The sequence below is a fragment of the Bacillus sp. 005/A4HT-01/001 genome, from assembly GCF_004634445.1.
Classification (GTDB): Bacteria; Bacillota; Bacilli; order Bacillales; family Bacillaceae; genus Bacillus; species Bacillus altitudinis.
Window position 1 is genome coordinate 1 of record NZ_SEIZ01000002.1, and the last position, 230,686, is coordinate 230,686.

The following is a 230,686-nucleotide window of genomic DNA, read 5'->3' on the forward strand; positions in this document are numbered from 1 at the left end:
GCGGTTGTGGCGAAGTGGTTAACGCACCAGATTGTGGCTCTGGCACTCGTGGGTTCGATTCCCATCAATCGCCCCATACATATTTTTGCGGGTGTAGTTTAGTGGTAAAACCTCAGCCTTCCAAGCTGATGTCGTGGGTTCGATTCCCATCACCCGCTCCATTTGCATATCGTTCATGGGCCTGTAGCTCAGCTGGTTAGAGCGCACGCCTGATAAGCGTGAGGTCGGTGGTTCGAGTCCACTCAGGCCCACCATGACTTTCCGCAGTAGCTCAGTGGTAGAGCTATCGGCTGTTAACCGATCGGTCGTAGGTTCGAATCCTACCTGCGGAGCCAAATGGAGAAGTACTCAAGTGGCTGAAGAGGCGCCCCTGCTAAGGGTGTAGGTCGCGCAAGCGGCGCGAGGGTTCAAATCCCTCCTTCTCCGCCATTTTTCTGGCCCGTTGGTCAAGCGGTTAAGACACCGCCCTTTCACGGCGGTAACACGGGTTCGAATCCCGTACGGGTCATTTTTTAAAGAGGTCTAATAAAGACCTCTTTTTTATTTTCCGCAAAACGAAAGACCGCCATCATAGCGGTCTTTTCTTACATATTCATGGAATAGATCGTATAAGACAAGTATGTCGCAAAGAATCCCCATAAAACATAAGGAATCAATAAAATTGGGACAACATTGCTTAGTTTACGTGAGACGATGACAAGCGCGAGTGCTGTCAGTGCTACAAGCAGGCAGTCAATCGTAGCTGCAAATAAATCTTTTTGTGTAAATTGAAAAAAGCTAAAGGCTTGATTGAATACATAATTTAGAAGAAAAAGAATCCAAAATGGTAATGTGATTTTTTGAAAACCATACTTTGCATAAATGATGGCGGCAGATAACGAAATGAGGGCGAATAAGACAGCCCAGACCGCACCGATGACACCACCACTAGGTGTCCATTCAGGTTTATTTAGTGCGTCATACCATTCTCTGTCGATAGGGAACAGGAACCCTGCAATAGAAAATAATGCGTATGTAATAAAGAAGACGATAACCGCCCAAATGATACTTTTTTTAGCCATCCAGAAATCTCCTCCCAATCAATTCACTCTTCAACTTATTTCCCAATTATTACATGATATAAACATCAAGCCCCCAATATGTGGGGACTAATGATTTTTTTTAGTATAAGGTTCTTCTTCGTACGGCTTCAAGTCACCAAACACCGTCATGACACCTTCTTCATCTAATGCTTCTTCATAAGCTTCGTGTGCTTTATTTGGATAGACCTTGCTTGCTTTACCTTCAATATCAGCAGCTGCAAATCCTTCGTAGTCTTCCACATAATCTTCATCTTCTGATTGTGTATACACATCATCGTAAGTCAATGGAGGAAATTCCATATCGGATGGGGTATCAGAGTTTCCATAGCGTTCTACATCTTGGTAGGCATCTTCGCCATCATATGCAGCACTTTCTTCATTTTCAAATTGCCCTGAGGGCGGACTTAATAAGTCCTCTTCAATGGGACGGTTTTGTGAAACAGTCTGTTCTTTGGAATGCTCTGTGCATGTGACGGCGGTGGGAAGGGCTTCTAAGCGTTCTTTAGGAATAGGGGCTTTACACACTTTACACAAACCATAAGAGCCGTCTGCCATTGCTTGGAGTGCTTCATTGATATCGGACAGATGCTCATGTTCCAAACTGTTTAAGGCAATGTCTTTTCCGCGTTCGAATAGTTCTGTTCCTTGGTCGCCAGGGTGGTTATCATAGGCTGACAGTTCGCCCACTGAATCATAAGGAAATGATACTTTCTGTTCATCGTCATGGCTTTTGGCTTCAATTTCTTGTTTTTCATCGAGAAGTCGCTGCTTCAACTGATGTAATTCGTTTTTAGATAACAAAGCGATCACCCTTTCATATCAAACATATTGTTAGTATGAGCAAATTTTTATGTAAGACTTGTGCCAATTTGAAGCAATTCTTCAATAAAAAACGCCTGCGGCTGCAGGCGTTTCGTGTTATGCGAGATAGTATTGTAAGATCAATGCGATCGTTAACAGGAAACCAAAAAACGTATTGGTTTGTGCTGTCGACTTCATGGCATTCATTAATTCAATTGGTTTTTCTTTTTGCTTAAATTCTTTAATGGCTGTATAAGCTTTTGGCACACTGAGTAAGACAAGAAGACTCCAAAGACCCACGATATCCATAAAGATATAAACAAAAATGAGTACATATGAGATCACAAACATGGAAAGTAGGATGTTGACGGCCGCTTTACGTCCAGCTAGGATAGCAAGTGTCTTTCGTCCATTCTCTTTATCACCGTCTAAATCACGGATATTGTTCGACAGTAAGATGGCACCAACTAAAATAGAGATGGGTAATGAAATGAGCACAGCTTTTGATGTCAATGTTCCTGTTTGGATATAGAAACTAATTAAAATGATGCCTAGTCCCATAAAAGCACCTGATACAAGTTCTCCAAATGGTGTATAAGCAATTGGTACAGGACCGCCGGTATAAAAATAGCCTGCTGCCATACAAATTAGTCCTATGAGTGCAATCCACCAGCTAGACATCATGCAAATATAGATCCCAAGTAATAAAGAAAGCGCGAATAAGGCATAAGCGAGGCCTAAAACTGTTTTTGGTTTTACACCGTTTCTCACGATCGCTCCGCCGATACCGACAGATTTCTCATTGTCCAATCCGCGGACATAATCAAAGTACTCATTAAACATGTTCGTTGCAATTTGGATAAACATCGATGCAAATAGCATAGCTAAAAATAGCCCAACATGTATTTGACCACTCGGAAGTGCTAGGACAGTTCCTAAAGTAACGGGAATAAATGCCGCTGTTAATGTATGCGGTCGTAGTAAATTCCACCAAATCCGCCAGTTTTTATCAGGCTTAATTGGTGAAAGCTGATCTGATATCGATTGATGCTGCATAGAATATACTCCTTTAAATAAAAAAATACGTACACGTCCAAATTCCAGTTTAGCAAAGTTCAAAAAGGTGTCAATATATTGATGCGATGAAACAAGAAAAAGATGTTTGCTAATCGTTCCCATCTAGAGAGAAAGCTTGATCTTCGAACAGGTCTTACCATTTTTTAAGGGATGTTCTCATTTCAATAACCGGGAGCGAAAAAATCTTGAAAGCGTGATATAATAAGGATTCGAGGTTTTAAAAGCTGTTTTCTTTACTAAGTTCATCTGTTAAGGTTTATAATAGAAAAGCAGGTCATTCGACATACTCGAATGTTCATGTATTTTTTTACATGATGGTTTTATTTTTATATGTTATTTCATGGATTTTGGAGGAATGTATCATGGTGACAACAGTGCAAAGTACTTTCCGGCAGGAAGCGCTTGCGACATTAGAAGAAGCGAATAACGTCAACCATGCTGTTTTGATAAGCTACTCCAGAAGAGTTGACGATCTGGATCCTCTTGCCTTTTTCCAAAGCGGCGAAGCGGATTTTTTAGGCGAGCGGTTTTTTTGGTCTGATCCAGAAAGCCAAATGATATTTTCTGGACTTGGCAGAGCGGCCGTGATTAAATCATCAGAGCAAGGCAAAGAACGATTCAATATCGTCCATCAAGAATGGGAGCAGCTGAAACAGCATATGTTCCATTTTCATGATGAGAAGGAGTTAAAGCAAGCGGCAGTTGGTCCGCTTTTATTTGGAGGATTTTCATTTGATCCATATGAAGAGAAGGCGCGTCACTGGGAAGCATTTGGCGAGGCTCATTTTTTTGTGCCATCGATGATGCTGACTGTTTCAAAAGAAGGCACGTTTCTAACGATCAATGAATGGAACGAGGTGGACGGGAATGTTCATCAGCTCATTCAAGAGTTAGAACAGAAAGCTTCTAATTTTGATGCATTGCCTGTCAGAAATCATGGACAAGCTGAGCTTGTTCATATGGAAGAGTTAGATGTCCAGGAATGGATGAAAGCAATCCATGAAGCGACAGAACACATTCGTGTGAACGAATATGAAAAGGTTGTTTTAGCAAGAGAAGTCTTGCTTCACTATAAAAATCAAATAGAACTCGCTCCACTATTAGCAGAATTACTAAAACATCAAACAACGAGTTATGTATTTGCTATAGAGCAGGGAAGACAAGCATTTGTCGGGGCGACGCCTGAACGTTTAGTGAAAAAAAGCGGTGGTGAAGTCTTTTCATCGTGTTTGGCAGGTTCCATTGTACGTGGTCAAAATGAAGTAGAAGATCAGGCACTAGGTGAGGAACTGCTTCATGATGAGAAAAATTTGATTGAACATCAAATTGTCGTGAATATGATTGAGCAGGCATTTGAAGCAAACTGCCATCATGTGCATAAGCCAAATCAACCAAGTCTTTATAAAACGAAAAACATTCAGCATTTATTTACACCCATTGTGGGAGAAATTAAAAGCAGCTGTTCACTCTTTTCATTAATTGAACAGCTTCATCCAACACCAGCGCTTGGAGGATATCCTAAGGAAAAAGCGGTAGAGGTGATTCGTGAAATCGAACCGTTGAAACGCGGTTGGTATGCGGCGCCAGTGGGATGGATTGATTCTAAGGACAATGGAGAATTTGCTGTCGCCATTCGATCAGGTCTTATTGAGGAAGACCAAGTTCGTTTGTTTGCTGGATGTGGAATTGTAGAGGATTCCCTTGCAAAACAAGAGTATGAAGAAACGCAAGTGAAATTAAGACCAATGCTGTCTGCTCTTGGAGGTCGTCCTATTGAATAATCAAATCATGACAAGATATATTGGCAGATTAATGGATGAATTTGTGCAAAGTGGTGTGAAGGAGGCAGTTGTTTGTCCTGGCTCCCGTTCAACACCGCTTGCGATGCTCGCTCTTGCTCATCAAGAAATCAATGTCCATGTGTTAGTGGATGAACGGTCTGCTGCTTTTTATGCACTGGGTCTTGCGAAAGCGAGCCAAACACCAGTGCTACTCATTTGTACATCAGGTACGGCAGCAGCTAACTTTTACCCAGCTGTTGTCGAGGCACATTATTCCCGGGTACCATTGATTGTTTTAACTGCTGATCGGCCGCACGAATTGAGGGAGGTTGGGGCACCTCAAGCGATTGATCAGCAATTCTTATTCGGTAAGTTTGTTAAATGGTTCACAGACTTAGCCTTGCCAGAAGAAAGCCAAACGATGCTGCGGTATGTCCAAACTGCTGCTGCTAGGGCAAGTCATGTGTCAACGCAGGAGCCAAAGGGACCAGTTCAGGTGAATGTGCCGCTGAGAGAACCATTGCTACCTGACTTGTCTATTGATCCTTTTGATAGAGAAGAAGGAGTTGCGAACAAAGTTTTAGCAGCAGGTCAAGCTCGTCCGGATGATCGGGTTATGTCAGAATTAGTGTCTATCATGAACAAAGCGGCAAAAGGAATTATTGTTGCTGGTGAACTTCACTCGCCGGAAGAGCAGGCGTCAGTGTTACGTCTTGCAAAAGCTTTGCATCTGCCTATTTTAGCTGACCCACTTTCTCTTTTGCGAAATGGACATGAAAGTGAAGAATACATCATAGATGCATACGATTCTTTGTTAAAAGATGAGGCATTGCAGCAGCATCTCTTGCCTGAAATGGTCATTCGTTTTGGACCGATGCCTGTGTCTAAGCCTTTATTTAAGTGGCTAGAAAAGCATGCGGAAGTGAAGCAGATTGTCGTCGATGCTGCGGGTGGTTATCGAGATCCTGGTTTAAGCGCATCATACATGATTGAAAGTCATGTAGCCTCTTTTGTAGAAGAAGTCTTGATGAGAGCGGAAAAGCGTCAGGATACATCTTACTTACGACGCTGGCAGAGTGTCAATTCATCTTTTAGAATGCATGCAAATCAATACAATGATGAGGACCTGACATTTGAGGGAAATGTCTATCGTCAGCTGCAGCACCTTTTGCCAAAAGAGAGTGTGCTCTTTATCGGAAATAGTATGCCTATTCGAGATGTCGATACCTTTTTTGAAACGCAGTCAAAACCGTTTCGGATGATGGCGAATCGCGGAGCAAATGGCATTGATGGTGTTGTGTCCACAGCTCTTGGAACATATGTAGCCTTGAAACAACCCATCACTTTAGTCATCGGCGATTTGTCTTTTTACCATGATATGAACGGTCTTCTTGCAGCTAAGCTAATGGACATTCCGCTCACGGTTGTGTTGTTAAACAATGATGGTGGAGGAATCTTTTCTTTCCTTCCGCAGGCATCCGATGAACCGTATTATGAAAAGCTCTTTGGTACGCCGACTGGGTTGAATTTTGAGTATGCATCAAAGCTATATGGGGGAACCTATTCGAAGCCGACAACGAAAGAAGAGTTAAAAGATGTGTACTTGGCGCATATCCAAGAACCAGGGCTTCATTTAATTGAGATTGAAACTGACCGGCATTCTCGCGTTGGCAAACATCGCCAAATGATGGACGAGATATTGAGGGAAGTGAAAAAAGAATGCCTTCACTCATAATACGAATGCACGATGGTGTGGCGTATGAGGTGATAGACCATAACCCATCTGCTGAAAATGCCACGTTATGTTTACATGGCTTTACAGGGAGTGCAGCTTCTTGGGCTTTTTTGAATACTTATACACAAAAACATACGAGATTGATTCAGGTCAGCTTGCTTGGACATGGCCGCACAGACTCACCAAAGAGTATAAGAAGATATGCAATGTCCCAGCAGCTGACAGATCTTGCTGAGATTTTAGATCAATTAAAGCTTCACAAAGTGAACATTCTCGGATATTCTATGGGAGGGCGTATTGCTTTATCATTTGCCTCCCGTTATCCAGAACGTGTAAACAAACTGATTCTTGAGAGTACATCTCCAGGGCTGAACTCTTTTAAAGAGCGGATGGAGAGGCTGAATCATGATCATCAGCTAGCTCAAAAGATCAGACATGAAGGATTAGCGCAGTTTGTGGATTTTTGGGAGAACATTCCGCTGTTTGCTTCGCAGAAATCCTTGCCAGCGGACAGGCTAACGCAACTGAGAGAGGGAAGGCTAAAAGCCGATCCTAACGGGCTGGCTCGCAGCTTAGAAGGTATAGGAACCGGTTCACAGCCGTCTATGTGGCAAGCATTAAAGCAGATAAAACAGCCTGTTTTACTCATTTGCGGAACACTTGATAAAAAGTTTTGTCACATCGCCAAACGTATGCAGCAGGCGCTTGAATACAGTCAATTCACAGTAGCAGAGCATGCCGGGCATACAGTTCATGTGGAACAACCACATTTTTTTGGTAAAATAGTAAGTGAGTTTATTTTATCGCAAGATTAGAGGAGGAAATATTGATGGCTATTGAATGGCAAACTGAGCGTCAGTATGACGAAATTTTATATGAAACATATAATGGGATTGCAAAAATCACCATTAACCGTCCGCACGTACATAATGCCTTTACACCAAAGACCGTAAGTGAATTAATTGATGCATTCTCACGTGCTCGTGACAATTCAGATGTTGGTGTCATTGTCCTTGCAGGTGCTGGAGGTAAAGCATTCTGTTCTGGTGGAGACCAAAAAGTACGCGGTCATGGTGGCTATGTAGGAGACGATCAAATTCCGCGTCTAAACGTCCTAGACTTACAGCGTTTAATTCGTGTCATTCCAAAACCAGTTATTGCGATGGTTGCGGGCTATGCGATTGGCGGCGGGCATGTGCTTCATGTCGTGTGTGACCTCACGATTGCAGCAGACAATGCGATTTTTGGACAAACAGGACCAAAAGTGGGCAGCTTTGATGCTGGTTATGGATCTGGCTATCTTGCACGTATTGTGGGTCATAAGAAAGCAAGAGAGATCTGGTACTTATGTCGTCAATACAATGCACAAGAAGCGCTTGATATGGGACTTGTCAACACAGTTGTACCATTAGAGCAGCTGGAAGAAGAAACAGTGAAGTGGTGTGAGGACATGCTAGAAAAGAGCCCGACTGCATTACGATTCTTGAAAGCTGCATTTAATGCGGACACAGATGGATTAGCTGGTATTCAGCAATTTGCAGGAGATGCGACCCTTCTTTATTACACAACAGATGAAGCAAAAGAAGGACGCGATTCCTTTAAGGAAAAACGGAAGCCAGACTTCGGTCAGTTCCCTCGTTTCCCTTGATTCAATGATATGGATGAAAACAGCTTAGTGCATCAGACTGAGCTGTTTTCTTTTATGAAAAGGAGGTGTCATGATGAAGCAACCCAATTGGCTGCTGCACCGTGCGTATTTAACGCCAGACCGGGTCGCACTCATTTATCAAGACAAAGAGTGGACATTTCGTGATTTAGCGAATGATGTAGACCAACTTGCGAATCGACTGACACGTGCACCTTTTAAAAAAGGAGATACGGTTGCGATTTTAATGAACAACCATCCTCACATGGTCATGCTTGTTCACGCTTGTTTTTTATTAGGCTTCAAGATTGTGTTATTGAACAATAAGTTAACAAAAGCAGAGAGACGTTTTCAGTTGGAAGATGCGAAAGTCATGGCTTTATTAACAGAGCCTGCATATGCAAATGAGCATCATGGTGATTTACCTGTTTATACAATAGAGACTTTACCTGATGCAGATCATGATATGGAAAAGAAGGTCGTACATGATATTGATTTAAATGAGACGGCGACGATTATGTATACATCTGGAACGACAGGACGCCCTAAAGGGGTGGAGCAAACGTTTGGCAATCATTTTCATAGTGCTGTTTCCTCGGCATTGAATTTAGGGATCAGGGAGGATGACCGCTGGCTCATTGCCTTGCCTCTTTTTCATATAAGCGGTTTATCCGCTATATTTAAATCTGTCATATACGGTATGACTGTCGTGCTTCATCAAAAGTTTGATGTCGATGAAGTCAAGAATGCTATTGAACAGCATCGAGTGACGATGTTGTCAGTTGTTCAAACCATGCTGTCCCGTTTATTAAGTGGACTTGAAGAATGTCCGTCTTCTTTGCGCTGCCTGCTGTTAGGCGGAGGCCCTGCGCCTTATGCGATGCTTCAAGAGAGTAAGGAGAAAGGATTTCCTGTGTTTCAATCGTACGGTATGACGGAGACCTGCTCGCAAATTGTGACACTTGCGCCAGAATTTAGTGTGGAAAAGCTTGGATCAGCGGGAAAGCCCCTTTTTGGGTGTGAATTAAAGATTCAAGATGAGGACCGTCCGTGTCGTCCTTTTGAGCATGGTGAAATCATGGTAAAAGGTGCAAATGTCATGAAAGGCTACCTTTATCGTCAAGAGGCAACAGCTGCTGCATTTGAGCAGGGTTGGCTGAAAACGGGTGATATTGGCTATGTAGATGAGGACGGATTCTTATTTGTGCTTGATCGGCGGTCAGACTTAATTATTTCTGGCGGAGAAAATATTTATCCAGCAGAAATTGAAGCAGTTCTTTTAACACATCCAAATGTAAAGGAAGTCGGAGTGACGGGTATATATGATAAAAAATGGGGAGAGGTACCTGCTGCCTTCCTTGTGACAGATGAGCAGATTCCGGAGAATGAGCTCTATGCTTTATGTCAGTCGCAATTAGCCAAGTATAAATGGCCCGCCGCTTTTCACTTTGTGGATGAGCTGCCAAGGAATGCGTCGAATAAATTGCAGAGGCACAGACTCAAATCAAAGGGGTTTTTAGATGATTCAAATTGAACGTGTGATCTTATATCATGTCACGATGAAACTCAAACAGCCATTTACAACGAGCCTTGGGACCATTTCAGAGCGTGAGTTTATTATTGTCGAGGTCAAAGATCAAACAGGATTAACTGGATGGGGAGAGGTATCTGCCTTCTCTTCTCCGTGGTATACAGAAGAAACCATCGAGACCTGCTATCACATGCTCAGGGCTTTTTTTATCCCGAACGTGCTGACCCGATCTTTTACACATCCTTCGGACATACCAGACAGCTTGTACCATTTTAAAGGCAATAGAATGGCCAAAGCGGGAATTGAGGCAGCTGTGTGGGATATTTATGCGAAGCGAGAAAATAAGTCCTTACGTGACGTCTTAGGCGGTACTAGAGATAGAATTCCATCTGGTGTCGTTGCGGGGTTAGGACCAATAGATGATATGATTCAGCAAATCGAGCAATTTGTTGATCAAGGCTATCAGCGTGTGAAAGTGAAGATTAAGCCGGGACAAGATATTGGACTTCTACAAAAGATAAGGGAGTCTTTCCCTCATCTTCCGTTAATGGCGGATGCAAACTCTGCTTATGAATTAAAAGATATTAGCAAACTGAAGCAGCTCGACGATATTCGTTTATTAATGATTGAACAGCCTTTAGCCGCAGATGACATTGTCGATCATCGGCATTTGCAAAAACATTTAAAAACACCAATCTGTTTGGATGAAAGTATTTGTTCTTTAGATGATGCGAGAAAAGCTGTAGAACTTGGAAGCTGTCAGATTATTAATGTGAAGCCTTCACGAGTTGGAGGGCTGACTGAAGCTCTTAAGATTCATGCGTTCTGCAAGGAGCAGCAGATTCCGTTATGGTGCGGTGGAATGATTGAAACAGGCATTTCTCGCGCGCAAAACGTGGCCCTTGCATCACTCCCGCAATTTACGATTCCTGGGGATATTTCAGCATCGTCGAAATATTGGGAGCAGGATATCATTTTTCCTGAAATTAAAGTTGAAAATGGGTTTATTGAGGTGCCTCGTTCTCCAGGTATGGGTGTAGAAGTTGATTATCAAGCGCTTCGTTCTTTCTCAGATAAAATTGATGTGTTTACAAAACATGATTTTGTGAAATGAAAACGAATGAATCGCCATTTGCACCATCCATAGAACCACTGTATAGTTGAGGAAAGTTTTTCCTTCCTGTCTGAACAAAAAGAAAGAGCGGTTATCCGCTCTTTCTTACTCTTCTACAAGCCCGCTGTCGTAAGCAAGCTGTCCAATATACTGATGCATGTCATTGGGCATGTCGGAAACATGTCCGTATTCATAATCCCAAAGATTTAAAAAGGAGTGAGCTGCTTGATAAAATGCAGCCTCGTCCGCGTCCTGAATTTCTTCAAGAAACGTTTGAGCAAGCCGATCGTTTTTCAAAGCGAAGCGCCTCCTTTAATGAGACTTAAAGGTCTTGAGGTTTAAACGTTTTACAGTCAGTTTCTTCACTTTTCTCAGCGGTATTTCCTGTATGGCTGACGACATAAATTGCATCTGCACCACAACGATTTCCAGTATTCCAGTAGGAACAGTTGTTTACTTCACAAAGGATTTTTTGACTCATACAGATGACCTCCTTTTAAGTATGTCTTTCATTTATTAATGTAACCGAAGCACGGGTCGTTCATTCATGTTAATCTTCCTGACGAATATAACGCTTATCTTTCATAAACAATTTCCAGAAGAAGTAGAACCCAGGGAATAGGATGATAAACCCTACAATATACGTAATAAATAATGCCCTAAATGTGACGGGATCTGTAAACCCAGACATGATGGTAATATCAGGATAGGCCATATAGGGCAAATGCGCATGTCCATACACATAGCTTGCTAAGAAATATTGAATTGTAATGGCGATAACCGCTAAACGTGGTCTCCCTTTCCGATGTTTAAAGCGACTGTTTGGTAAAAATAGAGCCAAACCTGCAAGCAAAAACATGAGTAGAGAAACAAGAAGGATCGGGATGTTCTGCATCATTTTTGTGAACAGCCAATTGGCCTCACTTCTCAGTGTGAGCATGATAAAGAAAGCCATCATGAGAGAAAGCGGACCTGTAATCAGTGCTCCTCTTCTATAAATGTTATAAGCCTCATCTTCGTTTGCAACATTAGAAAAATCAGCTAAAAGCAAAGATGAGAGGAAAAGGGTACTGAAAATCGCAAAACCTACGAAAGAATAGACATTTGCGCTTGTAAAGACCAATCCTAAATCTAATGAGTAGACATTATTCTCCTGAAAGATGAATCCACCATGTGTAATGGGGAGAACCATGATGAGGATGGACGGAATAATAAAGCCGCTAATTCCTGAAATATATGTCACGGCTTTTCTATATTTTTTAGGCAGTGAATGAGAGAAGACGAGAAATCCGCTTCGCAGTGCAAGAAGCAACAAAATAATGCTGCCGGGTATTAATAGAACAGTGCCTAGCACAAATGTTGCACCTGGAAACAGGCTAAACAAGGCAACGACGATGGCCACAATGAAGACGTTTGTTACTTCCCAAGTGGGAGAAAGATACTTATTTGCGATATTTGCGGCCTTTGTCTGCTCTTTGTTCATGTAAATCATTGACCAAAATCCTGCACCGAAATCCATTGATGCCATCACTGCATAGATAAACACGAATCCCCATAAGATGGTGATTGCAATGAGTGCATCAGTTGTTACATCCATTTGCATCAAGATCGCTCCCTTTTTAAGATTCTGTTAACCGTAAGTCTTCTTCAATTGAATGTTTTCTAAAGTAGTACGTCAGTACAATCACAGTTGCGATGCCTAAAATGAGATAGACAATGGCAAAAAGGATGAAAAGTGTACCGATAGATCCTGATGATGTGACGACTTCAGAGGTTTTGAGCATTCGATAAATCACCCATGGCTGACGGCCTGTACAGGCAAAGATCCAGCCAAATTCAATCGCCAAAAGACTAAGAGGCCCGCCAAATAAATAAAGGACAAGCAGCCATTTTGGATAATGGTCGCGTTTTAAAATTTTGCGGTAAAACAGTGCTAACACAGCAAAGAAAATGAGCAATGAGCCGATAATGACCATTCCGTTAAATAATGTGTGAATAAATAAAGGCGGCCACTCGTCTCTAGGAAAATCATTTAACCCTTTAACCACAGTATCAAAGCTATTTCCTGCAAGAAAACTAAGCGCCCAAGGGATTTCGATTGCTCCTTTGATTTCTTGCGTATTGGCATCAGTAAAACCGCCAATGGCCAGAGGCGCATGTGATTGCGTTTCAAATAAACCTTCAGCACCCGCTAATTTTTCAGGCTGATATTCATACAGAAGCTGAGCTGATTCGTGACCGTTTAAGGCTGTGAGAAAAGAGAAAAGTCCACCAACAATCAGTCCAAGAAAAAGGGCTTTTCGATGAAAGGTATAGAGCTTTTCGTTTTTTCTTGTTTTCAACATTTTAAATGCAGCGACAGAAGCAATGACAAAAGCGCCTGTTGTAAAAGCAGACAGTACTACATGTGTAGCAGTGACAACAAAACTTGGATTAAAAAAGGCCTTCCAAGGTTCGATATTCGTTATTTCTCCATTGACCATTTGAAAGCCAGCGGGTGTTCCTTCAAAAGCATGTACGTTTGTAATGAGAATCGCTGAAGCTGCTGCACCAATGACAACGAAAATAACGGTAATGATGCGCATGGCTGGTGATAAACGATCTGCTGCGTACACATAAATAGACATAAATAATGCTTCAATAAAGAAAGCATAAATTTCTATTTGAAATGGCAGTGACATGACTTTTCCGATGACCTCCATAAAACCAGGCCATAGAAGGGCAAGCTGCGTACCAGCAATGGTACCGGTTGGAATGGCAACACCTAACAGAACAGCCTGCGCTTTTGTCCATCGTTTGGCCATGATGGCATAATGCGGGTCCTTCGTTTTTTGAAAGATGAGTTCAGCTAACAAAATCATTAGCGGGATGCCTACGCCAAGCGAGGCATAAATAATATGGAAGCCCATTGTTGTGCCGAACAGACTTCTAGCTAAAACGAGATCAGTCAATTTTTTCTCCGCCTTTCTTATCGCATCTCTTTTGATGGTGTTTATTATTCTCCACCATTTTTAGATTATTCTTCCTGACTAAGAAAGCTTGTTTTTTGACAAGTTGTAAAAGAGGGAGTAGAATATAATTATAAAACGTAATCGTTACGTTTTAATGATGAAGGGAGTTTTGACATTGAAAAGAGATATTCATCCAACCTCACATGAAGTTGTATTTATGGACGTTAACAGCGGTTACCGCTTCTTAAGTAGATCAACAAAGACATCACATGAGACCGTAGAGTGGGAAGATGGGAAGACTTATCCTGTCATTAAAGTAGAGACAAGCTCTGATACGCATCCATTTTATACAGGACGCCAGAAATTCGGAGAAAAAGGCGGCAGAGCGGAGCAGTTTAAGAAAAAATACCAAATGTAGACAAAGAAACACACCTGATCATGGTGTGTTTTTTTGTGCAGTAAAAAACCCCGGCTGATCGCACGGGGTTCATGAATTCATTCAACATTTAAAGCTGTTTTTAATGTGTTTAAATTTTGTTTCATTAAGCTGACATAGCTTTCGCCATTTTTAGCATCATCTTCTGTAATGGATTCTAGATTTTTCAGTGTAAGGCTTTTTGCCCCAATTTCACTGCGAATCGTATCTGATACTTTACTGCTGACGTTATTTTCAAAAATGACATACTTGATGTGATGCTTTTCTGCCTGTTGTACGATATTTTCAAGCTGTTTTTGGGAAGGCTCTTCAGAAGCAGAGAGTCCTAGTACACTGATTTGCTCAATGCCATAGCGTTTTTCCCAGTAGCCGTATGCTGCGTGAGAAACGAGAATTTCTTTATGTTCTGCTTTAGATAACGTTGTTTTGAATTCCTGATCTAACGATTGTAATTCTTTTTTTAGTGATTCATAGTTTTTTGTATATTCGTCTTTATGATCTGGATCTAGTGAAACGAGTGTGTCTTTAATGTTTTTTGCCATTTGCTGTGCATAAACAGGGTCTAGCCAAGCATGGGGATCTTTATCTCCGTGGTCGTGTCCATCATGGTCATGATCTTCACCTTCATGATCGTGATCATGGTCCTCACCTTCTTCATGAGCATGTTCTTCTTGTGTTGATAATAGCTTGATGCCTTCGGCTGCTTTCACTGTTTTCACGCCTTGGTCTTTTAACGTAGAAGCCGTTTTATCAGCAAATGCTTCAGCACCTGTTCCGCTGTAAATAAAGGCATCTCCTTCAGCCATTTCAACCATCGTTTTTGAACTTGGTTCAAAGCTGTGTGCATCTGCATTGGCAGGGTACACACTTTGAGCGTTCACGTGAGAGCCGCCGATTTTTTCAGTGAAATCTTGAATAGGGAAGATCGTCGTGTAAATGGTTAATTTCCCGTCTGCTTTTCCTTTTGAAGCATTTGTCCCCGCACTGCTTGAGCAAGCGGCAAGACCGACCGCTAATAAAGCAGCTGTTAAAATAAAAAAGATTTTTTTCATCTAAGAATGTCTCCTCTCAACCTATTAGATAGAAATGATTACGATTTAATGTCCTGAGTTATTGTATCGTAATAATTACGATTTGAAAAGAGGAAATTAAAAAATTTTCATCAGAAGATGTTTCCTCTAAAAAAATAGACGTCAAAACGTGACGAAATTTAAAACATTGTGCTATATTTATTTTTAAAAAAAGAAAAAGGAATGGACAAACTTATGAAACTTTTAGACGAAATCATCGAATATAACCAACAATTTATTGAAGAGAAGCGATATGAAGAGTTTACAACAACGAAGTTTCCACAGAAAAAAGCTGTCATTCTATCATGTATGGATACAAGACTTGTTGAACTGCTTCCGCGCGCCATGAACATGAAAAATGGAGATATTAAAATTGTCAAAAGTGCTGGCGCTCTTGTTTCTCACCCATTTGGAAGTATTATGCGAAGCATTTTAGTGGCTGTTTATGAATTGAATGCTGACGAGGTGTACGTCATTGGGCATCACGATTGTGGTATGAGTAAAATAGACAGCGAAACACTCTTAAATAAAGCCATTGAGCGTGGTATTCCAGAAAAACGAATTGAAGTACTGGAATACTCAGGAATCGATTTTAAACAGTGGCTCAAAAGCTTTAGCTCAGTTGAAGAAAGTGTGAAAGACAGTGTATCTGTCGTTAAAAATCATCCGCTTCTTCCATCTAATGTGCCTGTACATGGTCTTGTCATTGATCCTGGAACAGGTAAGCTTGACGTAGTTGTCAACGGTTATGAAGAAAAGTAAGTTATTTTTCCTTTTTAGGCGGGACCGGATCCATGCCTCCAGGATGCAGCGGGTGACATTTTAAAATTCGCTTAATCGTGAGCCATCCGCCTTTTAAAGCGCCGTGCGTTTTGATCGCCTCTAGCCCGTAGTTTGAGCAAGTGGGGTAAAACCTGCAGCTCGGCGGTGTTAGAGGGGAAATGCATTTTTGATAAAAGCGAATGATGCCGATAAAAATTTGTTTCATAGAGGTTCCTCCTTGTCTGTCTTTTCACAGTATAAGAAAAAAGGACAAGGAAGGGAAGTTTTATAAACTAAACTGGTCGGAACAATATGTTATAATATAGGAAATTGCAATTATAGGAGTGGTGATTAATGCCTTCAGTTGAAAGCTTTGAACTTGACCATAATGCTGTAAAAGCACCTTACGTTCGTCATTGCGGCGTTCATAAAGTGGGATCAGATGGGGAAGTGAACAAATTTGATATCCGTTTTTGTCAGCCAAACAAGCAGGCAATGAAACCTGATACGATTCATACATTAGAGCATTTACTTGCGTTTAATATTAGAACACACTCAGAGAAATACGATCATTTTGATATCATCGATATTTCTCCAATGGGCTGCCAGACTGGCTACTATTTAGTTGTCAGCGGTGCACCGACACCAAGAGAGATTGTTGAACTGCTTGATGCAACATTCAAAGATGCAGTGGAAGTAACAGAAATTCCTGCTGCAAATGAAGAGCAGTGTGGTCAAGCGAAGCTTCATGATCTTGAAGGAGCAAAACGTTTAATGCGTTTCTGGCTGTCTCAGGATCAAGAAGAGCTATTAAAAGTATTTGGATAATCAGTAAGATGATGAACCGGACATATTGAATGTCCGGTTTTTTATATGAAATGAAATGAGAGCTGTTAAAATAGGGGATATTTGTTAAAATGGACATGTCAGTAAAAAAAGGGGGATACACGAATGCGGAAAATGGTAGGAATCATTTTGATGCTCGCATTACTTAGTGCATGTGGAAACTCGGCAGCGAGCAATGACAAGGGAGAAGTGCCTGAGCTATTAGAAGTCAAACTAACAGGGCCGGAGCAAGTGGAGAAAAATGAAAACGTTATCGTAAAAGCAGCTGTCACATATGGTGATACGCCTGTTGATGATGCAGATGATGTTGAATTTGAAGTGTGGAAAGATGGCGACAAGGATAACAGCAAGATGATTCAGCCAAAGAAAAAGGAGAAAGGTGTATATGAATTGCATACAGCTTTCAAACAAGATGGCCTTTATATCATACAAGTCCATGTGACAGCTAAACAGCAGCATAATATGCCGAAGACAAACATCCATGTAGGTGATGTGAAAAAAGAGAGTTCATCTACTGAAGAAGAAGATACCTCACATCATTGAAAGCGATTTTATTTTGGGTTAGGACGTTGGTTTGGTTCAGCATCCTGTGGTGAATCGACTTTATGCTTGTAATCATAAGCCTTTGATGTCGTCCACAGTGATAAAAAGACAACGATTGAGATAATGATAAAGCTGATAATCCCAAGTAACAGCATCTAACTCCCTCCTTATTTCCATATTAACATATATTTCATGCGGTCAAAATAGAAGAAAATGATGGCAGGTTTCAGTATAATAAAAAAAGGGTAATCCCATACTAAACGCAACTACATAAGGAGGAATCAACATGTCTGAAAAATTATTAAACGTCGTCAATAAACAAGTAGCAGATTGGACTGTGCTTTACGTAAAATTACATAACTATCACTGGTATGTAAAGGGAAAAGATTTCTTTACACTCCATGAAAAATTCGAGGAATTATATACAGAAACAGCCACTTATATCGATGATTTGGCTGAGCGTATGCTCGCATTAAATGGACAACCTGTTGCGACAATGAAAGAGTGCTTAGAAATTTCTAGCATTCAAGAAGCGGAAGGCAATGAATCAGCCGAGCAAATGGTGAAAAATCTGTATGATGATTTCTCTAATATTGCAGAAGAACTTAAGCGAGGCATGGAGCTGGCTGCAGAAGTTGGCGATGAAACAACAGGCGATATGCTGCTTGCGATTCATCAATCCATTGAAAAACACAACTGGATGCTAAAAGCATACTTAGGATAAGCGAATGTGAAAGGAATGTCGATCATCAAACAGATCGGCATTCTTTTTTTGTGGATTTGTGACAGACAGCCCATTGAATTGATGGGGCTTTCAGCCGAAGAGAAAAGGGAAGGGAGGGGAGAAGATGTCCTCAATTGCAGGAATGATGAGCCAGCAAGTGGCGAGTATTCAAAAAACACTTAATATCAGTTTATTGAATTCACAGCTTGCCACGAACACAGCCCAAGCCATGGTGATGCTCGATCAAGTGCAGCAGCAGCCTCAAGCTGTTCAGCCCAAAGATTCAGATGCTACGTTTATTGATGTCAGAGTTTAACCAAGAAAGCCGCCGTCACAGGCGGCTCTTTTTATGCGCTTCACGAATTTTTTGAACAGCTAACCATGCCTTTATTTTTTGTCGTCCAAGCTATTCATCAAATGCGGCATATACTATTGAGGTAAGAAGTTCCACTATGAAAGGATGTTGATGCCAAGTGAGCAAGGATTTAGGCATCTTTTCGTTGTTTACAGTCAGTTTGTCGGCAATGGGCTTTCTGTTTGGTGGAGCAGGATATTTACTCATGATATTAGTAACACTAATGGCTATTGAATTAATTTGTTCAAGCCTAAGGGAATCTGTGACTGGACAACTTACGATGAAGCGTTTTTTGACCAGGCTTGTTCGAAAGGTTGTGACGATCTCTTTAATATCCATGGCACATTTCTTCGATGTCATGCTGAAGACTGGGGGGACAATTAAGGATTTAGCGCTCATCTTTTATATTATTTATGAATCGTACCAGATTGTCTCAACAGCCAGAGCTCTCGGAATTCCCATTCCACAGTTGTTTATTGATGTGTTAGACATGATTAAAAATAAATTGCGCAAAAAGCCGTAATTTCTTCATATCTGGTCATACTAAAGGAAAAAGGATGAATCAGATGGCGACACACACATACTATGTATCCGTTCAAGACGGATCAATCTCACAGCACAGAGACGCGGCTGCTTGGCAATTTCAGATAGAAGCAGATGATGACCAAATCTTGCAGTTAAGAGAGTATTTTGATGAACAGTATATGACAGATTGGAAAGGTTTCTTTCGGGCGCATGTTCCATTTCTTGAATATCATTATGATAGTCCAAACGACGAAATGGATAGGAAAAGAAAAGAAATTTACTCCATGATTCATGATCTCGGTAACGAAGAGACAAAGAACTTTATTGAGACCAATGGACTGATGAATTGAAAAAGCATGTAGACAAACCCTCGCATTCTTTATCAGGTGCTCATGAATGTCAAATTCGCTCCGCGCCAGTACTCGTTTTTCCTAGACTACAAAGGTTTTCTATCACGCTGAAAAGAAGACAAAAGGCTAAAAGAAAGTTCATTTTAGCCTTTTGTCAACGATCTGAAAGCATGTAGAGACATTCTACATGCTTTTATTTTCGAGGCTGTAAGATACCGCCGATTAGATCACTGATTCCGCCTCTATTTTCCTGCTGTGAGTTGGTGATTTCGTGTGAGGTACTCTGACTCTGGGGTTTGTACCGGTTATCATCTATCCCGACCCGCATTCCAGATGTTCGTTCAGATGGCTGGATAATCACAATTTGGTCCTGTTCATGAAATTCAAACAAGTAGGATTCGCCTGATGTTTGTCCAATGAACGTTTTCCAGTTCACATCTAATTTGACTTTCGGTGCTTTGCCCGTCCAAGCGACAATGGCGTCAGGGTCTACACGGCAAGGTGCTTTTAAAATCAGCGGGTTTCCATTTGTTTTGATGGCAACCTGCGCCCCGTGCCCTTGATACGAGAGCTTTGAAGTAAATAGCCCTTTCTGTGATAAAATCCCAACGCCTACTGGTGTCACGCCATAGTGACATTCTTCAGTAAAGGCAAGTAAATCTTCACTTTCCACGCTAACATGTTGCCAAGGACCGTTCGGCTCAAGATTGATGACGGTCACATGCTCGCTAGAATCAGCCAAGTAGCAAGTGCCTTGTCCACTCACTTCCATCATCTCAAGGTTTTCACCTGTTAATTTTCTGCTAATATGATTAAATACTTGGCTGACCATATTCCCTTTATTCGTCCCAAGTAATCGTTTACGGTATTGAAATGTACCTTGATCGGCAATCATAGCGCCTTTTTTGGCAAAAAAGATCCCGTTGCCTTCTGCTTGTAAGGTCAGTTCTTCGATCGTGTTGAAATGAAATCCCATTTGTGCCAGCTCCTTTCCTTTGTCAAGATGTGAATCCGTAGATGCGGCATAGGTCGTTTAAATCAAGGGTCGTACCTTGTCCGGTTGCGGTGATTTTCCATTCGTTCTCAACTCTCGTTAGTTCAGCACAAATGATGGATGTACAAAATGAATAATCCTCTGTTAATTGAAAGGTACAAATCTCCTGTTGTGTGATTTGATCTGAAAGGCGCAAGTAGGCATTGGTCACCTGTCCAAAATGGTGTGCCCGCTCGTGTGCATCATGTATCGTGGCTGTTACGACGATTTTCTGAATATCGGGTGAGACTCTGCTCAGCTGCATAATGATGATCTCATTGTCCCGATGGCCTCCGCCGACCTGATGATCACCTAGATGGCGAACAGCTCCATCTAAGCTTTGCTGCTGATGATAATAGATCAGGTGTTTTGGAGACAGAAGCTTGTCCTCTTCATTTAAGAAAAACACTTGCGTATCTAAATCAATTGGCTGACCAGATAAGTCCCAGCCAAGGCCGATATGAATTTGATCTACATTTGGATTGTCTTTTGTTAAATCTAACTTTTGTCCTTTCATGAGGTGTTTCTTCACTGCCTCAAGAGAAGCGTCTTCTTTCTCATGTTGCCTCATTGGCCATGCTTTGTTATTTTCTTGTTTTGATCCATTTGTGATGCTCATGCTGGTTTCCTCCTCGTCTGTGTAGGACAAACACTTATTGATTTACGTCATCATGGGCAAAAGGTTTCATGATTAAAATGGGATGAGGATGGAGATGATAAAAAGGTTTTAGCAAGAATACTTATTTTACATACAGACGAGATAGAAGTACTCGTTTGTTTCACTTTTCATAAAAATTCTTCAGAGAAATGTGATCTGTGGTATGATGTTTTACAAGAAGCAAGGACAGGATATGAGGGATTTCACATGCATGTATTTAAAGACTATTATCATAATACGGTCAAGCTCTCTTTTGAAGAGCAGCCTTTTTCAAGTCATCCTAAGCATGTTTGGGCTATTTGCCGCTATCAAGGAAAATGGCTACTTACTGAACATGAGGATCGAGGCTACGAGTTTCCAGGAGGGAAAGTAGAGCCAAATGAAGAAGCAGATCAAGCCGCTATACGAGAGATTCACGAAGAGACGGGTGCTGTTGTTCGTGAATTAACGTATATTGGTCAATATCAGGTGCTTGGCAGAGAGAAAGTCATTGTCAAAAATATTTATTTCGCCGATATTGAAAGGCTCGTCAAGCAGGACACGTATTTTGAAACGAAAGGACCCGTTCTTTTCGCAGACTTACCAAGATCCATCGCAAAAAATAAAAATTTCAGTTTTATTATGAAAGATGATGTCTTGAGACAAAGTCTTGCTTATTTAGAAAAGAACGGTTTGATTCGTTAAAAAAAGCGCAGGGACATGACCCTGTGCTTTTTATTTTTGCAGAAAACGGCGTTCCAGCCATTCAACAAGCTGATACATGATGGTGGCGAAGACGGCGATAATGAAAAGACTTAAGAACACGAGTGTAAAGTTGAAGACTTGAAAGCCATAGATGATCATATAGCCGAGTCCTTTTGAGGAAACAAGGAATTCTCCCACAATGACCCCAACCCAAGAAAGACCAACATTGACCTTAATGGCAGAGATCATCGTTGGAATACTTGCTGGCAAAATGACCTCACGGAAGACCGTTCTTTTTTTTGCGCCAAAGGTTTTCATGACTTTTAAATAATTCTCATCGACTTCTTGAAAGGCTGTATAAATGACGATGGTGGTAATGATCACACTGATAATGGCACCCATCGCGACAATGCTGATCATGCCTGGTCCAAGGGCAACAATTAAAATGGGGGCGAGAGCGACTTTCGGCATCGCATTTAAAATAACCAAATAAGGATCAAGGACATTTGCAAGACGGGTGGACCACCATAAGGCGGCGGCTAATAAAATGCCGCAAAAAGTACCAAGTAGAAAGCCGAGCACTGTTTCAAATAGCGTAATGCTCATATGATTAATTAATGAACCATCTGATAATTTTTGTACAAACAATTGGCAGACGGCAGATGGTGAACTGAAAATGAGCGGGTCAATCAGTCTGAAATGGCTCGCAAGCTCCCAAAGCGAAAAGAAACTGGCGAAAATGATCAACTGGTAGACTCGCGTCATGCGTTTTTCCATTCGAACTTTTTTTCGATAGGCTTCATGTAAAAGATCACTGTGTTTCAACTGTTTTCAGCTCCTTCCAAATCGTTTGAAAGAGCTCTTGGAAACTTGCTGTCTGTCTCGCTTCAAAAGGAGAGAGCGTCCTCAGATCATCTGGAACGGTAAACATTCGCTGGATAGAGCCTGGATGCTTTGAGAATAAGAAAATGCGATCACTCATCGCAATGGCTTCGCCGATGTCATGTGTGACAAGAACAGCCGTTTTTTGATAGTTTTTTAAAGTGTGAAAGACGAGGTCTTCTAATGTCAGTTTCGTCTGGTAATCTAGTGCTGAAAATGGCTCATCTAGCAGAAGCAGGCCGGGATCAACTGCAAGCGTTCGGGCGAGAGCCGCACGCTGCCTCATCCCGCCTGACAGCTCCTTCGGGTATTTTTCTTCGACATCATTGAGTCCAAGCTTTGGCAGTAAGCTAAGGGCAGCTGAGGTGGCTTCATGTGAATCTTGTTTTGCAATTTTTAACCCGAGAATGACATTTTCCTTGATCGTTTTCCATGGGAACAAATAATCTTGCTGGAGCATATAACCGATTTGATGCTCCTGTTGATTCGGTTCTTTTCCTTCGATTAAAATTCGACCTTCAGAGGGTGGCGTAATGCCTGCGATGATGGAAAGCAAGGTTGTTTTCCCGCAGCCGCTAGGACCAATAAATGAGATGAATTCACCTTGAGTGATCTCCATATTGATGTGCTGTATGGCCGTTGTTTTTTCTTTTAAAGAGAAGTATGTGTGGGTCACATGGTCAATTTGAAGGAAAGACATGTGCTACCTCCTGTTCTATTTGTGATCTGTGACCTTCTTGGCAATGGATGAATCGACAAGTTGTTTGTACGGGATAAATTCCGGCAGTTCACCACTTGCCTTCATGATTTCCTGTAATTTGTTCCATTCCTCTTCATTTAGAAGGGGATCTGTTGCATAGGAGTTCTGCTGTTTGTAACGTTTGATAGCTGTTGATAAGACATCAAGGTCTGTATCAGGAAATTGAGATTGGATTGTCTTGGCAATCTCCTCTGGGCTCTTTGTTTTGACCCATTTTTGCGCTTTGTAAATGGCACGGGTAAAGGCTTCAGCTGTCTCTTTGTTTTCTTCTAAGTAACTCTTCTTTGCCATAAAGGTGGTATAAGGCACCTTGCCGGAAGCCTCACCAAAGGAGGCGGTAATGTACCCTTTGCCTTCTTTTTCAATTAAGGAAGCTGTCGGTTCGAATAACTGCACAAAATCGCCAGTTCCAGAGGAAAAAGCACCTGAAATGTTGGCAAAATCAATATTTTGAATCATGCGAAGATCTTGTTTCAAATCAATGCCTTCTTTTTTCAGGACATATTCACCGACCATTTGCGGCATGCCGCCTTTCCGTTGTCCGAGAAAGTCTTTTCCTTTCAATTGATCCCAAGAAAATTGATTGATTTTTTCCCTCGAAACAAGAAATGTACCGTCTGTTTGTGTCAGCTGTGCAAAGTTCATGACAGAGTCTTTCGTGTCTTGTGCTTCCACATAAATAGAAGATTCAGATCCGGTCAGAGCGATATCAGCGCCGCCGGATAAGAGAGCTGTCATTGTTTTATCGCCGCCCCAAGTGGTCTTTAATTCAACCTCTAAGCCTTCATCTTTGAAAAATCCTTCGGATAGGGCGACATAAAGCGGTGCATAAAAGACCGAATGGGTCACCTCGGCTACTTGTACGGTCTGCTCTTGGTCTTTTTTACAGGCGACAAATGGAATAAAGAGCAGGACAACGAATATGAATGCCAGTCTGACTTTAATGGAACGATTCAAGAGTAATTCGCCTCCTTTGTTCTAGATCACTAATTAAAGTATGTCAAAAGGGATTTTTGGTGAGTGCCTAGATGAAATAAGAAGCGCATTGTTTATTTATAGAACGTGTCTTTTTTTCTATACTAGAAGCATGAATGCTTTCTTGAATTTGGTAGAAATAAAGGAGCGGTTTCGTGTATAGATTGAGTTGGGTATTTGTTGGTTGGTATGTAGTGGGTCTTATTTTAATGGTCTTTTTTGAAGTGCCGGCATGGCTTCAGTTTGCGAATGGTATCTTTCTTGTGCTTTACGCCTGCTGCGTCATTGAGATTGGCCGAAATATTTACGGGGCATGGAGCTTTGTGATCGTAAGAGCAGCCATTGTGGGTGTGTTGACGTTTACGGTTGAATGGGTGGGGATCACAACTGATTTTCCATTTGGGGCTTATGATTATTATCCGACGCTTGGATTTCTTGTGGCGGGAGTGCCTTTGACGATCGCTTTTGCATGGGTTGGTGTGTTTTTAAATAGTCTTTTTTTATCAAGACAACAATCGAAGTGGAAACGAGCCGTCGAAACGGGTATATGGATTGTGCTGCTTGATCTCATATTAGATCCGGTAGCGGCTGAACGAAAGTTTTGGGTGTGGTATGACGGCGGAGGTTTCTTTGGTATCCCTTTTGAGAATTTTGTCAGCTGGGGTATCATTGGAGCAGGACTTTCATTTCTGTTCCCGCTCGTTTCCATTGATCAGCAGGCATTGCGCTGGAATGGACGTATTTATCAGGCCATGGTGTTCTTCTTTGGTCTTTTAGCATTAAAGGGCGGGCTGGATGTCATTTTTTATTTAGCACTGATCATTGTCATCTTGTGTGAAGGAAGGGTTCGATTTGAAAGAAAGCGACAAAAACCGATCGTTTAGACGACTCTTTTATTTTTATCTTGAACGATATTTACTGAACAAACATTTTCGCTGTGTCATGATGAAAGGTACGGTTGACCCAGAGGAGAAGCATCCTGTTCTTTATCTTGCTAATCACAGTTCATGGTGGGATGGACTGATCATTTTTCTTTTAATAGAACAAATGTCTGAGCTGGATCATGCCATGATGATGGAAGAGAAGCAGTTGAAGCAATATGCTTTTTTTCAAAAACTTGGTGCATTTCCAGTTCATAAAGAGAAGCTGAAAAGTGTCAAGCAGGCATTAATGACCGCAAAGGAGAAGATGGAGGCTGGCGGGGCTGTGTGGCTCTTCCCGCAGGGGAAAATTATGCACCAAGACATAAGGCCGCTTGAACTGGAAGGCGGAGCTTCTTTTTTAGTCAGGCAATTTGAGCAGGTCGTCATCAAACCTGTGACGCTGCATTATACATTTAATCAATTTCAAAAACCGACGGTATCGGTTGAGTTTGGAGAAGATGTCCTAGTAGCTGGCGGATCACTTCGCAGTAAGGAAGTAACAAGTTTACTCGGAGACCTGCTTGAAACACAGTTAAACGCACATCAAGCACAGGTTATTACTGATCCGGATTTTTCAACAAACGAACAATTTAGGCAGGTGACAAGGACAAGCCGGTCAACTAGTGATGCGTTTGATTCCTTTAAAAAGTGGGTGAAAACATGGCGGTCTTCTTAATTGTCATCAGTGTTTTGCTGCTCTGCCAATTGATGTTTACGATTTGGAATATGAAGCAATTTCCTGTACTCAAGCCGGCATCTCTTTCACCTGATGAACCCATTTCATTATCGATCCTCATTCCAGCGAGAAATGAAGAAAAACGGCTGGAAGCCTGCCTTCAGTCGATTGTTGATCAGCGTCTCCATCCGAAAGAGTTGATCGTGCTGGATGATCACTCGACAGATCAGACGAGAATGATTGCAAAGGGCTTCGCAGAGACATATCCATGGATTCGTGTGCAGTCAGGTCAAGTATTGAAGCGCGGCTGGCTTGGAAAATCATATGCTTGTTCCCAGCTTGCTGAGGCAGCATCTTCTGATTGGCTGTTATTTTTAGATGCAGATGTCCGCTTAAAACAAGGAGCTATTGAAGCGGTGTACAAGCAGTTATGCATACAAAAAACGGGCATGCTTTCAGGTTTCCCAGAGCAAAAAACGGGAACGCCTTTTGAGCATCTTGTCGTTCCTATGATGATGTTTACGATTGGCTGCCATCTGCCAGTGAAGTGGGTCAAAACATCTCAACATCCTGCTTTTGCCGCAGCACATGGCGGCTTTATTGCCATTGAAAAGAACTGTTATCACGAAATAGGTGGTCATGAAGCGATCAAGGATTCGCTCGTGGATGATATGGCTTTGGCTAAACGAGTGAAAGCGAAGGGCTTTCCGTTCACACTGGCAAGTATTCATTCTTTTGTCTACATGAGAATGTATGAGAGTGGACAGGAAGTATGGGAAGGATATCGGAAAAATTTGTTCCCGGGAGTGAATCGAAGCATTGCTTTGTTAAGCAGTGTCTTTTGTTTATACTCCGTCCTTTATGTAGTTCCTGTTATTTGCTTTATGATCGCACTGATTCATTTTGATGTGGTCAATCTCTGTTTAGCCCTTCTTTGCTACGGGCTTGGTGTATCCATTAAAGCGGTCATTGATATCGAAAATGGAAGAACGTCTACGATGGCCTTTTTATTGCCTGTCAGTATCATGAGCCTGATGGCCATTGGTTTTGCTTCTATGAAAATTGGGCTGAAAAAAGAAGGCTATGAATGGAAAGGAAGAAGGTACGAATGAAAAAAGTGATCATTATTGGCGGCGGACTTGGCGGGTTATCGGCTGCGATTCGCTTACAGTCAGGCGGTTTCCAGGTCACCATTTTAGAAAAAGAAGCTTCTTTAGGCGGGAAATTACAACGCCATCAAGCGTCTGGCTACTCTTTTGATTTAGGACCGAGTACCATTACAATGAAGGCGTATTTTGAGGAAGTATTTACCTCCTGTCATAGACGAATGGAGGATTATGTGACGTTTTATCCGATTTTCCCGCTTACTAAAAACGTTTTTTCAGATGGACATACGGTCGAGTTTACGCCAGATATTGAGCAAATGGAATCACAAATTGCAGTTTTTAGTCCAGAGGATGCAAAGCGATACCGGGCATTTTTACAGGAATCGAAGAAGCTTTTTCAAATGGCAGAGGATCAGTTTTTAAATCGTTTATTATTGACCTGGAAGGATAAAGCGGATATCAAGTTAATGAAAGCCCTTCTTGCTGTCAAACCTTTTACATCCGTTCAGCGCTTGCTACGTCAATATTTTCGTCATCCTCATACATTGGCGATGTTTGGCCGGTATGCGACTTACATTGGCTCTTCTCCATACGAGGCACCTGCTATTTTTAATATGATGGCTTATTTAGAAGGAGAAAAAGGCATTTATGGTATTAAGGGCGGTACGTATCGTTTAGTTGAGGCATTTGAGACACTGGCAAAGGAATTGGGTGTCCAAATTCATCTCAATGAACGAGTCAAAAAGATTCATGTGAAGAATAAGCGAATCCAAGGAGTTGAAACGGATCAGCAGATATATGAAGCAGATCAAGTCATTGCGGGGGCAGATGCACTGACTGTTTATCGCCAATTAATTGATGAAGAAGACCGCCCGAGCTTTGGAAATCAAAAACTGGCAAACATTGAGCCATCGTTATCAGGTTTTGTTCTTTTGTTGGGCGTCCCTAAAGTCTATGAACAATTGTCTCATCACAACGTGTTTTTTCCAGAGAATTATGAACAAGAATTCAAGGATATTTTTCAGAAAAAACAGCTTCCTCATGATCCGACGCTTTACATCTGTTATTCAGGTCATTCAGAGCCAGCTTTAAGCGGAGGGCCAGGAAGAAGTAACTTGTTTGTATTGGCCAATGCGCCATATGTGACAAAAGAGCAAAATTGGGACATGCTAAAGGAGACATATGGCCAGCATATGAAAACAAAACTAAAGGAAAAGGGTCTCTTTGATCTTGACCAGCTTGTAGAATTTGAAGCGGTACAAACCCCGCTTGATTTGCAGCAAAAAACGGGAGCGTATCATGGGGCCATTTATGGCATGTCGTCAAACTCATTCAAGCAGGCATTTTTTCGCATCAATAATCAATCAAAGGATATTGAAGGGCTTTGGTTTGTTGGCGGCACAAGTCATCCAGGCGGTGGCACTCCGATGGTGACAAAATCAGGACAGCTCGTCGCAGAAACCATCATCAAGCATTTGACGTAACACCGAATGAAAAGGAGAGAATTCAAGTGATTGTGGAAAAGAGAAGATTCCCGTCGCCACATCCGCATATTCACTTATATACAGTGACATATGAGGCCGATGGACTTCGAATGAAGGGGCTGCTCGCTGAACCGGCCGGAGAAGGTCTCTATGACGGTTTTTTATATTTACGCGGCGGCATTAAAAATGTGGGAATGGTTAGACCTGGCCGAATTGTGCAATTTGCTGCGCAAGGGTTTGTCGTCTTTGCGCCCTTCTACCGAGGGAATCAAGGAGGCGAAGGGAACGAGGATTTTGCCGGAGAAGATCGGAAAGATGCATTTGCTGCATTTCAGCTGTTGAAACATCATCAAAAGGTGAAGCAGGAGCGAATTCATATCTTTGGTTTTTCCCGTGGCGGAATTATGGGCATATGGACCGCTGTTGAAATGAAGCATGAGGCCGCTTCCTTTGTGACATGGGGAGGCGTAAGTGATATGAAGCTCACCTATGAAGAACGTGTGGATATGAGAAGAATGATGAAGCGTGTAATAGGAGGTCCTCCGCATAAGGTACCAGAAGCATATGAGGCTAGAACGCCTTTGAATGATGTGCACCAAATTGAAGCACCTGTCTTAATCATTCATGGGGAGCTGGATGAGAATGTATCCATTGAGCATGCGTATTTATTAGAAGATGCACTGCGTCAGCATGGCAAGTCTGTGGAAACATGGTATTTTCACGGATATCATCATTATTTCCCGCCACAGCATAACCGGGAGATTGTCAGACGGCTGACGACATGGATGCACAGCCGAAAAGGCGGAAATGTGGTAAAATAAACGGTAGAAAGAAATATAGAAAGTAGGGGGATTTTCATTATGGGAATGCCTGTTGAATTTAATACAATGATTGTCACAAAAGGAAAAGAGACAAGAATTGAAGAAAATGTGTTTGAGCTCATGAAGGAAGGGTACCGCATTTATCCATTAAATATTCCGCTTGAGGTGCGTAAAACGAAAGACGGAGAAAAAACGGGAACAGCACATGTTGAAAAGCTGGAGCTCACAGACAATATCACGAAGGTGACGTACCGTCTTGTGTCATTGCATTCAACGAACTAAAAAAGCTGAGGGATTCATTCCCTCAGCTTTTTCCTTTTGATTAGACGAGTGGTCCGCCTTTTGCTTCAATATCACTTGCTGCATGGCTGAATTTTTTGAAGTTCTTTTTAAATTCATTTGCAAGGAAGTTTGCTTTTTCTTTGTAAGCCTCTTGATCGTCCCATGTTTTAGCAGGCTGAAGCACTTCATCTGGCACTCCCGGAATATGAAGCGGGATGTGTAATCCGAAGATGTCGTCAGTGATCATTTCAGCGTTGTCAAGATCGCCTTCGATCGCTGCCTGCACCATTGCTCTTGTATGAGCAAGATTCATTCGTTTGCCCGTACCGTAGCCGCCGCCAGTCCAGCCTGTATTCACAAGGAATACTTTTGCGCCGTGCTCATCGATTTTTTTACCAAGCATTTCAGCATAGACATGAGCAGGAAGTGGCAAGAATGGTGAACCAAAGCAAGTAGAGAACGTTGTTTCTGGTGACGTCACGCCACGCTCAGTTCCCGCTAATTTACTTGTGTAACCGCTCAAGAAGTGGTACATCGCTTGTTCTTTCGTTAAACGGCTGATTGGAGGTAAAACGCCGAATGCATCAGCTGTTAAAAAGACGATAGCAGATGGGTGACCTGCAATACTTGGTTTCACGATGTTATCAATCATTTCGATTGGGTAAGCCGCACGTGTATTTTCAGTAAAGAATGTGTCATCATAATCTGCTTCACGTGTTTCTTCATCAAGTACTACATTTTCAAGCACTGATCCGAAGCTGATGGCTTTGTAAATTTGGGGTTCTTTTTCTTCACTTAAGTTCACGCATTTTGCATAGCATCCGCCTTCAATATTGAACACACCTGTGTTAGACCAGCCGTGCTCATCGTCTCCAATCAGCTTGCGGCTTGCACTTGCAGAAAGCGTCGTTTTTCCAGTACCTGAAAGGCCGAAAAATAAAGCAACATCGCCTTCTTGACCGACGTTAGCAGAGCAGTGCATTGATAAAATATCTTGTTCAGGAAGCAGGTAGTTCATAACAGAGAAAATGGATTTTTTCATCTCTCCTGCATATTCTGTTCCACCGATCAGAATCGTCCGTTTTTCAAAAGAAACGATAATAAACGTTTCAGAGTTTGTGCCATCTGTTTCAGGATCTGCTTTAAAGTGAGGTGCAGATAAGATGGTGAAAGGTTTTTCGTTTGATGATGGTGTTGATCCATCAGGTCTGATGAATAGCTGCTTTGCAAAAAGATTGTGCCAAGCGAATTCATTTACAACTGTAATGGGCATACGGTATTTTTCGTCAGCACCGGCAAAACCATCAAAGACAAATAGTTCATCACGTTCTTTTAAGTATGACACAACCTTTGTATATAAACGATCAAATGCCTCTTTCGAGATCGGCTGATTGACTTGACCCCAATCAATTTTATGTTCAGAGTTTTCTTCTTTTACGATGAATTTATCTTTAGGCGAACGTCCAGTGTAGGCACCCGTTGTGGCGCGGACAGCACCAGTTGAAGTTAAAACGCCTTCATTACGTGCCAAAATCTTTTCAACAAGTTTCGGAACAGATAAATTTTGGTGCGTATTTTCTAATGAGAGCAATGACTGCAAATCTTCTTTTAAATCCACTGAGTTCATAAAAAAACCCTTCCTTTACCGTTGAATTTGTTTGTTTTGATTAGTATAACACATTGATAATAATAGTCTATACTATTTAAACATTTTTGTGTGTGTTTTTTCATTTCTGCTATGAAAATATGCTTTTTGGTGATGCTAATGATGAGGTGAAAAAAAGGGGAGATAATTCCTATGAACCATTGACATGACGCAAGGGTTTAAGATAAGATATCTTATTGAACGGATACTCTTATCCCGAGTTGGTGGAGGGACAGGCCCGATGAAGCCCAGCAACCGGTTTCTTATGAAAAAGGCATGAACATGCTGAGAAACCAAGGTGCTAACCTGATGCAAGGTACAAGAACACCTTGAGCGATAAGAGTGAAAGGCATGCGATCTCAGACCCTTTCCTCGCAATGAAGGAAATGGTTTTTTTTATTTTTGGGATATCATATGAACAAATTGCCAATAACATCTCTAATATAAACATGTTGAAATATAAGAGGGAACGAGTTCCGTATCATATTGGAGGCCTCATCTTGGGATGATGTGGTCTTGTACAGGAGGAAATAGCCATTATGAGTCAAAATCGTCGTTTATTTACTTCAGAATCAGTGACCGAAGGACATCCAGATAAAATCTGTGATCAAATTTCAGACAGCATTTTGGATGAAATTTTAAAGAAAGATCCAAATGCACGTGTTGCCTGTGAAACTTCTGTAACAACCGGTCTCGTATTAGTAAGCGGTGAGATTACAACGTCTACTTATGTTGACATTCCAAAGACGGTGCGTGACACGATTAAGGAAATTGGCTACACACGTGCGAAATATGGTTTTGATGCGGAAACATGTGCGGTTCTTACATCAATTGATGAACAGTCTGCTGATATTGCGCAAGGTGTAGACAAAGCGCTTGAAGCACGTGAAGGAACAATGACTGAAGAAGAAATTGATGCGATCGGTGCAGGTGACCAAGGTCTGATGTTTGGTTTTGCAAACAACGAAACTGAAGAGCTTATGCCACTGCCGATTTCTCTTGCACATAAATTATCTCGCCGTTTAACAGAAGTACGCAAGAATGAAACACTTGCATACCTTCGTCCAGACGGAAAAACTCAAGTAACAGTTGAATATGATGAACAAAACAAACCAGTTCGTATTGATACGGTGGTTATTTCTACACAGCATGCACCAGAAGTGACGCTTGAACAAATTCAAAGCGACTTAAAAGAGCATGTCATCCGCCCTGTCGTTCCAAGTGAACTGATCGATGAAGAAACAAAATACTTCATCAACCCAACAGGCCGCTTTGTTATCGGTGGACCTCAAGGGGATGCTGGTTTAACTGGACGTAAAATCATCGTTGACACTTATGGCGGGTATGCTCGTCACGGTGGCGGTGCTTTCTCTGGTAAGGATGCAACGAAGGTTGACCGTTCTGCAGCATATGCGGCTCGCTATGTAGCGAAAAACATCGTAGCAGCTGGTCTTGCAGATTCATGTGAAGTGCAGCTTGCTTATGCAATTGGTGTTGCACAGCCTGTCTCCATTTCAATTGATACATTTGGAACAGGAAAAGCCTCTGAAGAGAAATTAATTGAAGTGGTACGTGCAAACTTTGATCTTCGTCCAGCTGGCATTATTAAAATGCTTGACTTACGTCGTCCGATCTATAAACAAACCGCTGCATACGGACATTTTGGCCGTCATGACTTGGATCTTCCATGGGAAAAAACGGATAAAGCCGACACGCTTCGCAAGGAAGCATTAGGAGAATAACAACATACAAAACCGCTTATTTTAAGCGGTTTTCCTTTTGATTAAAAAAAATTCTACAAAAAGCGTAAAAATGTGAAACAAAATTGGACAAAATACTGTCTAATTATAGGTCTACTTTTAAGAAATAACATAACGTGGAGGCAATAATATGTGTGGGTTTGTTGGTGTATTTAATCACCGTCCATTGTCCGAAACTACTGAGCAGGAAGAGTTAATTAAGCAAATGAATCGTCTCATCGTTCATCGAGGTCCGGATGATGAGGGGTACTTTCATGATGAGCATGTAGGATTTGGATTTAGACGTTTAAGTATTATAGATGTTGAACACGGAAAGCAGCCGCTTTCTTATGAAGATGAAAAATATTGGATTATTTTCAACGGAGAAATTTATAACTATGTGGAGCTGAAAGAAGAGCTTGTGAAAAAAGGCTATACGTTCAGCACAGATTCTGATACGGAAGTCCTTCTTGCCACATATCGCCACTATAAAGAAGAAGCGGCATCGAAGCTTCGCGGCATGTTTGCCTTTTTAATTTGGGATAAAGAAGCGCAGTTATTATATGGCGCAAGAGATCCTTTCGGCATTAAACCGCTCTATTTTACACAAATGGATGACCAAGTGTACTTTGCTTCTGAACGCAAAAGCTTAATGGCTGTGAATGAGAACATTTTATTTGATGAGACTGCTTTGCAGCAGTACATGTCTTTTCAGTTCGTTCCTGAGCCAAATACACTTGATCAAAAAGTGCACAAAGTTGAGCCAGGTCATCAGTTTACACTGCGTCCAGGCCAAGACATTGCATTTAAGACTTACTGGAAAGTTCAATTCAAACCTGAACAAACACAAGAGCAGAAATTAGTAGAAGAAGTACGTGATGCTATCTATGATTCTGTAAAAGTCCACATGAGAAGTGATGTGCCTGTTGGTTCATTCCTATCAGGTGGGATCGATTCTTCTTTCATCGTGTCGGTCGCAAAGGAATTTCACCCTGAACTGAAGACATTCTCTGTTGGTTTCCAGCAGGATGGATTCAGTGAGGTAGATGTAGCAAAAGAAACAGCTGATAAGCTGGGATTGCAAAACTTTAGTGCTGTGATTTCTCCTGAGGAATATATGAATGAGCTTCCAAAGATCGTCTGGCATTTAGATGATCCTTTGGCTGATCCAGCGGCGATTCCATTGTATTTCGTAGCAAAAGAAGCGAAAAAACAAGTCACAGTTGTTCTTTCAGGTGAGGGAGCAGACGAGCTATTCGGTGGATATAATATTTACCGTGAGCCGCTGTCTCTAAAGCCTTTTGAATCTGTACCATCCATGCTGAAAAAGCTTCTTCTTCGTCTGGCTCGTTTAATGCCAGAAGGAATGAAAGGGAAAAGCTTTATCGTTCGCGGCTGTACGCCATTAGAGGAACGTTATATCGGCAATGCGAAAATCTTTGAAGAGCCAGTGAAGAAAAACCTCTTAAAGCAGTATGATCCGAACATCACGTATCGTGACGTGACGAAAACATACTTCGAGGAAAGTGCAGGCTACAGTGATATTAACAAAATGCAATATGTTGATATCCATACGTGGATGCGCGGGGATATCCTGCTGAAAGCAGATAAGATGACAATGGCCAATTCTCTTGAGCTTCGTGTTCCATTCCTTGATAAGGTCGTATTTGAAGCAGCTTCTAAAATTCCAGAAGAGCTGAAAACGAAAGACGGCACAACGAAATATTTATTGCGTAAAGCAGCAGAAGGCATTGTGCCGGACCATGTGTTAAACCGTAAAAAACTAGGTTTCCCTGTTCCAATTCGTCATTGGCTGAAAAATGAGATGAACGCTTGGGCGAAAGATATCATTAAAAACAGTCAGACAGATGAATACATTAACAAGGCATATGTTCTTGATTTATTAAATGATCATTGTGCTGGAAAAGCCGATCATAGCCGTAAGATTTGGACTGTCCTGATCTTTATGATCTGGCATAGCATCTATGTAGAGCGCAGCATTGATCCAGAACAGTTGAATCACCAGCCGAAAGAAGTTATTTTTAGCTAATGAAAAAGGTTTTCAGCTTTGTGCTGAAAACCTTTTTTGTCATGATAGAAAGTGGTGGAAAAGGGTAAAATAACAAGCGGTACACAGTTATTGCTTAATATCCTGAAAAAAACATGATAAAGTGAAGATACATGTATGATGTTAACGCGATAAAAGGGAACGATAGTATTGTCCTTTTTCTACATATTCTCTGCGGATACGATCCATGTCTTGGATATCTTCATCTGTTAACTGGCGAACGACTTTGGCTGGACGGCCAAAAGCGAGTGAACCTTTTGGGATGACTTTTCCTTGCGGGACAAGGCTACCTGCACCAATAAAGGCTCCTTCGCCAATTTCCGCACCATCGAGAATGATGGATCCCATGCCAATGAGGGCATTTTTTCGAATGATACAGCTATGTAATGTGACTTGGTGTCCAATGGTAGCACCATCTTCAATAAGAAGTGTTTTTCCAGGACTTTGATGCAGACAGGATAAGTCTTGAATGTTGACGTTTTTTCCAATTCTCACAGGAGCTACATCGCCTCTAATGACCGTTTGGAACCAAACGCTTGAATATTCTCCAATTGTGACATCACCTGTAATGGTGGCATTTTCTGCAACAAAGACCGATTCATGAATCTCAGGTGTAAACTGATGATATGGATAAATCACTTTTTCGACTTCCTTTCTTAATACAACATTTGTGAGGTGTTTACTTTGTGGACTTGGCATGCTGAAAGACCGGTTGGTACAATTGTCATTGTACATGGTGCTAGTGAATATCATGGCCGATATAAATGGCTGATCGAAATGTGGCGAAATGCAGGCTATCACGTCGTCATGGGTGACCTGCCTGGGCAAGGGACATCGACACGTGCGAGAGGCCACATTCGTTCTTTTCAAGAATACATTGATACAGTCGATGAATGGATTGAACATGCGAAGTCGTTCAGACTTCCGACATTTTTACTTGGACATAGTATGGGGGGACTGATTTCGATTGAATGGTTCAAGCAGTATACCCATACGAAGATTGATGGCCTTATTTTATCATCACCTTGTTTAGGTCTGCAATTTAAACCGAAGAAGCTGATGGATTTTGCGTCAAAAGGGCTAAATGTGCTGGCGCCGTCTTTTAAAGTCGAATCTGGGCTGTCGATCGAACTTGCCACACGGAATCAAGATGTGATTGAGGCGGATTCGAATGATTCGCTTTATGTGACGAAGGTGTCGGTTCGCTGGTATCGAGAACTGGTCAAAAATATCGATGCGGCGATGCAGCCTACGAATGTCTTTCGGTCGATTCCGCTCCTGCTCATGCAGGCAGGCGATGACAAGATTGTAGATAAAACAAGAGTGATGAAATGGTTCAATGGCATTGAATCAACCAATAAATCATACCGTGAATGGGAAGGGCTTTATCATGAAATTTTTAATGAGCCCGAGCGAGAAGATGTGTTTAAGGCGGCAAGAGCCTTTACTGATCAATATATTTGATTGTGAGCTTAAGTTGGGGGTGGATTGATTTGTCAGTACCAGAACGTCCTTTTGCACTGATGACGAAGGTGTATAAAGATATTTTTCCGCTAGTTCATCAGGAGCTAAAAAAGTGGCGGGCTCATGCAGAAATGATTGAAAATGAAGAACTGAGAACGCAGGCACTAGCGAGCATATCCAGTAAAACCTTTCACTGTGAAGGCGGGGGAATTTTATCTCTTCTTGCAGGTGAAGCGAAGGAAACGTGTATTGAATTCATTGTGGCGTACCAAACGATTAGCGATTACTTAGATAACTTGTGTGACCGCAGTACATCACTTGATCCAAAGGATTTTCATATGCTGCATCAAGCGATGAGAGATGCACTCGATATTCATGCGGAGCTTAAGCCGTACTATCAATTCCGTGATGATCAAGAGGATCATGGATATCTGCATGCGCTTGTTAGGACATGCCAAAATGTGTTATCACGTCTAGCGCATTATCCGATCATTCAGCCCTATTTACATACGCTGTGTGATTATTATAGTGATTTACAAGTACATAAGCATGTGGTTCCTCATGAGCGTGAACCTCGATTAGAGTCATGGTTCCGCCAGTATGAAAAGGATTTACCGAAGATGGAGTGGTATGAGTTTTCCGCATGTGCAGGATCAACGCTGGGCATTTTCTGTCTTGTGGCTTATGCACTGCAGCCTGATTTTACAGAGAAGCAGGCGAAGCAAATTTACGAAAGTTATTTCCCTTATATTCAAGGTCTGCACATCTTACTGGACTATTTAATCGACCAAGAAGAGGACAGGCTGGAAGGCGATTTGAATTTTTGCTCGTACTACAACTCTCATCATGAGATGATGGATAGACTACAGCATTTTATTGAAAAAGCGGATGAACAGCTGAAAGGCATTCCACACGAGAATTTTCACAAACTAATCAATAGAGGGTTACTTGCGGTCTATTTGTCTGATGAAAAAGTGACAGCCCAAAAAGAGATGAACAAGCTGGCAAAGCGGTTGATCAAATCAAGCGGGAAAACATCGTTCTTTTTCTATATCAATGGCAGAGCCTATCGCACCTATCAGAAAATGCCTTGGATGAAATCTTCATAAAGGATAAAGTAAGCTCATCAGCTTGTAGAAAACAAAATGGTTTTCTACAAGCTTTTTTGTTTTGAACGGTTTTGCTTGGGCGATGTACACTTTTTAAGGCGAACCATGATCAGACGTATCCTCTTTTTTCGTTACAATCCTCTTATTTGCTGCCGATATTATTCTTAGTGTACGAAAAATAGGAGAAAAGCATGGATAGAATGAATCGTATCTACTCCTTATGACGTATATTTGTTGAAAAACTTAAAAAAGGGGAAGGTCGAATATGTCATTTTTTAAAAAGTTTGCAGCAAGTGTAGGAATCGGTGCAGCAAAAGTGGATACAATTTTGGAGAAAGATGCGTATGAACCGGGAGAAGAAGTAAAGGGAACAGTCCATGTGAAGGGCGGAAAAGTGCCTCAAGATATTCGCTATATTGATTTAAAGTTGAAAACATGGTACACCATTGTAAAAGATGATGAAGAGCAACGAAAACACACAACCATCCATTCTGTCCGAGTGACTGAATCATTCACGATTCAGCCTGCGGAAGCTCAGCAGTTTACATTCTCGTTTCACCTTCCTCTTGATACACCAATGACTGTAGGTAAAGTAGAGGTTGCTGTTGTGACAGACCTTGATATTCAAGGTGGTATTGATAAATTTGATCATGACCGCATTTTTGTAAACGCACACCCTTGGGTGAATCGTGTGCTTGAAGCTGTTGGAAACTTAGGCTTTCACCTTCATGAAGCAGACTGCGAAGAAGCACCTTATTTTAGGCGCCGCCTTCCCTTTGTTCAAGAATTTGAGTTCATACCGACTTCCGACTATTATCGTCAAATGCTTGATGAGTTAGAGGTGATTTTCTTCATTGATGAAGAGGGGTTAGATATCATTTTTGAAGTCGACCGTAGAGCAAGAGGGCTGCGTGGCTGGCTGGAAGAAATGTATAATGACGGAGAACAGCTTGTACGTGTCCGCTTTACTCAATCAGAGCTTGCAGATGCAGAAGAGCTGGAAGTAGTGCTTGAAGAAATCATTGACCAATACGCTTATTAAATAATAAAACTCAAATCCATTAAGAGGATTTGAGTTTTTTTTCGATGGCTACCACAAAGGGCGGATCGTTTTGAATATTCATGTATTGATAAGATATTACCTGTACTTCTTCGTGATGGAGTGTTTTGCAATAATCAAGAAGGATGTCCTTCTCTTTTTTTCCTTCGGGATGACCGTGGTAAATCACAAGAACGATAAGACCTCCAGGCTTAAGCCAATCCATGAGCTGTTTGATCGCTTCAATGGTCGTATGTGCCTGAGTCGTGACGGTTTTATCGCCTCCTGGTAAATATCCAAGATTGAACACTGCACCAGATATGTGGCCATAAGCATCCGCTGGCAGATGTTCAGCAAGTTGTTCATGTCCGTCATGGATCAGGTGAACGTTTGGATAGTGCTCACCGAGTCTTATGCTTGTTTGCTCAATGGCTTCCTTCTGTACATCGAATGCGAAAACTTGTCCATCTCTCCCGACAAGGTCAGCTAAATAGCGTGTATCATGGCCATTTCCCATCGTTGCATCAATGACAATATCGCCTTTTTGACAAGCACGTTCTAACAGCTCTTTACTAAAAGGGAGCATCCGTTTTAAAATCATTTTGCCGCTTCTTCCAATCTGACGAAGCGTTTGCCCTGGTAGCTGTTACGTCTTTCAAGCTCAGCATTAATGGCATTGAGCACTTCCCATTTATTCACACTCCACATTGGACCTACCATTAATTCAATGGGACCATCGCCTGTAATACGATGAATAATCATTTCTGGGGGCAGGATCTCCAGCTGATCACAGACAAGCTGGACATATTCCTCTTGGCTGAGAAACTCTAGTTTGCCTTTCTCATATTGCTTTACCATCGGTGTTCCTTTTAACAGGTGAAGTAGATGAATTTTAATTCCTTGCACATCTAAATCAGCGACAGCTTTTGCTGTTTCCATCATCATATCTCGGTTTTCAAGAGGAAGACCGTTGATGATATGTGAACAGACTCGAATGCCATGTTTTCGCAGTTTTTCTACACCTTTTACGTAGCATTCATAATCATGGGCACGGTTGATGAGCATCGCTGTCCGCTCATGCACAGTTTGTAGACCAAGTTCAACCCATAAATACGTCCGTTCGTTTAACTCAGCTAAATATTCCACCACGTCATCTGGCAGGCAATCAGGTCTTGTGGCAATCGATAAACCAACCACTCCATCCAGATTCATGACGGTTTCGTATTTTTCTTTTAAAACAGGAAGCGGCGCATGTGTGTTTGTGTAAGCTTGGAAATACGCCATGTATTTTCCGTCTTTCCATTTTGTATGCATCCGATCCTTGATTTCATTAAATTGAGTGATGAGATCATCCGCCCGGTTCCCTGCAAAATCACCAGATCCTGCTGCGCTGCAAAATGTGCAGCCTCCATGTGCGACAGTACCATCACGGTTTGGACAATCAAAGCCGCCGTCTAATGCGACTTTAAATACTTTATGACCAAAGTGCTCACGCAAATGATAATTCCATGTGTGATAACGTTTTTCGCTGTTTGAATATAAAAAAGGGTTATGCTGATCCAAGTCAGTAACCTCCTTGCATAATAATAGGCATCCTTAAAGTTTAACAAAAATCACGAAAGAGGACAATTGAATCTGTCCAACATTTTCTTTAGTGAAAAAGCTTTACGTGGGCAAAATAGGCGAGAGCAATGATGAAATGGAGGGATGGCTAGATGGCAACTAGAAAATCAATCGATGAATTTGTCCAAAAAAGCACTGAGACTCTTGAGTTTGCAAGCGAACAGTTTGATTTGAGCTCTCGCCAAGAACATTATAACGTAGAAGAATTTTCAAAAGCGCAGCTCATGCTTGAGGATGCGGTGAATGAATTAGAAAAGTTAAAAGATGTCGCCAATGATCAGCAAAGAGAACGTTTAGACAGAACGCGTGTACAAATTCAAAGTCTTCAAAACCAAATGATTTTGGGTATTTCATACGATAACGAATGATGAACAGATCCTTCTTTTAAGGGTCTGTTTTATTTTTTGGCTGTTTTCGCAAAGATTGTTGTTTTTGGATATATATTTGTCATAGGTTTTTATTCTGTTAAAGTATGTTATATATAGAAATTGCAAATATCTTCAAGGGGGTAGAAGAAATGTGGGAGACTCTTCCTAATTGGTTTTGGGCATTATATTATTTGTTTTTCTTAACAACATTAGGAACCGCAATATTCAGTGTCGTGAAAAATAAACATAGGGGATTGTCCATTCTAACCATTGTATTTACTGTTACAATTCCGATGATTAGCCTGATAAATAGCATTGGTAGAGTAGAAGGAATGAATGAATTTGAACACTTATTTAGTCAATTGCGACAGGGGGCAGTTTGGTCTATCTTTACAGTTATAGGCTATATATTTTTATTAGTATGGTGGGTGCTAATCCTGTTCAAAAGCAAGTCCAAAAACAAAGGAATAGTATCTAATTAAAACATTGTAGAGACCTCAATATTCGGGGTCTTTTATTATGCACTTTTTCAGGCGATTATGAAAGTGATGAACGTGTTGAACACCCTAAATCAGATGCAAACCTGACTTCACGAATGCTTTTGAGTAGTTTCGTAAATTTTATCTGGTTCGTCTGCCTATTTTTTTCTAGAGTCCCTTGACTTTTCAATCAAGTGTCTATATTGTATTAAGTGTACTATATCAACTAATACACTATAGACACTTAAACGTGAAGAAAGGTGTTTAACCATGAAAAAAGAAAAAAAACCAATCAATTTAAAGTGGATGGTGCTGGCTGTTGCGTTAGCATGTACATTTTTTTTCGTTCTCGTTTTCATTGGTTTTGAAGTTCAAAAAGATTTCATTCCAAATTCGGTCCCTTTAATGCAAGGACATGATCAAGCGATAGGACTGCAAAAGCATGAATGAGAAAAGAGGGAGCCATCATGATTCAAATAGATCCAAGAAGCGCTGCACCAATATATGAACAAATCATTGAGCAGTTAAAAATTTTGTGCTTAAAAGGCGTGATGAAACCAGGTGACAAACTGCCCTCTGTGAGAGAGCTTGCCACCATTATTATTGCGAATCCAAACACCGTCAGCAAAGCGTATAAAGAGCTTGAACGGGAAGGAATTATTGAAACATTAAGAGGCCGTGGAACGTATGTGACAGAAGGTGCACAGTTAAAGCTGAATGAAGGGAAGGTGTTAGAGATGAAGGAGCAATTAAGGCAACTCATTATTGAAGCTCATTATGCCGGTATTGATATTCATCAACTCAAAGAGTGGTTGGAGGAGATCGGCTCAAGTCTAAAAGGAGGAAACCAAGTTGATTGAGGTCAGAAATGTATCAAAGAAATTAAATGGACGTGAAGTACTCAGCAACGTTTCCTTCAAGATAGGCGAAGGAGAGATCTTTGGTCTGCTTGGCCGGAATGGCTCTGGTAAAACAACACTTCTTCGCTTGATTCAGCAAATCCTTCTTCCAGATGAAGGAGAGATTTATTTTAAAGATGTACTCGTAAAAGACCACCCGTTAGTGAAGCAAAATATTGTGTATATGCCAGTCGTAAATCCCTACTTTGACCGGTACAATTATGGACAGCTTGTGAAGCTGTTAAAACAACTGTATCCAAAGTTTGACGTGACATATGCCAATGAGCTTGTGAACCGGTATGAGATTCCGGAAAAAGTGAAATACCGTGAATTGTCGACAGGTTTAAAGAAACAGCTGTCCCTCATTTTAAGTTTTGCCATCAAACCAGCAGTCATTTTGTTAGATGAGCCGACAGATGGGATTGATGCAGTCACAAGAAATGACGTTCTTCAGCTGATGATTGACGAGGTGGCAGAACGACAAACAACGATTTTAATTACATCTCACCGTTTAGAGGATATTGAGCGTATGTGTAACCGAATCGGGTTTTTGGAAGGAAATCAGCTCACAAGTGTTATGGATTTAGACGAATTAAAGAATGACTACGTTAAAATCCAGATGGCATTTGAAGAGGATATGAACTTAAGTATTAGAAAAAAAGGCGTTGCCATCTTAGATCAAGCGGGTGTGTTCTATACAGCACTTGTACTCAAAACAGATGAAGAAGCAAAAGAGTATTTGAAATCGCTTGAACCAAAAGTCTGGCATGAACTGCCTGTAAATTTAGAAGAAGTATTCATTGCAAAGTTTGGAGGGAAACGCAGATGGTAAAGCGGCAATTGTTATATAAGGAATGGAAGCAGTCTGAGCTGACATTCATTTTAGTGATGCTTGTTGCGGTCTTTGCGACGCCATTATCCCTCTTAATGGATTACTCAACCTTTCAAGATTGTTTGGAAAACCGAGACTGTCTAATGGATACAACAACATTCACTTATATTTTTAAGACGGACGCATTTCTCTCACTTTCATGGGTCATGGGCGTATTTTTTGCTGTGATTCAGCTAGGATTTGAAAGAAATAAAGGGCAGATGGACTTTACCGTATCCTTGCCGTTTAGTAGAAGTTCCATCTTTCACACAAAATTTTTCTTAGGTGCTGGAATTATTGCAAGTGTTCATGCTGTTTCATACCTTCTCATTTATTTATTAAAATTAGGTCTTGGGCCAATAGAGACACCTGGATTCAACAGTCTTTATGTTTTTGCACTGTTGTCAGCCTTGATGATCTATAGTTTGTTTTTTGCAGCAGGTGCTTTAACAGGGAGTGCTATTTCTCAAGCAATCGTTGGATTTAGTACAGCTATTTTACCTTACTTAGTGATTGGTTTACCAATCCTTCATTTAGATTTTATCTTTAAAACAAGCGGGATGTGGCTGGATAAAATCTTTAATTTCTTGATCACGCCCATTTCCCCCATTACTTATATTACAGCTAACAGTTTTTATCAGGAATATCCGCTTTGGTTCAATGGTGAAGAATACATCGTTCCAATTGTCATGATGTTGCTATTTTACCTTATTGGCTTGTTTAGCTTTATTAAACATCCAATTGAACGAAATGGCCGATTCTTCCTTTATTCAATAATGGATCGCCCAATTCAAATTATGGTGATCGTGTTTGGCGTCTTAGGGTTTGGCTGGGTTGGTTTCTCCTCAGATTCATTAGTTGGATATTTTGTTGGGATGTGCATCGGTGGAGCTGTAGGCGCACTGACGAGTTATTTCTTAATCTATCGAAAAAGATAAACAGAGAGCAGGGGAGTAGAGATGATTCAAATTCAATCGTTAGATCATGTGTTTAAAATTGGGAAAAAGGGCAGGGAGAACGAGATTCCTGTGCTCAAAGACATTGACTTGTCTATTAAAAGAGGCGAAATTGCATGTATCGTCGGACGAAGCGGTTCGGGGAAATCAACTTTACTGAATTTAATATCGGGATATATTACGCCAACAAGCGGACAAATTATGGTTGATGGTACCAATGTGACCGGCTTTAATGAGAAGGAATGGGCAGACTTTCGGTTAGATCATTTTGGCTTTATCTTTCAAAGCTTTCAATTGATCGGGAGTTTAACAACATATGAGAACGTTGAACTTCCGCTCACTTTAAAAGGTGTGAAACCGTCTGAACGAAAAGTGAAAGTAAAGGAAATGCTGAAACGAGTTGGACTGGAACATCACGCAGGACATTATCCTAATGAACTGTCAGGTGGACAGCAGCAGCGTGTGAGTATTGCAAGAGCATTGATCCTTAATCCGTCTATTATTTTAGCGGATGAGCCAACAGGCAGTCTGGATTCAGAAACTGAAGGCGAAATTCTAGCCTTTATCCAGCAGCTTAATCGTGAAAAAGGAATTACATTTGTCATCATTACACATGACGATGAAGTCGCTTCAATCGCAGACACAACGTTCCAGCTTCATGATGGTGTATTAAAGAAAGGGGATCAGTCCATTGAAATTTAGAGATCAGGTCAAATTCATCAGAAGAAATATGAAGAAAAATAGATTGCGTGTGTTTATGACCATACTTGCAACGACAATGGCATGCTCTTTCTTAATCGTTCTAGCGTCGGTTGGTTTTGGTCTGCAAAAATCGGCTCAAGATGAAATCATGAAACAACAAATCATCACAGAAATTAAAGTGTTAGGCAAAGAAAAAGGGGACGTCAAGGTCGACGATCTAAAGAAATATGATCATGCGAAATCTGTCGTTGCAAGAACGTCAATCATTCCATCGGTTCACGTCGAGCTCGATAATCGCTCAAGTGATACGCAGGCTGTACTGACAGATATGAAAGAAGAAAAAGAGGCAGGTCTTGAACTAGACCGTGGAAAAGTCCCAACATCGGCGAATGAAATTGTGGTTGGGTATCATATGGCAGAACAACTTTGGACGGAAAAAGAACGAAAAGACTATGAAAAAGAAATGAATCAGACATCAAATGGTGAAGAGACACCGGAAGAGCCAAAAGGCTATACGAAGGAAATTTTAAACAAAGTCATTCAAATCAAGGTGCCAAAACTGAATGAAGAAAATGAAGTGGTGAAAGAAAAGACGTTCGATTTCCGTGTCGTCGGTGTATTGAAGAAACCGAATTTGGAGTGGCAGCAGGATCATAAAATTCTTATTCCGAATGCTTATGAAAAAGAATTTAGTCAAGTGCTCGATCTGTCTCCTGATGCTGGAAATGTCGAAAAAATGACGTCTGTCTATGCTGATAAGTTCGACAATGTCGGTGCGCTCACAGATAAGCTGACAGATGACGGCTATCAAGTCATCTCTGTGACGAATCAGCTTGAAGGAATGGATATGTTCTTTACAGTCTTTAAAATTGGACTCATCTTTGTTGGATGTATTGCGGTCATTATTTCGGCGATCGGCATTTTCAATACGATGACAATGGCCGTAACAGAGCGGACACAAGAGATTGGGATCATGAAAGCCATCGGTGCGAATCCTTCCATTATTAAGCGAATGTTCCTCATGGAAAGTGCTTATATTGGAGTGATTGGATCGATCATCGGGATCATCATCTCGTACATCGTTAGTTTTGCAGTGAATTTAATCATTCCAGCGATTTTGTCTTCCATGTCTGAAGGGGGATCCAGTGATCAATTCTCGATCACCTTCTCCTATATTCCGCTAAGCCTTGTGGTCACAGCAACAGTGATTAGTGCAGGAGTCGCCATTATTTCTGGGCTCAATCCAGCACGTAAGGCGACAAAAACGAATGTATTAACAGCACTAAGAAGAGAAATTTAAAAAAGAACCTCCTGTACCTATATTGGGCTGACAGGAGGTTTTTTTATCGTCAAAAGATGTCTATTGCTTTGGTGCCCGGTACCCTGCACGCTCAGCTTCTTCTACGGAGCAGAACATTTTGGTCACGTTTTTTGTCCGTGAGTAGTATCTGCTGCTCGGTGTGTGATATATGCCGTTGACACTTCCTTTAATATTACAGGCGGCAGATTCTTTTTTTGTTTCTTTTTGTGACTCATGACCGCCAGTATTCGACCCATCATCTTTAGGAGCAGATCGCTGGGCCGATGACGTGGTGTCTTTGTTTACTTTCTGGTGTTCTTTTTTGAGTGTTTCGTTTGTAGAGGTTAGCTTGTCTATTTTCTCTTCAAGCTCATGGATGGTTTTTTCTTGCTGTTTGACTGTCTTCTTTTCGGAGGTGATGGTTTCTAATTTCTTGGATAGCTTTTCTTTTTCTTTGGTCACGTCGTCTAAAGAGGCCGTCAGCGTTTCTTTGTCTTCCTTTAGACGAGAAAGGTCAGATGCTAATTGTTTTTGCTCTTTCAGCAGCTGTTCAGAAGATGGATCTGCTTGTGCTTTCGGAGCACCTGTGCCGGCAAACGGTAATGACATAATAGAAAAAACAAGACCAATGGTCAAAAAAGGATAGAAGAGTTTTTTTGAAAAGATTTGTTGATTTTGGTGTTTAAGTAATAAGAAATTGACGGCATATCCTATGGCGAAACAAATACATAAAAGACCTATGATGAGTAACATCATCATCTGGCAGCCCCCCTATATCGCTATTTATACCTATCATACCTCATTTTTCCATTTTGGGGAGCGGTTCAATTAAAAAAACCCTGTTTATACAGGGTTTTCAGCGTGTAGACAAACCCTCGCATTCGGTGTCAGTCCTGTGTGCCGGTGCTCACGAATGTGAAATTCGCTCCGCTCCGGTACTCGTCCTTCCTAGGGCTGCAAAGGTTTTCTATCACACTGAAAAGAAGACAAAGGGCTAAAATAAAGATCATTTTAGCCCTTTGTCAACAATCTGAAACCCTATTTATACAGGGTTTTCAGCTAATGGCAATCCTTTGATTGCTTCTTTTACCGTTAAATAAGTGATCGTACTCTGGAAGTCTGTATCTAAGTCTTTCATTTTCATCGCAAGCTGTGGTTTGATCCCAGTGATGATGAGTTCAGTTCCAGTTAAGTTCAGCAGGTGATGCAGTTTGAAAATTCGCGTTGCAACGGAATCATCGACATCTATTAAACCAGAAAGATCGACAATTAAATAATCATCCTTTGAATCTTCTAATATACAAGTTAACTTCGCGACGATGGCATCAAAGCGTTCTTCTGATAATTTTCCGATGAGTGGAAGAGCGGAAACACCATTTTTGATTGGGACAATTGGCGTCGACAGAGAGGTGACTTCCTGTAAGGAATCTTCTAGGAGTTGTTCATATTCTTTCTGTTTTGTAATATCCTTTTGAAAGCCAATAAAAAATGTTTTGTCATCTTGTTCAATGTATAGAGGATCTATATTGAGTTCATTCCAAAAAAAAGTACCGTCTTTTTTATAATTTTTGAGCTGTGTGGTAATAGGTGTTTTGTTTTGAATTCCGTGACGTATTAAGTCAAGTTGCTCTTGATTTGTGTCTTTTCCTTGGAGGAATCGACAATTACGTCCAAGAATCTCATCTGGTTTGTATCCAGTCATTTGTGTAAAGCCATGATTCACATAAACGATAGGGTTATCCTCTAAAGAAGGGTCTGTAATGACAACACCAATCCGCGCATGATCCAGCGCTTTTTTTATGAGTTCAAGCTGTTTTTGCAAGCCGAAGATGTTCGAGCTGACCATATTACCCTCCTTTGCTGCTACTATCAGACATTTAAGATGGTTTTTTTAAAACCAAATGAATTCTTTTTAAACGTAACATAACATATGTTCTGTTTCAATGATTGCAATCGTTTTGTTAAATTTGTCATCATAGTTTGTCCTCCATTAGAATAGAGTAAGTAAGGAGACTTTTCATTAGAAAAAGAAGGGATCATTTGAGGAAAATTCATAAAATGACAAAAATAGTTAATATGGATTAGGTGAAAATGATTCCAATGCATCAAGATTGTTTTTGGGTCATTCACATATAATGGAAGAAACAAGCTTTTTTTCTTCGTTAGAGAGAATAGACCTTTTACATGGATTATGACGGAACAGCAGAATGGCATTACAGGGGGCTGGACAGCCTGAAGTCGCTTTACTATTCTAAGGGCTTTAGGAAGGTGATGAAAATGCTGCAACAAGTCATTATTGCTTGCGCCATTGGAGGGGTCATGGGCATTCTCGGTCACGTAAAGAAAAAAGGCAGGCTAGAGAAGCCCAGAATGACAAAGAAGTTTATTTATCTAGGGTTTATTGAAGATTGGCTCGTTGGGATGATTGCTGCTACACTGCTTGTCTTATCCTCAAATCCCGAATCTAGTCTGCACTTGATCATCTTATCCATTATTTCAGGTTACGGAGGAGAAGCAGTTCTGCGAAGCTTCGATTTTGTGAGAGAAGAACGTTCACAGGATGCAGGCTCCAACCGTCATAACCGATCTCCACACGAATAATATCCTCACTTTACCCTAGTCTAGGGTACATTCCCATTGTATACAAACCTGCTTGCACTTATGATCATAATTCTATAAAATACTACTTAGATGACGGTTACGATAAGAACAGTGAAGAGGAGTAGTAGGAAAGCAGTATTTGTCTTTAGAGAATTGACGGCTGGTGAAAGTCAATCAAATCTGCTTCTGAACTCGCCTCAGAGTTGCAGTTGCGTTAAAGCTTCTGTCGCATGTCTGCGTTAAAGATATTAAGTGAGCGTATGAACAGTTCATGACGCTAACAAGGGTGGTACCGCGGGAACCAAAAAATCTCTCGTCCCTTTCCAGGGATGAGGGTTTTTTGTTGATTTTAGAAAAATCTGAATTCTTGCAGTGGTCATCTGAGCAGATAAAGCCGTACATATTAAAGGAGGTTTTCACATTGAGTTTTCAGCATCGGGAAATTGAAAAGAAGTGGCAGGATTATTGGCTGACACATAAAACATTCGCCACATCTGACTCGGAAGATAAACCAAAGTTTTATGCGCTAGATATGTTTCCTTATCCATCAGGAGCAGGGCTTCATGTAGGTCATCCTGAAGGATACACAGCAACGGATATTTTATCACGTATGAAACGTATGCAGGGATACGATGTTCTTCATCCAATGGGATGGGACGCATTTGGTCTTCCAGCGGAACAATACGCGCTGGATACAGGAAATGATCCAGCTGCATTTACAGAAGAGAACATTAATAATTTCCGCCGCCAAATTCAATCATTAGGCTTCTCGTATGATTGGGATCGAGAAATTAACACGACAGATCCGAATTATTATAAATGGACACAGTGGATTTTCTTGAAATTGTACGAAAAAGGATTGGCGTATATTGATGAAGTACCTGTAAACTGGTGCCCAGCACTCGGTACAGTCCTTGCAAATGAAGAAGTCATTGATGGGAAAAGTGAGCGCGGAGGACATCCTGTTGAAAGACGTCCAATGAAGCAATGGATGCTAAAAATTACAGCATATGCGGACAGGCTGTTAGAAGATTTAGAAGACATTGATTGGCCTGAAAGCATCAAAGATATGCAGCGCAACTGGATTGGACGTTCTGAAGGTGCACATGTTCACTTCGAAGTAGAAGGACATGACGAACAGTTTACGGTATTCACAACACGTCCTGATACACTATTTGGTGCAACATATGCCGTTCTTGCACCAGAGCATGCACTAGTTGAAAAAATTACAACAGCTGATCAAAAAGAAGCAGTTGAAGCATATATCAAAGAAATTCAATCTAAGAGTGACTTAGAGCGGACAGATCTTGCTAAAACGAAAACGGGCATTTTCACAGGTGCTTATGCCATCAATCCATTGAATGGGGAAAAGATGCCGATTTGGATTGCAGATTATGTGTTAGCCACATATGGCACTGGAGCGATCATGGCAGTTCCTGCTCATGATGAGCGTGATTATGAATTCGCCAAAACATTCGATCTTCCAATCAAAGAGGTTGTTGAAGGCGGAGACATTGACAAAGAAGCCTACACAGGTGATGGAAAGCACATCAACTCTGATTTCTTAAACGGCTTAGGGAAAGAAGAAGCAATTGAAAAAGCGATTGCATGGCTAGAAGAACATCAAAAAGGTGAAAAGAAAGTCACTTATCGTTTAAGAGACTGGCTGTTCAGCCGTCAGCGTTACTGGGGAGAGCCAATTCCAATTATTCATTGGGAGGACGGAACATCTTCAGCTGTTTCAGAAGAAGAGCTTCCACTGATTTTGCCTAAGACGACTGAGATTAAGCCAAGCGGAACAGGTGAATCACCTTTAGCGAATATTAAAGATTGGGTAGAGGTTGTCGATCCAGTGACAGGTAAAAAAGGACGCCGTGAAACCAATACGATGCCACAATGGGCAGGTAGCTGCTGGTACTTCTTACGTTATATTGATCCACATAACACAGAAGAACTTGCATCTCCTGAAAAGCTGAAGAAATGGCTTCCGGTTGATGTGTATATTGGCGGAGCAGAACATGCTGTACTGCATCTTCTATATGCGCGCTTCTGGCATAAGTTCTTGTATGATATCGGTGTTGTCCCAACAAAAGAACCGTTCATGAAATTGTTCAACCAAGGAATGATCCTTGGAGAAAATAATGAAAAGATGAGTAAATCCAAAGGGAACGTTGTCAACCCAGATGATATTGTAGAATCTCATGGTGCAGATACATTAAGACTGTATGAAATGTTCATGGGGCCTTTAGATGCGTCAATTGCTTGGTCTGAAACAGGTCTTGATGGTGCTCGTCGTTTCCTAGATCGTGTATGGCGTCTGTTTACAAATGAAGATGGCTCCATCAGTGATAAAGTGACAGAGCAATCTGGCGGGCCATTAGAGCGAAGCTACCATGAAACCGTCATGAAGGTAACAGATCATTATGAAGGCTTACGTTTCAATACTGGGATTTCACAATTAATGGTGTTCATCAACGATGCATACAAGGCTGACACACTACCGAAAGAATATGCAGAAGGCTTTGTGAAACTTCTTTCTCCAATTGCACCGCATGTAGCGGAAGAGCTTTGGAACAAACTTGGTCATGAAGGGTCTATTTCTTATGAAGCATGGCCGCAATATGATGAGTCAAAACTTGTCGATGATGAAGTGGAAATTGTCGTACAGCTAAATGGAAAAGTGAAAGCAAAATTAACGGTTCCTGCTGATGCAACAAAAGAGCAGCTAGAAGAGCTTGCGAAAAATGATGCACGGGTAAAAGAACAGCTTGAAGGGAAAACAATCCGTAAAGTGATTGCGGTTCCTGGAAAACTTGTCAATATTGTCGCGAACTAATGAACGCACCCATCGGTTGATACCGATGGGTGTTGTTTATTTCCCGGGACATAATTTTGTCGAAAACAAGGTGATTCCCCCATCAATCTCGTATTTAACAAGTTGATCAAGAAAATGAGGAGTGACGTCAATGGAAAAGGAAAGCAAACGTGAACAACTGCTCAGTTTATTAGGGGAAATGCCAGAGCGCCATCGTGTGGAGGCGTATACGTTAAAGATTGAGGAACGTGAATCGTACTTAGTAGAAACTCTCATTCTCTCTATTCATGGGGTGGAGGAAGTTCCGGCTTATTTTGTGAAGCCGAAAGATACAGTGAAAAAAAGGCCTGTTGTCTTGTTCCAGCATTCTCATGGTGGGAATTATGTGGATGGGAAAGAAGAGTTATTGAAGGGGGCTCATTATTTGCAAGCGCCTTCATACGCAAAAGAATTCACTTCAAAAGGTTATAGTGTGTTGGCGATTGACCACGCGGGATTTGGTGAAAGAAGGGGCAGAACAGAAAGTGAAATTTTCAAAGAAATGCTGTTAACAGGAAAAGTGATGTGGGGCATGATGCTGTATGAGAGCATGTGTGCAATTGATTATTTGCTGACTCGCTCTGATGTGCTTCCAGAGCGTTTAGCTGTTTTTGGGATGTCAATGGGCGGCCTTCTTTCATGGTGGACGGCAGCACTTGATGAGAGGGTCAGTGTGTGTGTGGATCTTTGCGCACAGGTTGATCATCACACATTGATTGAAACAAATTATTTAGATAGACACGGTTTTTACTATTATGTACCGAGCTTAGCTAAGCATTTTACAGCAGCTGACATCCAAGAAATGATTTTCCCAAGACCGCATTTAAGCTTAGTTGGAAAGCATGATCAGCTTACACCTGCTGAAGGTGTTGGACGAATTCAACAGACATTAAGTCAAGCCTATCAAGCTGCTTCCTTAAAGGAACGTTATCAGCTTATAGGTCTACATGCAGGTCATTTTGAAACGGCTGCTATGCGCCACGAGGCTACACGTTTTTTGAAAAAGTGGCTGTAATCAATAGACGGCATGGACATACTACTCCGATAGAAGATGAAGGAGGAAACAGATGAAAAAAATCACCATGATTGGCGGATGTGGTGTCATCGGACGTTTATTAACTAAAGAGCTCTCTTCGGAGTATGACCTGACCATCATTGATCAAACAAGATGTGTAGAAGAAGTCATTTTTGCAAATGCGGCAATTGAAGAGGAGTTGTTTCAAGCCATTCCAAGAGATACAGATGTGATCATTCATCTTTTAAACATAGACATGACGCATGATGTGATGAATGAAAAGGAGTTTGCAAAAATGAATGAGGTGTTTTGGATAAGCACGTATAATATGTTTCGTTCAGCGGCCAGGTTAAGCATTCCAAAAGTCATTTTTGCAAGCAGTAACCATGTGACAGATCGCTATGAAAAAGATGGTCACTCCTTACTAGGGAGAGAAATTACGACTGATGATGTACCAGCAACGAAAAATGTGTATGGCATTTTAAAATTTGCTTCCGAACAGCTTGGGCGTTTGTTTCACGATCAAACAGGTATGTCTGTCATCAATTTGAGAATTGGAACCGTCGTGACAGATGAGATGGAAGGATTGCACACCAAAAAAAGAACGAAACGAGCGCTTCTTTCACATGAAGACCTTTTCGGCATGATCAAGGCTGCCATCGAAACGGACGTTCCATTCGGGACTTATTATGCCGTATCAGAAAACGAAGGAAAACCTTGGTCTACTGAGAAAACGAAGCAGGAGTTAGGCTACAGGCCAGATGTCAATACGGCAGAAATTCTGAAAGAAAACGATCAGGCATAGGGCATAATCATGACATTAGCTCATGATCTTTTTCTTTTCATTGATGAGGCTAAAAGCACGAATGGCATGATCATCTCTGTGGTCTGTCATGATGATTATAGACGCTTTCTTCCCCCGTTTGTTACATTTTAATCACGATATCGTCAAAGGCTGCAGCTTATGTTCAGACGAAATGATAACGCTTACAAAGGAAGGGCGTGATGAACATAGATCGTTCTATTAAAGGCCGATTGTTCAATGTATTTAATTACTCTTTTCTACTCATGTTCGCATTAATATGTGTGCTCCCGTTCATCCATGTCATTGCCGCCTCTTTTGCGACAGTAGAAGAGGTCATCTCAAAGAAGTTTATTTTGTTTCCAACGACGTTTTCTCTAGAGGCCTATCGCTATATCTTTTCTACAGATATTGTGTATCGCAGCCTGATTGTATCCATTCTTGTGACACTCGTTGGAACAGCGGTCAGCATGTTTTTATCCTCACTCATGGCGTATGGGCTGTCTCGTCAAGAGCTAAAGGGCCGAAGAACCCTCATGTTTCTCGTTGTCTTCACGATGCTGTTTAGCGGAGGGATGATTCCGACGTTTATTGTCGTGAAAACACTAGGGCTGCTTGATACTTACTGGTCACTCATTCTGCCAGTGGCCATCAATGCATTCAATTTGATCATTTTGAAAAACTTCTTTCAAAACATTCCGGCAAGCCTTGAAGAATCAGCGAAGATGGACGGCTGTAACGACTTAGGGATCTTCTTTAAAATTGTACTGCCACTTTCTTTGCCAGCTATTGCGACGATTTCACTTTTTTATGCCGTGACGTATTGGAATACGTACATGACAGCCATTTTATATTTAAACGATTCAGTGAAATGGCCGATTCAGGTCCTGTTAAGACAAATCGTCATTGTATCAAGCGGTATGCAGGGAGATATGTCAGATATGGGCTCATCAACACCGCCGCCAGACCAAACCATTAAAATGGCGGTCATCGTCGTGGCGACCATTCCCGTTCTGCTTGTCTATCCATTTATTCAAAAGCATTTCAACAAAGGGGCATTACTAGGTTCTGTAAAGGGTTAAAAAGATGGAATAACGGAGGGATCTTATGGGGAGAAAGAAATTATGGCTGATTGCCTTTGTTTTGTTATTTGCCGCAAGCGGTATTCTGTCAGCTTGTTCAAGTAAAGGAGCAAGCTCATCAGATGAAAAGGTTGATTTAGACAAAAAGGTGAAACTGACATGGATGGCGATTTTGTATCATCAGCAGCCGCCAAAAGATTCAGTGTTAGAAGAGATTGAGAAGCTCACAAATACAGAGCTTGATATTACGTGGGTGCCTGATGCGGTGAAAGAAGACCGTTTAAATTCAGCACTTGCCGCAGGGAACCTCCCGCAAATTGTGACGATTCAAGACATTAAGAATTCATCTGCTATCAATGCGTTCAGATCTGGCATGTTCTGGGAAATCGGTCCATACTTAAAGGATTATCCAAATTTAAGTAAGATGAACGAACTGATTAATAAAAATGCCTCAATCGATGGGAAGCTTTATGGCATTTATAGAGAGAGACCACTTTCAAGACAAGGGATTGTCATTCGAAAGGATTGGCTTGAAAATTTAAATTTGGATACACCAAAAACGCTGGATGACCTTTATGAAGTAGCCAAGGCATTTACTGAAAAAGATCCGAACAAAAATGGCAAGGACGATACGATTGGTTTTACAGACCGTAACGATTTGATTTACGGTGCATTTAAAACGCTTGGTTCTTATGAAGGAATGCCAACAGATTGGAAAGAGGAAAACGGCAAATTTACGCCAGACTTTATGACAGATGAGTATATGAATACAATGAAATATATGAAAAAGCTGCGTGACAATGGTTATATAAACAAAGACTTCCCAGTCACAAGCAAAACGCAGCAGCAAGAATTGTTCTCACAAGGAAAAGCGGGTATCTATGTAGGAAATATGGTAGATGCAGTGAACTTAAGAGATGATGCAACAGATAAAAACATGGAAGTGGATATTATCAACCGAATCAAAGGCCCAGATGGAAAAGAACGTGTATGGGCATCAGGCGGCCATAATGGCATCTTCGCCTTCCCAAAAACAAGCGTCAAATCAGAAGCAGAGTTAAAGAGAATTTTGGCTTTCTTTGACCGAATTGCAGAAGAAGACGTGTATGGTCTCATGACATACGGGATTGATGGAAAGCATTATAACAAACAAGATGGAAATACATTTGTGAGGGAAGAAAGCCAAGTGAAAAGCTGGCAGACAGATGTACAGCCGCTTGTCAGCCTCGTAGGGATTGATAAACGTTACTTGAAAAATAAAGGCGATGCAGTTCGTACAAAATATGAAGAGCTGGAAGAAGACAATAAAAACATCATTGTCGCTAACCCTGCTGAAAGCCTGTATTCAGAAACAGCATCAGAGCGAGGAAATGAATTGAAGAAAATCATCGATGATGCGACCTATAAGTTCATTCTTGGTGATATCAACGAAGAACAATTTAAGAAAGATGTAGAGAAGTGGAAATCAAATGGTGGAAATAAAATCATAGAAGAATATGAAGCTTCCTTTAAAAAATCAAAATGATGAACATGAAGACCCCCGCTTAGTAAAAAGCGGGGGTGTTTTCATTAAAAATCGAAGTTGTCTGGATCAGGACCAATTCGTTTATTTTCATTTAAGTCAGACAGGCGCTTCATATCCTCATCAGATAGGACAAAATCAAAAATATCGGCATTTTCTTTTAAACGATGGGCTTTCGTTGATTTAGGAATCGTAATGACGCCTTTTTGCACATCCCAGCGCAAAATAATTTGAGCAGGTGTTTTGCTGTATGTGCCTGCAAGCTCCATGATCAGCGGGTGGTGCAGCAGCTCTCCCTGCATAAGTGGTGACCAGGCTTCCATTTGGATGCCATGTGTTTTCAAATACGTAAACAGCCTTTCCTGCGTGAGTTTTGGATGAAACTCGACTTGATTAATTGCTGGAATGATGTCCGCATCTGTCAATAATTCGTCTAGATGATGCGGCTGAAAGTTACTCACACCGATGGCTCTGACTTTTCCTTCACGGTATAGCGTTTCAAGTGCGCGCCATGCTTCCTTGTATTTCCCTTCAACTGGCCAGTGAATTAAATACAGATCAAGGTAATCAAGCTGAAGTTTTTTCAGGCTGTCTTCGTATGCTTTTAGTGTCGCTTCATATCCTAAATCGGCATTCCACACTTTGGATGTCACAAAGATGTCTTCGCGGCGAAGGCCTGTTTCTGCTAGACCAAGTTGTATGCCTCGTCCAACACCTTCTTCATTGCCGTAAATAGAAGCTGTATCAATACTGCGATATCCTAATTGAATGGCTGTTTTAACAGCTTCAATTAATTCCGTTCCCTCTTCAACCTGAAAGACCCCAAGACCAAATCCTGGCATGCGGACCCCGTTGTTTAATGTTTTTGTACTTTGTAAATTGTTCATATGAAAGACTCCTTTACATGGTTTGTTTGTATTCTTTTTGTTCGATTTGATGACTCACCATTGTGAGTAAGGCAGCCATGAGCACCATGATGCCGCCAACCCAGCCGGTATGCACAAGCCCAAGGGTATCTGTCACGATGCCGCCTAAAAATGAACCAATGGCGATACCTGCATTAAAGGCAGCGATATTCAGAGCGGAAGCAACGTCGACAGCTCCAGGTGTATACCTTTCTGCAAAATCAACGACGGCAACTTGAAGGCCGGGGACATTCATGAAAGCAAACAGTCCCATCAGCATCACAGTTCCAATCCCGAGTGTCATAAATCCAGCAGTAAAGCTAAGGATAAACAAGATGAGACTTTGAATGATAAACATATAAATCAGTGCCTTCATTGGCTGTTTATTCGCTGCTTTTCCGCCAATGACATTCCCAGCGGCGATGGTCATTCCGTATAACAGCAGGATCAATGCAACTGTTCCAGGCGCAAGACCTGTCACATGCTGTAAGAGAGGGGATAAATAGGTGAAGACGACAAAGGTTCCTCCATACCCTGTAGCAGTAATGACAAATAAAAGCAACATTCTTTTCGACTTTAATAAGGCTGCTTGATCCTTAAGCGTTGTTTTCACGCCCTGTTTCAATTGAGACGGAACAAGGAAATAGTTAGAAATCAGTGCGATTAGGCCAATCATGACAATCACACCAAATGACGTCCGCCAGCCGAGCTCATGACCAAGAAACGTACCGAATGGCACACCGGTCACAGTAGCGACTGTTAAACCAGTGAACATAAAGGCAATAGCGCTTGCCCGCTTTTCTTTCACCACAAGGCTTGCGGCAATGGTCGAGCCAATCGACATAAATACGCCATGTGATAGGGCTGAAATCACTCGTCCGATTAAGAGTACAGAAAAAGTCGGGGCAATCGTGGCGAGTGTATTTCCGATCAAAAAGACGAGCATAATGAGCAGAAGCAATGTCTTTTTTTTCATTGTTGACGTAAGTGAGGTTAGAATTGGTGCGCCAAAGGTAACACCGAGCGCATATAAAGAAACGGTCCAGCCGGCCTGACTGACACTCACGCCAAAGTCCTCTGAGATCATCGGCAGAAGACCTACAGAGATAAATTCAGTTGTACCTATAGCAAATGCACTAATCGCTAGTGCGAGAAGGGCAAAGTGATTTTGTTTGTTTTGCATCGTGATTCACATCCTTCTTTCATGACATTTTGATAGACGAAGCCGATCGGCAAGAGTTATTATCTAACATAGATGATAGAAAAAAAAGTACGTACTTTTTTGTAATATAGGTACTAAAAAGTGCCTGTACAGCATCAAAAGGAGTGAAGCGACGTTGGAAAAGAAGAAATATAATATCTCTGTGGAGGCAACGCTTGAAGTGATCGGCGGGAAATGGAAGTGTGTCATTTTATGTCATTTAACACATGGGAAAAAGCGGACGAGTGAACTGAAGCGCCTCATGCCAAATATCACGCAAAAAATGCTCACACAGCAGCTGCGAGAGCTTGAAAATGACGGTGTGATTAACCGCATTGTATATGAACAAGTGCCGCCTAAAGTGGAGTATGAATTAAGTGAATACGGACAGTCGCTTGAGCGAATTTTGAATGCGTTATGTGATTGGGGGGCAGCCCATATTGAACGAGTGTATGGCGAACCGCTTTCAGTGCTGGAAGACAGTATCCTAAATGAACAGTTTAAATAAAAAAGTCCCGCTTCTTGTGAGAGCGGGACTTTGCTTTATGTGCCTTTTTTCTGATCACGGTATTTTCCAGGCGTCGTGCCTTCCAGCTTTTTAAAGGAGCGGATGAAATTTTGCGGATTTTTGTATTTTAGCTTTTCCGAAATTTCTTTCACCGACATATCCGTCTCCACCAACCAGTTTTTGGCGACATGATGTCTGTAAGACGAGAGATATTCACTAAAGGAGATATCCATTTCTTTTCTAAAAATACTACTTAAATAATTTGGATTATAGTGCAGGCGTGTAGCGATTTCGTCCAAGGTCAGATCTGAGTCAAATTCTTGATGAATGATATGAATGATTTTCTCTGAGATATTTTTATATTGAGAGTCTTCACGTGCGCCGAGCTGATCAATGATGGGTCGAATGATCTCATGTTTCAGCCACGCTTCTGTATCTTCAAACGTTTTAAACTCAAAGATCGTATCATAGAGCATTTTATTATCTTCGACTTCAAACAATTCGATGCCTAGCAAATGCATCAGCTCGATGAGATTGTTTAAAAAACGAGCGAGAGCAATCTGGTACTCATGTGGTCCAGCATTTTTAGAAAAAATGGATTGCAGAAGCACATGTAAATAGTGATCTGCCTTGCCTTGATCGCCTGCTTTAATGGCATCAAATAAATCATGCTGCAGCTGTTTTGGGAAATGAGTCTTAAACGTCTTTCCTTGCTGAATGTGCTCGTATAAAAGAATGGATTTTTTCTCTGCTTTGAGCCTGTATTTTAAGGCTTCTTTTCCCTCAATATAAGCATGTTTGGCCATAGAGAGTTCTTTAAATGAGCGACTGATCCCAATGCTGATCGACAAGCCCAGCTCTTCCTCAATCCGCTGCTGAATTGTTTCGGCTAATTGATTTAAATATTCAGTAAATTCCTCTTCTGACTTCGATTGATTGAGGACAATCGTCGTTTGATGCTGATTGACAACGGTCGGCTGAAGGTGTTCCTCTAGCGGAATAATCTGCTCAATCAGTCCATTTATCGCAAATAAAAGCAAGTCTGCATCCTTTTTTTCATACGGCGTTCCTTTTAGTGTATCGATTTGGGTCACAAGCATGGACAAATGGGACCAGTCACGAGGAAAGCCTAGACTTTGAAATCGGTTGTGAATCTCTTCTTCCGTCAGCTTGCCAAGCAGCAGCCGCACCATAAAGTATTGTTGTAAGTGTGTCACTTGCTGCTCAATCCGTTCCTCTAGATCATTGTTTTGATCTTTCATTTGTTTAATGCTCGATTCGATGAGCTCAAATTCATTTTGGAAAGGCTGTTTATGCAAAAACGACTCATTACGTGCAAAGGATTCGTATAATAAGCGAATCGGTTTATAAAAGTGTCTAGAGCCAAACCATGAAAATAATAATGAAAGCGCTAACAAAATAAAGCAAATAATAAAGGTGATCCACCCGATTGATTTCGTTTGCTGCTTTAGTTCTGGAATGGAGACAAAGGATAAGTATGTCCATTCGTTATAATCTGATTTTTGAAACGTAATTTGATAGTTTAGTTCATCGATTTTCATATCAAATTGTCCGGATCGTTCTTCAAGTGACAGGACATGTTTGACGAAATCTTGATTTTTTAACGAGTCACCAATTTGTTCTTTTCGATTATGTAGCAGCACTTTTCCGTTTGTATCAATGACAAACATACTATCAGATTGAGAGAAGTCAGGCATGTTGTCAGCAATCACGCAGCTTGGAATGCTGGCGACGGCGATCCCCTTTTTTTGGACACTATTCATCGGCAGCTGCTTGATTAAATTCACATTGTATTTGCAAAAGGATGTCTTTCCTTCTTTTGTTGAGACAAGTGGATTATTTTCTTCAAGTGCCCAGCTGGAATGACTCGGAATATTGAGGTAAGAGGTTAACGCTTTCTCTTGATCCCCGTTCGAGACATGATAAAGACCAGAATTGTTCATATACCAATCTTCCATTTTACTAACAAGTGTAATATTGGAGAGATCGGTGTCGAAGGTTTGCAGGTAATTCAGTTCTTGCTGGACTTGATTATAAAGTTGGAATTGGTCTGGATTTAAAGGTTCTGCCAGTGTTTGAAGGAGAGGCGGCGAACTGACATAGTGAGTGAGAGAATGATCTACTGTCTTTAGAATATGCTCAATATTGGATTGCGTTTGTTTGACGCTGTCCAGCTTTTCATTTGAAATATTTTCGAGTGCAGTTTTTTGCGAATGCTGATAAGAAAAAATACCGACAATAATAACAGGAATCGTACTAAGCACGAAAAAAAACGTCACCAGCTTGTAATAAAATTTATACTGCTTTCTTTTCATAAAACCCCCCATTTCAAACGAAACAATCTTTTCCCCTTAGTTTATTAATCCAAAAATCTGGTAGGTTTGTCAATAATCATTTTCTGAGATTAGGATCATTTTCTTATGTTTTATGTAACGTTTTGAGTAGCTTCCCCTGAGTAAATATGATCTGATGATATGATTGTAGACGGATTTTTCATCCTTAAGATACAGTTAACACATGCATCAGCATGAGGGGAGGCTTTATCTGTGAAAACACAGGATGTCACTGCCAAGGGTGTGCCTGCGGCAGCTTTGAAAAAAGAAAAGAGAAAGCGCTTACTTAATCAATTACTTAGTCAAAAATTTCTGTATTTAATGATTTTGCCAGGGCTCCTTTATTTTCTTGTCTTTAAATATGTCCCTATGTGGGGGCTGATCATTGCCTTTCAAGATTACCAGCCGTTTCTCGGAATTCTTGGCAGTGAGTGGGTTGGCTTCAAACACTTTATTCGCTTATTTACAGAACCAACATTTTTCATCTTATTAAAAAATACGCTCATTTTATTTGCCATGAATGTCGTGATTTTCTTTCCGATTCCAATCTTATTAGCTCTTCTTTTAAACGAGGTCAGATTGGCACTGTTTAAGAAATTTGTTCAGACAATGATTTATATTCCTCACTTCATGTCATGGGTGATTGTCGTGTCCTTATCTTTTGTTTTGTTAACGGTAGATGGCGGGTTGATCAATGAATTGATTGCTTTCTTCGGAGGAGAAAAGATTAACTTCCTTCTTAGTCAAGAATGGTTTAGACCCATGTACATTTTGCAGGTAATCTGGAGAGAAGCGGGTTGGTCAACCATTATTTATCTTGCAGCGATTACAGCAGTAGATCCGCAGCTATATGAAGCAGCAAAAATGGATGGAGCCGGCAGACTCAGACAAATGTGGCACATCACCCTTCCTGCGATTAAAAGTGTCATTGTTGTACTGCTCATTTTAAAAATCGGTGATACGTTAGAGCTTGGATTTGAACATGTCTATTTATTACTCAATGCGACCAACAGGGAAGTCGCAGAGATTTTTGATACGTATGTGTATACAGCTGGTCTGAAGCAAGGACAATTCAGCTATAGTACCGCTGTTGGTTTATTTAAAGCAGCCGTTGGACTTATTTTGGTCATGATGGCAAACCGTTTAGCGAAGAAGTTTGGAGAAGAAGGGATTTATTAAAAGGGGAGATGAAGACCAATGACATTATCGATTGAAAAGGGATCACCGCTTGAGCATGCAGAGAAATTAGCACAAACAATAATGAAAGCGTATACACCGATTGAACTTCCGCCAGCTGGAAGGTGGCACTATCATCAAGGGGTTTTCCTTTGCGGAGTGATGAAGCTTTACGAAGCAACAGAAAACGAGGCGTACTTTGATTATGTGAAAAATTATGCTGACTCACTCATTGATGACCATGGGAATCTGTTATTCCGAAGAGACGAGCTTGATGCCATTCAAGCAGGGCTCATTTTATTCCCGCTGATTGAAAGAACGGGAGAGAAGCGGTATGTGAAGGCAGCAGAAAAGCTTCGGGGGCTTTACCTGACGCTGAATCGCACGTCTGAGGGCGGATTTTGGCATAAAGACAATTATGCCTATCAAATGTGGCTAGATGGTCTTTATATGGGTGGGCCTTTTGCTTTAAAGTATGCCCAGTTGACAGGAGAATCGGAGCTGGTGGACATGGTCATCCATCAAGAGCATCTCATGAGAAAGCATACCAAAGATGAAAAAACGGGCCTTTACTATCACGCATGGGATGAACGGAAAGTGATGCCATGGGCTGATCAACAGACGGGCTGTTCCCCAGAATTTTGGGCAAGATCCTTTGGCTGGTATGTCCTTGCGTTAGCCGATATGATCGAAGATTTGCCAGAAGGTCATGAAGGACGAAAAGTGTGGAAGGACACACTGACAGATATGCTGGAAAGTGTAGCAAAGTATCAGGACGACGAAACAGGTCTATGGCATCAGATCATTGATAAAGGAAGTCATAGCGACAACTGGCTTGAAAGCTCAGGGTCATGTCTATTCATATATGCGATGGCAAAAGCCATGAATGAAGGATATGTCAGTCTTCGATATGTTGATCATGTGGTCAAAGCGTATCAAGGGTTGATTCAGTATAAAACGGAGGAAAAAGACAACGGCGATTTTACAGTGAACGATATTTGTATTGGAACATCTGCGGGTTTTTATGATTATTACGTTGGCAGAGAGCGGAGCACGAATGATTTGCATGGAGCAGGCGCTTTTATTATGGCGTTAACTGAACTAGAAAAGCTGTCTGTGTTTCAAAAGGTATGAGGCGGCATCAAAGGGCTGCGGCATGGCTCCTCAGCTTCATCGCTGCCTTTTATTTGTCCGCCTGTCAGGGGAAAACAGAGGGGATTGATGTCCTTATTTTTTCTGACATGTCAAAAGCAATGAAAGACCAATTAGTGGAGAAAGCTTTTCAACCAAATCAGGAGACATACGACGTTCACATCTTCCCTGCAATTCCTGAAAAACTTCTTGTTGAAATAACTGCAAAAGAGGGGGACGTGATGTTTGTCCCGGAAGAAATGTTTAGAACATATGATGACCCTGAAAGCTTTCAGCTGCTTGAAGAGATGCGGGTAGATGGCGAAGGGGAAGGACCATATACGGTGGAAGATGCAAAGACGGGAAATACAGTCGATTATGCGGTCCAAATCAAGAAAGGAACAAAGCAGCTAAATGGCTATACCTTTCGATTACACCGAGATATGGTCGCCTTCATACCTGTGTATGCGGAGAAATCTAAAGAGGCACTGTCTCTCATGAAGCAGCTTCGTGAAAACCAATAGAAAAAGGGGTGGGGAATGTGAAAAGGGTCGCCGTTTGCGGGCTCAGTCACCGTGCTTTCAATATGTTTATCAAACCGCTCACCGAGGATTTCAATGAGCATTACAGGATTACAGGGCTCCTAGATGTAGATGAGAAGCGGTATACACTTTGTCAGGAGCGTTTTCCATCACTAAGGGGCGTCTCATTTTTTCATGAGGATGCATTTGGTCAGATGGTGAAGGAAGCAAGACCAGATATCGTCATTGTGGCGGGGCGAGATGATACACATGTCACATATATCCTGCAGGCACTGGATCATGATCTGGATGTCATAACGGAAAAGCCGATGGTCACAACAGCAAAAGATGCCAAACAGGTGATGGAAAAAGAGGCAGAAAGCAAAGGGAAGGTCACCGTCACCTTTAATTATCGCTACAATCCATTCCACCGAAAGATAAAAGAGCTTATTTTAGATGGAAAGATTGGAAGGGTCACGTCTATTGAGTTAAGCTGGCTCATTGATACGTATCATGGAGCGAGTTATTTCAAAAGGTGGAACCGCTCGCGTCAATATTCAGGCGGTCTGTCTATTCATAAATCGACCCATCATTTTGACTTGGTCAACTGGTGGATTGATCAAAAGCCGAAGCAAGTATTTGCCTATGGCGCACTGAATTATTATGGGAATGAAAGTCCTTGGAATCCTTTGCAGGGTGAAGGGAATCGATATTGCGGAACCTGTCATGTAAGAGATACCTGTCATTATGAAGCAAGGTGGAATCCGCGGGTAGAGCGTTCAAAGGTGGAGGATGACCATATTGAATCAGGTGAGCAGCAGTCAAAGCAATACTCGAATTATCGCCCGGATGCCTGTATTTTTGATCAAGAAATTGATATTGAGGATACATACGTGGCGTCAGTGGCTTATGATCAGGGAGCTTTGTTAAGTTACTCGATTCAATTTTCAGCGCCATATGAAGGCTACCGGCTTGCGATTAACGGGACGAAGGGACGGATTGAAACAAATGAGTTTCATGTGCCGTCGAGAATCCCTTTTCAATTCCCTGAACAGACAATTGCATACTACCCGATGTTTGGTGGAAAAGAAACGATTGAAGTTGTGAAGCAATCAGGTGGTCATGGAGGCGGAGATCCGCTATTATTAGCAGATTTATTTTTAGGAAAAGATCCGCTCATTCCTTATGACATTTCAGCAGGAGCAGAGGCGGGTGCTTATTCCATTGCACTTGGCGAAGGCATGTGGCGCTCAGTTGCAGAAAAACGCCCGATTGAAATAGAAGAATTGTTTCAAAAAGAGACGGTGTAACGAGTAAGAGAGGAGGGAAGAGAGATGGATCATGATGGATCAATGAGCAGAATGCTGCGCATGTGTGAGTGGGTGATGAGACTCGCCTATACGAATTTGTTATGGCTTTTGTTCACTTTACTTGGGCTTGGAATCTTTGGCTTCATGCCTGCAACAACAGCGTTATTTTCTGTGATGAGAAAGTGGATACAAGGGCATGAGCAAGTCAGCGTCTTTCAAACCTTTTGGAAAGTATACCGCGAAGAATTTGTACGCTCTAATATCATTGGAGTGGTGCTGGTCATCATCGGGACGATTATTTATGTAGACCTTGCTTATATTTATCCAACGAGTTGGTTTTTACACGTGCTTCGCTTTGCGATCTATATCTTTGGTTTTCTGTTTATTGTCAGCTTGTTTTATATCTTTCCGCTGCTGGCTCATTATGATTGGAAAAAGCGTCTTTATTTGAAATTTTCCCTTCTGCTTGGCATCTCGTATTTGCAATATACGCTCTCTATGCTCGTTTTCTCGGCTGTTCTCTTTATCCTATTTGCTTATTTGCCAGGGATCGTGCCGTTTTTTAGCATCAGCATTCTCGCATATGGCCACATGTGGCTAGCCTATCAAGTGTTTAAAAAGATAGAGTTTGAAAGCGAGCAGCCGGCAGTTGATGTGAAGAAACGATTCCCGTCTTTCCTTCAATCCAAGCGGGTGAATACGCAGTGATGTGTATGATTTGCTATAATGGTGTCACCGTGATTAAAAGGAGAGATGAGAGTCGTGTCAGTAAAAGAAATTTCAATAGAAGAATTAAAGCAAAAGCTAGCGCAAGAAGAAGCCATTCAGCTCGTCGATGTGCGTGAGGATGAAGAGGTAGCAGAAGGCATGATTCCAGAGGCTGTCCATATTCGAATGGGGGATATTCCTGAGAAGCTAGATGCGTTTGATAAGTCGCAAGAGTATTATATTATTTGCCGTTCTGGTAAACGCAGTGAGAATGTCTGCTATTTCTTAGAAGACCAAGGGTATCAAGCAACCAATGTCGTTGGCGGCATGCTTGCATGGACAGGAGAAACAAAACCGAAGCTGTAAAAAGAAGTCCTTTCATCGACAAGATGGAAGGCTTTTTTTGTTCATATGTCCGTCTCTATTTGCATAAAAATAGAGTAGCAAGAGAAGGGAGCGTGGCATATGTGCTGAAGGTAGCTGTATTTGATGAAGAACACGAGAAAGATTTGCAAAGCGAAATCAATCTTTTTTTAAAAGGAATGGACGACGACCAAATTATTGACATCAAATACAATGTGGCGGTGATCTGTGAGCAAGGAGGAGAGCAGCTCTACTGTTTTTCAGCGCTCATTTTATATAAAAAATAAAAGGACCTGCTGAAAGGTCCTTTTGCCATGATCAACTAGCATCAATATGTAAACGATGCTTTTTGCATTGAACGCATTGAAAGAGGTAGCCTTGCAAGTCTCCTCCGTTCACGAGCCATTGTTTCAGGTTCTCTTTTGTGAAATGTCCACCACTGCAAATCTCTTCAATATCCTCTGAGAGTTCTTCCTCTAAATGCTCAATCTCTTTGCTCTTTTTTAATCACATGTAATGAAACTGGGTCTGGGTTGTACTTGAACGTAGGTAACGTCATATAAACCTCCATTATGTAGAAAAGTGATGATTCAACACTATTTTATCGGAATACGCGATGTCATGACAATCTTCAATTATTTCAACGAGAAAAAAAGCCGTTCGGATGAGGAACGACTTTTCTCTTGTGATGATTATGCTTTTTTTACTCTTGGACTTCTTGGTTTATTGTACTTATTTGCTTGTTTAATCGCTCTTCGTTCTTCATTTAATGATTTGTACAGGGATACAATCATTAAAATGATGACAACAGAGAACGGTAAAGCAGCGAGTTTGGCTGTGTTTTGCAAGGCCTGAAGACCGCCTGAAAATAAGAGCACTGCCGCTACTGCTGACTGGATAATACCCCAGCTGATCTTTACACTATTCGCTGGATTTAATGATCCATAGGTTGTCTGCATTCCGAGAACGAATGTAGCTGAGTCTGCTGATGTGATAAAGAATACCGCAATTAAAATCAGTGCCAGAATGGATGTAATCATGGCGAGTGGGTATTCATTTAAAACACCAAACAGCATCGTTTCAGTAGACATGTTTGCAACATCGACGATATTGTTCTGTTGTAAGTCCATTGCAGATACACCAAAGATCGAGAACCAAAGGAACACGAGGATGGAAGGAGCCACTAAGACACCAATTAAAAATTCTCGAATGGTTCTCCCGCGTGAAACCCTTGCAATAAAAATACCGACAAATGGCGACCAAGAGATCCACCATGCCCAATAGAAGATGGTCCATCCATTAATCCATTGTCTCTTTTCTGGATCATTTGGTGATAATCTAAAGCTCATCTGTACAATATTTGATAAGTATTGTCCGATTGAATCAGTAAATGAATTTAAAATATACACAGTTGGTCCAACAATGAGTAAAAAGAACATGAGTAAAGCAGCAAGAATCATGTTTGTGTTACTTAAATATTTAATCCCTTTACCAATACCGCTCCAAGCAGAGAGAAGGAACAGGACCGTGACGATTGCAATAATGATGAGCTGAGTCAGGAAGTTATTTGGAATTCCAAATAAATAGTTTAATCCGCCATTAATTTGTGCGGCACCTAGTCCTAAACTAGTAGCTACACCGACCACCGTTGCAAATACTGCGATGCAATCAATGGTTTTTCCAATCCATCCATGAATTCTGTTTCCGAATACTGGGTATAAGGTGGAACTGATTAATCCAGGTGCATCTTTTCTAAATTTAAAGTATGCAATGCAAAGGGCGACAATTGCATAAATGGCCCATGCATGAAGTCCCCAGTGGAAAAAGGTATAACGAAGGGAATCACGGAAGGCTTGTGCATTTTCCGTCTCGCCTGTTGGGGATTGAATGGCAAAGTGGCTGATCGGTTCAGCGGCTCCGTAAAAAACAAGCCCAATGCCCATTCCAGCACTAAACAGCATGGCGAACCAAGAAAAAAGACCAAATTCAGGCTCTTCACCTGGCTTTCCTAACGTAATTTTTCCGATAGGGCTAAAGATAAAGAATAGACAAAAGCCGACTAGCAGCGATACGACTAATAAATAATACCAGCCAAAGTCATTTGTAATGTATGTTTGAATTTGATCTGTCACATTTTGCAGCGTATCTGGAGAAAGGGCTCCCCATAGAACGGCAATAAATGTGATAGCAATCACAATCCAAAATACACTTGATACGTTTTTCACACCATCTCACTCTCCTGTTGTTCTACACGTTTAAGCAGAGGATTTAATTTAATATCCCCTGTCTCAACTATTTTCAAACAAAAAGAGGCGAGTTTCTCACTCGACCTCTATTTTACCGTAACATGTTTTCCTTCCATTTATCAACCATCGATATGTGAAGATGACTTTTCTTCAATTCGTTTGCGCAGACGGTAGACATATTCTTTTAAACAAACAGCGAAAATCGTAAACGCTAAAACAATGGCGACTTTTAACGGGGTAATGGACAGCTTCATAAAGAAAGCGGCTGTCAAACTAATGACAACTGCAAGGACAATCGGAAGTGCGCGTCTAATCATTGGAATCTCTCCTTTACTTCTAGTGCGGCATTCATGCCAGCTAACCTGCCTGTCACAAGTGCTGACGTAATATTGTAACCGCCTGTGTAACCGTGAATATCTAAAATTTCTCCGCAGAAATAAAGACCGTTCATTTTTTTGGATGCCATTTTCTTCGGTTCAATTTCTTTGACAGAAACGCCGCCTCCTGTGACAAAGGCTTTATCTAAAGAAAGCGTCCCATTTGCATGGACGATGAAATGTTTACAATCATGCGCAAAAGCGCGGAGTTTCTCTTTAGCGAGACCAGAAAATGTCTCCTGCGGATCAATGCCATTTCGTTCTAAAAGGAACAATAAATAGCGCTCTTGCATCCAAGATTTCAGGACATTTTTAATGGCTTTTTTTGGTTCATCTTTTAGATCGCGATGAAGCTTTTGGAATAGCTCCTCGTCATTGAGCTTTGGGTATAAGTCAATTTGAAGACGGACGGCCGGTTGCTTTTTCAGTTCCTTCACAACAAATCCGCTGCATCTCAGAACGGCAGGACCTGATAAGCCAAAGTGTGTAAAGATCATATCCATGACATGAGTGACGACGGGTTTTCCTTTTTTATTTAAAACACTCACGGCCACACTTCTTAATGAAAGACCTTGAAGCACTTTGTCCTTAATAAAACGCTCGTCTGACGTGACGGGTACTTCTGTTGGGAAGAGCTCTGTAATGGTATGACCAGCGGCTTCTGCCCATGCATAGCCATCGCCAGTAGAGCCTGTATGAGGCACACTTTTCCCGCCAACAGCAATGACAACGGCATGACTTGAAATTTTTTCATCATTATTTGTAACAATTCCAGCTGCTTGTCCGTCTTGATACAGAACGGTTTTAATCTTTTCATTCGTTCGAATGGTCACATTGAGCACGCGGAGCCTATCCAATAGGGAATCCACAACAGATTGTGCTTTGTTTGAGACAGGGAACATACGTCCATGGTCTTCTTCTTTTAGTTCAATACCTAGATTTTCAAAGAACGAAATAATATCCTCGTTATTGAACTCAGAAAATGCACTATATAGAAAACGTCCGTTTCCGGGAATATGCTTGATAATTTCTTCTACTGGAAGGCGATTGGTCACATTGCAGCGTCCACCGCCAGAAATGGCGAGCTTTCTGCCAAGTTTGTTTCCTTTGTCAATTAACAGAACCGATGCACCGTGTTCTGCCGATGCAATCGCGGCCATCAGTCCAGAAGGTCCACCGCCAATGACAATGACATCATAATGTTTCATGTTACATTCCTCTTTCTACTTTCAGTCATTTCTCTATTATAACGAAGATTGGGGAAGGCTGAAATATGAATTGATTGGTTTTGTGACTTCTGTATTGGATTTGTTACCTGTGCGATGAAATGATGTGTTAAAATAGTTAAGTTGAATATTCATTAGAAAAATGGTGGTTAAGCGCATGTCTAATAAACTGCTTCGTGGTACGTTGGTTTTAACGATAGGGACTTATCTCTCTCGTATTCTTGGTATGATTTACTTAATTCCATTTAGCGCAATGGTCGGAGCGACTGGTGGTGCGCTATTCCAATATGGATACAATCAGTATACGATCTTTTTAAGTATTGCTACGCTCGGTTTTCCAACAGCGGTATCGAAATTCGTTTCTAAATATAATGCAATCGGCGATTATGAGACAACAAGAAAAATGTTCAGGGCGGGTATGTCGGTCATGCTTGTCACCGGTATTATCGCCTTTTCTATTTTATATTTGACCGCACCGATCTTTGCCAAGATTCAGCTTGGAGGATCGAATGAAACGGGCGGTTTGACGGTCGATCAAGTGGTTTATGTGATTCGGATGGTCAGTTTGGGTCTATTGGTTGTACCCATCATGAGTCTTGTGCGAGGCTTTTTCCAAGGGCACTCGATGATGGGCCCGACAGCTGTTTCCCAAGTCATCGAACAACTTGTCAGAATCATCTTCCTATTAACAGCGACGTTTATCATTTTAAAAGTGCTTGACGGTGGTCTTGTTATTGCGGTTGGTTATGCCACATTTGCCGCACTCATTGGTGCGTTTGGCGGTCTATTTACGCTTTATTTATATTGGCTGAAGCGGAAAGATCGGCTTTTGGCAATGCAGCCGAATACAGGGGACTATTCTGGATTATCTTATAAGCAAATGTTTACAGAGCTGTTCAGTTATGCAGCACCCTATGTGTTTGTTGGACTTGCCATTCCGATTTATTCTTATATTGATACAAATACAATTAACAGAGCGATGATTGCATCAGGACATCAGGATATTAGTACAGCGGTTCTGTCTATTGTGACGTTATATTTACCGAAGCTTGTCATGATTCCTGTGTCACTTGCAACTGCGTTTGGTTTAACATTGATTCCAACCATAACGGAATCCTTTACAGCGCGAAATTACAAGCTGCTGAATCGGCAAATTGATCAAACGATGCAGGTCATTTTATTCTTCGTTTTGCCTGCTTCATTTGGTATCTCGGCATTGGCTGGACCAGTTTATTGGTTTTTCTATCCGTCTGTGCACCCTGAGATTGGGACTTCTATTTTGTTTTGGTATGCACCTGTTGCGTTACTGTTTTCTTTATTCACCATTAACGCAGCGATTTTACAAGGGATTAACAAACAAAAATTTGCGATCGTCAGTCTTTTGTTAGGGATCATCATTAAAACGGTTCTCAATATCCCACTGATTAGCTGGCTGCAAGGAAACGGTTCTGTGCTTGCAACGGCATTAGGCTACAGTGCCTCGATTTTGTATATGTTCATCATGATCAAGCGCCATGCAGGCTATTCGTTCCGCAGGATTTTCAAACGGTTTATTTTAATTGGTATTTTAACGGCAATCATGGCTGTAGTGGCTTATGTGACATGTCAGCTTGTGAGTCAAGTCATTTCATATGAAGGTGGAATGGTACAAGCTGGTATTGTTATTTTGATTTCAATGATTACTGGCGGCGGTGTGTATATGTTCTTATCTTATAAAGTTGGATTGTTAGAGCGTGTACTTGGCAGCCGGATGCCGTCATTTTTAAGAAAAAAGAGTTAAGAAGAGGTGGAGAAGCATGAGGCTTGATAAATTGCTGGCCAATACCGGCTTTGGTTCAAGGAAAGATGTAAAGAAGCTGGTCAAGGCCCGGGCCGTCACAGTGAATGGAGAAGTGGCGAAGCAGGTGAAAGATCATGTCGATCCAACAAATGATGAAGTGCTCGTGCATGGAGAGCGTGTAGAGTATAAAGAATTCATTTATCTCATGATGAACAAGCCAGACGGTGTCATTTCAGCAACGGAGGATCTGCGAGATGAGACGGTTGTTGATCTACTAGAGCCAGAGGATATTGCAAGGGAGCCATTCCCTGTAGGGAGACTTGATAAGGATACAGTTGGTCTCCTCCTCCTTACAAATGACGGCCAGCTTGCTCATCAATTGTTATCTCCGAAAAAGCATGTCCCGAAAACGTATGAAGTTCATCTGAAATACCCGCTTGGAGATCAAGACATCACTCGTCTTGAAGAGGGAGTTGTGATTTTAGACGACTACCGAACGAAGCCGGCGAAGGTTGAAGTAGATGCCAACCAAGAGGCAGATACACGAATCCGTTTAACGATTACAGAAGGGAAGTACCATCAAGTGAAGCTGATGGCACAAGCAGTGGGCAATGAAGTGATCTTTTTAAAACGGCTCTCGATGGGGGCTGTTTCATTAGACGAAGATTTGGCGCCAGGAGAATACCGTGAATTGACGGAGGGAGAGTTAGACAGTTTAATCAATCGTGATTAATATAGAGAAAATGAAAAGAACCGGCATTTTGCCGGTTCTTTCAGCGTGTAGACAAACCCTCGCATTCGTTGTCAGTCCTGCGTGCTGGTGCTCACGAATGTCACATTCGCTCTGCGCCAGTACTCGTCCTTCCTAGACTGCAAAGGTTTTCTATCACGCTGAAAAGAAGACAAAGGGCTAAAATCAAGTTCATTTTAGCCCTTTGTCAGCAAAATGAAAAGAACCGGCATATCGCCGGTTCTTTTTGTTATATGGAAGTTCATTATTCGCTTATGATGATATTTTTACTTTTTTTCTCGTTGTTTCCCATTTGCCTCTGCTTGGACTATGAACAAGATCGTTATAGGCAAGCACGTTTAAGTCTCTTTGGATGGTTCTAGGTGTGATCCCGAATTCATCAACCAGCTCTTGTGTCGTCACAAGACCTTTCTCTTGAATGAACATGTAAACTGATTTTATTCGAGTCATCATACGGTTTGTTGAAGGTTTCAAAAAACCACTCCCTATCAATAAGATCGGATGGACTTGACTAACCACAACTTACTACACTAAAACTGCGACATAAGGACATGCAACAATGGTAAATGTTCGTGTTTCTTAATGTTTTATTCTATTATACACGTTATTATGCATCTAGTTCCACCAAAAAGTCAACTTTACGTGTTTTTAAACTTGTCTTCATGAATGAAATTATGGTATATATCATGATTTGAATCCGGTTACAACCCAATAAACACAAGGCGTATAAAGAAAATTGCCACTTAAGAAAGATCAAAAAATAAACACAGAAAATTTACAAAATAAAAAATCATTCATACAAAAAAGACACATTCAAATGAGAAATGTGTCTTTTTATTTTGGTTATCCTTCTAAGAAAAAGAGCTGCACGAAAAATAAGACGGCAAAAATGAGCACAAGAATATGCACTTCTTTCCATTTTCCTTTTGCCAGCTTCACAAGTGGATATGAAATAAATCCTAGTGAAATCCCTGTAGAGATGCTAGATGTCAGCGGCATGGAAAGAATCACAAGAAAAGCAGGAAATGCTTCGTCAAGCTCATTCCAGCGAATACGTGACACTGAATTCATCATCAAACAGCCGACAATGATTAAGACAGGTGAAGTGATGGACGGCAAAGCCGAAATGACTTTAATGAGTGGACCAAAAAACAAAGCCACAATAAACAATGCAGCAACGGTTAAAGAGGTCAGTCCAGTTCTTCCGCCAGCGGCCACTCCTGATGATGATTCAATGTAAGCTGTGGTTGGGCTTGTTCCAAACATTGAGCCAATTGTCGTCGCAGCAGAGTCAGCAAGTAAGGCTCTGCGTACTTTTGGGAGCTGACCATTTTTCATTAAACCAGCTTGTTCCGCAACCCCGATCATTGTTCCTGTTGTATCAAAAATCGTCACAAGTAAAAAGGAAAAGACAACAGCATACAAGTGATGGGAAAATACATCGCCAAACGCAGCAAATGGATTTGTAATCAGCATTCCTTCAGGCAGTGCTGGGGTATCCACTAGCACTTTAGGAAAATGAAGCTGACCTGTTGCAAGTGCAATTAACGTGGTTGCTAACATGCCGATAAACAGCGCTCCATTCACTTGAAGAACCATTAATATGACAGAAATCATTAAACCAACGAGTGTCAAAATGACAACAGGTGAGCTTAAATTACCAAGTTTCACAAGATTTTGTGGATCAGCAGTGATGATCCCAGACTGTCTTAGCCCAATGAATGCAATAAATAGTCCGATACCTGCTGTAATTCCGTACTTTAAATTATCTGGAATCGCCTCAATGAGTTGTTTTCTAAGGGATGTTAACGATAAAATGATAAAGAGTATTCCAGCAACAAATACCGCACTAAATGCTGTTTGATAGCTGAGACCCCCGCCGCCGACAACAGTGACGGTGAAATAGACATTCAGCCCCATACCTGGTGCAATGGCAATCGGATAGTTTGCAAAGAGTGCCATCCAGAGGGTACCGACAACAGCAGCGATAATGGTTGCAGTAAAGACTTGGTCAAAAGGAATGCCTGCATCTGAAAGGATTCCTGGATTGACGGCTACAATATATACCATCGTAAAGAATGTCGTCATACCAGCGAGTAATTCTTTCTTTATATTGGTTTGGTTCTCTTTTAACTGAAACATAAAATCCTCCATTTACGAACATTATTACAAAACACTTAATATAATATTCGTTTTAAGGGTGGATTGCAACCTTTTTTCAAGGAGGAATGGAAAAATGAATTGGGAAGCAGAAGTCATACGAAAAAAAGACAATTTGATTCAGGATACACAATCTTTTTTACAAATTGAAAGTGTCTTAGATGAAGAAGGCGGCACAGCAGGAAAACCGTTCGGTGAAAAAGTGGATGAGGCTCTTCAGTATATGCTCAAAAAAGGGCAGGACGAGGGCTTCAAAGTGAAAAATGTTGATGGTTATGCTGGTCATATTGAATATGGAGAAGGCGAAGATATCGTCGGTGTGCTATGCCATGTGGATGTCGTGCCTGCGGGAGACGACTGGACAACCCCGCCATTTTCAGCGGACATAAGAGAAAATAAAATCTTTGCAAGAGGAGCCATTGATGATAAAGGGCCGACCATGGCGGCGTTTTACGCAGTGAAAATGTTAAAAGATGCCGGTCTGCCGCTGTCGAAAAAGATTCGAATCATCATTGGCACAGATGAAGAAAGCGATTGGAGATGCGTCGATCACTATTTCAAGCATGAGGCGATGCCGCAAATCGGGTTTGCGCCAGATGCTGATTTTCCAATTATTCATGCTGAAAAAGGGATCATAGATGCCATCGTATCCTTTACATACGAACAATCAGAAGAAAACAAGCGTTACATCCTCAAGCAATTCACATCAGGCATGCGTCTCAATATGGTCCCAGATGAGGCTCGCGCGATTGTGACAGCAGCAAATGATCACGATGCTGAAGCATTAAAAACGGCTTTTGCAGCCTATCTTGCAGAAAATCAGCTAACCGGTGAGACAAACCATACAGCAGATGGACTGACATTCACATTAAAAGGTGTATCAGTTCATGCAATGGAGCCGGCGAATGGCACAAATGCGGGCATTCATATGGCGAATTTCTTATGTGCGCATGAATTAGATGAAAGAGGGCTCGCTTTTACATCACAAATAAATGCTTTATTTGATCAAGACACAAGAGGACAAAAACTCGGCATCGCTTGTAAAGATGATATTAGTGGTGACTTGACCTTGAATGTGGGCACAATCCGCTATTCGCAAAACGAAGAAGCGAAGCTTGGGCTGAATGTCCGCTATCCCGTAACAGCGGACGGTAAGGAAGTCAAAAAAGGGATTGAACGAATAAAAGGGGCAGCGATTGAGAAATTTGATGACAGTCCGCCTCATCACGTCTCAAAAGACCATCCACTTGTGAAAACATTACAGCGTGTCTACGAAGAACAAACAGGAGATCCTGCCCATCTTATTGCGATTGGGGGAGGAACGTATGCAAGGTCATTAGAAGCAGGTGTTGCCTTTGGCCCTCTATTCCCTGGAAGACCTGATTGCGCACACCAAAAGGATGAATATATCGAAATCGATGATTTACTACGAGCAACTGCTCTATATGCACAAGCCATGTATGAATTGGCGAAATAAAAAAGGAAAGAGAAGAGGGGATTCACCGTGAAAAAAATGTTCTTATGCTCTTCATTCAAAGACAGCTATTCTCTCTTGTCTGACTTTGCAGGCGACACCTTAAAAGGAAAAAGTGTGACATTCATTCCGGTAGCCAGTGAAGTGGAAGAAGTCACGCACTATGTCGATGCAGCAAAAGAAGCCTTTCATCAATTAGAAATGCGTGTAGAGACTGTTCAACTGACCGGGCAAACGGTTCAGGAGATCACACAGATCATTAGGAAGAATGATGTCATGTATGTATCTGGCGGCAATACCTTTTATTTGCTGCAAGAATTAAGAAAGCACGGGCTCGATCGTGTATTGAAAGAAGAGATCGGCAAAGGCAAGCTGTATATCGGAGAATCTGCGGGGAGTATTATCATGGCGCCAAGCATTGAATACATCTCACTGATGGATGATCAGGAGAAAGCGCTAGAATTATCTTCCTTTGAAGGATTCAATGAGATTAGCAGCTATCCAGTACCGCATATAAACAATCCTTATTTAGGTGAAGCCGCACAGCATATCATAGAGAAAGATCAAAATACGCTCTCTTTATGCCCGCTCACTGATGAACAAGTTTTACTTGTGACAGGCGAACAGACTGAGGTCAAGACGGTCTTGTAGGAGGTGTTCATATGAAACGAAGAAAAAGGAACAGGAGCATACGCCCTGTTCCTTTTTTAATCTTGAAACACATCACTTGATAAATAACGTTCACCCGTGTCTGCTGTCATACAAATGACAATGTGATCCTTTGGCATTTGCTTGGCTGCTTCAATGGCTGCATAGCATGCCGCGCCAGATGATGGACCGACTAAAATACCTTCAAGACGGGCGAGCTTTCGTGTGATGTCGTAAGCATCTTCATCACTCACTTGCACAATCTCATCATACACCTGTTCGTTTAAAATATGTGGGATAAATCCTGGACTTGTGCCAACAAGCTTATGTTTGCCAGGTTTCCCGCCTGATAAAACAGGAGACCCCTTTGGCTCTGCCACATGTATCGTCAATTCCGGGAATGCTTTTTTGAGTTCCTCTCCAGTGCCTGTAATGGTTCCGCCAGTTCCAGCAGTTGCGACAAAAGCGGCAAGCGGCTGCCCAATCTGTTGCACTGCATCAATAATTTCTACAGCCGTTGTCCCTCTATGAGCATCAGGGTTCGCACCATTGTCAAATTGCATGGGAATAAAGCTATTAGGAATTTGAGCAGCTAATTCTTCTGCCTTGCGAATACAGCCTGGCATTTTTTCCTCCCCCGGGGTTAATACGACCTGTGCGCCGTATGCCTTTAAAATATTGATTCTTTCTTGGGTCATCGTATCAGGCATGATCAGAATGGCTTTGTAGCCTCTTGCAGCAGCGTTCATCGCTAAGCCAATTCCTGTATTTCCGCTTGTTGGTTCAATAATCGTTGCCCCTTTTGTGAGCTTTCCTTGTTTTTCTGCCTCAAGGATCATATTGTAAGCAGCCCGATCTTTTACACTTCCGCTAGGATTAAATGATTCCAGTTTTAAATAAATAGCAGCGCCATGTACTGGCTGAAGGCGCTGTAATTTTACAAGTGGTGTATGACCTATTAATTCAGCTATATTTTGTGCAACCTTCATCATGTGACACCCTTTCTTCTCATTCCGCATTACTTTAGTTATACTATCATCAATGGGGATTCGTAAAGTTTGTTAAAAAGGACAGGTGAAAATATGGCCGAAAGCCGTCATTATTTTATCGGGATTCCAATCCCTGAACAACTCGCGTATCAAATGAAAGCGGATATAGACAAGAGGAGCGGACTTTCCTTTCAAAAATGGACAGCACCCATTGATTATCATGTCACCCTTGTGTTTTTAGGTGCGATTCCAGAGGACCGTTTAAATAAGATTTCTGAGCTACTTGCACAGCTGTCTCCTGGGGTGTCTGCTTTCCAGCTGAAGCTGAATGAAGTAGGAATATTTGGCCAAAAGGAGCGGCCGAGAGTCTTTTTTACAAAGCCTAGTGAAAGTAAGCCTTTGATGGATCTAAGAGAAAAAGTGAAAGCAGCCGTTTTGACAGCAGGTCATCCTGTCGAAAAGAGACCCTTTCATCCACATATGACGATTGCGCGCAAATGGAATAGAGAACAGTCCTATATAGAACAAGCACCCTTACGGAAAGAACCATATTCGATGGAGGTTTCTAGTATCGCTTTATTTGAAATTCGTCTAAAAGAAACCCCGCGTTATCACGCGATCAAACAATTTACACTACATAAATGATTCTAGAGGTTGGAGTGAGCAGCAGATGGCGCAAATTATTAAAATCCAAGATTATATATCACGATATGAACAAGACCCGCATCATTACATCAATCAGTTTATTCGGTTGAAAAAACAAAGATGGGACGAGTTAAAAAAGGCTTCCAAAGAGCAGGTGCAAAAGCAGGCTGACCAAGCCATCGAGCAAGCACCTGAACAAGAGGAAGAAAAGAGAAAGAAATTCTCCTTAAAAAGAAAGCAAAAAGAAGCCGATATGAAAAAGGAACGGGACCTGAGTCTTTTTAACGAGCCAACAGATATAGAACAAGGTGTCTTTACAAACGTTCCTACCGATGAAACGAAGCTGATTCACTTTTTTAAAGATCATCTTTACGATGTTCAGTTAAAATGGGCCAGCTCGACGATCTCTCATATTTCAACTGTCTCCCATCACATTCGCTATGATGAAAAGCTGCGGATGCTTGCAAGGCAGCTGCCAGATTCTTATTTTGTGATGTACAAGCCGGTGCTGCTCATTCAAAAAGCTGAGATGGAATTGTGTCCAGTGCTCATTACGCCGCTTGAAGTCATCTGTTTATCTTTCTTAGAAGCAGAGCCAGACAGCGTATATATTGGATCAAAGGAACGTTTTTGGGAAAAGCGGGCGACGGGAAAAGCTGTTCAATCCGTTTTAAACCCTTGTGCAAGCCTTCTTCGCTCTGGAACTGTTGTGTCAAAAATTTTACAGCAAAGTGGTGTAGAGCTTCCTGTGAAAAAAATCCTCATCAGCCGCACCTCGTATATTGATTTGCCCGAAGTTCCATTCGGGATGGAGGTTGTCGATAAGAAGAAAGCGGAGGATTGGTTTGAAAAGCAGCGGAAAAGCACGGCGCCGACAAAGCATCAGCAATTCAAAGCGACAAAGGCATTGCTCGCTTATGGTGAATCAGACAGCAAGAGAAGGCAGGAATGGCTCGATTAAAGGCATATCAAGGTCACCAAAAAATGAGACCTGAGTGGAGCTAATATATGAATGAATGGTACTTTATCGTCAATCCAGCAGCAGGACAAGGAAAAGGACTCCGCACTTGGAGAAGCATAGAGAAAGAATTACAAAAGGTAGAGATCTCATACAGATCGTTTCTTACCCAGCATGAAGGACATGCCGAAGTTTTGGCGAGACAGATTAGCGCTATGCAAGACGACAGATTGAAACGGCTGATCGTCATTGGCGGTGACGGCACATTTCATGAAGTACTAAATGGTTTAAAAGAAATTGATCATGTGCAGCTAAGCTTTGTCCCAGCAGGTCATTGGAATGATGCTGCGAAGGGGCTGGGCATCCAGCGTCATGATGTGATCAAAGAAGTGAGAAAACAAAAGAGGATGCTGACGAAAACATTTTCTCTCGGCTCCTTTCAAGATCATGCAGAAAGTCCGCAATCTGTTCTTTTTCTCAATCATATTGGTGTTGGTTTTGATGCGCATGTCTTGAAGAGAACGGTCCATTTTAGAGGGAAAAAGTGGCTCAACCGACTCAAACTCGGATTTATCATCTACCCGCTGTCCTTTCTACATTCGTTATGGTCTTTCAAACCGTTTGACCTTGCTCTTTTTATTGAAAATGAGAGAAAAGTTTTTCGCCAAGTGTGGTTTGTGATCGTATGTAATCACCCATATTATGGAGGCGGGCTGGAAGCAGCGCCGGAAGCAAGTGCGAGGCAATCAGGATTTCAAACAATCGTTGTCACTGATTTGAATCCATTGAAAGTTCTCTTATTTTTAAGTGCAATGGTTTTTAAAAAGCACCTTGTAATGGAGGGAGTCACCCTTTTTCAGCATGAAGAAGCCTACTTGGAGGCAGATGAAAAAATCTTATTTCACGCCGATGGAGAAGTGATTGGCGCCACTCCAGTGTTTGTTAAGGCTAGTGAGCGATCGTTAAAATTACGTGGCTAAGAAGCAGCCAGTGTGCGCACGAGCAAAAGAAACATGAAAAAAGACTTCCCTTTTCATAAGGTTCTTGTCCTGTTTTTCTAGTTTTGCTTGACGAGTATAAGAAGGTAGCGATAAAATCTATAGGACGGCTATTGTTTAGCATCTCATTCTCAATAGCTGTCCTTTTTGTTTTTATGATCATATAAATAAAAAATAAACAGCCAATTGATCTCAATCGGCTGAATTTTGTCGACTAAAAAAGCATGATTTAAAATATTTTAAGAAATGATGGGTTGAAAATTGATATGAACTGGTTGGGACAAATATTAGGTAGCGAATGGCACATCTCTCCTGCTGGAGGCGCTACGGGAGATGCGTACTTCGCAACACACAATGACCAAAAGCTATTTTTAAAACGCAATACGTCACCGTTTCTTGCGGTTTTGTCAGCTGAAGGCATTGTGCCGAAGCTTGTCTGGACAAAACGGATGGAAAATGGGGATGTCATTACTGCGCAGCACTGGCTGAGCGGGAGAGAGCTGAAGCCAAAGGACATGAATGACCGTCCTGTAGCAGAGCAGCTAAGAAAAATTCATACATCAAAAGAGCTGCTCGATATGCTGAAACGATTAGAAAAGCACTCGCTTGACCCGGCATCGATCTTGATGCATCTCAAGGCATCGATCTTAAAAGAGCAGATTGACTCACATGATATCATGCGTGCCATCCAGTATTTAGAGAAACATGTGGAGGCAGTTCATTTCGAGGATAAGGTCGTATGCCATTGTGACCTCAACCATAATAATTGGCTGCTGACAGATGAAAACCAGCTCTATTTAATTGATTGGGACGGGGCAATGATTGCGGATCCAGCGATTGATCTTGGACCGCTCTTATACCATTATGTTGAAGAAGAGAACTGGGAAAGCTGGCTCTCTATGTATGGTGCTCCGCTGACCGACAACTTGCGAAAACGCATGGCATGGTATGTGCTGGCTGAAACCGTCTCGTTTGTCGTTTGGCATAAAAGAAAAGGAAATGAAAAGGCGCAAAAAGAAGTGCAAGCCGAGCTACATGCACTCTTAAAACGGTTAAACATCCATTAAGACAATGGAATGTTCTCGACCCAGTTAGATAGATGAGATTGATGCGCTTCGATATGTGCATCAATTGAACTGACAGAAGTGCCTTTTTGGCTGTAATTATAAATATCTGTTAGTAGCTGACGAACGTCAGCATCCAAATCTTCTTTTGCCAGCATTAATTGAATCACGCGTCCCACCTGTTCATATTCTGCAACAGTCCCGCAGCAATCCAGCTGGTGATCAGTTAAAATATCTTTGATTAATTGAAGCTGATGTTGGCGGTTTAATCCCATACGTATGCTCCTTTCAAGCGTGTCATTTATGTGGTTAAACTGTGCATTCAGCTTTGATTTTATACATGAAGCAGACCAGCCCAAATAGCAGCTGGTCTTTTTCATATGTGCGGATAAGTTGCTGTCTTGCGGCTCTTTATGTTTCATGGTATCTTGATAAAATGTAAAGAAAATAGAGGTGTATCAAATTGAGAATGCGACATAAACCATGGGCGGATGATTACTTAGCTGAAAATGCTCATATTGCTTTAGCCAACCCTGAACAATACAAAGGGAAATGGCATGAGCTGTTTGGAAATGATCATCCAATCCATATCGAAGTCGGTACAGGAAAAGGGAGCTTTATTGCCGGAATGGGCAAGCTTCATCCTGAGATGAACTATATCGGCATTGAATTATTTAAAAGTGTCATTGTGACGGCAGTCGATAAAATCAAAGAAACAGATGTAGAAAACGTAAAGCTTCTAAACATCAACGCAGAGACACTGACAGATGTCTTTGCGGAAAATGAGATTGATCGGGTGTATTTAAACTTCTCTGATCCGTGGCCAAAATCAAGGCATGAAAAACGGAGATTGACATTTAAAGCTTTTTTAAAGCGATATGAACAGATCCTCCGTCCAGGCGGTGAATTACATTTCAAAACCGATAACCGAGGACTATTTGAATATTCCTTGAAAAGCTTTTCGTCTTACGGACTCCTTTTAACGTATGTGAGCCTTGATTTACATGAGGATGGTCTCGAAGGAAATGTCATGACAGAATATGAAGAGAAATTCTCTTCCATGGGACAACCGATCTATCGATCAGAAGTAAAATTCCCTGAATAAAAAGCGAACAAAGCTGGCTGCAACGAACGATTGCGGTCAGCTTTTTTGATGAAAAGATTAGCACATGCGATTTTCCTTTGTATTTGCTACGATAGAAAAAGGAGGGATGACAGCAATGGAGACAATGAAAATAGGTGAAATGGAACTGTTCTGGTTAAATGGGGGAGATACACACATGGATGGCGGTGCCATGTTTGGCGTGGTGCCAAAGCCATTATGGTCAAAAAAATACCCTGTGAATGATCGAAATCAAATTGAATTACGGTGTGATCCAATGCTCATACGGTGGAACGGTCTTCATCTGTTAGTAGATTCTGGCATCGGGTCAGGGAAGCTGACAGAGAAACAAAAACGCAATTATGGCGTCACAGAGGAAACGAAAATAGAAGAATCACTTGCGGCTCTCGGTTTGCGCCCATCTGATATAGATTACGTCTTAATGACTCATTTGCATTTTGATCATGCAAGCGGGCTGACAAAACGTGAAGGCGATGAGCTCGTGTCTGTTTTTCAGCAGGCAAAAATCATCACGTCCAAAATTGAATGGGACGAAATGAGAGCGCCGAACATCCGCTCAAGAAATACATATTGGAAAGAAAACTGGGAGCCTGTTGCCGATCAAGTCATGACATTTGAAGATAGCATTGAAGTAACAGAAGGCATTCGCCTGCATCATACAGGTGGACATAGCGATGGGCATAGCATCTTAACGCTCACAAGTCAGGGAGAAACGGCTATTCATTTAGCGGATATCATGCCGACACACGCTCATAAAAACCCGCTTTGGGTGTTGGCATACGATGATTATCCAATGACCTCGATCCCTGCGAAGCAAAAATGGCAGGCATTCGCCGAAGAAAACAATGCATGGTACTTGTTTTATCATGATGCCATCTACCGTGCTGTAAAGTGGGATGAAGACGGGGCAATGACCCATGAGGTCAAAAGAGAAACCGGAAGATAAAAGATCATCTGTATGTTTTTTCGCCTTTCACACAAAATAACGACAAAATGAACTTGTGAAAGGAAGAGTGCAGGTGAATCAATTTTATCGTGTACATGGTGATGTCATCGAGACACCGTTAAGAGGGATGGAAGTCATGTCTGTCCCTTATTTAAACAAAGGGGTCGCATTTACAAAGGAAGAGCGGGAAGAGCTTGGGTTAAAGGGATTTCTGCCGCCGAAGGTGTTAACACTAGAGGATCAAGCAAAGCGTGCATATGAGCAGTTCAAAGCACAGCCAGACGCACTTGGGAAAAATGTCTATTTAACTGCGCTTCATGACAGAAATGAAGTGCTCTTTTATAAATTATTAAATGAGCATTTGGCAGAAATGCTGCCGATTGTTTACACACCGACCGTAGGAACAGCGATTCAGCGTTACAGCCACGAGTATAGAAAGCCAAGAGGAATTTATTTATCTATTGATGACCTAGAAGGAATGGAAGAAATTTTTGCATCTTACGGAGTGGATGAATCAATTGATCTCATTGTCGCAACAGATGCAGAAGGAATTTTAGGCATCGGTGACTGGGGTGTTGGCGGAATCGCCATTTCAGTCGGAAAACTGGCTGTTTATACAGCTGCAGCAGGTATTGATCCTAGCCGTGTGCTGGCAGTGGTGCTTGATGCTGGGACCAACCAGGAAAGCCTTTTAAATGATCCGCTTTATGTGGGAAATCAGCACTCCCGCGTTCGAGGAGAGCGCTATGATCAGTTTATTGATCAATATGTCGAGCTTGCCCGTGCGACTTTTCCAAATGCACTTCTTCACTGGGAAGACTTCGGTACAAAAAATGCGCGCGCCATTTTGGAAAAATATAAGGACCGTATTTGTACATTTAATGATGATATTCAAGGAACTGGAGCCGTTTCACTTGCTGCCGTTCTGGCTTGTGCAAAAGCATCGAAGGTTCCGCTGAAAGATCACCGAATCGTGATCTTTGGAGCAGGTACAGCAGGGATTGGTATAGCCGAGCAAATTCGTGATGCCATCGTGAGAGATGGTGTCAAAGAAGAGGAATCATATGATCATTTCTGGTGTATTGATAAAACGGGATTGCTCACAGATGATTCACCCGACATTCAGCCATTCCAAAAGCCGTATGCAAGACGTTCTGATGAAGTGAAGGATTATGCACGTAATGGTCCAAAGCATTCCATTGATTTGTTAGAGGTCGTGAAGCAGGCGAAACCTACGATCTTAATTGGTACCTCAACTGTAGGTGGGGCATTTACAGAGGAAATAGTGAAAGAAATGGCGTCACATGTAGAGCGGCCAGCGATTTTACCGATGTCAAACCCGACACCTCTTTCAGAGGCAAAGCCGGAAGATCTCATTGAATGGACAGAAGGCCGTGCGCTTGTCACAACGGGAAGCCCGTTTGATCCAGTTGAATATGGCGGTGTGACATATGAAATTGGGCAGGCAAACAATGCCCTTGTGTTTCCAGGCCTTGGTCTTGGAACGATTGTGTGTAAAGCCCGCCTCATGACAGACAGCATGTTTGTTGCGAGTGCTGAAGCGATTGCGAGCATGGTCAATGTCGGAAAACCGGGTGCTGCGATGCTTCCAAGTGTTGATCAGCTTCGAACAGTTTCAGCGACAGTGGCTGTCCGTGTGGCACAAGCAGCGATTGACGAAGGAATTGCGGAAGAAACCCCTGATGATCTCATTCAGGCTGTGCAAGACGCCATGTGGCACCCTGTATACAAAAAAATCAAAGCCATCTAAAAAAAGCTTCGCAAGGACTTGTCTTTGCGAAGCTTTCTTATTAAGCAACAGAATCAATGACATCAACGATCATGCCTGTTTTTGCATCAATCATGACTTCATACTGTTCAAGCTCGCCAAAGGCGGAGCGTGTAATGCCAGATTTGTACACATCAATCGTTTCACCATTTACGGTATACGGTTCTGGTACAGTATAAATCCAAGAGCCATCAATCGGGCCGCGCTGTTTAAAAGCGGATTTCACAATTTTTAACGCTTTTTCAGACGAGATATACGTCGGGAAAAAGACTTTCTTTGCAACAATTGCAGCGGCTACGCCAATACTCGCACCAATCAGAACATGTTTTAACTTCAACGTGCTGCACCTCCGTATTGCTGTTTTTTCCATTATACAAAACTTGTCCAGCGATGTTAAGAAATCCGAATACTTGAAAGCATATTCAAAATTTCTGGAGAGATACTTGGAAAACCGAAAGAATTCTTATAGTATAAAGTGAGTGTTATTTTTATAGGAATTTATATGGTCATTACATAGAAATGAGGGTAACTGTCAAATGAACGAAGAAACAATGTCGCTTTTCCGAAATTTAACAGAATTACAAGGGACTCCAGGTAATGAGCACCATGTGCGTGCTTTTATGAAAAAGGAACTTGAGAAATATTCCGATGAACTCATACAGGATCGTCTTGGCGGAGTGTTTGGTGTCCGCAAAGGCCCAGAGAACGCGCCGAAGATTATGGTGGCTGGTCATATGGATGAAGTCGGCTTTATGGTGTCATCCATTACGAAAAATGGAATGATTCGTTTTCAAACACTTGGCGGCTGGTGGAGTCAAGTGATGCTTGCGCAGCGTGTGGATGTTCATACGGATCACGGGCCAATTCCGGGCGTTGTATCGAGCACACCTCCTCATCTTCTGACACCAGAACAAAAAAGCAAACCAGTAAAACCGTCAGATATGCTGATTGATATTGGTGCAGACAGTGAAGAAGAAGCGAAAGAGCTTGGCGTTCGCCCAGGGCAGCAAATCGTTCCTGCAACGGTCTTTACCCCAATGGCCAATCCGAAAAAGATTTTAGCCAAAGCTTGGGATAACCGCTATGGGTGCGGACTTGCCATTGAATTATTGAAAGAATTAAAAGACGAAGCTCTTTCATGTCAGCTATATTCAGGCGCAACCGTCCAAGAGGAAGTAGGGCTCAGAGGGGCTGAGGTAGCTGCGAATATGATTAAACCGGATCTGTTCTTTGCTCTAGATGCGAGTCCTGCAAATGATGTGACGGGAGACAAATCACAATTTGGCCAGCTTGGAAAAGGTGCACTTCTTCGTATTTATGATCGCACGATGATTACGCACCGAGGCATGAGAGAATTTGTCCTCGATACAGCCGAAACAAACAATATTCCATATCAATATTTCGTATCGCCAGGCGGTACGGATGCTGGACGTGTTCATATCTCAAATCAAGGTGTACCGTCTGCTGTTATTGGTGTATGTGCGCGTTACATTCATACAAGTCACTCTGTCTTGCATGTGGATGATTATGCAGCGGCAAAAGAATTAATTGTTCGTCTTGTGAAAAATTGTGATCAAAGCACGGTGGATTCGATTTATCAACAAGTGTAAACGATAAGAAAAAGGCTGCCTCATTAAGAGCACAGCCTTTTTCTTATTCCTGTTCAAACACGTATGACAACGCCTTAATCGCTTGATTCACTGTTTCGACAGTGATATTTGCTTTGTTTGATAATTCCTTTAGGGGATGATGTAATTCTTTAGGACGAATCAAAATAAGGGGTTTCCTTTTGGCGATGGCAGAAGAAGCATCCATTGCCGTGTTCCACTGTTTATATTTCTCACCAAAGCGGGCGATGACAACGTCTGCCTTATTTAATAATAGTTCGGTGCGGAAATTGTTCAAATCAGAAGCCGCATCGTCTTTCAAGATGGCATTTGGCTGCCCGCCTAAAATATCTTCTCCGATGTTATCTGATCGGTCATGATTCTCCATTGGACCAACAAACGTTACTGGTAGTTTCAACGACTGGCTTTTTTCCTTAATTTCATCGCGCCACTGGCTATGAATTTCTCCAGCTAAATAAACCGTTAATTGCATAACAATCTCCTCCTTGTGCACAAACTTAGTAAAGGTTTGCCCTGTTTCTTTTCATGTTACACAAGAAGTGCTTGATAAAGCAAAAAAAATATGATTATGATATTCATGGTAGAGACTATTTTTCATCGTAAGAAGACTACATATAATGGGAAGGACAGGCCTCTTCGTCTTTCCTATGAGAAAGCAGGAAGACGACGTTGATGACTTATTTAAAAAGAAAGGGTATTTCCCTTTCGCCAAAGGTGTATTTTATTGATGCACTCTCTTATATGGCTTTAGGTCTATTTGCTACATTAGTGGTAGGGCTGATTTTAAAAACAGCAGGCGGCCTGTTATCATTTCCTCTCATCGTGGAAATGGGAACGCTCGCTATGGGGCTGATGGGACCAGCAATTGGCGTAGCGGTTGCTTATCGCTTAAATGCTTCTCCTTTAATTATTTTCGCAAGTGTTGTGTCAGGTGCCGCTGGAGCAGAGCTTGGGGGACCTGCTGGAAGCTTCGTGGTTGCTCTCATTGGTGTGGAATTAGGCAAACTGATCAGTGGTGAGACAAGAATTGATATTATTTTAACGCCGCTTGTGACCATTATCACAGGTTTTCTCACCGCTGCTTTCATCGGCCCTGGGATTCAGGCGGTGATGACAGGGCTCGGCAGGCTGATCGTATGGGGGACTGATCAAAGTCCACTCATCATGGGCATGCTGGTTGCAACCATTGTTGGACTTGCTCTTAGCTCACCGATTTCAAGCGCTGCGCTTGCGCTGATGCTTGATTTAAGCGGTCTTGCTGCTGGTGCGGCAACGATTGGCTGCTGTGCGCAGATGGTCGGCTTTGCTGCTGCAGGATTTAGAGAAAATCGTTTTGGCGGTCTTGCTGCGGTAGGCATTGGAACATCAAAACTACAGCTGCCGAACATTGTGAAAAATCCGCTCATTCTCATTCCGCCGACGATTGCAGGACTGATTCTTGCGCCAATTGGTATCATTGGCTTTGGGATGGTCAATAATGCGGCAGGAGCGGGTATGGGAACGAGCGGTCTTGTCGGCCAGCTCATGACACTCACAGTCATGGGATTTCATCCATCCGTTTTCCTCGCAATTGCTCTTTTGCATATCGTTGGCCCGGCAGTGATTAGTTTGGTAGTATCAGAATGGATGAGAAAGAAAGGCTATATACAATTCGGAGATTTAAGTATACAAACTGGAGGAATCAAACATGAAAAAAATTGAATCAAACGAAGAATTACAAAAAGTGATTCAAGAAGACTTAACCGTATTACTATTTTCAGCTGACTGGTGTCCGGACTGCACATTTATTGAGCCGTTTTTGCCAGAGCTTGAAGCAAACTATCCAGAATTTGAATACTTCTATGTGGATAGAGATCAGTTCATCGACACTTGTGCAGAGTGGGAAATTTACGGAATTCCAAGCTTTTTAGTCTTTAAAAACGGACAAGAGATCAACCGTTTTGTCAGCAAAGATCGTAAGACAAAGGAAGAGATTGAAGCATTTTTAACAGATTCTCTTTCTAAATAACGAAAGGAGGGTCTTATCATGGCGAAAATGACATCAAGACAGCTTGCCAATCAATTGAAAAGCCGTCTGACGAACGACAGCTGGACCCACCAGTTTGACAGGGAAAAAGATACGCTTCGTGTGGAAGATAAACATACAGGAAAGGGCATCACGCTTGAGCTCCCGCCGATTATTGCAAAGTGGGAAGTAAAGCCTGATGAAACACTGGATGAGATCGTTTATTATGTGAAAGAAGCGCTCAGCGCTATGAAAGGTGAAGCGCAGCACATCTCAGGTAAAGAGAAGCACATTTATCCGGTCATTCGTTCAACGTCCTTTCCAGAAACATCGAGTGATGAGATTCCGCTCGTTTTTGATGAGCATACAGCAGAGACAAGAATCTACTATGCACTTGACCTTGGAAGCACCTACAGATTAATTGACGAGAAGATGCTGCAAAAGGAAAACTGGACAAAAGAACGAATCAGAGAAACCGCAAGTTTTAACGTCCGTTCACTAAAGACTGTCGTGAAGATGGATGAAGTGGCGGGCAACCGTTTTTATTTCTTCCGTGCAAACGACGGGTACGATGCAAGCAGAATATTAAATGAATCGATTTTACAAGAATACGCGCAAAAAGTAGAGGGGCAAATGGCTATTTCCGTTCCCCATCAAGATGTGTTCATCATTGCAGATGTACGCAATGAATCAGGCTATGATATTTTAGGGCAAATGTCGATGAGCTTCTTCGCCAGCGGCACGGTTCCGATTACGGCCTTGTCATTTTTATATGACGAAGGCAAGCTTGAACCGATCTTTATTCTTGCAAAAAGTAGACCAAAACAGCAGTAGAAGGGAATTTTGAAGAATGAACGTTTTTTATAATGCAGAAGGTGTCGGCGACACACTCCTTATTTCATTGAAAGATGTAACAAGAGAAGAAGTAGGTCATGAAACGTTTGGAGATGTCGTAAGAATCTTCAATCAAGACACAAAAGAAACAACAGGTTTTAATATTTTCAATGCATCTACTTACATGAAAATTGAAGAAAACGGATCTGTACCGCTTTCTGAAACGCTTGTTCAAGATATCAATGAAATTTTGAACCGCAACGGTGTCAGTGAAACATTAACAGTTGATCTATCACCTAAGTTTGTGGTCGGTTATGTGAAGGAAAAAGAAAAACATCCGAATGCAGATAAACTGAACATTTGCCAAGTAGATGTTGGCGATGAAACCTTACAAATCGTGTGCGGTGCACCAAACGTTGATCAAGGTCAATATGTTGTGGTTGCAAAGGTCGGTGCTGTGATGCCGAGCGGTTTGGTGATCAAAGATGCTGAACTAAGAGGTGTTCCTTCAAGCGGAATGATTTGTTCTGCAAAAGAATTAGATCTTCCGAATGCGCCTGCTGAAAAAGGAATCCTTGTTCTAGAAGGAAGTCGCCAAGCTGGCGAACCATTTGAAGCGTAACCTCCCATAAACGGGTACAAATGAGCGAAGAATGTGTTATACCAAAAGTCACTAAGTACGCACTTAGTGACTTTTTTTCATCTACAGACAGCATGAACAGCAAAGCGTAGCACTTTTCTCGCTTTTCTGCATGAAAAAGCAATGGTATACTAAAAATCGCCCAAGAAAACGTAAGGGGAGTTAAAGTGAGTGATAAATGATGAGTTGGTTAGATAAATTTTTTAGTGTATTTTTAGGAGAAGAAAAAAAAGAAGAAAAAGCTGAGAGGCCTGAAACAGGTCCGATTGCACCAAAGCAGCCAGCTGTTGAACAGCATAAAGAATATAAAAAAGTTGAAGATACGAAAGTGTATTATGAATATCCAAAAGGCAATTTCCGCTTTCCTCTCGTTCCAGATAAACCTGCACGTGAGGCAGCAAAGCAACAAGAAAGAAGGCGCACGCGGCCAAGTCAGCCAAAGGCAAAGCAGACGACCTATCAGCCAAAACAAACGGTGCAGCCTGATCTCAATAAAAAGCCTTTTAAACCAGAGCAAATCCCTTCACCCATCTATGGCTACCACCAGGATATGCGTCCAAAACATGCAGCAGCCAAAGAAGACACAACTTCTGTCAAAATGAAATCGGCAGAAGAAACGTCACAGCGTGTCACACTGTTATCAGAAGAAGCAGAGCGTGAACGGAATGTAAGACAGCAAATGAACATCCCGTCTATACGAAAAGAACAACGTATGGAAGACATGATGTCAGCCCAAACAGAAGAACAAGCAGAGAGGCAACCTGTCACGACGCCGCTTACTTTGCAAGAGGAACTCGCTTATCAAGATCACGTTCAATCAACGATGGAACGTTTATATGACGAGCCTTTCAGTGAGACAGAGGATCAAGATCAAGCTTTGTCACAGACCAAAGACGATCGGGAAGCATTCTTACATATGGAGCAAGCTGAAGCATCTAACGAGCCTCTAGAGATGGAGCAAGAACAGGCAGTCACCATTGAACAAGAAGAGCCGATGATTCCGCTTGAAGATGATGCTCAGAAAAAAGAGAGCTTTACATTTGAAAAAGCTGAAAGCCCATCACCAGCACTCGACATGGAGATAGAAAGCCCAGTAGAAGAAACTGCGATGCTGGAAGAGAATGAAGTAGAGGCTATGGAAAAAACAACAGAGGCTGCATGGATAGAAGAAAGTCAAGCAGACGTGTCAGTGGCAGCATTTGAACAAGAAGAACCGGTGATCATACAAGATTCGCAAGATGATGATTCCCTGCCGGAAGAAAAATTAACAGATGATGAAGTCATGCCAGTTGAAGAAGCATCAGATGAATTTGCTGACTCTGGACAAGCAAAGATCGCCGGGGATATGGCAGAAGAGCTTGAGGAAATACCTGAAGAAACGCTTGAAATAAAACGTGAAGAACCAAAACGTGAAGAACCAAAACCGTCTTCTCCACAGCCAAAGCGCTCAAGCGGTCAAACCTCCACCGTTCCTTTTAACGTCATGATGTTAAAAAGTGATCAGCGCGTGCAAGGACAGAAGAAAACGGCAGATGCACAAGGCTATGTATTTCCGAGTTTAGCTCTTTTAGACGTTCCGCCAGCACAAAAAGAAGAGGACGGAACATGGGTGAAAGAACGGGCAGAACTGCTCAATGCCACACTGAAAAATTTCAATGTCAGAGCAAGTGTTGTTCATGTGACGCAAGGTCCTTCTGTTACAAGATTTGAAGTGCATCCTGAACCAGGCGTGAAAGTGAACAAAATTACAAACCTGTCAGATGATATCAAACTCAGTTTGTCTGCAAAAGATATTCGGATCGAAGCACCGATTCCTGGGAAGAACACGATTGGAATCGAAGTGCCGAACCTTCACAGTAAAATGGTTTTCTTAAGAGAAATGATCAGAAGCAGTGCCTTCAGAGACAATCCATCTCCATTAACGGCGGCGCTCGGATTGGATATTTCCGGTCAGCCCGTTGTGGTTGATTTACAAAAAATGCCGCACGGCTTAATTGCCGGAGCAACAGGTTCAGGGAAAAGTGTCTGTATTAATACCATTCTCGTGAGCCTGATGTTTAAAGCCTCACCTGATGAAGTGAAAATGCTGTTAATCGACCCTAAAATGGTCGAACTCGCGCCGTATAATCACATTCCGCATCTTGTGAGCCCGGTTATTACTGATGCCAAGACAGCCACAGCTGCCCTGAAATGGGTAGTAGATGAAATGGAAAGACGCTACGAACTGTTTGCACACTCTGGTGTGAGAGAAATCAAACGATTTAACGAACTGGTGAAAGAAAAACAAATGGGTGAAAAACTGCCATATCTCGTCGTTGTCATTGATGAGCTGGCTGATTTAATGATGGTCGCACCAAATGAAGTCGAAGAAAGCATTTGCCGAATTGCCCAAAAAGCAAGAGCATGCGGGATTCACTTACTCATTGCGACGCAAAGACCTTCTGTTGATGTCATTACAGGCCTTATTAAAGCAAACATCCCAACAAGAATTGCTTTCTCTGTTTCAAGCCAAGTGGATTCAAGAACGATCATTGATATGGCAGGTGCTGAAAAGCTTCTCGGTAAAGGAGACATGCTGTTCTTAGAAAATGGCTCTGGCAAACCGACAAGGCTACAAGGGAACTTTGTATCAGATCGAGAGATTGATGAAGTGGTAGCGCATGTGAGAAAACAGCGCAAACCTGTGTTCCTTTTTGAACAGGAAGAATTAATGCTCCAAGGCTCTGCTATTACAGACGAAGATGAATTGTTTATGGACGCATGCAGGTTCGCCATCGAGCAAAATAGTGCAAGTACATCCAGTTTGCAAAGAAGATTTAGAATTGGCTACAATCGAGCAGCAAGATTGATTGATATGATGGAACGTGAAGGGATGATCTCTGGGGCAAAAGGCAGTAAGCCAAGAGAGGTCCTTATGACACTGAGTGACTTAGAACAATTGATCTAAACAAACCACTTCATTTTTTTGATAAACATGGTATGATAGCACATAGGTGCAATTTTTGAATTGGACGCTTTTCGCATGCCTGTCTGAACGCTTTTTAACGAAAATGAGCGAAAGCAGGTGTTAGAAATGGGAAAGTTGTCGGATACTAATCATAGTTAATATTGATTAGAATAGGAAGATCGGAAAAAAATCTTTATTTGGAGCTGCGATTTGTGATCAGCTAGAGACAAAAATCACAAGTTGCAAATTGAAATGAGCGTCATATACTGTAAGTCAGATAGACGTTTGTTGGAGGTACAATTATGACTGTTTATCATTTTGTTGGAATAAAAGGGACAGGTATGAGTCCACTGGCCCAAATTCTTCATGATACTGGGTATACTGTCCAAGGATCGGATATCGAAAAACATATCTTTACACAAAAAGCATTAGAAGAACGAAATATTAAAATTCTTCCATTTGACCCAGATAATATTCAGCCAGGGATGACGGTGATTGCAGGAAATGCATTCCCAGATACACACCCTGAGATTGAGCGTGCTCTTTCTGAAGGGATTCCTGTTATTCGTTATCATAAATTTCTTGGAGAATACATGGATTCATTCACAAACGTTGCAATTACGGGTGCTCATGGTAAAACATCGACAACAGGTCTGCTTGCACATGTGATGCAAGCGGCAAAACCAACTTCCTACTTAATCGGTGATGGATCTGGAATGGGGAAAGAAAACAGCGAGTATTTTGTATTTGAAGCGTGCGAATACCGCAGACATTTCCTCAGCTACCATCCAGACTATGCGATCATGACCAATATTGATTTTGATCACCCTGATTATTTCACGGATATTGATGACGTGTTCGATGCGTTTCAAAACATGGCACTTCAAGTGAAAAAAGCCATCATCGCTTGCGGTGATGACGAGCATCTGCTCAAGATCCAAGCAAAAGTACCTGTTGTGTACTACGGATTCAATGAAGAAAATGATTTCCAAGCACGAAATGTTGTGAAAAACACAGAAGGCACCACATTTGATGTATTTGTACGTAATACGTTTTATGATACCTTCTACATTCCTGCTTACGGAAACCACAATGTCCTTAACTCATTAGCGGTCATTGCATTATGCCACTATGAGGCCATTGATGTAGAGCTCATCAAAGGTGCTTTAACGACATTTGGCGGTGTGAAACGACGCTTTAATGAAAAAGTAGTCGGTGAACAAGTCTTAATTGACGACTATGCGCACCATCCGACTGAAATTGAAGTCACGATCGAAGCAGCTCGCCAAAAGTATCCAGACCGTGATATTGTAGCAGTCTTCCAGCCGCACACTTTCACTCGTACACAGCAATTTTTAAGTGAATTTGCGGACAGTCTGAAAAAAGCAGACTATGTATACCTCTGTGATATTTTCGGTTCAGCTCGTGAAAACATTGGGAAACTAAGCATTGAAGATTTGCGGGAAAAAATTCCGCAAGCCCAATTGATTGAAGAAGAAGAGACATCTGTGCTGAAAACACATGAAAATGCGATCTTGGTCTTTATGGGAGCAGGAGATATTCAAAAGTATCTTCGTGCTTATGAGAAAGTCGCAGTATAATTGCCTGTCAAAAAGTGCCGATTCAATCGGCGCTTTTTTATTTTGAATAAAATGTGACAAAGGGGCTAAATGTGACAAGATGTGCCGCTTTTTTTCGTTCGCTGTGGACAGGAATTGGCGAATAAGTGTAGAATTATTATTCAATCGGTCATTCTAGGCGATGTTTGAATGATACAACGAGAGGGTATTGAATTGAATATGCCCGCAGCAAAGGAGGTATCAGATGATTATTATTCTCTATTTAAGCGTTGCACTCATCGCAATCGCTTTCCTCATTCTTGTCATCTACTTGTCCAAAACATTGAAATCCTTACAGCTGACATTAAAGAATGTCGCATCAACTTTAGAAGGTCTTGAAGGACAGATGCAAGGCATCACCACAGAGACAGCACAGTTGCTACATAAGACCAATCAGCTTGCTGAAGATATTCAAGACAAATCGGCAAAACTTAACACAGTTGTGGATGCGGTGCAGGGAATTGGTGGCTCGATCAACCAATTTAATACAAGCATAAAGCAGGCAGCTGGTGCGGTTTCTTCATCCGTTGAACGAAATCAAGAGAAAGTCACGGATGTGGTAAGCTGGAGTAACGCAGCACTTGAAATCTATAAAAAATGGAAACAGCGTAAACAACAATAATCAACCATTTTCGCATAGGAGGAATAATCATGAGCAAAGACGGAATCAATAGCAAAGACTTTTTGATCGGAACACTTATCGGTGGCATTATCGGTGCAACAACGGCATTATTTTTAGCACCAAAGTCAGGGAAAGAGCTTCGCGATGATTTGAACACCCAAGCGAATGCCCTAAAAGAAAAAACAGATCGTCTCACAACAGATGCAAAGGAAAAAGGCACTGAATATGTGACGATTGCGAAAGACAAAACATCTGAATTGTCTCAGCTCGTAGCAGAGCAATCAAACCAGATTTTAGACAAAGTAAAAGACATAAAAGATCGTACAGCTGGAAAAGCTAAACAAGTAAAAAGCGAAGCAGAAGATGCTGCAGCAAATATTGCAAATGAAGCTTCAGATGTAGCAGATGAAGCAAAAGTAAGAGCACAAGAAGCAAAAGCAGACATTGAAGACGGCATCAAAGATGTCAAAGCAAAAGTAGAACAATCTACGAAAGGCTAACTCGCTGCTTAAGTTAGGAAGGAGCACATCATGTCTAAACAACTCATAGAAACAGAAGAACAGTTTGATCAACTAACGAATCAAGACGGAACCTTTGTCTTTTTTAAGCACAGTTTGACATGTCCAATTAGCCAAGCTGCTTTTCAAGAGTTTGAAGCGTTTGCGTCAGAACATGAGGATGTTCCTGCTTATTTCTTGCAAATTCAAAACACAAGAGAGCTTTCATCCTATGTGACTGAAAAGTCAGGGATCAAGCACGAAAGCCCGCAGGCACTCATCTTTAGCGGTGGCAAAGTAAAGTGGCATGCTTCTCACTCAAGCATTACAAAAGAAGCGCTTGAACATAACATGTAGAAAAACGTCAGCGATTGCTGACGTTTTTTTTATAAAAAAGGTTTACTTGCATCAAAAGTATGCTATAATCTTACACATAATACTTTATCGCTTAAAAGCGTTTGGGTAATAAAGAATTTTTTCGTGACAATTCCGAAATCTTTGTTTATAATAAACCCTATTATAAGAGATCAAAAATAAAAAGCGAGAGCGGGCAGAGGAAAGGATGACAAAAATGAGCAACAATGAATTGGAACAATTGAGACAGCAAGCAGATGAACTAAATCTTCAAATCTTAAAACTGATCAATGAAAGAGGAAACATTGTAAAAGAAATTGGAAAGGCAAAAGAAGCGCAAGGTGTCAACCGTTATGACCCTGTCAGAGAGCGCACAATGCTAAATCAAATTCTTGAAGAAAATGATGGCCCATTTGAAAATTCAACGATTCAACATATTTTCAAAGAAATTTTCAAAGCAGGTTTAGAGCTTCAAGAAGATGACCACAGCAAAGCACTTCTTGTTTCTCGTAAGAAAAAACCTGAAAATACAATTGTAAATATCAATGGAGAAGCGATCGGTGACGGAAAACAACGTTTCATCGTTGGGCCATGTGCCGTTGAAAGCTACGAGCAAGTTGCAGAAGTAGCGGCAGCAGCGAAACAGCAGGGACTAAAACTTCTTCGTGGTGGGGCATTTAAGCCTCGCACAAGTCCATACGACTTCCAAGGACTTGGCGTAGACGGTCTAAAAATTCTAAAACGTGTAGCAGATGAATACGGTCTTGCAGTTATTAGTGAAATCGTGAATCCTGCTCATATTGAAGAAGCGATTGAGCATATCGATGTCATCCAAATTGGAGCACGTAACATGCAGAACTTCGAGCTTTTAAAAGAAGCTGGATCAGTGAACAAACCAGTTCTTTTAAAACGCGGTCTAGCAGCAACAATTTCAGAATTCATCAATGCAGCTGAATACATCATCGCACAAGGAAATGACCAAATCATCCTTTGCGAGCGAGGCATCCGCACATACGAAACAGCCACAAGAAATACACTAGATATCTCGGCTGTGCCAATCTTGAAACAAGAGACACATTTACCAGTCTTTGTTGACGTGACACACTCAACAGGACGCAGAGATCTACTTCTTCCAACAGCTAAAGCAGCTCTTGCGATTGGAGCAGACGGTGTGATGGCAGAAGTACATCCAGATCCATCTGTTGCCCTATCTGATTCAGCGCAGCAAATGGACATTCCACAATTCGAAAAATGGTTAGATGCGTTAAGACCACTTGTCAACATTCACGCATAATCATAAATAGAAAAGCCGCCGGATGACAGCCCGGCGGTTTTTCTCATGAAAAAACACGATAAGACTGGCAATGAAAGGAAGAAAACACATTGCAAGCTTAAAACACGCTTGTTCACAATGTTTTCATTTTTAAAATTTGATAGAATCTGCTAAGATCATTGTCATAGCTACGTTCACGACGACTTTTGGTGAAATATGATTCAATTTACAGGTAACAAGCTCATTAAAGTTTGTTTAATTTAGTTATAAAAAGAAAGGGAACGTTTTCATATGATGAAAAAACGTGTATAATTTCATAAAAGAAGGTCATTTTGATGTAGATTGAAAAATTATGTGTCTCTTTTCATCGTTTTAATGACAAATAGGATATTATTTTCCTCGTATCTGACATGTCTCTATCCAATTGGTGAATGCTATAGATATGAAGTGTATTTGAAGGAGTGATTTATGTGAATAATGTTACAATATATGATGTAGCAAGAGAAGCAAACGTAAGTATGGCAACGGTATCACGCGTTGTTAATGGTAATCCAAACGTAAAACCAACGACAAGAAAAAAGGTGCTTGAAGCAATTGATCGTCTCGGCTACCGTCCGAACGCAGTCGCACGAGGCCTTGCAAGTAAAAAGACCACAACAGTTGGGGTCATCATCCCTGATATTTCAAGTATCTTCTATTCAGAGCTTGCACGAGGAATTGAAGATATTGCGACGATGTACAAGTACAACATTATTTTGAGCAACTCAGACCAAAATACTGATAAAGAACTTCATTTGTTAAACACAATGCTTGGCAAACAAGTAGATGGAATCGTTTTTATGGGCGGAAACATTACAGATGTGCATGTGGAAGAATTTAAGCGCTCTCCTGTACCCATTGTACTTGCAGCATCTGTTGAAGAGCAGGCACAAACACCATCAGTCAACATTAACTATGAACAAGCCATTTATGATTCAGTTCAGCTATTAGTTGAAAAAGGACATAAACGAATTGCGTTTGTATCTGGACCAATATCAGAACCAATTAACTCTATGAGAAAGCTTGCTGGTTATAAGCGTGCGCTTGAAGAAGCTGGTATCGTATTTGACGAAGCGCTTGTTGCTGAAGGAGACTACTCATATGACTCTGGTATTGAAGCGCTGGCTAATCTGCTTGATCAATCTGACAAGCCGACGGCTGTGATTGCAGCGACTGACGAAATGGCGCTAGGTGTCATTCATGGAGCGCAGGACAGAGGCGTATCAATTCCTGAAGATTTAGAAGTGATTGGCTTTGATAACACAAGACTATCCCTCATGGTGCGCCCTCAATTGACAACAGTTGTTCAGCCGACTTACGATATTGGCGCTGTTGCGATGAGACTTTTGACAAAGCTCATGAACAAAGAACAAGTAGAAGATCAAATTGTTGAATTGCCACATAGAATCGAAGAAAGACAATCGACGAAATAAAAAAGAAAGCAGGCTCACTTGATCAGTGGACGCCTGCTTTTTTTATGCCTTTTTCTTTTCTCGTCGAACAGGCATGAGTGCTTTTTCTACCGTTTGTGCATTTTTTTCTGTAATTTCTGCTCTTCTTGGAATCGGTGGATATAGATCGTCAGGATCTAGCCATGTGGATGGAAGCGGAACAGGCGATTGTTTTTCCCATGCCCGAATCCATTCCTGAGGAAGTGCATCTGGTGGTGTGATGCCTTTCATCTCAAGCCAAATGCGGCTCCATGCTCTTGGGACGACACGCCAAATATCATAGCCGCCTCCGCCCACAGCGATCCATTTTCCATCACAATATTGATGCGCCAGCTCATGGGCAATTCTAGGAATTTCCTCATATATTTTCATGGTAGCAGATAAATGCGTCAAAGGGTCATAATAGTGGGCATCTGCTCCATTTTGCGTCAAAATGACATCTGGTTTAAAAAAAGCAGCAATCTCTGTCACTGCTGTTCGATAGGCTTCTAAAAATGATTCGTCTTCTGTAAATGCGTCAAGCGGGATATTATATGCATAGCCATAGCCTTTATCATGACCCCTTTCCTGTACTTGTCCAGTTCCAGGGAACAAATAGCGCCCTGTTTCATGAATAGAAACAGTACATACCTCTGGATCATCATAGAAGCTAAACTGGACACCATCGCCATGATGAGCATCTGTATCAATATATAAAATTCTAGCGCCATATGTCTTTTGAATATACTGAATGGCCACCGAGCTGTCATTATAAATACAAAAGCCAGAGGCACGTCCTTTAAATCCATGATGAAGCCCGCCGCCAAGATTGAGCGCATGCTGCGAATGTCCAAGCATCACTTGATCAACCGCTGTTAATGTCCCGCCAACTAGGAGAGAAGCTGCCTCGTGCATCCCTGCAAACATCGGGGTGTCCTCAGTGCCAAGACCATAACGTTCCCCCTCTGCGGTGGACAGTTTTCCTTCACTTGCCCGCTGTACTGCTTGAATGTAATCTGCTGTATGGACAAGCTTTAATTCCTCCAGCGTCGCCATACGAGGTGCGACAATCTCATCATCCGTTAACGCCTTCATTTTTTGAAGAAGATCATAAGTTAAGTAGACGCGAAGCTGATTGAAGGGATGATCTTGGTGAAACTGATACGTTTGAAAAGATGGTGAAAAAACAAAGGTCGCTTCCTTCATTTGATCGTCTGCTCCATAGGCCAGAGCACTTTATAGCCTTTTGCACGAATCAGCTTCATCACATGATCTGCATGCATCGTTTGAAGGCGGAAGACGAGCACTTTAGAGGCTTCATTGGCATGTGGGTACACGAGTACACTCAGCATTTGAATATGCTGCTCTTTTAAAATGGCTGTAATGTCTGCAAGACCCTCTGTCACTTGCGCTACTTCAACCTCTAAATGTGATCCAGGCTGATCTGCACCTGTTAGTCTTACAAACGTACGAAGTAAATCTGTTTTTGTGATGATCCCTACAAGCTTGCCACGTCTCACAACGGGAAGACAGCCAATTCCGTGTTCAAAAAAGACACTTGAAATCTCCTCAACGAAATCAAGCGGATGAGCGGTAATCGTCTCTAGCACCATGATGTCTTCAACCGGCCGCTGAATAAAAAGCTGTCTTTTCTCTGTTTCAAAAATACTTGGACTGGCATTTTTAATATCCCGATCTGTCACCATCCCAATGACAGATCCCTGCTCAGATACGATGGGAATATGCCGAATGTGATGTGCACTCATTTTTTGAATGGCTTCTTCAATCGTATCGGTTTTTCGCAGCGTGATCACATCACGCTCCATAATTTGTTCAATCATCATGTTTACCAATCCCCTTTGCCAAAAAAACGAATTGAACGTTAATACATAAAGCGCTGATGGAAGCGAAGACGATCAAAACGCTCGATTGAATCTGGACTCACATGTTTTCCGATCCGTGCCATTAAACAATTGGCTGGATGTGAGCTGATCTCTGGCTCATCTGTTGCAAACCAAACCAGACCGCCGGCGTTCATCATTTTCTCCATCATTTTGCGGTACTCCCACACGTTTTTCTTCGTCCCTTTTAAATCCCAATGCCAGTAATATTCGGTTGTAATGATAATGTAATTCTCCATTTGCTCATCCATCATGCTCACATCCAGTAAATGCTTGCCAAGTGAGCAGCCTCTGAATGGAGGAGCGACTTCAATGGCACCGAGCTCAATTAAATTGTCCATGTTGCCTTCTGACCAGCGTTCAAGCGGATCAGGGTACAAATACGTGACATAGCCTACGACAAGCTCATCCACCCTAGCAATGATAATACGTCCTTCAGGAAGATCTGCTATTTCAACAAGTGCTTGTTTCTGTTCCTCAGGCGTGCGAAATGCTGTTAGTCCTTCATGAAACGTATAGTTCGCCAGCTCTGATGCAGGTACCGGGCCTTCAATCAGGATGGTGCCTGTTTCTCTCTCAATTGTTTTTGAATAATAAGTTTTAGGATGCTCCACGTATCCACCGCCTCAAATTCTAGTGAGTCGTCTCTATTCTATCTTAAATCTTGCAATAATTAAAACGGTTTCATCAGAAGTTTTTTAAAAATTGAGAAAAAAAGTCATCTATACTATAATGGTCATTGTAAACGTATGCAAAGGGGGACTGTTTGATGAAAGTGGAAACGCTACCATCAGTAAAAGGGGACTATCATTTAAATGATTATGAGCAAGCATACAAAGAATTTTCATGGGAGGAAGCGAGAAAAAATTTCTCTTGGTATGAAACAGGAAAAGTAAATGCAGCTTATGAAGCGATTGACAGACATGCGGACTCGTTTCGTAAAAACAAGGTGGCGCTTCACTACAAAGATTCACAGCGGGATGAAAAGTATACGTTCAGGGATATGAAAATCAAGACAAACAAAGCAGGAAATCTATTAAGAGAACAGGCACATGTGCAAAAAGGGGATCGCGTGTTTATCTTTATGCCAAGATCACCTGAGCTCTATTTTCTACTGCTTGGTGCTGTCAAAATTGGTGCGATCGTCGGTCCGTTATTTGAGGCATTTATGGAAGGTGCCGTCAAAGATCGTTTAGAAAATAGTGAGGCAAAAGTGATTGTGACAACGCCTGATCTGCTTGAGCGGATTCCGTTTGCAGAACTTCCAAAGCTTGAATCCGTCATCATTGTCGGTGGTGAAAAAGAGGATGCAGGTGGTGTGCGGACGATTCACTTTGAAGAAGCATTTGAGCAGGCAGCGAAGGAACTTGAAATCGAGTGGATGGATGAAAAAGATGGATACTTGCTTCATTACACGTCAGGGTCCACTGGTACGCCAAAAGGTGTGCTCCATGTTCATGGCGCAATGGTGCAGCAAGGCCAGACGGGTAAATGGGTACTTGATTTGAAAGAAGAAGATGTCTACTGGTGTACAGCTGATCCAGGCTGGGTAACAGGGACGGTGTACGGTATTTTTTCTCCGTGGTTGAATGGAGCGACGAATGTGATTTTAGGCGGCAGGTTCAATCCTGATACGTGGTACGAAACCATTGAATCGCTTGGTGTGACCGTTTGGTACAGTGCACCGACAGCCTTCAGAATGCTGATGGGAGCAGGAGACGATCTCATTCAAAAATATGATCTCAGCTCACTCCGTCATGTGTTAAGTGTAGGAGAGCCACTTAATCCAGAAGTGATCCGCTGGGGAGACGCTGTATTCGGTAAACGAATTCATGATACTTGGTGGATGACAGAAACAGGTGCACAGCTGATTTGTAACTATCCATCCATGGATATCAAACCAGGTTCGATGGGGAAACCAATTCCAGGCGTTGAAGCTGCGATTGTGGATAATGCCGGAAATGAACTTCCGCCATACCGGATGGGGAACCTTGCCATCAAAAAAGGCTGGCCGTCTATGATGCATACGATCTGGAACAATCCTGAAAAATATGAATCTTACTTTATGCCGGGAGATTGGTATGTTTCAGGAGATTCTGCTTATATGGATGAAGACGGATACTTCTGGTTCCAGGGACGTGTCGACGATGTCATCATGACGTCAGGAGAGCGGGTCGGTCCATTTGAGGTAGAAAGTAAACTGGTGGAACATCCGGCCATTGCAGAGGCTGGTGTCATCGGAAAACCAGATCCTGTGCGCGGTGAAATTATTAAAGCATTTATAGCGCTTAGAAGCGGATACGAACCGTCTGATGACCTGAAAGAAGAAATTCGTACGTTCGTGAAAAAAGGACTCGCTGCACATGCAGCACCGAGAGAAATTGAGTTTAAAGACAAATTGCCAAAAACACGCAGCGGTAAAATTATGAGACGTGTGCTAAAAGCGTGGGAACTGAATTTACCTGCTGGCGATCTCTCGACAATGGAAGATTAATCACTTCCGTCAGTTGACTTGATATCAAAAGTATGTTAAAAATGACTTTAGTTGAATATGAAAAGGTTTTGACTGAGATTCAGTAGAATCATCTTTCCCTGTCCAAGAGAGCTGACGGCTGGTGCGAGTCAGTACAAAGAGATATTCGAATTACCCTCACGAACCGCTTTTACGAAAAGGAGCATATGCTATCTGATTAGTGAAAGAACGGATCTGTCCGTTATCAGTGTAAGTGAAAAGACGTGTTGTTTTGTCTTTTAAGCAGGGTGGTACCGCGATATATATCGTCCCTTCGTTCATTCGAAGGGGCGTTTTTTATGTTGAATTGTAAAAAAAGGAGATTTGGATATGAGTCAATTGATGGAAGAATTATCGTTCAGAGGATTAATTCAGCAACAAACAGATGAAGAAGGTTTAACAAAATTATTAGCAGAAGAAAAAATCAAGCTATACTCCGGCTTTGATCCAACAGCTGACAGCTTGCACATTGGTCACTTACTGCCAATTTTAACATTGCGCAGATTCCAAGAAGCAGGTCATCATCCGATTGCACTTGTTGGCGGCGCAACTGGACTGATTGGTGACCCAAGTTTCAAAAAAGCAGAACGTTCACTAAACCCAGCAGAAATCGTCGAACAGTGGTCAGAGAAAATCAAAGGCCAGCTCTCTCAATTCCTTGATTTTGAAGCAGGTGACAACCCAGCTGTCATCGTGAATAACTATGACTGGATCAGTCAAATGAATGTCATCACGTTCCTTCGTGATATTGGAAAGAACTTCGGTGTCAACTTCATGCTCGCAAAAGATATCGTCAGCTCCCGTATTGAAACAGGGATTTCGTACACAGAATTCAGCTACGTGATTCTACAATCGTTAGACTTCTTGAACCTTTACAGAAATGAAAATTGTAAGCTGCAAATCGGCGGAAGTGACCAGTGGGGAAATATCACATCTGGGCTTGAGTTAATCCGTAAGTCTGAAGCAGAAGGGGCTAAAGCATTCGGTCTCACAATGCCGCTTGTCACAAAAGCAGACGGCACGAAGTTTGGGAAAACAGAAGGTGGTGCCATCTGGTTAGATAAAGAAAAAACATCACCATATGAATTCTACCAATTCTGGATTAACACAGATGACCGTGATGTCGTGAAATACTTAAAATACTTTACGTTCCTATCAAAAGAAGAGATCGCATCGTACGAAGAAAAAGTGCAAACAGCCCCTGAAAAGCGTGAAGCACAGCGCCGTTTGGCAGAAGAAGTCACAACACTTGTGCATGGCCGTGAATCACTAGAACAGGCTGTCAACATCTCAAATGCGCTATTTAAAGGCGAGATCAAATCTCTTACAGCAGAAGAAGTGAAAGTAGGCTTTAAAGATGTGCCATCAATGGAGAAAGACAGTGCAGAAGAATTAACACTTGTTGATGTTCTTGTCGAATCAAAACTGTCTCCATCAAAACGTCAAGCACGTGAAGATATCACAAACGGTGCCATCTACATCAACGGAGAGAGACAAACCGACAAAGACTATGTCCTTTCAGCTGAAGACCGAATTGAAAACCAATTTACAGTCTTAAGAAGAGGGAAAAAGAAATACTTCCTTGTAACGTATAAATAAATCCTTATGAAACAGTAAGTATCATGAAAAGCACCTCAAATGTTCATATACATTGAGGTGCTTTTCTTTTTTATTCAGAAGTAGGAATTAAGCTTTTACAGAGCGGTTTTCTCTCATTTGTCTGTTTCTTATTCAAGAAGTGAATCTTCGTTTGTATAAGCATGTTCTACCTTACAAATTCGGGTTGTATAGGATTCATACCAATCTTTTTTTCCTTTTTTTTGAACACGCTGATGTGCTGTATGTGCTTTCCATTCTTTAATTGCTGCTAATGAATCCCAATACGATACAGTGATCCCAACACCATGCTCATCTCGTACACTCTCAATTCCAAGAAACCCGTCTAGGTCTTTCGCTAATTGTTCCATTCTTTGAGCAGCAGCAGCGTATTCTTTCTGCTCAACATTCGTTCGTTTTGATGTGAAAATGACTGCATAGTAAGGTGGTGCAGGTGTTTGGGTAAATAGCATCTAGTAGAACCTCCTTTTGTCTATTCACATTATATATGAAAGATAGAGAGGCTCGTAGTCTTTTTGTTTTAATTTAAAAAAGTCCAAGGTGCTTTATGATTATTTATATTTCTGTAAAATCATCTCATAAAACATTACCTTGTTCACTTTTCTGACATATTTTTCTTGTATAAAATAGAGTCGAATAAGATGAATAAGGGGGAATGAAAGTGATTCGATTTAAGAAAAAGAGTTTGCAAATTCTTGTTGCCCTTGCCTTAGTGCTAGGTTCAATGGCCTTCATCCAGCCGAAAGAAGTCAAAGCGGCTGCGCATAATCCGGTTGTGATGGTGCATGGTATGGGCGGTGCGTCTTATAACTTTGCTTCGATCAAACGATACTTAGTATCACAGGGCTGGGATCAAAACCAACTTTTTGCAATCGATTTCATAGACAAAACAGGCAATAACCTGAACAATGGCCCGAGGCTCTCTAGATTCGTGAAAGATGTACTAGCCAAAACGGGCGCCAAAAAAGTAGATATTGTGGCTCATAGTATGGGTGGTGCGAACACGTTATACTATATTAAAAACCTAGACGGCGGAGATAAAATTGAAAACGTCGTCACACTTGGTGGAGCGAATGGACTCGTATCACTCAGAGCATTACCAGGCACCGATCCAAATCAAAAAATTCTTTACACATCTGTCTATAGTTCAGCCGATCTCATTGTCGTCAACAGCCTCTCACGTTTAATTGGCGCGAGAAACGTCCTCATCCACGGCGTTGGACATATCGGTCTATTAACCTCAAGCCAAGTCAAAGGCTATGTGAAAGAAGGATTGAATGGCGGAGGACAGAATACGAATTAAAAAATGAAAAAGACAGCGATTTGTGCTGTCTTTTTTGATGTCATGGTTATATGGGTGCTGCTAGGTGTTGAAGAAGATTTTTAGGAGGATAAAAGATGACGCAAAAACTCAAATATGCTTTCTTAGGCTACTTTCTCTATTTCCCATGTTCATTTCTGATTATCTATATGATCTGGATGGCAATCGTCAAATCAGTGCAATGGGCAGAAGTCATATCTAATTGTACATCCATCATTGGCATCTATTACTTGATAGCCAGTGTGTGGTTTCTCTTTTTAGTGCAAAAACAGACAAAACATCGTACATAGCCAAATAAAAACATGTACAAATCAACCACCATTCCTTACACTACAAGTAATGATTCAGATTCTTTGGAGGTGGGGATTTGTGCAACAACATCAAAAGGCTTTGATTATGGTTGATGTACAGAAAGCATTCGAGCACGAAAAATGGGGAGAACGGAATAACCTAGATGCAGAGAAGAATATCAGTCGTCTATTGACGTTTTGGAGAGAAAAAGGCTGGACAGTCATTCATATTCAGCATACATCGGATCAGCCGCACTCCTTATTTCATCCAGCAAATGAAGGGCACTCCTTCAAAGAGATCGCCAAACCGCTAGATGAAGAAACGGTCATACAAAAGAAAGTCAACAGTAGCTTTATAGGTACAAACTTAGAGGAACAACTAAGATCAAACGAGATCGACACTGTTGTGATTGCTGGACTTACAACACCGCACTGCGTATCTACCACAACAAGAATGAGTGGAAACCTAGGCTTTGAGACATACCTCATGTCGGATGCAACAGCCGCCTTTGGACTCGCAGATCAAACCGGTACATACTATGATCCAGAAACGATCCATCGCCTTTCACTTGCAACACTGCATGACGAATTTGCGACTATCCTGACAACTGAGCAGCTGATCACAAATTGGGCAAGCAAAAGCTCCTAGAATCATCTCTAGGAGCTTTTTGCTTGTTCATCCAGCGGCTGTTTTCGTTGTTCAATACTTGAGTAGATGAGATCAATTCCAATAAATAAGAAGCTGACAAAGAAAGATAAAATGAGTGTGCCGTGCTCCCAAATGGAGATATTTACTAGTTTTATGTAAAGGATATACTTAATCGAGAGGTGTAAAACGATCCAAGAACTGATCCACTCCAAAGCAAAAGTCAGCCATGAAGGGAATTTGAGTAAATAAGCCAGCCCTTTGCCTATGAAAAGAAGAAAAGGCGACCAAAAAACCACGATTCCACTCACCAATAAAGAGAACGAGATGAAAGAGAAAAATGAATCATATGTGATGTAATCTCCAAAAAGATAGTTTATCCCTAAAGCAACGATGCACAGCATGACACTTGGAACAGCGATCACGAGACAGAGAGAAAAATAAAGCAGTAATATGAACGATATCGTAGCCAATAGGTTTGGTGGTGCATCTATGACCTGCTTTTTTCTTAAAAGAGAATAGGCGAAAATAGACAAGAAAAAGAGAACGAAAATCATGACTATGGTAAAAAACATGGAATTCCTCCAGCTTAGTGCGTTAGAAAAAAATCTCTATCATCATTGTACCAATAGACAAACGGCAGCTAAATGATATTTTTTTCCTATAGTTGCATGTGGGAATGACAATCACGTAATGAAGCGTGAAGGTGGTTATGCTGCAAAGAAAGGTTTTTAAATATGGAAGGTAACTTCCAATGTTTTCATGTATAATAGAGAGCGTACAAATGTACGGCGTACTCAAAGGTGGTCTTGGCTAAATCCCCTTGAAAGGGGGTGCCGCCTATGTCAACTTTTCAAGCATTGTCCCTTATGTTTTTATTTGGGATGTTTATTCTTGCCTTGTTGACGTATATAGACAAAAAGAAATAGACCACCCTTTGAGCCTAGACAACTTGTAGGGTAGGTCCATTTATTGTGTACCTTCTAGCCAGCTCACTTTGAGCCAAGCATTTGTGCATTGCCGGGATGTGACAGCATCCTGGCTTCTTTTAATTTACGCTACATCTATTTGTATTATAACATAAAAGGGATTTTGTTAAACACTGTCATACATCCACTCTCATCTTGTTAGGTGTTAGAACATGATGGAATACAAACAAAAAACCCTAGAAATCCTTGAACAATCAAGGTCTCTAGGGTTTGTTTGATCACTCTCTGAGAGAGTCATGAAATTAACGAGAGTAGAACTCAACGATTAGTTGTTCGCTGATTTCAGGCGCTAATTCAGAACGCTCTGGAAGACGAGTGAAAGTTCCTTCAAGCTTTTCAGCATCGAAAGTAAGGTATTCAGGTACGAAGTTGTTCACTTCAACTGATTCTTTCACAACTGCAAGGTTTTGAGATTTCTCACGAAGAGCAATCGTTTGACCTGGTTTCACAGAGAAAGATGGGATGTCTACACGGCTTCCATCAACAAGGATGTGACCATGGTTTACTAGCTGACGAGCTTGGCGGCGCGTACGAGCAAGGCCAAGGCGGTATACTAGGTTGTCAAGGCGAGTTTCAAGAAGGATCATGAAGTTTTCACCTTGTTTACCAGGAAGTTTAGCAGCTCTGTCAAATAGTGTACGGAATTGACGTTCGTTGACACCGTACATGTGACGAAGCTTTTGCTTCTCTTGTAATTGTAAACCGTATTCAGATAGTTTTTTGCGTTGTCCTGGACCATGTGGGCCTGGAGCGTAAGGGCGTTTTTCAAGTTCCTTACCTGTTCCGCTTAATGAAATGCCTAAACGGCGGGAAATCTTCCAACTTGGACCTGTATAGCGAGCCATAATGTGACTCCTCCTTATTGTTTTTATTTGTGAAAAATAAAAACCGTCTGTTCTTTGTCTTTTCCGTCATTATGTTTTCATGCATCCTCGCTCCAGCAGCAGGGAGTTACAAGATGCACCTCCATATAGAAGGAACAAAATGATACAAAAAAGCCGAACAAAAAGGCTGCCATATTTCACACAAACTCTATTATATGACGCCAGATAGGAGAAGTCAACCTATTTAAAGAGGAGAATGTCAAACGTGGTCGGCATTCATCCGGGAAGAAAGCAAAATAAAAAAGCAGACACATTGTCTGCTTTTCAAGCATCATGACGCATCAGTAGAGGCTGATAACGCATTTTGGACAACCTCTGTAAATTGAACTAAGTACGTTTCATCTATTTCATTGAAACGATCTTTCACTGGACTGTCAATATCGAGTACCCCAATGATTTGTCCATTTACTTTAAGTGGGATCACAATTTCAGACTGCGATGCGGCATCACATGCAATATGACCAGGGAATGCATGGACATCAGCGATACGCTGTACATCACCTGTCGCAAATGCTGTACCGCAAACCCCTTTTCCAGAAGGAATGCGTACACATGCGGGTAGTCCGTTGAATGGACCAAGCACAAGCTCTCCGCCTTTTGCTAAATAAAATCCTGCCCAATTGACTTCAGGAAGCGAGTGATAAAGCAGCGCCGCAGCATTGGCTAGGTTGGCAATGAGATCAGGTTCACCATCCGTAATCGCTTCTACTTGCTTGATGAGTAATTGATAGTCTTTCGATGGATCGCCAGACTGTTTTTCGACATGAAACATGAAAATCTCCTACTTTCTATCTCAAAAATACATAACTTGCGCTTCGCATGTGGGATTTGTCGAGCAATGATTAAAGGAACTTCCGCCTTCACCTTGAAGTATGTACACATGAAGAGGGGTGAGCGGATGAAAACATCAACAACCGTGCAAACAAAAGACCGTATTATTGAAGCTGCCATCAGACTTTTTAACCAAAAAGGATTTTCTGGAACCTCTGTCCGTGAGATTGCGAAGGAAGCAAACGTCAACGTTGCCCATATATCTTATTACTTTCAAGGAAAAGGAGGGCTGCTCGAGCAGCTCGTATCCGATTTTTATGAAGGGTACATTCAGATGATTGAATCGCATATCCAGCACATGGAAACCCGTCATGCAAAAGAATGTTTACTTCATGTGGTTTTTGATATTTTATCTTATCAGCATGAAAATCGTCAATTAACCCGTTTCGTTTATCGAGAAGTGACCATTGATTCAACGCTGATCAGGGAAATCATGTCCACCTATTTAACAAAGGAAAAATACTTGTTTCAGCTCATCATTGAAAAAGGAAAAAGCACCCATGTGATTTGTAAGCAGCTGTCCCTCTCATCATTTATGATCCAGCTAAAATCACTTCTGATGATGCCATATTTGCAGCCGCAATATTTAACAGAGGTGCTTTATATCAACCCAAACGAGCCTTACTTTTATCAAACGTACTATAAGGAACTGAGCCGGTCGCTTCATCATTTATTAGAACCAAATGAACCCGCACTTGATTCTCACCTGAAACTCATGATGTCTTCAAATTGATCATACGCATACCCGAGATCTTCCGCTTGATGGGCATCAGACCCGAATATGAGCGGAATTTTTTTCTGTTTTGCAAAATCAATCATCCATTGATCTAAATAGATACTTCTGGCATATGTTTTACGAAGACCTGATGTATTAAAATCTAAGGACATGCCTTTTTTTGCCGTTTCTTCAAGACAAAGGGTAACCCTTTGACATAGTTCTGGCGACATTTCGTATGGAAAAAGCTGTTTGAATTTCTGGACAAGGGTGATATGGCCGATTCTCTTTGGCTTATATGGACCTAAAGATGATAGAATAGAAGAATGAATTTGGTCATAGTAGCTTTGATAGACGTGTTCGATGCTGCCATAGATACTGATCAGCTGCTTGAAGGCGTGCTCATCAAAATCAAGACAAATATAATCATTGCCAGCAGGAAGAAAGTGAACAGATAAAATGCTATCGTCTAGTTCAGGGCCGTAGCAGTCTAAAAAGGCACTTGTTTCCTCTTCATACTCTTTGATATAGTCGACCTCAAGCCCAGTTTTTACTATTAACTGTCCTTTATATTCCTGTTTCAGCTGATCCAGCTTCGTCAAATAGGCTTCAAGGTCTTGAAGCTTCATGGCACTATCCTGCTCAGGCGTTGGATCTCGAAACGAAGGAGGCAGCGGGGCATGCTCGGTAAAGGTGATGGAATCAAATCCCTTTTTGATTGCTTTTTCAATATAAGAATGAAAAGGATCAAGCGTACCGTGCGGGCAAAATGGCGTATGTAAATGTGCATCTTGTTTCAACATGTCGTCACCTCTTGTCGATATTTTGAAAAACGTCATGTTTATCAGCGAAAATAATGAAAAATCATGACCAAAAATGCTGGTTACATGGTATCATAATAACAATGAAAACGACAGCTTCCGCATACATAAAAACAGGTCACATCAATACATGTGATCAAATGATAGAAAGCCTGAATGACTTTCTTGAAAAAACATACATAAAACCGTGAATGGATCGTATTGGAAAAAATACAATCCTGCTTATAAAAAACAAATGCAAAGCGGACACGAAAGGGTTCTCAGGTCTACTCGGGACACTACCCTGACATCACTTAGATCACAACAAGGGGGCTCATTATGGAGTTTATCATCGGTTTAATTGTCATTTTGCTTGCTTTGTTTTCAGTCGGTTATTTCCTCAGAAAAAATATATATAAAGAGATTGACCGATTGGAAGCATGGAAAATTGAAATTTTAAACAGATCAATTGTAGAAGAAATTTCAAAAATCAAACATTTAAAAATGACCGGAGAAACAGAGCAGTTTTTTGAAAGATGGCGTGCAGAGTGGGACGATATCGTCACAGCCCATCTTCCAAAGGTAGAGGAGCTATTATATGATGCAGAGGAGTATTCTGATAAATATCGATTCTCCAAAGCGAAGCAAGTTCTTGCACATATAGGAGATCTGCTCACCGCTGCTGATTCAAACATCGAAGACATTTTAAAAGAGATTGCAGACCTTGTCACAAGTGAAGAGCAAAACCGAAAAGACATCGAGAAGGTCAAAGAGCAATATCAAACGGTACGAAAAAATCTACTTGCTTACAGCCATTTATATGGCACCCTTTATGACAAAATGGAGCAGGACTTGGACGAGGCCTGGGAAGGGATCAAGCAGTATGAAGAAGAGACAGAAAACGGAAACTACATGACAGCAAGGAAAATTTTGCTTGAGCAAGACCGCAGACTCGATCAGCTGCAATTATATATCAATGATGTACCGAAGCTCATCGCAGACTGCAAACAAACTGTGCCAGGTCAGCTGACGAAGCTGAAAGACGGTTATAAAGAAATGACAGACAAAGGCTACAAGCTAGAGCACATCCAGATCACAAAAGAGCTGGAGAACTTGAACAAACAGCTGACCCGTGCGGAGAAGCTGCTGATTGATGAACTCAACTTAGATGAAGCATCAAGCATTCTGCAAATGATTGATGATGCGATTCAGACGCTGTATGATCAGCTGGAAGCAGAATTAGAAGCAGGTCAGGAAATCAAGAGCAAAATGCCTGAGCTGACCGAGGCATTTGAAAAACTTGAACAAGACCACACGCAGACAAAGGCAGAAACGGCTCTTGTGAAACAAAGCTACAAGCTGACAGCGGGAGAGCTGGATCAGCAGAAAGCCTTCGAAAAGCGATTAGAAGAAATTGAAAAGCTCATGAAGCAAATACGAGAGAAACTTGATCGTGACCATGTCGCATACACATTATTAATGGATGAAATCAATCAGCTTGAGACCTTTATTGAGGATGCCAAAACGCTTCATGAAGCGTTTAAAGATCACCTTCAATCGTTACGAAAAGAAGAATTACAGGCAAGAGAAACATTGGCTGAACTTAAAACCATGCTGACAGATACAGTGCGCCAACTGCACAAAAGCAACATTCCAGGTGTACCTGCTGACATCAAAGACCGTGCTGAAAAAGCGCAGGAGATGATTCAGCAAGTGCAGGAGCAGCTAGAAAATTTGCCGCTGAATATGCCAGCAGTGAACCAGCAATTAAAAGAAGCCTCTGAAACAGTCAGACATGTCGTTGATGAAACACATGACATGCTTCGTAAAGTGGATCAAATTGAACGGATTATACAATACGGCAACCGGTTTAGAAGTCAAAACCACATTCTTTCAGAGCAATTAAAAGAGGCAGAACGAAGATTTTATGCCTATGATTATAACGATTCATTTGAAGTGGCAGCAGCAGCTGTCGAAAAAGCATCACCTGGAGCCGTTCAGAAGCTTTTAACTCAGCAAGAAAAAGAATATCAGCATCAATAAAAAAAGCTGAAGTCCATTTTAGGACTTCAGCTTTTTCCATGTTATGAAGCTTGCTTTTGACGTTCTTCTGAAGCAGAAGAAGTGAAAAGAGAGATCACAAATCCAATCACGACTCCGAGTATGGCAGGCATAATCCAGCCAATGCCAAGGTCATATAGCGGCAAGGTCTTTTGAAAGAGATCTTTCACAGGACCAATCGGCAGTTTCGCAGCTGCTAAGCCGTCAAACAGACTGACGCAGCCAGTTAAAATCAAAGTAAGGATATACACAGGTCTTCTATGACCAAGCCATTTGTCAGCAAGTGATAAAACAATAATCACAATCGCTAACGGGTAAATCGCAGTTAAAACAGGTACTGAAAAAGCGATAATATGAGCAAGTCCAAAATTTGAAATGATAAAACTGAATAATGTCACGAGTGTCACAACTGTTTTATAAGAAAGTTTAGGTAGTAATTTTGAGAAATACTCTCCGCACGATGTCACAAGACCGATGCTTGTTGTTAAACAGGCAACCGTAATCGCCGCGCCTAACACAATATTACCTAAACTGCCAAAAAGAAATTGCGAAGACTGAGCCAAGATCTTACTGCCATCTCCAACAAAACCAATGGCGTGTGTACTTGAAGCGCCTAAATAAGCAAGTGATAGATAAACAAATGTTAATCCGCAAGCTGCAATTAGACCTGCTTTGATACAAGCAGATGTCAGCGCCTTTTTACTTGTCACGCCGCGTCCTTTAATGGCGTTGATGACAACAACTCCAAACACAATAGATGCAAGAGCGTCCATGGTTTTATAGCCTTCTAAAAACCCTTTGAAAAATGATCCATTGCTATAGGACACATCAGGTGTGCCAATGACGCCCATCGGTGTCAAAATGGCTTTGACGATAATAATCAAAATGATCGTAAATTTAATCGGTGTTAACACTTTCCCTACACGATCCACAATTTTCGTTGGATTTAGCGCAAGATAATACGTAATACCAAAAAAGGCCAGTGTAAATAAAAGAAGTGAGAGCCAAGCTGGTACTCCTGCTAAAAAGGGTAGTGCGCCAATCTCATATGAGACAGTTCCTGTACGAGGAATAGCGAAAAGTGGCCCAATAGATAAATATAAAATGACGGTAAACGCTGTTCCGAAAGCTGGGTGAGCTTTATCAGCTAGTCCTTTCGCATCTCTACCTGTTAAAGCAATAGCAATAATCCCAAGAAGCGGTAAACCGACACCTGTTAATAAAAATCCGCCCATTGCTTTCCACACATTTTGCCCAGCATATTGACCTAGCTCAGGTGGATAGATCATATTACCGGCGCCGAAGAATAGAGCAAACAGCATAAAACCTATGATAACCGTATCTTTCGTCGACAAAGTTGCCTTCATTGCATTTAAAGCCTCCATTATTATGTTGAAATATTCTGTTAATTAGTTGCTAGGTAACCGTTCATCATTAACAATCACTAATTATAAAGGATGTACGCCTGATGTCAACATGTGTTTTCGTACAAAAGTCATGAATTTTTCTATTTTAGTATATGGAGGACAATAAAAAAACATCCCCTTCACTTTGGAAGAGGATGTTTAAAGAATGATTAGGATGCAAGCTGTTTAGGCGGGCCAGTCAACATAGAGATGAGTACGCCAATCCCTGCGCCGATGATCGCTGGTACAACCCACCCAATGCCTAAATCGTAAAATGGAATGAATGAATCTAAGAAGTTAGGTAAACCCCCTAGATTGAATTTGGCAGCAAGTAAGCCGTCAATAATGGCAAAAAATCCAGTGAAGATCAAGGATACGACATAAATCACTCGTCTGCCGTTAATCCAGCGGTCAAGGAACGATAATAAAATAATGACAATGGCCAGTGGATATATCGCTACGAGTACAGGCACCGATAGAGAAATGATTTGTGCCAGTCCGAGGTTTGCAACGAATGTGCTAAATAAAGAAACAATTAGAACGACGGTACGATAAGAAAGTGCTGGGAAAAGCTTTGAAAAATATTCCCCGCATGACGAGACAAGTCCAACACTTGTTGTGAGACAAGCGAATAAAATGGCTGCGCCAAGAACAATGTTACCAGCAGAACCGAATAAAAAGTTTGCAGAAAGTGAAAGTAGTTTTCCTCCTTCATTTGCTCCGACCATTCCAGTTGCATCAGGGCTTGAAGCACCAACATAAGCAAGTGAAATATACACGAGTGCTAGTCCCACTGCTGCAACAAGACCAGCTTTTATACAAGCCGATGCAAGTGATTTTCGTTCTGTGATCCCTCTATCTTTCACAGCTGTTACGACCACGATTCCAAAAACGATAGAAGCAAGAGCATCCATTGTTTTATAACCTTCTAAAAACCCAGTAAAGAGAGGGTTTGCTTTATATGTCGCATCAGGCGCACCGATCATTCCCATCGGTGTAGCAATGGCTTTAAACACAATAATGGCAATAACCGCTAATAAGATTGGTGTCAGCACTTTACCAATTCGATCAACCAGCTTTGAAGGGTTTAAAGCAAGAAGATACGTAATGGTGAAAAACACCAGAGTAAAGATGAATAATGGAATCCATGATTCAGCCTGTCCTTCAGAAAGAAATGGAGCTAATCCAATTTCATAAGAAACCGTACCAGTTCGCGGAATGGCGAAAAATGGTCCAATGGATAAATACAGAATCACGGTGAAGATAGTCCCGAATTTAGGGTGTGCTTTATCGGCAAGGCCTTTGGCTCCGGTACCTGTAAGGGCGACAGCAATAACCCCTAATAGTGGAAGACCTACGCCTGTAAGTAGGAATCCGCCGATGGCAAGCCATACGTTTTCACCAGCATATTGTCCAAGAACAGGCGGGAAAATCATATTTCCTGCGCCAAAGAATAATGCAAAAAGCATTAGTCCAATAGCCAATGTTTCTTTTATACTTAAACTATTTTTCAAAATAGTCCCTCCTCAATCAGTGTATTGTGTCAAATTTAAATATTCTGACAATTTAGGTGTTTATATGACAATTGCACTATGGATGATATAGTGAAAATGAAAAGTTGTCAACTGCCATTTTCAGAAAATTCTCTGTCTGACTTCATTATGGTAACATATAAATGCATTTATTTTTTAAGTTTTTTTGTAAGGAGTTTAAGATATGATTTATCTTGATAATAGTGCCACAACAAAGCCTTATCCAGAGGTTTTACAAGTGCATCAGCAAGTGAGTGAGCGTTTTTTTGGGAATCCGTCTTCGCTGCATCAACTTGGAATTGATGCGAGCCGTCTATTAAGTGAAACGCGAAAACAAATCCTTCACTATACAGGCTTTACACAATATGAGATTATTTTTACTTCAGGTGCAACAGAAGCAAATAACATTGCCATCAAAGGGGCTGCTCTTGCCAAGATGAACCGAGGCAGACATATTGTCACAACAGCGATTGAGCATCCATCTGTCATCGAATCGTTTGAACAGCTGAAAACATTATTTGGCTTTGATATTTCCTATATTCAAGTAAATGAGCATGGCCGTGCAGATATGACGCATTTAAAAGAAGTGCTTCGCACTGATACAGTGCTTGTCAGTCTCATGCATGTAAACAATGAAACAGGCGCGATTCAGCCGATAGAGGAAGCGGCAAGCATCATTCGGACGTATGCCAAAGAGGCGATTTTTCATGTCGACGGCGTACAAGGAATTGGCAAGGTTCCGCTGCCTAAAGAGATGGATATTGATCTTTTAACGATGTCAGGCCACAAGATTCACGGCTTGAAGGGAACAGGTGCCCTCTTTTTAAAGAAAGAGATCGTGCTTGCGCCTTTTATCACAGGAGGAGAGCAAGAACTTGGCCTTCGCTCAGGGACTGAGAATCCTGCTGGAGCTGTCAGCTTAGCAAAAGCCATCAAGCAATCATTTGAACATTTAAACAAGCATCATGACGAGATGATCGCTTTAAAAACGGAGCTAGAGCAGCAGCTTGGAAAGATAGAAGGCGTCGTTATAAACACACCGCTGACGCATAGCGCACCGCACATTGTGAATTTTTCAGTGCCAGGTATTCAAATTGAAGTCCTTCTGCATATGCTCGAAAAAGAAGGCATTTACGTTTCGACAACGTCTGCTTGTTCTGCAAAGAAAAAGGAACCAAGCCGTGTCCTGCTGGCGATGGGGAAATCAGAAGAAGCAGCCAAAAGCAGCATGAGAATCAGTTTGACATATGGACAAGGACCAGAGCTAGCGCCGCAAATCATCACATCGATCGCACAAAGTGTGAAAAAATTAAAAGGAATGAGATAACAACATGAAGTATGACCATATTTTAGTCCGTTTTGGTGAGATTTCAACAAAAGGGAAAAATAGAAAGAAATTTATCGAAAAACTAAGACAGCATATCCGGTTTGTATTAAAAGACTTTGAAGCATTAAAGTATGCATCTGATAGAGACCGCATTACGATCATGCTAAACGGAGAAGACCCTGAACCGATTTCAGAACAGCTTAAAGGTGTATTTGGCATTCAAAGCTTTAGCCTGGCTGTAAAATGTGAGACAAATCTTGATGCCATCAAAGAAGCGGCACTCTCAGCGGTTCAGGAAGTGTATGAACAAGGAAATACATTTAAGGTCTCAACGAAACGCTCTTATAAACAATTTGAGCTTGATTCAAATGAAATGAACCGAGAAATTGGTGGACATGTTTTAAGGAATACAGACAACTTAACCGTTAATGTGAAACAGCCAGATGTTCACTTGCGAATTGAAATAAGAGAACACGCGACGTACATTACATTTAAAGATGTAAAAGGTGCAGGCGGACTGCCAGTTGGTTCAAGCGGAAGAGCGATGCTGATGCTCTCTGGCGGCTTTGACAGCCCAGTGGCCGGCTATCAGGCAATGAAACGAGGCATTCAAATTGAAGCTGTTCATTTCTTTAGCCCACCTTATACAAGTGAACGTGCTAAGCAAAAGGTCATTGATCTAGCGGAATGCTTAGCTGCCTATGGAGGCGAAGTCAAGCTTCACATCGTTCCTTTTACAAAAATCCAAGAGCTCATTCACAAACAAGTACCAGAAAACTATACGATGACTTCAACGAGAAGAATGATGCTCAAAATTGCAGATAAAATAAGAGCCAAGCGTGATGCGCTTGCCATTATTACAGGTGAAAGCCTTGGTCAAGTGGCAAGTCAGACACTTGAAAGCATGTATGCCATTAATCATGTCACAAACACACCGATCATTCGCCCACTGATTGCCGTGGATAAGAATGACATTATCGAAGAAGCGAGACGAATTGGCACATATGAGACAAGCATTCAGCCATTTGAGGATTGCTGCACGATCTTTACGCCGCCATCTCCAAAAACAAAACCAAAGCTTGAAAAAGTAGAACGCTACGAAAGCTTTGCTGAATTCGAGCCAATGCTTGATGAGGCAGTGGAGCAGATCGAAACAATCGTTGTCACAAATGAAAAGAAAGCAGCTGACAAATTCGCTGATTTATTCTAAATAAAAAATTTCATAATAATTACCATAAAATCAATCGCATGAAGTCATGTGTTTCTACACATTCTATATTCACAAGGAGGTGAGAACACATGGCTCAACAAAACAGACAAAGCAGTTCTAATCAATTAGTCGTTCCAGGCGCTGCACAAGCGATCGACCAAATGAAGTACGAAATCGCTTCAGAATTTGGCGTAAACCTTGGACCAGAAACAACAGCTCGCGCTAACGGATCAGTTGGTGGAGAAATCACTAAGCGTCTTGTATCTTACGCTCAACAACATATGGGTGGCGGATCTTTCTAAGACACACAATTAAAAAGCTATGGCTTATGAGCGGGTTTATTCCCGCTCTTTTTTTTGTACATAAATTGTTAGAATATTTTTAAAAAAGAAGACGAAATGAAAAAATTATGGCATAATACTAGGAGTAGGTCCTAATTCAAGCATTTTTCAGTTATGAGTGTTAGAATAGGTAAATTGAAACATGATTCGTTTCATAGAAAGAGGCTAAAAGGAGCTGTACCATGAAAAGAGAAGACTTAATTGCACCAGAACAATATAACTTAGTCAGTGAGATTGAAGCATTCAGTCATGACCAGGAGAAAATCGCCCTGCACTGGCAGGACGGAAATGGTCAGGAAGCGCACGTGACATATGCAGCATTAGTAGAAGAGGCGAATAAAATTGGTCATGTTCTATTAAATGCAGGCTTTAAAAAAGGCGATAAAATCATTGTGATGGTGCCGCGTATGCTAGAGGCATACAGCATTTATTTAGCGATTTTAAAAACAGGGATGGTTGTAATTCCTTGTTCAGAAATGCTTCGCGCTAAAGATATAGATTACCGAATTGAACATGCAGAAGCAAAAGGAGCGATTGTTTACGCATCATTCATTCAATCGTTTGAAGGAACCAACCAGCCAAAAGATTTTAAAACATTCTCGATTGGTGAGAATGATCATGGCTGGACAAACATTGTTGCGCAAAAGGAAGAGCAGTCAAGCGAGTTGAAATTGGCAGACACAAAACGTACGGACATGGCGTTTCTATCTTATACATCAGGCACAACAGGTAACCCAAAAGGGGTTGTTCATACACACGGCTGGGCGTATGCACATTTACGTACTGCGGCCAAAGCATGGCTCTCCATTAATGAAGGGGATAAAGTATGGGCAACAGCAGGACCAGGCTGGCAAAAATGGGTGTGGAGTCCTCTCTTATCTGTTTTAGGAAGTGGAGCAGAAGGTTTTGTTTATGGAGGGAAATTTAATCCGGATACGTACTTAGAGCTGCTTCAAAAAAATGAAATCAATGTTTTATGTTGTACACCAACGGAATATCGGTTTATGGCAAAAGTAGATGACCTCAGTCAGTACGAGCTGCCGAAATTGCATAGTGCTGTTTCTGCGGGAGAGCCACTCAACCGTGAAGTCATCGATACGTTCAAAAAACATTTCGATATCGAAGTGCGAGATGGTTACGGGCAAACAGAAAGCACGCTGCTAGTCGGGGTGCTGAAAGGAATGGACATCAAGCCGGGCAGTATGGGCAAACCAACACCTGGCAATGAAGTAGAGATTATTGATGAGAATGGCCAGATCTGTGCTCCAGGAGAAATAGGTGACATTGCCGTTCATCTTGAAACGCCGGCTTTATTCAAGGAATACTACAAAGATGCAGAGCGTACAAAGGCGCAGCGCCGCGGGGATTACTTTATTACCGGTGACCGTGCGAAAAAAGATGAAGACGGGTATTTTTGGTTTGAAAGCCGCAGGGATGACATCATTGTCAGCTCAGGTTATACAATTGGTCCATTTGAAGTCGAAGATGCACTGATTAAACACCCAGCAGTGAAAGAATGTGCGGTCGTGGCAAGTCCAGATGAAATCAGAGGGTCAATCGTGAAAGCATACGTCGTCCTGCGTGATGCATCTACACAAAGCGATGAGCTGATTAAAGAACTGCAAACACACGTGAAAAATACAACAGCACCGTACAAATATCCAAGAGAAATCGAATTCATTGACGAGCTACCAAAAACTCCGTCAGCGAAAATTCGACGTGTCGAGCTGAGAGAAAGAGAGCTTGCACGAAAATCATCATAACATTAGAAACAATAAGCGTCTGGATGGAAAATCATCCAGCGCTTTTTTTATTGGACAAATCAAATATGTAAAATTCGTTCATGATGTTTTATGTTAAAATGTGTAAGGATGACTTGAAAAGGAGAATGTTCTGAAAATGTCGATTGCGATAATTCATGGGATTGTGCTTGCCTTTGGTCTTATTTTACCTTTGGGCGCACAAAATGTATTTGTATTTCAGCAAGGAGCCCTTCAGCCTCGATTATATCGCGTACTGCCTGTTGTCATTACAGCTGCTCTCTGCGACACACTTTTAATTACTTTAGCTGTCATTGGGGTTTCGGTTGTTGTACTCACCATTCCTATCTTGCAAATAGGTCTTTTTATCATTGGATTTTTCTTTTTACTTTATATGGGGTGGTCAGTTTGGAACACGAGCTCCGCAACAGGTAATCAAGAAAAGATGGACCTGATGCCTGTGAGAAAACAAATCATATTTGCCTGTTCCGTTTCACTTTTAAATCCTCACGCGATTCTCGATACAATAGGAGTGATAGGAACGAACTCTCTTCAATATCATGGGGCGGAAAAGGTGGCATTTACCGCAGCCTGTATCATTGTCTCGTGGTTATGGTTTATGGGTCTTGCCCTTCTCGGGAAAATGTTAGGAAAGCTAGATACAAACGGCAAGTGGATGAACCGGATCAATAAAGCCTCTGCGGTCATGATCTGGCTGGTTGCATTATATATCGCCTATCAGCTTATTGGATAAAGGATACATAGAGCAAAAGAGACGTGATGCATGAAAATGAGTGCTGAACATGTCATGGGAAAAAGCGTTGGATGGAAAACATCTGGCGCTTTTTTGTTGTCTACTGTCTCGGGGCAAGCATCAGTTACACCCCGTTCATTTATCTCAGACATACTGACAATTCACTTACCTGGAGGAAATGATATCAAGTAGGAGATATGCTACATTATTTATAGTGGTTTTTTTTGGTAAATAAGCCTCTTATGCCATTTTCCATAAAAAGGTATAATTTTTATGGGATTTATTAAAGGAGGCTACATAATGAAAGTAAGGAAGATGCTTGTTGTTTTATTATTCATTTCACTTCTATGCGGACAATATCCTGTGGGGAAAGCTGTTAGCATAGAAGAGGATATGCCTTTTGAAAAGATACAAAACAATAAAGTGGCTGAAAGGCTCATAAAAAAAACAAAAAAGAGCTTTCAATTTTTACAGGCAAAAGAAATAGCCTACAAAAAAGGGTATCAATTAAATGGAGAAAGTGTAGCAGTTCATTTGAATGATGCTAAAGCGAATGTTGTTTATTTTTATCTAACAAAGAAGAAAGCAGATAATCAGCTAGTAAGCACAGCATCATTTATTTCAATTTCACTAAGTCAGATAAAGTCCTATTATATTCAACTTGCGGAATACGATGAGCAAGGTAATTTACACTCATATTTCATTCAAAATGGAAAGTTGAAGAATGAGTTTCATATCAATCCAAATGGGGAGTTTTTAAAAGGATCTTTTACCTATGGTGAAAACGGTGCGAAAAAAGATATGATGGAATTAAATAGAAAAATTATGAATGCTGAAGATTCGGAAATTCAAACGAGCTTTAATTGGAACAAATTTTGGAGTTGTTTAAAAAAGAAAAGTGGCCCGAATGAATCTCTTCCGCTTCGTTCAATGGTTCTTGGGGCTTGTTATTATGTTTGTTTAACAGGACCTGTTGGTTGTATAGCATGTACAGTCATTAATGCAGGAATATCGGCTGGGATAGCAGGTTATTGTGTGAAAAAAGTTTGGTGAATTGGAGGTTTTCAAATGGCTCATAAAGAACAGCGTAAAGGGGCAGTGCTTGCTGTCTTTGATACATTGACGTTTGGTGTACCAGTCTTGTTGTGGAATTTATATAAGAATACGAATAAAACATTGAAGCTGATGATCCCGATTATTCCAATAGTAGGTTTCATCACGTATCTTTTAGCATCTCTTTACTAATGTGTTCAAAAATCATTTGCATGAGCGATACGCTCATGCTTTTTTCATTCGATCATTTTTTGAAGATGGTTTGATTTAATAGACGGAGAGCTTGTACGATATCATCCATTTGATTTTGGTCAGAGGAAGAAAGGCTGTCCATGAGCATGGATTCAATTTGTTGAAATGCTTTGTCCATACACGCACGGCCTTTTTTAGACAGCATAATGACATGTTTTCGCTTGTCATCTTTATCTTCTTGTCTATCAATGAATTGTTTTTCGTGAAGCTTTTTCAATTCTCTGCTGACATTCGGAAGAGACATGTGCTGACAATCGGCGATTTCGCTAGGTGTTAGCGGCTCACTGACGGCTAACTGCTCCAGAATCAAATATTGTAGAGTGGTTAGATCAGATGGTTTGATCTTGCTCATCATAGCATGTTTCAGCTCAGAAAAAGTAGAAGCAAATGTGACAAACTCTTTGAAAAAATGTGGGTTTTTCATCATGTTTCACCTCCTACGTACCATACCAAATTTATTATCAAAAAACAATTATCATTTGACAACTAAAAAAGAGGGGTGTATGCTTTTGGTTATCAAATGATAACTAAAGGAGCCGAGCCATGAATGTACTCATTATTTATACTCACCCCCATCACAATAGTTTAAATGGTGCTTTTTTTAAAGAAATCCTAAAGGGCAGTGAAGAAAATCCAAACGTTCAAGAAGTGAGAATCATCGATTTATACCAAGACAAATTTGATCCTGTACTTATTTTTAATGAAGAGAAAAAAAGACGTGATATGCATAAGGACCCTGAGATTCAAGAATATCAAGAGAAAATCAAATGGGCAGACAACATCGTGTTTGTTTATCCGATTTGGTGGGGGCGGCCACCAGCCATGCTGCTTGGCTTTATTGATCGAATGTTTGCAGCGAATTTTGCTTATCGTCAAACAGGCGGGCTGCTTCTAGAAGGCTTGTTAAAAGGAAAGAGGGCTGTTTGTGTTTCGACAATGCAAGGACCGACCCACTATCCTTTCTTCTTTTTGCAAAATGCCCACAAAATCTTAATGAAACGTGCTCTTTTGCAATATGTCGGGATTAAACCGGTGAAGTTCTTTGAATTTGGCATGATGGAAAGTCCAAAAGGGAAGCATGACGTGAAATTAAAACGGATATACAACTACTTTCGGAATATCAGCTCATAAAACCACATTCCTTGAGTCACTTTTCTTCTAATTTGAACCTGTTATGTCTTAAAATGACAGAGAGGGTGAGTGACTCATTCTCTTTATTTGAAAAGGGGGATATGGATGAAGAAAACATTGTTTAAAGATGCGGCTCTTATCACACTTGATCCATCTTTAGGTTTTCTGGAGAAGGGAGATCTATTAATTGAAGGGGCACATATTTTAGAAGTCGGACCTTCGATTGAAGCAAGTGGTGCCGATGTTGTGGATGCGTCTGACATGGTCATCATGCCAGGGCTTGTGGATACCCATCGTCATGTGTGGCAGTCTGTCATACGGGGAATCGGAACAGATTGGTCTTTGCAAACGTATTTGAGCAAAATTTATTATGGCAACTATGGGGCGATGAGACGTCCATCAGATGATCGAATTGCTAATTATTTAGGCGCATTAGAGGCATTAGATGCAGGAGTGACCACGTTTTTCGACTGGGCGATGATCAATTCTATGGATCATACAGAAGAACTCATTGGAGGTTTAAAAGATGCGGGTATTCGAGCGGTCTTTGGTTTTGGTACCTCTGGAGATGCAGCGTATTGGGACAGAGAGAGTACGCTCACGAATATGGAAGACGCAGCCCGTGTGAAACAAAAACATTTTCAATCATCGGATCAGCTGTTGACGATGGGACTTGCCATTCGTGGACCTGAATTTTCTTCATGGGAGACGACCGTCTTTGAAATTGAAACAGCAAGATCACTAGATGCATTATGCAGTATGCACATTGGCTTTGGAAATTGGGGAGCGGCGGATCGATCGATTGAGCGGCTTCATCAAGCAGGGCTGCTCGGGCCTGATTTGAATATGGTGCATATCAATGCAATTGATGCAGATCAAATGAAGATGCTAGCTGAGAGCGGAAGCTCCATCTCTATTACACCTGAGATTGAAATGATGATGGGACACGGATATCCTGTCACAGGGCTCGCCATTGAAAATGGCGTTCTGCCAACGCTTGGTGTAGATGTGGTGACAGCGACAGGCGGAGATTTATTTACCCAAATGAAATTCGGGCTACAGGCGGAACGAGCGATTCAAAATCAATCTTTATTGATGGAAGGGACGATGCCAGGGCCTGAACTTGGATTATCTGCACAGCAAATGCTTGAAGCAGCCACTATAAACGGGGCTCGTGCCTTGAAGCTTGATGACAAAATCGGCTCACTCACACCTGGAAAAGAAGCTGATTTTATCTTGATCGATCGGACAAGCATGAATCTTCTTCCGATGACAGATCCAGCTGGGGCAGTTGTGCAAACGGCACACCCTTCAAATGTTGATTCTGTCTATGTGGCTGGAAAAGCAGTGAAACAAAATGGGAAGCTAGTTGGAGTGAACGTAGAAGAGATCAAACAAAAAGCTTATGCGGCAAGAGATCATATTTTATCGCACAAGTTTGAATCAACGCCATCATAAACAAACAATCCCCATAGGCAGCTGCCTATGGGGATGAGATTACAAGGATTCTTTAATGACTTTTTTGTAATACTGGACAGATAGGAATCCGAAGATAGAATATAGCACCGTATAAATCGACATGACGATGAGCATTGGTGTCCACAGTTCACCGCCGAAGAAAAACCAGCCTGACTGTACTGCAAAGTAGCTGTGAAGCAACCCGACAACGAGCGGAATCCCAAAGTTAAATAGCTGTTTGAGCCGAATACCTTTTAATAGATCCTTCTCAGTAAAACCAAGCTTACGCAAGATCGTGTAAGAGCTTTGTTCTTCTTCACTTTCATTCATCTGCTTAAAGTATAAAATACAGCCTGATGTGACAAGGAAGCTGAGACCTAAAAATCCGACTATAAACATCATCAGTCCGATGGTTTGTTTTTGTTGCTGAGTGGTAGCCAATTGAGACATGCTGTTGTCACCTAGTTTTAAAGAGGTAAACACATCATTCGCTTGTTCAAGGTTTTGATCATCTTTTATATTGACTGCGTGATATTGATTATTCTCAATCTGAAGTTTAGGATCTTTCTGCTGGTCAAGCTGCTCAAAGACACTTTGACTGACGACAGCAACAGGTAGACCACCAAACGTAAAGTTGTAAGAAATGAGGTAATCTTTCTTCATATCAATGACCTTCAAATCAAGGGGTTTCTTAATAAGTAGTTTCACATCACCTGAACTTTGAATCGGCATGAATTTCTTCAATAAATCACTGTAGCCGCTTAAGATGACTTCGTTGCTTTTCACATGAATATTTGGTGCGTTTTTTTCACTGATCACAGGTAGAGTTAAGACACCTGGATCATTATTCATATTTTTAATCTCTGAATCCATGATCTTTTTTGCGTCAAACTTCGCTTGAATGACCTTGAACTGCTTTGTTTCATACGCAATATGTTTGTCAGAAAGTGCACGAGTAAAGGTGTTGGCTTCTTTCTCAGATCCCATGACGAAATGTGAAGGGATCTGTTGTTCAGCGGTTTTTTCTGCTGAGTAATAGGAAATGTAGCTTAAAGATAACAACCCGATGGCAAGCGCAGATACCGTTGTAATAATCGTTAAAAGCAGTGCGTTTGATTTTAACCGGAACATAATAGATGACAGAGACAGGACTTCATGAATGGCGAGATAGCCATTTTTTCGTTTGCGTACGATATTGGCAATGAACGAAACAGAGCCTTTATAGAAAAGAAAGGTACCGATAATGACAGAGGCTAGAATATAAATCATCGCTAAAAGTAACGCAAGCATGGACGTATATGTGCCGGTAAAAAGCTGAGAAGAAATATAATAGCCTGAGCTGATGAATGCAATGCCTAGAACCCCAATGATGATTTCAAACACAGAGATTTTTTTCACACGCTGTTCTGTAGAAGACGTGGTTCTAAACAAAGATAAAATCGTCTGTCTATTAATAAACCATCGATTTCTTAACATAATTAATCCATAGATGACGAAAAAGACGATCAGTGTCTGCAAAAGGGCCATGCCTGAAAAATGCAGGTTGGCGATGGCGTTCACGCCGGTTACTTTAAATAGCACCATCAGCATGAGTTTTGAACCGATAAATCCAGCTATGATACCAATAGCCATGGAGACCACATATAGGATAAAGTTTTCTGCATTGAGTAGTTTGGAAATTTTTTGTTTCGTCATGCCAATGAGCTGCAGGAGACCTATTTCTCTCCCTCTTCGTTTAATAAAAATGCTGTTCGCATATAACAGGAAGATTCCAACAATGGCAATGAGTAGTACTGAAGCGGCTTTAATCGACGCACCGCCCTTAATGGACCCCTTTACATCATCAAGTGCTGGTGAGTACTGCAAGGTGACAAAAGAAAAGTAGAGCGCCACACTAAATACAAGTGCAAACACGTATAAATAGTAATTTTTTAAGTTTTTCTTCAGATTGCGGAAGACGAGCTGATTAATGTTCATGCTTCACACCGCCTAAAACACCTTGCGTTTTCATAATATCCTCGAAAAACATCTTTCTCTCTAGAGCGCCTTTATTCAATTGTGTATAGATCTGTCCATCTTTGATAAAAATCACTCGTCTTGAATAACTGGCTGCAACAGGGTCATGCGTCACCATGACAATGGTTGCTTTGCGCTTGTGATTGAATTCTTGCAGCTTGTTCAGTAAGTCAGAAGCAGATTTGGAATCAAGTGCTCCAGTTGGTTCATCAGCAAAAATAAGGCTTGGTTCATGAATAAAGGCACGTACCGCAGATGTCCGTTGCTTTTGTCCACCAGACAGTTCATTTGGATATTTGTCTCTTAGTTCATAAATCCCCATATCCTCTGCAAGCTGTTGAAAGCGTTCAAAAGCTTCTTTTTTAGGCGTTTTGGAGATGGATAATGGCAAGAGGATGTTCTCTTTAACCGTGAGTGTATCAAGTAAGTTGTAATCCTGAAAAACAAAGCCAAGCTGTTTCTTTCTAAATTCAGCGAGCTGCTGATCTTTCATTTGCGTCATATCTGCATCTGCGATCCGAATCGATCCGCTGGACACATGATCAATCGATGACAATACGTTCAAAAGGGTCGTTTTCCCCGAACCTGATGGCCCCATGATGCTGACAAATTCTCCAGCTTCTATCGTCAAATCAATGCCTTTCAGCACCTCTTGTTTATTAAATTTATTTCCATAGCTTTTATATAACTTGCGAGCTTCTAAAATGTTCATCTGTCGAACCCCTTTTTTATTTAATTGATATCTCTAGTATAAAAAGAAGCCGAGCAGACTTCCTGCGATTTGGCGAACAAAACAGACGAGCATGTGACATTGTTGTCACATGCTTGTTTCATATGTCAAAGCCTTATGTAGAATTCAGATTGTTATTCAATTATTTTATCTGTTTTTCGCTATGATGTATCAAATTTCTTGTTTTTTTCTGATGAACCTTTACAGAGTATTTGATTTCATGTAAGATATGCATATCAAATATATGCATAGTAAATCTATGTATTAGAGGTGACGATGGATGAAAGTGAGTAAAGAGCTTCTAAAGGGGAGTACTGCTACCCTTATTTTAAGCTTGTTAAATGAAAAGCCGATGTATGGATATGAAATGATTAAGGAATTGGAGTCGAAATCCGAAGGAATTTTTAGCTTTAAAGAGGGGACGATATATCCTATTTTGCACACTTTGGAGGGGAAAGGATTCATTGTGTCTTACTGGGGCGAAGGGAATGGCAATCGAAAAAGGAAGTATTACAAGATTAATGAACAGGGCAAAGCGTTTATGAAGGAAAAGAAAGAAGAATGGACTGTGTTTAAAGATGCAGTAGATGGCGTTTTGAACGGGGAGAAAGTCGTATGGGATTAGAGAAAAAATTTGAACAATATATCAAAAATGTGTGTAAACGAATCAAAAATAAAGACGTACATGCAAGTATAAAGCTTGAGCTTCGTGATCATTTATACACACTGAAAGAGGAAGCGGTCAGTGCGGGCATGTCTGAAGAAGAGGCGGTAGATCAAGCGCTCGATCAAATTGGAGATGCAGCCATACTCGGAATGCAGCTTCATGAAACACACAAAACTCAAGTTGACTTTAAAACGATACTTCTTGTATTAGCTACTTGTTTATTTGGGCTGTTTGTAATGTATTATTTTCAGTTTCATTCTCATTTACTTCATTTTCAAGACACGAATATCTTTTATAAAAGTCTCATTTACTATGTATTTGGTCTTGCGTTGATGTTTGGGCTGTTTGCTTTTGATTATCGGCGCTTTTTACCCTATTCGTGGCATTTATACATAGGAACGATTGGAATGCTGATTCTTACAATGATGATTGGGACAAGAGTGAACGGTATTCTCTTTTTAAGCTTAAATAATGGATCGATCAATCTGACTGAAATTTTTCCATTTCTGATGATTATTTCGTTAGCTGGCATTTATCAATCTTGGAATTGGGAGAAAGGTTTCAAGTCCTGGCTAGGGTTAGCGATTGTCACTTTACCCATTATTTTATTACATATAGTCGGATCTCTTTCTGCAACCATCACCTTTATGATCATATGCATAACGATGATGTATGTATCTCATGCAAGAATGAGACAGCTTATTCCGTTTACAGCAGTAGGTATTGTCTATCTCATTGTTCAATTATTTTCTCTGTATCAAGCTGATATGGCCCACTTTTACCAATATTCACTTCATGAATATAGCTCAAATGGTTTTCAAATAAATCCGTACGCATTGTATGATGTTCACACTGATTGGATGTTGACGTATATCATTTATTCATTCGGATGGTTTGCAGGATTGGCTGTTCTTATGTTGTTTGTGACTTTGATTTATAGAGTAGTTCATACAGCGAAACGAGTTCAATCTGCTTATGGCAAAATATTAATGATTGGTTTGGCAACCACATTTGCAGCAAAATTTATCTTAAGTATTTTCACAAACTTTGGATTATTGCCTATATCAGGAGTTTCCATGCCTTTTATGAGCTATGGGGGATCTCATATTCTTCTAGAAATGATGTCAGTCGGGCTGCTAATGAGTATTTATAGAAGGAAACAGCTAGGAGAAATATGCCGTGAAGTAGCGTGATATGGCTGTATAAAATCACCCAATCTCTTCAATGCATCGTTGGATGAAGAGATTGGGTTTCTTGAACTGTATGTTCACATGCTCGCAATATGCACAAAATCATTCTTTTTCGGAAAAATAAAGGTGAAAGTTGTCCCTTGATCTAATGTGGAGTTGACCTCGATCGTGATATGAAGAGCGTCAGCTCCCTTTTTTGTTAAATAGAGCCCCATGCCTGTGGAGGCCGTGTCATTGTGATGTCTTGTGGAGGTAAAGCCTTTTTCAAAAATACGGGACACGTCTCTTGGGTCAATTCCTCTACCTTGATCTGTGATGGTGAGCACCACTTGTTCGTTCATTTGTTTGCTTTCGATGATAATGTCAGATGATTGGCTGTACTTGACGGCGTTTGTCAGCACTTGTCTGATCATAAAGGATAACCATTTTGTATCACTTAATACATCTCGCTCTTCTAATAAAAGGTCAAAGCCAATTCCTTTTTGCATACACCACGATTGGAGCGCTTTGATTTCTTTCGTTAGCATGTTTTGGAGATCCAGTTTTTCAATAAATAAATCATTTTCAATATGTTGGATCCTGCTTTGATGCAGCTGTGCATCAAGGAGTAAATGTATTCTAAGCCATTCATATGTCATATTTGATTTGAGCGGCTGTTCTGTTATGCGGTCAATCATTAAGTGCATCGCCGTGAGCGGCGTTTTCACCTCATGTATCCATGAGAGCAGTTCATCTTTTTCTTCTTCCAGCGCAGTCTTTTGTTTAGCCGTCATCTGGCGGTATCGGTCGATTTGCTCTGACGCTGCCTCCTGTACAATTTGTTCAAAAGGGGAAGAGGGTTTGAGACGCATTTGATGGTCTATATTTTCGTCCCATTCTTTCAGTTGTTCATAATAAGCAGTTTCTTTCCGGTAACGAAAAAAAAGAAAGACAATGAAGAGTAATGTAGACAAAAGCACGATATAAAAAAGAGAAGCGAGTGGAATCGTTGTATCCAAATAAGCAACAAAGAGAATGAGAAGCTGCAAACTAAGAAAGAACAAGATCCAGCTTCTTCGTTCTTTTAGAAATGCTTGCAGCATTATTGATCATCCTTTTCTTTTGCAAGATAACCTTGACCCACCTTTGTTTCAATGAAGGTGCCAAGGGAGATTTCGTCTAGTTTTTTTCTAAGGCGGTTGACGTTTACAGTGAGTGTATTGTCACTCACGAATCGTTCATCCTCCCATAATGCTTGGATGAGAGATTCCCTTTTGACGATATGATTTTTATGCTGAATCAATTCTTTGAGAATAAAAAACTCATTTTTTGTTAATTCAATCTCACCGTTTTCATTTGTCACTGTATTATTTTCGAGGTCAAGGGTAGCGCCGCACCAGACTTTTAAGTTGGCTGGTTCCGCATTATAATCATGGACTCGGCGAAGAACAGCACTTACTTTGGCGATGAGAACGTCAAAGTGAAAGGGCTTTTGTACAAAATCATCAGCTCCAAGCTGCATCGACATGACCATATCAGCAGGATGATCACGAGAGGAAAGAAAGATGATGGGCACATTAGAATGATGCCGAATCATCCGGCACCAATGAAAGCCATCGTACTTTGGTAGCTGAATATCAATAATGACTAAATCAGGCTGGATGGAAGTGAACTCCTGCATGACCTGTTGAAAATTGTTGATCCCATACACATCATAAGACCAGTTGACTAAACGTTCTTTGATTTCTTGGAAGAGGGTTGTATCATCCTCAATCAGCAAAATTTTAAACAAAACGAGCACCACACTTTTTGAATTACTTGTACATCATTGTAGCGGAAAACAGGCACTCCCGCTAGAAGCAGACAGTAAAAAAGCAAGGGAAGAGATCCCTTGCTTCGGTTTATTTACCTAAAAAGTGCTTTTTAAAGAATGATAATTGATATTCAAGTGTGAGCGGGTCATTAAAGTAAAACTCTTCCGCATTTGCTTCATACACACGATGTTTTTTCACAGCAGGAATGGACTTATAGATTTCACTGTTTTGATAGGAATTGTCCATTTCGCTGTTTTTGCTAATGATCATATAGTCTCCGGCAAATTCAGGGATGACCTCTTGTGATACCGCATAATAACCAGCTTTTAATGCTTTTTCTTTTACTTTTTCCGGCATTTTTAGTTTCATTGCTTGGTAGAGGATTTCTGTTCCGCGTCCCCATGCATCTCCAAAGACGTAAAGATCTTTTGTGCCGCTTTCAAAGACAGATACGGTTGCATCTTCACCGATTTTTGCTTTGATTTCTTTGCCAGCTTCAGCTGCGCGCTGTTTGAAATCCTTGACCCATGCTTCTGCTTCTTTTTCTTTGTTTAAGACTTTTCCAATTTCAATATGCTGCTGAAGGTAATCGACTTTGTTATACGTGAATAAAACGGTAGGGGCGATTTTTTTCAGTTTTTCTACATTTTTTGCACCGCTTAAACCGATGATGACATCAGGCTTTAGCTTCATGATTTTTTCCACATTTTCATCGGATACTTCTTCCACATTTTTTAATTTCTTTTTGAAACGTGGATTCTTTTTTGACCAAGAGTCAACACCCACAAGGTTCACACCAAGTGACAAGACATTTCCTGTATAAGAGGCGAGAACAACAACACGTTTTGGATTTGCTGGCAGCTTCACAGGTCCATTTTCAGATTGATATGTAATCGTGTCCGATGAAGTTGATTGCTTTCCTTTATTTGAGGAAGAGTTGCTGCTATTGCCACATGCGCTCAACGCAAGTACGAAGATGAGCATCAGAGGGAACAATATTTTCTTCATGAATGTAAACTCCTTTGAAATCGGCACATCAGCCGTGTATTTGGTTGTATGAGTGATAATGATAATTATTATCACTCAGATATCATACCATAGAAGTGAGGTTTGTTGTCAATGATATTTTAGCAGTGGATAGAGGAATTCTGATAAAAAGAAAAAAAGATCAAGGCAGTGTCTGACCTGATCTTTTTTCTTATTTAAACCAGCCTTTTTCTTTGGAACGAGTAATGGCTTCAATTCGGTTTTTGACTTCTAGTTTATCTAAAATAACGGATATGTAGTTTCGGACAGTGCCACTTTTAATGCTGAGTTCCTTGGCGATTTCTTTTGTGTTTTTTCCGTCTGCGACGAGTTCTAGAACCGACTTTTCTCGTTCAGTTAAAGGATTTTCGTCGCTATACAAGTCTTCCATTAATTCAGGGGCGTACACCTTTTTCCCTTTCATCACGCTGCGGATGGCACTTGCCAAATCCTCGCTTGGGCTGTCTTTCAGCATGTAGCCGCTAACGCCAGCTTTCAGTGCTCTTTGAAAATAGCCAGAACGAGCAAAGGTTGTTAAAATGATGATCTTCACATCAGACTTTTTAAGTTCTTCAGCGGCATCGAGCCCAGATTTTCCTGGCATTTCAATATCCATTAAACAAATGTCGACCGGGTGTTTTTGAGCAAAATCAATGGCGTCCTGACCGTTTGTTCCTTTTCCAACAACCGTCATATCGTCTTCTAAATCGAGAAGCGATCCAAGAGCACCGAGCAGCATTTGCTGATCCTCTGCGATAAAGATGTTAATCATTTTATTTCCTCCTTATCTTTCGCTGCTGAATCATTTGGAATACTCATGATCAGCTTCGTCCCGTCTTTTGTTTCAATGTGCAGGCGTCCATTTGCAAATTCCAATCTTTCTCTAATCCCTAAAAGGCCATGTCCCTTCGTTTGAGAGGATGGATCACCGCCTTTAAATGTGCCGTTATCCTCAACTGTAATGACAGCTTCCTTTGACTTTTGATGAATCGTAATTTGACAGACAGTGGCATCGCTATGTTTGACGACATTCGTCACGGCCTCTTTGATGCACATGCTCACAATGTTTTCGTTCAGAAGAGAGATGTGTTTCGGCGCTTCCTTTTCATCATAAATCATGTCAATATCGGCGGCTTCAAGGATTTGCTTGATGTTCAATATCTCATCTTTGATCCGAATGCCTTTCATGGAAGAAACAATTTTCCGCACTTCATTTAGAGACGTTCTAGCTGTCTGTTGGACGCTTTTTAGTTCGGCGCGTGCCTGTTCAGGGTCTTTATACACGAGTTTACGGGCAAGGTCACTCTTTAAACCGATAAGAGAGAGTTTTTGTCCAAGTGTGTCATGCAGGTCACGAGCAATGCGCTGTCTCTCTTCAATTTTGACAAGATCGGCGATCCGTTCATTGGCATATTCTAATTTCTCTTCTAGCCGTTCACGTTCTTTTCGGCTTCGAATGCTGAGAGGGAGCAGAATGGCACTAATAAGTGTGATCACAACAAAAGGAATTTGTGTGAGAAACCATCCCTTTTTTAAAATCAAGCTAAAGTTCACTGCTACGGCGGCGCTCCCTAGATGAATATAGTATAAGATATAGAAAGGGACTTTTCTTTTGATATGCCCGTTGAAATAGGCGATACAAAAAGCAAAATAAATGTAGCTGTAGAGCATCACATAACCAGTTGAAATGGCGATTAATACAAGGCCGAATACATATAACGACCAGCCCTTTGAGACAAAGGCAAAACGGTAGACCGCAAAAAAGACGACGTTTAAAATAATGCCGATCACAATGCCTAAAGTCGAAGGGGTCTTAAAGATAAAATAAAAGGGCAGGATGAAAAAAATCGCCCAAATATATGGGGAAATCCCATGCAGTTTTTGAATTTTCAGTTGTTTTTTCATCCGTGATTCACCTTTTTCATTTTTTCAGTCTTTTTCACTACTTTATCAAATTGAACAGATGAGCGCATCCTGCAAATACAACAAGCTCCTTCTATTGTAAGAAAGAGCTTGCACCAATTATGCATTTTTCTTCAGAATGTCTCCTTTAATGACAGGTGCGGGCATCTTCTTAGATTGCCGTGCTTCTTTAAAGGTAACGAATGCTTTCGTTTCTTCATCCCAAAGTCTAAATTTCATTGATTCGATACTTGTTTTTAACGTGATGGTTGGCACATTTTGAAGCGGCTCGCTGTGTTCATGGGCATGTTCTAAATGATAATTCGGTACCCTCGGGCTTAAATGATGGACATGGTGGTAACCAATATTGCCTGTTAACCATTGAAGAAGTTTTGGCAATTTGTAAAAAGAACTGCCTTCTACAGCTGCCTGCACATAATTCCAATGTTCATCTGCTTCAAAGTAAGAATCTTCAAATGTATGCTGCACATAAAATAACCATACACCGATTGACCCTGAGATCAGGAAGATTGGACCTTGGACAAGCAGGAACTCCTGCCAGCCAAAAAGAAGACACGTTGCAGTTGCTAGCGCAATGATGCTCACGTTTGTGAAATACGTGTTCCAGCGCTCTTTTTTACGAGCATTTTTGACGTTGAAACGGTTTTTTAAGAGAAAAACAAAGATCGGTCCTAAAATAAACATCACAAAAGGATTACGGTAAAATCTGTAGCGAAATTTCGTCCAAGCTGATGCTTCTTGATATTCTTTGACTGTCAGGAGCCAAATGTCGCCAGTACCTCGTTTGTCTAGATTACTGCTTGTGGCATGGTGAATTGAATGATCTCTTTGCCATTGAAGATAAGGGAAAAGGGTGAGTACGCCCGTTACAAAACCGAACAGGTGATTCAGCGGCTTCTGTTTAAAAAAGGATTGATGGCAGCAGTCGTGAAAAATAATAAAGACGCGCACTAAAAATCCAGCTGCAATAACCGCAAAGAAGAGGGTTAAAAGGTAGGAGATGTTCAGGCTATAATAGGCAAGAAACCAAAGCCCCAAAAATGGAATGAATGTATTAAAGAGTTGAATGATACTTTTTTTCGAATTAGCACCAGAGAATTGGCCAACTTGTTTTCTTAAAGTGGCTTGCTGCTGTGTGTTTGTTGAAGTCGTCATGAACGTTCAAGTCCTTTCCGTTTCTTTCTACTTCAAAGTATAGAAGGAAAGGTGTCATGCTCATAGTAGCACCCATCATGTATTCAATATGACATTTGTCATGTTGGACGCGGGAAAGGCTGATGGTTCAAGGGTTGTAAGCTTATTTTATTTTAAATAAAAAAAGTAAAGGCGCTTAGCCTTCACTTTTTATGCACGTGCTTCATGTACTTTTAACTGCTTGCCTTTAATCGTTGTGTGCCGCATGGCTTTTAGCACAAGAGGGCCTTTGCCATTTAAAATATCTACATATGTTTTCGTTTCCTGAATGGTAATAATCCCAATGTCATCAAACGCAACTCCGTCTATTTTGGCGATCGTTCCAACGAAATCAACTGCCCGGAGTTTCTTTTTCTTCCCGCCATTAAAATACAGCTTCATAATATCTTTTTCTATGCCGGCCTGCTTATTTTCCTTTTGAATCGGTGTTTCAATTTTTTCTTCAAAGCTTGCCACATGCTGTTCTGCTTCTTCTTTTGTAGGATAAGGCTGAATTTGAAAATGAATGCCAGCTTCCTCTTTTAATTCTTCAATGAGCGGCTGCCCGTGCCTTGTCATAAACGCAATCGTTTTTCCGCTTTTACCCGCTCTGCCAGTTCTTCCAGTCCGGTGAATGTAGCGTTCTTTTTCATATGGCAAGTCGTAATGAATGACATGTGTCATATCACTGACATCAATTCCTCGGGCTGCAATATCTGTTGCGATCAAATAACGGAATTCCCCGTTTTTAAATTCATCCATGACGGCAAAGCGGTCTTCCTGCCTCATCCCGCCATGAATCTTATCGCAAGGAACATCCCACTCATCTAGCTTCATCGTCAGCTCATTCACTCGCTCCTGCGTATTGCAAAAAATGATACAGCTATCTGGATTTTCAATGACAATCGTTCGTTGAAGTAATGAAAACTTGCCTTCTTCCTCGGTTTCAATCAACGTGTGGGTGATTTGCTGCTTCGTCGTTTCCTCCCGAGCAATCTCTATCACTTTTGGCGATTGTAAAAACTGCTCACTCAAATCCTTCATTTCATCAGACATCGTCGCTGAAAATAACATCGACATCCGCTTTGGCGGCAGATGCTGAATAATAGAAGAGACTTGATCAATAAATCCCATGTTCAGCATTTCGTCTGCTTCATCTAACACGAAAAATGACAGATTGTCTAAAGAAAGTGTCCCTTTTTCGAGGTGATCCAATATTCGTCCTGGCGTTCCGCACACAATGTGGTTCTTTTGTGCAAGCTCTATTTTTTGTGCTTGAAATGGAGCTTTTCCATAAATGGCGGCCGCTTTGATTCGTTTAAATCGTCCGAGGCTGGTCAGATCCTGTTTGACCTGCATGGCAAGTTCTCTTGTTGGGACGAGGATGAGGGCTTGAGGTTTATTCTCAGCCCAATCCACCATTTCACAAATTGGCAGACCGTAGGCTGCTGTTTTGCCACTGCCTGTCTGAGATTTGACAATGAGGTCCTGCTTTGAAAAAGCAACGGATAATGTCTCGTGCTGGACGGGTGTAGGTGTATGGAAATGAAGCGCTTCTAGCGCTTGTTTCAATTCATCGCTTAATGGATATTGATCAAAATGTTGTAATGGCATCGTGTTCTCCTTTTCGTACATGTATACTTGTGACATCATACCATATCTTTTCAAAGACACCATGACCTTGAATAAAAAGGCATGAAAAAAAGCCCCATAAAGGAGCTTTTCAATAATTAAAGGAATCTGCGTTTTACTTTTTCCCAATAGGAGTTATCTTTTAATTTGACCGTTTTGATCACTTTACCAGAAAGGCCAATGTCAATTTGTTTGACATGTTTTGTACCTAGCGCTTCGTTATCAAGACCGATAATCGGATGGTCGTTACCGTCCTGAACAACCTTTAGTGTCAGCTTGCGATCACTGCTTAAAATGAAAGGAGCTCCAAGTGTACGGTATGAGTTGTTATTCAGCGATGCCAGCTCGGTTACTTGCATACACGGAAGCATAGGATCCACCACGGCGCCATTGACAGATTTATTGTAGGCCGTTGAACCGGTCGGAGTGGAAATAATCATCCCGTCGCCTCTAAAGGTTTCAAAATGGAAATCATCTATATACACATCGATGACAAATGTTTTAATGATGCTAGAGCGGATCGACAGTTCGTTTAAACAATGGAACTGGTTTGTACTGTCAACGCTTACATCGATGATCGGATATTTTCTCACTTCAATTTGTTCAGTGTTCATGGCATCAATCATTTTATCAAAATGTTCTAACGAAAAATCGCAGTATAGGTGCGAATTCTCTGTTTTTGATACCCCTACATACAAGCAGTCATCCCGGAAGTTCGTTTTGCGGACCGCTTGAAGAAATGTACCATCTCCACCAATTGAAGCAATGATATGGGCATCTTCTGCACGCTTTACGACGTGAAAGCCTTGATCGGTAGCGAGCTTCTCCAGAGAAGAAATGTGTCCATCCAATTCATGATCTTTTTTGTAAAAGAAAAATACATTGCGACGATTGTCTGTCATTGACGTTCTCCCCTTTGTTGTCAAAAATAGATTTCGAGTAGTAAAGGGCTTACATAAAAACCCTTGCTCACATTTTACACTTTTTTCATATGAAAGTAAAAATATTAGAAAGACGCTTCATCATGATAGAGGCTTCCATTTGAGAAATGAGTCATTGTAAGTGATTAGACAACGCTGACTTTGAGCATAATTTAATAGCTCATTTTGGAGGCTAGAGAGGTCTGGGCGTTTCGTTGTGGAGATGATCTGAGCTATTAGATGTAGGAAGAGGATAAAATAACCAATTTTTCGTCATGATGAGCAAATGATAGAAGATGTAAAGTTGATCGTCATTTCACATCGGTGCTATCATATGTTGAAATGAAATGTAAAAAAACCACAGTTCCTGTGAAACATTTCATGTGTGTATTCGTATGAACGAAGTGAGACAAAAAGGAGGAGAAAGAAATGAATGCGAAAAGATGGGTAGCCTTAATCATTGCACTTGGTGTTTTCGGCTTTTCGATTGTGATTAGTATCACGACGGCCTTGTATGAAAGCTTCAATGATAATAAGATGAGCTATCAATTCGGGGACGAAATCGAAGAAAAGGTACTAGAGGATGGCAGCGGAGCGAGTAAAATTGCTGTACTTGAGATTAATGGTACGATTCAAGATAACGGTGGTGCATCCAGTCTTTTAGGCGGGGAAGCATATGATCATCGTGCGTTCTTAAAAGAATTAGATAAAGCAAAAGACGATGCGTCTGTGAAAGGTGTCTTGCTGCGTGTCAACTCTCCTGGCGGCGGTGTCTATGAAAGTGCTGAAATACATAAAAAATTAGAAGAAGTAAAGAAAGCGAAGAAGCCAATTTATGTTTCCATGGGTTCAATGGCGGCTTCTGGCGGCTATTATGTATCCACTCCAGCGAAAAAAATCTTTGCTTCACCTGAAACGTTAACAGGCTCTCTAGGGGTCATCATGCAAAGTTTGAATTATGCAAAGCTGGCAGATAATTTAGGCATCAAATATGAAACCATTAAAAGTGGAAAATTCAAAGACATCATGTCTCCAAATCGTGATATGACAAAAGATGAGCGTGCTATCATGCAAAGCATGGTTGACAACTCTTATGAAGGCTTTGTGAAAGTCATTTCTGAAGGACGCGGCATGTCTAAGCAGGACGTCAAGAAAATTGCTGACGGCCGGGTCTATGACGGAACACAGGCGAAATCGAACGGATTAGTGGATGAGCTTGGGTACTATGAAGATGCACTAAAAGCAATGAAGAAAAATGAAAAAGGCCTAAAAGGAGCAAAGGTGATCAGCTATTCACAAAGCTTTGGCTGGAACTCTCTTTTCAATATGAGTGCAAGCAAGCTCTTTAAAAGCGAAATTGATTTTCTGAACTTAAAAGAAACACTGGCTGGCTCAAATGGGTCTAAACCGATGTATCTCTATTCAAAATAAAGGAGGGATCATAGATGGATTCTACATTCGATGAAGTAACGGAAAGTCGCAGCCAAGAGGGAGAATCAAGGCCGACTCTTGCGAAGCGCACTTCAATTGAAGCGCAGGCCTTTGCAGGTTTCTGGATTAGATTTTGGGCATTTATCCTAGATTGGCTCGTCGTATGGGGTGTTAACCATTTGACGGTTTCTCCAATCTTTAGTCTCTTTGGCTGGTCAAAAGGTGGAGGCTGGTTTTCCCCATTTTCCGTCACAACCACAATTGTCTTTCTGCTTTATTTTGCGATCATGACGAAGATTTTCCAACAAACACTTGGAAAGATGGTGTTTGGAATCAAAGTCGTCTCACTTCAGCCGGAGAAGAAGCTGTCATGGGATGTCATTTTCTTTAGAGAAATTGTGGGGCGATATATTAATACGCTTTTTGTTCTCTATGCTGTGGTTGGGTTCACGCCGAAAAAGCAAGGGGTTCATGACTACTTTGCAGATACGGTGGTTGTTCATGAACATTTATATGAAAAAACAGAATCAAACGCATAACCAAAGAGAGTTTGGCCGGGTACCGGTCAAACTCTTTTTTTGGGTGATTGGGTATAAAATCCAGAAGGAGAGCCATAATCGTAGAGGAAGCATCATTTGTTATGGAGGAAGTGAGCACAGTGCTGTACGTTTGGATTGCCGCTTTTTTGTTCCTTGTGATCTTATTGATCTTTATGAAAGTGACCATTTCACTGGACTATTCACATGCAAATGACAATGACCATATTGCGGTGAAGATCATCACCTTATATGGAATCGTCAGACTGAAGAAAGACATTCCGATGGTGAAAGTGAATACGGAAGATCAAACGATTGATATTCGTGAAAAGAAAATGGCCAGCACCAAAACGCCTAATCAAGAAAAAGAAACCATGCATAAAAAAGTGGGAAAACGTGATGTGAAAGAAATCCTTCATCAAATGGAGCGTATTACAAAAGAGATTGTCGATCTAAACCGGATCATGCGAAAGTTCTTCATTCATATAAAAATCGTCTCATTTCACTGGTCCACATGGATTGGTTTTCATGACGCAGCTTTAACAGGTGTAGCAGCCGGCGGTGTGTGGTCAGTCAAAGGAGCACTTCTTGCCTTTATGCAGGAGCATCTCACCTTTAAGCACAAACCCGTCTATGAAGTGATTCCCGCTTTTCAGCACAATGTATCACAGACACACTTTGCATGTATAGCTTATTTTCGGATTGGACATGCTATGCTTGCAGCCATTCGATTACTTGTCCATTGGTTAAAAGGGAGAAAGGCGAGAAAAAATGCCTCTCTTCAAGCAACGAAGAATGAATCATCTGTTTAAGGAGGAACCCGAAAATGGCAGATCATCCAATCCAAGGTCTGATGAAGACAGCGATGGAAAACTTAAAAGAAATGATTGATGTGAACACGATCATCGGCGATCCAGTCGAAACCCCTGACGGCAGTGTCATTCTCACTGTGTCAAAGGTTGGTTTTGGATTTGCAGCCGGCGGCAGTGAATTCAACGGTAACCAAAAGAAAGAAAAACGGTCTGATGAACAAGAACGAAAAGAACCGAGACTCCCATTTGGAGGCGGAAGCGGCGGGGGAGTATCGATTACACCAATCGCCTTTTTAATTGTGGGAACAAATGGCGTTAGAATGCTTCATTTGGATGAACACACACATCTGCTCGATAAAATATTGGATTCTGCTCCTCAAGCAATTGAACGTCTTCAGCACATGTTTAAGAAGGATGAACGGGAGCATCGTCACAAAGAACGAAAACTAGATGACATAGACCTTTAAAAAGTTAGCTGCCCTGCAGTTAACTTTTTTTTCAAAATGGACGATTAGGCTTTGCAGTTTTTTGCTTTCTCTACTATGATAGAACCATACATTTGATAAGGGAGGAATTGTTTTGGCATCGATCACATTTAAAGGGAGCCCAGTAACGCTTGTAGGAAATGAAGTGAAAGTAGGCGAGCAGGCTCCAGATTTCACGGTATTAACGAACTCACTAGGGGAAGTTTCACTTTCTGATTTAACAGGAAAAGTGACGATTATCTCAGTGATTCCTTCTATTGATACAGGTGTGTGTGACGCACAAACAAGACGTTTCAATGAAGAGGCAGCCGGCTTAGGTCCGGTCAATATTTATACCATTAGTGCAGACCTACCATTTGCACAAGCACGCTGGTGCGGAGCAAACGGAATTGAAAATGTCGAAACATTATCTGATCATAGAGATATGTCATTTGGTGAAGCGTTTGGTTTATATATGAAAGAATTGCGTTTATTGGCGCGTGCGGTCTTCGTATTAGACCCAAGCGGAAAAGTGGTTTACACTGAGTATGTAAGCGAAGCAACCAATCATCCAAATTATGAAAAAGCCATTGAGGCTGCGAAATCACTGTTATAAAAGCAGCATCGACAAGAGCTCCGGCTTCATACTGGGGCTCTTTTCAATGAGAACATATAGCTTTTAACAAAGCGAGGAGAGAAAAGCATTGCAGAAAGATCAAGTGAGTACGATTTTTGAGCTGCTCGATACAGCTTCAATTCGTTTAAAAAAGGAACAGAACATTTCCTATATTGAAGCATTGGCAGAAGCAGGAGAAGCCTTTTTCCAGTCAAATGATCGAAACGGTTTACTAAAAGATTTAATAGAGAAAGCAGATTTCGCCTCTTATGATCATGAGCAGATTCGTAAAGCGTTTCAGCTCGCCGTACTGAAAGGACAAAAAGATATTTCACATCCAAACCGGCAGATGACACCTGATACAATTGGTCTGTTTGTCAGCTATTTGGTCAATAAATTTTTAGAAGGACAAAAAGAGCTGGTTGTCTTTGATCCAGCAGCGGGAACAGGGAATTTACTGCTTGCGGTCCTCAACAATGTAACAGCAGAAACAACACGTGGTTTTGCCTCTGAAATTGATGACGTGCTCATTAAAATTGCGTGGGCACAAGCGAACTTAGAAGAAAAAGAAGTAGAGCTTTTCCACCAGGACAGCCTTGAGCCGCTTCTTATCTCACCAGCAGATGTTGCTGTATGCAGTCTTCCTGTCGGGTATTATCCAAATGATGAGCGCGCTAAAGACTATGAATTAAAGGCAAAAGAAGGTCATTCCTTTGCGCATTATTTATTCATTGAGCAAAGTCTTCGTTACACGAAAGAAGGCGGCTTCTTATTCTTCATCATTCCAAACGATTTATTTGAAGGAAAAGAAAGCGTACAATTAAAGGATTTCATCAAAGAACATGCATATATGAATGCGTTAATTCAGCTGCCAGTCTCTATGTTCAAAGACAAAAAGCATGCCAAAAGCTTATTTGTGATGCAAAAGAAAAAAGAGGGGCTCGAAGCACCGAAACGTATGCTATTTGCCAATCTGCCATCTTTCTCACAGAAGGAAGCAATGGTTGGCGTCATGAGAAAATTAGACCAATGGTTTATAGAAGAAAAAGAAACGAAAGAATAGCCAGAGTGATGTCTGGCTATTTTATTATTCAGAAAATAACGACTTATTGATGTAAGCGGTAACAGTTCGAAGGTGTACTTGAAATGCAAAGTTTTCAATGTTTAAATGAAAAAGTCAGATATTTTTCGGACTTATCGTTAAACTATAAAAGACCCGTTTAAACAGGTTGAATATAGCACCGAAAAAACGTGAAACCTTATATAACAACTGAGTAAAAGGAGCGACAGTAATGTCCAAAATTATTGCAATCAACGCAGGAAGCTCATCTCTTAAATTCCAATTGTTCGACATGCCAGAAGAAACCGTTTTAACAAAAGGTCTTGTTGAAAGAATCGGAATGGACAACAGTATCTTCACGATTTCTGTAGATGGAGAAAAGAAAACAGAAGTCACAGATATTCCAGATCATGCAGTAGCGGTTAAAATGCTGCTTGAAAAACTAATTGAATTTAACATCATCAAAGACTTTAATGAAATTGATGGCGTAGGACACCGCGTCGTTCACGGCGGAGAAAAATTCAGCGATTCTGTTGTATTAACAGATGAAGTCATCAATGACATTGATCAGCTTTCAGAGCTTGCACCACTTCACAACCCTGCAAACGTTGTAGGAATCAAAGCATTTAAACAAATTCTGCCTGACGTACCAGCGATTGCTGTGTTCGATACAGCGTTCCACCAAACAATGCCAGAGCAGTCTTACCTATACAGCCTTCCGTACGACTACTACAAAAACTTTGGTATTCGTAAATACGGATTCCACGGGACAAGCCATAAGTTCGTAACAGAGCGTGCAGCAGAGCTATTAGGCCGTCCTCTTGAAGAGCTTCGTTTGATTTCTTGCCACCTTGGAAATGGTGCAAGTATCGCAGCAGTTGAAGGCGGAAAATCAATCGATACGTCAATGGGCTTCACACCACTTGCGGGTGTTGCAATGGGAACACGTTCAGGTAACATTGACCCTGCCCTTATTCCATTTATTATGGAGAAAACAGGACATACAGCGGAAGAAGTACTTTCTACTTTGAATAAGAAGAGTGGTCTTTTAGGTGTGTCTGGTCTTTCAAGTGATCTTCGTGATATCGAAGAAGCGACAGAAGAAGGAAACGACCGTGCAGAAGTAGCACTAGATATTTTTGCAAGCCGTATTCATAAATACATCGGTTCTTATGCAGCGAGAATGAATGGTGTAGATGCCATCATCTTCACAGCTGGAATCGGTGAAAACAGCTCAGAAGTGAGAGCACGTGTACTTCGTGGTCTAGAATTCATGGGCGTATACTGGGATCCATCTCTTAACAACATGAGAGGCGAAGAAGCATTCATCAGCTACCCTCACTCTCCTGTAAAAGTCATCGTGATTCCAACGAACGAAGAAGTCATGATTGCAAGAGACGTTATGCGTTTAGCGTAACATCCTTTTAAAGCTCTTTTCCTCAGCGGAAAAGGGCTTTTTTCTATTGAAATCAGCATGCTATAATGTGAGGCAATATGAAAGGAGCGGTGTGAAGAGATGAGCGTCGAAGAACATAAACGCGAAGCGAAAACGAGGCTTCATGTAAAAGTCATTACCGTCAGTGATACAAGGACAAAAGAAACAGATAAAAGCGGCCGTCTGATGATTGATTTGCTCAAAGAACAAGGGCACCTTATTCTTGCATACGATATTGTGAAAGATCACATTGGAGCGATTCAAGACGCCGTTTTAGAAGGAACAAGTGAAGCGAAGATTGATGCCGTCTTGTTAAACGGGGGAACTGGTATTGCAGCAAGGGACGTCACGATTGAATCCATTACACCTCTTTTCTCAAAAGAGCTGCCGGGCTTTGGAGAAATTTTTCGCATGCTGAGCTATACAGAAGATATTGGATCAGCCGCTATCTTATCTAGAGCGACGGCAGGGGTGATTAACCAAAAAGCCGTTTTTGCCACACCAGGCTCTACCGGAGCAGTTCGGTTAGCCATGACCAAACTCATTATTCCAGAGCTTCCTCATGTCTTGCGAGAGCTTGAAAAAGATCAAAAATAGCCCAAAATGACTCTGCCAAGAAAATTTGGCAGAGTTTTTTTCATAAAGGGGTTGAAAAAACAATTTTTCCTTGTTACAGTGTATACATACTAAATGCATGTTTATAAATTAAAACTTATTTTTATGCAAAAAACATTCACAGAATCAAAACAAGCGAGAGGAGCTTTTCAAACATGTCACAAAATAAAAAAGTCGTATTAGCATATTCCGGAGGTCTTGATACCTCTGTTGCAGTTAAATGGTTACAGGAGCAAGGTTACGAAGTTGTTGCTTGCTGCCTGGACGTAGGTGAAGGAAAAGATTTAGCATTCGTTCAACAAAAAGCACTTCAAGTCGGAGCTGTTCAATCTTACATGATCGACGCAAAAGAAGAGTTTGCTGAAGAATTTGCACTTGCAGCACTGCAAGCACACACGATGTATGAAGGGAAATACCCGTTAGTATCTGCACTATCTCGTCCGCTCATTGCCAAAAAATTAGTGGAAGTCGCAGAAAAAGAAAATGCCGTAGCCGTTGCACACGGATGTACAGGAAAAGGAAACGACCAAGTTCGTTTTGAAGTATCAATCAAAGCATTGAATCCAGACCTAGAAGTTCTTGCACCAGTGCGTGAATGGAAATGGTCTCGTGATGAAGAAATCGACTATGCACAAAAGCACGGTATTCCAATTCCGATTAACTTAGATAGCCCATATTCAATTGACCAAAACCTTTGGGGCAGAAGTAACGAATGTGGTATTTTAGAAGATCCTTGGGCAGCGCCGCCAGAAGGTGCTTATGATCTGACAAATCCACTTGAAAAAACACCTGACACACCTGAAATCATTGAAATCACGTTTGAAAAAGGAAAACCAACAGCGATTGACGGAATCCAGTATTCATTATCTGATCTGATCCTTCATTTAAATGAAGTTGCTGGCCAGCATGGTGTAGGCAGAATCGATCATGTTGAAAACCGTCTTGTTGGAATCAAATCTCGTGAAGTGTATGAGTGCCCAGGTGCAGTTACCCTATTAAAAGCACACAAAGAACTTGAAGACTTAACGCTTGTCAAAGAAGTAGCACACTTTAAGCCAATCGTTGAACAAAAAATGGCTGAATTAATATACAACGGCTTATGGTTCTCACCACTTAAATCAGCACTAGATGCATTCTTACAAGAAACGCAAAAGAACGTAACAGGTGTTGTACGTGTGAAACTATTTAAAGGCCATGCCATTGTAGAAGGACGTAAATCACCATATTCACTTTATGATGAAAATCTAGCAACTTACACAAAAGCAGATGAATTCGATCATGATGCAGCTGTAGGATTTATTAACCTTTGGGGTTTACCAACAAAAGTAAACAGCATCGTGAACAAAAAGGAGCAGGTTAAAGCATGAAAAAGCTTTGGGGAGGCCGATTTCAAAAAACACCAGAAAAATGGGTCGATGAGTTTGGTGCATCCATTCATTTCGACAAACAATTAGTCAAAGAAGATCTGACCGGCTCCCTTGCCCATGCAAGTATGCTGAATAAATGCGGTATCATCGGTGATGAGGAGGCCGCTGCGATCAAAGACGGACTGAATACGCTCATGAAAAAGGCGGAGGCGGATGAACTCGATTTCTCAGTAGATTATGAGGACATTCATTTAAACCTTGAAAAAATGCTCATTGATGAGATTGGTCCGCTTGGCGGCAAATTGCACACAGCGAGAAGCCGGAATGATCAGGTCGCAACCGATATGCATTTATATTTGAATAACCAAGTAGAGCATATCATTGAGCTGATCTCTTCTTTTCAAACAGTGCTTGTAGAAAAAGCTGAACAGCACGTTGAAACGATTTTTCCAGGATATACGCACTTACAGCGTGCACAGCCTATCTCCTTTGCCCATCATATGCTCGCCTACTTTTGGATGCTTGAGCGGGACAAAGCGCGTTTTCAAGATTCATTGAAGCGGATTAATGTGTCACCACTTGGATGCGGGGCGTTAGCAGGAACGACATTCCCAATTGATCGTGAATATACAGCAGAGCTTCTTGGCTTTGACCATATTTACGAGAACAGCCTTGATGGCGTGAGTGATCGTGATTTCATTTTAGAGTTCTTGTCTAATAGCAGTCTTGTGATGATGCACCTCTCACGTCTTTGTGAAGAAATCATTTTATGGTGCTCTCAAGAATTCAAATTTATTGAGCTTGATGACACGTACGCAACAGGCAGCAGCATGATGCCGCAAAAGAAAAACCCGGATATGGCTGAATTGATCCGCGGCAAAACAGGGCGGGTATATGGCAACCTGATGGGGCTGCTCACGATTATGAAAGGCTTGCCGCTTACGTATAACAAAGACTTGCAAGAAGATAAAGAAGGCATGTTTGATACGGTGAAAACGATCGCTGGCAGCCTGCAAATCTTCACAGGCATGATTCAAACGATGACAGTGAACGAAGATGTCATGAAAAAAGCAACAAAAGAAGATTTCTCAAATGCGACCGAAGTGGCAGACTACCTTGCGAAAAAAGGTATGCCATTCCGTGAAGCACACGAAATCGTAGGGAAGCTTGTGTATACATGCATTCAAAAAGGCATCTATTTAAGTGACCTTCCATTTGAAACATTTACAGAAGCAAGCGGCCTCTTTGAACAAGATATTTACACTGTTCTTGATCCGTATGTTGCTGTTGAAAAAAGAACAAGTGCAGGTGGAACTGGATTTAAACAAATTCAGCTCGCTTTAGAAAAAGCAAAAGCCTGCCTAGCATAATTCGCCAAAACCATTCGTTTATACGGATGGTTTTTTTCATGGGAAAAAGGAGATTGATCTTCACTGGAGAAAATGAAAGCATACCAGTGTCAAGCTGAATAAGGAGTGACAACAGTTCATGAAGAAAACGCTGCAGGCTTTGTTTGATCAGCCTATCGTATCAGTGAAAACGTTAGGAGAACCATACGACGGCAGGGCTAATGATGTGTGGCTGATTTCCTTACAAGACCAAACGGAATATGTAGTGAAATCTCCAAAAACTGCAAGAGAAGAAAGTGAATTTGTGTATGGGATCAACATGATTTATGGAGTAGATGCCCGTACTGTACAAGAGCATCTTGATGAAATCAATGAAAAGCTGGCTCATACGAATTCCTTTCATATTCCGAAAGTTGTTCGTAAAGTGAAGAAGGCGGGGAAACACTTTTATGTCATGGAAAAAGTAGAAGGAATCCCTTTAACATCTTTTGAGGGCCGTTCAGCACAATTCTATAGGGATTACGGGAGGAAACTAGCGCATCTTCATTCATATCAAACAACCTTTTTCGGAGCAGTATACGGGGGAGAAAAGAGACATTTGAGAGAATTCCATGCGCTGTTAAAAAAGGCAGTTTCCAAACTTATCAGCCGCTATTACGCTGATCAGCCTGAATATCAGGATTATGCAGAAAAGGTGCAGCAAAAGCTTGAAACGCTAAGTCCTCCTGATTCAGCCAGTCTCATTTTAATTGATTTAGACCCATCGCAATATATTGAAGACGATGATCAAGTGGCGAGTCTAGTTGATACGGAATATGTCGTATTTGGACCAGCTGCGTTTGATTTTATTGCACTCGAATACCTTTTGACGAAAGAAGCTGCACAAGCGGTTCAATTAGGATATGAAGAGATTTGCCCGCTTCCTCGCCAGCTTCATGAGGTGAGAGAATGCTATCGGTTTGTTTCGCTGCTTCTCGATATCCATGGTTCATGGGATATGAAAAAGTGGATGAATCACCCTATACGGTTTTCCCCTCATTGTTAAAGGGTTCAAAAGTGCGAAGGGAGCCGGTTTATAGTAAAGTAAAGATAATAAAAGAAACACATGAACTTGCAACCTTTGTTTTAGGAGGAGATTGTGTGCGACACGCATTAATAACAGCGGGTTCTAAAGGACTTGGCAGGAAAGTCACCGAGTCTTTACTGAATATGGGGTATTCTGTGACAGTGAATTATCGAAGTGATGATGAAGCTGTCCGGCAGATGAAAGAAGAACTGCAAGAATACGAAGAAAAGCTTCAATTTGTCCAAGGCGATGTGACAAACAAAGAAGATTTAAAAAACATGGTCGAGCTGGCAGCAGAGCGATTTGGGCGGATTGATGCCTTGATCAATAATGCTGGACCTTATATTTTTGAACGAAAAAAACTCGCGGATTACTCTGAAGACGAATGGTATCAAATGATGGAAGGCAACCTATCCGCAGTGTTCCATTTGTTCCGAATGGTGATCCCTATGATGAGAAAACAAGGCTTTGGCCGGATTATCACATATGGCTTCCAAGGTGCAGACCATGCGCCAGGCTGGATGCACAGATCAGCTTTCGGAGCGGCAAAAGTGGGCCTTGCGTCATTGACGAAAACCATTGCGATTGAAGAAGCCGAAAACGGCATCACCGCTAATATGGTGTGTCCAGGCAAAATCGTTGGAGACATGAAAGAATCAACGATAGAAGAAGCACGTCAGATAAAAGACGATGAAACACCGATTGGTCGGTCTGGGACAGGTGAGGATATCGGTCGTATCATTTCATTTCTATGTGATGACCGTTCAGACCTCATTACAGGAACCGTCATTGAAGCAACAGGTGGTCTTAATGTCATTCACAGGCACTAAGTTTTTCAGCTTTTTATAGAGGGAATAGACAAAATGAGATCAAATTCGAAAGGTGGATATATTTACATGAAAGCTACATATCATGGACATTCAGTCGTACACATTGAAACAAACGGATACCATATTTGGATTGATCCATTTTTAAATGGAAATAAGCACACGGATATCAAACCGCAAGATGTGAAAGCAGATGTCATTTTGCTCACGCACGGGCATGGAGATCACGTCGGAGACACGATTGAAATCGCTAAAAACAATGACGCACTCGTGATTGCGCCATTCGAACTTGCCACTTATTTAGGCTGGCAAGGGGTGAAAACGCACCCGCTTTCTATTGGCGGCGGACGTGAATTTGAATTTGGTAAAGTCAAGCTGACGCAAGCGTTCCATGGCTCAGCGGTCATTGATGAAGAATCCAAAACGATTACGTATACAGGGATGCCATCCGGTATTTTATTTACTGCTGAAGGCAAAACAATTTATCATGCTGGAGACACGGCTCTCTTCTCGGATATGAAACTCATTGGGGAGCTGAATCATATTGAGCTCGCCTTCCTGCCAATAGGGGATAACTTCACGATGGGACCAGACGATGCGAGAATCGCAGCAGAGTGGCTTCGTGCGAAACAAGTCGTACCGATTCATTACAGTACATTCCCGCCGATTGAGCAAGATCCTCATGCGTTTGCAGACAGCTTGCATGGCGGCGTGGGTCACGTATTAAACAGTGGAGAATCCATCGATATATAATTAATAGAAAGAAAAGCCGGCACCCTACCGGCTTTTTTATTTGCCTGTATCGTGCTCGTGTAAAAGACAAATTGCTATTAAAAGCCTCCTGCCTTTATAATGAAATATAGATGAAAACGCTGAAAACAAAAAGGGTGAACGGGATTGGCGACAAAGCATGAGCAAATTTTATCGTATATTGATTCATTGGATGTCGGAGAGAAAATTTCTGTCCGGCGTATAGCGAAAGAAATGAAAGTCAGTGAAGGCACGGCTTACCGGGCTATTAAGGATGCTGAAAATAAAGGGTTCGTGAGCACCATTGAACGAGTCGGTACCATTCGAATTGAACAGAAGAAAAAAGAAAATATTGAAAAGCTGACATATGCGGAAGTGGTCAATGTCATTGATGGTCAGGTGCTTGGTGGACGAGCTGGCTTACATAAAACGTTAAATAAATTTGTCATCGGTGCAATGGAACTGGATGCAATGATGCGTTACACAGCAGCAGGCAACCTGTTGATCGTCGGAAACCGAATCAATGCTCACCGGCAAGCATTAGAGGCGGGAGCGGCTGTGCTGGTCACGGGCGGATTCTCAACAGATGATGAAATTATTCAGCTCGCAGATGAGCTTGAGCTGCCCATTTTATCAACAAGCTACGATACATTTACCGTAGCGGCTCTCATTAACCGGGCCATTTATGACCAGTTGATTAAAAAAGAAATTGTGCTTGTGGAGGATATTTTAACGCCGATTGAACGGACAGTCTATTTATCGCCAGAAGACAAACTTGAGAAATGGTATGAAAAGAATTATGAAACCGGGCACGGCCGGTTCCCGGTAGCAGACGATCAAATGAAAATACACGGCATTTTGACCTCAAAGGATATTGCAGGCCATGACCGTTCTACACCGATTGAAAAGGTGATGACAAAAAATCCGCTGACCGTTATTGGCAAAACATCTGTCGCTTCAGCTGCACAAATGATGGTGTGGGAAGGTATTGAGGTGCTGCCAGTTGTAAATGATCATGCGAAGCTGATAGGGATGATTAGCCGTCAGGACGTGCTGAAGGCGCTGCAAATGATTCAAAAGCAGCCGCAGGTCGGTGAAAAGCTGGATGATGTCGTTTCTAGAGGGTTTAAGGAAGCCGATACAGAAAAACCAAAAACAGATGCGGTGTACCAATATGAAGTCTCACCACAAATGACAAATCAGCTCGGCAATATTTCGTACGGTGTGTTTACACAAATTTTAATCGAATCAGCCAACCGCTTCTTAAAGTCTCATAAAAAAGGTGAACTAATTGTAGAAAGTCTTTCTGTCTATTTCTTAAAACCAGTTCAAATGGAATCCACGATACAGATCAAACCGAATATTTTAGAAGTTGGGCGCAAGTTTGGAAAACTGGAAGTGGAAGTTTACCACCAGTCAAATATTGTAGGCAAAGCGATGCTGATGGTGCAGCTGATGGAGAGAGGATAATAGGCAGAAAAGGGCGGCATGAATGCGCCCTTTCTCTATTATGCGTGGTCTTTTTCGCCTTCCTTTAAAAAGAGCGGAAGATAGTGCTTATAGGCTTTATATCCGGCCCATGTACTGCCGATACCAACTGCAACAAAAACAAACCCAATGACAAATGCCAGTGACGAGCGGTTTAAAAATAATTGATTCACACCGAAGAGCAGGACAAAGCAGCCAAGTGCCATACTTGATTTGGCAGACCAGAATTTCTTTTCGACCGGCCGGTTCGTACGGACATTCTTTGCTTTGTAGTATAAATAAAACATGGCAGAACAAATAATAAACACAATCAAAACAAGCATGTGCCAAGCCTCCATTGTAAGTGGTTACAACCCTATTTTAAACGTAAATAGGCTTGCTTACTAGAATAAATTGTCTATTCCTCACTTTTCTGTCTGGGTAGATTATGATTTAATAATAAAAAGAGTATCGCATAAGAAGGAGTATTTATGAAAAAAGAACTGATTAGAACCATATCATTATATGACACCATCATCATTCATAGACATGTAAGACCTGATCCAGACGCATATGGATCGCAGTGCGGCCTTACGGAAATCTTGCGTGCCACCTATCCAGAAAAAAATATTTATGCGACAGGAACCCCTGAGCCATCCCTTTCATTTTTATATGAATTAGATGAGGTGCCAGATGAAGTGTACAAAGGTGCCCTTGTCATTGTCTGTGACACTGCGAATCAAGCAAGAATTGATGATCAGCGTTATTCAATGGGCGATAAGCTGATGAAAATTGATCATCATCCGAATGAAGATCCGTATGGTGATTTGCTTTGGGTTGATACAGAAGCAAGCTCTGTTAGTGAAATGATTTATGAGCTGTATTTAGAGGGGAAAGAAGAAGGATATCAGCTGAATACAAAGGCGGCAGAACTCATTTATGCCGGCATTGTAGGAGACACAGGCCGTTTCCTTTTCCCAAACACAACGAAAAAGACACTCAAATATGCGGGTGAACTCATCGAATATCCGTTTTCATCATCAGACCTTTTCAATCAATTGTATGAGACAGATTTGAATGTCGTGAAATTAAATGGCTATATTTTTCAACATATCTCCTTATCAGAGAATGGCGTAGCTTCTGTTTTTATTAAACGTGACATTTTGGAGTCATTCCAAACAACAGCGCAGCAAGCCTCACAGCTTGTTGGGACACTTGGAAATATTGCAGGGATTAAGGCATGGGTCTTTTTTGTGGAAGAGAACGATCAGATTCGTGTGAGATTCCGCTCAAAAGGCGTCGTCATTAACACCATTGCTAAAAAATATCATGGCGGAGGTCACCCGCTTGCAGCCGGTGCGTCCATATATGATTGGGCAGTTGCAGATGAGATTTTGCGTGATTTAGAAGAAGTATGTAAATCATCATCGTGAGAGAGGGGCTTCAAGTCCCCCCTCTCTTTTTTTGTGCTTGAGAAAAGGGTTACTTGGATACAGGGATAAACCAGCAGCCGATGTCAGTTGAATCTTCATAGGCTTGGAGATTTTGATGCTTTAATTCTTTTTTAATTAAATGGGCCATCATTTCTGTCTCAGCATAAGCACACATGCCGTCTTTAATCCGGCTTGCTTTGTCTCGTGCCATTTGACGATAGCTGTAAACCTCCATTGTTCTCACCTCTTTCTTATAATCATCTCGTTCTTCTTTTAGTGTATAAAAATAACAAGTGAAAAGCGATCATTGAGTGCAGAAATTCATAAAAATTCCACATCATCTATTATTCAGCAAAGGAAATACGCACTTCAAGCGATAGCTTTGTATAAATGGTCAGCTCAGTGACTTTGGCGCGGTATGCCTTTTCTCTAATCGTATATTCTTTATTTTCCACGGTCCGTTTTAAGAGCTCTTTTGTTTTATAGACACTTTCAATATCCTTTGTGATCACCTCTGAGATATCCTCTTTCACCTGATCTTCAAATTTCAAGGTATCTGGCTCCGGGATTTTGTACTGCTCACGGTTGACGAGGTGAACATCTACGCTCTGAATAAGCAGACGCTGCTTATTGTCTTCATTTAATTTATGCAAATCTTCCCGATAGAGTGTGATTTGTTCTTTCAGACTGTCCATATGGTGCTGCTGGCTTCTGAGCAGTGTCACTTGCTTCTCTTGAAAGGTGCCATACGTAAAGAGAAAAATCAGCCAGCTGATAATTGCGCCGAACATCATCCCAGCAAAAAAACGCTGCCAGCCTGGACGTTTATACAGCTCAGGCACCCTCATGATGACACATGCTCCTGAGTGAGCCACGTAATCAGGAGATACCCCGTTTGCGCACCGCCCATAGCAGAGATAATTAACAAGATCTGCTTGAAAATATCACGTGTGTTCCCTTCGAAAATCCCTCTTTCAAAACTATAGACCGCATCAAAAGTTCCACCGATTGCCGCAACAAGTGCCCAAATTTTTAAGCGGTTGGCAAGACTTGAAATAATTGATAGCGGTGGCTGACCAGATAAATATGCACCTACCCCGCCGATAATGGCACCGCCCAAAATAACCCCCAGTGCGATAAAATAACAGCTAATAAAGTTTGGAATAAAGGCTTCCTTCACATCCATTTTTCCCACCTCACTCTATTCAATATATGGCGTGTGCTGGACAAGTATGAACGAGCGGAAAAGAAAGAACATTTGTTTCTCACCGCATCGCGTTTTATAATGAAAGAATGAATTTAGACGAAAGGAGTGGATTAAGCATGTCCTATGTTCATCTTCAGGTCCACAGTGGATACAGCTTGTTGAGCAGTGCAGCGAAGGTCAAGGAGCTCGTATTAAAGGCGAAAGAACTTGGCTATCAAGCGCTCGCTCTTACCGATGACCATGTGATGTATGGAACGGTTGAATTTTATAAGGAATGTAAAACGCATGGCATCAAACCGATTATCGGTTTAACAGCTTCTGTCTTCATAGATGAACAAGAGACAGAGGCTTATCCTTTGATCCTCCTTGCCAAAAACAATGAAGGCTATCAAAACTTGATCAAAATTAGCAGTGTCTTGAAATCAAAGTCAAAAACCGGCCTGAAAGAGAAATGGCTGAAAGCCTATCATCATGGCCTTATTGCCATCACACCAGGCGTATCCGGCTATATTGAAACGCTGCTGCAACATGATCAGCTAGATGAAGCAAGGGATGCAGCCAGCCATTTAAAAGATCTTTTTGGTGAGGAACATGTGTATTTAGCCGTTCAGCCGTTTCAGCAGGACGAAGAGCTGTCTCATAAGCTCAGGGAACTCTCAAAAAGGGCGAACATCCCGCTTGTGGCAACAGGTGACGTCCACTATATCCATCAAGAGGACAAAACCGCATATACATGTTTAAAAGCCATTAAAGCAGGCCAGCAGTTATCAGAAATTGAGGAAGACCAAGGAGACAAGCATTTCAGATCGATCGAAGAAATGATGAAGTGGTATGGTGATGATCCTGAATTGCTGGCAAGAACGGTTGAGATTGCAAACCGCTGCGAGGTCGATTTAAATCTTGGTCAGACGAAACTGCCAACCTATCCGACACCTGATCAATCAACCGCTGATCAATTTTTACGAAGAGTGTGCCAAGAAGGCATGAAACGAAGACAGATTGCTTCAAATGACACATATATCAAAAGGCTTGAGTATGAGCTAAGCATCATTCAAAAAATGAATTTCAGTGATTATTTCCTCATTGTGTGGGATTTTATGAAGTATGCTCATGATCATGGCATTGTCACAGGTCCTGGCCGGGGATCAGCAGCAGGCTCTTTAGTTGCGTATGTTCTGTTTATTACAGATGTCGATCCGATTCGTCACGGGCTTTTATTTGAGCGTTTTTTAAATCCTGAACGAATCAGCATGCCGGATATAGATATCGATTTCCCTGACACGAGAAGAGATGAAATCATTTCATATGTAAAAGACAAATATGGGGATATGCATGTGGCGCAAATTGTCACGTTTGGAACACTTGCCGCAAAGGCAGCTTTAAGAGATGTCGGACGTGTGATGGGAATTGATTCAAAAGCAGCAGACCACCTTGCAAAGCTCATCCCATCAAAGCCAGGGACGACACTGAAAGAAGCGGTGACAGTCTCCTCAGAATTAAAAACACTGCTCCAGCAATCTGAAGAGCTGCAAAGAGTGTTTCAAACCGCTTTAAAGGTAGAAGGATTACCAAGACATACATCAACACATGCAGCCGGCGTTGTCCTAAGTGAGGAGCCGCTCACACAAGTCGTGCCTATTCAAGAAGGCCATGATGGAGTGTATTTGACACAATATGCGATGAATTATTTAGAAGATCTCGGTCTTTTAAAAATGGATTTTTTAGGTTTGAGAAACTTAACATTAATTGAATCCATTAAAAACCAGATTGAAAGACAGGAAAACGTCCACATTAACTTTAGTGACATTTCATATGAAGATCAGAAAACGTTTGATTTGTTATCAGCGGGAGATACAACGGGGATTTTCCAGCTGGAGTCACAAGGTATGCGTCAGGTGCTGAGACGACTGAAACCTTCTAGTCTAGAAGATATCGTGGCTGTCAATGCCTTATACCGCCCGGGTCCGATGGAGAATATCCCGCTCTTTATCGACCGAAAGCATGGCAGAGTGAAGGTCTCCTACCCGCATCCAGATTTGTATGACATCTTAAAGGATACATATGGGGTCATCGTCTATCAGGAGCAAATCATGCTGATTGCAGCAAAGATGGCAGGCTTTAAGCTGGGCGAGGCTGATTTACTAAGAAGAGCCGTTTCAAAGAAGGATAAAAAGGTGCTTGATGAAGAGCGAAGCCATTTTGTTGAAGGATGCCTAAAAAAGGAGTATCCTGTTAACATTGCAAATGACGTTTATGACCTAATCGTCAAATTTGCAAACTATGGTTTTAATAGAAGCCATGCTGTTGCATATAGCATGATCGGCTTTCAGCTTGCTTATTTAAAAGCGCATTATCCGTTATATTTTATGTGCGGTCTTTTAACGAGTGTGATTGGAAATGAAGACAAAGTGGCTCAATATTTCTATGAGGCAAAGGAAAAAGGGATATCTGTGTTGAAGCCTTCTATTAATAAGAGCGAATTTCCATTCACGGTTGAAAAAGGGGAGATCCGCTACAGCTTAAGAGCGATCAAAAATGTCGGAGTGTCAGCTGTAAAGGATATATACAGAGCAAGGCAGGAAAAGCCATTTGAAGATTTATTTGATTTTTGCGCAAGGGTATCAACAAAGAGTGTCAACCGAAAAACGATTGAAGCCCTCATTTTCTCAGGGGCAATGGATGAACTTCATCCAAATCGTGCTTCGTTATTAGCATCGATAGATATTGCGTTAGACCATGTGTCATTTTTAACACCTGAGGATCAACTGGACTTTCTTGGGGATACAACGTTCTCCATTAAGCCAAAATATGCGGAGATAGACGAACTGCCGCTTGTTGATCTCCTGCAATTTGAAAAAGAGGCACTCGGGTTATATTTATCAAATCACCCTGTACAAGCGTATCGAGATCGCTTAAGAGAGAATGGTGCGGTGGAAATCATCAGACTTTCTTCCTATATAAAGCGAAAGATCTCAATGGGTGGTCTTTTGACAAAGGTGAAATCGATTCGGACAAAAAATGGACAATCGATGGCATTTGTCACATTCGGGGATGAAACGGGAGAAATGGAAGGTGTCGTCTTTCCAGAGCAATTTAGAAAGCTGTCCCCCTTACTTGAGGAGGGCGCAATGCTTTATGTTGAAGGCAGAATAGATGTCAGAAATGAGAGCAGTCAAATCATCGTGCAAGAAGCTGTTCTACTGGAAGAGATGGGCTCTAAAAGAAAAGAATCTGTCTACATTCGAGTCAAAGAAGAGAACCATACGCAAGAGCTGCTAGAACAAGTGAAACGAGTGATCTCCATGCACAGCGGAGAAGCAGATGTCTATTTGTATTATGAAAAGCAAAAAAAGACGATGAGACTTCCAGATGCATACAAAGTTCATGCAGATCATGCGGTGATTTTCCAGTTAAAAGAGCTGCTCGGTGAACAAAACGTTGTGATTAAATGATGACAAATCGTCTGAATATGTTTTACAATTTCACCTATTGTGTTATCATTTTAAAGATTCTGTGTATTTAAACTGCCAAGTATGTGCTTATCAACTTAGCAATTCATTAAATCATTTTCCACTTGAAGGAGTGTTCATCACATGTCATTAAGAGAAGAAGCATTACATATGCACAAAGAGAATCAAGGCAAACTCGAATCAAAATCAAAGGTACAAGTGAAAAATGCGAAAGACTTGAGCTTGGCTTACTCACCAGGTGTGGCAGAGCCATGTAAAGATATTTATGACGACACAAGCAAAGTGTATGATTATACAATGAAAGGCAATATGGTTGCTGTTGTCACAGACGGAAGTGCTGTGTTAGGGCTTGGAAACATTGGGGCAGAAGCATCTCTTCCAGTAATGGAAGGAAAAGCTGTATTATTCAAAAGCTTTGCAGGTGTTGATGCATTCCCAATCGCACTTGCAACAAACGATGTAGACAAAATCGTTGAAACAGTGAAGCTTCTTGAGCCGACATTTGGTGGCGTGAACCTTGAAGATATTGCAGCACCAAACTGCTTTATCATTGAAGAGCGTTTGAAAAAAGAGACAAACATTCCTGTTTTCCACGATGATCAGCACGGGACAGCGATTGTAACAGTGGCAGGACTTGTGAATGCACTGAAGCTGTCTGGAAAATCAATGTCTTCAATTAAAGTGGTTGCAAACGGCGCTGGAGCAGCAGGAATTGCGATTATCAAACTTCTTTATCATTTCGGTGTACGTGATATCATCATGTGTGATACAAAAGGCGCTATTTATGAAGGCCGTCCGAATGGTATGAATGCAGTGAAAAATGAAGTAGCTAAATTCACGAACCAAGATCGTAAAGAAGGTTCTTTAGAAGAAGTGATTGAAGGCGCAGATGTCTTTATCGGCGTTTCAGTAGCAGGTGCTTTAACTAAAGAAATGGTTGGGAAAATGGCAAAAGATCCTGTCATCTTCGCAATGGCTAATCCAAACCCAGAGATCATGCCAGAAGATGCACATGCAGCAGGTGCAAGTGTTGTAGGAACTGGCCGTTCTGACTTCCCGAACCAAGTGAACAACGTCCTTGCATTCCCTGGTATTTTCCGCGGAGCGCTTGATGTACGTGCGACACACATTAACGAAGAAATGAAAATTGCAGCTGTTGAAGCGATTGCTTCTCTTGTATCAGATGAAGAATTGTCAGCGGAATACGTTATCCCTGCACCATTTGATGCACGAGTAGCGCCAGCGGTAGCCAAAGCAGTGGCAAAAGCAGCAATGGAAACGGGCGTTTCAAGAATCAAGGTAGACCCAGAAGCTGTTGCAGAAAAAACAAGAAAATTAACGATTATCGGCGAGTAATCGAATTGGAAAAGTGTGCACGTTTTTTCTGAATTTGGAGGAAAAACGTGCACCATTTCCTCTCTTTCACGAAATTTTTTTCATCCTAAATGAGATTTTTTTGTAGACGTTCACAATTCACATATACCAACTACTCAGCGCCCCAAACCTATACTCATTTCTCATCAATTCCCCACTGAAAAAATTGAATGAAGGATGACAGCGTTTGACAAAAAAAGTACAATAGTTTCGGTACAGTTATGACATGTCCTATAATAGTGGATGTGCGTGTAAAGAAAAAACCCTTCAAAAAGGGAGGTAGTCATTTGTCAATCAAGAATATTTTCAGTAAAAAGAAAAAATATGCATCTGTACCCTCTGAACAGGCAAGTCAAGATGTGCCTGAAGGCATCATGACCAAATGTCCGCAATGTAAAAAAATAATGCTCACCAAAGAACTAGATAAAAATTTACGTGTTTGCATGAATTGCGGCAGACATTTGCAAATGAATGCAAAACAACGTATTGAAAGCCTTGTAGACGAAGGCACATTTGAAGAATTTAACGGTCACCTCATTTCTGAGAATCCGCTCGGTTTCCCAGGCTACGAAGAAAAGCTTCAGAAAGACAGAGAAAAAACATCTTTGAATGAAGCCATCGTAACAGGAAAAGGTGAAATTAAAGGTCAAAGTGCTGTCATTGCTGTCATGGATGCCACGTTCCGTATGGGCAGCATGGGCTCAGTCGTTGGTGAAAAGATTACATTAGCTATTGAGAAAGCAAAAGCGGACAAGGTGCCATTTATCATCTTCACTGCATCTGGAGGAGCAAGAATGCAAGAGGGGATTCTTAGTCTAATGCAGATGGCAAAAACAAGTTCAGCATTAAAGCTGTTCAGCGAGGATCAAGGTCTGATTATCTCTGTGATGACCAATCCGACAACTGGTGGTGTATCAGCTAGTTTTGCGTCTCTCGGTGATTACAACTTTGCTGAGCCTGGTGCATTAATTGGTTTTGCTGGTCGCAGAATCATTGAACAAACCATTCGTGAAGACCTACCAGAGGACTTCCAAACGGCTGAATTTTTAATGAAGCATGGTCAGCTAGATGCTGTGATTCACCGTGCAGAAATGAAAGAAACATTAGGCCAAATCTTAGCATTACACAGCACAGGAGGTGAACGAGAGTGGCTGGAGAACTAGAATTTGAAAAACCTGTCATTGAACTTCGAGCGAAAATTGATGAATTGAAAAAGTTCACACAAAACTCAGAGATGGATTTAAGTGCGGAAATTGAGCGCCTTGAAACGCGTCTGAGTAAGCTTGAAACAGACATTTATACAAATTTAAAGCCGTGGGACAGAGTGCAAATTGCTCGTCATGCGATGCGCCCAACAACTCTCGATTACATTCAAGAGCTGTTTGATCACTTTTTCGAATGTCACGGTGATCGTTTTTATGGCGACGATGAAGCCATCGTTGGAGGAATTGCCACGTTTAAAGGACTTCCTGTCACAGTCATTGGTCATCAGCGCGGAAAAGACACAAAAGAAAACTTGCGCCGTAATTTCGGGATGCCGCATCCAGAAGGTTACCGTAAAGCATTGCGCTTGATGAAACAAGCAGATAAATTTAATCGTCCAATCATTTGCTTTATTGATACAAAAGGAGCTTATCCTGGTAAAGCAGCTGAAGAACGCGGGCAAAGTGAAGCAATTGCGAAAAACCTTTTCGAAATGGCAGGACTTCGTGTACCGGTTGTCTGTATTGTCATTGGAGAAGGCGGAAGTGGCGGAGCACTAGGCTTAGGCGTAGGAAACCACCTATTTATGCTAGAGAACTCAACATATTCAGTGATTTCACCTGAAGGTGCAGCAGCACTGCTCTGGAAGGATTCATCACTTGCAAAAAAAGCTGCAGAATCAATGAAAATTACCGCTCCAGACCTAAAAGAATTAGATATTATAGATGATGTTATTAAAGAAGTGCAAGGTGGAGCACACCGAGACGTGAAACAACAAGCAGCCTACATTGAAAAAACATTAAAACAGTCACTTACATCTTTGCTCAAACAATCGCCTGAAGAATTAGTCGAACAAAGATATCAAAAATACAAAGCAATCGGCAAAGTATCGATTGAAAATCAATATATTGGGGTAAACTAAATAAACGTACAGCCTTTTGGCTGGCGTTTATTTTTTTCGTCTTTTTTCATCAAAACGATCTGATGTAAGCGCTATTTGAAAATAATTTTCTTTTGTTTTCATAAAATTTGAAACGTCTGAAAACGTTGATTTCACAAGGTTTAGAGCACTTGAATCAACTGTTTTTTGAACAAAGTGCTTTCATGACTTTCTTAACTTTTGTTTAAAAACATTTTATTTAATTGTATAATAAGTACGGTTTTAGAAATTCGTATTGAAAACATCCGGTTTTGCTCATGATTGTTTTCAAGCAGTGGAAATGGTATGTTTAATTCATATATGGTCTCTGAGGTGAAAAAGATGAAGCGTATAGGAGTTTTAACGAGCGGTGGGGATTCCCCAGGAATGAATGCAGCTGTGCGCGCAGTTGTAAGGAAAGCAATTTACCATAATGTAGAAGTTTACGGTATTTATAATGGATATTCAGGTCTAATTAACGGTAAAATTGAGAAACTCGAAATAGGTTCAGTAGGCGATATCATTCATCGCGGGGGAACAAAACTTTACACGGCAAGATGTCCTGAATTCAAGACAGTTGAAGGTCGTGAAAAAGGGATTGAGAACTTAAAAAAATTCGGTATTGAAGGACTTGTTGTCATCGGTGGAGATGGCTCATTCATGGGAGCGAAGAAATTAACAGAGCTCGGTTTTCCATGTGTAGGTGTCCCTGGCACGATTGACAATGACATTCCTGGTACTGATTTCACTATTGGCTTTGATACAGCACTAAATACAGTCATTGATGCCATTGATAAAATTCGTGATACAGCCACATCTCATGAACGTACATACGTAGTGGAAGTAATGGGAAGACATGCAGGGGATATTGCCCTTTGGTCAGGTCTTGCAGGCGGAGCTGAATCGATTTTGATTCCTGAAGCAGACTATGACATGGACGAAATTATTGCCAGATTGAGAAGAGGACATGAGCGCGGCAAGAAGCACAGTATCATCATCGTCGCAGAAGGCGTAGGCAGCGGTGTCGAATTTGGTAAGAGAATTGAAGAGGAGACAAGCCTTGAAACGCGTGTATCTGTCTTAGGACATATTCAGCGTGGAGGTTCTCCAAGTGCGTTTGACCGAGTGCTCGCAAGTCGCTTAGGAGCGTATGCAGTAGAACTTCTTCTTGAAGGAAGAGGCGGACGCTGTGTAGGCATTCAAAGCAACGAACTCGTTCATCACGATATTTTAGACATCTTAGATAAAAAGCATACAGTCGATCAAAATATGTACCGACTTTCACAAGAGCTCTCTATATAAAACGAGAAGACCTTAGGAGGAACAGTAATGAGAAAGACAAAAATCGTTTGTACAATCGGTCCAGCAAGTGAAAGCATTGAAAAGCTGACTGAATTGATTGAAGCAGGAATGAATGTAGCCAGACTAAACTTCTCTCATGGAGATTTTGAAGAGCATGGTGCACGTATTGAAAACATTCGCAAAGCAGGTAAAACTTTAGGCAAGGACATTGCGATCCTTCTTGATACAAAAGGTCCAGAGATCCGTACACGTACAGTTGAAAACGGCTCAATTGAGTTAGTTGCTGGTGCTGATCTTATCGTGAGTATGGAAGACATTGTGGGAAACACTGAAAAAATCAGTGTGACGTACGAAGATTTAATTCATGATGTAGAAGTGGGCTCAACCATTTTATTAGATGATGGTCTGATTGGTCTAGAAGTAAAAGAATTAAATAAGGACCGAAAAGAAATCGTCACAAAAGTGATGAATACAGGTACACTGAAAAACAAAAAAGGTGTCAACGTACCAGGTGTGAGTGTGAACTTGCCGGGTATTACAGAAAAGGATGCCAATGATATTCTGTTTGGAATTGAACAAGGTGTCGATTTCATCGCAGCTTCTTTTGTAAGACGAGCTTCTGATGTTCTTGAGATTCGTGAGCTGCTTGAAAAGAACAACGCAGCTGACATTCAAATCATTCCGAAGATTGAAAACCAAGAGGGCGTTGATAACATCGATGAAATCCTTGAGGTATCAGATGGACTGATGGTCGCGCGTGGAGATCTTGGTGTAGAGATTCCGGCAGAAGAAGTACCACTTGTTCAAAAAATGCTAATCAAAAAATGCAACCGTTTAGGCAAGCCTGTCATCACAGCAACTCAAATGCTGGACAGCATGCAGCGTAACCCGCGTCCAACTCGTGCAGAAGCAAGTGATGTGGCAAATGCTATTTTTGACGGTACAGATGCGATCATGCTATCTGGTGAAACAGCAGCAGGAACATATCCAGTTGAAGCTGTGCAAACGATGCACAACATTGCCTCACGTTCAGAGGAAGCACTTAACTATAAAGCGATCCTTTCTCGCAGAAGCGAAGAAGTAGAAGTCAGCATTACAGATGCGATCGGTCAATCTGTTGCGCATACAGCAATGAAGCTTGATGTGTCGGCAATTGTGACACCTACTGAGAGCGGTCATACAGCGAGAATGATTTCAAAATATAGACCAAAAGCACCAATCGTAGCAGTCACAGCAAACGAATCAGTGGCAAGAAAACTTTCACTCGTATTCGGTGTATTTGCAAAGAGCGGTTCAAAAACGACATCTACTGATGAAATGCTTGAGAATGCAGTAGAAAAGTCAATTGAAACAGGCTATGTAAGACATGGTGATTTAATCGTGATTACAGCTGGTGTGCCAGTTGGTGAAACAGGTACAACCAACTTAATGAAAGTGTATGTTGTCGGTGACATCATTGCGAAGGGTCAAGGAATTGGCCGCAAATCTGCATTTGGACCGGTTGTTATTGCACAAAGCGGAAAAGAAGCAGAGGAAAAAATGTACGATGGTGCGATTCTTGTCGCAAACTGCACAGATCGTGACATGATGGGTGCTTTAGAAAAAGCGTCTGCCCTTATCACGGAAGAAGGCGGTTTAACAAGCCATGCAGCAGTCGTTGGGCTCAGTCTTGGCATTCCAGTCATTGTTGGTCTTGACAGTGCCACAACACTTCTAAAAGAAGGCGAAGAGATTACAGTAGATCCAGCACGCGGAGCGATCTACAAAGGCCGTGCAAGCGTCCTTTAAATCACACACGAGGGGAGTTATCTGACTCCTCTCTTTTTTTATGTTACACTAAAAAAAGTAAACAGCTTTCGATGAAAGAGACCCCATGAGGTGATATGGCTTGAAAAAATATTTTCTACTATTATTGATTCTGTTCCCAGCAGTGGAAATTAGTTTATTTTTAATCTCAAGTAACATCATTGGTATTTTACCAACGATGCTAGTCATTGTGCTGACAAGTGCACTAGGTGCTTACTTTGCAAGAAAACAAGGAATAGAAGCATTTCAGAAAGTGCAGCGAGATTTACAATATGGCAAAATGCCAGGGGCCACCATTGTCGATGGCTTCTGCATTCTGATTGGCGGGTTGCTGCTGCTCATACCTGGATTCCTTTCTGATCTGATTGGGGCTGTGCTGCTCATTCCCATGACAAGAAAACGGATCAAACCGCTCTTTGAGCGCTGGCTTAGAAACATGTCCAATCGCAAACGCTATACGATTATACGCTAAAGAGACCTTCGCATCAGGTCTCTTTTACTTTTGCACACCATACCGAATGTACTGATAAAGGTCTCTGAAAACCCCTGCATTACGAAACGCCTGCCAAACGACAAGAGAAGCGGGACCGAGTGCAAGTCCAAGAAAACCAAAGCATTTTAACCCGACAAACAGCGCCACAAGTGTTGCTAAAGGATTAAGACCAATTGATTTACTTAAGACTTTTGGCTCTGATATTTGTCTTTGTATGAGCACCACAATATACAAAATGCCTAGTCCAATGGCGAGTGAAAGATTTCCTGTCATGGCGGAGTAAATGATCCACGGAAGAAAAACCGTGCCACTCCCGATGTAAGGAAGTAAATCAACTAGACCAATACATAGAGCGATCACAATCGCATGTTCGACCTTTAAGATGAAAAGTCCAATCAGCACGATCCCAATGGTCATGGCAACAAGGAGAAGCTGGGCCTTCATAAAGCCAGAAATGGCTTTTTTGATTTCAGATAAAATGGCACGTGTATGAAGCATCCATTTGGCGGGAAAGATACGAGAACCATATTTTTTTAACGTAAACCAATCTTTTGTGATAAAAAAAGTCGCTAGTGCGGAAAATAAAAGCGTCGCTGCTGCATCAGGCAAAAGACCTAAAAAAGCTGGAATGAATTCAAGAGTTTTTGAAAGGAAAGTCCCGATTTTTGCCGCTGCTTCGTCACCAAGTGCTTGGATTTGTCCTAAAATCGATTCCTTTTGACCTGCTTGAAGTGTATTAAATTGAGCAGTCAAATCATGATATAAAGGCAAAATCTGATCTGTGAAAAAACGTTCCACAATCCCAATCATTTGATCAAGATGACCTGGCAGTACCTTTGCTAAATAAGCACTTCCTGAAATGATTTCCGCCACTAAAAGTGTCATGAATCCAGCTGCTACCACTAAAAAGAGTAATAACACAATGATAACAACAAAACCTCTTGGCATCCCGGTCATGTTTTCGATTTTGCATACGGCTGGATGAATCAAACACGACACGGCAAATGCAATCCAAAATGGATATAAAAACGGAAAAGACTGATATAAAAAAACAACCGCACAAACGGCGATGCTGAAAATCATCAAACTTCGCAAAAAAATGGCCACATACGTGTGATTCACACAATCCCCTCCAAAAAACAAGCATGTCCGATACTTCATTTTATTCAAAAAGATTAGTAATATGAAAAGGTCGCAATAAAAAGAAAGAAAGGAGCGGCGTATGTTTACTCAAGCAAATTTGTTTTTGGTTCTTTTACTCGTTATTGCACTTATTGCAAAAAACAATTCGTTAATTTTAGCGGTCTCTGTGCTGATTGCAATTAAGCTGATTGGCCTGGATCAAAAAATATTCCCGGTTCTGCAATCAAAAGGTATTAATTGGGGTGTGACGGTCATCACGATCGCTGTGCTTGTACCGATCGCAACAGGGGACATTGGATTTAAACAGCTTGGAGAAGCGATGAAATCTTCCTATGCTTGGATAGCTCTTGGAGCGGGTATATTAGTAGCATTAATTGCAAAAAACGGCATTGTGCTACTCGAAAACGATCCGCATATCACAGCAGCACTTGTATTCGGTACGATTTTGGCAGTCAGCTTATTCAAAGGTGTGGCTGTTGGCCCGCTGATTGGTGCTGGAATTGCCTATTTAGCGATGCAAGCAGTGAAATTTTTCAGCGGTTAAAAAGAGAGTGGCTCATGCCACTTTCTTTTGATATTTTTTCTGACGTGAGCTTTTGCAAAAAAACATAATTAAATATATTAAAAGAAGCAAAATCCCTTTATTCCATGCCCGAACCGGAAGGCTGGAAAAAAAAATATCAAAAAAAATTATAGTTAAACATTTAACAAATGTCTGATTATTGTTTATAATGGGAATAGGCTTAATTTTGAACTCATTGATCAAACAAGAGATATGAGGCTAAAAGCGCTCTAACCGTATAGGTAAATGTAAGCATTTTCTTTTCTAAACCTGCCAGCCTATTTTGGTTGGATAGCGCTTTCAAAAAGCGAGAATTTTGCAACGAAGGGGAATCTTTTTAAAAAGGGGAGATTGAACATGACAGCAACAAGAGGTCTTGAAGGTATCGTGGCAACAACTTCATCCGTAAGCTCAATTATTGATGATACTCTTACTTATGTAGGGTACAATATCGATGATTTAACTGAAAAAGCGACTTTCGAAGAAATTGTCTACCTGTTATGGCACTTAAAGCTGCCGAATGAGCAGGAGCTAAGCGAGTTAAAGCAGCAGCTCAATGAAAATGCTCATATTCCGCAAGAGATCATTGAGCACTTTAAATCTTATTCGCTGGATGGGGTTCATCCAATGTCTGCGATTCGTACAGCGGTATCCTTATTAGGTTTACTTGATGACGAATCAGAGATTATGGACAAAGAAGCGAATTACAGAAAAGCCATTCGCTTACAAGCGAAAATTTCTGGACTTGTCGCTGCATTCTCACGTATTCGAAAGGGACTTGAGCCTGTACAGCCAAAAGAAGAATACAGCTATGCTGCAAACTTCTTATATATGCTAAACGGCGAAGAGCCTTCACCAGTAGAAATTGAAGCGATTGATAAAGCGCTCATTCTACATGCGGATCACGAATTAAACGCATCGACATTTACAGCACGTGTATGTGTTGCTACACTATCAGATATCTACTCTGGTGTAACAGCAGCTATCGGCGCATTGAAAGGACCACTTCATGGCGGCGCAAATGAAGGCGTAATGAAGATGCTGTCAGAAATTGGCGAAGTTGAAAACGTAGATTCCTATATTCATGGTAAGCTAGAGAAGAAAGAGAAAATTATGGGCTTTGGCCACCGCGTTTACCGCCAGGGTGACCCGCGTGCAAAACATTTAAAAGAAATGAGCCAGCGCTTAACAAATCTGACAGGCGAGCCAAAATGGTATGAAATGTCTGTACGCGCAGAGGAAATCGTGACATCAGAGAAAAATCTTCCACCAAATGTTGATTTTTATTCTGCTTCTGTCTATCACAGTCTTGGGATTGATCATGACTTGTTTACACCAATTTTCGTGATCAGCCGATTCTCTGGATGGATTGCTCACATTTTAGAGCAATATGACAACAACCGTCTGATCCGTCCAAGAGCTGACTATATTGGACCTGATCTTCAAACGTTTGTTCCGATCAGTGAAAGAGACTAATGTTTATAGAATAGCGGAGGCTGATCCATCTAAACCAATCAGCCTCCATATCAACAAAAAACGAATCACGTGAAAAACTTCTTGGCTTGCAGACATCAAGCTTGGAAGTTTCAAATATTCACTACATAACCTGGGAGGTAATATCATTGTCACAAGGCGAAAAAATTACAGTTACTGGCGGCGTATTGAATGTACCAAATAATCCAATTATCCCGTTTATCGAAGGGGACGGAATCGGTCCTGACATTTGGAAAGCGGCATCAAGAGTTCTTGAAGCAGCTGTAGAAAAAGCATATAAAGGTGAAAAGCAAATCACTTGGAAAGAAGTATATGCAGGTGAAAAAGCTTATAATAAAACGGGCGAGTGGCTTCCAGAGCAAACACTTGAAGACATTCGTGAATATTTAATCGCGATCAAAGGACCACTGACAACACCAATTGGCGGAGGAATCCGTTCATTGAACGTGGCACTAAGACAAGAGCTTGATTTATTCACATGCTTACGTCCAGTTCGCTGGTTCCAAGGCGTACCATCTCCTGTGAAACGTCCAGAAGACACAGACATGGTCATCTTCCGTGAAAACACTGAAGACATCTATGCAGGAATTGAGTATGCAAAAGGATCAGACGAAGTGAAGAAGTTAATCGACTTCTTGAAAAACGAATTAGGTGTGAATAAAATCCGTTTCCCAGAAACATCAGGTATCGGAATCAAACCAGTTTCTGAAGAAGGAACATCTCGTCTTGTCAGAGCAGCGATCCAATATGCGATTGACCAAGGCCGTAAATCTGTGACACTTGTTCACAAAGGAAACATCATGAAATTTACAGAAGGAGCCTTCAAAAACTGGGGCTACGAAGTGGCTGAAAAAGAGTTCGGCGACAAAGTCTTTACATGGGCACAATATGATCGTATTGTAGAACAAGATGGAAAAGATGCGGCAAACAAAGCGCAAAGTGAAGCAGAAGCTGCTGGCAAAATCATTGTCAAAGACAGCATTGCAGATATTTTCCTTCAACAAATTTTAACTCGTCCAGCTGAGTTCGATGTTGTCGCAACAATGAACTTAAACGGAGACTACATCTCTGATGCACTTGCAGCACAAGTTGGTGGAATTGGTATCGCACCTGGTGCAAACATCAACTACGAAACAGGACACGCTATTTTTGAAGCGACTCACGGAACAGCACCGAAATATGCTGGTCTTGATAAAGTGAATCCATCTTCTGTTCTTCTATCAGGCGTGCTTTTACTTGAGCACCTTGGATGGCAAGAAGCTGCTGATCTAGTGATTCAATCTGTTGAAAAAACAATTGCATCTAAAGTCGTCACGTACGATTTTGCTAGATTAATGGACGGTGCAACAGAAGTGAAATGTTCTGAGTTTGCTGACGAGCTCATCAAAAACTTGTCTTGATTCTTAAACTTTAAAGTTAAAGGGGAAAAAGGAAATGGCAAACAAGCGTAAAAAAGTATCTGTCATCGGAGCAGGCTTTACTGGAGCAACTACAGCATTTCTAACAGCTCAAAAAGAATTAGCGGATGTCGTATTAGTGGATATCCCTCAGCTTGAGAACCCGACAAAAGGGAAAGCACTTGACATGCTGGAAGCAAGTCCTGTTCAAGGCTTCGATGCGAATATTACAGGAACTTCTAACTACGAAGATACAGCCGGTTCTGATGTCGTGGTCATTACGGCAGGAATTGCAAGAAAGCCGGGAATGAGCCGTGACGACCTCGTGTCAACAAATGAAAAAATCATGCGCAGTGTGACACGTGAAATCGTTAAATATTCTCCAGAAGCGATCATTGTTGTGTTAACAAACCCTGTTGATGCAATGACATATGCAGTTTATAAAGAATCAGGATTACCAAAAGAAAGAGTCATCGGACAATCAGGAATTCTTGATACAGCACGTTTCCGTACGTTCGTTGCTCAAGAATTAAACCTATCTGTGAAAGATGTGACGGGCTTTGTTCTTGGCGGACATGGGGACGACATGGTTCCTCTTGTACGTTACTCTTATGCAGGCGGTATCCCGCTGGAAACATTAATTCCTAAAGAGCGAATTGATGCAATTGTTGAAAGAACAAGAAAAGGCGGCGGTGAAATCGTCAACCTATTAGGTAACGGTAGTGCATATTATGCACCTGCTGCTTCACTCGTTGAAATGGTTGAGGCGATCTTAAAAGATCAACGCCGCGTCATGCCGACGATTGCATACCTTGAAGGTGAATATGGCTACGAAGGCATTTACCTTGGAGTTCCAACAATCGTAGGTGGAAACGGCCTTGAGCAGATCATCGAGCTTGAGCTGACAGAAGAAGAAAGAAGTCAGCTTGACCGTTCTGTTGAATCTGTAAAGAACGTCATGAAAGTATTGTCTTAATATGAATAAAAAAGAAGGCTTCTCGTATGAGGAGTCTTCTTTTTGTTTACAAAACCAATCTTGTCGAAATTTTAAATTGTTCTCTTGTTAAGCTTTCGTTAAAATGAAAGAGAAAGCATGACTTCTCGCTTTTCACATAAGATACAAAAAACCGGATGCAGGGGAAATCACTAATTGGAGGCACAACATGAATAAAAAAATATTAGTTGTGGATGATGAAGAATCAATTGTAACACTTCTAAGCTATAACCTTGAAAGGGCGGGCTACGATGTCGTCACAGCAAGAGACGGAGAAGAAGCGCTTGAAAAAGCAGCAAGTGAACAGCCTGATCTAATTGTGCTTGATTTAATGCTTCCGAAAATGGATGGCATTGAAGTGTGCAAACAACTGAGAATTCAAAAAATGATGTTCCCTATTTTAATGCTGACAGCAAAGGACGATGAATTTGATAAGGTGCTCGGTCTTGAACTTGGAGCCGATGATTACATGACAAAACCTTTCAGTCCTAGAGAAGTGGGTGCTCGGGTAAAAGCCATTTTGAGAAGAGCACAGCAATCTCAGCCGGCTCCCGTGCAAGAAGAGAAGGAAGAGATCATTGCAGACCAAATCAAAATTGGAGACCTGCGCATTTTACCTGAACATTACGAAGTCTATTTCCAAGAAGAACGTCTAGAGCTCACGCCAAAGGAATTTGAACTGCTTCTTTATTTGGCTAAGCATAAAGGCCGTGTCTTGACGCGTGATCTATTGTTAAGTGCGGTTTGGAATTATGACTTTGCAGGTGATACTCGTATTGTGGATGTGCATATCAGCCACTTGCGGGACAAAATTGAAAAGAACACGAAAAAACCAACATATATTAAAACCATTCGAGGCTTAGGCTACAAATTGGAGGAGCCAAAGCCAAATGAGTAAAGTGAGAACCCGCCTTTTTTCTGGGCTCATTTTTCTCCTGTTTATTGTGTTTGTTGCGCTTGGTCTTTTCTTGGATCATATGTTTCATATTTTCTATGAAACAAAATTAACCGAACGAATGGAAAAGGAATCGAGTTTTCTCCTTTCTTCAATGAATGTGGAAGATTTGAACGCGGAGCAAAACAAGAAGATTCTCAATCAAGCAAAGCAGCATCTCGATATGAATGCGTCGATTGTGGACGTGAAGGGGAATATCATACATACAACGGGTCAAGCAGAACAAAGGGCTGTCATTTTAAACACACTGAAAAGTGAGCAGCTCCAAACAAAAGGAACGTTCATTGAGGATGAGAAGGATGCGCTGTTTCATTATGCAGTTCCAATGATGAAACAAAACGAACCGGCGGGATATTTATTTCTTCATGCTTCATTCGAGCCTTTGAATGAGATTGACGGCCAGCTATGGCTTGCATTAGCCTTTTGTCTTGGTTCGGCCATCATTATCATCGTCTTCTTTGGCTATCGCATGTCGATGAAGTATGTAAAGCCGATTGATTATGCCACAAAGGTGGCCAAACAGCTTGAACGAGGGAACTATGATACAAATAACTATGAAGAGCTGATCATTGAAACAAGTGAACTCAATACATCAATGAAGCGTCTGGCAGAAAGTCTTCAAGACATGACAAGCGCTGGCGAAATGCAGCGAGATCGTCTGCAAACAGTCATTGAAAACATCGGAGCGGGGATTATTTTGATTGATAAAATGGGCTATATTCACTTAGTCAATCGAACATTCCGCAAGCAATTCAAAGTGCAAAAGCATATTTACATGCACAAGCTGTATCATGAAGCCTTTACCCATGAAGAGATTATTGAGTTAATAGACGAAATTTTCATGACAGAAACCAAGGTCCGAAAGTTTTTACGTCTCGCTGTTGACATCGAGCGCCGTTATTTTCAAGTCGATGGTGTTCCGATCTTAAGTACAGACGATGAATGGAAAGGAATTGTTCTTGTCTTTCATGATGTAACAGAAACAAAGCAACTAGAACAGATGCGAAAAGACTTTGTCGCTAACGTGTCACATGAATTAAAGACACCGATCACGTCCATCAAAGGCTTTTCTGAAACACTTCTTGATGGTGCTATTGACGACAAAGAAGCGCTCACACAATTTTTGTCCATCATCCTAAAAGAGAGTATTCGTTTAGAAACGCTCATCCAAGACTTACTTGATCTCTCGAAAATTGAACAGCAGCATTTTAAGCTGAATATTCAAGAAGCCAATGCGACAGAAATCATTCAAGAGATTGAAGTGCTGCTAAAACAAAAGGCTGCTGAAAAAGGCATTGACCTACAAGTGCGTGTCCCGAAAGAGCCGGTCTATGTCATGGCAGATCCGCTGAGATTAAAACAAATTTTCCTCAATCTGATCAATAATGCTCTCACCTATACACCAGAGGGAGGAAGTGTCACGATCACAGCAAGACAGAGGAAAGACAGCTATGAATTTGATGTAGCAGATACAGGAATCGGTATGAAAAAGAGTGAGATTCCAAGAATATTCGAGAGATTTTATCGAATTGATAAAGATCGAAGTAGAAACTCAGGCGGTACAGGGCTTGGTCTTGCCATTGTCAAACACCTTGTCGAAGCACATGAAGGAACGATTTCTGTTCATAGCAAACAAGGCAAAGGGACGACGTTTACCGTGAGTTTAAAGTCAAAATAGAGAAGAATGGAAAGTGGCGTTAAAATTTACATGATCTTTACAATGAATTCATGTTTTGTTAATCAATCATTGGTAGGATGAATAGGAACCCCTTCATCCAAGGAGCCAATTTTGGAAGGACGAAAACACTTGTTGTTTTCGTCCCTTTTTTATGCAGGCTCGTCTATTTTCTTTTCAAAATAAACTTTGATAAAATGAACATACAATGTGCGAAAGAGACGGCTGAGCCGGCTCAGTCGATGGAGGATTAAAAGATGACAGATCAAAAGAAATTAGTACTTGTGGATGGAAACAGTCTCGCTTATCGAGCTTTTTTTGCTTTACCGCTATTATCAAATGATAAAGGCGTACATACAAATGCCATTTATGGCTTTGCGATGATCTTAATGAAGATGCTGGAAGACGAGAAGCCGACTCATATGCTCGTAGCATTTGATGCGGGTAAAACCACCTTCCGTCACGAGACCTTTAAGGAATATAAAGGCGGAAGACAAAAAACTCCGCCAGAACTATCAGAACAAATGCCGTTCATCCGTGAGCTATTAGATGCTTATCAAGTGAAAAGGTACGAGCTTCCGCAATACGAGGCAGATGACATTATCGGCACACTGGCTGTAGAGGCAGAAAAGGACGGCTTTGAGGTCAAAATCTTCTCAGGAGATAAAGACTTAACGCAGCTTTCAACAGACCATACAACAGTAGCCATTACGAAAAAAGGGATCACAGAAGTAGAATATTACACACCGGCACATATTGAAGAGAAATACGGACTCAGGCCAGATCAAATCATCGACATGAAAGGGCTGATGGGAGACTCATCAGACAATATCCCTGGCGTGCCTGGTGTCGGTGAAAAAACAGCGATCAAATTACTAAAGCAGTTTGAAACGGTTGAAAATCTGCTTGATCATATTGACGAAGTCAGCGGGAAAAAGCTAAAAGAAAAGCTTGAAGAATATAAAGAACAAGCGGTGATGAGTAAAAAGCTGGCGACGATTCTCGTAGAAGCACCAATAGATGTATCAAGCAAAGAGCTCGCCTATGAAGGTCCTCACATGGAGCAGGTCATCTCGCTTTATAAAGAACTGGGCTTTCAAACACTGCTAGAGCGTTTAGGAGAAGCGCCAGAATCAGATGAACCAGTAGAAATAGACGAACTAGACGTGAAGAAAATGACAGATGTCACGGAGGACATGCTGACAGATCACGCTGCACTTGTGGTAGAACAGCTAGGAGACAATTATCACGAAGCCGATTTGATAGGGTTTGCGATCCATAATGAGAACGGTGCATTTTTTATGACAAAAGAAGATGCTCTGCAATCTGAAGCGTTTAAACAATGGGTACAGGATGAAACGAAGAAGAAATGGGTCTTTGATTCCAAAAGAGCGGTTGTTGCGCTCAGATGGCATGATGTTGATCTTAAAGGTGTCGATAACGATGTCCTGCTCGCTTCCTATGTGGTCAATCCGCAGAAATCCTATGAGGACGTTGCAAGTGTGGCGAAGGAATATGGCCTGAACATAGCCCTTTCCGATGAAAAAGTATACGGAAAAGGAGCGAAACAGGCGATTCCACCGGAAGAAGAGCTAAAAGACCATCTTGGAAGAAAAGCAGCAGCGATCTCTGCGCTGCATGATTTGACCCGTGAAGCGTTAGAAAAAAATGATCAGCATGAGCTGTATGAAGATTTAGAGTTGCCACTTGCCCTCATCTTAGGTGAAATGGAATCTCTTGGGGTAAAAGTGGATGTTGAACGTCTTCAGAAAATGGGTGAAGAACTCACGAAGAAGCTGAAGGAATATGAAGAAACCATTCATCGGTTAGCAGGAGAAACATTTAACATCAATTCACCGAAGCAACTTGGTGTGATTTTATTTGAAAAATTAGGACTGCCGATTATCAAAAAGACCAAAACAGGCTACTCTACGTCTGCGGATGTCCTTGAAAAGCTTGAAGACAAGCACGAAATTATTCGGTCCATTCTGCATTACCGTCAAATAGGAAAGCTGCAATCCACTTATGTGGAAGGCTTAATGAAAGTGACGCGCAAAGATACGCATAAAGTGCACACAAGATTTAATCAGGCACTTACACAAACAGGAAGACTAAGCTCAACAGACCCAAACCTTCAAAACATCCCGATTCGTTTAGAAGAAGGCCGAAAAATTCGTCAAGCGTTCGTTCCGTCAAAAGAAGGCTGGCTCATGTTTGCAGCTGACTATTCTCAAATTGAGCTGCGTGTCCTTGCGCACATTTCTCAAGATGAGAACTTGATTGAAGCCTTTACGCAAGATATGGATATTCACACGAAGACTGCCATGGATGTGTTCCATGTCTCAGAAGAAGAAGTGACTTCCTCTATGAGAAGACAGGCCAAAGCTGTCAACTTCGGAATCGTATATGGAATTAGTGATTATGGACTGTCTCAAAACCTTGGGATTACAAGAAAAGAAGCAGCGGCCTTCATTGAACGTTATTTAACAAGCTTTAAAGGCGTGAAAACCTATATGGAGGACATCGTGCAGGAAGCAAAACAAAAAGGATATGTGACCACGCTTCTTAAACGTAGACGATATATCCCAGATATCACAAGCCGTAATTTTAATGTGAAAAGCTTTGCGGAAAGAACGGCAATGAACACACCGATCCAAGGCAGTGCCGCCGATATCATCAAAAAAGCGATGATTGATATGGCACGAAAGTTAAAAGAAGAGAATCTGCAGGCAAATCTGTTATTGCAAGTGCACGATGAACTGATCTTTGAAGCGCCAAAAGAAGAAATCGCCATATTAGAAAAAATCGTCCCTGAAGTCATGGAAAGCGCACTTCAGCTCGATGTGCCGCTAAAAGTCGATTTCGCTTCAGGTCCATCTTGGTACGACGCAAAATAAAGAGAGAGAAAAAGGAGCGAGGAGCATGCCGGAATTACCAGAGGTTGAGACCGTCCGGCGCACTCTTCAGCGGTTAGTCAAAGGAAAAACGATTGAAACGGTCGATATCAAATGGCCAAATATCATCAAACGTCCTGGGGAACCGGAAGAGTTCGCTAGAAGGATGGTAGGAGAAACCATTCAAACCATTGAAAGAAGAGGGAAGTTTCTACTCTTTCATTTAGACCACTATGTGATGGTCTCCCATTTAAGAATGGAAGGGAAATACCGTGTACATGAAACTGGTGAGCCTTATGATAAACATGTACACGTCGTCTTTACGTTCACAGATGGTACCGAACTTCGGTATCATGATGTCCGTAAATTTGGGACGATGCACTTATTTCAGCCAGGCGAAGAAGAAAAAGAACTTCCACTATCACAGCTGGGGTATGAACCTTTTTCAGACTCATTTACACCAGACTATTTATGGGAGCAATTAAAGAAAACCTCCCGCGTGGTCAAAACGGCTTTACTTGATCAAAAAATCGTGGTTGGCCTCGGTAATATTTATGTAGATGAAGTGCTGTTTAAATCAGGCATTCATCCAGAAACAAAAGCGAATCAGCTAAGTCTTGCATCTTGCAAGGTGCTCCACAAACATATTATTGACACGCTTCAAGTGGCTGTTGATGCAGGAGGCAGCACCATTCGCTCCTACATCAATTCACAAGGTGATATTGGGACTTTTCAATTACAGCTTCTTGTATATGACCGGCGGGGAGAACCTTGTCAGACGTGCGGCAGTATCATAGAGAAAACAGTGGTGGGAGGGCGCGGCACTCATTTTTGTGTGACCTGCCAAAAACGCCCTTCATAAAGGTAAGCCGTCAGCATGCTTCCTTTTTGCCATGCATACGATAAAAAACATTCTTTTTTCAGCAAGGTGTAGACTGACACACAGCCCACCTGCTCTTCATATAGTGAAGAAGAGTCTAAGGACGCCTAGAGACTCTTGATCATCGTTGCATGAACAGAAAGGAAGAGTACAGGTATGATTTCGTTTTCGCTTCTGTTTTTAGCTATTGCCGTCAGCATTGACAGCTTTTCTGTAGGTTTTACGTATGGTCTTCGCAAGATGAGGATTCCATTTAAAGCCATCGTTATTATTGCTTGCTGTTCAGGAATTGTGTTGCTCATTTCCATGCTGATTGGCAGCCTGCTCACGACATTCCTCCCTGTCTCAGTGACAGATAAACTGGGTGGAGGCATCTTAATTGCCATCGGACTTTGGGTTCTGTATCAATTTTATAAACCAGCGAAAGAGCGTGATTTGCTCCTTCATGAAAAAACACTTCTCAATGTAGAAGTGCAGTCTCTTGGGCTTGTCATTCATATTTTGCGAAAGCCTACAAGCGCAGATATTGACCGCTCTGGCACCATTAATGGAATGGAAGCGGTGCTTCTTGGAATTGCTTTATCCATCGATGCATTTGGTGCAGGGATTGGTGCAGCGATTCTTGGTTTTTCTCCAATTGTCATGAGCATCACGGTCGCTGTGATGAGTTCTCTTTTTGTATGCATCGGACTGCGTGCGGGTCATTATTTGGCCAATTGGCGCTGGATCGATAAACTCGCATGCTTACCAGGGCTGTTGCTCATTTTAATTGGGGTGTGGAAGCTGTAAAGGAGGAAACGAATTGACGCTCGTCATTGGATTAACAGGCGGGATTGCTAGCGGAAAAAGCACAGTCTCGCAGATGATAAAAGAGAAAGGCATTCGGGTGGTGGATGCTGATATCATTGCAAAAGAAGCGGTTTCTAAAGGATCGGCTGCCCTTCATCAAATCGTTCAAACTTTTGGTGAAGAGGTTCTTCTGCCAAATGGTGAACTGAACCGGCAGCAGCTTGGAGCGATCATTTTTTCTGATGAAGAGAAAAGAAAAAAGCTCAATGCCATCGTTCATCCTGAAGTCAGAAAGGAAATGCTCGAGCAGCGTGATGAAGGGGTGAGCAACAATGAAACCTTTGTTGTGCTTGATATCCCGCTCCTATTTGAGAGCAAGCTGGAAGGGCTAGTCGACCGCATCATCGTTGTGTACACGACGCCTGAATTGCAGCTGTCGCGGCTCATGAATCGAAACGACCTGAGCGAGGAAGAAGCACTGAATCGCATTCACTCCCAGCAGCCTCTTGAGGAAAAATGCCAAAAAGCAGACCGCGTGATAGAAAACACAAAAGATCTTGCTTTTATTAGAAAGCAATTAGAGAACATATTAAACGAATGGGAACATACAGATAAGTAAGAGTACATACAGTACTCTTCTTTTTTTATGTTTTTTTCGTCAATTTCATTGCAAAGAACAGCCCTTTTTTGAAAATATACGTTTATATACTGGCAATTACATTCTAATGTGATATACTAATTTCATAAATAAATTTATTGAGTATAACACATAATAGAGGAGTGACCTGTTCATGAAGGTAAAAGCAGCGATCAATGGGTTTGGCAGAATTGGACGCATGGTCTTCAGAAAAGCAATGCTTGATGATCAAATTCAAATTGTAGCGGTGAACGCAAGCTATCCTGCCGAAACGCTAGCACATTTAATTAAATATGACACAAATCATGGACGTTACGAATGCGATGTGACAGCAGAAGATGACGCGTTGATTGTCAATGGCAAAAGAGTGCTTTTGCTCAATAATAGAGACCCAAAGCAGCTTCCATGGGGAGAGCTTGGGATTGATATCGTGATCGAAGCAACAGGGAAATTTAATTCAAAAGATCAAGCGATGGGCCATATAGATGCCGGAGCGAAAAAGGTCGTACTTACAGCTCCAGGTAAAAATGAAGATGTTACAATTGTAATGGGTGTCAATGAGGATGATCTTGATCCTGAAAAGCACGTCGTTATTTCAAACGCATCTTGTACAACAAACTGCTTAGCACCAGTTGTCAAGCTGTTAGATGATGAATTTGGCATCGACAACGGCTTAATGACAACGGTTCATGCTTATACAAATGATCAAAAAAATATCGACAACCCCCACAAGGATTTGCGCCGGGCAAGAGCATGTGCCCAGTCCATCATTCCAACGACGACGGGTGCCGCTAAAGCGCTTTCTTTAGTGCTGCCGCACATGAAAGGGAAATTACATGGACTTGCACTTCGCGTACCGGTTTCAAATGTGTCGATGGTTGATCTTGTGGTCGACTTGAAAAAAGATGTCACAGCAGAAGAGGTAAATGCTGCCTTTGCAACGGCTTCAAAAACATCTCTTGTTGGCATATTAGATTACACAGATGAACCACTTGTCTCCACAGACTTTAACACAAACCCTTATTCTGCTGTCGTTGATGGACTTACAACGATGGTGATGGAAGGCAGAAAAGTAAAAGTTCTTGCATGGTATGACAATGAATGGGGCTATTCTTGCAGAGTGGTTGATCTTGTAAAGTTTGTTGGTTCCCAGATGAAAGAGCTTTCAGCTGTTTGAAATGAAGAAGAATGAACGTCCCTTTTCAAGAAATGAGAGAAAATCCCACTAAAAACACAGCTTGCAAAATGGGTCTAAACAAAGTATACTATTTTTCGTGAACTTCTTGTTCGCAGACTCATTCGGGTATACTTAAAGGGTTAGGACCTCTTTGGACTAACTTTCCCCCGTGGTATATGTCCGGTCCGGCTGCTTAGAACTTCACTCTTTCATTCTTGTTTAAGGGGGGTCCATGATGGAAACAATCGGACGTCACGTTATCTCCGAGTTATGGGGATGCGACTGTGATAAACTGAACGACATGGATTTTATTGAAAAAACGTTTGTAAATGCAGCTTTGAAATCAGGAGCTGAAGTAAGAGAGGTTGCTTTTCACAAATTTGCACCTCAAGGAGTAAGTGGAGTTGTCATTATTTCTGAATCTCATTTGACAATTCACAGCTTTCCTGAACATGGTTATGCGAGCATAGATGTTTATACTTGCGGCGATCTAGATCCGAATATTGCAGCAGATCATATCGGAGATGAACTAGGTGCTGAAACAAGAGAAAACATCGAAATTCCTCGAGGCATGGGACCTGTACAAGTGAAACAGGCGCAAGCCAAAGCACTGTAAACATAAAAAAGATTGCAATGGGAGCTGGCCAAAAGCATTAAATGCCTTTGTGTTATGCTCCTTTTTATATTTGTTCCATACACGGGCATCCAGCATGATCCAACCTGTCTATACTTTTGTTCTAGGAAAACAAAGGTTTTTTTTATAAAATAAAGAAGAGGGTTTATGACAAAGGGGATACGTGTATGACTTTAGGGCAAAAGCTAAAACGATTCATTTCAAATCATACAGAAACATCTGACCATCATCCAGTGTCAGAGCTGAAAAGCCATTACTACAAATCGACACAAACTCAAGTTTTTCAAGCGGTAGAAGCCGTTCTTTCAAGAAACGATTCCTATCAAGTGACATCTGTTTCAGCAGAACGAGGTGAAATCAGCGCAAACATACGAACGCCGAAAAAAGCTTTTCTCGTGGCGACTGTCATTTCAATTCGTCCTTTTGAAACAGCTGTCGATTTTAATGTGACAACAGAAACAGCACTGCCAACAGACTTTGGCTACAGTCAAAAGGCTGTTTTGTCCCTTTATAAAGAACTAGACAAACAACTTCCAAGAAGAGATCGGAGCTGATGAAATGAAATGTCCCACATGTCAGCACCTTGGCACAAGGGTGCTTGATTCAAGACCAGTAGATGAAGGGAAGTCCATCCGTCGGAGAAGAGAGTGTGAAAGCTGTCAATATCGCTTCACGACGTTTGAAAAATTAGAAGAATTGCCATTGATTGTGGTGAAAAAAGAAGGAATTCGAGAAGAATTCAGCCGGGAAAAGATGCTGAGAGGCCTCATTAAAGCGTGTGAAAAGCGTCCTGTCGCTTTAAAACAGCTCGAGGATGTCTGCTTTAACATCGAGAAGGAATTGCGTAACCAAGGCATGTCAGAGGTGAAAAGCGAGCTTGTAGGGGAAATGGTGATGGACGAGCTGGCGAAAATTGATGAAGTGTCTTACGTCAGGTTTGCCTCGGTATACCGTCAATTTAAAGATATCAATGTATTTATTGATGAATTAAAAGATTTATTAAAGAAAGAACGCTAAAAAAGAGCTGAAGATTCTTCATGCTCTTTTTCCTGCGTAAAGCGTAAAACGCAAAAAGAGTGTACAATGAAGACAACCGTATTAAGGGAGGATCAGCATATGACAGAGCATTGGAAGGAAGTGCTAGCCGTCGATCCGTATGTCGTCAAAAGCGCTTCATTGCTCGGTGACATCGATAGACAGCTTATTACTCTTTTATATCAGCCGCTTATTGGCATGTCCGCTTTCAGTTTATACATGACGCTGTGGGGAGAGCTGGAACAAAATCGAATGTGGGGGAAACCCGCACCTCACCGTCAGCTGATGGTGATGCTGCAAACGAATTTAAATGATATTTTTGAGGAGCGCTTAAAGCTTGAAGCGATCGGATTACTCCGCACATATGAACAGGAAACGGAAGAAGGCAGACTGTTTACATATGAGCTCGTGCCGCCGCTGAGACCGGATGAATTTTTCCAAGACGGTATGCTGAATGTCCTTTTGTATCATCGGGTAGAGAAAGCAAAATATATGCAGCTTCGTGATTATTTTTCTTATCCAGGAGTTCCTGCTGATGCAAAGAACATCTCCCGATCGTTTGAAGAAGTGTTTCACGTCTTGCAGCCAGGAGAGCGCAAGATGACAGAGGAAATTAATCAGGCGTCATCGCTTGACGAGGGCTACGAATATGTGACAGTTGGCTCAAGTCAGCCTGCACCGCTTTCAGATGAATCTTTTGATTTTGATCTCCTGTTAGCAGGCATGTCGGACATGATGATTCCAAGAAAAGCTTTGACAAAGCAAGTGAAAGAGACAATTAAGAAGTTAGCTGTCGTCTATGGCATCACCCCGCTGCAAATGCAAAATATTGTCGCAGGTGCCTGTGGCTCAGATCAGATGATATCAACTGAGGATCTGCGAAAAGCAGCGAGAGACTGGTATCAAATTGAATACAGAGGCGAACAGCCGAAGCTGATTGATCAAAAACAGCCAAGACATTTACGTCACAATGTCACGCAGAATTCAGGTGCAGATGCACCTGATGCGAAATTGATTGAAAAGCTTGATCATATTTCGCCTAGAGAGCTTCTAAAAGATATGGCAGATGGCATTGAGCCGACGTATGCAGACTTAAGAATTGTTGAAGATATTATGCTTGAGCAGCAGCTAGAGCCTGGGGTCATGAATGTCTTGATCTACTATACGCTGCTAAAAACGGATATGAAGCTGTCCAAAACATATATGCAGAAAATTGCCGCCCACTGGGTGCGAAAGAAAATTAAAACCGTGGCAGCTGCTATGAAAATTGCCAAAGAAGAGAACAGACAAATGACAGAATGGGCGCAGCAAAAAAATAAGCGTCAATCATATGGATCAGGAAAAGTGATCCGCGAGGAGAAACTGCCTGACTGGATGAAGGAAGCTGAAACGAAAGAACAGCCAAAAGAACAGACAGATAACTTGTCTACAGAGGACCTCGAACGAGAAAAAGAAAAATTGTTAGATCAGTTTAATAATATGAAAAAGTATAATGCACATTAATGTGAGGTGAGATGGAGATGAAACCGATCGGTCGTTCATTTGATCAGCTAAAAGGGCGGGTAGATTTTCGCGTGAGATACAATCAGATTAAAGAAAGTGTCCTAGCTGATGAAGATGTAAAAGCTTTTTTAAAGGAGCATCAAGAGGACATCCAAGAAGACATGATCAATCGCAGCTTGAACAGGCTCTTTGAATATGTACAACAATCAAAGGGCTGTTCTTACTGCTTAGAGGAAGAGAATGTAAATGTCATTTTAGACGGGTATCACCCGAAGCTTGTGATCAAAGGTCAAAGCATTGATATTGAATATTCCCCTTGTCCTGTCAAACTGCGGCTTGATAGACAGAAAAAACAGCAAGAACTTATGAAAAGTATGTATATTCCGCAGAATGTTCTTCAAGCGACGTTTGCTGATTTAAATGTGGTTGGAAGACAAGAAGTCATTCAAAAAGTAGGTCAATTCCTGCAAAGTTATGATGAAACAGGTAAGGGAAAAGGCCTCTATTTACATGGAAAGTTTGGGGTCGGAAAAACATTTATTCTGGCAGCGATTGCGCAGCAGCTAGCGGTAAAAGAGTATCCATCTCTCCTTGTATACGTGCCTGAATTTGTGAGAGAGTTAAAAAATTCATTAGCTGATCATACACTCGAAGAAAAGCTGAATATGGTCAAATCTACACCAATTTTAATGCTTGATGATATCGGAGCAGAGTCGATGACAAGCTGGGTACGAGATGAACTTTTAGGAACAATCTTGCAATACCGCATGGCAGAGCAGCTGCCGACTTTTTTCTCTTCTAATTTCTCACCGAATGAGTTAAAGCATCACTTTACGTACTCACAGCGTGGGGAAAAAGAAGAGGTGAAGGCAGCTCGATTAATGGAACGTATTCTCTACCTAGCTGAACCAGTTCTGCTTGAAGGGGAAAATCGCCGTCATTTATAAAAAGATAGGTCACGTGAAGGGGAGCGGATGAAATGAATAAAAGAAAATGGCTGCTTTTCCTCGTGATTGGCGTCCTAGCTGCTGTGCTATGGTGGCTCAACAAACAGCATTTTCAACTGTCGCCGAAAGATGTGAAGAATTGGATTCTTCAATTTGGGATGCTGGCTCCCTTTGTCTTTCTTTTCTTATCACTTTTTCGTCCATTTGTGCTTGTCCCTCTCACCGTCTTTTCGCTAGCAGCAGGTTTGGCATTCGGCAGTGTCCTTGGGACCATTTATGCCTTAGCTGGTGCGACAGCAGGTGCAACAGGATCTTTCCTGCTTGCCTCAACCTTCCGTTCAAACAAGCAGGAAACCGAATCAAGCAATCGGAAGCTAAAAGCGGTGACGTCCCGTATTCAAGAGCATGGATTTCTTTATATCCTCTTATTACGCATTGCACCCATTCACTTTGATTTTGTCAGTTATGCCGCAGCAGCTTCACGTGCGAATTATCGTGCATTTGCGGCAGCGACTTTTTTAGGGTTAATACCTGGTACTGTGGCATTAAATGTCCTTGGATCAAGCTTTGTAAGCGGAAATTATGCCGCCTTAGCGATTGTTTGTTTGATTTATTTGATCTTTATCTCAGTGCCACTGATTTTAAAAAGAAAGATGCCTGATTTATTTTAGGCGTCTATTTTTTATGTTCCCCCCATATATATGTAACAGATGTCGTTAGGGGGGACAAACATGCTTGAAATAATCTTTGAAGATGAATATGATACCGCCGCTTTTTTACATCTTGCTGAACACTTGGACAGTCGGCATCACATTTCGATTCAACAAGGGAAAGACCGGCTTCTCATAGAAGCGAAAAAATCAGGAGAAGCCATAGAGCACATTGTGCGGACATTACTGATTCACTTTTTTTTGGAATGCAAAGAAAATGAACGCATGCGCAGCATCCTTGAAAACACATACTTATTTAAAGATCCAGAAGAGCAGCACCAAATTCTTTCAATCGCCCATAGCATCATGAAAGGGGATCTAGATGATATTCCTGGAATTCATCAAGACCCGCCGAGGGAGGATCTGTTAAAAAAAGAGCTTGAGACGATTTCTTTACAGAAAGGTGTTTTTTCCATTGGTTCATTTATGACATTTAGGCTCTCAGCGTATGACAGAAGGCTGAAGAACTATGTTGAAGTATCCATCGAAGAATATAAAATGGAACAAGAATATCAAAACTTTATTCAATCCCTTCGAGACTATGTGATGTCAAGAGAACCTAAGCTTGAAAAAGTACATGTTGTACATCAGGACCGCCTGGTGATTTGGGAATTTCGGTACGCTTCTGAGCGTGATCAAAAACAATACATAGACAGACAGTTTGTAAGAGAGCATCCAATGTATATTGATTCGCAGTTGATTGCACCGCTTGTATCCATTGCGCCACAAAAAATTGACCTATTTACAAATGATACAGGTCACTCGATGGTGCAAACCATTCAAAATATTTTTCAAGAAAGAGTTGAGGTATTCCCTCCTCATTCGTTTCAGGAACAGCATGTTCAATTTGTTCCTAGTCATTTGGAAAAGAAAAGTGAAAAGCTTTCTTGATTTTCACGAAAAAACGTTTTATAATACGGTGTAACTTCATACAGAGACCGTATTGATAAGGACATGAACAAATGAACACCCGCTTAAAGAGAGGGAAGCCGTGGCTGAAAGCTTCCTAGCAGAGGACCATTTGCTTTACCACCTTTGAACATCAGCTGTGAACTGTTTAGTAATAGCTGACGGGAATTCCCGTTATTGAACCACAAGCCGTATTTGCTTTTGACAAAGCAAGCTGCAAATACGGGAAAAAGGGTGGAACCACGATTCCGTTTATTCAACCTCGTCCCTTTCCAGGGGGCGGGGTTTTTATATTGCCAAAAAAAGGAGTGACTAGAGATGTCAGAACAAATTCAACTTACATTTCCAGATGGAGCAGTCAAGGAGTTTGACAAAACAGCTACAACAGAAGACATCGCGGCATCAATTAGCCCAGGCCTAAAGAAAAAAGCGCTTGCCGGTAAATTGAACGGCAAAGAAATAGATCTGCGTACGCCGCTGTTAGAAAGTGGAACAATCGAGATCATCACAGATAAGAGTGAAGAAGCGCTCGATATTATGCGCCACAGCACAGCGCATTTACTAGCACAGGCAATCAAACGCATTTATGGAAAAGAGCATCACGTCCAGTTTGGCGTAGGCCCTGTCATCGAAAATGGCTTTTACTATGATGTTGACATCGATGTAGCGATTACACCTGAAGATTTACCAAAGATTGAAAAAGAAATGAAAAAAATCATTAACAGCAATTTGCCGATTGAGCGCATTGAAGTTTCTAGAGAAGAAGCAAAAGCACGCTTTGAAGCAATTGGCGATGAATTGAAGCTAGAGCTGTTAGAAGCAATCCCAGAAGGCGAAGCCGTCACAATTTATGAGCAAGGTGAATTCTTCGATCTATGCCGCGGTATTCACTTGCCGTCTACAGGGAAAATCAAAGAATTCAAGCTGTTAAGCCTTGCAGGTGCTTACTGGAGAGGCGACAGTAACAACCAAATGCTACAGCGTATTTACGGAACAGCTTTCTTCAGCATAGAAGAATTAAACGAGCATTTACGTCTGCTTGAAGAAGCAAAAGAGCGCGATCACCGTAAACTAGGAAAAGAATTGAAACTGTTTGCGAACTCTCAAAAGGTGGGCCAAGGTCTTCCGCTCTGGCTGCCAAAAGGGGCAACAATCCGCCGCGTCATTGAGCGTTATATTGTTGATAAAGAAGTACGCCTTGGTTATGAGCATGTGTATACACCCGTTCTTGCGAGTGTGGAATTGTATAAAACATCAGGCCACTGGGCGCATTATCAAGAAGATATGTTCCCGGTCATGGAAATGGACAACGAAGATCTTGTCCTTCGTCCAATGAACTGCCCGCACCATATGATGATTTATAAAAATGAACCTCATAGCTATCGTGAACTGCCAATTCGGATTGCAGAGCTTGGAACAATGCACCGCTATGAAATGTCAGGCGCTTTATCCGGCCTTCAACGTGTTCGCGGGATGACATTAAACGATGCCCATATCTTTGTTCGTCCAGATCAAATCAAAGATGAGTTCATCCGCACAGTTCGTTTAATTGAAGAAGTGTATCAAGACTTCGGCTTAAATGATTATACGTTCCGCTTATCTTACCGTGATCCAGAGGATACTGAGAAGTATTTCGACGATGATGCAATGTGGAATAAAGCACAGTCTATGCTGAAAGATGCAATGGACGAGCTTGGACATGACTACTATGAAGCAGAAGGCGAAGCGGCATTTTATGGTCCGAAGCTTGACGTCCAAGTAAAGACAGCTCTTGGAAAAGAAGAGACTTTGTCTACTGTACAGCTAGACTTCTTACTTCCAGAGCGTTTCGATCTCACATATATCGGAGAAGATGGAAAACACCATCGTCCAGTTGTCATTCATAGAGGAGTTGTGTCCACAATGGAACGCTTCGTTGCCTTCTTAATTGAAGAATACAAAGGAGCTCTTCCAACATGGCTGGCACCTGTACAATTCCAAGTCATCCCGGTTTCACCATCTGTCCATCTAGATTACGCAAAAAAAGTGCAAGAACGTTTGCAGCTTGAAGGACTGCGTGTAGAACTAGACAGTCGTGATGAAAAAATCGGATACAAAATTAGAGAAGCGCAAATGCAAAAGATTCCGTACATGCTAGTTGTCGGTGATCAAGAAGCAGAAAATGGCGCGGTCAATGTAAGAAAATATGGGGAACAAGATTCAGAAACAATGGACCTCGAAGCTTTTGTGAAACATGCAGTCGCAGAAGCAAAAAAATAATGAAGGCGCACGAAACAGTCAGTGATCTCATCTATTGAGGTTGCTGGCTTTTTTCTTATGGAAAAAAATTCTCCACTAGTGATCCATTTGCGCAAATGATACGTTTAGATAGTACGAAAGTATGGGTAAGTATGTACTATTAGAGAGAGGCAAATTGGGGGAATGAAAGCGATGATTCAAACAACAAACACTTTATCAACACAAGTATTGGAGCAATCAGCTGTGCTTCGTGCGTTAGAGCACTCACTGGCGATGATTGAATTTGATGTCACAGGTAAGGTCCTATGGGTCAATGATATTTTTGCAAAAGCCATGAAATATTCAAAGGAAGAAATGATTGGTTTAAAGCATAGACAGTTTTGTCCTCCACATATTGCAGAAGACGCAAGTTATCAAATGTTTTGGAAGCGTTTGAAGAATGGTCAAGTGTTTCAGGAAAAGGTGCAGCGGATCACGAAGTACGGTGACACCTTATGGCTTGAAGCGACGTATACACCAGTGCTCAATGAAGAGGGGAACGTAGTGGCTGTCGTGAAAGTGGCAACAGATATTACGGAGAGAGAAAACACAATGAAGCAGGTAGTAGAAGACCTAAAAGATATGTCTGCAAAATTAATGGAGCGAGCGGAAATCGGCATCCAGCATAGTCAAAGTGTAAATGCTTCTTTTGAACATATCGCGAGTGAAACGGATCAAAACATGAGTTTGCTAGAAGGGTTAACAGAGCAGGTGGAGTCGATCAGCTCAATTGCTACAACGATTAACAGTATCGCTTCCCAAACGCAGCTGCTCGCATTGAACGCGGCCATAGAAGCTGCGCATGCGGGTTCCTATGGAAATGGCTTTAGTGTCGTCGCGGCAGAAATCCGTAAGCTTGCGACAGATTCAAAGGAAGCGATCGTAAAGGTGGATCGTTATGTGAAGGCGATCCATTTAGAAGTTGAAAAGGTCAGCAACGGAACAAGCCGTGCAAAGACAAGTGTGTTTACAAACCGGGATCTTGTCAAGCAGGCAAGCGAGGAATTCATGAATGTAGGAGAAGCAGCACGCGGCTTAGATCGTCAAGCACAAAGTTTAGCAGCAATTGTATAGCCGAAAACGAAAAAACACCCAATCTCGATCAGGAGAAGGGTGTTTTTCCTATGGTTTATTTTAAAATATCAAACAATTCGTGTAAGTCTTTAATTTCATAATCTGGTGTCACATCTGTTTCATTTTTCTTGCCATGACGATTGATCCAAACGGTTTGGATGCCAGCGCGAGAAGCGCCGAGAATATCTGTTTTTGGATTATCTCCTACCATGATGACATCATCTTTTGTGAGATTTAACAGCTGAAGGCAGTGCTCAAAGATGCCAGGATCAGGCTTTCCTTTCCCGTAATCTCCTGAAATCACAATTTCATTAAAGTAAGGGGCAAGTTCCGGAACACCTGCAAGTTTTTCTTTTTGCAGACTAGGATCTCCATTTGTTAAAAGAAGTAATTCATAGTTGCCCTTCAGGCGCTCTAAAACAGGATACGTTTCTTCATAGACATACGGGCGTTTTCTGCGCTCTGCTGCAAAGAAATCTGCTAAGTATTGACCAAATGCTTCATCGTCAATTCCTGCCTCTTTTAAGCCGTTTGTCCAAGCGTTTTTGCGATACTCTGGTGCAAGGGCGTTCAGCTTTTGAAAGCCTTCGCTAATCGGCTCACTAAAATTGGACCACAGTCCTTCAAAAGGATTAATGCCAATCATGACAGTATAATCATATGTTTCATAAGAAGAGTACAGCTTTCTTGCTTCTTCACGCACAATCTGTTCAAACGATTCTGGATCAAGTCCATATTTCTTTTCCGCTTCCCTGCATGTTTCCTGAAAAGTGGTATGAATGCTTTTTTCATCCCAAAGCAAAGTATCATCTAAATCGAAAAATACGGCTTTCATGATCTTCTCCCTTGTTATGTATGTAGTTACCCTCAATTGCATGTGACAGGCTCATGTTCATTTTACAATAGAAGTTTTAGAGTTTAAATAGATTATTTAGTAATAAAAAAAGTGCACAAAAATGTGCACTCTTACATTATTTTGATAAATCAATGGTCTTATACTTACCGCCAGTCCATCCTAATCCTGATGAGACTTGAAGCGAGAATTTCTTTTCGTTTGGAACTTCAAAAGCAATTCTGCCTTTTTTAGATAATTTAGGATTTATTTGTTTTAAGAAGAAACTTGAATCGGTATCATTTACATACATATTATTTGTTGCAAGTGATTTGTATTCTGTGCCGTCTTTGCCAATTAACCTGAACATCTCAGTATCTACCATTCTGCCTTTTTTACCTGTATTTTTGACCGTTACTTCAACAATCACAAATTTGCCGTCTGTCGTTACATCGCTCATATACTGTTTTTGTAAAGATTTCGCTTCTGTTACGCTGTTTACTTGATAAGTAAAATCTTCGACTGCTACTTTATCTCCAATTTTATGCGTTTTTTCTTTATCATTTTTCTTTTCGCTACTCGTTACTGCATTTTTAGAACCAGTATTTGATGTATTATCTTTTTTGCTGCCGCCCCCAGCCATACAAGATACAAAGATAATAATCAAAATGAGAATAATGATACTAAGACACCCAATCTTAAAAAACTTTTTCAAATAAATCCCCTACTTTTCCTTAATTTATTAAATGAATTTGAATACTTCTCCAATGATAAGTCTAAAGAATTATAAAATCAATCATTTTTTTGAAAAAATAGATATATAATCCTTTTTTATATGGAATATGATTTATATTTTTGTTTATTTATGTATACAACTTGATTTATATCGGTGTGATAATGAAAAATTGAAGGATTTGAAGAGACTTTATTTCTTTTTAAATAAGGCTTGCCCAAATCGTTTCGTCATGCTAAAATGAAAAAGTTGTTTCAAGAGTTCGGTTACTTGACGGACAAATGAAAATTGTGTAGAATAGTTAACGAATTGAATAGATATCACAAGCAGAAGCACCCGCTTCTCACCTGATTGACACATGTTTGTAGTTGACAGGTTGACCGTACATTTATTTTTTCATGCAAATGTTCGCAGTGTGGGTGTTTTATATGCCCACACTTTTTGTTTGCCTGTAAAACATACAACGAAATGGTCAAAATGAATTGTGAACTCAATTCAAAATCTCATGGAGGTGGCTCACTATTAGCAAAGATCAATTAGTTAATGAAGGTATTCGTGCGCGTGAAGTTCGTTTGATCGGACAAAATGGCGATCAGCTTGGGATTAAAACCCGCCAGGAAGCTCTGGAAATTGCTACGAAAGCCAATCTTGACCTTGTGTTAGTTGCTGCAAATGCAAAACCACCTGTTTGCCGAATCATGGACTATGGTAAGTTCCGATTCGAACAACAGAAGAAGGAAAAAGAGGCACGTAAGAATCAAAAAATCATTAGCTTAAAAGAAGTTCGGTTGAGCCCGACAATCGATGAACATGATTTTAACACGAAGCTCCGTAATGCAATCAAATTCCTTGAAAAGGGAGATAAAGTGAAAGCTTCTATCCGCTTTAAAGGCCGTGCGATTACGCATAAAGAAATCGGACAGCGCGTGTTAGACCGTTTCTCTGAAGCTTGCGCTGAAGTAGCAACAGTAGAAACAAAACCTAAGATGGACGGACGCAGCATGTTCCTCATGCTTGCACCAAAAGTCGAAAAGTAAAAGTAACAGAGGGAGGAAACATCCAATGCCAAAAATGAAAACTCACCGCGGATCTGCTAAACGTTTCAAAAAAACAGGTTCTGGTAAACTTAAACGTTCTCATGCGTACACAAGTCACTTGTTCGCTAACAAATCTACAAAGCAAAAACGTAAATTGCGTAAGAGCGCAATCGTAAGTGCTGGAGATTTCAAACGTATCAAACAACAACTTGCAAACATCAAGTAATCTGGAATAGGAAACATAGGAGGGAATTACAATGCCAAGAGTAAAAGGCGGAACTGTGTCGCGTCAGCGTCGTAAAAAGGTTCTTAAATTAGCAAAAGGTTATTTCGGTTCAAAACATAGATTATATAAAGTAGCAAACCAACAGGTGATGAAATCTGGAAACTACGCTTTCCGTGACCGTCGTCAGAAAAAACGTGACTTCCGTAAACTATGGATCACTCGTATCAATGCTGCAGCTCGTATGAACGGTCTTTCTTACAGCCGTTTAATGCATGGCTTAAAGCTTTCTGGTATCGAAGTAAACCGCAAAATGCTTGCTGATCTTGCTGTGAATGACCTAAACGCATTCAACCAGCTTGCTGATGCTGCAAAAGCACAACTAGACAAGTAAGTCATATAAAAGATCATTCCGCCAAGGAGTGATCTTTTTTTCTCATCATGTGAGGTGAAATCAATGAATATCGCTCTGATCGTGCTGCTCATCTTGGTCAATGTCTATGGGTTTTGTCTCATGGGAGAGGATAAACGCCGAGCGAAAGCACACAAATGGAGAATATCAGAAGCGCACTTATGGAGTGCCGCAGTACTTTTTGGTGCTGCTGGGTCATTTCTTGGCATGCAGTATTTCCGTCATAAAACGAAGCATCCTGCCTTTCAAATGGGTATGCCTGCTTTAATTGTTGTCCAATTGGTGATATTGGTCTATCTCAATCTCATCTGAAAAGGGAGCAGACGCCGTTAAGTCGGCGTATCTGCTCCCTTTTTTTGTTTGATTTTTTTGATGGGCTGATCCCAATCAATTTTTGTTTGAGGATACCGTTCAATGATGTTGTCCTCAAGTTTTTCAAAGTCTTCTAATGTGAATTCATTTAGCTTCTCAGGTGACTCCGTCCAAACGTAAATGGAGTGGACAAACAGAGGATGATCCTTAGAAGGAACATGCTTCTCCCCTTCAAACAAGACACCTTTATAGACGAAATTAAAATTTTTACGGGCATTTTGCTGTTCGTCCATAAAATAAAAGCCTTCTTTTAATTGTGCTTGTTTCAGCTTTCTTCTCGGGTTTGAGAAGAATTTTACCGCCATGTAGAATATATAGACAAGCAATGCAACAAGAGCAAGTCTAATGAGGATGACAAACATGACAGGATGCACCTCCAATACCGTTATCTGATGTACTACGAATGAGAAAGACAAAAGGTTTCAACTTTTTTAAAAAAAATATTTCGATTAACGAAAAAATATTCATAAAAAGATCGTATTGAACGAAAGAGGTTTTGTATAATAAGAATGCACCATGAAGAAAAAGGAGGATACACAGAATGACAAAACTAGATCAAACATTAACTATGCTGAAAGACCTAACGGATGCAAAAGGGATTCCAGGAAATGAACGTGATGTAAAAAAAGTCATGCAGTCATACATAGAAACATATGCGGATGAAGTCTCTACAGACCGCCTTGGCAGCTTAATTGCTAAGAAGGAAGGAAATGCAAATGGGCCTAAAGTGATGCTTGCTGGTCACTTAGATGAAGTAGGATTCATGGTGACAAAAATCGATGACAAAGGCTATATTCGTTTTCAAACGGTCGGTGGCTGGTGGTCTCAAGTTATGCTGGCGCAGCGTGTCACCATTGTGACGAAAAAAGGAGACATTACAGGTGTGATTGGTTCTAAACCGCCACATGTTTTATCACCAGAAGCACGAAAGAAATCAATCGAAATCACAGATATGTTCATTGATATTGGGGCTTCGAGCAAAGAACAGGCAATGGAATGGGGCGTCCTCCCTGGAGATCAAATCGTACCTTACTTTGAGTTTACGGTAATAAATGACGAAAAAATGCTTCTTGCAAAAGCCTGGGACAACCGTATCGGCTGTGCAGTAGCGATTGATGTCATGAAGAATTTAAAGGATACTCAGCATGAAAATATTGCATACAGTGTAGCAACTGTCCAAGAGGAAGTTGGCTTACGTGGAGCTAAAACAGCTGCAGCTACCATCCAGCCTGATATTGGATTTGCTATTGATGTTGGAGTAGCAGGTGATACACCAGGTATTACTGAAAAAGAAGCAACAAGCAAACTTGGCAAAGGACCAACGATTGTTGTGTTCGACGCTTCCATGGTTTCTCATAAAGGGCTTCGCGATTTTGTTGTCCAAACTGCAGATGAATTAAACATTCCTTATCAATATGATTCCATGCCAGGTGGAGGAACAGATGCTGGAGGTATTCACTTAACAGGTCATGGCGTTCCATCACTATCCATCGGGATTCCAAGCAGATATATTCATACCCATGCAGCCATGATTCATCGAGATGATTATGAAAATGCGGTGAAGCTTTTAACAGAAGTCATCAAAAGACTTGATCAAAAAACGGTCGAACAAATTACGTACGGTTCTTAATGATAAAACCTTTCCTCAGTATGGGGAAAGGTTTTTTAATTGCGTTGAATTTCCCAGGAAATGAACTTTGGAATGTAAGTTGTGTCAAAAGAACTGTTTTCAGTAAATGAAGTGATATTTTTCTAGTGAGGAAGGCACATGTGATCTATCTTGTATTTATGTAAGATGAAATCAATAAAAAGGACAGAGCCAATTGAGGCTCTGTCAAAAGAGAGTTTATGGAAGTAGGTGAAGCTTATTTTAGATTAAATCAATTATTCCTATTTGTCAACTAGGTTTTAAAAGAAAGAAAAATCACTCAATTTATGTTATATTTGTAACAAATTGTTTATACAAAGGGGATGGTTAAATGAATGCGGTTTCAATTGTGATAGGATCGATGTGTATTTTAGCGATTGCCTATCGCCTCTATGGCACGTTTATGATGGTGAAGGTACTAAAGGTCACAGATGATCATCCTACACCGGCTCATGCACTCGAGGATGGGAAAGATTATGTGCCAACAAACAAATGGGTCACATTTGGGCATCACTTTGCTGCAATTGCCGCTGCTGGTCCATTAGTTGGTCCGATTTTAGCCGCACAATTTGGGTATTTACCTGGTCTCCTTTGGCTCTTAATTGGAGCGGTGATTGGCGGAGCTGTTCATGATCTTGTGGTCTTGTTTGCTTCGATGCGAAAAAAGGGGAAATCACTATCCGAGGTAGCGAAAGAGGAGCTTGGTCCTGTTGCAGGATTTTGCACAGGGCTCGCCATGTTATTTATTATTACAATTACAATGGCAGGACTGTCCATGGTTGTGCTTCATGCTTTAGAACGAAATCCTTGGGGAACCTTTGCAGTTGGTATTACCATTCCAATAGCGATGGGAGTCGGCCTTTATTATAAAAAGACAGGCAATTTAAAGCTGGCGACATCTGCGGGATTCATATTACTGATGTTGGGGGTATTCCTTGGACCGAATATTCAAGGAACAGCACTTGGAGATTTGTTAACACTTGATACAAAAACGCTTGCTCTTGCCCTGCCAATCTATGCGTTCTTTGCTGCGGCCCTGCCGGTTTGGTTGCTTTTGGCACCAAGAGACTATTTAAGCAGTTTTATGAAAATTGGTGTTTTCATCGCGCTGATTGCGGGAATCTTTGTGGTTAATCCAACCATCCAATTTCCGGCGTTTACGGAGTTTGTAAATGGAGGAGGGCCTGTCTTAGCTGGACCTGTATGGCCTTTTATTTCGATTACCATTGCTTGTGGTGCGATTTCTGGTTTTCATGCATTTGTTGGCTCTGGCACAACGCCAAAAATGCTAGATCGTTGGAGTGATATGAAGCCGGTGGCGTTTGGCGCGATGCTCGTAGAATGTTTAGTGGGAATCATGGCGTTAATTGCCGCTACTGCGCTTCATCCGGGAGATTATTTTGCAATTAATAGTACACCTGAAGTGTTCCGTACGCTTGGTATGAGTGTCGAGAATCTTCCTCAACTAAGCAAAGAAATCGGTCTTGACTTAGAAGGAAGAACAGGTGGAGCTGTTACATTAGCTGTAGGGATGGCGTACATCTTTACGGGTATTCCGTTCTTTAGTCATTTGGCCTCTTATTTCTTCCAATTCGTGATTATGTTTGAAGCCGTCTTTATTTTAACGGCGATTGACGCAGGAACCCGTGTCGCGCGATATTTGATCCAAGACTTCTTTGGAGAAGCATATAAACCGCTGAAACGAAATGACTGGGTACCAGGGTCAGTCTTTGCAAGTGCACTTGCTTGTTTTATGTGGGGATACTTGCTTTACTCTGGAGACATTGGGTCCATTTGGGCACTCTTTGGCGTGTCAAACCAGCTAATGGCCTCGGTCGGATTAATCATTGGGGCGACGGTTGTGTTAAAAATTGCGGATAAAAGGCGGTATATGTTGACTTGTTTAATTCCACTTGGTTACTTATATTTGACGGTGAATTATGCGGGTTATTGGATGGTTGCGAATGTCTATCTCAATCCTGAAGCATCTGGCTACAGTGTACTGAACGCCGTGCTTTCGATGATTATGCTGATTTTAGGTTTTGTCATTATCGTGTTCGCTATTAAAAAATGGATCGAGATTTGGCGCGATCCAGCTCTTCGAATGGAGACGCCAATCACTGGCTAAATGAACAAAGCCGGCTTGCTCATAAATAAGCAAACCGGCTTCCTGTTATTGCTGATGTTCAGGCTTTAAGCCCTGCTCTAATGTTTCAAGAATTTCATTTTTTTCATCTTCTGATGCCTCTTGCCATAACACCTCAAACAAAACGCCAAGACCTGGCAGCATTTTTTCCTCGCCACTTTGAATCGCATCTAAAATCGTATGCTCAAGCTGCTCTTGATTATGGCCAGTAATGTTTTGAATCACTGCGCCTCTTAAATTAAAATCCATTGCCCACACTCCTTTTTTGATGGTGATAGCCCTATTCTGTCTCAAAGACAGGTTTATTATGTAGTGTGCTTGAGATATAATAAATTCATGATATTTAAAGGAGTTAAAGTCGCTTGAAATATATAGAATCAGCTAAAAACGAACACATTAAACAATGGAAAAAGCTCCATACAAAAAAAGAACGAACGAAAACAGGGCTATTCCTTGTTGAAGGAAAACACTTAGTAGAAGAAGCATTAAAAAGCGGGGTTGTGAAAGAGTTAATGATCACAACACCTGACATGCTCCCTGCGGACATCGAGCCTGACATTGAGCTGTATGAATTAAGTGAAGAGGCTTTTACTGCGATGACGGAAACGGAAACACCTCAGCAAATCGCAGCGGTTTGTACCATTCCTGTATTTGAGGAGAAAAAGTATGAACGAATGCTTCTGTTAGATGCAGTGCAGGATCCGGGGAATTTAGGCACACTCATTCGGACAGCAGATGCAGCGGGGCTTGATGCTGTGATTCTAGGGGATGGAACCGTTGATGCGTTTAACGGAAAAACGCTCCGTTCAGCACAAGGGTCTCATTTTCACCTGCCTATCTTAAAACAAACACTTCAACAGACAATTCCAGCATTAAAGGCGCAAGGTATACCTGTATATGGCACTGCTTTAAAAAATGCGAAAGAGTATAGACACATAGCATCAGAAGGTCCATTTGCGCTAATTGTAGGCAACGAGGGAGCAGGTATTGATCCAGAGATTCTTCAAATGACAGATCAAAATTTATATGTTCCAATGTACGGCCAGGCAGAATCTTTAAATGTAGCTGTGGCAGCAGCGGTTCTTGTCTATCATTTGCGCGGATAGTGTTGCAACACGTCCTATTTTTCACTATAATGAAACTAATATTTTAAAAACCATGATAGAGGAAGATTGTTTCACGGAGCGTCCTAATAGGGAGAATGCATCGTAGACTGAAAGTGCATTTAAGGAATGCTGAAACAGGAATTCACCTCTGGAGTTGTCACCGGGACCGCAGGTTTTGCGTAAAGGTGGACCGGATTCGTTTGATTCCGTTATGTCAATGAAGCTTATTCGCACATGTATTTGTGCTTAACAAGGGTGGTACCGCGACCACAACTCGTCCCTTCTTTTTTGGAGGGGCGGGTTTTTTTATTGTCTTCAAACAATCAAACACCCGTTTATTCAGACGGTTTTGTATATTAAAAGGAGGATGACACTCATGCAAGAAACGTTAAAACAGCTTGAAACAGAAGCGATAGCGAAGGTAGAAGCAGCCAGCTCGCTCAAAGAAGTCAATGACATTCGTGTTCAATATTTAGGGAAAAAAGGTCCGATTACAGAAGTGCTGCGCGGAATGGGCAAGCTTTCCGCTGAAGAAAGACCAAAAATGGGCGCACTTGCAAATGAAGTGAGAGAGCAGATTGCTGGTGCCATTGCTGAAAAAAATGAGCAGCTAGAAGCAGAAGAAGTGAAAAAGAAACTGGCTTCTCAAACCATTGATGTCACATTGCCAGCAAGTCCGATCAAAATCGGGGCAAGACATCCATTAACGATTGTCGTAGAAGATATTGAAGATTTATTTATCGGCATGGGCTATACCGTTGAAGAGGGCCCAGAGGTGGAAACAGATTACTATAACTTTGAAGCGCTCAATCTTCCAAAAGAACACCCTGCACGTGATATGCAGGACAGCTTCTATATTACTGAAGACACACTCATGAGAACACAAACATCACCCGTTCAAGCACGTACACTTGAGAAATATAAAGGCCAAGGTCCTGTGAAGATCATCTGTCCTGGTAAGGTATATAGACGTGACAGCGATGATGCCACTCACTCCCATCAATTCATGCAGATTGAAGGACTTGTGGTAGATCACAATATTAGCATGAGTGACCTCAAAGGAACGCTTGAGACAGTCGCAAGAAAAATGTTTGGGGAAGATCGTGAAATTAGACTGCGCCCAAGCTTTTTCCCATTCACAGAACCTTCCGTTGAAGTTGATGTGTCATGCTTTAAATGCGGCGGGAAAGGCTGTTCCGTATGTAAAGGAACAGGCTGGATTGAAATTTTAGGTGCAGGAATGGTTCACCCGAATGTATTAAAAATGAGCGGATTTGATCCAGATACTTACCAAGGCTTTGCTTTTGGAATGGGTGTTGAACGTATTGCGATGCTGAAATACGGCATAGATGACATTCGTCATTTCTACACAAATGATATTAGATTCACGAAGCAATTTAAGCAGGACTAAGAGGAGGAAATCAACATGTTTGTTTCATATAAATGGTTAGAGGACTATGTCGATTTAGAAGGCATTCAGCCGGATGAATTAGCAGAGAAAATCACAAGAAGCGGAATTGAAGTGGAAGCCGTTGAGTATAAAGGCGAAGGCATCAAAGGTGTTGTCGTTGGACACGTCATTGAACGTGAACAGCATCCGAATGCGGATAAATTAAACAAATGTCTTGTTGATATCGGCGAAGACGCACCGGTGCAAATTATATGCGGGGCTCCAAATGTGGATAAAGGACAGCATGTGGCTGTCGCAACGGTTGGTGCAGTCCTTCCTGGAAACTTTAAAATTAAAAAAGCAAAACTACGCGGTGAAGAGTCTCATGGCATGATTTGTTCTCTGCAAGAATTAGGCGTAGAGAGCAAGCTCGTACCAAAAGAATATGCAGAAGGCATCTTTGTTTTCCCGAATGACGTGAAACCAGGAGATGATGCCCTTCAAGCGCTTCAATTAGATGACGCGGTACTTGAGCTTGGCTTAACACCAAACCGTGCCGATGCCCTTAATATGCTAGGTGTCGCTTATGAGGTTGCCGCCATTTTAGGGAGAGACATCAAGCTTCCTGATACAGCGCATGACACTTCTTCTGAAAAAGCAGCAGACTATATTTCTGTTAAAATTGAGGATCAAGAAGCGAATCCACTTTATGCAGCGAAGATCATTAAAAATGTAAAGATTGGACCAGCACCACTTTGGATGCAAACAAGATTGATGAATGCAGGTATCCGCCCAATTAACAACGTCGTGGATATTACGAATTTTGTCTTACTTGAATACGGTCAACCACTACATGCCTTTGATTATGACCGGTTTGGTTCAAAGCAGGTGGTTGTACGTAAAGCGGCTGAAAATGAAATGATTCAAACTCTGGATGAACAAGAACGTACATTGTCTTCGAAGCATCTTGTCATTACAAATGGCACAAAAGCGCATGCTGTTGCAGGTGTCATGGGCGGTTTTGAATCAGAGGTGCGTGATGAGACGACAACGATTCTTTTAGAAGCGGCATATTTCAACGGTCAAACCGTCCGTCAAGCATCTAGAGACTTAGGGCTTCGCAGTGAATCAAGCACACGATTTGAAAAAGGGCTCGATCCGCAGCGGACGAAATCAGCAGCCGAAAGAGCAGCGCAATTGATCAGTATGTATGCAGGCGGCGAAGTGCTAAGTGGTACAGTTGAGGAAAACCACCTTGAAACAAGTATGAATGTCATCCACGTATCAACTGAGCGTGTGAACAAGGTGCTTGGTATGAGCATTTCAAAAGAAGATATGATTCAGATTTTCAACAAACTAGGCTTTACTGTGGGCGAATCAAATGATGTGCTTGTTGTAACGGTTCCTTCCCGTAGAATGGATATTACGATTGAAGAGGACCTCATTGAAGAAGTCGCGAGATTATACGGCTACGACAATATTCCATCTACACTCCCTGCGACAGCTGGTACCGTTGGTGGTCTTACGCCATACCAAGTGAAGCGCAGAAAGGTGAGACGTTTCTTAGAGGGCGCAGGGCTTTCTCAAGCGATTACGTATTCATTAACGAATCAGCATAAGTCCACAGCCTTTGCTTTAAATCCAGCTTATCAAACAAGACTTTCCTTGCCGATGAGTGAGGAACGAAGTGTGCTGAGACAAAGCCTTCTGCCAAACTTACTTGATTCTGTCGCATATAACTTAGCAAGACAAGCTGATTCTTTTGCCTTTTACGAAACAGGTTCTGTTTTCTTAGCGGAAACGGAAGGCGCAAAACCAGTAGAGAAAGAGCATGTGGCAGGTGCGTTAACAGGTCTTTGGCATAAAAATCTTTGGCAGGGCGAGAAAAAAGCTGTCGATTTTTATGTAGCGAAGGGTATTGCAGAAGGGCTGTTTGAAAAGCTTGGTGTATCAGGAGAGATCACGTATGTTCAAGCAGAGCGTGAGGGCCTTCACCCAGGACGTACAGCTGATGTTCATTTAAATGGAAAAGTGATTGGCTTTGTAGCTGCACTTCATCCATTAGTGGAAAAGGAATTAGATTTAAAAGAAACGTATGTATTTGAATTTGATTTAACAGATGTAATGACGTCTGAAACAGAGGATATGAAATATACGGCTATTCCGAGATTCCCAGCAGTGACAAGAGACATCGCACTTGTCGTCGATCAGCATATTTCAAGCGGACAGCTGGAGCAAGTCATTTATGAAGCTGGCGGCCAATTGCTCACAGACCTTTCCGTCTTTGATGTGTATGAGGGTGAGCATATGGAAGAAGGCAAGAAATCTGTTGCATTCTCTCTGCAATATTTAAACCCAGAACAAACGTTGACCGAGGAAGAAGTCACGGCTGTTCATACAAACGTATTGAAAGCATTAGAAGATACGTATCAAGCCGTCTTGCGCGGATAATCAAAAGAGCTATCGCTTTATGGGCGATAGCTCTTTTTTGATTATAACCATTTTTTCGCTTTTTGGGTGTTGGCAAAATGAAGTTTTGTAAATTGGCGTAAAGCCTCTTCGCCGTGCTGTTTCATCAGCTTTGCTGCCGCTTTGTCAACATGCGGACCGGCTCCTTTTGGAATGTCAAAGCCCGCTGCTTTTGATAATTTATCCATTTCAATTAAAAAAGCATACCTTGCAATAATAGAAGCTGCAGCAACCGATAAGTGGATGCCTTCTGCTTTCGTACTAAAATATGTACGCTCCCGAATGATCTTTTTCCCCGCAAGGTGCCTGAAATAAATGCCTGGTTCGGCAAATTGGTCAATGAGAATGGCTTCTGGTTTCTTGCCATCCAGTTTTTCTAGCACGGAGGTGATGACTTGGTTATGAAGCAGTGCCTTCATTTTCCCTTGGCTCATGCCCTTTTCCTGCATCGCATTGTATTTTTCATTCCGAAGCACGAGAAGGCTGAACGGGATGGTTTTGATCAAGTCTTTGGCAATGTTGATAATCTGCGGATCTTTTAGTCCTTTTGAGTCTTTCACCCCGAGCTCTTTCATGAGAGCAAGCTGACTGGAATCAACATAAGCCGCACAGACCGTAATGGGTCCAAAATAATCGCCAGTACCGACCTCATCTGAGCCAATAACCGACATGGAAGCAATGCCGGGTGGTGGGCTGTACTGTGTGATGGATGGTGTTTTTTTGCTTTTTGTTTCAGCTGCTTGTAAATGGTTGAACTGACTTGCTTCAGCTTCTGCCTTTTGTCCTTGGAACAGTACTTTTCCAGATTTGTAGGCTGTAATCGTACAGCCGGGAACCTTTGCTTGAAATAGAGCGCCTGGCGGCAAAGTGTCAGTTAAATGCTGAGCGTACACGCTCTTCATTTTTTTCATGTCTTCTGATGTTGCTTTTAAGACGGATTGGGGCACAGTGGATAACTCCTTTTTACCTTGATATCATTGATTTCTAAAGTGTACCATAACAGGGAAGGGCTCGTCTTTCCATTCAATGTCTAAACATGTTATGATAGAGACTAGGATTCTCGTGGAATGGAGGAGAAACGTTGTCTGACGGCGGTAAAACGAAAACAACAGTTGAGATTTACGGACAGTCCTATACGATCATCGGTCAAGAAACGAAGATGCATATGCGACATGTTGCTTCAATTGTTGATGATAAAATGAGAGAAATCAATGAAAAAAATCCATACCTTGATATAAACAAATTAGCTGTACTGACAGCAGTCAATGTCGTCCACGACTACTTGAAATTAAAAGAGCAATACGAAAAACTAGAGCTTCATCTAAAAGAAAAGGAATGAAATTACCGTGATCGATATCATCATTTTGTTTTTGCTTCTTATGGGAACGCTTGTCGGTCTAAAACGCGGGTTTATTCTTCAATTTATTAAATTGATTAGCTTTGTTGTTTCTATTTTAGTGGCTTCTCTGTTTTATCAGTCACTTGCACCACAGCTTACGTGGATTCCAGCACCTAATTTTAGCGGCGGTCAAGCGCAGCTCGCTTTCTTTAGTGGGAATCTAGAAACAGCTTATTATAATACCATTGCGTTTATCATTCTGTTTATCTTGACCAAAATCCTGCTCGCTATCATCGGCGGATTGCTCACAACCATTGCAAGTATCCCTGTGATTAAACAGGTCAACAAACTGCTTGGCGCTGTTTTAGGATTTCTTGAAACCTATCTATTTGTGTTTATTCTATTGTTTGTGGCTGCATTACTTCCAGTCGATGCGCTTCAAACCATGATGAGCAAATCAATGTTAGCAGATGTGATCGTAAATAGCACCCCTTACCTGTCCGGTCTTGTCAAAGACCTCTGGTCGACGTATGGAGTTTAAGAACTTCTCCTTTCTTGGAGAAGTTTTTTCTCATTCCATGACAGAAAGTTGTCGGATGAAGGGAAAGTTTGTATATTTATATAGGAAGATGCCAAAGCAGCTGGAGGATGAGAGATGAATAAAAAAGATATTATCAAACTTCTTGAAACAATTGCAGTCTATATGGAGCTAAAAGGAGACAATCCTTTTAAAATTTCTGCCTTTCGTAAAGCAGCTGCGGCACTGGAACAAGATGACCGCAGTCTTTCTCAAATAGATGACCTATTAGCATTACCCGGCATTGGAAAAGGAACCTTTGCTGTGATCACAGAGTATATCGAAAAAGGACAGTCTGAAACACTCGAACAATTAAAAAAAGAAGTGCCTGAAGGACTTGTCCCGCTCTTAAAATTGCAAGGACTCGGCGGGAAGAAGATTGCTAAGCTCTACCAAGAGCTTGGTGTTCACGATGCACAGTCTTTAAAAGAAGCATGTGAAGCGGAAAAAGTACAAACGCTTGCTGGGTTTGGCAAAAAAACAGAAGAAAAGATTCTTGCCGCTCTTGAGGAGGCAGGAAAGCAGCCAGAACGACTGCCAATTGGCTTTGCATTAGATGTGGCAGAGCGAATTGATGATGCGCTGGAACAGATGGAGGGAATCATCCGTTTTTCAAGAGCGGGCAGTTTAAGACGTGCGCGTGAAACGGTTAAAGATTTAGATTACATCATTGCGACTGATAACCCTGAACAAGTGAGAAAGCAGCTTGTTGCTCTTGATGATGTCAAAGATGTCATTGCGAGCGGTGATACGAAGGTATCGGTCATTCTTGCACTTGATTTTGAAATCAGTGTAGATTTCCGGCTTGTGACAACAGACCAATTTGCAACAACGCTGCACCATTTCACTGGCTCAAAAGATCATAACATTCGTATGAGACAGCTTGCGAAGGAACGCGGTGAGCGTATTAGTGAATATGGGGTTGAAACGATCGAAACTGGGGATGTGAAAACATTTGAAGACGAAAGTGCTTTTTATGCACATTTCCAACTTCCGCTCATTCCGCCAGAAATTCGTGAAACCGGAGCAGAGATTGATTCGTATAAAGAAAGTATGCAATTTGTAGAACGAAAAGATATCAAAGGCGATCTTCATATGCACTCGACATGGAGTGATGGCGCCTTTTCTATTCGCGAAATGGCAGAGGCATGTATCGCAAAAGGCTATGAATACATGGCCATTACAGACCACTCACAATATTTAAAAGTAGCAAACGGTTTAACAAAAGAACGTTTGCGTTTGCAAGCAAAAGAAATTGACAAGCTGAATCAAGAATTCGAACATTTTCACATTTTCAAAGGGGTCGAAATGGATATTCTGCCGGATGGATCGTTAGATTATGATGATGACTTTCTAGCAGAAATGGATTTTGTCATTGCGTCTATTCATTCTAGCTTCTCTCAGCCGGAGGAAGTCATCATGGAGCGCCTAGAAAATGCCTTGAATAATCAGCATGTGGATTTAATTGCCCATCCAACTGGCCGTTTGATCGGTAGACGAGACGGCTATGCTTTAAATATTGATCAGCTCATAGAGCTTGCGAAAAAAACGGGCACTGCACTGGAACTCAACAGCAACCCGTCAAGACTTGATTTAAAAACAGAGCATTTAATGAAAGCAAACGAAGCGGGTGTGAACATCATGATCAACACAGATGCACACAACATCGCCATGCTCGATCATATGGACGTCGGTGTCACAGCTGCAAGAAAGGGCTGGACACCAAAAGCAAATGTCGTGAATACATTTTCTCTCGATGAGATGAAAAAGTTTTTAACGCGTGACAGGTAGTCGTTAGGAGGCTGGACCATGCTGCAACAAAAAGTGTTAGCATCATTAGAATTTCATAAAGTAAAAGAAAAAGTCATGTCCTATACTGCTTCGACTTTAGGGAAAGAAAAAGCGCAGGACTTAATACCACTCACAGATATCGAGAGCATTCAGCATCTGCTAGAAGAGGTAGCAGAAGCGCAAGATGTGATTCGTTTAAAAGGATCTGCGCCGTTTGGCGGGTTAACGGATATTAGACGAGGAGTCAAACGAGCAGAAATAGGCAGTATATTAAGCCCTGCTGAGCTGATGGAAATTGCGGCGCTGTTATATACTACAAAAAACATGAAGCACTTTCTCACCTCTATGTATGAGGACGGAGTAGAGATACCGCGTCTTCATACATATGCAGAATCGCTGATTTTACTGCCAGACGTGAGAAAAGAAATCGAAAGCTGTATTGGTGATAATGGAGAAGTGCTTGATCACGCAACGCCTGCACTCCGCACCATACGAACGCAGTTACGATCACTAGAATCAAAAGTACGAGATAAATTAGAATCAATGATTCGTTCACAATCTGCCTCGAAAATGCTGTCAGACACCATTGTGACCATTCGTAATGATCGGTTTGTCATTCCCGTAAAACAAGAGTACCGCTCGAATTATGGAGGGATTGTTCACGATCAATCTTCTTCAGGCGCAACTCTTTTTATTGAGCCGCAAGTGGTCGTAGATTTAAATAACACCTTGCAGCAAACTCGCCTAAAAGAAAAGCAAGAAATTGAAAAGATTTTGCAAATGCTAACAGCGAGTGTGTCAGAGCACATTGATGAATTGCTTCATAATGTGAATGAACTTCAGACATTAGATTTTATTTTCGCTAAAGCCAAATATGCAAAAGCAGAAAAAGCCACAAAACCTACTGTGAATAACCAAGGGGAGATTTATTTAAAACGGGCAAGACATCCCCTATTGCCCCGAGATCAGGTTGTGGCAAATGATATTGAGCTAGGCAAAGATTTTTCTACGATCGTCATCACAGGTCCAAATACAGGCGGTAAGACCGTCACTTTAAAAACACTTGGACTTCTTACGCTGATGACGCAGGCAGGTCTTCATATTCCAGTCGAAGAAGGATCAGAAGTGGCTGTATTCGATCAAGTCTTTGCTGATATTGGAGACGAGCAGTCTATTGAACAGAGCTTGAGTACATTCTCATCTCATATGGTCAATATTGTGGATATCCTAAAGCATTTAACGTCTAATTCACTCGTGTTATTTGATGAATTAGGTGCGGGGACAGATCCTGCTGAAGGTGCAGCACTTGCGATGAGCATCTTAGATGAAGTTCATCAAACAAATGCGCGCGTCATCGCAACGACTCACTATCCTGAGCTGAAGGCATACGGATATAACCGAGAAGGCGTCACAAATGCGAGTGTAGAGTTTGATATTGAAACCTTATCTCCTACATATCGCTTGCTCATCGGGGTGCCGGGACGAAGTAATGCATTTGAAATTTCCAAACGTCTAGGACTGCCTCATCATTTAATTGACCGTGCAAAAGCAGATATGCATGCGGAACATAATGAAGTCGATCAGATGATTGCATCATTAGAAGACAGCAAAAAACAAGCAGAAGAAGAACTGCATGAGACGGAATTCTATAGAAAAGAAGCAGAGAAGCTCCATAAAGAACTGCAAAAACAAATCCTTGAATGGAATGAACAAAAGGACAAACTGCTGGAAGAAGCTGAACAAAAAGCGGCAGAAAAAATTGAACAAGCAACAAAAGAAGCAGAAGAGATTATTCAAGAGCTTCGGTCCATTAAAAGTGAGCATCGTTCGTTCAAAGAACATGAACTCATTGATGCGAGAAAGCGTCTTGAAGAAGCTGTCCCTGAGTTTGACCGTAAGAAAAAACCAGAGCCAGTAAAAAAAGCAGCAAGACAGCTAAAGCCAGGCGATGAAGTCAAAGTGCTAACGTTTGGCCAAAAAGGAACGCTCATCGAACAAACGGGTAACAAAGAATGGAGTGTCCAAATGGGCATTCTAAAAATGAAAGTAAAAGAAAAAGATATGGAATTTATCAAATCAGCACCGGAATTTAAGCAAGAGAAAGCCATCACGGCGGTCAAAGGAAAAGACTATCATGTGTCACTTGAGCTTGATTTAAGAGGAGAGCGGTATGAGAATGCCTTAAGCAGAGTCGAGAAATACTTAGATGATGCCGTCTTAGCTGGCTATCCGCGTGTGTCGATCATTCACGGTAAAGGCACTGGCGCCTTGAGAAAAGGGGTCCAGGAATTATTAAAACAGCACCGTAGTGTAAAAAATGCTCGTTTTGGAGAACAAGGCGAGGGAGGATCAGGCGTCACCATCGTCGAATTAAAGTAAAAAGGAGAAAACGCATGAAAGCCTTTTGGGAAAATGAACTTGTGGAAATTGCCGCCTATTACAGCGTGGCCGTCCTATGTCTTGTCTTATTTCTGACCATATTTGAACTCGTGACCTCCTATAAAAACTGGGAAGAGATTCAGCGGGGGAACTTAGCTGTTGCTATGGCAACCGGCGGGAAGATTTTTGGGATTGCCAATGTCTTTCAGCATTCCATCGCCCAGCACAACTCGCTTCTTCAAATGGTCGGATGGGGCGTATACGGCTTTGTGATGCTGCTCGTCAGCTATTTCATTTTTGAATTTTTAACACCACGATTTAAAGTAGACAAAGAGATTGAGAATGATAATAGAGCGGTCGGGTTTATTTCACTCATTATTTCTGTTGGGCTGTCTTATGTAGTAGCAGCCGGCATTTAAGGAGACGACATGGAAAAACTAGCCAAAGTATTAATTGTAGTTGCCTGCACTTTTGCGGTTATTGGTGCCGTTTACATGTTCCTGTAAAATGAAGAATACATTCTAGAAAGCTGTCAGGGAAAACCTTGACAGCTTTTCACTCATCAAAGGCGGCGAATCAGAATGAATCAAATCTTGCAAAAAGACGAACTCATAAAGCGCATTGACAGTTGTCTCAAAAAGACATCTCTTCCCCAAGACATATATGAACCGTATATTGCACGTCCTTTTCAAACGACTGGTTTTTTTGATGATTTGAGCCCCTATATTGAAATTGATCCAGCCGGCTATTTTCTTATTCAATATGAACGAGGGATTAAAGTGCTTCATAAAAGAACAAAAGAGGCGGATGAAGTCATTTATTGGATTTTAGAAGACACCATCTTTCTAACTGTGTATCTAGACATGATGAGACAATATCAAGTGGACAACATCCACACACATTTACCTAATGACCCTAGTATCCATAAACAGATCGTGGAGAGAGTCCATGAGTCATTTCGTGCGATCGGTGGATTATACGAAAAGTGGCATCATGAAGGGAAAAGAGCCTCTATAGAAACACCGGCGAAAAAATGAAGATGTGTCATGGAACGAGCTCGATTTGAAAAAAGCAAACAGCCATAAGGAAAAGTTTGCTATAATAAAATAGTACGAAAGTTCAGGAAGGAGGGTTTTTATGCAGTCAGATAAACGTTGGCTTCTGCATTACCCGAATCAAATTCCCCACGAACTCACCATCCCAAATGAAACGTTGCAATCTTACTTATTCAGCTCCGCAGAGGCAGCACCTGAGCATACAGCCATTCATTTTTTAGGAAAAAACATCACCTACCAGCAGTTACAAGAAGATGCACTGAAATTAGCCAGTCACTTGATTGACATCGGTGTCAAAAAAGGCGACAGAGTAGCGATTATGCTGCCAAACTGCCCGCAATCGGTGATTTCTTATTATGCGGTTTTAATAGCAGGCGGCATTGTCGTTCAAACCAATCCGCTTTATACGGAGAAAGAACTGGAATATCAAATGGAGGACAGTGGCTCTAAGGTGCTGATCACTCTCGATCTACTGTATCCAAAGGTCTATAAAATGAAAGCGCTGACAAGTATGGAACATTTGATCGTCACGAAATTACAAGATTACTTGCCATTTCCGAAAAACATATTGTTTCCGATTGTCCAGCGAAGGAAAAACAACATGGTCATCCAAGTGGAGAAGAGTGAGACCATTCATCATTTCTCACAGATCATGAAAGAATCGTCAGGAGAACGGATTCCGCAAATATCCTTTCAACCGAAAGAGGATGTCGCAGTTTTGCAATATACAGGCGGAACGACCGGTTTACCAAAAGGGGTTATGCTCACACACGAAAATATAGTAGCCAATACAGAAATGTGTACATCCTGGATGTATAAAACGAACCGCGGAAAAGAGCGGATTCTTGGAATCATTCCGTTCTTTCATGTATACGGCATGACGACCGTGCTAAACCTTGCAGTCAAAGAAGGTCATCAAATGATTCTTCTTCCGCGTTTTGATGCAGCGGATGCCTTGAAGACCATTGAAAAACAGAAACCGACGCTGTTCCCAGGAGCACCAACGATGTATATTGCCCTGCTTCATCATCCGAATATTGAAAAGTATGACCTATCATCCATCACCGCATGCTTAAGCGGATCGGCCGCTCTTCCTGTTGAAGTCAAACAGAGTTTTGAAAAACTAACAGGAGGAAGGCTGGTGGAGGGATATGGACTTTCAGAAACTTCTCCTGTCACTCATGCCAATTTCTTATGGGGAGCGAACAAAATAGGAAGTATCGGGTGCCCTTGGCCGAATACAGATGCCGGTATTTATTGTGAAGAAACGGGTGGACTCAAAGCGCCATATGAGCACGGAGAGATTATCGTCAAAGGTCCTCAAATCATGAAAGGGTACTGGAATCAGCCGGATGAGACAGCGGCAGTGTTAAGAGACGGCTGGTTTTTCACAGGAGACATTGGGTATATGGATGAGGATGGTTTTTTCTATATCGTAGACCGGAAAAAAGATGTCATCATCGCGAGCGGCTATAATATTTACCCAAGAGAGGTTGAAGAAGCCCTTTATGAGCATGAGCTTGTACAAGAAGTGGTTGTGGCGGGTATTCCTGATCCGTATAGAGGGGAAACAGTAAAAGCCTTTGTTGTCCCGAAAAAGGATGCCTATGTAACAGAGGATGAACTGGATCGTTTTGTTAGAACAAGAATTGCCTCATTTAAAGTGCCGCGTGTCTACGAATTTAAGGAATCACTGCCTAAAACGGCTGTAGGGAAAATCTTGCGCAGAGTGTTAATTGAAGAAGAAAAAAGAAAGCAATCATCTTCAACAGAAGAACCAGTCGATCAATGAGAGAATGAACCAGCATCATCCGGTCAAGCGGCCGGATGATTTGAATTGTACGTGTCTGCTCTGGTATGCTAAAGGTTGAAAAGAAAGAAGAACATCACTTGACAAATCACTCGTTTCTTTTTAACATAAAGTTATGAATGAATGCTCATTCAATTTAGAAAGGGACGAAGCACATTGAAGCAGAAAAGACCGAAGTACATGCAAATTATTGATGCAGCCGTTGTGGTGATTGCAGAGAACGGCTACCATCAATCACAAGTTTCAAAGATTGCCAAACAAGCAGGAGTAGCAGACGGAACCATTTATCTCTATTTCAAAAACAAAGAGGATATTCTGATCTCGTTGTTTAAAGAAAAAATGGGACAATTCATCGAACGGATGGAAACAGATATTCAAAAGAAACCGTCTGCGAAAGAAAAGCTTCTTCTCCTCATTCGAGAACACTTTCGCCTGCTATCGCAAGACCATCATTTGGCCCTTGTGACACAGCTTGAACTCAGGCAGTCAAACCTTGAACTGCGCCAAAAAATCAATGAGGTGCTGAAAGGGTATTTAAATATGCTAGACTCCATTTTAACCGAGGGAAAGAAGACAGGAGAATTTAGACAAAATCTAGATGTCCGCTTAGCGAGACAAATGGTATTTGGGACGATTGATGAAACCGCTACAACATGGGTCATGAATGATCAAAAGTATGACCTGCCAGCACTCGCAGAAAGTGTACATGATCTTCTCTTAAACGGAATACATCAATCTTAAAGACAATTGAAAAAGGATGATTGACATGGAAAAAATACTTAGCTTACACCAAGACGAACAGACAGCACTCATCACGATTCAACACCCGCCTGCAAATGCCTTATCCTCTCAGCTTCTCACTGAACTCAACGACATGTTTGATCAGCTTGAACAAAACAGTGAAGTGAGAGCTATTGTCATTCATGGAGAAGGTAGATTTTTCTCAGCAGGTGCTGATATTAAAGAATTTACGACCTTGCAGGAAGAGTCTGATTATGCCAGCCTTGCAGACAGAGGACAGCAAGTGTTTGAACGAATTGAACAATGTCCAAAACCGGTGATTGCTTCCATTCACGGGGCAGCATTAGGCGGCGGGCTTGAGCTGGCGATGTCGTGTGATATTCGAATCGCAACAAAAGATGCAAAGCTGGGACTGCCGGAATTAAATCTCGGTATTATCCCAGGATTCGGCGGAACGCAGCGCCTGCCTCGCTACGTTGGATCAGCTAAAGCACTTGAAATGATGGGAACAGCTGAGCCGATTACAGGAGAAGAAGCATTTGCCTGCGGACTTGTTTCAAAACTTGCGGAAACAGAGGAAGAAGCGCTGGAAACAGCGAAAACATTGGCGGCGAAATTTGCAGCGAAAAGCCCTAAAACGCTTGAGTATGTGCTTGAGTTATTGAATGCGACAAAAGTGTACTCATATGATGGCGGAATGAAGCTGGAAGCCAAAAAGTTTGCTGAGGTGTTCCAGTCGAATGATGCCAAAGAAGGCATCCAAGCTTTTATCGAAAAGCGTAAACCGAATTTTAAAGGGGAATAAGGGATTAGTACGACACAAGGGGGAGAAATGAATGAATATTTTTGTTTTAATGAAGCGTACGTTTGACACGGAAGAGAAAATCTCTATTCAGTCTGGTGCTATTCAAGAAGATGGGGCAGAGTTCATTATTAATCCTTATGATGAGTACGCAATTGAAGAAGCGATTCAGCTTCGGGATGAGCACGGGGGAGAAGTAACGGTCGTGACAGTTGGCAATGAAGATGCGGAGAAACAGCTTAGAACAGCACTTGCAATGGGCTGCGATCAAGCCGTTTTATTAAATGTTGAAGATGATTTGGAGGAGTGGGATCAGTTTTCCGCTTCTACGATTCTATATCACTATTTCAAGGATAAAGAAGCTTCCTTGATCTTAGCAGGGAATGTAGCGATTGACGGCGGATCTGGACAGGTGGCCCCGCGTCTTGCTGAATTACTCGGCTTTCCATATGTCACAACCATTACAAGTATTCAAATCGACGGCGGCTCAGCTTCAATTGAGCGAGATGCAGAGGGTGATGTGGAAGTGATTTCTGCCGAGCTCCCGCTAGTGGTCACCGCGCAGCAAGGTCTCAATGAGCCTCGTTATCCATCGTTACCAGGCATCATGAAGGCAAAGAAAAAGCCTTTAGAAGAATTAGAATTAGACGATCTAGATCTAGATGAAGACGATGTGCCATATAAAATCAAAACAATTGAACGTTTCTTACCGGAGAAAAAAGAGGGTGGCAAGGTGCTGAGCGGCGAGCTTCAGGATCAGGTCAAGGAACTGACAGACCTGCTAAGAAATGAAGCAAAAGTCATCTAAACATCCACTTTACGATATCACGAGAACAAGGGGGAGCTTAAAGGATGAGTAAAAAAGTTGTTGTACTTGGAGAAAGTCGTGACGGTAAATTAAGAAATGTGACGTTTGAAGCGATTGCTGCCGCTCACGAGGTGGCTGATGGCGGTGAAGTGATTGGCGTTTTAATAGGGGATCACGTCAAAGATCAAGCGGATGAACTGCTTTATTATGGAGCGGATCATGTGATGATCGTCGAGCACCCGCATCTTTCTTATTATACGTCTGATGGTTTTGCGCAGGCGCTTCAAGCAATATTAGATCAAGTCAATCCTGATGCAGTGCTCTTCGGTCATACATCGATCGGAAAAGACTTGTCACCAAAAATAGCTGCACGCCTGCAAACTGGCTTAATTTCAGATGCAATAGATGTAAGCGTTACCGGTGAACATCTTGTTTTCACTAGACCGATTTATTCAGGAAAAGCTTTTGAAAAAGTCATTTCAACAGATCGTCTGCTTTTGGCTACTATCCGTCCAAACAACGTGGCACCGCTGGAGCGTGATGCGTCACGCAGCGGAGAAGTGACGCCAGTTTCTGTCGATATTCAAAACCTAAGAACAATCGTGAAGGAAGTCATTAAAAAAACATCAGAAGGTGTAGATTTATCTGAAGCGAAGGTTATTGTCGCAGGAGGCAGGGGGGTCAAGAGCAAAGAAGGCTTTGAACCGCTGAAAGAACTTGCCCAAACGCTTGGCGCAGCAGTCGGTGCCTCGCGTGGTGCATGTGACGCTGACTACTGCGATTATGCCCTGCAAATTGGTCAAACCGGTAAAGTCGTCACACCTGACCTTTACATTGCTTGCGGGATTTCAGGAGCTATTCAGCATTTAGCCGGTATGTCCAACAGTAAAGTCATTGTTGCGATCAACAAAGACCCAGAAGCTGAAATCTTCAAAATCGCTGATTACGGAATAGTTGGTGACTTATTCGAAGTCGTTCCGCTTTTAAATGAAGAGTTAAAAAAGATGAATATCCATTCTTAACGCTCATACACTCAGAATGCCTAGGTATTCTGGGTTTTTTTGTATGTTATCACGAAACAAAGGAGCGGTTTATAAGTGAATGGGACAGTAAAAGTCAATGAAGTGATTGGAACCATTTCTAAACACATCTATGGACACTTTCAAGAGCATTTAGGAAGAGGAATTTATGACGGCATTTGGGTAGGGAAAGACTCATCGATTGACCATATTGAGGGGATTCGTACCGATGTACTAAAGGCGCTTCAAGCCTTACATATCCCGGTGCTGAGGTGGCCGGGCGGCTGTTTTGCAGACGAGTATCACTGGGCAAATGGTGTAGGTGATCTGAGTGAACGAAAGCCGATGGTGAATACTCATTGGGGTGGCACCGTTGAATCAAATGCGTTTGGTACACATGAATTTATGAGACTGTGTGAATTACTTGAATGTGAGCCTTATATTTGTGGAAACGTTGGAAGCGGCTCTGTGCAAGAATTAGCAGAATGGATTGAATATATCACATTTCCTAAGGGGACACCTATGTCGGATTGGCGCATTCAAAATGGAAAACAAGAACCGTGGGAGCTGACGTATGTTGGTGTAGGTAATGAAAGCTGGGGATGTGGTGGAAATATGACGCCAGAGTATTATGCAGACTTATATAAACGCTACCAAACGTATGTGAGAGAATTCGCTGGTCAGCGCATTTACAAAATCGCATGCGGTGCGAATTCAAATGATGTGAATTGGACAAAAGTATTAATGGAGCGCGCAGCGCCTTGGATGGATGGGCTCAGTTTGCATTACTATACGGTCCCAGGAACATGGGAGAAGAAAGGGTCAGCGACCGATTTTGATGAGGATGAGTGGTTTACAACGCTGAAAAAGGCGTCTGAAATGGAGCGGCTTGTTGTAGATCACGGAGAGATCATGGATCGTTATGATCCAGACAAGCGAATCGGGATGATTATTGATGAATGGGGGACATGGTATGATCCAGAACCGGGGACAAATCCAGGGTTTTTGTATCAGCAAAACACATTAAGAGATGCTCTAGTCTGTGCCTTGCATTTTCATATTTTTCATCGCCATTGCCAGCGGATTCATATGGCGAATATTGCCCAGACCGTCAATGTGCTGCAAGCGATGGTGTTAACGCAGGACGAAAAGATGCTCCTGACACCTACCTATCACGTATTTCACATGTTTCAAGTGCATCAAGAAGAAGAAGCGCTTGAAGTAGAATTGAATGCCCCTTCATATGAACGCCGGGGTGAAAAAATCCCTCAAGTCAGTGTGTCAGCCTCGCGGTCATCTGACAAGATGCATATTAGTTTATGTCATGTGAATCCCCATGAAAAAGCAGACGTATCTCTTGCGATAGAGGGAATCGATGCAAAAACGAAGGTCACTGGCCGTGTGCTGACTGCTGATCGGATGAATGCGCACAACACGTTCGATGATCCTCATTCCGTTCAGCCTGCGGACTTTCGGCAATTTGCTGTTAAGCACGGCGAGCTGACTATTGATCTGCCGCCTATGTCGGTTGTCATGTTGACCGTCGATCTGGCTTGATCGCATATTTCAATGTTTGATGAGAAGAATGTTGGGGCATCATACATTGTAAATGAAGCGGAAAGGGAGTTATGTCATATGCTTAGAACCATTCTGATGATCATCGGTGCGATTGTTGTTATTGGTGCGATCATACGGTTTGTTTTTTAATTCATTTCATAAAAAATGATTCGTAAGCATTTCATTCGCAAGTCACATTGGTAGATGCTATACTAAAAAGCATAATTTACATTGGAGGAATGAATAATGGCAATCGTAAAAGCTACTGACGCAACATTTTCACAAGAAACTGCAGAAGGTGTTGTTCTTGCAGACTTTTGGGCACCATGGTGCGGACCTTGTAAAATGATTGCTCCAGTTCTTGAAGAACTTGATCAAGAAATGGGCGATAAAATGAAAATTGTAAAAATTGATGTGGATGATAACCAAGAAACTGCTGGTAAATACGGCGTTATGAGTATCCCAACACTTCTTGTTTTAAAAGACGGTGAAGTCGTCGAAACGTCTGTTGGTTTCAAACCAAAAGAAGCACTAGCTGAGCTTGTAAACAAACATCTATAAACCGATCTATGCCCACGTGGCATGATCTCAAAAGCGGTTCTCGTATAGTCGAGAGCCGCTTTTCTTTCATCGTGGTATAAAACAAATGTTCGTGATACACTAGAAGGAGTGAAAGAGGAAAACAAGGACGGATGAAAATATGAACAAATTGATCAAAGAAAAGCTGTCAGTCTTACCTGATCAACCAGGCTGTTACTTAATGAAAGATAGACAAAATACAATCATTTATGTGGGAAAGGCAAAGGTATTAAAAAATAGGGTCCGCTCTTATTTTACAGGATCTCATGATGCCAAAACGCAGCGGCTTGTCAGTGAAATCGAAGACTTTGAATACATTGTCACCTCTTCAAATATTGAGGCACTTATTTTAGAGCTGAATTTAATCAAAAAATATGACCCGAAATACAATGTCATGCTCAAGGATGACAAAACGTACCCTTTTATTAAAATTACGAATGAACGTCATCCTAAGCTGGTTGTCACCCGCAATGTGAAAAAGGATAAAGGGAAATACTTCGGTCCATATCCGAACGTACAAGCAGCAAGAGAAACGAAAAAGCTGCTCGACCGTTTATATCCACTTAGAAAATGTGCGACACTCCCTGACCGAGTCTGCCTTTATTATCATCTTGGACAATGTCTTGCTCCGTGTGTGTATGACATTTCTGAAGAAACGAATAAACAGCTCGTCGACGAAATCACAAGATTTCTAAACGGAGGACATCAGCAAATCAAGAAAGAATTAACAGAGAAGATGCAAGAAGCGGCCGAACAATTAGAATTTGAGCGGGCAAAAGAACTGAGAGATCAAATCGCATACATTGACTCAACGATGGAAAAGCAAAAGATGACGATGAGTGACTTATCCGATCGTGATGTGTTTGCCTATGCTTATGATAAGGGCTGGATGTGTGTCCAAGTCTTCTTCATCAGACAGGGGAAATTAATCGAACGTGATGTCAGCCTATTTCCGATGTATCAAGACCCTGAGGAAGAATTTCTCACGTTTATGGGGCAGTTTTATGAAAAGAACAACCATTTTCTGCCGAAAGAAATTTTGGTGCCGGACAGCGTTGATCAAGAGTTGATTGAGCAATTGCTTGAAACGAATGTTCATCAGCCGAAAAAAGGAAAGAAAAAGGATTTGCTTTTACTTGCCCACCAAAACGCCAAAATTGCTCTCAAAGAAAAGTTCTCGCTTATAGAGCGTGATGAAGAACGGACAATTGGTGCAGTGGAGCAGCTTGGCGATGCACTCAATATTTATATGCCATACCGGATTGAGGCGTTTGATAACTCCAATATCCAAGGAGCAGACCCCGTATCCGCTATGGTTGTCTTCCAAGACGGGAAGCCGTATAAAAAAGAGTACCGAAAATACAAAATTAAAACCGTTGAGGGGCCCGATGATTATGCTTCCATGCGTGAAGTCATTAGAAGGCGGTATACCCGGGTGTTAAAGGATGAACTGCCGCTTCCTGACTTGATTTTAATCGATGGAGGAAAAGGACAGATCAACGCAGCCATAGATGTGCTCGAAAATGAATTAAATCTGTCTGTTCCTGTGGCAGGTCTAGTGAAAGATGAAAAACACAGGACATCGAATCTTATGATGGGTGATACGCTTGAAATTGTTGCGCTCGAACGGAATAGTCAGGCCTTTTATTTATTGCAGCGTATTCAAGATGAAGTGCACCGATTTGCGATTAGTTTTCACCGGCAGCTGCGCGGGAAGAATGCATTCCAGTCTATTCTAGACGATGTCCCAGGTATCGGGGAAAAGCGCAAAAAGCAGTTGCTGAAACATTTTGGCTCTGTGAAAAAGATGAAAGAAGCCTCTATCCAGGATTTTCAGGACGCTGGTATTCCGAAACAAACGGCTGAACTTTTAATGGAGGCATTAAAAAAATAGATTGTACTTTTTCCAAAAGTCTGTTAAGATGTGACTAATTTAATAAATGAACGTGTTGTTTGTTGAAGATAGAGGTGCGAACTTCAAGAGTAAGCCTTCAGAGATCGAGGGGATCTAGGAAGAGGGCTGAAAGGGGAGCGTCGCCGAAGTGAATAAAATCCACTCATTTTATTCGCTGGCTGTACATTGAAGAAATGTAGGGCTGTCAAGAATGTATTTCTTGGAGGGCTATCTCATTGTTTGCATCGTTTGATGATGATTTTAAAGCAATGGGAGATTTGTTCTCTCATTGCTTTTTTATTTGCAGTGCAGAGAGCAGTCTCCGCAGCCTCTTCTCTCACACGTGATCTTTTGAAAAAGGGTGGTAGACATGGGACTAATTGTACAAAAATTTGGTGGAACATCTGTTGGATCGACAGAAAAAATTCGCAATGCCGCAGAGAGAGTCATCGCTGAACGCGAGGCAGGAAATGATGTGGTCGTGGTTGTGTCTGCGATGGGCAAATCAACGGATGTTCTAGTAGACCTAGCGAAAGAACTCACAGATGATCCAAGCAAAAGAGAAATGGATATGCTACTGACAACTGGTGAGCAGGTGACCATTTCATTATTAGCGATGGCGCTCCAAGCAAAAGGTTATGATGCCATTTCCTTTACAGGCTGGCAAGCTGGGGTGAAAACAGAGAAGGTGCACGGAAATGCAAGAATCGTGGACATCGATGAAGCAAGAATCAAAGAAGAACTGAGTGCGGGAAAAGTCGTCGTTGTAGCAGGTTTCCAAGGAATTGCGGATGATCTACATATTACAACACTTGGGCGTGGTGGATCAGATACGACAGCAGTGGCACTAGCTGCGGCACTCAAAGCGGACAAATGTGATATTTATACGGACGTACCAGGTGTGTTTACAACAGATCCTCGTTATGTACCGTCTGCGCGAAAACTTGCAGGAATTTCATACGATGAAATGCTTGAGTTAGCCAATTTAGGAGCAGGTGTGCTGCATCCGAGAGCGGTCGAATTTGCGAAAAATTATCAAATCCCACTAGAAGTCCGTTCTAGTATTGAAAATGAATCGGGTACGTTAATTGAGGAGGAATCATCCATGGAACAAAATTTAGTTGTAAGAGGCATTGCATTTGAAGATCAGATGACACGCGTGACGGTATGCGGCCTTTCAAGCGGTTTAACAACGCTATCGACGATTTTTACGACACTTGCGAAGCAAAATATCAATGTCGATATCATTATTCAGTCTGTCACAAACACCAATCAGACCTCCATCTCTTTCTCTGTGAAAACGGATGATTTGTCTAAAACAGTTGAAGTATTAGAAGAATACAAAGGTGCGCTTGGTTATGAGCAGATTGAGACAGAAAGCAAATTAGCCAAAGTATCTATCGTTGGCTCTGGTATGGTCTCAAACCCAGGCGTTGCGGCTGAAATGTTCGCTGTGTTAGCTCAAAAAGACATTCAAGTGAAAATGGTCAGTACGTCTGAGATCAAAGTCTCAACAGTCGTTGATCGTGAAGATATGGTGAAAGCGGTAGAAGCCCTTCATGATGCGTTTGAATTATCAAAGGTGAGCGCCGCTGCTCATTCTTAAATCTTCAAAAGAGGTGTATTCCGTAAAAAGATACACCTCTTTTTTATATTGGAAATCATCAGCATATGAAGAAAGAAAAACATGCGTAAACCGGTACGCCAACTGTGCTATGATAGAAGGGCATATAAAAAAGGCGTGACACGAAGTCCTCGCCTTTCATAAGCAGTGTTAGCTAGGGTCTCTTAAATCCCATTTAACGGTTAAAATGACTTTATCAGCACGCTTTTTTACTTGTTCATAGGATTCAGCCACGTGCTCATTGAGAAGCTGAATCTGTTCAGCGATAAAACCTGCTTCCATTTGAAAGCATGGCTCCTTTTGATAGCTGAGTCGATTCGATACAAGTGGACCTTCGAGCTCAAACTCAATTTCCTGTTTTTTAGAATGGACCATCGTGAGAGTTCCCCATCCGGCATCATGGAAAAATTCGGGGATCTTTTCCCATGACTCTTGAGGAAATTTACGAGCAAGCAGTTTACCCGCAAAATACATCATAGATGAATGATCCTGACCAAGAATGTCAGGCAGCAGAACTTCGCGTATCAGCTCGTAGGCAAATCCATTGACTTCAATTTCTTTTAGCTGTTCTAAGTTAGATTCGAATTTATTCATTGTATGGCTCCCCTCTTTCAACAATTTATTATAGCTTATGTGGGCATATGATGACAGAGTTTTCCCTGAAGTCTAAGAAATTCTTATTGTAGTAAAACGAATTTTGATTTAAAACTTTTAAATTTCGGAAAATTTTAATTTATGTACGCGGTTTCTTGACGCTTTTTTGACATAGGAGTAAAATGAAATTGTCAATAAATTTGAATAAAGTGCTTACAATTGAAAGAAGCGGGGGTAAGACAATTTTCAAGCAATTGCACTTTTTTTACTAGGGGGTAAAGTAATGTCGGGGAACAAAGAATTTTTTTATCGGAGATTGCATTCTTTGCTTGGCGTCATTCCGGTCGGTCTATTTTTAGTACAGCACTTAGTGATTAACCACTTTGCGACGAATGGACCAGAGGCGTTTAACAAAGCTGCACACTTTATGGAACAGCTTCCATTCAGATATGCACTTGAGCTGTTCGTGATTTTCTTACCACTGATCTATCATGCTGTTTATGGGGTGTACATAGCCTTTACGGCACAAAACAACACGTCTCGCTTCAGTTACTTAAGAAACTGGTTGTTCAGACTGCAACGGATTACAGGTATCATCACATTGATTTTTGTCACTTGGCACGTATGGGAAACACGCATTCAAGCGCAGCTTGGGGCTGAAGTAAACTATGACATGATGGCGAATATTTTAAGCTCTCCATTTATGCTAGGTTTCTATATTGTCGGCGTTTTATCTACTATTTTCCACTTTGCTAATGGCTTGTGGTCATTTGCTGTCAGCTGGGGAATTACAGTTTCACCACGCTCACAAAGAATCTCCACATATGTGACATTAGGTATATTTATAGCGCTTTCATATGTAGGGCTAAGAGCAATTTTCGCTTTTGTTTAAGAGGAAATAGATTAGTAGAAGAGGGAGAGGGGCTACAATGAGTAATTCTAGCATCATCGTTGTCGGAGGCGGCTTAGCTGGTCTCATGGCAACTATCAAAGCAGCAGAAGCGGGAACAGCTGTTAAACTATTTTCAATCGTACCTGTGAAACGTTCGCATTCTGTTTGTGCACAGGGCGGAATTAACGGAGCGGTCAATACAAAAGGTGAAGGAGATTCACCTTATGAGCATTTTGATGACACGGTATATGGCGGAGACTTTTTAGCTAACCAGCCGCCAGTAAAGGCAATGTGTGAAGCAGCGCCGTCCATTATCCACTTACTTGATCGTATGGGTGTAATGTTTAACAGAACACCAGAAGGATTACTGGACTTCCGCCGTTTCGGGGGAACACAGCACCACCGTACAGCATTTGCTGGTGCGACAACAGGTCAGCAGTTATTATATGCACTAGATGAGCAGGTTCGCCGCTATGAAGTAGCAGGGCTTGTGACGAAATATGAAGGCTGGGAATTCCTTGGCGCTGTCTTAGATGACGAGGAAGTATGCCGAGGCATTGTCGCACAGAACTTGACGACAATGGAAATCGAATCCTTCCGTTCAGATGCTGTCATCATGGCAACAGGCGGTCCTGGTATCGTATTCGGTAAATCAACGAACTCCATGATTAATACCGGATCAGCTGCATCGATCGTTTATCAGCAAGGTGCTCATTATGCTAATGGAGAATTCATTCAAATTCACCCAACAGCGATCCCAGGAGATGACAAGCTGCGTCTCATGAGTGAATCAGCTCGTGGTGAAGGTGGACGTGTTTGGACATATAAAGACGGAAAACCTTGGTACTTCCTAGAAGAAAAGTACCCAGCATACGGAAACCTTGTACCGCGTGACATTGCAACGCGTGAAATTTTCGACGTATGTGTGGAGCAAAAGCTTGGCATCAACGGAGAGAACATGGTGTATCTAGACCTTTCTCACAAAGATCCAAAAGAGCTTGATATTAAGCTTGGTGGAATCATTGAAATCTATGAAAAATTCATGGGTGATGACCCGCGTAAGCTTCCGATGAAAATTTTCCCGGCTGTTCATTATTCAATGGGCGGATTATGGGTTGATTATGATCAAATGACGAATATCAAAGGCTTGTTTGCTGCAGGAGAATGTGATTACTCTATGCACGGCGGAAACAGACTTGGTGCAAACTCATTGCTTTCTGCGATTTACGGCGGAATGGTTGCAGGACCAAATGCTGTGAAATACATTAGCGGTCTTGAAAAGTCTGCAGAAGATTTATCATCTGCAACATTCGACAGTGCCGTGAAGAAAGAGCAGGAGAAATGGGACAACATCCTTAGCATGGATGGCACAGAAAATGCATATGTGCTTCATAAAGAGCTTGGAGAATGGATGACGGACAACGTGACAGTGGTTCGTTACAACGAGAAGCTCTTAAAAACAGATCAGAAGATTGAAGAACTGATGGAGCGCTATAAGCATATTAACATCAACGATACAGCTTCATGGAGCAACCAAGGCGCTGCCTTCACGCGTCAGCTTGACAACATGCTTCAGCTGGCACGTGTCATTACGATTGGGGCTTACAACCGGAATGAAAGCCGAGGCGCACACTATAAACCGGAATTCCCAGAAAGAAACGATGAAGAATTCCTAAAAACAACGATGGCTACGTTCAAAGGGAAAAACCAAAAACCTGCATTCCACTATGAGGACGTCGATGTATCGTTAATTGCACCTCGTAAACGAGATTACTCGAAGAAAAAGGTGGAGAAATAAGATGAGTGAAAAAAATACGATTCAATTTATTATCACACGTCAAGATACAGCAGATGGCAAGCCTTATGATGAGGAATTCGAAATCCCTTACCGTCCGAATATGAACGTCATTTCCGCACTCATGGAAATCAGACGTAACCCGGTCAATAAAAAAGGTGAAAAAACAACGGCGATCAACTGGGACATGAACTGTCTTGAAGAAGTATGTGGCGCTTGTTCCATGGTCATTAATGGAAAGCCTCGCCAGTCATGTACAGCACTGATTGATCAGTTAGATCAGCCGATCCGTCTTCAGCCGATGAAAACTTTCCCGGTTGTGAGAGACTTGCAGGTTGATCGAAGTCGTATGTTCAATTCATTGAAAAAAGTCAAAGCATGGGTGCCAATCGATGGCACATATGATCTTGGACCTGGACCAAGAATGCCTGAGAAAAAGCGTCAATGGGCGTATGAGCTTTCAAAGTGTATGACATGTGGTGTCTGCCTTGAAGCTTGTCCAAACGTGAATGATAAGTCTTCCTTTATGGGCCCTGCACCGCTTTCACAAGTTCGTCTATTTAACGCACATCCGACAGGTGCAATGAATAAGTCTGACCGTTTAGAAGAAATTATGGGTGATGGCGGTCTTGCAAACTGCGGGAACTCTCAAAACTGTGTGCAGGCTTGTCCGAAAGGAATCCCGCTCACAACATCAATTGCAGCACTTAACCGAGATACAACATTACAAGCTTTCCGTAATTTCTTCGGAAGCGATCACGCAGAATAACATCACATTCAGTCCTCCTTGCCAATCATGATGAGTGTTTACAAGAGGCTGGATGCAATAACATAACAAACGCCTCTTCCAATACGGGAGAGGCGTTTTGTTTGCGAATAAGGAGTGGATCAAATGAGGCTGCCGTCATATATTGAAGAACCGTTTGAAGAGTGGAGGGCATCGTTTCGATTTTATGTGGAAACAACCGTCCGTTTTTCAGAAACGGATATGTTTGGTCACATGAACAATGTCACCCCATTTGTGTATTTTGAAGAGGCGCGGATTGCCTTCTTTCAAAAAACGGGAATTGTAGATAAACGAATGAAGCGTGCGCGTGAGACGATTACGGTCGTGGCAAACCTTCAATGTGATTACATCAAGCAAGTGGAAATCGGTGAGAGGCTGCGTGTGTATGTAAAGCCAGAAAAGGTTGGGTCAAGCTCTCTCATCCTTCATTATTTAGGAGAAAATGAACAGCAAGAACCGTGTTTTACAGGCTCAGTCACGATGGTGCAAATAAGTAAAGACACCGGTGCCCCTGTACCGTTTACAGAAGAGGAAAAAGAGACTTTTCAGGCCCAGCGACATTAAAGAATCACGGTCACATGTTTCATTTTGTTATAATAAAAGAATCATAATGAAGAAGAAACAAAAGGAGAGCACATGAAGATTTTTCAATACGACACCATTGATAGTACAAATAATGAAGCGAAAAGGCTTATTCAGCAAGGAGAAACCCCTTCTTTTGCCGTATATGCCCGGCAGCAGACAGCAGGGAGAGGCAGGCTTGGCAGACCGTGGGAAACGCCTACAGGGAATGTAGCTGTCACGATGACAGTAAAACCGCCAGTAGATATCTCCACCCAATCAACGATTGCCCCGCTGACGGCACTCGCCATTTATGATGTACTCAAACCACTCATGAGAGCAGAGGATCAACTGGCAATCAAATGGCCAAATGATCTATTGATTAATGAAGCGAAAGTATCTGGCACATTAATTGAAGCAGACCGGAGCGCCATTTACATCGGTGTGGGCATCAATGTAGAGACAAAGCCGGAGCGCGTTCCGTATAAAACCGTTTGCCTATCAGAACTGACTGAGGTGAAAGCGGACCAGCTAGTGAAAGATTTGGCAGCGGCCTTTGAAAAATACCATGCACGCTGGCAAATGGAAGGATTTGAAGCCCTCACTGCCCTTTATAACAAACGATTATATCGGCTAAATCAACCGCTTCGTATTTCATTAGATCGTGAAAAGCAAACATGGCAGGAAGGGATTTGCTGTGGTGTGAACCGATATGGTCATATTCAGTTAAAAGATGATCAAGGACATATAAAAGCCCATTCAGCAGGAGATATTGATGCACCGCCCAAGTAGACAATTTCTCGTTCGATGAGTGTGTAGACAAACCGTTGCATTCGATGTTAGAACGGATTGCTTTAAGATCTTCACACTGAAAAAAAGACAAAGAGCTAAAATCAGTTCATTTTAGCTCTTTGTCGACAAGATGACGTCTCATTTATGCTTCTCTTTTTATTTGAGGTTGAACCATGTAGTCTTGTTTTGTAAAGACCACTCCATCTAGAATTTCTCTTGCGGTTCGAATGACTTTCACTCTGTTTTGTGAGATATCAATTTCAGTTTGCATAATACCAGCAGGATGACCAATTCGAAGTGTATCATCTTGACCTTGAAACAGCTGTGCCGGAAGCGTTTGATCCATGAAACAGCTGGCTGACACACAGACAGATCCGGTAATGGCAAGTGCTTGGTGCGGTCTTTGCATCGATAGCATCCGAACGATGATGTCCATATCTGCTGCTCTTCTCAATATTCCATTTGTATCTACATAATCAGCAGGCTCGCTAATAATTGCAAGCTTAGGAACAGCTGGAGACTGTAATGTGGCCAGTTCTTTTGGTGCGAAGTGACACATTTCAGCAGCGATGGAACGAATCTCTTCTAAATCATCCAGCAATTCGTCTGTAAACTCCTCAGGCAATTCAGTTCCTTTTAATTGAATATCTTTGGCACGGACAAAGGCGATTGGATTTGCAATGTCAACGATTGAGATCGGAATTTCTCCAAACTTTGTCTGGATCGTATCCATTTTGTTTCCAGTCGGAAAGGTTTTACCTGTGACAGCGCCTTCAGGTTTCTCAAAGGATAAATAAATGGGAGAACCTGTTCCTTTCACTCCTGGAATTTCTGCCTGTCCTTCAAATTTTACTTCTCCGTTCTCGACTTCTACCTCTGCCACAATGATTTTATTCGTGTTGGTATTCAGAATACGTACCGTTGTGACAGGTTCAACTGCTTGGACAAGTCCTTTAATGATGGCATACGGTCCAACTGCTGATGAGATATTCCCACAGTTTCCTTTAAAGTCGACAAATCTTTCATTGATGCTGACTTGTGCAAACGTATAGTTCACATCCACATCTGGACGAGTGGCTTTATCGATAATGGCCACCTTACTTGTTAAAGAATTACCGCCCCCGATTCCATCAACTTGCAGCCGGTCAGGGCTGCCCATAATGTCTAATAGAAATGCTTCGAGCTCATCGTGTTCGTAAGGTGCATCATTTGCTTGAATGAAGACCCCTTTGCTTGTACCGCCTCGCATGATTGTGATTGGAACTTTTCTCATTGCTCTCACCCTCAATTGTTTAGTTACTATTTATCTAATCAAAATGGTAAAGTATAATAAGAAATAAGTTAAATACATTATTTTAAGAGAAACTGATAAAATATTTTTATAACAAGGTCAAAAGGAGGGCACACAATGGATGAGAAAGATTGGCGGTTTTTAAAGGTGCTATATGAAGAGAAGAACATCACAAAAGCGGCAGAAAAATTATTTGTATCGCAGCCTGCCTTAAGTTATCGATTGAAACAGCTTGAAGAGGAATTTGACATGAAGCTTTTCTTTAAAAGAAAGCGAGGCATTGAATTTACATCAGAGGGCGAATACTTGGCTAAATACGCAAATGACATGCTCAAGCAGCTCCAGCAAACGAAAGATGGCATGCTCAATATGCAAAAAAAGGTCAAAGGAACGATCAGGTTAGGGGTGTCGAGTAACTTTGCTCAATATAAACTGCCGGAAATTTTAAGAGAGTTTTCTAAGCAGTATCCACATGTTCAATTTATGGTGAACACAGGATGGAGCACAAAAGTCATGGATTTATTAGGGACATCAAGTGTACATTTAGGGATTTTAAGAGGAGATTACGACTGGAATGGAGAGCGATTTTTGCTTGATAAAGAACGCCTTTGTATCATTTCAAAATCAGAAATACAGCTAAAGGACCTTCCGAAACTGCCGCTCATTGACTATCACACGGATAGTTCATTAAAACGATTGATTAACAGATGGTGGCAGGAGACGTTCACGATGCCTCCGCTTGTGACAATGGAGACAGACAGGCAAGATACATCAAAAGAGATGGTGAAGCATGGTTTAGGTTATGCCATTGTCCCGGAAATTTGCCTCAGACCAAGTGATGAGCTATTTGTAAAAGGTCTTTCGTATAAAGATGGACAGCCTGTTTTAAGAGATACATGGCTCATGTACCAGCCGGATTCCCTTCATTTGTCTGTTGTGAAAGCATTCATTGAGTTTTTAAGAAGTCAGCAAGGCTAATTATAAAAAAAATTTATTGAATAGGCGAAAAAATCGATATTTTCATTATAAAAAAAGCTATTATATCCTTGAAATAGAAAGCGCTAACATTTCGGGCCGCAAGTGCAAAAGGGGCGCTTGTGGATCGTGTACAGAAGAGGATGGAGGGATATGAAGTGCTAGCTATTTTAGGGATCTTGATGGTCGTGACTTTTACATTTCTTATTATGACAAAACGTATGCATCCGGTGGTGGCTCTAACCGTTGTGCCAATCATCTTTGCATTAATCGGTGGATTTTACAGCGGATTAGGGGACATGATGCTTGATGGACTCAAGACCGTTGCACCATCGGCTGCTTTATTGTTATTTGCCATCTTATTCTTCGGTGTCATGCTGGATGCTGGATTGTTTGACCCGTTGATCAAACTGATTTTACGCCTTGTGAAAGGCGATCCGGTCAAAATTGCTTTTGGGGTAGCGATTTTGTCTATGCTTGTTGCATTAGATGGTGATGGAACGACAACGTACATGATTACCGTATCAGCTATGCTGCCACTTTTCTTAAGAATTGGGATGAACCCACTGATTTTAGGGACGATTTCATTATTATCACTAGGCATTATGAGTGGAATGACGCCTTGGGGCGGTCCAGCTACTCGTGCGATTGCTGCACTTGGTTTAGATGCAGCGGAATTCTTCATTCCATTACTCCCGACGATGATAGGGGGCGGTCTTTTTATCCTTTTTACAGCGTATGTTCTTGGAAAAAAAGAACGGAAGCGCATTGGGGTTGCCGAGATTCAGTATAAAGAAGAGGTCTCGATCTCTCCTGAATTGGCGGCATCAATTGAAGATGGCGTTGCAGATATGAAGAGACCAAACTTGATTTGGGTTAACTTCTTCCTGACGATTGCTGTCATGGTAACACTTGTATTGGATATCGTACCGATTCCTGTACTCTTTCTCATTGGCTTTGTCATTGCGCTTATGATCAACTATCCAAAAGTTGAAGATCAGCGTGAGCGGATTTTATCGCATGCAGGAAATGCCTTAACGGTCATTACCCTTGTGTTTGCAGCAGGAATTTTCACAGGCATTTTTTCGGGAACAAAAATGGTGGAGTCCATTGCTAACTTGGTCATTTACATGATTCCAGATTCATACAGCTCATTTTTTCCACTCATTGTCGCTTTGACGAGTATGCCATTTACATTTGTTCTTTCAAATGATGCGTATTATTTCGGGGTGCTGCCAATCTTAGCTGAAGCCGGCGCAGCTTACGGAATTGATCCAGTAGAAATTGCGCGCGCCTCTATTATCGGACAGCCTGTCCATTTGCTGAGTCCGCTTGTCGCTTCAACATTACTGCTTGTGAGTATGCTGAATAAAGATATTGGTGATTTGCAAAAGTACGCACTGCTATGGACCGTACTCACAGCCCTGTTTACAACACTTATTGCTCTTTTAACAGGAGCCATTTCGATATTTTAACAGCTTGTTTGATCAAGGACGATGTCTCTATAGGGGACTCGTCCTTTTTTGTGCGAATTGAAGGGGAGGAAATTGGACGCTCATCTGCGGGAATTCTCGATTTTAACGTCACCTACCTCAAGTACCCGGCATATGATATCTCGACTATACAGAATCCCATTCTATAGAGACTAGAGCTCTCACCTTAGCAAGGAGGGTTACAATACTTGAAGGAGAAAGAGTTTCAATCCAAGCCGCTATTAACCAAAAGAGAAAGAGAAGTATTCGAATTGCTCGTCCAAGATAAAACAACAAAAGAAATTGCAAGCGAGCTTTTTATTAGCGAAAAGACTGTTCGAAATCATATTTCGAATGCTAAGCATACCTTTTACAAATTAATTCCTCGAATAAACAAAATAACTCCAAAAGTCATATGTTAATAAGTTACACAAAAGGATTATAATTGAATCATAAGAAGTAATTACTTGTGTATTAGAGCAAAAATTCATACTTCTGCGACAATTTCCGACAACATTTTTTTGTACTTCATGATAAATTTAACAATGGTAAGGTGATCATATATGACAAGTACAATCGCGAAAGACTTACGGACACATTTAAGAAACTCAATTGAAATGTCTAAAGAAAGTCAAAAACAAGTTGCAGCAAAACTTGGTATAAGCAGTAGTTATTTAAGTAAATTTTTAAATGGCAAGGATGTCTCGTTCTGGATTGTTCATAAGATCATTAATCACATTGACAAAGCGAACGAAATTGAACTTATTTTGAATTATTTTAAAGAAGGCATTAGTTCTAAAAATATTCCTGCTGCTTTGGAATATTGTTATTCCAAACAGTTGTACGATTATACAAGTGTTATTGCACGAGAGTATAAAAGCAAAAGGAATCCCAAAACTCAAGAGTTATGTTCTTTATATTCACTAATGATTGAGTCGAGATTTAAATTTGAAAGGAATGCTTTTTTAGATAACTTGAGAAATTTTAAAACAACATTTTTGGAAACTGAAATCATGGTGAAGGTCTTACAAGTTTATTACTATTACTTGAATGGTCTTTATGATTTAACCATTTATACTATTGATCAAATAAATGACTTGTTGTTTCAGGTTAGTGACCCGTTTCTAAAAATGGCATACGGTGCTAGATTAGATGAAATTCAGGTTAACATTTACCTAAAGCAAAAAACAGAATTAATCCAATCAAGAAAAATAGCTAACAGAATTTTGGATAGAAATTTCAGTACGGCTCACAATATAACTGCTTATCATATTTTAGGTCTATCTTATTTTCTGGAATCCTATGAACACTCAATATCTTATTATCTTAAATGTATTGACCTTTATTCAAAATTTCCTGATAGACAGGCCGAAATAGTTGAGAATAAAGAAGAAATTGCTTTTCTTCAAAAATACTGGAATAAAAGAATTAATGATGAATTTGCAGAAGTGAGTGAATTTACCATGTTATTAAAACATGATGGAGATTTAAGCAAATATTATAAAGATGAGAGATATCATAAATATGCGCTTCTTTTTGATGGAATAAAAGAATCTTCATCAGAAAAATTGCTATTATCACATCATTATTTTTCAAAAAGCAAAGATTATTTCAGGGCAAGTTTCCCAAAAAATGAATTGAATAGA

The 230,686-nt window shown here is 41.5% G+C and carries 232 protein-coding genes, 6 tRNA genes, 2 riboswitches and 4 other annotated features (1 of these 244 cut by a window edge); of the genes, 171 read left to right on the top strand and 67 right to left on the bottom strand.

Annotated features, from left to right (window positions below):
• The 6 genes from ES896_RS05505 (at position 1) to ES896_RS05530 (ending at position 508) form a co-directional block, all read left to right on the top strand.
• Positions 1-76 (top strand) — tRNA-His (locus ES896_RS05505).
• A gap of 11 nt (positions 77-87) precedes the next feature.
• A tRNA-Gly gene (locus tag ES896_RS05510) sits at positions 88-161 on the top strand.
• Positions 162-177: 16 nt separating this feature from the next.
• Positions 178-254 (top strand) — tRNA-Ile (locus tag ES896_RS05515).
• Between the two features lie 6 nt (positions 255-260).
• Positions 261-335, top strand: a tRNA-Asn gene (locus tag ES896_RS05520).
• Positions 336-338: 3 nt separating this feature from the next.
• Positions 339-429, top strand: a tRNA-Ser gene (locus tag ES896_RS05525).
• 7 nt (positions 430-436) lie between these two features.
• Positions 437-508: transfer RNA gene (locus tag ES896_RS05530), tRNA-Glu, on the top strand.
• Between the two features lie 76 nt (positions 509-584).
• Here ES896_RS05530 and ES896_RS05535 read toward each other — a convergent pair.
• The 3 genes from ES896_RS05535 to ES896_RS05545 form a co-directional block, all read right to left on the bottom strand.
• Entirely contained in the window at positions 585-1,061 is a 477-nt protein-coding gene (locus ES896_RS05535) for a TspO/MBR family protein (protein ID WP_008342900.1), read from the bottom strand.
• 87 nt (positions 1,062-1,148) lie between these two features.
• Entirely contained in the window at positions 1,149-1,883 is a 735-nt protein-coding gene (locus tag ES896_RS05540) for a TraR/DksA C4-type zinc finger protein (protein ID WP_017367914.1), read from the bottom strand.
• 117 nt (positions 1,884-2,000) lie between these two features.
• Positions 2,001-2,939: a 1,4-dihydroxy-2-naphthoate polyprenyltransferase gene (locus ES896_RS05545; protein ID WP_017358382.1), complete on the bottom strand. Its 939-nt coding sequence runs from the start codon at positions 2,937-2,939 to the stop codon at positions 2,001-2,003.
• A 383-nt stretch (positions 2,940-3,322) separates the two neighbouring features.
• On the opposite strand from ES896_RS05545, the gene ES896_RS05550 reads away from it, so the two are divergent.
• The 6 genes from ES896_RS05550 (at position 3,323) to menC (ending at position 10,766) form a co-directional block, all read left to right on the top strand.
• Entirely contained in the window at positions 3,323-4,741 is a 1,419-nt protein-coding gene (locus ES896_RS05550) for an isochorismate synthase (RefSeq protein ID WP_039168306.1), read from the top strand.
• Entirely contained in the window at positions 4,734-6,476 is a 1,743-nt protein-coding gene (gene menD / locus ES896_RS05555) for a 2-succinyl-5-enolpyruvyl-6-hydroxy-3-cyclohexene-1-carboxylic-acid synthase (RefSeq protein ID WP_135226537.1), read from the top strand. Before ES896_RS05550 ends, menD begins: the two co-directional genes overlap by 8 nt.
• A complete protein-coding gene (gene menH, locus ES896_RS05560; protein WP_135226538.1) occupies positions 6,461-7,291 on the top strand; it encodes a 2-succinyl-6-hydroxy-2,4-cyclohexadiene-1-carboxylate synthase in 831 nt (276 codons plus the stop codon). The genes menD and menH overlap by 16 nt, the downstream gene beginning before the upstream one ends.
• Positions 7,292-7,305: 14 nt before the next feature.
• Positions 7,306-8,124, top strand: coding sequence for a 1,4-dihydroxy-2-naphthoyl-CoA synthase (gene menB / locus ES896_RS05565; RefSeq protein WP_008342913.1), 819 nt, complete (start codon positions 7,306-7,308; stop codon positions 8,122-8,124).
• Positions 8,125-8,194: 70 nt separating this feature from the next.
• The gene (locus ES896_RS05570; RefSeq protein WP_072368493.1) at positions 8,195-9,655 is read left to right on the top strand and encodes an o-succinylbenzoate--CoA ligase; all 1,461 of its coding nucleotides are present in this window, start codon (positions 8,195-8,197) and stop codon (positions 9,653-9,655) included.
• Positions 9,642-10,766, top strand: coding sequence for an o-succinylbenzoate synthase (gene menC / locus ES896_RS05575; protein WP_008342917.1), 1,125 nt, complete (start codon positions 9,642-9,644; stop codon positions 10,764-10,766). Before ES896_RS05570 ends, menC begins: the two co-directional genes overlap by 14 nt.
• A gap of 105 nt (positions 10,767-10,871) precedes the next feature.
• Here menC and ES896_RS05580 read toward each other — a convergent pair whose 3' ends face one another.
• The 4 genes from ES896_RS05580 to ES896_RS05595 all read right to left on the bottom strand — a co-directional run bounded on the left by ES896_RS05580 (position 10,872) and on the right by ES896_RS05595 (position 13,717).
• Positions 10,872-11,063 (bottom strand): hypothetical protein, encoded by a 192-nt coding sequence (locus ES896_RS05580; protein WP_017358376.1) that lies wholly within the window; start codon positions 11,061-11,063, stop codon positions 10,872-10,874.
• A 25-nt stretch (positions 11,064-11,088) separates the two neighbouring features.
• Positions 11,089-11,247 (bottom strand): DUF1540 domain-containing protein, encoded by a 159-nt coding sequence (locus ES896_RS05585; protein WP_008342921.1) that lies wholly within the window; start codon positions 11,245-11,247, stop codon positions 11,089-11,091.
• 69 nt (positions 11,248-11,316) lie between these two features.
• A complete protein-coding gene (locus ES896_RS05590; protein ID WP_169476099.1) occupies positions 11,317-12,363 on the bottom strand; it encodes a cytochrome d ubiquinol oxidase subunit II in 1,047 nt (348 codons plus the stop codon).
• Between the two features lie 22 nt (positions 12,364-12,385).
• Entirely contained in the window at positions 12,386-13,717 is a 1,332-nt protein-coding gene (locus ES896_RS05595) for a cytochrome ubiquinol oxidase subunit I (RefSeq protein WP_017358375.1), read from the bottom strand.
• A 175-nt stretch (positions 13,718-13,892) separates the two neighbouring features.
• On the opposite strand from ES896_RS05595, the gene ES896_RS05605 reads away from it, so the two are divergent.
• Complete coding sequence (locus ES896_RS05605; RefSeq protein ID WP_017358374.1) at positions 13,893-14,135, top strand: type B 50S ribosomal protein L31; 243 nt, start codon at positions 13,893-13,895, stop codon at positions 14,133-14,135.
• A gap of 77 nt (positions 14,136-14,212) precedes the next feature.
• Here ES896_RS05605 and ES896_RS05610 read toward each other — a convergent pair whose 3' ends face one another.
• Positions 14,213-15,205: a metal ABC transporter solute-binding protein, Zn/Mn family gene (locus ES896_RS05610; RefSeq protein WP_024719324.1), complete on the bottom strand. Its 993-nt coding sequence runs from the start codon at positions 15,203-15,205 to the stop codon at positions 14,213-14,215.
• Positions 15,206-15,418: 213 nt separating this feature from the next.
• On the opposite strand from ES896_RS05610, the gene ES896_RS05615 reads away from it, so the two are divergent.
• On the top strand, positions 15,419-15,985 hold the full coding sequence (locus tag ES896_RS05615; RefSeq protein WP_135226539.1) for a beta-class carbonic anhydrase: 567 nt from the start codon (positions 15,419-15,421) through the stop codon (positions 15,983-15,985).
• Between the two features lies 1 nt (position 15,986).
• Here ES896_RS05615 and yidD read toward each other — a convergent pair whose 3' ends face one another.
• Positions 15,987-16,211, bottom strand: a complete 225-nt coding sequence (gene yidD, locus ES896_RS05620; protein WP_008342933.1) for a membrane protein insertion efficiency factor YidD — start codon at positions 16,209-16,211, stop codon at positions 15,987-15,989.
• Between the two features lie 128 nt (positions 16,212-16,339).
• On the opposite strand from yidD, the gene ES896_RS05625 reads away from it, so the two are divergent.
• Together ES896_RS05625 and ES896_RS05630 are read left to right on the top strand one after the other, a co-directional pair.
• Positions 16,340-16,813: an S-ribosylhomocysteine lyase gene (locus ES896_RS05625; protein WP_008342935.1), complete on the top strand. Its 474-nt coding sequence runs from the start codon at positions 16,340-16,342 to the stop codon at positions 16,811-16,813.
• Positions 16,814-16,936: 123 nt separating this feature from the next.
• The gene (locus tag ES896_RS05630; protein ID WP_008342936.1) at positions 16,937-17,374 is read left to right on the top strand and encodes a FixH family protein; all 438 of its coding nucleotides are present in this window, start codon (positions 16,937-16,939) and stop codon (positions 17,372-17,374) included.
• 8 nt (positions 17,375-17,382) lie between these two features.
• Here the strand turns inward: ES896_RS05630 and ytzI are convergent, their stop codons facing one another.
• The gene (ytzI, locus tag ES896_RS05635) at positions 17,383-17,529 is read right to left on the bottom strand and encodes a YtzI protein (RefSeq protein WP_017358370.1); all 147 of its coding nucleotides are present in this window, start codon (positions 17,527-17,529) and stop codon (positions 17,383-17,385) included.
• 131 nt (positions 17,530-17,660) lie between these two features.
• Between ytzI and ES896_RS05640 the strand changes: the two genes are divergently transcribed.
• The 4 genes from ES896_RS05640 (at position 17,661) to ES896_RS05655 (ending at position 19,328) form a co-directional block, all read left to right on the top strand.
• Positions 17,661-18,098, top strand: a complete 438-nt coding sequence (locus ES896_RS05640; protein ID WP_007501934.1) for a Dps family protein — start codon at positions 17,661-17,663, stop codon at positions 18,096-18,098.
• 124 nt (positions 18,099-18,222) lie between these two features.
• Entirely contained in the window at positions 18,223-18,414 is a 192-nt protein-coding gene (locus ES896_RS05645; RefSeq protein WP_008342942.1) for a hypothetical protein, read from the top strand.
• A 157-nt stretch (positions 18,415-18,571) separates the two neighbouring features.
• Positions 18,572-18,976, top strand: a complete 405-nt coding sequence (locus ES896_RS05650; protein ID WP_008342944.1) for a phage holin family protein — start codon at positions 18,572-18,574, stop codon at positions 18,974-18,976.
• A gap of 43 nt (positions 18,977-19,019) precedes the next feature.
• Positions 19,020-19,328: a hypothetical protein gene (locus ES896_RS05655; protein ID WP_017358369.1), complete on the top strand. Its 309-nt coding sequence runs from the start codon at positions 19,020-19,022 to the stop codon at positions 19,326-19,328.
• 193 nt (positions 19,329-19,521) lie between these two features.
• Here the strand turns inward: ES896_RS05655 and ES896_RS05660 are convergent, their stop codons facing one another.
• Both ES896_RS05660 and ES896_RS05665 read right to left on the bottom strand, forming a co-directional pair.
• Positions 19,522-20,304, bottom strand: a complete 783-nt coding sequence (locus ES896_RS05660) for an AIM24 family protein (RefSeq protein ID WP_008342947.1) — start codon at positions 20,302-20,304, stop codon at positions 19,522-19,524.
• Positions 20,305-20,326: 22 nt separating this feature from the next.
• The gene (locus ES896_RS05665) at positions 20,327-20,980 is read right to left on the bottom strand and encodes a TerD family protein (RefSeq protein WP_060781319.1); all 654 of its coding nucleotides are present in this window, start codon (positions 20,978-20,980) and stop codon (positions 20,327-20,329) included.
• Between the two features lie 246 nt (positions 20,981-21,226).
• Between ES896_RS05665 and ytkD the strand changes: the two genes are divergently transcribed.
• Positions 21,227-21,703 carry an RNA deprotection pyrophosphohydrolase gene (gene ytkD, locus ES896_RS05670; RefSeq protein ID WP_008342951.1) on the top strand — a complete coding sequence of 159 codons (477 nt, stop codon included), beginning with the start codon at positions 21,227-21,229 and terminating at the stop codon, positions 21,701-21,703.
• Between the two features lie 30 nt (positions 21,704-21,733).
• Here the strand turns inward: ytkD and ES896_RS05675 are convergent, their stop codons facing one another.
• Genes ES896_RS05675 through ES896_RS05685 form a run of 3 tightly spaced genes read right to left on the bottom strand, consistent with a single transcriptional unit; the run spans position 21,734 to position 24,302 of the window.
• Positions 21,734-22,480: an ABC transporter permease gene (locus tag ES896_RS05675; protein WP_370529235.1), complete on the bottom strand. Its 747-nt coding sequence runs from the start codon at positions 22,478-22,480 to the stop codon at positions 21,734-21,736.
• A gap of 34 nt (positions 22,481-22,514) precedes the next feature.
• Positions 22,515-23,285 carry an ABC transporter ATP-binding protein gene (locus ES896_RS05680; RefSeq protein ID WP_008342956.1) on the bottom strand — a complete coding sequence of 257 codons (771 nt, stop codon included), beginning with the start codon at positions 23,283-23,285 and terminating at the stop codon, positions 22,515-22,517.
• A 15-nt stretch (positions 23,286-23,300) separates the two neighbouring features.
• Positions 23,301-24,302: an ABC transporter substrate-binding protein gene (locus ES896_RS05685; protein ID WP_041093363.1), complete on the bottom strand. Its 1,002-nt coding sequence runs from the start codon at positions 24,300-24,302 to the stop codon at positions 23,301-23,303.
• Positions 24,303-24,475: 173 nt separating this feature from the next.
• On the opposite strand from ES896_RS05685, the gene ES896_RS05690 reads away from it, so the two are divergent.
• The 6 genes from ES896_RS05690 to ES896_RS05715 are packed head-to-tail and all read left to right on the top strand — an operon-like array spanning position 24,476 to position 29,612.
• The gene (locus ES896_RS05690) at positions 24,476-25,204 is read left to right on the top strand and encodes a carotenoid biosynthesis protein (RefSeq protein ID WP_017358367.1); all 729 of its coding nucleotides are present in this window, start codon (positions 24,476-24,478) and stop codon (positions 25,202-25,204) included.
• Entirely contained in the window at positions 25,173-25,919 is a 747-nt protein-coding gene (locus tag ES896_RS05695; protein WP_017358366.1) for a lysophospholipid acyltransferase family protein, read from the top strand. The genes ES896_RS05690 and ES896_RS05695 overlap by 32 nt, the downstream gene beginning before the upstream one ends.
• Positions 25,904-27,031 carry a glycosyltransferase family 2 protein gene (locus ES896_RS05700; RefSeq protein WP_135226540.1) on the top strand — a complete coding sequence of 376 codons (1,128 nt, stop codon included), beginning with the start codon at positions 25,904-25,906 and terminating at the stop codon, positions 27,029-27,031. The genes ES896_RS05695 and ES896_RS05700 overlap by 16 nt, the downstream gene beginning before the upstream one ends.
• The gene (locus tag ES896_RS05705; RefSeq protein ID WP_135226541.1) at positions 27,028-28,509 is read left to right on the top strand and encodes a phytoene desaturase family protein; all 1,482 of its coding nucleotides are present in this window, start codon (positions 27,028-27,030) and stop codon (positions 28,507-28,509) included. The genes ES896_RS05700 and ES896_RS05705 overlap by 4 nt, the downstream gene beginning before the upstream one ends.
• 26 nt (positions 28,510-28,535) lie before the next feature.
• Entirely contained in the window at positions 28,536-29,330 is a 795-nt protein-coding gene (locus ES896_RS05710) for an alpha/beta hydrolase family protein (protein ID WP_008342969.1), read from the top strand.
• Positions 29,331-29,369: 39 nt separating this feature from the next.
• On the top strand, positions 29,370-29,612 hold the full coding sequence (locus tag ES896_RS05715) for a DUF2584 domain-containing protein (protein ID WP_017358362.1): 243 nt from the start codon (positions 29,370-29,372) through the stop codon (positions 29,610-29,612).
• 40 nt (positions 29,613-29,652) lie between these two features.
• Here the strand turns inward: ES896_RS05715 and pckA are convergent, their stop codons facing one another.
• Complete coding sequence (gene pckA, locus ES896_RS05720; protein WP_007501908.1) at positions 29,653-31,239, bottom strand: phosphoenolpyruvate carboxykinase (ATP); 1,587 nt, start codon at positions 31,237-31,239, stop codon at positions 29,653-29,655.
• A 226-nt stretch (positions 31,240-31,465) separates the two neighbouring features.
• Positions 31,466-31,600: riboswitch (SAM riboswitch) on the top strand.
• A gap of 196 nt (positions 31,601-31,796) precedes the next feature.
• Between pckA and metK the strand changes: the two genes are divergently transcribed.
• Entirely contained in the window at positions 31,797-32,999 is a 1,203-nt protein-coding gene (gene metK / locus ES896_RS05725) for a methionine adenosyltransferase (RefSeq protein ID WP_008342973.1), read from the top strand.
• Positions 33,000-33,147: 148 nt separating this feature from the next.
• Complete coding sequence (gene asnB, locus ES896_RS05730) at positions 33,148-35,046, top strand: asparagine synthase (glutamine-hydrolyzing) (protein ID WP_008342976.1); 1,899 nt, start codon at positions 33,148-33,150, stop codon at positions 35,044-35,046.
• Between the two features lie 141 nt (positions 35,047-35,187).
• Here the strand turns inward: asnB and ES896_RS05735 are convergent, their stop codons facing one another.
• A complete protein-coding gene (locus ES896_RS05735; protein WP_135226542.1) occupies positions 35,188-35,703 on the bottom strand; it encodes a gamma carbonic anhydrase in 516 nt (171 codons plus the stop codon).
• A gap of 45 nt (positions 35,704-35,748) precedes the next feature.
• Here ES896_RS05735 and ES896_RS05740 point away from each other — a divergent pair, with 45 nt between their 5' ends.
• The 3 genes from ES896_RS05740 to ES896_RS05750 all read left to right on the top strand — a co-directional run bounded on the left by ES896_RS05740 (position 35,749) and on the right by ES896_RS05750 (position 38,679).
• Entirely contained in the window at positions 35,749-36,528 is a 780-nt protein-coding gene (locus ES896_RS05740) for an alpha/beta hydrolase (RefSeq protein WP_019743683.1), read from the top strand.
• Positions 36,529-36,557: 29 nt separating this feature from the next.
• Positions 36,558-37,637 (top strand): tetraprenyl-beta-curcumene synthase family protein, encoded by a 1,080-nt coding sequence (locus tag ES896_RS05745; RefSeq protein WP_019743684.1) that lies wholly within the window; start codon positions 36,558-36,560, stop codon positions 37,635-37,637.
• A gap of 265 nt (positions 37,638-37,902) precedes the next feature.
• Positions 37,903-38,679: a sporulation protein gene (locus ES896_RS05750; RefSeq protein WP_135226543.1), complete on the top strand. Its 777-nt coding sequence runs from the start codon at positions 37,903-37,905 to the stop codon at positions 38,677-38,679.
• Positions 38,680-38,698: 19 nt separating this feature from the next.
• On the opposite strand, the gene mnmM is transcribed toward ES896_RS05750, so the two are convergent.
• Together mnmM and mnmL are read right to left on the bottom strand one after the other, a co-directional pair.
• Positions 38,699-39,277 (bottom strand): tRNA 5-(aminomethyl)-2-thiouridylate-methyltransferase MnmM, encoded by a 579-nt coding sequence (mnmM, locus tag ES896_RS05755; RefSeq protein WP_008342985.1) that lies wholly within the window; start codon positions 39,275-39,277, stop codon positions 38,699-38,701.
• A complete protein-coding gene (mnmL, locus tag ES896_RS05760) occupies positions 39,274-40,239 on the bottom strand; it encodes a tRNA modification radical SAM protein MnmL/YtqA (protein WP_008342987.1) in 966 nt (321 codons plus the stop codon). The genes mnmM and mnmL overlap by 4 nt, the downstream gene beginning before the upstream one ends.
• A gap of 152 nt (positions 40,240-40,391) precedes the next feature.
• On the opposite strand from mnmL, the gene ES896_RS05765 reads away from it, so the two are divergent.
• The 8 genes from ES896_RS05765 (at position 40,392) to ES896_RS05800 (ending at position 45,874) form a co-directional block, all read left to right on the top strand.
• Positions 40,392-40,667, top strand: a complete 276-nt coding sequence (locus tag ES896_RS05765) for a YtzC family protein (RefSeq protein ID WP_008342989.1) — start codon at positions 40,392-40,394, stop codon at positions 40,665-40,667.
• A 149-nt stretch (positions 40,668-40,816) separates the two neighbouring features.
• Entirely contained in the window at positions 40,817-41,149 is a 333-nt protein-coding gene (locus ES896_RS05770) for a hypothetical protein (protein WP_039956051.1), read from the top strand.
• 267 nt (positions 41,150-41,416) lie between these two features.
• Entirely contained in the window at positions 41,417-41,596 is a 180-nt protein-coding gene (locus ES896_RS05775; RefSeq protein WP_008342991.1) for a hypothetical protein, read from the top strand.
• A 17-nt stretch (positions 41,597-41,613) separates the two neighbouring features.
• Positions 41,614-42,006, top strand: a complete 393-nt coding sequence (locus tag ES896_RS05780; protein WP_017358353.1) for a GntR family transcriptional regulator — start codon at positions 41,614-41,616, stop codon at positions 42,004-42,006.
• Entirely contained in the window at positions 41,999-42,877 is an 879-nt protein-coding gene (locus ES896_RS05785) for an ATP-binding cassette domain-containing protein (protein WP_007501894.1), read from the top strand. Before ES896_RS05780 ends, ES896_RS05785 begins: the two co-directional genes overlap by 8 nt.
• The gene (locus tag ES896_RS05790; RefSeq protein ID WP_135226544.1) at positions 42,871-43,854 is read left to right on the top strand and encodes an ABC transporter ATP-binding protein; all 984 of its coding nucleotides are present in this window, start codon (positions 42,871-42,873) and stop codon (positions 43,852-43,854) included. The genes ES896_RS05785 and ES896_RS05790 overlap by 7 nt, the downstream gene beginning before the upstream one ends.
• 21 nt (positions 43,855-43,875) lie before the next feature.
• Positions 43,876-44,574, top strand: coding sequence for an ABC transporter ATP-binding protein (locus tag ES896_RS05795; RefSeq protein ID WP_007501890.1), 699 nt, complete (start codon positions 43,876-43,878; stop codon positions 44,572-44,574).
• Entirely contained in the window at positions 44,564-45,874 is a 1,311-nt protein-coding gene (locus ES896_RS05800; RefSeq protein ID WP_058337253.1) for an ABC transporter permease, read from the top strand. The genes ES896_RS05795 and ES896_RS05800 overlap by 11 nt, the downstream gene beginning before the upstream one ends.
• A 60-nt stretch (positions 45,875-45,934) precedes the next feature.
• Here ES896_RS05800 and ES896_RS05805 read toward each other — a convergent pair whose 3' ends face one another.
• Complete coding sequence (locus tag ES896_RS05805) at positions 45,935-46,633, bottom strand: sunset domain-containing protein (protein WP_135226545.1); 699 nt, start codon at positions 46,631-46,633, stop codon at positions 45,935-45,937.
• Between the two features lie 283 nt (positions 46,634-46,916).
• On the bottom strand, positions 46,917-47,720 hold the full coding sequence (gene ytvA / locus ES896_RS05815; protein ID WP_019743696.1) for a YtvA family blue-light photoreceptor: 804 nt from the start codon (positions 47,718-47,720) through the stop codon (positions 46,917-46,919).
• A gap of 425 nt (positions 47,721-48,145) precedes the next feature.
• On the opposite strand from ytvA, the gene ES896_RS05820 reads away from it, so the two are divergent.
• The 6 genes from ES896_RS05820 (at position 48,146) to ES896_RS05845 (ending at position 55,753) form a co-directional block, all read left to right on the top strand.
• A complete protein-coding gene (locus ES896_RS05820; protein WP_008343006.1) occupies positions 48,146-48,475 on the top strand; it encodes a DUF4257 domain-containing protein in 330 nt (109 codons plus the stop codon).
• A gap of 102 nt (positions 48,476-48,577) precedes the next feature.
• Positions 48,578-48,799: a binding site (T-box leader), on the top strand.
• 97 nt (positions 48,800-48,896) lie between these two features.
• Positions 48,897-51,311: a leucine--tRNA ligase gene (leuS, locus tag ES896_RS05825; RefSeq protein WP_135226546.1), complete on the top strand. Its 2,415-nt coding sequence runs from the start codon at positions 48,897-48,899 to the stop codon at positions 51,309-51,311.
• Between the two features lie 130 nt (positions 51,312-51,441).
• Positions 51,442-52,344 (top strand): dienelactone hydrolase family protein, encoded by a 903-nt coding sequence (locus ES896_RS05830; RefSeq protein ID WP_135226547.1) that lies wholly within the window; start codon positions 51,442-51,444, stop codon positions 52,342-52,344.
• A gap of 52 nt (positions 52,345-52,396) precedes the next feature.
• Positions 52,397-53,149: an NAD-dependent epimerase/dehydratase family protein gene (locus tag ES896_RS05835; RefSeq protein ID WP_135226548.1), complete on the top strand. Its 753-nt coding sequence runs from the start codon at positions 52,397-52,399 to the stop codon at positions 53,147-53,149.
• Positions 53,150-53,367: 218 nt separating this feature from the next.
• The gene (locus tag ES896_RS05840) at positions 53,368-54,228 is read left to right on the top strand and encodes a carbohydrate ABC transporter permease (protein ID WP_098680761.1); all 861 of its coding nucleotides are present in this window, start codon (positions 53,368-53,370) and stop codon (positions 54,226-54,228) included.
• Positions 54,229-54,253: 25 nt separating this feature from the next.
• Positions 54,254-55,753, top strand: coding sequence for an extracellular solute-binding protein (locus tag ES896_RS05845; protein WP_008343015.1), 1,500 nt, complete (start codon positions 54,254-54,256; stop codon positions 55,751-55,753).
• Positions 55,754-55,797: 44 nt separating this feature from the next.
• On the opposite strand, the gene ES896_RS05850 is transcribed toward ES896_RS05845, so the two are convergent.
• Positions 55,798-56,637, bottom strand: coding sequence for an aldo/keto reductase (locus ES896_RS05850; RefSeq protein ID WP_135226549.1), 840 nt, complete (start codon positions 56,635-56,637; stop codon positions 55,798-55,800).
• Between the two features lie 13 nt (positions 56,638-56,650).
• On the bottom strand, positions 56,651-57,838 hold the full coding sequence (locus tag ES896_RS05855) for an MFS transporter (protein ID WP_135226550.1): 1,188 nt from the start codon (positions 57,836-57,838) through the stop codon (positions 56,651-56,653).
• Between the two features lie 154 nt (positions 57,839-57,992).
• Between ES896_RS05855 and ES896_RS05860 the strand changes: the two genes are divergently transcribed.
• Positions 57,993-58,364: a winged helix-turn-helix transcriptional regulator gene (locus ES896_RS05860; protein WP_008343017.1), complete on the top strand. Its 372-nt coding sequence runs from the start codon at positions 57,993-57,995 to the stop codon at positions 58,362-58,364.
• 35 nt (positions 58,365-58,399) lie between these two features.
• Here ES896_RS05860 and ES896_RS05865 read toward each other — a convergent pair whose 3' ends face one another.
• Positions 58,400-60,700, bottom strand: a complete 2,301-nt coding sequence (locus ES896_RS05865; RefSeq protein WP_019743703.1) for a helix-turn-helix domain-containing protein — start codon at positions 60,698-60,700, stop codon at positions 58,400-58,402.
• A 231-nt stretch (positions 60,701-60,931) separates the two neighbouring features.
• Between ES896_RS05865 and ES896_RS05870 the strand changes: the two genes are divergently transcribed.
• The 7 genes from ES896_RS05870 (at position 60,932) to ES896_RS05900 (ending at position 66,214) form a co-directional block, all read left to right on the top strand.
• Positions 60,932-61,897, top strand: a complete 966-nt coding sequence (locus tag ES896_RS05870) for an ABC transporter permease (RefSeq protein WP_008343019.1) — start codon at positions 60,932-60,934, stop codon at positions 61,895-61,897.
• Positions 61,898-61,915: 18 nt separating this feature from the next.
• The gene (locus tag ES896_RS05875) at positions 61,916-63,028 is read left to right on the top strand and encodes a glycoside hydrolase family 88/105 protein (RefSeq protein WP_135226551.1); all 1,113 of its coding nucleotides are present in this window, start codon (positions 61,916-61,918) and stop codon (positions 63,026-63,028) included.
• The gene (locus ES896_RS05880; RefSeq protein ID WP_052320999.1) at positions 63,025-63,549 is read left to right on the top strand and encodes a hypothetical protein; all 525 of its coding nucleotides are present in this window, start codon (positions 63,025-63,027) and stop codon (positions 63,547-63,549) included. Before ES896_RS05875 ends, ES896_RS05880 begins: the two co-directional genes overlap by 4 nt.
• 17 nt (positions 63,550-63,566) lie before the next feature.
• On the top strand, positions 63,567-64,856 hold the full coding sequence (locus ES896_RS05885) for a Gfo/Idh/MocA family protein (protein WP_135226552.1): 1,290 nt from the start codon (positions 63,567-63,569) through the stop codon (positions 64,854-64,856).
• A 24-nt stretch (positions 64,857-64,880) separates the two neighbouring features.
• Positions 64,881-65,564 (top strand): YesL family protein, encoded by a 684-nt coding sequence (locus ES896_RS05890; protein WP_135226553.1) that lies wholly within the window; start codon positions 64,881-64,883, stop codon positions 65,562-65,564.
• Between the two features lie 54 nt (positions 65,565-65,618).
• Positions 65,619-65,930 (top strand): rhodanese-like domain-containing protein, encoded by a 312-nt coding sequence (locus tag ES896_RS05895; protein WP_057079186.1) that lies wholly within the window; start codon positions 65,619-65,621, stop codon positions 65,928-65,930.
• 101 nt (positions 65,931-66,031) lie between these two features.
• Positions 66,032-66,214, top strand: a complete 183-nt coding sequence (locus ES896_RS05900) for a sporulation protein Cse60 (protein WP_003217582.1) — start codon at positions 66,032-66,034, stop codon at positions 66,212-66,214.
• A 31-nt stretch (positions 66,215-66,245) separates the two neighbouring features.
• Here ES896_RS05900 and ES896_RS20275 read toward each other — a convergent pair whose 3' ends face one another.
• From ES896_RS20275 to ES896_RS05920, 4 genes are all read right to left on the bottom strand, one after another.
• A complete protein-coding gene (locus ES896_RS20275) occupies positions 66,246-66,416 on the bottom strand; it encodes a CbrC family protein (protein WP_346427548.1) in 171 nt (56 codons plus the stop codon).
• Positions 66,417-66,619: 203 nt separating this feature from the next.
• On the bottom strand, positions 66,620-68,152 hold the full coding sequence (gene opuD / locus ES896_RS05910; RefSeq protein WP_135226554.1) for a glycine betaine transporter OpuD: 1,533 nt from the start codon (positions 68,150-68,152) through the stop codon (positions 66,620-66,622).
• Between the two features lie 140 nt (positions 68,153-68,292).
• Positions 68,293-68,490: a hypothetical protein gene (locus ES896_RS05915; RefSeq protein ID WP_019743705.1), complete on the bottom strand. Its 198-nt coding sequence runs from the start codon at positions 68,488-68,490 to the stop codon at positions 68,293-68,295.
• Positions 68,487-69,758 (bottom strand): BaiN/RdsA family NAD(P)/FAD-dependent oxidoreductase, encoded by a 1,272-nt coding sequence (locus ES896_RS05920; RefSeq protein ID WP_135226555.1) that lies wholly within the window; start codon positions 69,756-69,758, stop codon positions 68,487-68,489. The genes ES896_RS05915 and ES896_RS05920 overlap by 4 nt, the downstream gene beginning before the upstream one ends.
• A 175-nt stretch (positions 69,759-69,933) precedes the next feature.
• Between ES896_RS05920 and ES896_RS05925 the strand changes: the two genes are divergently transcribed.
• Positions 69,934-71,556, top strand: coding sequence for a putative polysaccharide biosynthesis protein (locus tag ES896_RS05925; protein ID WP_008343029.1), 1,623 nt, complete (start codon positions 69,934-69,936; stop codon positions 71,554-71,556).
• Between the two features lie 16 nt (positions 71,557-71,572).
• On the top strand, positions 71,573-72,289 hold the full coding sequence (locus ES896_RS05930; RefSeq protein WP_135226556.1) for a pseudouridine synthase: 717 nt from the start codon (positions 71,573-71,575) through the stop codon (positions 72,287-72,289).
• A 270-nt stretch (positions 72,290-72,559) separates the two neighbouring features.
• Here the strand turns inward: ES896_RS05930 and ES896_RS05935 are convergent, their stop codons facing one another.
• Together ES896_RS05935 and ES896_RS05940 are read right to left on the bottom strand one after the other, a co-directional pair.
• Positions 72,560-72,781, bottom strand: coding sequence for a DeoR family transcriptional regulator (locus tag ES896_RS05935; protein ID WP_008356419.1), 222 nt, complete (start codon positions 72,779-72,781; stop codon positions 72,560-72,562).
• A gap of 369 nt (positions 72,782-73,150) precedes the next feature.
• Positions 73,151-74,449, bottom strand: a complete 1,299-nt coding sequence (locus ES896_RS05940; protein WP_035391080.1) for an NCS2 family permease — start codon at positions 74,447-74,449, stop codon at positions 73,151-73,153.
• Positions 74,450-74,543: 94 nt separating this feature from the next.
• Here ES896_RS05940 and pepV point away from each other — a divergent pair, with 94 nt between their 5' ends.
• Both pepV and ES896_RS05950 read left to right on the top strand, forming a co-directional pair.
• Entirely contained in the window at positions 74,544-75,944 is a 1,401-nt protein-coding gene (gene pepV / locus ES896_RS05945) for a dipeptidase PepV (RefSeq protein ID WP_135226557.1), read from the top strand.
• Positions 75,945-75,971: 27 nt separating this feature from the next.
• Positions 75,972-76,592: a Type 1 glutamine amidotransferase-like domain-containing protein gene (locus tag ES896_RS05950; protein ID WP_046344245.1), complete on the top strand. Its 621-nt coding sequence runs from the start codon at positions 75,972-75,974 to the stop codon at positions 76,590-76,592.
• A 56-nt stretch (positions 76,593-76,648) separates the two neighbouring features.
• On the opposite strand, the gene cysK is transcribed toward ES896_RS05950, so the two are convergent.
• Positions 76,649-77,578, bottom strand: coding sequence for a cysteine synthase A (gene cysK, locus ES896_RS05955; protein WP_135226558.1), 930 nt, complete (start codon positions 77,576-77,578; stop codon positions 76,649-76,651).
• Positions 77,579-77,647: 69 nt separating this feature from the next.
• Between cysK and thpR the strand changes: the two genes are divergently transcribed.
• From thpR to ES896_RS05975, 4 genes are all read left to right on the top strand, one after another.
• Positions 77,648-78,223, top strand: a complete 576-nt coding sequence (thpR, locus tag ES896_RS05960) for an RNA 2',3'-cyclic phosphodiesterase (protein ID WP_234703988.1) — start codon at positions 77,648-77,650, stop codon at positions 78,221-78,223.
• A 25-nt stretch (positions 78,224-78,248) separates the two neighbouring features.
• Positions 78,249-79,184 carry a hypothetical protein gene (locus ES896_RS05965; protein ID WP_135226559.1) on the top strand — a complete coding sequence of 312 codons (936 nt, stop codon included), beginning with the start codon at positions 78,249-78,251 and terminating at the stop codon, positions 79,182-79,184.
• 47 nt (positions 79,185-79,231) lie between these two features.
• Complete coding sequence (locus ES896_RS05970; RefSeq protein WP_007501831.1) at positions 79,232-80,161, top strand: YegS/Rv2252/BmrU family lipid kinase; 930 nt, start codon at positions 79,232-79,234, stop codon at positions 80,159-80,161.
• Positions 80,162-80,445: 284 nt separating this feature from the next.
• The gene (locus tag ES896_RS05975; RefSeq protein WP_065461573.1) at positions 80,446-81,246 is read left to right on the top strand and encodes a phosphotransferase family protein; all 801 of its coding nucleotides are present in this window, start codon (positions 80,446-80,448) and stop codon (positions 81,244-81,246) included.
• Here ES896_RS05975 and ES896_RS05980 read toward each other — a convergent pair.
• Positions 81,243-81,518 (bottom strand): YtzH-like family protein, encoded by a 276-nt coding sequence (locus tag ES896_RS05980; RefSeq protein ID WP_008343039.1) that lies wholly within the window; start codon positions 81,516-81,518, stop codon positions 81,243-81,245. The genes ES896_RS05975 and ES896_RS05980 overlap by 4 nt on opposite strands.
• 188 nt (positions 81,519-81,706) lie before the next feature.
• On the opposite strand from ES896_RS05980, the gene trmB reads away from it, so the two are divergent.
• The 3 genes from trmB to ES896_RS05995 all read left to right on the top strand — a co-directional run bounded on the left by trmB (position 81,707) and on the right by ES896_RS05995 (position 85,083).
• Positions 81,707-82,348, top strand: coding sequence for a tRNA (guanosine(46)-N7)-methyltransferase TrmB (trmB, locus tag ES896_RS05985; RefSeq protein WP_029575447.1), 642 nt, complete (start codon positions 81,707-81,709; stop codon positions 82,346-82,348).
• Between the two features lie 115 nt (positions 82,349-82,463).
• The gene (locus ES896_RS05990; protein WP_008343041.1) at positions 82,464-83,312 is read left to right on the top strand and encodes a YtnP family quorum-quenching lactonase; all 849 of its coding nucleotides are present in this window, start codon (positions 82,464-82,466) and stop codon (positions 83,310-83,312) included.
• Positions 83,313-83,385: 73 nt separating this feature from the next.
• The gene (locus ES896_RS05995; RefSeq protein ID WP_008343042.1) at positions 83,386-85,083 is read left to right on the top strand and encodes an NAD-dependent malic enzyme; all 1,698 of its coding nucleotides are present in this window, start codon (positions 83,386-83,388) and stop codon (positions 85,081-85,083) included.
• Between the two features lie 40 nt (positions 85,084-85,123).
• On the opposite strand, the gene ES896_RS06000 is transcribed toward ES896_RS05995, so the two are convergent.
• Positions 85,124-85,438 carry a PepSY domain-containing protein gene (locus ES896_RS06000; protein WP_003217759.1) on the bottom strand — a complete coding sequence of 105 codons (315 nt, stop codon included), beginning with the start codon at positions 85,436-85,438 and terminating at the stop codon, positions 85,124-85,126.
• A 199-nt stretch (positions 85,439-85,637) separates the two neighbouring features.
• Here ES896_RS06000 and ES896_RS06005 point away from each other — a divergent pair, with 199 nt between their 5' ends.
• Positions 85,638-86,711 (top strand): M42 family metallopeptidase, encoded by a 1,074-nt coding sequence (locus ES896_RS06005; protein ID WP_035391095.1) that lies wholly within the window; start codon positions 85,638-85,640, stop codon positions 86,709-86,711.
• Between the two features lie 43 nt (positions 86,712-86,754).
• Here ES896_RS06005 and ES896_RS06010 read toward each other — a convergent pair whose 3' ends face one another.
• On the bottom strand, positions 86,755-87,201 hold the full coding sequence (locus ES896_RS06010) for a YtoQ family protein (RefSeq protein ID WP_135226560.1): 447 nt from the start codon (positions 87,199-87,201) through the stop codon (positions 86,755-86,757).
• Between the two features lie 200 nt (positions 87,202-87,401).
• On the opposite strand from ES896_RS06010, the gene ES896_RS06015 reads away from it, so the two are divergent.
• From ES896_RS06015 to ccpA, 11 genes are all read left to right on the top strand, one after another.
• Positions 87,402-88,430, top strand: a complete 1,029-nt coding sequence (locus tag ES896_RS06015; RefSeq protein ID WP_135226561.1) for a PTS sugar transporter subunit IIC — start codon at positions 87,402-87,404, stop codon at positions 88,428-88,430.
• Complete coding sequence (locus ES896_RS06020) at positions 88,417-88,737, top strand: thioredoxin family protein (RefSeq protein ID WP_003217665.1); 321 nt, start codon at positions 88,417-88,419, stop codon at positions 88,735-88,737. Before ES896_RS06015 ends, ES896_RS06020 begins: the two co-directional genes overlap by 14 nt.
• A gap of 18 nt (positions 88,738-88,755) precedes the next feature.
• Positions 88,756-89,568 carry a DUF1444 domain-containing protein gene (locus ES896_RS06025; protein ID WP_008343044.1) on the top strand — a complete coding sequence of 271 codons (813 nt, stop codon included), beginning with the start codon at positions 88,756-88,758 and terminating at the stop codon, positions 89,566-89,568.
• 16 nt (positions 89,569-89,584) lie between these two features.
• The gene (gene ytpR / locus ES896_RS06030) at positions 89,585-90,190 is read left to right on the top strand and encodes a YtpR family tRNA-binding protein (protein WP_007501813.1); all 606 of its coding nucleotides are present in this window, start codon (positions 89,585-89,587) and stop codon (positions 90,188-90,190) included.
• Between the two features lie 196 nt (positions 90,191-90,386).
• Complete coding sequence (locus tag ES896_RS06035; protein ID WP_048002550.1) at positions 90,387-93,155, top strand: DNA translocase FtsK; 2,769 nt, start codon at positions 90,387-90,389, stop codon at positions 93,153-93,155.
• Positions 93,156-93,457: 302 nt separating this feature from the next.
• Positions 93,458-94,756, top strand: coding sequence for a UDP-N-acetylmuramate--L-alanine ligase (murC, locus tag ES896_RS06040; RefSeq protein WP_046526506.1), 1,299 nt, complete (start codon positions 93,458-93,460; stop codon positions 94,754-94,756).
• Between the two features lie 223 nt (positions 94,757-94,979).
• Entirely contained in the window at positions 94,980-95,396 is a 417-nt protein-coding gene (locus ES896_RS06045) for a DUF948 domain-containing protein (RefSeq protein ID WP_017367864.1), read from the top strand.
• A gap of 29 nt (positions 95,397-95,425) precedes the next feature.
• The gene (locus tag ES896_RS06050; protein WP_017358316.1) at positions 95,426-95,896 is read left to right on the top strand and encodes a YtxH domain-containing protein; all 471 of its coding nucleotides are present in this window, start codon (positions 95,426-95,428) and stop codon (positions 95,894-95,896) included.
• A gap of 30 nt (positions 95,897-95,926) precedes the next feature.
• Complete coding sequence (ytxJ, locus tag ES896_RS06055) at positions 95,927-96,250, top strand: bacillithiol system redox-active protein YtxJ (RefSeq protein WP_007501805.1); 324 nt, start codon at positions 95,927-95,929, stop codon at positions 96,248-96,250.
• A 214-nt stretch (positions 96,251-96,464) separates the two neighbouring features.
• On the top strand, positions 96,465-97,541 hold the full coding sequence (locus ES896_RS06060) for a bifunctional 3-deoxy-7-phosphoheptulonate synthase/chorismate mutase (RefSeq protein WP_017358315.1): 1,077 nt from the start codon (positions 96,465-96,467) through the stop codon (positions 97,539-97,541).
• A 449-nt stretch (positions 97,542-97,990) separates the two neighbouring features.
• Positions 97,991-98,992 (top strand): catabolite control protein A, encoded by a 1,002-nt coding sequence (gene ccpA, locus ES896_RS06065; protein WP_135226562.1) that lies wholly within the window; start codon positions 97,991-97,993, stop codon positions 98,990-98,992.
• A gap of 42 nt (positions 98,993-99,034) precedes the next feature.
• On the opposite strand, the gene ES896_RS06070 is transcribed toward ccpA, so the two are convergent.
• Genes ES896_RS06070 through ES896_RS06080 form a run of 3 tightly spaced genes read right to left on the bottom strand, consistent with a single transcriptional unit; the run spans position 99,035 to position 101,504 of the window.
• A complete protein-coding gene (locus ES896_RS06070; protein WP_024718705.1) occupies positions 99,035-100,195 on the bottom strand; it encodes an acetoin utilization protein AcuC in 1,161 nt (386 codons plus the stop codon).
• Positions 100,192-100,833: a CBS and ACT domain-containing protein gene (locus tag ES896_RS06075; RefSeq protein WP_041092583.1), complete on the bottom strand. Its 642-nt coding sequence runs from the start codon at positions 100,831-100,833 to the stop codon at positions 100,192-100,194. The genes ES896_RS06070 and ES896_RS06075 overlap by 4 nt, the downstream gene beginning before the upstream one ends.
• A 38-nt stretch (positions 100,834-100,871) precedes the next feature.
• Positions 100,872-101,504: a GNAT family N-acetyltransferase gene (locus tag ES896_RS06080; RefSeq protein WP_050827570.1), complete on the bottom strand. Its 633-nt coding sequence runs from the start codon at positions 101,502-101,504 to the stop codon at positions 100,872-100,874.
• Positions 101,505-101,659: 155 nt separating this feature from the next.
• On the opposite strand from ES896_RS06080, the gene acsA reads away from it, so the two are divergent.
• Together acsA and tyrS are read left to right on the top strand one after the other, a co-directional pair.
• Positions 101,660-103,384, top strand: coding sequence for an acetate--CoA ligase (gene acsA, locus ES896_RS06085; protein WP_035391106.1), 1,725 nt, complete (start codon positions 101,660-101,662; stop codon positions 103,382-103,384).
• A gap of 59 nt (positions 103,385-103,443) precedes the next feature.
• Positions 103,444-103,679: a binding site (T-box leader), on the top strand.
• Positions 103,680-103,732: 53 nt separating this feature from the next.
• Positions 103,733-105,001 carry a tyrosine--tRNA ligase gene (gene tyrS / locus ES896_RS06090; RefSeq protein WP_017358309.1) on the top strand — a complete coding sequence of 423 codons (1,269 nt, stop codon included), beginning with the start codon at positions 103,733-103,735 and terminating at the stop codon, positions 104,999-105,001.
• A gap of 128 nt (positions 105,002-105,129) precedes the next feature.
• Here tyrS and ES896_RS06095 read toward each other — a convergent pair whose 3' ends face one another.
• Positions 105,130-105,471 (bottom strand): antibiotic biosynthesis monooxygenase family protein, encoded by a 342-nt coding sequence (locus ES896_RS06095; RefSeq protein WP_017358308.1) that lies wholly within the window; start codon positions 105,469-105,471, stop codon positions 105,130-105,132.
• A 272-nt stretch (positions 105,472-105,743) separates the two neighbouring features.
• On the opposite strand from ES896_RS06095, the gene ES896_RS06100 reads away from it, so the two are divergent.
• From ES896_RS06100 to ES896_RS06110, 3 genes are all read left to right on the top strand, one after another.
• Complete coding sequence (locus ES896_RS06100; protein WP_370648336.1) at positions 105,744-106,322, top strand: esterase/lipase family protein; 579 nt, start codon at positions 105,744-105,746, stop codon at positions 106,320-106,322.
• Between the two features lie 95 nt (positions 106,323-106,417).
• Entirely contained in the window at positions 106,418-106,630 is a 213-nt protein-coding gene (locus tag ES896_RS06105; protein ID WP_135226563.1) for a hypothetical protein, read from the top strand.
• 49 nt (positions 106,631-106,679) lie between these two features.
• Positions 106,680-107,279: a cysteine hydrolase family protein gene (locus tag ES896_RS06110; protein ID WP_135226564.1), complete on the top strand. Its 600-nt coding sequence runs from the start codon at positions 106,680-106,682 to the stop codon at positions 107,277-107,279.
• A gap of 8 nt (positions 107,280-107,287) precedes the next feature.
• On the opposite strand, the gene ES896_RS06115 is transcribed toward ES896_RS06110, so the two are convergent.
• Positions 107,288-107,851: a hypothetical protein gene (locus ES896_RS06115; protein ID WP_058213923.1), complete on the bottom strand. Its 564-nt coding sequence runs from the start codon at positions 107,849-107,851 to the stop codon at positions 107,288-107,290.
• Between the two features lie 294 nt (positions 107,852-108,145).
• Here ES896_RS06115 and ES896_RS20280 point away from each other — a divergent pair, with 294 nt between their 5' ends.
• On the top strand, positions 108,146-108,205 hold the full coding sequence (locus tag ES896_RS20280; RefSeq protein WP_231493310.1) for a putative holin-like toxin: 60 nt from the start codon (positions 108,146-108,148) through the stop codon (positions 108,203-108,205).
• Between the two features lie 302 nt (positions 108,206-108,507).
• Here ES896_RS20280 and rpsD read toward each other — a convergent pair whose 3' ends face one another.
• Complete coding sequence (gene rpsD / locus ES896_RS06120; RefSeq protein ID WP_007501777.1) at positions 108,508-109,110, bottom strand: 30S ribosomal protein S4; 603 nt, start codon at positions 109,108-109,110, stop codon at positions 108,508-108,510.
• Positions 109,111-109,420: 310 nt separating this feature from the next.
• Entirely contained in the window at positions 109,421-109,921 is a 501-nt protein-coding gene (locus ES896_RS06125) for a GAF domain-containing protein (protein ID WP_046344223.1), read from the bottom strand.
• A 126-nt stretch (positions 109,922-110,047) separates the two neighbouring features.
• On the opposite strand from ES896_RS06125, the gene refZ reads away from it, so the two are divergent.
• A complete protein-coding gene (gene refZ, locus ES896_RS06130) occupies positions 110,048-110,713 on the top strand; it encodes a forespore capture DNA-binding protein RefZ (RefSeq protein WP_041092572.1) in 666 nt (221 codons plus the stop codon).
• Here refZ and hisJ read toward each other — a convergent pair.
• Complete coding sequence (gene hisJ, locus ES896_RS06135; protein ID WP_135226565.1) at positions 110,683-111,498, bottom strand: histidinol-phosphatase HisJ; 816 nt, start codon at positions 111,496-111,498, stop codon at positions 110,683-110,685. The genes refZ and hisJ overlap by 31 nt on opposite strands.
• Positions 111,499-111,834: 336 nt before the next feature.
• Between hisJ and ezrA the strand changes: the two genes are divergently transcribed.
• The gene (gene ezrA, locus ES896_RS06140; RefSeq protein ID WP_135226566.1) at positions 111,835-113,538 is read left to right on the top strand and encodes a septation ring formation regulator EzrA; all 1,704 of its coding nucleotides are present in this window, start codon (positions 111,835-111,837) and stop codon (positions 113,536-113,538) included.
• A 41-nt stretch (positions 113,539-113,579) separates the two neighbouring features.
• Here the strand turns inward: ezrA and brnQ (ES896_RS06145) are convergent, their stop codons facing one another.
• The gene (gene brnQ, locus ES896_RS06145) at positions 113,580-114,923 is read right to left on the bottom strand and encodes a branched-chain amino acid transport system II carrier protein (RefSeq protein WP_058213919.1); all 1,344 of its coding nucleotides are present in this window, start codon (positions 114,921-114,923) and stop codon (positions 113,580-113,582) included.
• Between the two features lie 209 nt (positions 114,924-115,132).
• Complete coding sequence (brnQ, locus tag ES896_RS06150; RefSeq protein ID WP_057079202.1) at positions 115,133-116,476, bottom strand: branched-chain amino acid transport system II carrier protein; 1,344 nt, start codon at positions 116,474-116,476, stop codon at positions 115,133-115,135.
• A gap of 202 nt (positions 116,477-116,678) precedes the next feature.
• On the opposite strand from brnQ (ES896_RS06150), the gene ES896_RS06155 reads away from it, so the two are divergent.
• The 7 genes from ES896_RS06155 to ES896_RS20050 all read left to right on the top strand — a co-directional run bounded on the left by ES896_RS06155 (position 116,679) and on the right by ES896_RS20050 (position 123,131).
• Entirely contained in the window at positions 116,679-117,821 is a 1,143-nt protein-coding gene (locus ES896_RS06155) for a cysteine desulfurase family protein (protein WP_135226567.1), read from the top strand.
• A gap of 4 nt (positions 117,822-117,825) precedes the next feature.
• Positions 117,826-119,031 (top strand): tRNA uracil 4-sulfurtransferase ThiI, encoded by a 1,206-nt coding sequence (gene thiI / locus ES896_RS06160; RefSeq protein WP_007501769.1) that lies wholly within the window; start codon positions 117,826-117,828, stop codon positions 119,029-119,031.
• An 89-nt stretch (positions 119,032-119,120) separates the two neighbouring features.
• Positions 119,121-119,333 (top strand): alpha/beta-type small acid-soluble spore protein, encoded by a 213-nt coding sequence (locus ES896_RS06165; protein ID WP_003216385.1) that lies wholly within the window; start codon positions 119,121-119,123, stop codon positions 119,331-119,333.
• A 221-nt stretch (positions 119,334-119,554) separates the two neighbouring features.
• Positions 119,555-121,135, top strand: coding sequence for an acyl-CoA synthetase MbcS (mbcS, locus tag ES896_RS06170; RefSeq protein ID WP_135226568.1), 1,581 nt, complete (start codon positions 119,555-119,557; stop codon positions 121,133-121,135).
• A 136-nt stretch (positions 121,136-121,271) separates the two neighbouring features.
• A complete protein-coding gene (locus ES896_RS06175) occupies positions 121,272-121,886 on the top strand; it encodes a LysE/ArgO family amino acid transporter (protein ID WP_039964110.1) in 615 nt (204 codons plus the stop codon).
• A 300-nt stretch (positions 121,887-122,186) separates the two neighbouring features.
• The gene (locus ES896_RS06185; RefSeq protein WP_135226569.1) at positions 122,187-122,939 is read left to right on the top strand and encodes a hypothetical protein; all 753 of its coding nucleotides are present in this window, start codon (positions 122,187-122,189) and stop codon (positions 122,937-122,939) included.
• Positions 122,940-122,954: 15 nt separating this feature from the next.
• Entirely contained in the window at positions 122,955-123,131 is a 177-nt protein-coding gene (locus ES896_RS20050; RefSeq protein ID WP_008356320.1) for a hypothetical protein, read from the top strand.
• Between the two features lie 52 nt (positions 123,132-123,183).
• Here the strand turns inward: ES896_RS20050 and ES896_RS06190 are convergent, their stop codons facing one another.
• A complete protein-coding gene (locus ES896_RS06190; RefSeq protein ID WP_226650678.1) occupies positions 123,184-123,618 on the bottom strand; it encodes a MarR family winged helix-turn-helix transcriptional regulator in 435 nt (144 codons plus the stop codon).
• 116 nt (positions 123,619-123,734) lie between these two features.
• On the opposite strand from ES896_RS06190, the gene ES896_RS06195 reads away from it, so the two are divergent.
• Positions 123,735-124,322: an NAD(P)H-dependent oxidoreductase gene (locus tag ES896_RS06195; protein ID WP_135226570.1), complete on the top strand. Its 588-nt coding sequence runs from the start codon at positions 123,735-123,737 to the stop codon at positions 124,320-124,322.
• A 105-nt stretch (positions 124,323-124,427) separates the two neighbouring features.
• Complete coding sequence (locus tag ES896_RS06200) at positions 124,428-125,780, top strand: amidohydrolase family protein (protein WP_135226571.1); 1,353 nt, start codon at positions 124,428-124,430, stop codon at positions 125,778-125,780.
• 39 nt (positions 125,781-125,819) lie between these two features.
• Here ES896_RS06200 and ES896_RS06205 read toward each other — a convergent pair whose 3' ends face one another.
• Together ES896_RS06205 and ES896_RS06210 are read right to left on the bottom strand one after the other, a co-directional pair.
• Complete coding sequence (locus tag ES896_RS06205) at positions 125,820-127,757, bottom strand: ABC transporter permease (RefSeq protein WP_135226572.1); 1,938 nt, start codon at positions 127,755-127,757, stop codon at positions 125,820-125,822.
• Positions 127,747-128,508: an ABC transporter ATP-binding protein gene (locus ES896_RS06210; RefSeq protein WP_017358290.1), complete on the bottom strand. Its 762-nt coding sequence runs from the start codon at positions 128,506-128,508 to the stop codon at positions 127,747-127,749. Before ES896_RS06210 ends, ES896_RS06205 begins: the two co-directional genes overlap by 11 nt.
• Before the next feature lie 298 nt (positions 128,509-128,806).
• Here ES896_RS06210 and ES896_RS06215 point away from each other — a divergent pair, with 298 nt between their 5' ends.
• Positions 128,807-129,151: a PadR family transcriptional regulator gene (locus tag ES896_RS06215; protein ID WP_135226573.1), complete on the top strand. Its 345-nt coding sequence runs from the start codon at positions 128,807-128,809 to the stop codon at positions 129,149-129,151.
• Positions 129,142-130,386, top strand: coding sequence for an FtsW/RodA/SpoVE family cell cycle protein (locus tag ES896_RS06220; protein WP_135226574.1), 1,245 nt, complete (start codon positions 129,142-129,144; stop codon positions 130,384-130,386). Before ES896_RS06215 ends, ES896_RS06220 begins: the two co-directional genes overlap by 10 nt.
• 74 nt (positions 130,387-130,460) lie before the next feature.
• Here ES896_RS06220 and ES896_RS06225 read toward each other — a convergent pair whose 3' ends face one another.
• From ES896_RS06225 to ES896_RS06260, 8 genes are all read right to left on the bottom strand, one after another.
• On the bottom strand, positions 130,461-131,465 hold the full coding sequence (locus ES896_RS06225) for a sensor histidine kinase (protein WP_017367848.1): 1,005 nt from the start codon (positions 131,463-131,465) through the stop codon (positions 130,461-130,463).
• A complete protein-coding gene (locus tag ES896_RS06230) occupies positions 131,465-132,154 on the bottom strand; it encodes a response regulator transcription factor (RefSeq protein ID WP_017367847.1) in 690 nt (229 codons plus the stop codon). The genes ES896_RS06225 and ES896_RS06230 overlap by 1 nt, the downstream gene beginning before the upstream one ends.
• 109 nt (positions 132,155-132,263) lie before the next feature.
• Positions 132,264-133,184 (bottom strand): iron-hydroxamate ABC transporter substrate-binding protein, encoded by a 921-nt coding sequence (locus tag ES896_RS06235; RefSeq protein WP_017367846.1) that lies wholly within the window; start codon positions 133,182-133,184, stop codon positions 132,264-132,266.
• A gap of 190 nt (positions 133,185-133,374) precedes the next feature.
• A complete protein-coding gene (locus ES896_RS06240) occupies positions 133,375-133,974 on the bottom strand; it encodes a response regulator transcription factor (RefSeq protein WP_007501749.1) in 600 nt (199 codons plus the stop codon).
• Entirely contained in the window at positions 133,971-135,107 is a 1,137-nt protein-coding gene (locus ES896_RS06245; protein ID WP_017367845.1) for a sensor histidine kinase, read from the bottom strand. The genes ES896_RS06240 and ES896_RS06245 overlap by 4 nt, the downstream gene beginning before the upstream one ends.
• Before the next feature lie 117 nt (positions 135,108-135,224).
• Positions 135,225-136,280, bottom strand: coding sequence for a Delta(5) desaturase DesA (gene desA, locus ES896_RS06250; RefSeq protein WP_017367843.1), 1,056 nt, complete (start codon positions 136,278-136,280; stop codon positions 135,225-135,227).
• A 189-nt stretch (positions 136,281-136,469) separates the two neighbouring features.
• Positions 136,470-137,912, bottom strand: coding sequence for a DEAD/DEAH box helicase (locus ES896_RS06255; protein ID WP_017367842.1), 1,443 nt, complete (start codon positions 137,910-137,912; stop codon positions 136,470-136,472).
• Positions 137,913-138,028: 116 nt separating this feature from the next.
• Positions 138,029-138,832, bottom strand: a complete 804-nt coding sequence (locus tag ES896_RS06260) for an NAD kinase (protein ID WP_008343132.1) — start codon at positions 138,830-138,832, stop codon at positions 138,029-138,031.
• Between the two features lie 447 nt (positions 138,833-139,279).
• Between ES896_RS06260 and sppA the strand changes: the two genes are divergently transcribed.
• The 14 genes from sppA to ES896_RS06330 all read left to right on the top strand — a co-directional run bounded on the left by sppA (position 139,280) and on the right by ES896_RS06330 (position 152,648).
• On the top strand, positions 139,280-140,281 hold the full coding sequence (gene sppA / locus ES896_RS06265; RefSeq protein WP_008343134.1) for a signal peptide peptidase SppA: 1,002 nt from the start codon (positions 139,280-139,282) through the stop codon (positions 140,279-140,281).
• 14 nt (positions 140,282-140,295) lie between these two features.
• Complete coding sequence (locus ES896_RS06270) at positions 140,296-140,820, top strand: RDD family protein (protein ID WP_007501737.1); 525 nt, start codon at positions 140,296-140,298, stop codon at positions 140,818-140,820.
• A gap of 101 nt (positions 140,821-140,921) precedes the next feature.
• Complete coding sequence (locus tag ES896_RS06275; protein ID WP_008343138.1) at positions 140,922-141,629, top strand: DUF2953 domain-containing protein; 708 nt, start codon at positions 140,922-140,924, stop codon at positions 141,627-141,629.
• A 14-nt stretch (positions 141,630-141,643) separates the two neighbouring features.
• Positions 141,644-142,096, top strand: coding sequence for a GerW family sporulation protein (gene ytfJ, locus ES896_RS06280; protein WP_007501733.1), 453 nt, complete (start codon positions 141,644-141,646; stop codon positions 142,094-142,096).
• Positions 142,097-142,208: 112 nt separating this feature from the next.
• Positions 142,209-142,709: a thiol peroxidase gene (gene tpx, locus ES896_RS06285; protein ID WP_007501731.1), complete on the top strand. Its 501-nt coding sequence runs from the start codon at positions 142,209-142,211 to the stop codon at positions 142,707-142,709.
• An 88-nt stretch (positions 142,710-142,797) separates the two neighbouring features.
• Positions 142,798-143,772: a class I SAM-dependent methyltransferase gene (locus ES896_RS06290; RefSeq protein WP_035391146.1), complete on the top strand. Its 975-nt coding sequence runs from the start codon at positions 142,798-142,800 to the stop codon at positions 143,770-143,772.
• A gap of 229 nt (positions 143,773-144,001) precedes the next feature.
• Positions 144,002-145,186: an acetate kinase gene (locus tag ES896_RS06295; protein ID WP_007501728.1), complete on the top strand. Its 1,185-nt coding sequence runs from the start codon at positions 144,002-144,004 to the stop codon at positions 145,184-145,186.
• 99 nt (positions 145,187-145,285) lie between these two features.
• A complete protein-coding gene (locus tag ES896_RS06300) occupies positions 145,286-145,801 on the top strand; it encodes a MogA/MoaB family molybdenum cofactor biosynthesis protein (RefSeq protein WP_024718668.1) in 516 nt (171 codons plus the stop codon).
• A gap of 173 nt (positions 145,802-145,974) precedes the next feature.
• The gene (locus ES896_RS06305; protein ID WP_008343148.1) at positions 145,975-147,186 is read left to right on the top strand and encodes an argininosuccinate synthase; all 1,212 of its coding nucleotides are present in this window, start codon (positions 145,975-145,977) and stop codon (positions 147,184-147,186) included.
• On the top strand, positions 147,183-148,556 hold the full coding sequence (gene argH / locus ES896_RS06310) for an argininosuccinate lyase (protein ID WP_008343150.1): 1,374 nt from the start codon (positions 147,183-147,185) through the stop codon (positions 148,554-148,556). Before ES896_RS06305 ends, argH begins: the two co-directional genes overlap by 4 nt.
• Positions 148,557-148,674: 118 nt before the next feature.
• A complete protein-coding gene (locus ES896_RS06315; RefSeq protein ID WP_135226575.1) occupies positions 148,675-149,580 on the top strand; it encodes a phosphotransferase in 906 nt (301 codons plus the stop codon).
• A 95-nt stretch (positions 149,581-149,675) separates the two neighbouring features.
• Positions 149,676-150,431 carry an SDR family oxidoreductase gene (locus ES896_RS06320; RefSeq protein WP_008343153.1) on the top strand — a complete coding sequence of 252 codons (756 nt, stop codon included), beginning with the start codon at positions 149,676-149,678 and terminating at the stop codon, positions 150,429-150,431.
• Positions 150,432-150,497: 66 nt separating this feature from the next.
• The gene (locus ES896_RS06325) at positions 150,498-151,181 is read left to right on the top strand and encodes a metal-dependent hydrolase (protein WP_035391153.1); all 684 of its coding nucleotides are present in this window, start codon (positions 150,498-150,500) and stop codon (positions 151,179-151,181) included.
• 144 nt (positions 151,182-151,325) lie between these two features.
• A complete protein-coding gene (locus ES896_RS06330; RefSeq protein WP_007501721.1) occupies positions 151,326-152,648 on the top strand; it encodes a CBS domain-containing protein in 1,323 nt (440 codons plus the stop codon).
• 38 nt (positions 152,649-152,686) lie between these two features.
• Here the strand turns inward: ES896_RS06330 and ES896_RS06335 are convergent, their stop codons facing one another.
• Entirely contained in the window at positions 152,687-152,989 is a 303-nt protein-coding gene (locus ES896_RS06335; RefSeq protein ID WP_008343164.1) for a YtpI family protein, read from the bottom strand.
• A gap of 147 nt (positions 152,990-153,136) precedes the next feature.
• Between ES896_RS06335 and ES896_RS06340 the strand changes: the two genes are divergently transcribed.
• Positions 153,137-154,078, top strand: a complete 942-nt coding sequence (locus tag ES896_RS06340; protein ID WP_007501719.1) for a DHH family phosphoesterase — start codon at positions 153,137-153,139, stop codon at positions 154,076-154,078.
• A 49-nt stretch (positions 154,079-154,127) separates the two neighbouring features.
• Here the strand turns inward: ES896_RS06340 and ES896_RS06345 are convergent, their stop codons facing one another.
• The 3 genes from ES896_RS06345 to ytrH all read right to left on the bottom strand — a co-directional run bounded on the left by ES896_RS06345 (position 154,128) and on the right by ytrH (position 155,264).
• On the bottom strand, positions 154,128-154,313 hold the full coding sequence (locus tag ES896_RS06345) for a YtzJ family protein (RefSeq protein ID WP_008346082.1): 186 nt from the start codon (positions 154,311-154,313) through the stop codon (positions 154,128-154,130).
• A gap of 109 nt (positions 154,314-154,422) precedes the next feature.
• Positions 154,423-154,926, bottom strand: a complete 504-nt coding sequence (ytrI, locus tag ES896_RS06350; protein ID WP_007501718.1) for a sporulation membrane protein YtrI — start codon at positions 154,924-154,926, stop codon at positions 154,423-154,425.
• The gene (gene ytrH / locus ES896_RS06355) at positions 154,923-155,264 is read right to left on the bottom strand and encodes a sporulation membrane protein YtrH (RefSeq protein WP_007501717.1); all 342 of its coding nucleotides are present in this window, start codon (positions 155,262-155,264) and stop codon (positions 154,923-154,925) included. The genes ytrI and ytrH overlap by 4 nt, the downstream gene beginning before the upstream one ends.
• Before the next feature lie 137 nt (positions 155,265-155,401).
• On the opposite strand from ytrH, the gene dnaE reads away from it, so the two are divergent.
• The 7 genes from dnaE to ES896_RS06390 all read left to right on the top strand — a co-directional run bounded on the left by dnaE (position 155,402) and on the right by ES896_RS06390 (position 165,831).
• Positions 155,402-158,737, top strand: coding sequence for a DNA polymerase III subunit alpha (gene dnaE, locus ES896_RS06360; RefSeq protein ID WP_135226576.1), 3,336 nt, complete (start codon positions 155,402-155,404; stop codon positions 158,735-158,737).
• A 141-nt stretch (positions 158,738-158,878) separates the two neighbouring features.
• On the top strand, positions 158,879-160,111 hold the full coding sequence (gene ystJ / locus ES896_RS06365; protein ID WP_007501712.1) for an NADP-dependent malic enzyme: 1,233 nt from the start codon (positions 158,879-158,881) through the stop codon (positions 160,109-160,111).
• 305 nt (positions 160,112-160,416) lie between these two features.
• A complete protein-coding gene (gene accD, locus ES896_RS06370) occupies positions 160,417-161,292 on the top strand; it encodes an acetyl-CoA carboxylase, carboxyltransferase subunit beta (protein WP_008346077.1) in 876 nt (291 codons plus the stop codon).
• A complete protein-coding gene (gene accA / locus ES896_RS06375) occupies positions 161,277-162,254 on the top strand; it encodes an acetyl-CoA carboxylase carboxyl transferase subunit alpha (RefSeq protein WP_017358272.1) in 978 nt (325 codons plus the stop codon). Before accD ends, accA begins: the two co-directional genes overlap by 16 nt.
• Positions 162,255-162,593: 339 nt before the next feature.
• Positions 162,594-163,553 carry a 6-phosphofructokinase gene (pfkA, locus tag ES896_RS06380; protein ID WP_017358271.1) on the top strand — a complete coding sequence of 320 codons (960 nt, stop codon included), beginning with the start codon at positions 162,594-162,596 and terminating at the stop codon, positions 163,551-163,553.
• A gap of 27 nt (positions 163,554-163,580) precedes the next feature.
• Positions 163,581-165,341 (top strand): pyruvate kinase, encoded by a 1,761-nt coding sequence (gene pyk / locus ES896_RS06385; RefSeq protein WP_135226577.1) that lies wholly within the window; start codon positions 163,581-163,583, stop codon positions 165,339-165,341.
• 100 nt (positions 165,342-165,441) lie between these two features.
• Positions 165,442-165,831 (top strand): FxsA family protein, encoded by a 390-nt coding sequence (locus ES896_RS06390; protein WP_007501703.1) that lies wholly within the window; start codon positions 165,442-165,444, stop codon positions 165,829-165,831.
• Between the two features lie 24 nt (positions 165,832-165,855).
• Here ES896_RS06390 and ytvI read toward each other — a convergent pair whose 3' ends face one another.
• Entirely contained in the window at positions 165,856-166,974 is a 1,119-nt protein-coding gene (ytvI, locus tag ES896_RS06395; RefSeq protein ID WP_135226578.1) for a sporulation integral membrane protein YtvI, read from the bottom strand.
• Positions 166,975-167,074: 100 nt separating this feature from the next.
• Between ytvI and ES896_RS06400 the strand changes: the two genes are divergently transcribed.
• The 20 genes from ES896_RS06400 (at position 167,075) to ES896_RS06500 (ending at position 189,538) form a co-directional block, all read left to right on the top strand.
• Positions 167,075-167,539, top strand: coding sequence for a DUF441 domain-containing protein (locus tag ES896_RS06400; protein WP_007501699.1), 465 nt, complete (start codon positions 167,075-167,077; stop codon positions 167,537-167,539).
• A 375-nt stretch (positions 167,540-167,914) separates the two neighbouring features.
• On the top strand, positions 167,915-169,033 hold the full coding sequence (citZ, locus tag ES896_RS06405) for a citrate synthase (protein WP_008346063.1): 1,119 nt from the start codon (positions 167,915-167,917) through the stop codon (positions 169,031-169,033).
• A gap of 146 nt (positions 169,034-169,179) precedes the next feature.
• A complete protein-coding gene (gene icd, locus ES896_RS06410; RefSeq protein ID WP_008346060.1) occupies positions 169,180-170,451 on the top strand; it encodes an NADP-dependent isocitrate dehydrogenase in 1,272 nt (423 codons plus the stop codon).
• A 34-nt stretch (positions 170,452-170,485) separates the two neighbouring features.
• The gene (gene mdh, locus ES896_RS06415; protein WP_008346058.1) at positions 170,486-171,424 is read left to right on the top strand and encodes a malate dehydrogenase; all 939 of its coding nucleotides are present in this window, start codon (positions 170,486-170,488) and stop codon (positions 171,422-171,424) included.
• Between the two features lie 187 nt (positions 171,425-171,611).
• A complete protein-coding gene (locus tag ES896_RS06420; protein ID WP_007501691.1) occupies positions 171,612-172,340 on the top strand; it encodes a response regulator transcription factor in 729 nt (242 codons plus the stop codon).
• Entirely contained in the window at positions 172,333-174,075 is a 1,743-nt protein-coding gene (gene pnpS / locus ES896_RS06425) for a two-component system histidine kinase PnpS (protein ID WP_025207771.1), read from the top strand. Before ES896_RS06420 ends, pnpS begins: the two co-directional genes overlap by 8 nt.
• A gap of 254 nt (positions 174,076-174,329) precedes the next feature.
• The gene (polA, locus tag ES896_RS06430) at positions 174,330-176,969 is read left to right on the top strand and encodes a DNA polymerase I (protein ID WP_135226579.1); all 2,640 of its coding nucleotides are present in this window, start codon (positions 174,330-174,332) and stop codon (positions 176,967-176,969) included.
• 25 nt (positions 176,970-176,994) lie between these two features.
• Complete coding sequence (gene mutM / locus ES896_RS06435; protein ID WP_007501686.1) at positions 176,995-177,828, top strand: DNA-formamidopyrimidine glycosylase; 834 nt, start codon at positions 176,995-176,997, stop codon at positions 177,826-177,828.
• A 174-nt stretch (positions 177,829-178,002) separates the two neighbouring features.
• Complete coding sequence (gene ytaF / locus ES896_RS06440) at positions 178,003-178,635, top strand: sporulation membrane protein YtaF (protein ID WP_007501684.1); 633 nt, start codon at positions 178,003-178,005, stop codon at positions 178,633-178,635.
• Positions 178,636-178,648: 13 nt separating this feature from the next.
• Positions 178,649-179,254 (top strand): dephospho-CoA kinase, encoded by a 606-nt coding sequence (gene coaE / locus ES896_RS06445; protein WP_024718656.1) that lies wholly within the window; start codon positions 178,649-178,651, stop codon positions 179,252-179,254.
• 172 nt (positions 179,255-179,426) lie between these two features.
• Positions 179,427-180,449: a glyceraldehyde-3-phosphate dehydrogenase gene (locus tag ES896_RS06450; protein WP_135226580.1), complete on the top strand. Its 1,023-nt coding sequence runs from the start codon at positions 179,427-179,429 to the stop codon at positions 180,447-180,449.
• A gap of 235 nt (positions 180,450-180,684) precedes the next feature.
• A complete protein-coding gene (gene speD / locus ES896_RS06455) occupies positions 180,685-181,065 on the top strand; it encodes an adenosylmethionine decarboxylase (RefSeq protein ID WP_003216492.1) in 381 nt (126 codons plus the stop codon).
• A 185-nt stretch (positions 181,066-181,250) separates the two neighbouring features.
• On the top strand, positions 181,251-181,637 hold the full coding sequence (locus tag ES896_RS06460; protein ID WP_017358264.1) for a hypothetical protein: 387 nt from the start codon (positions 181,251-181,253) through the stop codon (positions 181,635-181,637).
• 4 nt (positions 181,638-181,641) lie between these two features.
• Entirely contained in the window at positions 181,642-182,100 is a 459-nt protein-coding gene (gene nrdR / locus ES896_RS06465; protein WP_003216720.1) for a transcriptional regulator NrdR, read from the top strand.
• Between the two features lie 99 nt (positions 182,101-182,199).
• Positions 182,200-183,621 carry a replicative helicase loading/DNA remodeling protein DnaB gene (gene dnaB / locus ES896_RS06470; RefSeq protein ID WP_017367826.1) on the top strand — a complete coding sequence of 474 codons (1,422 nt, stop codon included), beginning with the start codon at positions 182,200-182,202 and terminating at the stop codon, positions 183,619-183,621.
• 17 nt (positions 183,622-183,638) lie between these two features.
• Positions 183,639-184,568 (top strand): primosomal protein DnaI, encoded by a 930-nt coding sequence (gene dnaI / locus ES896_RS06475; protein WP_008346034.1) that lies wholly within the window; start codon positions 183,639-183,641, stop codon positions 184,566-184,568.
• 32 nt (positions 184,569-184,600) lie between these two features.
• Positions 184,601-185,239 carry a TVP38/TMEM64 family protein gene (locus ES896_RS06480; RefSeq protein WP_058336551.1) on the top strand — a complete coding sequence of 213 codons (639 nt, stop codon included), beginning with the start codon at positions 184,601-184,603 and terminating at the stop codon, positions 185,237-185,239.
• Between the two features lie 60 nt (positions 185,240-185,299).
• Positions 185,300-186,169, top strand: coding sequence for a putative sporulation protein YtxC (gene ytxC / locus ES896_RS06485; RefSeq protein ID WP_135226581.1), 870 nt, complete (start codon positions 185,300-185,302; stop codon positions 186,167-186,169).
• A 43-nt stretch (positions 186,170-186,212) separates the two neighbouring features.
• Positions 186,213-186,460 (top strand) — a binding site (T-box leader).
• Positions 186,461-186,505: 45 nt separating this feature from the next.
• Entirely contained in the window at positions 186,506-188,446 is a 1,941-nt protein-coding gene (gene thrS, locus ES896_RS06495) for a threonine--tRNA ligase (protein ID WP_135226582.1), read from the top strand.
• 171 nt (positions 188,447-188,617) lie between these two features.
• Complete coding sequence (locus ES896_RS06500; protein WP_135226583.1) at positions 188,618-189,538, top strand: methyl-accepting chemotaxis protein; 921 nt, start codon at positions 188,618-188,620, stop codon at positions 189,536-189,538.
• 55 nt (positions 189,539-189,593) lie between these two features.
• Here the strand turns inward: ES896_RS06500 and ES896_RS06505 are convergent, their stop codons facing one another.
• The gene (locus ES896_RS06505) at positions 189,594-190,373 is read right to left on the bottom strand and encodes an HAD family hydrolase (protein ID WP_017358259.1); all 780 of its coding nucleotides are present in this window, start codon (positions 190,371-190,373) and stop codon (positions 189,594-189,596) included.
• Between the two features lie 136 nt (positions 190,374-190,509).
• Positions 190,510-191,085, bottom strand: coding sequence for a DUF4352 domain-containing protein (locus tag ES896_RS06510; protein WP_017358258.1), 576 nt, complete (start codon positions 191,083-191,085; stop codon positions 190,510-190,512).
• Between the two features lie 336 nt (positions 191,086-191,421).
• Positions 191,422-191,553 (top strand) — a sequence feature (ribosomal protein L20 leader region).
• 71 nt (positions 191,554-191,624) lie between these two features.
• On the opposite strand from ES896_RS06510, the gene infC reads away from it, so the two are divergent.
• From infC to ES896_RS06530, 4 genes are all read left to right on the top strand, one after another.
• Complete coding sequence (infC, locus tag ES896_RS06515) at positions 191,625-192,140, top strand: translation initiation factor IF-3 (RefSeq protein WP_024718649.1); 516 nt, start codon at positions 191,625-191,627, stop codon at positions 192,138-192,140.
• Between the two features lie 25 nt (positions 192,141-192,165).
• Positions 192,166-192,366: a 50S ribosomal protein L35 gene (gene rpmI / locus ES896_RS06520; RefSeq protein ID WP_003216324.1), complete on the top strand. Its 201-nt coding sequence runs from the start codon at positions 192,166-192,168 to the stop codon at positions 192,364-192,366.
• Positions 192,367-192,397: 31 nt separating this feature from the next.
• Complete coding sequence (rplT, locus tag ES896_RS06525; RefSeq protein WP_007501659.1) at positions 192,398-192,757, top strand: 50S ribosomal protein L20; 360 nt, start codon at positions 192,398-192,400, stop codon at positions 192,755-192,757.
• Positions 192,758-192,820: 63 nt separating this feature from the next.
• Entirely contained in the window at positions 192,821-193,087 is a 267-nt protein-coding gene (locus tag ES896_RS06530) for a DUF1294 domain-containing protein (RefSeq protein WP_008346019.1), read from the top strand.
• A 17-nt stretch (positions 193,088-193,104) separates the two neighbouring features.
• Here the strand turns inward: ES896_RS06530 and ES896_RS06535 are convergent, their stop codons facing one another.
• Positions 193,105-193,509, bottom strand: a complete 405-nt coding sequence (locus ES896_RS06535; RefSeq protein WP_046527305.1) for a hypothetical protein — start codon at positions 193,507-193,509, stop codon at positions 193,105-193,107.
• A gap of 179 nt (positions 193,510-193,688) precedes the next feature.
• Here ES896_RS06535 and ES896_RS06540 point away from each other — a divergent pair, with 179 nt between their 5' ends.
• Entirely contained in the window at positions 193,689-194,777 is a 1,089-nt protein-coding gene (locus tag ES896_RS06540; RefSeq protein ID WP_135226584.1) for a M42 family metallopeptidase, read from the top strand.
• 349 nt (positions 194,778-195,126) lie between these two features.
• The gene (gene cstA, locus ES896_RS06545; RefSeq protein ID WP_035391173.1) at positions 195,127-196,923 is read left to right on the top strand and encodes a carbon starvation protein CstA; all 1,797 of its coding nucleotides are present in this window, start codon (positions 195,127-195,129) and stop codon (positions 196,921-196,923) included.
• 45 nt (positions 196,924-196,968) lie between these two features.
• On the opposite strand, the gene sspI is transcribed toward cstA, so the two are convergent.
• Entirely contained in the window at positions 196,969-197,190 is a 222-nt protein-coding gene (sspI, locus tag ES896_RS06550; RefSeq protein ID WP_008346010.1) for a small acid-soluble spore protein SspI, read from the bottom strand.
• Between the two features lie 113 nt (positions 197,191-197,303).
• Here sspI and ES896_RS06555 point away from each other — a divergent pair, with 113 nt between their 5' ends.
• The 3 genes from ES896_RS06555 to pheT all read left to right on the top strand — a co-directional run bounded on the left by ES896_RS06555 (position 197,304) and on the right by pheT (position 201,888).
• On the top strand, positions 197,304-198,047 hold the full coding sequence (locus tag ES896_RS06555; protein WP_135226585.1) for a TrmH family RNA methyltransferase: 744 nt from the start codon (positions 197,304-197,306) through the stop codon (positions 198,045-198,047).
• 376 nt (positions 198,048-198,423) lie between these two features.
• A complete protein-coding gene (pheS, locus tag ES896_RS06560; protein ID WP_008346004.1) occupies positions 198,424-199,458 on the top strand; it encodes a phenylalanine--tRNA ligase subunit alpha in 1,035 nt (344 codons plus the stop codon).
• 15 nt (positions 199,459-199,473) lie between these two features.
• Complete coding sequence (pheT, locus tag ES896_RS06565) at positions 199,474-201,888, top strand: phenylalanine--tRNA ligase subunit beta (protein WP_135226586.1); 2,415 nt, start codon at positions 199,474-199,476, stop codon at positions 201,886-201,888.
• Positions 201,889-201,929: 41 nt separating this feature from the next.
• On the opposite strand, the gene rnhC is transcribed toward pheT, so the two are convergent.
• Entirely contained in the window at positions 201,930-202,853 is a 924-nt protein-coding gene (gene rnhC / locus ES896_RS06570; protein ID WP_035391180.1) for a ribonuclease HIII, read from the bottom strand.
• Positions 202,854-202,987: 134 nt separating this feature from the next.
• Here rnhC and zapA point away from each other — a divergent pair, with 134 nt between their 5' ends.
• The 15 genes from zapA to ES896_RS06645 all read left to right on the top strand — a co-directional run bounded on the left by zapA (position 202,988) and on the right by ES896_RS06645 (position 219,863).
• Positions 202,988-203,245, top strand: coding sequence for a cell division protein ZapA (zapA, locus tag ES896_RS06575; RefSeq protein ID WP_008345998.1), 258 nt, complete (start codon positions 202,988-202,990; stop codon positions 203,243-203,245).
• A 7-nt stretch (positions 203,246-203,252) separates the two neighbouring features.
• On the top strand, positions 203,253-203,786 hold the full coding sequence (locus ES896_RS06580; protein WP_025207758.1) for a CvpA family protein: 534 nt from the start codon (positions 203,253-203,255) through the stop codon (positions 203,784-203,786).
• Positions 203,787-203,900: 114 nt separating this feature from the next.
• Complete coding sequence (polX, locus tag ES896_RS06585; RefSeq protein ID WP_135226587.1) at positions 203,901-205,613, top strand: DNA polymerase/3'-5' exonuclease PolX; 1,713 nt, start codon at positions 203,901-203,903, stop codon at positions 205,611-205,613.
• 21 nt (positions 205,614-205,634) lie between these two features.
• A complete protein-coding gene (locus ES896_RS06590) occupies positions 205,635-207,992 on the top strand; it encodes an endonuclease MutS2 (protein ID WP_076822508.1) in 2,358 nt (785 codons plus the stop codon).
• A gap of 14 nt (positions 207,993-208,006) precedes the next feature.
• Positions 208,007-208,411: a DUF350 domain-containing protein gene (locus ES896_RS06595; RefSeq protein WP_007501637.1), complete on the top strand. Its 405-nt coding sequence runs from the start codon at positions 208,007-208,009 to the stop codon at positions 208,409-208,411.
• A 162-nt stretch (positions 208,412-208,573) separates the two neighbouring features.
• Positions 208,574-209,029, top strand: coding sequence for an Imm63 family immunity protein (locus ES896_RS06600; RefSeq protein ID WP_017358248.1), 456 nt, complete (start codon positions 208,574-208,576; stop codon positions 209,027-209,029).
• Between the two features lie 100 nt (positions 209,030-209,129).
• On the top strand, positions 209,130-210,839 hold the full coding sequence (locus ES896_RS06605) for an AMP-binding protein (RefSeq protein WP_017358247.1): 1,710 nt from the start codon (positions 209,130-209,132) through the stop codon (positions 210,837-210,839).
• A gap of 174 nt (positions 210,840-211,013) precedes the next feature.
• Positions 211,014-211,598 (top strand): TetR/AcrR family transcriptional regulator, encoded by a 585-nt coding sequence (locus ES896_RS06610; protein ID WP_017358246.1) that lies wholly within the window; start codon positions 211,014-211,016, stop codon positions 211,596-211,598.
• A gap of 25 nt (positions 211,599-211,623) precedes the next feature.
• Entirely contained in the window at positions 211,624-212,403 is a 780-nt protein-coding gene (locus ES896_RS06615; protein WP_017358245.1) for an enoyl-CoA hydratase, read from the top strand.
• Between the two features lie 31 nt (positions 212,404-212,434).
• Positions 212,435-213,208, top strand: a complete 774-nt coding sequence (locus ES896_RS06620) for an electron transfer flavoprotein subunit beta/FixA family protein (protein ID WP_035391188.1) — start codon at positions 212,435-212,437, stop codon at positions 213,206-213,208.
• Between the two features lie 44 nt (positions 213,209-213,252).
• Positions 213,253-214,230, top strand: coding sequence for an electron transfer flavoprotein subunit alpha/FixB family protein (locus tag ES896_RS06625; protein ID WP_017358243.1), 978 nt, complete (start codon positions 213,253-213,255; stop codon positions 214,228-214,230).
• A gap of 75 nt (positions 214,231-214,305) precedes the next feature.
• Positions 214,306-215,784: an alpha-N-arabinofuranosidase gene (locus tag ES896_RS06630; protein ID WP_135226588.1), complete on the top strand. Its 1,479-nt coding sequence runs from the start codon at positions 214,306-214,308 to the stop codon at positions 215,782-215,784.
• A 246-nt stretch (positions 215,785-216,030) separates the two neighbouring features.
• Positions 216,031-216,345, top strand: coding sequence for a thioredoxin (trxA, locus tag ES896_RS06635; protein ID WP_007501629.1), 315 nt, complete (start codon positions 216,031-216,033; stop codon positions 216,343-216,345).
• Positions 216,346-216,484: 139 nt separating this feature from the next.
• Positions 216,485-218,257: an excinuclease ABC subunit UvrC gene (gene uvrC / locus ES896_RS06640; protein ID WP_135226589.1), complete on the top strand. Its 1,773-nt coding sequence runs from the start codon at positions 216,485-216,487 to the stop codon at positions 218,255-218,257.
• 61 nt (positions 218,258-218,318) lie between these two features.
• Positions 218,319-218,496, top strand: a riboswitch (Lysine riboswitch).
• Positions 218,497-218,627: 131 nt separating this feature from the next.
• Positions 218,628-219,863 carry an aspartate kinase gene (locus ES896_RS06645; RefSeq protein WP_135226590.1) on the top strand — a complete coding sequence of 412 codons (1,236 nt, stop codon included), beginning with the start codon at positions 218,628-218,630 and terminating at the stop codon, positions 219,861-219,863.
• 168 nt (positions 219,864-220,031) lie between these two features.
• Here the strand turns inward: ES896_RS06645 and ES896_RS06650 are convergent, their stop codons facing one another.
• On the bottom strand, positions 220,032-220,475 hold the full coding sequence (locus tag ES896_RS06650; protein WP_008345974.1) for a YslB family protein: 444 nt from the start codon (positions 220,473-220,475) through the stop codon (positions 220,032-220,034).
• Positions 220,476-220,758: 283 nt separating this feature from the next.
• On the opposite strand from ES896_RS06650, the gene ES896_RS06655 reads away from it, so the two are divergent.
• From ES896_RS06655 to ES896_RS06675, 5 genes are all read left to right on the top strand, one after another.
• Positions 220,759-221,367, top strand: coding sequence for a succinate dehydrogenase cytochrome b558 subunit (locus ES896_RS06655; RefSeq protein ID WP_007501622.1), 609 nt, complete (start codon positions 220,759-220,761; stop codon positions 221,365-221,367).
• A 37-nt stretch (positions 221,368-221,404) separates the two neighbouring features.
• On the top strand, positions 221,405-223,165 hold the full coding sequence (sdhA, locus tag ES896_RS06660) for a succinate dehydrogenase flavoprotein subunit (RefSeq protein WP_008345971.1): 1,761 nt from the start codon (positions 221,405-221,407) through the stop codon (positions 223,163-223,165).
• Between the two features lies 1 nt (position 223,166).
• Positions 223,167-223,931, top strand: a complete 765-nt coding sequence (sdhB, locus tag ES896_RS06665) for a succinate dehydrogenase iron-sulfur subunit (RefSeq protein ID WP_017358239.1) — start codon at positions 223,167-223,169, stop codon at positions 223,929-223,931.
• A 123-nt stretch (positions 223,932-224,054) separates the two neighbouring features.
• A complete protein-coding gene (locus ES896_RS06670; RefSeq protein WP_007501614.1) occupies positions 224,055-224,513 on the top strand; it encodes an acyl-CoA thioesterase in 459 nt (152 codons plus the stop codon).
• A 72-nt stretch (positions 224,514-224,585) separates the two neighbouring features.
• Positions 224,586-225,302: a biotin--[acetyl-CoA-carboxylase] ligase gene (locus ES896_RS06675; RefSeq protein ID WP_135226591.1), complete on the top strand. Its 717-nt coding sequence runs from the start codon at positions 224,586-224,588 to the stop codon at positions 225,300-225,302.
• A 142-nt stretch (positions 225,303-225,444) separates the two neighbouring features.
• Here the strand turns inward: ES896_RS06675 and ES896_RS06680 are convergent, their stop codons facing one another.
• Positions 225,445-226,575, bottom strand: coding sequence for a 2-methylaconitate cis-trans isomerase PrpF family protein (locus ES896_RS06680; RefSeq protein WP_135226592.1), 1,131 nt, complete (start codon positions 226,573-226,575; stop codon positions 225,445-225,447).
• 135 nt (positions 226,576-226,710) lie between these two features.
• On the opposite strand from ES896_RS06680, the gene ES896_RS06685 reads away from it, so the two are divergent.
• The 4 genes from ES896_RS06685 to ES896_RS06700 form a co-directional block, all read left to right on the top strand.
• A complete protein-coding gene (locus ES896_RS06685) occupies positions 226,711-227,571 on the top strand; it encodes a LysR family transcriptional regulator (protein ID WP_007501609.1) in 861 nt (286 codons plus the stop codon).
• A gap of 155 nt (positions 227,572-227,726) precedes the next feature.
• A complete protein-coding gene (locus tag ES896_RS06690; protein ID WP_017358236.1) occupies positions 227,727-229,043 on the top strand; it encodes a CitMHS family transporter in 1,317 nt (438 codons plus the stop codon).
• A 206-nt stretch (positions 229,044-229,249) separates the two neighbouring features.
• Positions 229,250-229,462, top strand: a complete 213-nt coding sequence (locus ES896_RS06695; protein WP_073206862.1) for a helix-turn-helix domain-containing protein — start codon at positions 229,250-229,252, stop codon at positions 229,460-229,462.
• A 141-nt stretch (positions 229,463-229,603) separates the two neighbouring features.
• Positions 229,604-230,686 carry the 5' portion of an AimR family lysis-lysogeny pheromone receptor gene (locus ES896_RS06700; protein WP_135226593.1) on the top strand. The gene runs 24 nt beyond the window's last position, so 1,083 of the gene's 1,107 nt are visible here — the first part of the coding sequence; the start codon lies at positions 229,604-229,606; the stop codon falls past the right edge of the window.

Coding starts and splice junctions, on each gene's coding strand:
- ES896_RS06155 (WP_135226567.1), top strand. CDS start 116,679: ATGATTTATCTTGATAATAGTGCCACAACAAAGCCTTATCCAGAGGTT.
- trxA (WP_007501629.1), top strand. CDS start 216,031: ATGGCAATCGTAAAAGCTACTGACGCAACATTTTCACAAGAAACTGCA.
- ystJ (WP_007501712.1), top strand. CDS start 158,879: ATGTCATTAAGAGAAGAAGCATTACATATGCACAAAGAGAATCAAGGC.
- ES896_RS05545 (WP_017358382.1), bottom strand. CDS start 2,939: ATGCAGCATCAATCGATATCAGATCAGCTTTCACCAATTAAGCCTGAT.
- ES896_RS05820 (WP_008343006.1), top strand. CDS start 48,146: ATGAAAATGCTGCAACAAGTCATTATTGCTTGCGCCATTGGAGGGGTC.
- ES896_RS05975 (WP_065461573.1), top strand. CDS start 80,446: ATGAACTGGTTGGGACAAATATTAGGTAGCGAATGGCACATCTCTCCT.
- ES896_RS06260 (WP_008343132.1), bottom strand. CDS start 138,832: ATGACAGACAATCGTCGCAATGTATTTTTCTTTTACAAAAAAGATCAT.
- polA (WP_135226579.1), top strand. CDS start 174,330: ATGACAGATCAAAAGAAATTAGTACTTGTGGATGGAAACAGTCTCGCT.
- ES896_RS06680 (WP_135226592.1), bottom strand. CDS start 226,575: ATGAGAAAAGTTCCAATCACAATCATGCGAGGCGGTACAAGCAAAGGG.
- ES896_RS05645 (WP_008342942.1), top strand. CDS start 18,223: ATGTCCTCAATTGCAGGAATGATGAGCCAGCAAGTGGCGAGTATTCAA.
- dnaE (WP_135226576.1), top strand. CDS start 155,402: ATGTCCTATGTTCATCTTCAGGTCCACAGTGGATACAGCTTGTTGAGC.
- thiI (WP_007501769.1), top strand. CDS start 117,826: ATGAAGTATGACCATATTTTAGTCCGTTTTGGTGAGATTTCAACAAAA.
- ES896_RS06685 (WP_007501609.1), top strand. CDS start 226,711: ATGGATGAGAAAGATTGGCGGTTTTTAAAGGTGCTATATGAAGAGAAG.
- pheS (WP_008346004.1), top strand. CDS start 198,424: ATGCAAGAAACGTTAAAACAGCTTGAAACAGAAGCGATAGCGAAGGTA.
- dnaI (WP_008346034.1), top strand. CDS start 183,639: ATGAAACCGATCGGTCGTTCATTTGATCAGCTAAAAGGGCGGGTAGAT.
- ES896_RS06655 (WP_007501622.1), top strand. CDS start 220,759: ATGTCGGGGAACAAAGAATTTTTTTATCGGAGATTGCATTCTTTGCTT.
- ES896_RS05930 (WP_135226556.1), top strand. CDS start 71,573: ATGAGGCTTGATAAATTGCTGGCCAATACCGGCTTTGGTTCAAGGAAA.
- ES896_RS05715 (WP_017358362.1), top strand. CDS start 29,370: ATGGGAATGCCTGTTGAATTTAATACAATGATTGTCACAAAAGGAAAA.
- ES896_RS06125 (WP_046344223.1), bottom strand. CDS start 109,921: ATGTTTCATGTCGAAAAACAGTCTGGCGATCCATCGAAAGACTATCAA.
- ES896_RS06255 (WP_017367842.1), bottom strand. CDS start 137,912: ATGCCATTACAACATTTTGATCAATATCCATTAAGCGATGAATTGAAA.
- uvrC (WP_135226589.1), top strand. CDS start 216,485: ATGAACAAATTGATCAAAGAAAAGCTGTCAGTCTTACCTGATCAACCA.
- ES896_RS05770 (WP_039956051.1), top strand. CDS start 40,817: ATGTGGGAGACTCTTCCTAATTGGTTTTGGGCATTATATTATTTGTTT.
- ES896_RS06015 (WP_135226561.1), top strand. CDS start 87,402: ATGACTTATTTAAAAAGAAAGGGTATTTCCCTTTCGCCAAAGGTGTAT.
- pyk (WP_135226577.1), top strand. CDS start 163,581: ATGAGAAAGACAAAAATCGTTTGTACAATCGGTCCAGCAAGTGAAAGC.
- nrdR (WP_003216720.1), top strand. CDS start 181,642: ATGAAATGTCCCACATGTCAGCACCTTGGCACAAGGGTGCTTGATTCA.
- ES896_RS06095 (WP_017358308.1), bottom strand. CDS start 105,471: ATGCTATTTACCCAAACACCTGCACCACCTTACTATGCAGTCATTTTC.
- ES896_RS06235 (WP_017367846.1), bottom strand. CDS start 133,184: ATGAAGAAAATATTGTTCCCTCTGATGCTCATCTTCGTACTTGCGTTG.
- ES896_RS06450 (WP_135226580.1), top strand. CDS start 179,427: ATGAAGGTAAAAGCAGCGATCAATGGGTTTGGCAGAATTGGACGCATG.
- ES896_RS05925 (WP_008343029.1), top strand. CDS start 69,934: ATGTCTAATAAACTGCTTCGTGGTACGTTGGTTTTAACGATAGGGACT.
- ES896_RS05965 (WP_135226559.1), top strand. CDS start 78,249: ATGGCGCAAATTATTAAAATCCAAGATTATATATCACGATATGAACAA.
- ES896_RS06600 (WP_017358248.1), top strand. CDS start 208,574: ATGAATCAAATCTTGCAAAAAGACGAACTCATAAAGCGCATTGACAGT.
- ES896_RS05790 (WP_135226544.1), top strand. CDS start 42,871: ATGGTAAAGCGGCAATTGTTATATAAGGAATGGAAGCAGTCTGAGCTG.
- ES896_RS05915 (WP_019743705.1), bottom strand. CDS start 68,490: ATGATTAGACGCGCACTTCCGATTGTCCTTGCAGTTGTCATTAGTTTG.
- ES896_RS06220 (WP_135226574.1), top strand. CDS start 129,142: ATGGGATTAGAGAAAAAATTTGAACAATATATCAAAAATGTGTGTAAA.
- ES896_RS06225 (WP_017367848.1), bottom strand. CDS start 131,465: ATGCTGCAAGCATTTCTAAAAGAACGAAGAAGCTGGATCTTGTTCTTT.
- mutM (WP_007501686.1), top strand. CDS start 176,995: ATGCCGGAATTACCAGAGGTTGAGACCGTCCGGCGCACTCTTCAGCGG.
- ES896_RS06210 (WP_017358290.1), bottom strand. CDS start 128,508: ATGAACATTTTAGAAGCTCGCAAGTTATATAAAAGCTATGGAAATAAA.
- asnB (WP_008342976.1), top strand. CDS start 33,148: ATGTGTGGGTTTGTTGGTGTATTTAATCACCGTCCATTGTCCGAAACT.
- ES896_RS05835 (WP_135226548.1), top strand. CDS start 52,397: ATGAAAAAAATCACCATGATTGGCGGATGTGGTGTCATCGGACGTTTA.
- ES896_RS06190 (WP_226650678.1), bottom strand. CDS start 123,618: ATGATGAAAAACCCACATTTTTTCAAAGAGTTTGTCACATTTGCTTCT.
- ES896_RS05705 (WP_135226541.1), top strand. CDS start 27,028: ATGAAAAAAGTGATCATTATTGGCGGCGGACTTGGCGGGTTATCGGCT.
- ES896_RS05660 (WP_008342947.1), bottom strand. CDS start 20,304: ATGGGATTTCATTTCAACACGATCGAAGAACTGACCTTACAAGCAGAA.
- ES896_RS06400 (WP_007501699.1), top strand. CDS start 167,075: ATGTTTACTCAAGCAAATTTGTTTTTGGTTCTTTTACTCGTTATTGCA.
- ES896_RS06645 (WP_135226590.1), top strand. CDS start 218,628: ATGGGACTAATTGTACAAAAATTTGGTGGAACATCTGTTGGATCGACA.
- ES896_RS06045 (WP_017367864.1), top strand. CDS start 94,980: ATGATTATTATTCTCTATTTAAGCGTTGCACTCATCGCAATCGCTTTC.
- ES896_RS06245 (WP_017367845.1), bottom strand. CDS start 135,107: ATGAAAAAACAACTGAAAATTCAAAAACTGCATGGGATTTCCCCATAT.
- ES896_RS05970 (WP_007501831.1), top strand. CDS start 79,232: ATGAATGAATGGTACTTTATCGTCAATCCAGCAGCAGGACAAGGAAAA.
- ES896_RS06100 (WP_370648336.1), top strand. CDS start 105,744: ATGGCCTTCATCCAGCCGAAAGAAGTCAAAGCGGCTGCGCATAATCCG.
- brnQ (WP_058213919.1), bottom strand. CDS start 114,923: ATGAAGGCAACTTTGTCGACGAAAGATACGGTTATCATAGGTTTTATG.
- ES896_RS05665 (WP_060781319.1), bottom strand. CDS start 20,980: ATGAGCATCACAAATGGATCAAAACAAGAAAATAACAAAGCATGGCCA.
- yidD (WP_008342933.1), bottom strand. CDS start 16,211: ATGAAACAAATTTTTATCGGCATCATTCGCTTTTATCAAAAATGCATT.
- ES896_RS06595 (WP_007501637.1), top strand. CDS start 208,007: ATGAAAGCCTTTTGGGAAAATGAACTTGTGGAAATTGCCGCCTATTAC.
- ES896_RS05630 (WP_008342936.1), top strand. CDS start 16,937: ATGCGGAAAATGGTAGGAATCATTTTGATGCTCGCATTACTTAGTGCA.
- ES896_RS05830 (WP_135226547.1), top strand. CDS start 51,442: ATGGAAAAGGAAAGCAAACGTGAACAACTGCTCAGTTTATTAGGGGAA.
- ES896_RS06105 (WP_135226563.1), top strand. CDS start 106,418: ATGACGCAAAAACTCAAATATGCTTTCTTAGGCTACTTTCTCTATTTC.
- ES896_RS05585 (WP_008342921.1), bottom strand. CDS start 11,247: ATGAGTCAAAAAATCCTTTGTGAAGTAAACAACTGTTCCTACTGGAAT.
- sdhA (WP_008345971.1), top strand. CDS start 221,405: ATGAGTAATTCTAGCATCATCGTTGTCGGAGGCGGCTTAGCTGGTCTC.
- ES896_RS05920 (WP_135226555.1), bottom strand. CDS start 69,758: ATGAAACATTATGATGTCATTGTCATTGGCGGTGGACCTTCTGGACTG.
- ES896_RS06615 (WP_017358245.1), top strand. CDS start 211,624: ATGGAAAAAATACTTAGCTTACACCAAGACGAACAGACAGCACTCATC.
- rpmI (WP_003216324.1), top strand. CDS start 192,166: ATGCCAAAAATGAAAACTCACCGCGGATCTGCTAAACGTTTCAAAAAA.
- ES896_RS06605 (WP_017358247.1), top strand. CDS start 209,130: ATGCAGTCAGATAAACGTTGGCTTCTGCATTACCCGAATCAAATTCCC.
- ES896_RS05780 (WP_017358353.1), top strand. CDS start 41,614: ATGATTCAAATAGATCCAAGAAGCGCTGCACCAATATATGAACAAATC.
- ES896_RS06035 (WP_048002550.1), top strand. CDS start 90,387: ATGATGAGTTGGTTAGATAAATTTTTTAGTGTATTTTTAGGAGAAGAA.
- ES896_RS06650 (WP_008345974.1), bottom strand. CDS start 220,475: ATGAATAAATTCGAATCTAACTTAGAACAGCTAAAAGAAATTGAAGTC.
- ES896_RS06110 (WP_135226564.1), top strand. CDS start 106,680: ATGATTCAGATTCTTTGGAGGTGGGGATTTGTGCAACAACATCAAAAG.
- ES896_RS06005 (WP_035391095.1), top strand. CDS start 85,638: ATGAACGAAGAAACAATGTCGCTTTTCCGAAATTTAACAGAATTACAA.
- ezrA (WP_135226566.1), top strand. CDS start 111,835: ATGGAGTTTATCATCGGTTTAATTGTCATTTTGCTTGCTTTGTTTTCA.
- ES896_RS06530 (WP_008346019.1), top strand. CDS start 192,821: ATGAATATCGCTCTGATCGTGCTGCTCATCTTGGTCAATGTCTATGGG.
- polX (WP_135226587.1), top strand. CDS start 203,901: ATGAATAAAAAAGATATTATCAAACTTCTTGAAACAATTGCAGTCTAT.
- ytrI (WP_007501718.1), bottom strand. CDS start 154,926: ATGAGGGTGCCTGAGCTGTATAAACGTCCAGGCTGGCAGCGTTTTTTT.
- sspI (WP_008346010.1), bottom strand. CDS start 197,190: ATGGATTTTAATTTAAGAGGCGCAGTGATTCAAAACATTACTGGCCAT.
- ES896_RS06335 (WP_008343164.1), bottom strand. CDS start 152,989: ATGCTTGTTTTGATTGTGTTTATTATTTGTTCTGCCATGTTTTATTTA.
- ES896_RS06050 (WP_017358316.1), top strand. CDS start 95,426: ATGAGCAAAGACGGAATCAATAGCAAAGACTTTTTGATCGGAACACTT.
- ES896_RS20050 (WP_008356320.1), top strand. CDS start 122,955: ATGGCTCATAAAGAACAGCGTAAAGGGGCAGTGCTTGCTGTCTTTGAT.
- speD (WP_003216492.1), top strand. CDS start 180,685: ATGGAAACAATCGGACGTCACGTTATCTCCGAGTTATGGGGATGCGAC.
- sppA (WP_008343134.1), top strand. CDS start 139,280: ATGAATGCGAAAAGATGGGTAGCCTTAATCATTGCACTTGGTGTTTTC.
- ES896_RS06165 (WP_003216385.1), top strand. CDS start 119,121: ATGGCTCAACAAAACAGACAAAGCAGTTCTAATCAATTAGTCGTTCCA.
- ytpR (WP_007501813.1), top strand. CDS start 89,585: ATGAACGTTTTTTATAATGCAGAAGGTGTCGGCGACACACTCCTTATT.
- ES896_RS06625 (WP_017358243.1), top strand. CDS start 213,253: ATGAGTAAAAAAGTTGTTGTACTTGGAGAAAGTCGTGACGGTAAATTA.
- ES896_RS06420 (WP_007501691.1), top strand. CDS start 171,612: ATGAATAAAAAAATATTAGTTGTGGATGATGAAGAATCAATTGTAACA.
- ES896_RS05550 (WP_039168306.1), top strand. CDS start 3,323: ATGGTGACAACAGTGCAAAGTACTTTCCGGCAGGAAGCGCTTGCGACA.
- ES896_RS06460 (WP_017358264.1), top strand. CDS start 181,251: ATGACTTTAGGGCAAAAGCTAAAACGATTCATTTCAAATCATACAGAA.
- ES896_RS05890 (WP_135226553.1), top strand. CDS start 64,881: ATGGATCATGATGGATCAATGAGCAGAATGCTGCGCATGTGTGAGTGG.
- rplT (WP_007501659.1), top strand. CDS start 192,398: ATGCCAAGAGTAAAAGGCGGAACTGTGTCGCGTCAGCGTCGTAAAAAG.
- ES896_RS05570 (WP_072368493.1), top strand. CDS start 8,195: ATGATGAAGCAACCCAATTGGCTGCTGCACCGTGCGTATTTAACGCCA.
- ES896_RS05640 (WP_007501934.1), top strand. CDS start 17,661: ATGTCTGAAAAATTATTAAACGTCGTCAATAAACAAGTAGCAGATTGG.
- ES896_RS06175 (WP_039964110.1), top strand. CDS start 121,272: ATGTCGATTGCGATAATTCATGGGATTGTGCTTGCCTTTGGTCTTATT.
- ES896_RS06315 (WP_135226575.1), top strand. CDS start 148,675: ATGAAGAAAACGCTGCAGGCTTTGTTTGATCAGCCTATCGTATCAGTG.
- ES896_RS06540 (WP_135226584.1), top strand. CDS start 193,689: ATGACAAAACTAGATCAAACATTAACTATGCTGAAAGACCTAACGGAT.
- cysK (WP_135226558.1), bottom strand. CDS start 77,578: ATGAAGGTTGCACAAAATATAGCTGAATTAATAGGTCATACACCACTT.
- ES896_RS06620 (WP_035391188.1), top strand. CDS start 212,435: ATGAATATTTTTGTTTTAATGAAGCGTACGTTTGACACGGAAGAGAAA.
- ES896_RS05535 (WP_008342900.1), bottom strand. CDS start 1,061: ATGGCTAAAAAAAGTATCATTTGGGCGGTTATCGTCTTCTTTATTACA.
- ES896_RS06240 (WP_007501749.1), bottom strand. CDS start 133,974: ATGATTAACATCTTTATCGCAGAGGATCAGCAAATGCTGCTCGGTGCT.
- ES896_RS05750 (WP_135226543.1), top strand. CDS start 37,903: ATGTCATTTTTTAAAAAGTTTGCAGCAAGTGTAGGAATCGGTGCAGCA.
- ES896_RS05610 (WP_024719324.1), bottom strand. CDS start 15,205: ATGAAAAAAATCTTTTTTATTTTAACAGCTGCTTTATTAGCGGTCGGT.
- ES896_RS06195 (WP_135226570.1), top strand. CDS start 123,735: ATGAATGTACTCATTATTTATACTCACCCCCATCACAATAGTTTAAAT.
- ES896_RS06275 (WP_008343138.1), top strand. CDS start 140,922: ATGGAGGAAGTGAGCACAGTGCTGTACGTTTGGATTGCCGCTTTTTTG.
- ES896_RS05980 (WP_008343039.1), bottom strand. CDS start 81,518: ATGGGATTAAACCGCCAACATCAGCTTCAATTAATCAAAGATATTTTA.
- ES896_RS05625 (WP_008342935.1), top strand. CDS start 16,340: ATGCCTTCAGTTGAAAGCTTTGAACTTGACCATAATGCTGTAAAAGCA.
- ES896_RS05875 (WP_135226551.1), top strand. CDS start 61,916: ATGACATTATCGATTGAAAAGGGATCACCGCTTGAGCATGCAGAGAAA.
- ES896_RS06480 (WP_058336551.1), top strand. CDS start 184,601: ATGAATAAAAGAAAATGGCTGCTTTTCCTCGTGATTGGCGTCCTAGCT.
- mbcS (WP_135226568.1), top strand. CDS start 119,555: ATGAAAAGAGAAGACTTAATTGCACCAGAACAATATAACTTAGTCAGT.
- ES896_RS06060 (WP_017358315.1), top strand. CDS start 96,465: ATGAGCAACAATGAATTGGAACAATTGAGACAGCAAGCAGATGAACTA.
- ytxC (WP_135226581.1), top strand. CDS start 185,300: ATGCTTGAAATAATCTTTGAAGATGAATATGATACCGCCGCTTTTTTA.
- ES896_RS05655 (WP_017358369.1), top strand. CDS start 19,020: ATGGCGACACACACATACTATGTATCCGTTCAAGACGGATCAATCTCA.
- ES896_RS05940 (WP_035391080.1), bottom strand. CDS start 74,449: ATGTTTCAGTTAAAAGAGAACCAAACCAATATAAAGAAAGAATTACTC.
- mdh (WP_008346058.1), top strand. CDS start 170,486: ATGGCAAACAAGCGTAAAAAAGTATCTGTCATCGGAGCAGGCTTTACT.
- ES896_RS05990 (WP_008343041.1), top strand. CDS start 82,464: ATGGAGACAATGAAAATAGGTGAAATGGAACTGTTCTGGTTAAATGGG.
- ES896_RS06075 (WP_041092583.1), bottom strand. CDS start 100,833: ATGATGATTGAACAAATTATGGAGCGTGATGTGATCACGCTGCGAAAA.
- ES896_RS05700 (WP_135226540.1), top strand. CDS start 25,904: ATGGCGGTCTTCTTAATTGTCATCAGTGTTTTGCTGCTCTGCCAATTG.
- pheT (WP_135226586.1), top strand. CDS start 199,474: ATGTTTGTTTCATATAAATGGTTAGAGGACTATGTCGATTTAGAAGGC.
- ES896_RS06535 (WP_046527305.1), bottom strand. CDS start 193,509: ATGTTTGTCATCCTCATTAGACTTGCTCTTGTTGCATTGCTTGTCTAT.
- ES896_RS06345 (WP_008346082.1), bottom strand. CDS start 154,313: ATGGAGGTTTACAGCTATCGTCAAATGGCACGAGACAAAGCAAGCCGG.
- ES896_RS06200 (WP_135226571.1), top strand. CDS start 124,428: ATGAAGAAAACATTGTTTAAAGATGCGGCTCTTATCACACTTGATCCA.
- hisJ (WP_135226565.1), bottom strand. CDS start 111,498: ATGTTGAAACAAGATGCACATTTACATACGCCATTTTGCCCGCACGGT.
- ES896_RS05850 (WP_135226549.1), bottom strand. CDS start 56,637: ATGAACAATTTACAAAGTACAAAAACATTAAACAACGGGGTCCGCATG.
- ES896_RS06505 (WP_017358259.1), bottom strand. CDS start 190,373: ATGAAAGCCGTATTTTTCGATTTAGATGATACTTTGCTTTGGGATGAA.
- pepV (WP_135226557.1), top strand. CDS start 74,544: ATGAATTGGGAAGCAGAAGTCATACGAAAAAAAGACAATTTGATTCAG.
- ES896_RS05675 (WP_370529235.1), bottom strand. CDS start 22,480: ATGGAAAAACGCATGACGCGAGTCTACCAGTTGATCATTTTCGCCAGT.
- pnpS (WP_025207771.1), top strand. CDS start 172,333: ATGAGTAAAGTGAGAACCCGCCTTTTTTCTGGGCTCATTTTTCTCCTG.
- ES896_RS05880 (WP_052320999.1), top strand. CDS start 63,025: ATGAGGCGGCATCAAAGGGCTGCGGCATGGCTCCTCAGCTTCATCGCT.
- menB (WP_008342913.1), top strand. CDS start 7,306: ATGGCTATTGAATGGCAAACTGAGCGTCAGTATGACGAAATTTTATAT.
- ES896_RS05590 (WP_169476099.1), bottom strand. CDS start 12,363: ATGGATGTAACAACTGATGCACTCATTGCAATCACCATCTTATGGGGA.
- ytkD (WP_008342951.1), top strand. CDS start 21,227: ATGCATGTATTTAAAGACTATTATCATAATACGGTCAAGCTCTCTTTT.
- ES896_RS06675 (WP_135226591.1), top strand. CDS start 224,586: ATGAAGATTTTTCAATACGACACCATTGATAGTACAAATAATGAAGCG.
- pfkA (WP_017358271.1), top strand. CDS start 162,594: ATGAAGCGTATAGGAGTTTTAACGAGCGGTGGGGATTCCCCAGGAATG.
- thrS (WP_135226582.1), top strand. CDS start 186,506: ATGTCAGAACAAATTCAACTTACATTTCCAGATGGAGCAGTCAAGGAG.
- ES896_RS06305 (WP_008343148.1), top strand. CDS start 145,975: ATGTCACAAAATAAAAAAGTCGTATTAGCATATTCCGGAGGTCTTGAT.
- ES896_RS06205 (WP_135226572.1), bottom strand. CDS start 127,757: ATGAACATTAATCAGCTCGTCTTCCGCAATCTGAAGAAAAACTTAAAA.
- ES896_RS05865 (WP_019743703.1), bottom strand. CDS start 60,700: ATGAAAAGAAAGCAGTATAAATTTTATTACAAGCTGGTGACGTTTTTT.
- ES896_RS06020 (WP_003217665.1), top strand. CDS start 88,417: ATGAAAAAAATTGAATCAAACGAAGAATTACAAAAAGTGATTCAAGAA.
- ES896_RS05795 (WP_007501890.1), top strand. CDS start 43,876: ATGATTCAAATTCAATCGTTAGATCATGTGTTTAAAATTGGGAAAAAG.
- pckA (WP_007501908.1), bottom strand. CDS start 31,239: ATGAACTCAGTGGATTTAAAAGAAGATTTGCAGTCATTGCTCTCATTA.
- ES896_RS05775 (WP_008342991.1), top strand. CDS start 41,417: ATGAAAAAAGAAAAAAAACCAATCAATTTAAAGTGGATGGTGCTGGCT.
- ES896_RS06270 (WP_007501737.1), top strand. CDS start 140,296: ATGGATTCTACATTCGATGAAGTAACGGAAAGTCGCAGCCAAGAGGGA.
- cstA (WP_035391173.1), top strand. CDS start 195,127: ATGAATGCGGTTTCAATTGTGATAGGATCGATGTGTATTTTAGCGATT.
- sdhB (WP_017358239.1), top strand. CDS start 223,167: ATGAGTGAAAAAAATACGATTCAATTTATTATCACACGTCAAGATACA.
- metK (WP_008342973.1), top strand. CDS start 31,797: ATGAGTCAAAATCGTCGTTTATTTACTTCAGAATCAGTGACCGAAGGA.
- ES896_RS05845 (WP_008343015.1), top strand. CDS start 54,254: ATGGGGAGAAAGAAATTATGGCTGATTGCCTTTGTTTTGTTATTTGCC.
- ES896_RS06300 (WP_024718668.1), top strand. CDS start 145,286: ATGAGCGTCGAAGAACATAAACGCGAAGCGAAAACGAGGCTTCATGTA.
- ES896_RS06670 (WP_007501614.1), top strand. CDS start 224,055: ATGAGGCTGCCGTCATATATTGAAGAACCGTTTGAAGAGTGGAGGGCA.
- ES896_RS06295 (WP_007501728.1), top strand. CDS start 144,002: ATGTCCAAAATTATTGCAATCAACGCAGGAAGCTCATCTCTTAAATTC.
- ES896_RS06025 (WP_008343044.1), top strand. CDS start 88,756: ATGGCGAAAATGACATCAAGACAGCTTGCCAATCAATTGAAAAGCCGT.
- acsA (WP_035391106.1), top strand. CDS start 101,660: ATGAAAGTGGAAACGCTACCATCAGTAAAAGGGGACTATCATTTAAAT.
- ytrH (WP_007501717.1), bottom strand. CDS start 155,264: ATGGATGTGAAGGAAGCCTTTATTCCAAACTTTATTAGCTGTTATTTT.
- ES896_RS05805 (WP_135226545.1), bottom strand. CDS start 46,633: ATGATGATGTTACTCATCATAGGTCTTTTATGTATTTGTTTCGCCATA.
- rpsD (WP_007501777.1), bottom strand. CDS start 109,110: ATGGCTCGCTATACAGGTCCAAGTTGGAAGATTTCCCGCCGTTTAGGC.
- ytvA (WP_019743696.1), bottom strand. CDS start 47,720: ATGGTCAGCTCGAACATCTTCGGCTTGCAAAAACAGCTTGAACTCATA.
- menC (WP_008342917.1), top strand. CDS start 9,642: ATGATTCAAATTGAACGTGTGATCTTATATCATGTCACGATGAAACTC.
- ES896_RS05680 (WP_008342956.1), bottom strand. CDS start 23,285: ATGTCTTTCCTTCAAATTGACCATGTGACCCACACATACTTCTCTTTA.
- ES896_RS06340 (WP_007501719.1), top strand. CDS start 153,137: ATGAAAAAAGAACTGATTAGAACCATATCATTATATGACACCATCATC.
- refZ (WP_041092572.1), top strand. CDS start 110,048: ATGAAAACATCAACAACCGTGCAAACAAAAGACCGTATTATTGAAGCT.
- argH (WP_008343150.1), top strand. CDS start 147,183: ATGAAAAAGCTTTGGGGAGGCCGATTTCAAAAAACACCAGAAAAATGG.
- ytaF (WP_007501684.1), top strand. CDS start 178,003: ATGATTTCGTTTTCGCTTCTGTTTTTAGCTATTGCCGTCAGCATTGAC.
- ES896_RS06070 (WP_024718705.1), bottom strand. CDS start 100,195: ATGAAGGAAGCGACCTTTGTTTTTTCACCATCTTTTCAAACGTATCAG.
- citZ (WP_008346063.1), top strand. CDS start 167,915: ATGACAGCAACAAGAGGTCTTGAAGGTATCGTGGCAACAACTTCATCC.
- murC (WP_046526506.1), top strand. CDS start 93,458: ATGACTGTTTATCATTTTGTTGGAATAAAAGGGACAGGTATGAGTCCA.
- ytzI (WP_017358370.1), bottom strand. CDS start 17,529: ATGCTGTTACTTGGGATTATCAGCTTTATCATTATCTCAATCGTTGTC.
- ES896_RS05615 (WP_135226539.1), top strand. CDS start 15,419: ATGAAACTTTTAGACGAAATCATCGAATATAACCAACAATTTATTGAA.
- ES896_RS06115 (WP_058213923.1), bottom strand. CDS start 107,851: ATGTTTTTTACCATAGTCATGATTTTCGTTCTCTTTTTCTTGTCTATT.
- ES896_RS06010 (WP_135226560.1), bottom strand. CDS start 87,201: ATGCAATTAACGGTTTATTTAGCTGGAGAAATTCATAGCCAGTGGCGC.
- ES896_RS06325 (WP_035391153.1), top strand. CDS start 150,498: ATGAAAGCTACATATCATGGACATTCAGTCGTACACATTGAAACAAAC.
- desA (WP_017367843.1), bottom strand. CDS start 136,280: ATGACGACTTCAACAAACACACAGCAGCAAGCCACTTTAAGAAAACAA.
- tyrS (WP_017358309.1), top strand. CDS start 103,733: ATGAGTCAATTGATGGAAGAATTATCGTTCAGAGGATTAATTCAGCAA.
- menH (WP_135226538.1), top strand. CDS start 6,461: ATGCCTTCACTCATAATACGAATGCACGATGGTGTGGCGTATGAGGTG.
- ytxJ (WP_007501805.1), top strand. CDS start 95,927: ATGTCTAAACAACTCATAGAAACAGAAGAACAGTTTGATCAACTAACG.
- ES896_RS06185 (WP_135226569.1), top strand. CDS start 122,187: ATGAAAGTAAGGAAGATGCTTGTTGTTTTATTATTCATTTCACTTCTA.
- ES896_RS06215 (WP_135226573.1), top strand. CDS start 128,807: ATGAAAGTGAGTAAAGAGCTTCTAAAGGGGAGTACTGCTACCCTTATT.
- ES896_RS06500 (WP_135226583.1), top strand. CDS start 188,618: ATGATTCAAACAACAAACACTTTATCAACACAAGTATTGGAGCAATCA.
- dnaB (WP_017367826.1), top strand. CDS start 182,200: ATGACAGAGCATTGGAAGGAAGTGCTAGCCGTCGATCCGTATGTCGTC.
- ES896_RS05855 (WP_135226550.1), bottom strand. CDS start 57,838: ATGCAAAACAAACAAAATCACTTTGCCCTTCTCGCACTAGCGATTAGT.
- ytfJ (WP_007501733.1), top strand. CDS start 141,644: ATGGCAGATCATCCAATCCAAGGTCTGATGAAGACAGCGATGGAAAAC.
- mnmM (WP_008342985.1), bottom strand. CDS start 39,277: ATGATTTTAAAACGGATGCTCCCTTTTAGTAAAGAGCTGTTAGAACGT.
- ES896_RS05765 (WP_008342989.1), top strand. CDS start 40,392: ATGGCAACTAGAAAATCAATCGATGAATTTGTCCAAAAAAGCACTGAG.